This window comes from Crateriforma conspicua (genome assembly GCF_007752935.1).
In the GTDB taxonomy this organism is placed as follows: Bacteria; Planctomycetota; Planctomycetia; order Pirellulales; family Pirellulaceae; genus Crateriforma; species Crateriforma conspicua.
In genome coordinates this window covers 6,191,960-6,422,645 of record NZ_CP036319.1, presented here as the reverse complement: position 1 = coordinate 6,422,645, position 230,686 = coordinate 6,191,960, and the positions used below count along the sequence as shown (strand labels likewise).

Annotated in this window: 166 protein-coding genes and 2 tRNA genes (2 of these 168 cut by a window edge); 104 read left to right on the top strand and 64 right to left on the bottom strand. The window is 57.7% G+C overall.

Going from position 1 to position 230,686, the window contains the following annotated elements; all coding sequences use genetic code 11:
• Nucleotides 1-153, bottom strand: partial view of a Gfo/Idh/MocA family protein gene (locus Mal65_RS23490; protein ID WP_145303418.1) — the 5' portion only. 1,023 nt of this gene lie to the left of the window's left edge; the window shows 153 of its 1,176 coding nt (coding positions 1-153); it begins with the start codon at nt 151-153; the stop codon falls past the left edge of the window.
• A gap of 285 nt (nt 154-438) precedes the next feature.
• Here Mal65_RS23490 and Mal65_RS23485 point away from each other — a divergent pair, with 285 nt between their 5' ends.
• Complete coding sequence (locus Mal65_RS23485) at nt 439-1,407, top strand: MDR/zinc-dependent alcohol dehydrogenase-like family protein (RefSeq protein WP_165701489.1); 969 nt, start codon at nt 439-441, stop codon at nt 1,405-1,407.
• A 51-nt stretch (nt 1,408-1,458) separates the two neighbouring features.
• On the opposite strand, the gene Mal65_RS23480 is transcribed toward Mal65_RS23485, so the two are convergent.
• From Mal65_RS23480 to Mal65_RS23470, 3 genes are read right to left on the bottom strand one after another with little or no spacing between them, the layout of a single operon-like run.
• Nucleotides 1,459-2,223: a sulfite exporter TauE/SafE family protein gene (locus Mal65_RS23480; protein WP_145303413.1), complete on the bottom strand. Its 765-nt coding sequence runs from the start codon at nt 2,221-2,223 to the stop codon at nt 1,459-1,461.
• 7 nt (nt 2,224-2,230) lie between these two features.
• The gene (locus Mal65_RS23475; protein ID WP_145303410.1) at nt 2,231-3,529 is read right to left on the bottom strand and encodes an MFS transporter; all 1,299 of its coding nucleotides are present in this window, start codon (nt 3,527-3,529) and stop codon (nt 2,231-2,233) included.
• On the bottom strand, nt 3,526-4,527 hold the full coding sequence (locus tag Mal65_RS23470; protein WP_231131230.1) for a TauD/TfdA family dioxygenase: 1,002 nt from the start codon (nt 4,525-4,527) through the stop codon (nt 3,526-3,528). Before Mal65_RS23470 ends, Mal65_RS23475 begins: the two co-directional genes overlap by 4 nt.
• A gap of 196 nt (nt 4,528-4,723) precedes the next feature.
• On the opposite strand from Mal65_RS23470, the gene Mal65_RS23465 reads away from it, so the two are divergent.
• Together Mal65_RS23465 and Mal65_RS23460 are read left to right on the top strand one after the other, a co-directional pair.
• Nucleotides 4,724-6,136, top strand: coding sequence for a Gfo/Idh/MocA family protein (locus tag Mal65_RS23465; RefSeq protein WP_196784397.1), 1,413 nt, complete (start codon nt 4,724-4,726; stop codon nt 6,134-6,136).
• Nucleotides 6,133-7,191: a Gfo/Idh/MocA family protein gene (locus Mal65_RS23460; protein WP_145303405.1), complete on the top strand. Its 1,059-nt coding sequence runs from the start codon at nt 6,133-6,135 to the stop codon at nt 7,189-7,191. The genes Mal65_RS23465 and Mal65_RS23460 overlap by 4 nt, the downstream gene beginning before the upstream one ends.
• 36 nt (nt 7,192-7,227) lie before the next feature.
• Here Mal65_RS23460 and Mal65_RS23455 read toward each other — a convergent pair whose 3' ends face one another.
• Nucleotides 7,228-7,869: a MarR family winged helix-turn-helix transcriptional regulator gene (locus Mal65_RS23455; protein ID WP_145303402.1), complete on the bottom strand. Its 642-nt coding sequence runs from the start codon at nt 7,867-7,869 to the stop codon at nt 7,228-7,230.
• A gap of 305 nt (nt 7,870-8,174) precedes the next feature.
• On the opposite strand from Mal65_RS23455, the gene Mal65_RS23450 reads away from it, so the two are divergent.
• The 4 genes from Mal65_RS23450 (at nt 8,175) to Mal65_RS23435 (ending at nt 13,355) form a co-directional block, all read left to right on the top strand.
• Nucleotides 8,175-9,095 (top strand): glycine/sarcosine N-methyltransferase, encoded by a 921-nt coding sequence (locus Mal65_RS23450; RefSeq protein ID WP_145303400.1) that lies wholly within the window; start codon nt 8,175-8,177, stop codon nt 9,093-9,095.
• Complete coding sequence (locus Mal65_RS23445) at nt 9,092-9,940, top strand: methyltransferase domain-containing protein (RefSeq protein WP_145303398.1); 849 nt, start codon at nt 9,092-9,094, stop codon at nt 9,938-9,940. Before Mal65_RS23450 ends, Mal65_RS23445 begins: the two co-directional genes overlap by 4 nt.
• An 11-nt stretch (nt 9,941-9,951) precedes the next feature.
• Entirely contained in the window at nt 9,952-11,721 is a 1,770-nt protein-coding gene (locus Mal65_RS23440; RefSeq protein WP_145303397.1) for a BCCT family transporter, read from the top strand.
• A gap of 206 nt (nt 11,722-11,927) precedes the next feature.
• Nucleotides 11,928-13,355 (top strand): sulfatase family protein, encoded by a 1,428-nt coding sequence (locus tag Mal65_RS23435; protein ID WP_145305147.1) that lies wholly within the window; start codon nt 11,928-11,930, stop codon nt 13,353-13,355.
• 46 nt (nt 13,356-13,401) lie between these two features.
• Here the strand turns inward: Mal65_RS23435 and Mal65_RS23430 are convergent, their stop codons facing one another.
• From Mal65_RS23430 to Mal65_RS23410, 5 genes are all read right to left on the bottom strand, one after another.
• A complete protein-coding gene (locus tag Mal65_RS23430) occupies nt 13,402-14,001 on the bottom strand; it encodes a hypothetical protein (RefSeq protein ID WP_145303395.1) in 600 nt (199 codons plus the stop codon).
• 142 nt (nt 14,002-14,143) lie between these two features.
• Nucleotides 14,144-15,091 (bottom strand): GGDEF domain-containing protein, encoded by a 948-nt coding sequence (locus Mal65_RS23425; RefSeq protein ID WP_145303393.1) that lies wholly within the window; start codon nt 15,089-15,091, stop codon nt 14,144-14,146.
• Nucleotides 15,092-15,286: 195 nt separating this feature from the next.
• Nucleotides 15,287-17,644 carry a TonB-dependent receptor gene (locus Mal65_RS23420; protein ID WP_145303391.1) on the bottom strand — a complete coding sequence of 786 codons (2,358 nt, stop codon included), beginning with the start codon at nt 17,642-17,644 and terminating at the stop codon, nt 15,287-15,289.
• Nucleotides 17,645-17,915: 271 nt separating this feature from the next.
• A complete protein-coding gene (locus Mal65_RS23415; RefSeq protein ID WP_145303389.1) occupies nt 17,916-20,726 on the bottom strand; it encodes a serine/threonine-protein kinase in 2,811 nt (936 codons plus the stop codon).
• Nucleotides 20,727-20,877: 151 nt separating this feature from the next.
• The gene (locus Mal65_RS23410; RefSeq protein WP_145303387.1) at nt 20,878-21,852 is read right to left on the bottom strand and encodes a hypothetical protein; all 975 of its coding nucleotides are present in this window, start codon (nt 21,850-21,852) and stop codon (nt 20,878-20,880) included.
• Between the two features lie 25 nt (nt 21,853-21,877).
• Between Mal65_RS23410 and Mal65_RS23405 the strand changes: the two genes are divergently transcribed.
• Nucleotides 21,878-22,078, top strand: a complete 201-nt coding sequence (locus Mal65_RS23405; protein WP_145303385.1) for a hypothetical protein — start codon at nt 21,878-21,880, stop codon at nt 22,076-22,078.
• Between the two features lie 242 nt (nt 22,079-22,320).
• Here the strand turns inward: Mal65_RS23405 and Mal65_RS23400 are convergent, their stop codons facing one another.
• The 3 genes from Mal65_RS23400 to Mal65_RS23390 are packed head-to-tail and all read right to left on the bottom strand — an operon-like array spanning nt 22,321 to nt 26,479.
• Entirely contained in the window at nt 22,321-25,110 is a 2,790-nt protein-coding gene (locus Mal65_RS23400; protein WP_145303383.1) for an ABC-2 transporter permease, read from the bottom strand.
• Complete coding sequence (locus Mal65_RS23395) at nt 25,107-26,081, bottom strand: ABC transporter ATP-binding protein (RefSeq protein ID WP_145303379.1); 975 nt, start codon at nt 26,079-26,081, stop codon at nt 25,107-25,109. The genes Mal65_RS23400 and Mal65_RS23395 overlap by 4 nt, the downstream gene beginning before the upstream one ends.
• A complete protein-coding gene (locus tag Mal65_RS23390) occupies nt 26,078-26,479 on the bottom strand; it encodes a GntR family transcriptional regulator (protein WP_145303377.1) in 402 nt (133 codons plus the stop codon). Before Mal65_RS23390 ends, Mal65_RS23395 begins: the two co-directional genes overlap by 4 nt.
• Nucleotides 26,480-26,694: 215 nt before the next feature.
• Between Mal65_RS23390 and Mal65_RS23385 the strand changes: the two genes are divergently transcribed.
• The 6 genes from Mal65_RS23385 (at nt 26,695) to Mal65_RS23360 (ending at nt 32,620) form a co-directional block, all read left to right on the top strand.
• Nucleotides 26,695-27,519: a hypothetical protein gene (locus Mal65_RS23385; protein ID WP_231131228.1), complete on the top strand. Its 825-nt coding sequence runs from the start codon at nt 26,695-26,697 to the stop codon at nt 27,517-27,519.
• Between the two features lie 285 nt (nt 27,520-27,804).
• Complete coding sequence (gene fliP / locus Mal65_RS23380) at nt 27,805-28,554, top strand: flagellar type III secretion system pore protein FliP (protein WP_390621987.1); 750 nt, start codon at nt 27,805-27,807, stop codon at nt 28,552-28,554.
• Between the two features lie 84 nt (nt 28,555-28,638).
• On the top strand, nt 28,639-28,902 hold the full coding sequence (locus tag Mal65_RS23375) for a flagellar biosynthetic protein FliQ (RefSeq protein WP_145303369.1): 264 nt from the start codon (nt 28,639-28,641) through the stop codon (nt 28,900-28,902).
• Nucleotides 28,902-29,690 (top strand): flagellar biosynthetic protein FliR, encoded by a 789-nt coding sequence (locus Mal65_RS23370; RefSeq protein ID WP_145303366.1) that lies wholly within the window; start codon nt 28,902-28,904, stop codon nt 29,688-29,690. The genes Mal65_RS23375 and Mal65_RS23370 overlap by 1 nt, the downstream gene beginning before the upstream one ends.
• Nucleotides 29,691-29,693: 3 nt before the next feature.
• The gene (gene flhB, locus Mal65_RS23365) at nt 29,694-30,770 is read left to right on the top strand and encodes a flagellar biosynthesis protein FlhB (protein ID WP_145303363.1); all 1,077 of its coding nucleotides are present in this window, start codon (nt 29,694-29,696) and stop codon (nt 30,768-30,770) included.
• Nucleotides 30,771-31,078: 308 nt separating this feature from the next.
• Nucleotides 31,079-32,620 (top strand): 2-isopropylmalate synthase, encoded by a 1,542-nt coding sequence (locus tag Mal65_RS23360; protein ID WP_145303360.1) that lies wholly within the window; start codon nt 31,079-31,081, stop codon nt 32,618-32,620.
• A 122-nt stretch (nt 32,621-32,742) separates the two neighbouring features.
• Here the strand turns inward: Mal65_RS23360 and Mal65_RS23355 are convergent, their stop codons facing one another.
• On the bottom strand, nt 32,743-34,341 hold the full coding sequence (locus Mal65_RS23355) for a glucuronate isomerase (protein ID WP_145303357.1): 1,599 nt from the start codon (nt 34,339-34,341) through the stop codon (nt 32,743-32,745).
• Nucleotides 34,342-34,811: 470 nt separating this feature from the next.
• Between Mal65_RS23355 and Mal65_RS23350 the strand changes: the two genes are divergently transcribed.
• From Mal65_RS23350 to Mal65_RS23300, 11 genes are all read left to right on the top strand, one after another.
• Nucleotides 34,812-36,452, top strand: coding sequence for a S1C family serine protease (locus Mal65_RS23350; RefSeq protein WP_196784396.1), 1,641 nt, complete (start codon nt 34,812-34,814; stop codon nt 36,450-36,452).
• Nucleotides 36,453-36,767: 315 nt separating this feature from the next.
• On the top strand, nt 36,768-37,925 hold the full coding sequence (locus Mal65_RS23345; RefSeq protein WP_390621986.1) for a formylglycine-generating enzyme family protein: 1,158 nt from the start codon (nt 36,768-36,770) through the stop codon (nt 37,923-37,925).
• 407 nt (nt 37,926-38,332) lie between these two features.
• Complete coding sequence (locus Mal65_RS23340; RefSeq protein ID WP_145303351.1) at nt 38,333-39,352, top strand: aspartate-semialdehyde dehydrogenase; 1,020 nt, start codon at nt 38,333-38,335, stop codon at nt 39,350-39,352.
• Between the two features lie 40 nt (nt 39,353-39,392).
• Nucleotides 39,393-40,217 carry a tRNA pseudouridine(38-40) synthase TruA gene (gene truA / locus Mal65_RS23335; protein WP_196784395.1) on the top strand — a complete coding sequence of 275 codons (825 nt, stop codon included), beginning with the start codon at nt 39,393-39,395 and terminating at the stop codon, nt 40,215-40,217.
• A gap of 171 nt (nt 40,218-40,388) precedes the next feature.
• Nucleotides 40,389-41,921, top strand: a complete 1,533-nt coding sequence (locus Mal65_RS23330; protein ID WP_145303345.1) for a serine/threonine-protein kinase — start codon at nt 40,389-40,391, stop codon at nt 41,919-41,921.
• A gap of 27 nt (nt 41,922-41,948) precedes the next feature.
• On the top strand, nt 41,949-42,812 hold the full coding sequence (locus tag Mal65_RS23325) for an FHA domain-containing protein (RefSeq protein ID WP_145303342.1): 864 nt from the start codon (nt 41,949-41,951) through the stop codon (nt 42,810-42,812).
• Between the two features lie 16 nt (nt 42,813-42,828).
• On the top strand, nt 42,829-44,166 hold the full coding sequence (locus tag Mal65_RS23320; RefSeq protein WP_145303340.1) for a lipopolysaccharide biosynthesis protein: 1,338 nt from the start codon (nt 42,829-42,831) through the stop codon (nt 44,164-44,166).
• A gap of 60 nt (nt 44,167-44,226) precedes the next feature.
• Nucleotides 44,227-44,784, top strand: coding sequence for an NYN domain-containing protein (locus Mal65_RS23315; RefSeq protein WP_145303337.1), 558 nt, complete (start codon nt 44,227-44,229; stop codon nt 44,782-44,784).
• Nucleotides 44,785-44,901: 117 nt separating this feature from the next.
• Nucleotides 44,902-46,608 carry a GumC family protein gene (locus Mal65_RS23310; protein WP_145303335.1) on the top strand — a complete coding sequence of 569 codons (1,707 nt, stop codon included), beginning with the start codon at nt 44,902-44,904 and terminating at the stop codon, nt 46,606-46,608.
• Nucleotides 46,609-46,614: 6 nt separating this feature from the next.
• Entirely contained in the window at nt 46,615-47,844 is a 1,230-nt protein-coding gene (locus Mal65_RS23305) for a glycosyltransferase family 4 protein (RefSeq protein ID WP_145303332.1), read from the top strand.
• Nucleotides 47,845-47,881: 37 nt separating this feature from the next.
• On the top strand, nt 47,882-49,102 hold the full coding sequence (locus Mal65_RS23300; RefSeq protein WP_165701487.1) for a glycosyltransferase: 1,221 nt from the start codon (nt 47,882-47,884) through the stop codon (nt 49,100-49,102).
• Here the strand turns inward: Mal65_RS23300 and Mal65_RS23295 are convergent.
• Nucleotides 49,099-50,454 carry an O-antigen ligase family protein gene (locus Mal65_RS23295; protein ID WP_165701486.1) on the bottom strand — a complete coding sequence of 452 codons (1,356 nt, stop codon included), beginning with the start codon at nt 50,452-50,454 and terminating at the stop codon, nt 49,099-49,101. The two genes, Mal65_RS23300 and Mal65_RS23295, sit on opposite strands and share 4 nt — an antisense overlap.
• Before the next feature lie 375 nt (nt 50,455-50,829).
• On the opposite strand from Mal65_RS23295, the gene serC reads away from it, so the two are divergent.
• From serC to Mal65_RS23280, 3 genes are all read left to right on the top strand, one after another.
• The gene (serC, locus tag Mal65_RS23290) at nt 50,830-51,951 is read left to right on the top strand and encodes a 3-phosphoserine/phosphohydroxythreonine transaminase (protein WP_145303324.1); all 1,122 of its coding nucleotides are present in this window, start codon (nt 50,830-50,832) and stop codon (nt 51,949-51,951) included.
• Between the two features lie 161 nt (nt 51,952-52,112).
• Nucleotides 52,113-53,279, top strand: a complete 1,167-nt coding sequence (locus Mal65_RS23285) for a phosphoglycerate dehydrogenase (protein ID WP_145303321.1) — start codon at nt 52,113-52,115, stop codon at nt 53,277-53,279.
• 156 nt (nt 53,280-53,435) lie between these two features.
• On the top strand, nt 53,436-53,996 hold the full coding sequence (locus Mal65_RS23280; RefSeq protein WP_145303318.1) for an HdeD family acid-resistance protein: 561 nt from the start codon (nt 53,436-53,438) through the stop codon (nt 53,994-53,996).
• On the opposite strand, the gene Mal65_RS23275 is transcribed toward Mal65_RS23280, so the two are convergent.
• From Mal65_RS23275 to Mal65_RS23255, 5 genes are all read right to left on the bottom strand, one after another.
• Nucleotides 53,976-54,242, bottom strand: a complete 267-nt coding sequence (locus Mal65_RS23275) for a DUF6868 family protein (RefSeq protein WP_145303317.1) — start codon at nt 54,240-54,242, stop codon at nt 53,976-53,978. The two genes, Mal65_RS23280 and Mal65_RS23275, sit on opposite strands and share 21 nt — an antisense overlap.
• Nucleotides 54,239-55,003, bottom strand: a complete 765-nt coding sequence (locus tag Mal65_RS23270) for a 3-keto-disaccharide hydrolase (RefSeq protein WP_145303314.1) — start codon at nt 55,001-55,003, stop codon at nt 54,239-54,241. The genes Mal65_RS23275 and Mal65_RS23270 overlap by 4 nt, the downstream gene beginning before the upstream one ends.
• A gap of 200 nt (nt 55,004-55,203) precedes the next feature.
• Entirely contained in the window at nt 55,204-55,749 is a 546-nt protein-coding gene (locus Mal65_RS23265) for a hypothetical protein (protein ID WP_145303310.1), read from the bottom strand.
• A gap of 59 nt (nt 55,750-55,808) precedes the next feature.
• The gene (locus Mal65_RS23260) at nt 55,809-56,336 is read right to left on the bottom strand and encodes a hypothetical protein (protein ID WP_145303307.1); all 528 of its coding nucleotides are present in this window, start codon (nt 56,334-56,336) and stop codon (nt 55,809-55,811) included.
• Between the two features lie 84 nt (nt 56,337-56,420).
• Entirely contained in the window at nt 56,421-57,407 is a 987-nt protein-coding gene (locus Mal65_RS23255; protein ID WP_145303304.1) for an NAD-dependent epimerase/dehydratase family protein, read from the bottom strand.
• 357 nt (nt 57,408-57,764) lie between these two features.
• Between Mal65_RS23255 and Mal65_RS23250 the strand changes: the two genes are divergently transcribed.
• The 5 genes from Mal65_RS23250 (at nt 57,765) to Mal65_RS23230 (ending at nt 68,244) form a co-directional block, all read left to right on the top strand.
• On the top strand, nt 57,765-61,049 hold the full coding sequence (locus tag Mal65_RS23250; protein ID WP_145303301.1) for a tetratricopeptide repeat protein: 3,285 nt from the start codon (nt 57,765-57,767) through the stop codon (nt 61,047-61,049).
• 8 nt (nt 61,050-61,057) lie between these two features.
• Nucleotides 61,058-62,125, top strand: a complete 1,068-nt coding sequence (locus Mal65_RS23245) for a MotA/TolQ/ExbB proton channel family protein (RefSeq protein WP_145303298.1) — start codon at nt 61,058-61,060, stop codon at nt 62,123-62,125.
• Between the two features lie 5 nt (nt 62,126-62,130).
• Complete coding sequence (locus tag Mal65_RS23240) at nt 62,131-62,553, top strand: ExbD/TolR family protein (RefSeq protein ID WP_145303295.1); 423 nt, start codon at nt 62,131-62,133, stop codon at nt 62,551-62,553.
• Nucleotides 62,550-65,270 (top strand): prenyltransferase/squalene oxidase repeat-containing protein, encoded by a 2,721-nt coding sequence (locus Mal65_RS23235; RefSeq protein ID WP_196784394.1) that lies wholly within the window; start codon nt 62,550-62,552, stop codon nt 65,268-65,270. Before Mal65_RS23240 ends, Mal65_RS23235 begins: the two co-directional genes overlap by 4 nt.
• Before the next feature lie 184 nt (nt 65,271-65,454).
• Nucleotides 65,455-68,244 carry a hypothetical protein gene (locus tag Mal65_RS23230; RefSeq protein ID WP_145303292.1) on the top strand — a complete coding sequence of 930 codons (2,790 nt, stop codon included), beginning with the start codon at nt 65,455-65,457 and terminating at the stop codon, nt 68,242-68,244.
• A gap of 38 nt (nt 68,245-68,282) precedes the next feature.
• Here Mal65_RS23230 and Mal65_RS23225 read toward each other — a convergent pair whose 3' ends face one another.
• Genes Mal65_RS23225 through Mal65_RS23215 form a run of 3 tightly spaced genes read right to left on the bottom strand, consistent with a single transcriptional unit; the run spans nt 68,283 to nt 72,696 of the window.
• The gene (locus Mal65_RS23225) at nt 68,283-69,302 is read right to left on the bottom strand and encodes a hypothetical protein (RefSeq protein WP_145303289.1); all 1,020 of its coding nucleotides are present in this window, start codon (nt 69,300-69,302) and stop codon (nt 68,283-68,285) included.
• An 8-nt stretch (nt 69,303-69,310) separates the two neighbouring features.
• Nucleotides 69,311-71,335 carry a hypothetical protein gene (locus tag Mal65_RS23220; protein WP_145303287.1) on the bottom strand — a complete coding sequence of 675 codons (2,025 nt, stop codon included), beginning with the start codon at nt 71,333-71,335 and terminating at the stop codon, nt 69,311-69,313.
• Nucleotides 71,332-72,696, bottom strand: coding sequence for a MotA/TolQ/ExbB proton channel family protein (locus tag Mal65_RS23215; RefSeq protein WP_165701485.1), 1,365 nt, complete (start codon nt 72,694-72,696; stop codon nt 71,332-71,334). Before Mal65_RS23215 ends, Mal65_RS23220 begins: the two co-directional genes overlap by 4 nt.
• A 191-nt stretch (nt 72,697-72,887) precedes the next feature.
• On the opposite strand from Mal65_RS23215, the gene Mal65_RS23210 reads away from it, so the two are divergent.
• The 4 genes from Mal65_RS23210 (at nt 72,888) to Mal65_RS23195 (ending at nt 80,585) form a co-directional block, all read left to right on the top strand.
• Nucleotides 72,888-73,505: a hypothetical protein gene (locus Mal65_RS23210; protein WP_145303281.1), complete on the top strand. Its 618-nt coding sequence runs from the start codon at nt 72,888-72,890 to the stop codon at nt 73,503-73,505.
• 236 nt (nt 73,506-73,741) lie between these two features.
• Complete coding sequence (locus tag Mal65_RS23205) at nt 73,742-75,253, top strand: helix-turn-helix domain-containing protein (protein ID WP_145303278.1); 1,512 nt, start codon at nt 73,742-73,744, stop codon at nt 75,251-75,253.
• A gap of 251 nt (nt 75,254-75,504) precedes the next feature.
• Nucleotides 75,505-76,713 carry a hypothetical protein gene (locus Mal65_RS23200; RefSeq protein WP_196784393.1) on the top strand — a complete coding sequence of 403 codons (1,209 nt, stop codon included), beginning with the start codon at nt 75,505-75,507 and terminating at the stop codon, nt 76,711-76,713.
• Between the two features lie 191 nt (nt 76,714-76,904).
• Complete coding sequence (locus Mal65_RS23195) at nt 76,905-80,585, top strand: cytochrome c biogenesis protein (protein ID WP_145303275.1); 3,681 nt, start codon at nt 76,905-76,907, stop codon at nt 80,583-80,585.
• Nucleotides 80,586-80,652: 67 nt separating this feature from the next.
• Here Mal65_RS23195 and Mal65_RS23190 read toward each other — a convergent pair whose 3' ends face one another.
• The gene (locus tag Mal65_RS23190) at nt 80,653-81,924 is read right to left on the bottom strand and encodes a hypothetical protein (protein ID WP_145303273.1); all 1,272 of its coding nucleotides are present in this window, start codon (nt 81,922-81,924) and stop codon (nt 80,653-80,655) included.
• Between the two features lie 144 nt (nt 81,925-82,068).
• On the opposite strand from Mal65_RS23190, the gene Mal65_RS23185 reads away from it, so the two are divergent.
• The 4 genes from Mal65_RS23185 (at nt 82,069) to prmC (ending at nt 85,668) form a co-directional block, all read left to right on the top strand.
• On the top strand, nt 82,069-83,148 hold the full coding sequence (locus tag Mal65_RS23185) for a bile acid:sodium symporter family protein (protein WP_145303270.1): 1,080 nt from the start codon (nt 82,069-82,071) through the stop codon (nt 83,146-83,148).
• Between the two features lie 91 nt (nt 83,149-83,239).
• Nucleotides 83,240-83,485 (top strand): 50S ribosomal protein L31, encoded by a 246-nt coding sequence (gene rpmE / locus Mal65_RS23180; protein ID WP_145303267.1) that lies wholly within the window; start codon nt 83,240-83,242, stop codon nt 83,483-83,485.
• A gap of 110 nt (nt 83,486-83,595) precedes the next feature.
• Nucleotides 83,596-84,675 carry a peptide chain release factor 1 gene (prfA, locus tag Mal65_RS23175; RefSeq protein ID WP_145303264.1) on the top strand — a complete coding sequence of 360 codons (1,080 nt, stop codon included), beginning with the start codon at nt 83,596-83,598 and terminating at the stop codon, nt 84,673-84,675.
• A gap of 114 nt (nt 84,676-84,789) precedes the next feature.
• The gene (gene prmC / locus Mal65_RS23170) at nt 84,790-85,668 is read left to right on the top strand and encodes a peptide chain release factor N(5)-glutamine methyltransferase (RefSeq protein ID WP_145303262.1); all 879 of its coding nucleotides are present in this window, start codon (nt 84,790-84,792) and stop codon (nt 85,666-85,668) included.
• 6 nt (nt 85,669-85,674) lie between these two features.
• On the opposite strand, the gene Mal65_RS23165 is transcribed toward prmC, so the two are convergent.
• Together Mal65_RS23165 and Mal65_RS23160 are read right to left on the bottom strand one after the other, a co-directional pair.
• Nucleotides 85,675-86,700: an NAD-dependent epimerase/dehydratase family protein gene (locus tag Mal65_RS23165; protein ID WP_145303258.1), complete on the bottom strand. Its 1,026-nt coding sequence runs from the start codon at nt 86,698-86,700 to the stop codon at nt 85,675-85,677.
• A 63-nt stretch (nt 86,701-86,763) separates the two neighbouring features.
• Complete coding sequence (locus Mal65_RS23160; RefSeq protein WP_145303255.1) at nt 86,764-87,537, bottom strand: SDR family NAD(P)-dependent oxidoreductase; 774 nt, start codon at nt 87,535-87,537, stop codon at nt 86,764-86,766.
• Nucleotides 87,538-87,706: 169 nt separating this feature from the next.
• Here Mal65_RS23160 and Mal65_RS23155 point away from each other — a divergent pair, with 169 nt between their 5' ends.
• Nucleotides 87,707-88,276: an HAD family hydrolase gene (locus Mal65_RS23155; RefSeq protein WP_231131226.1), complete on the top strand. Its 570-nt coding sequence runs from the start codon at nt 87,707-87,709 to the stop codon at nt 88,274-88,276.
• Nucleotides 88,277-88,335: 59 nt separating this feature from the next.
• Here Mal65_RS23155 and thrC read toward each other — a convergent pair whose 3' ends face one another.
• Nucleotides 88,336-89,763: a threonine synthase gene (gene thrC, locus Mal65_RS23150; protein ID WP_145303252.1), complete on the bottom strand. Its 1,428-nt coding sequence runs from the start codon at nt 89,761-89,763 to the stop codon at nt 88,336-88,338.
• A gap of 315 nt (nt 89,764-90,078) precedes the next feature.
• On the opposite strand from thrC, the gene Mal65_RS23145 reads away from it, so the two are divergent.
• Nucleotides 90,079-90,705, top strand: coding sequence for a signal peptidase II (locus Mal65_RS23145; protein WP_174820231.1), 627 nt, complete (start codon nt 90,079-90,081; stop codon nt 90,703-90,705).
• Between the two features lie 145 nt (nt 90,706-90,850).
• Nucleotides 90,851-91,693, top strand: coding sequence for an inositol monophosphatase family protein (locus tag Mal65_RS23140; RefSeq protein ID WP_145303250.1), 843 nt, complete (start codon nt 90,851-90,853; stop codon nt 91,691-91,693).
• A gap of 34 nt (nt 91,694-91,727) precedes the next feature.
• Here the strand turns inward: Mal65_RS23140 and Mal65_RS23135 are convergent, their stop codons facing one another.
• Nucleotides 91,728-92,513, bottom strand: a complete 786-nt coding sequence (locus Mal65_RS23135; RefSeq protein ID WP_145303247.1) for a carbonic anhydrase — start codon at nt 92,511-92,513, stop codon at nt 91,728-91,730.
• A 343-nt stretch (nt 92,514-92,856) separates the two neighbouring features.
• On the opposite strand from Mal65_RS23135, the gene ffh reads away from it, so the two are divergent.
• The 5 genes from ffh to Mal65_RS23110 all read left to right on the top strand — a co-directional run bounded on the left by ffh (nt 92,857) and on the right by Mal65_RS23110 (nt 96,862).
• Complete coding sequence (gene ffh, locus Mal65_RS23130; protein WP_145303245.1) at nt 92,857-94,341, top strand: signal recognition particle protein; 1,485 nt, start codon at nt 92,857-92,859, stop codon at nt 94,339-94,341.
• A gap of 276 nt (nt 94,342-94,617) precedes the next feature.
• The gene (gene rpsP / locus Mal65_RS27345) at nt 94,618-95,049 is read left to right on the top strand and encodes a 30S ribosomal protein S16 (RefSeq protein WP_145303242.1); all 432 of its coding nucleotides are present in this window, start codon (nt 94,618-94,620) and stop codon (nt 95,047-95,049) included.
• Nucleotides 95,046-95,747: a tRNA (guanosine(37)-N1)-methyltransferase TrmD gene (gene trmD, locus Mal65_RS23120; protein WP_145303239.1), complete on the top strand. Its 702-nt coding sequence runs from the start codon at nt 95,046-95,048 to the stop codon at nt 95,745-95,747. Before rpsP ends, trmD begins: the two co-directional genes overlap by 4 nt.
• Nucleotides 95,748-95,858: 111 nt before the next feature.
• Nucleotides 95,859-96,212: a 50S ribosomal protein L19 gene (gene rplS / locus Mal65_RS23115; RefSeq protein WP_145303236.1), complete on the top strand. Its 354-nt coding sequence runs from the start codon at nt 95,859-95,861 to the stop codon at nt 96,210-96,212.
• A 170-nt stretch (nt 96,213-96,382) separates the two neighbouring features.
• Nucleotides 96,383-96,862: a YraN family protein gene (locus tag Mal65_RS23110; protein WP_390621882.1), complete on the top strand. Its 480-nt coding sequence runs from the start codon at nt 96,383-96,385 to the stop codon at nt 96,860-96,862.
• Between the two features lie 50 nt (nt 96,863-96,912).
• Here the strand turns inward: Mal65_RS23110 and Mal65_RS23105 are convergent, their stop codons facing one another.
• A complete protein-coding gene (locus Mal65_RS23105; RefSeq protein WP_145303229.1) occupies nt 96,913-98,556 on the bottom strand; it encodes a S1 family serine peptidase in 1,644 nt (547 codons plus the stop codon).
• Nucleotides 98,557-98,566: 10 nt separating this feature from the next.
• Nucleotides 98,567-99,889 carry a Gfo/Idh/MocA family protein gene (locus Mal65_RS23100; protein WP_145303227.1) on the bottom strand — a complete coding sequence of 441 codons (1,323 nt, stop codon included), beginning with the start codon at nt 99,887-99,889 and terminating at the stop codon, nt 98,567-98,569.
• A gap of 135 nt (nt 99,890-100,024) precedes the next feature.
• On the opposite strand from Mal65_RS23100, the gene Mal65_RS23095 reads away from it, so the two are divergent.
• The gene (locus Mal65_RS23095) at nt 100,025-101,086 is read left to right on the top strand and encodes a potassium channel family protein (protein WP_145303224.1); all 1,062 of its coding nucleotides are present in this window, start codon (nt 100,025-100,027) and stop codon (nt 101,084-101,086) included.
• A 33-nt stretch (nt 101,087-101,119) separates the two neighbouring features.
• Here the strand turns inward: Mal65_RS23095 and fusA are convergent, their stop codons facing one another.
• Both fusA and Mal65_RS23085 read right to left on the bottom strand, forming a co-directional pair.
• A complete protein-coding gene (fusA, locus tag Mal65_RS23090; RefSeq protein ID WP_145303220.1) occupies nt 101,120-103,180 on the bottom strand; it encodes an elongation factor G in 2,061 nt (686 codons plus the stop codon).
• A gap of 175 nt (nt 103,181-103,355) precedes the next feature.
• The gene (locus tag Mal65_RS23085; RefSeq protein WP_145303217.1) at nt 103,356-104,573 is read right to left on the bottom strand and encodes a GNAT family N-acetyltransferase; all 1,218 of its coding nucleotides are present in this window, start codon (nt 104,571-104,573) and stop codon (nt 103,356-103,358) included.
• A gap of 314 nt (nt 104,574-104,887) precedes the next feature.
• Here Mal65_RS23085 and Mal65_RS23080 point away from each other — a divergent pair, with 314 nt between their 5' ends.
• The 4 genes from Mal65_RS23080 (at nt 104,888) to Mal65_RS23065 (ending at nt 109,343) form a co-directional block, all read left to right on the top strand.
• Complete coding sequence (locus Mal65_RS23080; protein ID WP_165701484.1) at nt 104,888-106,705, top strand: OPT family oligopeptide transporter; 1,818 nt, start codon at nt 104,888-104,890, stop codon at nt 106,703-106,705.
• A gap of 18 nt (nt 106,706-106,723) precedes the next feature.
• On the top strand, nt 106,724-107,293 hold the full coding sequence (locus Mal65_RS23075; protein WP_145303211.1) for a hypothetical protein: 570 nt from the start codon (nt 106,724-106,726) through the stop codon (nt 107,291-107,293).
• A gap of 118 nt (nt 107,294-107,411) precedes the next feature.
• A complete protein-coding gene (locus Mal65_RS23070) occupies nt 107,412-108,779 on the top strand; it encodes a radical SAM protein (RefSeq protein WP_165701483.1) in 1,368 nt (455 codons plus the stop codon).
• A 63-nt stretch (nt 108,780-108,842) separates the two neighbouring features.
• Nucleotides 108,843-109,343 carry a cytochrome c oxidase assembly factor Coa1 family protein gene (locus Mal65_RS23065; RefSeq protein WP_196784390.1) on the top strand — a complete coding sequence of 167 codons (501 nt, stop codon included), beginning with the start codon at nt 108,843-108,845 and terminating at the stop codon, nt 109,341-109,343.
• A gap of 38 nt (nt 109,344-109,381) precedes the next feature.
• Here the strand turns inward: Mal65_RS23065 and Mal65_RS23060 are convergent, their stop codons facing one another.
• From Mal65_RS23060 to Mal65_RS23045, 4 genes are all read right to left on the bottom strand, one after another.
• Nucleotides 109,382-110,809 carry a DUF1501 domain-containing protein gene (locus Mal65_RS23060; protein WP_145303205.1) on the bottom strand — a complete coding sequence of 476 codons (1,428 nt, stop codon included), beginning with the start codon at nt 110,807-110,809 and terminating at the stop codon, nt 109,382-109,384.
• An 84-nt stretch (nt 110,810-110,893) separates the two neighbouring features.
• Complete coding sequence (locus Mal65_RS23055; protein WP_165701482.1) at nt 110,894-113,485, bottom strand: DUF1553 domain-containing protein; 2,592 nt, start codon at nt 113,483-113,485, stop codon at nt 110,894-110,896.
• Nucleotides 113,486-113,777: 292 nt separating this feature from the next.
• Entirely contained in the window at nt 113,778-114,695 is a 918-nt protein-coding gene (locus Mal65_RS23050) for an SPFH domain-containing protein (RefSeq protein ID WP_145303199.1), read from the bottom strand.
• Nucleotides 114,696-114,710: 15 nt separating this feature from the next.
• A complete protein-coding gene (locus tag Mal65_RS23045; RefSeq protein WP_145303197.1) occupies nt 114,711-115,727 on the bottom strand; it encodes an SPFH domain-containing protein in 1,017 nt (338 codons plus the stop codon).
• Nucleotides 115,728-116,089: 362 nt separating this feature from the next.
• Between Mal65_RS23045 and Mal65_RS23040 the strand changes: the two genes are divergently transcribed.
• Nucleotides 116,090-116,992: a phosphate acyltransferase gene (locus Mal65_RS23040; protein ID WP_145303194.1), complete on the top strand. Its 903-nt coding sequence runs from the start codon at nt 116,090-116,092 to the stop codon at nt 116,990-116,992.
• Nucleotides 116,993-117,009: 17 nt separating this feature from the next.
• Here Mal65_RS23040 and Mal65_RS23035 read toward each other — a convergent pair whose 3' ends face one another.
• Nucleotides 117,010-117,804, bottom strand: coding sequence for an enoyl-CoA hydratase (locus tag Mal65_RS23035; RefSeq protein WP_145303192.1), 795 nt, complete (start codon nt 117,802-117,804; stop codon nt 117,010-117,012).
• Between the two features lie 159 nt (nt 117,805-117,963).
• The gene (locus Mal65_RS26705; protein WP_165701481.1) at nt 117,964-118,167 is read right to left on the bottom strand and encodes a hypothetical protein; all 204 of its coding nucleotides are present in this window, start codon (nt 118,165-118,167) and stop codon (nt 117,964-117,966) included.
• A gap of 497 nt (nt 118,168-118,664) precedes the next feature.
• On the opposite strand from Mal65_RS26705, the gene Mal65_RS23030 reads away from it, so the two are divergent.
• From Mal65_RS23030 to moeB, 5 genes are all read left to right on the top strand, one after another.
• Entirely contained in the window at nt 118,665-120,203 is a 1,539-nt protein-coding gene (locus Mal65_RS23030) for a YifB family Mg chelatase-like AAA ATPase (RefSeq protein ID WP_145303189.1), read from the top strand.
• A 240-nt stretch (nt 120,204-120,443) separates the two neighbouring features.
• Entirely contained in the window at nt 120,444-121,889 is a 1,446-nt protein-coding gene (pyk, locus tag Mal65_RS23025) for a pyruvate kinase (RefSeq protein WP_145303186.1), read from the top strand.
• A 189-nt stretch (nt 121,890-122,078) separates the two neighbouring features.
• Nucleotides 122,079-122,858, top strand: coding sequence for a HesA/MoeB/ThiF family protein (locus Mal65_RS23020; RefSeq protein ID WP_231131224.1), 780 nt, complete (start codon nt 122,079-122,081; stop codon nt 122,856-122,858).
• Complete coding sequence (locus Mal65_RS23015) at nt 122,855-123,124, top strand: MoaD/ThiS family protein (RefSeq protein WP_145303180.1); 270 nt, start codon at nt 122,855-122,857, stop codon at nt 123,122-123,124. The genes Mal65_RS23020 and Mal65_RS23015 overlap by 4 nt, the downstream gene beginning before the upstream one ends.
• 11 nt (nt 123,125-123,135) lie before the next feature.
• Entirely contained in the window at nt 123,136-124,284 is a 1,149-nt protein-coding gene (gene moeB / locus Mal65_RS23010) for a molybdopterin-synthase adenylyltransferase MoeB (protein ID WP_231131223.1), read from the top strand.
• Nucleotides 124,285-124,297: 13 nt separating this feature from the next.
• Here the strand turns inward: moeB and Mal65_RS23005 are convergent, their stop codons facing one another.
• From Mal65_RS23005 to Mal65_RS22985, 5 genes are read right to left on the bottom strand one after another with little or no spacing between them, the layout of a single operon-like run.
• Nucleotides 124,298-124,957 carry an ABC transporter ATP-binding protein gene (locus tag Mal65_RS23005; RefSeq protein ID WP_145303174.1) on the bottom strand — a complete coding sequence of 220 codons (660 nt, stop codon included), beginning with the start codon at nt 124,955-124,957 and terminating at the stop codon, nt 124,298-124,300.
• Nucleotides 124,954-125,817 (bottom strand): ABC transporter permease, encoded by an 864-nt coding sequence (locus Mal65_RS23000; protein WP_196784389.1) that lies wholly within the window; start codon nt 125,815-125,817, stop codon nt 124,954-124,956. Before Mal65_RS23000 ends, Mal65_RS23005 begins: the two co-directional genes overlap by 4 nt.
• Entirely contained in the window at nt 125,818-127,326 is a 1,509-nt protein-coding gene (gene modA, locus Mal65_RS22995) for a molybdate ABC transporter substrate-binding protein (RefSeq protein WP_145303171.1), read from the bottom strand.
• Between the two features lie 50 nt (nt 127,327-127,376).
• Nucleotides 127,377-128,369 carry a hypothetical protein gene (locus Mal65_RS22990; protein ID WP_145303168.1) on the bottom strand — a complete coding sequence of 331 codons (993 nt, stop codon included), beginning with the start codon at nt 128,367-128,369 and terminating at the stop codon, nt 127,377-127,379.
• A gap of 14 nt (nt 128,370-128,383) precedes the next feature.
• The gene (locus tag Mal65_RS22985; RefSeq protein WP_165701480.1) at nt 128,384-132,271 is read right to left on the bottom strand and encodes a BamB-related PQQ repeat family beta-propellar protein; all 3,888 of its coding nucleotides are present in this window, start codon (nt 132,269-132,271) and stop codon (nt 128,384-128,386) included.
• 423 nt (nt 132,272-132,694) lie between these two features.
• Between Mal65_RS22985 and Mal65_RS22980 the strand changes: the two genes are divergently transcribed.
• Nucleotides 132,695-133,930, top strand: coding sequence for a DUF819 family protein (locus tag Mal65_RS22980; RefSeq protein WP_145303162.1), 1,236 nt, complete (start codon nt 132,695-132,697; stop codon nt 133,928-133,930).
• Here Mal65_RS22980 and Mal65_RS22975 read toward each other — a convergent pair.
• Nucleotides 133,927-135,267: a DUF5690 family protein gene (locus tag Mal65_RS22975; RefSeq protein ID WP_165701479.1), complete on the bottom strand. Its 1,341-nt coding sequence runs from the start codon at nt 135,265-135,267 to the stop codon at nt 133,927-133,929. The genes Mal65_RS22980 and Mal65_RS22975 overlap by 4 nt on opposite strands.
• 343 nt (nt 135,268-135,610) lie before the next feature.
• Here Mal65_RS22975 and Mal65_RS22970 point away from each other — a divergent pair, with 343 nt between their 5' ends.
• The 4 genes from Mal65_RS22970 (at nt 135,611) to Mal65_RS22950 (ending at nt 140,385) form a co-directional block, all read left to right on the top strand.
• A complete protein-coding gene (locus Mal65_RS22970; protein WP_145303155.1) occupies nt 135,611-136,762 on the top strand; it encodes a TIGR03364 family FAD-dependent oxidoreductase in 1,152 nt (383 codons plus the stop codon).
• A 463-nt stretch (nt 136,763-137,225) separates the two neighbouring features.
• Nucleotides 137,226-138,395, top strand: coding sequence for a sulfotransferase family protein (locus Mal65_RS22960; RefSeq protein ID WP_165701478.1), 1,170 nt, complete (start codon nt 137,226-137,228; stop codon nt 138,393-138,395).
• Nucleotides 138,392-139,627 (top strand): glycosyltransferase, encoded by a 1,236-nt coding sequence (locus Mal65_RS22955; RefSeq protein WP_145303147.1) that lies wholly within the window; start codon nt 138,392-138,394, stop codon nt 139,625-139,627. The genes Mal65_RS22960 and Mal65_RS22955 overlap by 4 nt, the downstream gene beginning before the upstream one ends.
• Entirely contained in the window at nt 139,627-140,385 is a 759-nt protein-coding gene (locus Mal65_RS22950; RefSeq protein WP_145303144.1) for a polysaccharide deacetylase family protein, read from the top strand. Before Mal65_RS22955 ends, Mal65_RS22950 begins: the two co-directional genes overlap by 1 nt.
• A 1-nt stretch (nt 140,386) precedes the next feature.
• Here Mal65_RS22950 and Mal65_RS22945 read toward each other — a convergent pair whose 3' ends face one another.
• Nucleotides 140,387-142,150, bottom strand: a complete 1,764-nt coding sequence (locus Mal65_RS22945; RefSeq protein ID WP_145303141.1) for an arylsulfatase — start codon at nt 142,148-142,150, stop codon at nt 140,387-140,389.
• A gap of 58 nt (nt 142,151-142,208) precedes the next feature.
• Nucleotides 142,209-143,933 (bottom strand): sulfatase family protein, encoded by a 1,725-nt coding sequence (locus Mal65_RS22940; protein ID WP_145303138.1) that lies wholly within the window; start codon nt 143,931-143,933, stop codon nt 142,209-142,211.
• A gap of 831 nt (nt 143,934-144,764) precedes the next feature.
• Between Mal65_RS22940 and Mal65_RS22935 the strand changes: the two genes are divergently transcribed.
• The 4 genes from Mal65_RS22935 to Mal65_RS22920 all read left to right on the top strand — a co-directional run bounded on the left by Mal65_RS22935 (nt 144,765) and on the right by Mal65_RS22920 (nt 152,823).
• Nucleotides 144,765-146,396, top strand: coding sequence for a permuted SH3 domain-containing protein (locus Mal65_RS22935; RefSeq protein ID WP_145303135.1), 1,632 nt, complete (start codon nt 144,765-144,767; stop codon nt 146,394-146,396).
• The gene (locus tag Mal65_RS22930) at nt 146,396-147,697 is read left to right on the top strand and encodes an ABC transporter permease (RefSeq protein ID WP_145303132.1); all 1,302 of its coding nucleotides are present in this window, start codon (nt 146,396-146,398) and stop codon (nt 147,695-147,697) included. The genes Mal65_RS22935 and Mal65_RS22930 overlap by 1 nt, the downstream gene beginning before the upstream one ends.
• A 239-nt stretch (nt 147,698-147,936) precedes the next feature.
• On the top strand, nt 147,937-149,298 hold the full coding sequence (locus tag Mal65_RS22925) for a Gfo/Idh/MocA family protein (RefSeq protein ID WP_145303129.1): 1,362 nt from the start codon (nt 147,937-147,939) through the stop codon (nt 149,296-149,298).
• A gap of 180 nt (nt 149,299-149,478) precedes the next feature.
• On the top strand, nt 149,479-152,823 hold the full coding sequence (locus Mal65_RS22920; protein WP_145303126.1) for a TolC family protein: 3,345 nt from the start codon (nt 149,479-149,481) through the stop codon (nt 152,821-152,823).
• 12 nt (nt 152,824-152,835) lie between these two features.
• Here Mal65_RS22920 and Mal65_RS22915 read toward each other — a convergent pair whose 3' ends face one another.
• Entirely contained in the window at nt 152,836-154,224 is a 1,389-nt protein-coding gene (locus Mal65_RS22915; RefSeq protein WP_145303123.1) for a PhoPQ-activated pathogenicity-related family protein, read from the bottom strand.
• A 154-nt stretch (nt 154,225-154,378) separates the two neighbouring features.
• Here Mal65_RS22915 and Mal65_RS22910 point away from each other — a divergent pair, with 154 nt between their 5' ends.
• Nucleotides 154,379-156,523, top strand: a complete 2,145-nt coding sequence (locus Mal65_RS22910; RefSeq protein ID WP_145303121.1) for a hypothetical protein — start codon at nt 154,379-154,381, stop codon at nt 156,521-156,523.
• Between the two features lie 200 nt (nt 156,524-156,723).
• Nucleotides 156,724-160,125, top strand: coding sequence for a DUF7932 domain-containing protein (locus Mal65_RS22905; protein ID WP_145303118.1), 3,402 nt, complete (start codon nt 156,724-156,726; stop codon nt 160,123-160,125).
• A gap of 4 nt (nt 160,126-160,129) precedes the next feature.
• Here Mal65_RS22905 and Mal65_RS22900 read toward each other — a convergent pair whose 3' ends face one another.
• Both Mal65_RS22900 and Mal65_RS22895 read right to left on the bottom strand, forming a co-directional pair.
• A complete protein-coding gene (locus tag Mal65_RS22900) occupies nt 160,130-161,158 on the bottom strand; it encodes a radical SAM protein (RefSeq protein ID WP_145303115.1) in 1,029 nt (342 codons plus the stop codon).
• Nucleotides 161,159-161,396: 238 nt separating this feature from the next.
• Nucleotides 161,397-162,503: a glycosyltransferase family protein gene (locus Mal65_RS22895; RefSeq protein WP_145303112.1), complete on the bottom strand. Its 1,107-nt coding sequence runs from the start codon at nt 162,501-162,503 to the stop codon at nt 161,397-161,399.
• Nucleotides 162,504-162,684: 181 nt separating this feature from the next.
• On the opposite strand from Mal65_RS22895, the gene Mal65_RS22890 reads away from it, so the two are divergent.
• Together Mal65_RS22890 and Mal65_RS22885 are read left to right on the top strand one after the other, a co-directional pair.
• Nucleotides 162,685-163,788, top strand: coding sequence for a M14 family metallopeptidase (locus Mal65_RS22890; RefSeq protein ID WP_145303109.1), 1,104 nt, complete (start codon nt 162,685-162,687; stop codon nt 163,786-163,788).
• The gene (locus tag Mal65_RS22885) at nt 163,785-164,660 is read left to right on the top strand and encodes a hypothetical protein (RefSeq protein ID WP_145303106.1); all 876 of its coding nucleotides are present in this window, start codon (nt 163,785-163,787) and stop codon (nt 164,658-164,660) included. The genes Mal65_RS22890 and Mal65_RS22885 overlap by 4 nt, the downstream gene beginning before the upstream one ends.
• Nucleotides 164,661-164,685: 25 nt before the next feature.
• On the opposite strand, the gene Mal65_RS22880 is transcribed toward Mal65_RS22885, so the two are convergent.
• Entirely contained in the window at nt 164,686-165,756 is a 1,071-nt protein-coding gene (locus tag Mal65_RS22880) for a S49 family peptidase (RefSeq protein WP_145303103.1), read from the bottom strand.
• Between the two features lie 244 nt (nt 165,757-166,000).
• On the opposite strand from Mal65_RS22880, the gene Mal65_RS22875 reads away from it, so the two are divergent.
• The 3 genes from Mal65_RS22875 (at nt 166,001) to Mal65_RS22865 (ending at nt 178,134) form a co-directional block, all read left to right on the top strand.
• A complete protein-coding gene (locus Mal65_RS22875) occupies nt 166,001-167,128 on the top strand; it encodes an ABC transporter permease (RefSeq protein ID WP_196784388.1) in 1,128 nt (375 codons plus the stop codon).
• 129 nt (nt 167,129-167,257) lie between these two features.
• Entirely contained in the window at nt 167,258-173,974 is a 6,717-nt protein-coding gene (locus Mal65_RS22870) for a type I polyketide synthase (protein WP_145303100.1), read from the top strand.
• Nucleotides 173,971-178,134: a non-ribosomal peptide synthetase gene (locus Mal65_RS22865; RefSeq protein WP_145303097.1), complete on the top strand. Its 4,164-nt coding sequence runs from the start codon at nt 173,971-173,973 to the stop codon at nt 178,132-178,134. Before Mal65_RS22870 ends, Mal65_RS22865 begins: the two co-directional genes overlap by 4 nt.
• A 30-nt stretch (nt 178,135-178,164) precedes the next feature.
• Here Mal65_RS22865 and Mal65_RS22860 read toward each other — a convergent pair whose 3' ends face one another.
• Nucleotides 178,165-178,857, bottom strand: a complete 693-nt coding sequence (locus Mal65_RS22860) for an ABC transporter ATP-binding protein (RefSeq protein ID WP_390621985.1) — start codon at nt 178,855-178,857, stop codon at nt 178,165-178,167.
• A gap of 187 nt (nt 178,858-179,044) precedes the next feature.
• Between Mal65_RS22860 and Mal65_RS22855 the strand changes: the two genes are divergently transcribed.
• Nucleotides 179,045-179,923 carry a hypothetical protein gene (locus Mal65_RS22855; protein WP_145303094.1) on the top strand — a complete coding sequence of 293 codons (879 nt, stop codon included), beginning with the start codon at nt 179,045-179,047 and terminating at the stop codon, nt 179,921-179,923.
• Here the strand turns inward: Mal65_RS22855 and Mal65_RS22850 are convergent.
• Nucleotides 179,920-180,420 (bottom strand): PH domain-containing protein, encoded by a 501-nt coding sequence (locus Mal65_RS22850; protein WP_196784387.1) that lies wholly within the window; start codon nt 180,418-180,420, stop codon nt 179,920-179,922. The genes Mal65_RS22855 and Mal65_RS22850 overlap by 4 nt on opposite strands.
• 124 nt (nt 180,421-180,544) lie before the next feature.
• Here Mal65_RS22850 and Mal65_RS22845 point away from each other — a divergent pair, with 124 nt between their 5' ends.
• From Mal65_RS22845 to Mal65_RS22825, 5 genes are all read left to right on the top strand, one after another.
• Nucleotides 180,545-181,222, top strand: coding sequence for a hypothetical protein (locus Mal65_RS22845; RefSeq protein WP_145303091.1), 678 nt, complete (start codon nt 180,545-180,547; stop codon nt 181,220-181,222).
• Nucleotides 181,188-182,588 (top strand): sporulation protein, encoded by a 1,401-nt coding sequence (locus tag Mal65_RS22840; RefSeq protein ID WP_165701473.1) that lies wholly within the window; start codon nt 181,188-181,190, stop codon nt 182,586-182,588. Before Mal65_RS22845 ends, Mal65_RS22840 begins: the two co-directional genes overlap by 35 nt.
• Before the next feature lie 188 nt (nt 182,589-182,776).
• Nucleotides 182,777-183,712: a sulfide/dihydroorotate dehydrogenase-like FAD/NAD-binding protein gene (locus Mal65_RS22835; RefSeq protein WP_145303086.1), complete on the top strand. Its 936-nt coding sequence runs from the start codon at nt 182,777-182,779 to the stop codon at nt 183,710-183,712.
• A gap of 101 nt (nt 183,713-183,813) precedes the next feature.
• Complete coding sequence (gene gltA, locus Mal65_RS22830) at nt 183,814-185,271, top strand: NADPH-dependent glutamate synthase (protein ID WP_145303083.1); 1,458 nt, start codon at nt 183,814-183,816, stop codon at nt 185,269-185,271.
• 114 nt (nt 185,272-185,385) lie between these two features.
• Nucleotides 185,386-186,198 (top strand): phosphoribosylformylglycinamidine synthase subunit PurQ, encoded by an 813-nt coding sequence (locus Mal65_RS22825; RefSeq protein ID WP_145303080.1) that lies wholly within the window; start codon nt 185,386-185,388, stop codon nt 186,196-186,198.
• A 63-nt stretch (nt 186,199-186,261) separates the two neighbouring features.
• On the opposite strand, the gene Mal65_RS22820 is transcribed toward Mal65_RS22825, so the two are convergent.
• Nucleotides 186,262-186,696, bottom strand: a complete 435-nt coding sequence (locus Mal65_RS22820) for a thiol-disulfide oxidoreductase DCC family protein (protein ID WP_145303077.1) — start codon at nt 186,694-186,696, stop codon at nt 186,262-186,264.
• A 191-nt stretch (nt 186,697-186,887) separates the two neighbouring features.
• Here Mal65_RS22820 and Mal65_RS22815 point away from each other — a divergent pair, with 191 nt between their 5' ends.
• The 4 genes from Mal65_RS22815 (at nt 186,888) to Mal65_RS22800 (ending at nt 192,256) form a co-directional block, all read left to right on the top strand.
• A complete protein-coding gene (locus Mal65_RS22815; protein WP_145303074.1) occupies nt 186,888-188,534 on the top strand; it encodes a hypothetical protein in 1,647 nt (548 codons plus the stop codon).
• A 168-nt stretch (nt 188,535-188,702) separates the two neighbouring features.
• Nucleotides 188,703-189,533 carry an FHA domain-containing protein gene (locus Mal65_RS22810; protein ID WP_145303071.1) on the top strand — a complete coding sequence of 277 codons (831 nt, stop codon included), beginning with the start codon at nt 188,703-188,705 and terminating at the stop codon, nt 189,531-189,533.
• A 121-nt stretch (nt 189,534-189,654) separates the two neighbouring features.
• Nucleotides 189,655-191,109, top strand: coding sequence for a sulfatase (locus Mal65_RS22805; protein WP_231131220.1), 1,455 nt, complete (start codon nt 189,655-189,657; stop codon nt 191,107-191,109).
• Between the two features lie 112 nt (nt 191,110-191,221).
• Complete coding sequence (locus Mal65_RS22800; RefSeq protein WP_145303066.1) at nt 191,222-192,256, top strand: CPBP family intramembrane glutamic endopeptidase; 1,035 nt, start codon at nt 191,222-191,224, stop codon at nt 192,254-192,256.
• 85 nt (nt 192,257-192,341) lie between these two features.
• Here the strand turns inward: Mal65_RS22800 and Mal65_RS22795 are convergent, their stop codons facing one another.
• Complete coding sequence (locus tag Mal65_RS22795; RefSeq protein WP_145303063.1) at nt 192,342-195,188, bottom strand: 2-oxoglutarate dehydrogenase E1 component; 2,847 nt, start codon at nt 195,186-195,188, stop codon at nt 192,342-192,344.
• A gap of 301 nt (nt 195,189-195,489) precedes the next feature.
• On the opposite strand from Mal65_RS22795, the gene Mal65_RS22790 reads away from it, so the two are divergent.
• The gene (locus Mal65_RS22790) at nt 195,490-197,280 is read left to right on the top strand and encodes an ABC-F family ATP-binding cassette domain-containing protein (RefSeq protein ID WP_145303060.1); all 1,791 of its coding nucleotides are present in this window, start codon (nt 195,490-195,492) and stop codon (nt 197,278-197,280) included.
• 10 nt (nt 197,281-197,290) lie between these two features.
• Here Mal65_RS22790 and arsS read toward each other — a convergent pair whose 3' ends face one another.
• From arsS to Mal65_RS22775, 3 genes are all read right to left on the bottom strand, one after another.
• Nucleotides 197,291-198,331 carry an arsenosugar biosynthesis radical SAM (seleno)protein ArsS gene (gene arsS, locus Mal65_RS22785; protein ID WP_165701472.1) on the bottom strand — a complete coding sequence of 347 codons (1,041 nt, stop codon included), beginning with the start codon at nt 198,329-198,331 and terminating at the stop codon, nt 197,291-197,293.
• 83 nt (nt 198,332-198,414) lie between these two features.
• Entirely contained in the window at nt 198,415-199,395 is a 981-nt protein-coding gene (arsM, locus tag Mal65_RS22780; RefSeq protein ID WP_145305135.1) for an arsenosugar biosynthesis arsenite methyltransferase ArsM, read from the bottom strand.
• A gap of 256 nt (nt 199,396-199,651) precedes the next feature.
• Nucleotides 199,652-201,352, bottom strand: coding sequence for a sulfatase family protein (locus Mal65_RS22775; protein ID WP_145303057.1), 1,701 nt, complete (start codon nt 201,350-201,352; stop codon nt 199,652-199,654).
• Nucleotides 201,353-201,671: 319 nt separating this feature from the next.
• Between Mal65_RS22775 and dusB the strand changes: the two genes are divergently transcribed.
• Complete coding sequence (gene dusB / locus Mal65_RS22770; RefSeq protein WP_145303054.1) at nt 201,672-202,709, top strand: tRNA dihydrouridine synthase DusB; 1,038 nt, start codon at nt 201,672-201,674, stop codon at nt 202,707-202,709.
• Here the strand turns inward: dusB and Mal65_RS22765 are convergent.
• From Mal65_RS22765 to Mal65_RS22755, 3 genes are all read right to left on the bottom strand, one after another.
• Nucleotides 202,706-204,022, bottom strand: coding sequence for an alkaline phosphatase family protein (locus Mal65_RS22765; protein WP_145303051.1), 1,317 nt, complete (start codon nt 204,020-204,022; stop codon nt 202,706-202,708). The genes dusB and Mal65_RS22765 overlap by 4 nt on opposite strands.
• 132 nt (nt 204,023-204,154) lie before the next feature.
• Nucleotides 204,155-205,810, bottom strand: coding sequence for a sodium-dependent transporter (locus tag Mal65_RS22760; protein ID WP_231131219.1), 1,656 nt, complete (start codon nt 205,808-205,810; stop codon nt 204,155-204,157).
• Nucleotides 205,811-206,081: 271 nt separating this feature from the next.
• Nucleotides 206,082-206,154 (bottom strand) — tRNA-Phe (locus Mal65_RS22755).
• A gap of 257 nt (nt 206,155-206,411) precedes the next feature.
• Here Mal65_RS22755 and Mal65_RS22750 point away from each other — a divergent pair.
• From Mal65_RS22750 to Mal65_RS22715, 8 genes are all read left to right on the top strand, one after another.
• A complete protein-coding gene (locus Mal65_RS22750; protein ID WP_196784386.1) occupies nt 206,412-208,130 on the top strand; it encodes a hypothetical protein in 1,719 nt (572 codons plus the stop codon).
• Nucleotides 208,131-208,231: 101 nt separating this feature from the next.
• On the top strand, nt 208,232-209,176 hold the full coding sequence (locus tag Mal65_RS22745) for a hypothetical protein (protein WP_145303046.1): 945 nt from the start codon (nt 208,232-208,234) through the stop codon (nt 209,174-209,176).
• A 258-nt stretch (nt 209,177-209,434) separates the two neighbouring features.
• Nucleotides 209,435-210,091 (top strand): MotA/TolQ/ExbB proton channel family protein, encoded by a 657-nt coding sequence (locus Mal65_RS22740; RefSeq protein ID WP_196784385.1) that lies wholly within the window; start codon nt 209,435-209,437, stop codon nt 210,089-210,091.
• 9 nt (nt 210,092-210,100) lie between these two features.
• A complete protein-coding gene (locus Mal65_RS22735; RefSeq protein ID WP_145303040.1) occupies nt 210,101-210,577 on the top strand; it encodes an ExbD/TolR family protein in 477 nt (158 codons plus the stop codon).
• A 1-nt stretch (nt 210,578) separates the two neighbouring features.
• Entirely contained in the window at nt 210,579-211,415 is an 837-nt protein-coding gene (locus tag Mal65_RS22730; RefSeq protein WP_196784384.1) for an ExbD/TolR family protein, read from the top strand.
• Nucleotides 211,416-211,579: 164 nt separating this feature from the next.
• Nucleotides 211,580-214,960, top strand: a complete 3,381-nt coding sequence (locus tag Mal65_RS22725) for a BamB-related PQQ repeat family beta-propellar protein (RefSeq protein ID WP_145303037.1) — start codon at nt 211,580-211,582, stop codon at nt 214,958-214,960.
• Between the two features lie 198 nt (nt 214,961-215,158).
• Nucleotides 215,159-217,534, top strand: a complete 2,376-nt coding sequence (locus tag Mal65_RS22720) for an ABC transporter substrate-binding protein (RefSeq protein ID WP_145303035.1) — start codon at nt 215,159-215,161, stop codon at nt 217,532-217,534.
• Nucleotides 217,519-219,480 carry a hypothetical protein gene (locus tag Mal65_RS22715; protein ID WP_145303032.1) on the top strand — a complete coding sequence of 654 codons (1,962 nt, stop codon included), beginning with the start codon at nt 217,519-217,521 and terminating at the stop codon, nt 219,478-219,480. Before Mal65_RS22720 ends, Mal65_RS22715 begins: the two co-directional genes overlap by 16 nt.
• 42 nt (nt 219,481-219,522) lie before the next feature.
• On the opposite strand, the gene Mal65_RS22710 is transcribed toward Mal65_RS22715, so the two are convergent.
• Together Mal65_RS22710 and Mal65_RS22705 are read right to left on the bottom strand one after the other, a co-directional pair.
• Nucleotides 219,523-219,894, bottom strand: coding sequence for a cold-shock protein (locus Mal65_RS22710; RefSeq protein WP_145303029.1), 372 nt, complete (start codon nt 219,892-219,894; stop codon nt 219,523-219,525).
• A 90-nt stretch (nt 219,895-219,984) separates the two neighbouring features.
• Nucleotides 219,985-220,653, bottom strand: coding sequence for a YqgE/AlgH family protein (locus Mal65_RS22705; protein ID WP_145303026.1), 669 nt, complete (start codon nt 220,651-220,653; stop codon nt 219,985-219,987).
• Between the two features lie 208 nt (nt 220,654-220,861).
• On the opposite strand from Mal65_RS22705, the gene pdxH reads away from it, so the two are divergent.
• The 3 genes from pdxH to Mal65_RS22690 all read left to right on the top strand — a co-directional run bounded on the left by pdxH (nt 220,862) and on the right by Mal65_RS22690 (nt 223,373).
• Nucleotides 220,862-221,491, top strand: coding sequence for a pyridoxamine 5'-phosphate oxidase (gene pdxH, locus Mal65_RS22700; RefSeq protein WP_145303023.1), 630 nt, complete (start codon nt 220,862-220,864; stop codon nt 221,489-221,491).
• Nucleotides 221,488-222,492 (top strand): carbohydrate kinase family protein, encoded by a 1,005-nt coding sequence (locus tag Mal65_RS22695; RefSeq protein WP_165701470.1) that lies wholly within the window; start codon nt 221,488-221,490, stop codon nt 222,490-222,492. Before pdxH ends, Mal65_RS22695 begins: the two co-directional genes overlap by 4 nt.
• A 143-nt stretch (nt 222,493-222,635) precedes the next feature.
• Nucleotides 222,636-223,373 carry a hypothetical protein gene (locus tag Mal65_RS22690; RefSeq protein ID WP_145303019.1) on the top strand — a complete coding sequence of 246 codons (738 nt, stop codon included), beginning with the start codon at nt 222,636-222,638 and terminating at the stop codon, nt 223,371-223,373.
• 86 nt (nt 223,374-223,459) lie between these two features.
• Here Mal65_RS22690 and Mal65_RS22685 read toward each other — a convergent pair whose 3' ends face one another.
• Nucleotides 223,460-224,503 carry a DUF1559 domain-containing protein gene (locus Mal65_RS22685; protein WP_145303016.1) on the bottom strand — a complete coding sequence of 348 codons (1,044 nt, stop codon included), beginning with the start codon at nt 224,501-224,503 and terminating at the stop codon, nt 223,460-223,462.
• Nucleotides 224,504-224,793: 290 nt separating this feature from the next.
• On the opposite strand from Mal65_RS22685, the gene Mal65_RS22680 reads away from it, so the two are divergent.
• The 4 genes from Mal65_RS22680 to Mal65_RS22665 all read left to right on the top strand — a co-directional run bounded on the left by Mal65_RS22680 (nt 224,794) and on the right by Mal65_RS22665 (nt 229,882).
• Complete coding sequence (locus tag Mal65_RS22680) at nt 224,794-226,206, top strand: sensor histidine kinase (protein WP_165701469.1); 1,413 nt, start codon at nt 224,794-224,796, stop codon at nt 226,204-226,206.
• Nucleotides 226,203-227,645, top strand: coding sequence for a sigma-54-dependent transcriptional regulator (locus tag Mal65_RS22675; protein ID WP_145303012.1), 1,443 nt, complete (start codon nt 226,203-226,205; stop codon nt 227,643-227,645). The genes Mal65_RS22680 and Mal65_RS22675 overlap by 4 nt, the downstream gene beginning before the upstream one ends.
• A gap of 378 nt (nt 227,646-228,023) precedes the next feature.
• A complete protein-coding gene (locus Mal65_RS22670) occupies nt 228,024-229,376 on the top strand; it encodes a B12-binding domain-containing radical SAM protein (RefSeq protein ID WP_196784383.1) in 1,353 nt (450 codons plus the stop codon).
• A 161-nt stretch (nt 229,377-229,537) separates the two neighbouring features.
• On the top strand, nt 229,538-229,882 hold the full coding sequence (locus Mal65_RS22665; RefSeq protein ID WP_145303009.1) for an STAS domain-containing protein: 345 nt from the start codon (nt 229,538-229,540) through the stop codon (nt 229,880-229,882).
• A gap of 49 nt (nt 229,883-229,931) precedes the next feature.
• Here the strand turns inward: Mal65_RS22665 and Mal65_RS22660 are convergent.
• Nucleotides 229,932-230,004: transfer RNA gene (locus Mal65_RS22660), tRNA-Gly, on the bottom strand.
• A gap of 269 nt (nt 230,005-230,273) precedes the next feature.
• On the opposite strand from Mal65_RS22660, the gene Mal65_RS22655 reads away from it, so the two are divergent.
• A protein-coding gene (locus Mal65_RS22655; RefSeq protein ID WP_145303006.1) for an Ig-like domain-containing protein crosses the window boundary here: on the top strand, nt 230,274-230,686 show its 5' end (the start). Its footprint extends 1,423 nt past the window's final position; 413 of the gene's 1,836 nt are visible here — the first part of the coding sequence; it begins with the start codon at nt 230,274-230,276; its stop codon lies off the right edge, out of view.

Here is a 230,686-nt window from a genome sequence, read left to right as displayed (position 1 = left end):
CGCTTCCTGTTTGGCCACCTTGGGATCGGGGTGCAGTGCAGCACAGGTCACCCGGCGGGTTCCGTCAAAGTGAATCGAACGCTGGTGAGGCTGGACGATAAAGGCGCCGCCACCGCCGCCGATCATTCCAACATTCAATGGCCGTTGAGACATTAGGTTGCTCTCTCTTGAAGAAAGGGAAAAGTTCGGTTGGGGAACCATACCGCGGGTCAAGGACCGATTCTCTAGCATGCGGCCATCGACCGCTGGCGTTCACCGCCGCCTTGTGCAACGGTATCGCGGCTCGTAGGGCATGTTTTATGCCCCCGGCAGGGCGTTCACAAGTTGGGGCCCCGCCGGGTTCGGATGATACAAATCGTCACGTGCTACAATCCGCTGGCCCTGATTCGTGTTCTGTTTCGGCGTCCCGCTCGTTTCCCACCCATCGACGATCCTGCCATGCAGGCTTTGTACCTAGACGACGGTCGAATCACCGCCATCGATGACCACCAGGTGGACCCGGGGCAGGGGGAAGTGGTCGTTGACGTCATCCAGGCGGGGATCTGCGAAACCGATCTTCAGCTTCGGGCCGGGTACATGGGGTTTCGCGGCGTGCCCGGTCATGAGTTTGTCGGGCTGGCCCGCGAGGGTTCCTTTGCCGGTCGTCGCGTGGTAGGAGAAATCAATTGCAGTTGCCACCAATGCCCGACCTGTCGGGCGGGCCGGCCGACACATTGTCCCCACCGATCGGTCTTGGGCATCTTGAACCATGACGGCGCGTTCGCGGAACAGGTTTGTGTGCCGGAGCGAAATCTGCATTTGGTTCCCGATGATGTCAGCGACGACCGTGCCACGCTGGTCGAACCGCTGGCGGCCGCTTTTCAAATTCCGGCTCAGGTCGATTTGTCCGGCGCTCCGCAGTGTGTCGTGATCGGCGATGGCCGCTTGGCCTATCTGTGTGCGCAAGTCTTGCGTCATCACGGCTGTCATGTGACGGTGGTGGGAAAGCATGCGCCGAAGCGGCAACGTTTTGAATCATTGGGAATCGAAACCTGCGACCGGGACGATGTTCCCGAGACGCGTGATGTCGACTTGGCCGTTGAATGCTGTGGCAGCCCGACCGGCATCGACACAGCGATGAAATGGCTGCGGCCTCGCGGAACGTTGGTGCTAAAGACAACCGTGGCGGCACCTCATGCCGCGTCACTGGCTCCGCTGGTGATTGATGAAATCACGGTTGTGGGCAGTCGGTGTGGGCCGTTTGAACCGGCCATCGAAGCGATGCGTCACGATGCAATCGAAGTCGATTCGATGATCACCGCACGGTATCGCCTGGATCAGTGCCAAGACGCTTTTGACGTCGCCGCCGATGGAAAACACATGAAAGTGGTGCTTTCGATTGCGGCCGGCGGCGGGAACATCGATTGATTCGTATACCGTCAATGGTTGCGGCGAATCGATCACTGGTCGGTTGGTCGATCAGCCGACGATGAAGTACACCGCGATGGCCAGCAGGCTGGTCGTGACCAAAGCCTCGGTCCAGCGGCTGGAAAAGTGACGGCTGGCTTTGGCGCCGACCACGATTCCGATCACCGCTGCGGGGGCCAGCCAGCAAGCCTGGGTCAGAGCTTCGCGATCAATCAGGTTTCGCACCACCATCCCGCCGACTTTGTACATCGCGACGACCAACAGGTAAAAGTTCATGAACGCTTTGAATCGTTCTGCTGGCCAGCCTTGTTTCAATCCGAATGCGGCCATCGGCGGACCTGCAATGCTGACCGCTCCGGCCAGAAAGCCGCCCAGTCCGCCGGCGATGAAACAGGGCCAGGTGGTCGCTGCTTCCGCGGGGACGATTCCCGGTCCGTCCGTGTCGCTGTCGGTTTTCCGGTGCCGGTTGCGGTAATTCATCAGGACCATCAGCAGGATTGCCAGTCCCGTCACACGCACCAACCACCCCATCGGCATCATTTCAAACAGCACTAGACCGACGGGAAGAAAAACGATCGCGCCGATAACGGCCGGACGAATGTCTCGCCAATTCAACCCACGCCGAAACGACCACGCGGCCATCAGAATGACCGGAACACTTGCGGTCGAAACGACGATGTGTGATTGACGCACATCCACGATCAATGGCAACAAGGACAGCGACACGATTCCAAATCCGAAACCGATCGCGCTGTGGGCGAATCCTGCGATCGCGGCCACGGTCGCAATCAGAATCATCGTGGTGGTGTCATCCATGGTCGGTTTAGTCTTCGATCAAATCACGTTGTCGGGTCTCGGGCAACGTTAACATGATTAGAATTCCGACAATGAACAATGATGACAAAACCGTCACCGCGGTCGGCAGTGAGATCGTGTCCAGGTCTTTCAGCCAACCGCTTAACAGCAAAACCGGAACAGCCATCAGGCGGCCACCATTGAAACAAAAGCTTGCACCGGTGGCGCGAATCCGGGTCGGGAACAATTCCGGGAAATAGATCGCAAAACCGCTGTGCATCCCCAGTGTCAAGAATCCGAAGATGGGCATCAAGACGATCAGCTGCCAATAGGTTTGCGGGACAAAACAGGTGATCGGCACGATCAATAGCGCCAACGCTTGAAACGCAATGAAGGTCGGTTTACGTCCGAACTTGGCACACAGCGGACCGAACGACAACAATCCCAGGCCGCCACCGGCCGCTTGAACGATCCCATAGGCGAACTTGGCTCGGCTGCCCGCGGTGTCTTCGTCCACACCGTTGGACAACAACAATTCACGCATCAAGTCCTGGCCGGCAACCGTTACCGCCCAGAATGTTCCCAGTCCCACCGCAGCCAACAACATTCCACGGATTGCGACTGAGCCCCATCGAGGATCCAGCAATAGCGTATTGAAGCTGCCAAGTTGATTCGCGTGTTCGGAATTCTTCTGGGCCCGCCAGCGCTCGGGCTCTTTAACACTGGCCCGAACCCAAACGATCAACAGCGCGGGTAGAACGCCCAGTAAGTATGCATAACGCCAATGAACTCCCACCAACATGGCCGCGAGTGCGGCCAGCCAAGTGCCAAGGATACTGCTGGCGTGGAAGATTCCTGATGCCTGGGCGCGGGCACGTTTGGGAAACACTTCGCTGACCAGGCTGGCGGCGACCGCCCATTCGCCACCGATCCCCAGGGCGACCAAGAAACGCAACACGCCAACGGTGTAGATGTCGTTGGCAAAGTACGTCAGCCCGCTGAACAGGGAATACATCAGGATCGTCACGATCATGATCGGGCTGCGGCCGTATCGATCGGCCAGCGAACCGAACAGCAATCCGCCAATGGTTCCGCCCGCCAGAAAGATCGCCAGGAAGGCGTCGCCCCAAAACTGTCGCCCAGCCTCGGGGTTTTCCAGCAGATCGCCCAACAGGTCGTTTCGGGTCAGATTGAAAATCTGGCCTTCGTAAACGTCGAAAACCCAGCCCGCACAAGCAATCGCCAGCACCAACCATTGGTATCGCGTCACGCCGCGGTACCACGGACCGGTGTCGGTTTCCGGTGTATCGGGGGCAACGCCGCTCACGCGGTCACCAGCGACTGAGTCTGCATTTCAGCCAGCGAAGCGACGACCTTTCGCGTTCCCACGAATGATCGCCGGGCGTGCATCGCCACACGATTATCCAACAAGACGACATCGCCTTGTTGCCAAGCGTGGTCGTACGCCAGTTCATCGGACAGTTCGATCGCGACGGCAACGGCGTCGGCATCCAGCGGTGATCCATCGCCAAAACGAATGGCTTTGGATGGATCATTGCGGGCGTCTTTCCACCCGCAATATGCCGCGATCAATTGATTGAAGAACGTCTTGCGTCCTGGGGACACTTCCATCACCGCGGGCAACGGTGGTGTGACGGCTTTCAAGCATCCGTCGTCCTGCCAGAGAAAGCTGTAACCGAGCGTCCGCAATCGTGCTTCTGCATCGTCCCGCGTTTCGACGCCCAAGGTTTTTTGCCAACTGCGTCCCATTCCCGATGTCGGGTCATCGCTGCCGGGCATGACGTTGGTGTATTGCAGACCGTGACGTTCGCACGCGGCACAAAAGTCGGGACAACGTTGTTGCAGCTTTTCGTACAGCACGTCGCTGCGGCACAGTGGCGTTGCACCACCTTGTTCGGCCGCGATTTCGCAATAGAAGAAAATGTATTGAGGGTACAGCGGCGTTTGTGCCATCTCGTGATGGAAGAAGATCTGCACCTCCGGCGGTGCTTCGTTGGCTGAAAACACTCGCTCAGTTCGGTTGATCCGAACGGCGTTGGACAGCGAACGTTCGTACGGAAAGTTTTCAACCTCCAAGGCGCGAATGACTTGATCAAACGATTCGACCGTGTCAGTGGGGAATCCGCGTAATGCGACGGCACCGTGACGGGTGCACTGCAGCAACAGCGATTCGCGGTTTTCGCCGACCCAAGCGACCGTGTCGTTCAAATCCATCGCGGGATTTTCTGGGCCGTACGCGATCGGGAAACGTGTGTCGTCCCAGGTTTGCTGTGTGTCGAGTTCCAACAGCTTGCAGTCATTCATCGGTGGCATCGATGACGGCTCCCTTGCAAAGCGAGAGAAAGGCGGGTGGGGCAATTCGTGATCGCGAATCTGCTGCGACCAGGTGGGGCCCGCAGTCTAACACGTCGCAGAGCCGGTCGTGCCAAGCGGAACTTTTTGGGTTGGTTGACCCAACGGGCGGCCTGGTCGGCGTTACGATTTTGGAAACGGCGTTGCCATGCACGCTTCGTGTGGACGTAACGTCGACGATCCATCAAAAGAAACTCAGGATCCCGTGGTGACGATGATGAAAGGCCGAATGTCGACGCGTCGTGTATTCCTTGCTCGATCGATTGCCGCGATCGGCGCGACGACCGTCGCGTACCCAAGCGATCACGCGTTGGGGACGCAAGACAAGAATGATCGTCCCCGTGTGGCGGTTGTCGGCGTGGGGTATCAGCCGGATGCCGGTAACGGCAAGCCACGCCGTGGACGTGGAATCGCAATCGCACTGCAAGCTCAAAAACACGCGGATTTGGTGGCCGTGTGTGATGTCGACGGAGTGGCCCGTGATGCGGTCACCGGTTGGGTCGGAAAACAGCGTCCCGAGACGATCGCCGACTATCGACGCATCATCGACCGTGACGACATCGACGCCGTATTGATCGGAACGCCCGACCACTGGCATGTCAAAATTGCGGTCGAAGCATTGCGAAGCGGTAAAGACGTCTACTGCGAAAAACCAGTGACGGTGACGATTGATGAAGGCAAGTTGCTGCGAAAGGTCATTGACGAAACGGGGCAAGTGTTCCAAGTCGGCACTCAGCAACGCAGCGAATACGAATCAAGATTTCTGACCGCCATTGCAATGGTTCGCGACGGACGAATCGGTAAAGTGCGACGTGTTCAGTGTGGGATCGGTTCGGGACGTCGCGGCGGTCCTTTTGCCACAGAACCGGTGCCACCAAAGTTGGACTGGAATGCATGGCAGGGGCCTGCACCGGTGGCCAAGTACATTCAACAACGGTGCCACCGAACGTTTCGGTTTTGGTACGAATATGCCGGAGGTCAAATCTCCGATTGGGGAGCGCATCATGTGGACATCGCCCAGTGGGCGATCGGTCATGAAGGTGGCGGACCGGTATCAATTCGCGGAACGGCCGACTGGAACCAGACGCTGGATTCGCGTGGCATGCCCAGTCGCGACGACACCTACAGTACGCCGGTGGATTATTCGGTGACCGCCGAATTCGATGACGGTATAGAAATGGTGATCGATAGTTCGCGAAACGGAATCACGTTCGAAGGCCAGTCCGGGCGTTTTTTTGTGAACCGCGGCACACTGGAAGGGATTCCGGTGGATCAGTTGGCCGACAAACCCATCGCCGAATCGTCGTTAAGGTCCTTATACGGTGGAAGCTTGCCGACGACTCACATGGCCAACTTCTTTGATTGCATGCGGACACGCCGGCAACCGATCAGCGATTTTTCATCGCACCATCGAACGCTGACGACCTGTCATTTGGCCAACTTGACACTTCGATTGGACCGTCCGATTCGCTGGGATGCGGAATCCGAGCGGGTGATCGGCGACGACATTGCAAACCAATTGATGACCCGAGAGTATCGACAAGGATTTGAAATCCAATGAGTGCAGAGAACCAAGACGCATCCGTGAAATTCGGATTGGTCGGCTTCGGCGCGTGGGGCCAACACCATGCCGACGCCATCACCAAATGTGGTCAAGCATCGCTGGCCGCCATCGCCACGCACAGCGAAGCATCGGCCAAGGCGGCACAGGCGGCTTACCCGGATGCTTGGGTCACGACCGATTTTCGCGAATTGGCATCTCGAGAGGATTTGGATGTTGTCGATGTGGTTGTTCCCAGCGACTTGCATTTGGACGTGGCGACGGCTGTTTTGGAATCCGGCAAACACCTGTTGTTGGAAAAGCCGATGGGGCTGGATGTGTTGCAGTGCACGTCGATGATCGAATTGGCCGAAAGCCGAGATCGCTTGCTATGCGTCGGGCATGAATTACGTCTGTCGTCGATGTGGGGCGAAGTCAAATCGATGATCGACGAAGGCTTTATCGGCCAGCCCCGTTACTGCTTGGTGGAACTGTCACGCAATCCGTATCGGCAGGGCAGTGGTGGTTGGCGGTATGACATCAATCGTGTCGGCAACTGGATCTTGGAAGAACCCATCCACTTTTTTGATTTGGCACGTTGGTACCTACAATCCGCCGGCGATCCGCAGACGATCTACGCGAATGCCAGTTCGCGGCAAGTCGATCATCCCGAACTGCAGGATAACTTCAGCGCGATCATGCGATTTGACGGCGGCCCGTATGCCGTGGTCAGTCAAACGTTGGCCGCTTTTGAACATCACCAAACCGTCAAAGTTACCGGGACCAAGGGCGCGCTGTGGGCGTCTTGGAGCGGCGCGATGGACCGCACCCGTCACCCGACGTTTCAGTTGCGAGCCTTTGACGGCAATGAGGTGTTCACGGTTCCGATCGACAAGCCGACCGGTGAATTGTTCGAATTGGAAGACCAGATCGAACGGGTGTGTCAGGCCATCGTCCAAGACAAGCCGCTGCATTGCACCGGGATCGACGGACGTTGGTCGGTTGCCATGTGCCAGGCGGCGGCCGAATCGGTTGAAACGGGAGCTCCGGCGAAGGTTCAAGTAAGTTGCGATTGACGTAAGTTGCGATTGGCACCGACCGATGGGGATCCGTCAGGACGTCGGTTCCGCGCCGTCACCCTGCGACGTTCGTTCGACTTCACCACTGCGTGTCGCCCGCGAATCGTCGACCGTGATGTCACCCGGCGTCAGGTGCGGCGCCGCGTCGATGGCATCAGCGTCCATCAGGCTGGCGATGCGTTGCAGTGTCGCCAGCATCTGTGTTTGTTCCCAGGGTTCTAGTCCCGACAGTGCTTCGCGGAAACGGTCCTGCAGCAACGATGGGGAAGCCGCCAATAGATCCTGGCCCGTGGTGGTGGGCGTGATCAATACCGATCGTCGATCGGATTGACTGGGCTGGCGAGCAACCAGTTGCCTTTTTTCCAAACGCTGGACGATCCCCGTCACGGTGGCCTGGCTCAGGTGGACCTGTTTCGCCACCGCGCTGGGCGATATCGGCGCGTGCCCGGTGATCACTTGCAACACGGCCAGTTGCGGTCCGGTCAGTCCGTGTCCGCCGACAAGGTGCCGTGAATGCAAGTCGACGGCACGGATGATCTTTCGAATCGAAGCGACGATCTGGTTTTCCAGGCTCAGCGGATCCGCGGGCGTTGGTGGCGGACGATGGGGGGCACCCTCGTTGCCGGCCGTTGGGTCGGCCGCAACGGGCGGGGAAGATTGTGGCTGTGAAGACAAGGCACGCGGTACGGGGCTCGGTGGGCTGATCGATTGGCGACGTCATGGCCAAATGGAATTGTAAATTGCAAAACCCCCGAAGCGATGCGTCAACGGCGCGTGGAGCCTGATCTGAACGACAAATATCGCCGGTCAACCGAAAGGGCGTTGTACCTTTCGAGCCGTATCCTTTAGGCTGCTGTTGCTTTGAGTCGAAAGTTTTGAGATCAAAATACTTTGCAGTGGCGATTGGGCCCGCTTGGGTTTCCAAGACATCCGAGCCGCTGCCCGGCCGTTTGCCTGTTCACAGCTGAGGGAGAGTGCCTGTGCCGTCTGATACCGAAAATTCCTTATTGGATTACCATCCCCAACAATACGGTGACGATCCGACCTCCATTCGCGACACCAACAAGTACACCGACGAATACGTCCGGGGGTTTGTCGAGAAGTGGGACGAGCTGATCGATTGGGATCAGCGGATGGAATCGGAGGGTAATTTTTTCATCGAGGAACTGCGTAAACGCGGCGTCCGGAAGGTCCTGGATGTGGCCACCGGCACCGGTTTTCACTCGGTTCGGCTGATCGAAGCCGGTTTTGAGGTCGTCAGTGCCGACGGCAGCCCCTACATGCTGGCCAAAGCGTTCGAAAACGGCCGCCGGCGGGGCCACGTGCTGCGAACCATCCAGGCCGATTGGCGATGGTTGAACCGTGACGTGACCGGGCGATTTGATGCCGTGATCTGTTTGGGAAATTCGTTCACGCACCTGTTTTCGGATCGCGACCGTCGCAAGGCCTTGGCGGAATTTTACTCGGCCCTGAAGCACGACGGCGTGCTGGTGATCGACCAGCGGAACTATGACTCCATCCTGGATCATGGTTTCGATTCAAAGCATCAGTACTACTATTGTGGCGATCAAGTTTCGGCCCGACCCGAACACATGGACGAAGGTTTGGCCCGTTTTTGCTACCAGTTCCCTGACGGATCGACGTACCACCTGAATATGTTCCCCCTGCGAAAGCAGTACACGATCGACCTGATGCGGCAGGTCGGGTTCCAGCGTGTGGACACCTACGGGGATTTCCAGGAGACGTATCACGAAGCAGACCCTGATTTCTTTGTTCACGTGGCGGAAAAGTGTTACCACAGCTTGTTGCCCAAGGATCAGAGGGCACCGGCCGACGCGGGCCACATCGACTACGACGACGAAGACGTCACCGACGCCGGTGGTGAAGGAGTTCAACGATGAGCGGTACCACCTACGGCCAGACGACCGAAACGGCACGCCAGTATTACAACAGCGACGACGCGGACGCGTTTTACGCACAGGTTTGGGGTGGCGAAGACATCCACGTCGGCTTGTACGAAAGCGAAGACGACCCGATCCGCACCGCCAGTCGACGGACGGTGGAAGCGATGGCGGATCGCATCGGTCCGCTGGATGAATCGTCGGTCGTTTTGGATATCGGTTGTGGCTACGGCGGCGCCGCACGCTACTTGGCCAAGCGATTCGGCTGTCGAGTGATCGGGCTGAATTTGAGCGAAGCCGAAAATCGTCGGCACCGCGAAATGAATGCCGAGGCGGGGTTACAGGATCGCATCGAAGTCATCGACGGAAGCTTTGAAGCGATTCCGCTGGACGATGCCAGTGTGGACGTCGTCTGGTCGCAAGACGCCATCTTGCACAGCGGTGATCGCGTCAAGGTTTTGCAGGAGGTCGATCGAGTGCTCCGGTGCAACGGTCGGTTTGTGATGACCGATCCGATGCAATCCGATGGCTGTCCCGAAGGAGTATTGGATCCGATTTTGTCGCGGATTCATTTGACGGATCTTGGGTCACCCGGGTTTTATCAGCGGACCGCCGAAAGCCTTGGCTGGAACGACCTGGGGTTTCAGCCCATGACCGAGCAGTTGGCGCGTCACTACGCACGGGTGCTTGCCACTACGGAGGCGGAAGGAGAACGCTTGAAGGAGTCCATTTCGCCCGACTATCTGACGCGAATGAAAGCGGGTCTGCGGCACTGGATTGACGGCGGCAAAGCGGGCCATCTGGCCTGGGGCATCTTTCTGTTTCAAAAACCAGTCTCATCCTGAAGCACCGCCCCGTGAATCCCATTGGCGATGACAACAAAACGGTCGCCGGATCGAACGACCCGGCGACCGATCTTGCGATAAACACCCCGACCAAGTCTTGGAAACAACTGTTCCGCGTGCATCCGGTTGTATTTCCGGTCGCGGCAACGGTGATCCTGGGGATGGTGTTGTCGGCGGTCGTTCTGCCCGAACTATGGTCGGTCGACCGATTGACCCGGGTACGGGATTCCATTGGCCAGCATTTTGGCTGGTTTTACGTCGGCATCATGAACGCGTCGCTGGCGTTTTCGTTGTTTTTGGCTTTCGGCCCCTACGGCAAGATTCGGTTGGGCCGTCCCGACGAGCAGCCGGAATTCGGTTTGGCAGCTTGGTTTTCGATGCTATTCAGCGCCGGGATGGGCATCGGGCTGCTTTTCTACAGTGTTGCCGAGCCGATTTCGCATTATCTGCAGACTCCTCCCGGCTTTCCCGCCGACGCTTCGGCATCACGAGTTGCGATGGCGACGACGATCTTTCATTGGGGGATTCATCCGTGGGCGTTGTACTGCGCCGTCGGATTGTCGTTGGCCTACTACTCGTTTCGGCATCAGCAACCGCTCAGTTTCCGATCACTGCTTTCGCCGATTTTCGGTAAGCGGGTGGATGGATTGCTGGGCGATGCGATCGATGTCGCCACGATCGTCGCCACGATGATCGGAGTGGCCACGTCGTTGGGTGTCGGGGCACGTCAGGTCAACGCCGGTTTGGCCTTCCTTTTCAATTGGAACAACAGTCCGCTTGTTCAGACGATTCTGATCGCGGCGATCACTTTGGTCGCCACGGTGTCGGTGTGCTTGGGGCTGAATACCGGTATCCGGCGATTGAGCGAAGGGAACATGTCGCTTGCCCTTGTGCTGTTGCTGGCGGTTATTGCCGGAGTCGGTGTTTCCCGTTACCTGGCTGGTTTCTTGGATAACATCGGTGCGTATCTGCAGATGTTGCCGACCCATGCGTTTCGAACGGGCGTGCTGGATGACGATGGCGTTCAATGGTTGAACGATTGGACCGTGTTTTACTGGGCTTGGTGGATCGCATGGTCGCCGTTTGTGGGCATGTTCATCGCACGGGTTTCTCGCGGTCGAACGATTCGCGAATTTGTCATCGGGACGTTGCTGGTTCCCACGTTGGTCGGCATCGCTTGGCTGACGGCGTTCGGTAACGCGGCGTTGCAACAGCATGCCGAAGTCCAGAAAGAGCGAGTCATCGCCCAGCAGAGCGACGACATCCCGCTTCCGTCCACGCCGACTTATGAAGTCGCCGTGCTGGACGACGAAGGTCAGCCTGAGTTGGGCGAAGACGGCACGTTTGTCGCACAGACGAAACCGTTGACGGCGGTGGAGTATCTGAATTCGACGATCGTCACGGCGGATCACACGGGGCAAATCGCCACGTTGCCCACGGTGTTGTTCGTGATGCTGGACGGAATGTTTTCGTCGGCTTGGATCACCACACTGTCCGTGGGGATCGCGACCATTTGCATTGTCTTGTTTTTCGTCACGTCGTCAGATTCGGCATCCATGGTGATCGACATCATCGCGTCGGGTGGCGACTTGGATCCGCCCATCGGGACCCGCCTGTTCTGGGCGATCTCCGAAGGCTTGGTGGCAGCGTCGCTGTTGGCTGTCGGTGGCTTGAAGGCGTTTCAGGCCGTTTCGATCGCGGCCGCCTTGCCCATGGCGGTCATCATCCTGCTTGCGGGGGTCGGATTGTTGCTCTCGTTGCGGCGTGATTCGACCGGCTGAGCCGTCATGCCGTTTCGTCTTGAGCGCGTGATGCCGGCAAGGTGATTCCGGCAACGTGATTCCGGCAACCCGCGCCTACGGTGCCGGTGTGCCCGGCAGGGATTAAAGTACGGGAAAGTTCGTCGACGAATCTTCGATCGTTACCGACCCATCCACTCCATTCCCACCGAGATCCCGCCATGAATTATGTCCGATTCGCCAAATCGATGACCGCGTTTTGGGCGGTGTTGGCACTTGCAACGGCGGTCAGCCGCCCCGCCGTTGCGGCCGAAGACGCCCCGCAATCGGAACGGCCCAACATCGTTTTCATCTTCGCCGACGACCAGTGTTTTCAAACCATCGGCAGCTGGAACAACGCCGAAGTCCAAACGCCCCACTTGGATTCGCTGGCACGTCGCGGGACGACGTTCACCCACGCCTACAACATGGGGTCGTGGAGCGGTGCGGTGTGTGTGGCCAGCCGAACGATGCTCAACAGCGGCCGCTTTGTTTGGAACGCCAACGAGATTTGGAACCGAAGCGAACAGGAACGTCAGGAAGGGCGTTGGTGGAGCGAGTATCTAAAGGCGGCAGGATATCGCACTTACATGACGGGCAAATGGCACTGTAAAGCGGATGCGGAAAAGGCCTTTGATGTGGCCAAGGACATTCGCCCTGGCATGCCCAAGGATACCCCGCAGGGATACAACCGACCTTTAGGAACGGACGACCACAACTGGTCACCATCGGATCCAAAGTTCGGTGGCTTCTGGGAGGGCGGAACCCACTGGAGCGAAGTCGTCGCCAATCACAGCGAGGACTACTTGGCCCAGGCCGCCGGTCGGGACGAACCATTCTTCATGTACTTGGCGTTCAACGCGCCTCACGATCCGCGGCAGTCGCCACAAGAGTATGTGGATCGTTATCCGGTGGAACAGATCAAAGTACCGGAGAACTTTTTGCCGCTATATCCCCACGCCGATCTGATGGGGTGTGGACGCAAATTACGTGACGCCCGGTTGGCACCGTTCCCTCGGACACCGTATTCGGTCCAAGTCAATCGGCAAGAGTATTACGCGATCATCACGCACATGGACGCAATGATCGGACGGATCTTGCAAGCGATCGACGACAGTGGCAAAGCCGATAATACGTGGATCTTCTTCACGGCAGACCATGGACTGGCGTGTGGCCAGCACGGATTGATGGGAAAGCAAAACCTTTACGATCACAGCGTCCGCGTGCCGTTCTTTGTGGTCGGTCCTGATGTCGAAGGCGGCCGAAAAGTCGACCAGCCGATCTACTTGCAGGATGTGATGCCCACCACATTGGATTTGGCCGGTGTCGAAAAGCCACAGCACGTGGAATTCCAAAGCCTCTTGCCAATGCTGGACGGGCAGCCCAGTCAGTACGATACCGTCTACGGTGCCTATCTGGATCTGCAACGCAGCGTCCGAACCGATCATCACAAACTGATCGTTTATCCCAAAGCCGGCGTGGTTCGGTTGTACGACATCCAGGCCGACCCGAAAGAGATGCATGACTTGGCGGGCGATGCCGATTCACGACCGATCATCGAAGATTTGTTCGCTCAGCTGCGACAACAGCAAGCGGCGATGAATGATCCGCTGGACTTGTCGGGCTTTCAGTTCTGATTCGCGAGGGATCGACGACGGTGCGTCGGGGTGACGGCAATTGCGTTCACCCCTGGCGGGCCCAAAGGAGTGCCGTGATCAAAATCGCGGCGATGCCCAAGGGAATCAACACGGCGCCGATGATGATCGCCGTCACATCCACCGGTTGGACGTTGCGGCGGATTTCCAGGTTGATTTGTTGCAGGCGATAGCCGTCGGGCAACGTCACCGTTTGCCGGTACTGGTACTGGTCGGACGCATCAATGTGAAACGTTTCCAGGTTGTATCCTTGGTGGACATCGCCGGCACGCACGAAACGGTCGTCGTCGTGATCGAAACCTCGGCCGACGGCGATGTTCTTGTCCCAGATCATTTCGTCTTGATGACGTAGCGTCGCATGAATGGTGATCGATTCCATATCACGCTGTTGTGACGGAGCCCAGTAATCAATGCGCCCGCCGATCCGGATGGGGTTCATCTGAGGATCAAGGTCGACGGTGATCGTTTCGTCGTTACCGACGGATTGACTGATGATCGTGTGCCCCGACCGATACGATCGATAGATCGGCAAGACGATGCCAAACAACGTCCCACCCAAGATCATCAAAACCCCCAGCAGAATGATGATGATGTACAGTCGCTTGGGGATGGCGTTTTCGGCGTCCATGTTTGGGGCACCCGTTGGGACATTGGTTGGATGGCCGGGATGGGACAAGCAGGCACGGCGGCCAATTCTATCGCCCCGGAATCATGCCTGGGGGATTTAAGTTCGGACGTCGCTTCTCGTGCGTGTGATGTCGGTGTCTGCTCTAGCCGATGACGCGGTTTCGGCCACCACGTTTGGCATCGTACAGACGCATGTCGGCAATCTGTAGAAGCTCATTGGGTGATGACTTTTCTTCACCGCAATAGATTGCGATTCCAAAGCTGGCGGACACCGACAGTGCACCCGCCGCGGTTTCGAACGGTGTGTCGGCGATGCAGCAGCGACAACGTTCGGTGATCTGTAGCGATTCTTCGCGGCTGGTGGAAGCCATTAGCAACGAGAACTCTTCGCCGCCGTAGCGTGCCAGCACGTCGTCTTCGCGGCATTCGGCCGAAAGCCGGCGTCCGAATTCACGAAGCACTTCATCGCCGACCAAGTGCCCATGCGTATCGTTCACGCTTTTGAAGTGATCGATGTCCATCATGGCAATCGCGATCGGACGGTGATCACGCCGTGAACGGGCGATTTCACGTCGCAGTGAATCCAACAGCACCCGCTTGTTCAGTGTCCCCGTCAGGGCGTCACGCGTGAGCGATTGATAGACGGTTTCGTGATACTGGCTTTCGACGCTGCCGGCCGAAAGGTATTTGAAGATAAAGCTTCCGATCGTGATTCGATCGCCGGATTGCAACCGGACGTGGTCCACCCGCACGCCATTGACCAGCGTGCCATTGGTGCTGCCGTGATCGGTGATCCAGTGGCCTTGGTCGTCCAGCGTGATTTCGGCATGGCGGCGGGAAACGCTGGTGTCGTCCAACGCCAGGTCGCAAACAATGTCGCGGCCGATCGACAGTCCCCCGGAATCGAGCGACAGCATGCCATCGATCACATCGGCGGGATAGATTTGCACCAAGCAAGATTCTTCGCCGATTGCTTCGACCGGCGTCACTTGGCCGGCGTGTTCGATGGTGGCTTCGGCGTCATGGTGCGCCAGAGCGGCCGATGGCGTGGCGGGGGATCCGATCGGGCCGGCGGTCGGTGTCACAGTCATGGGCACGTAGGTGATGAGGGCAACGGCGAACGCATCAACGTCCAAGCGTTTGACGCGCAGTACTTGCCAGAAGCCTAGGTCACGCTTTGTGACACCCCGGATCGGGCGGTGCGGTCCGCGAATGCGTGACGCACGGTTGCATCGGTGTTGCGGAATGTCCGGAATGGGTGGGAAATCAAGATCCCGACGCTTCGCCTAGTAGTTGACCTGAGCCCCGGCGTAGAACCCGATGCCGGGACGAAAGACACCCAGCCCGGAACGATAGTCGATGTGTTCCCGATAAAATTTGTCGGAAAGATTTTCGACACCTGCGGTTACCAGCCATTGATTGAACCTGGCATAGGTTCGCAGGTTGTAGACGGTAAAGCCCGGTGTTTCGATTTCTTCCAAGCTGTCCGCGATGCGGTCCTGGTTGTCGACGATCCGTGTCAAGAATTCGATTCCCCAGCGACGCTCGGGCGATGGGTCTTGCAGCAAGATTCCCAGTCGGGCTTCCAGCGGCGCTATGCCAGGAAGCGGTTCTTCATCCTTGTCGACATCACTGCGGAACGTTCCCGAATACTGTCGCGCGGGCTTATTTCGTGAATGATCGCGGCCTTCGACGAACGACAGGATGCCGAACAGGCTGACCATCCGATTGGCATCGTACTGACCATAGGTTTCGAATCCGGCCAGGGTTGCCAAATCGGTGTTGACCAAGGCTGCACCTTGCGGAAATCCATCGATGGCACCGGCGGGGGATACCAAGTCATAGGTGATGTAGTCGTGGATCCACGCGTGGTGGCCAAACAAGCCCAAGCGAAACTGTTCGTCGGTGTAATGGGTTCCCAGGTCGATCTGATATAGCTTTTCGGAACTCAGTTGCGGATCGCCTTCCAAGAATGTCAGCCCGCGTTGAAGCGAACCAATGAAGGAATTGTCAGCGTACATCTCAGTCAACGTCGGCGGGCGATGCGCGGTGCCCAGACCCGCTTCGACCGCCCAACCGTCGATCAATTCGTATTCAGCGGTCAGATAGGCGGAACCCAACAGGAACTGTTGATCCAATTCGCTGTCCTTCAAATCCGACATGGTGGCGGGAACGCCGTCGACGATGTCGCGCGAATCGGTAAACACCGCGTCAATCCGCGCGCCGGCCGTCATGGTCAACTGGTGGCTGACCTTTTCAACGTCTTCGACATAGAAACCGATGTCGACCGAGTGGCTGCGTGGGATCGGAAAGTTGTTGTCGTCCGGCGGCGCCAGTGGTTCGATATCGTTCAGTTCCTGATTTAGCAGGATCATGTCGGTGCCGATTGCCCACTGGCCTTCTTGCCCGCACCAATTTTGCCATCCGAACGTGTTTTCCAATCGATAGCCACCTGACAGGGCATCACCGTCGGTCACGGCATAGCCGTCAAAGCCGGAAGGCGATTCCAAGTCGAATACCAAGGTCGGGATCTGGTCGTTTTTGCCTGGACGCAGGGTGTCGCCTTCGAATCGCGTTCGGTTGTACCAGACTTCCGCGGTGAAGCGTTCTCCGATGTAAGGATTGGTGTCGGTGTAGGTGATTTCGTAGCCGTCGGTGACCAGGAAGTTCAAATCGAACACCAGTCCTGGGAATTCGACATCGGTTTGGTCCAACCGCAGCAGGTTGAATTCAATGCTTTCGCTGTCGGACAGGTCGTGTCCCATCGCCACAAACAAATCACGCGATTTATAGCTGGTGGGAATCGTGAATCCGGCCCCCGTTTCATAGTCGTTGCCGGTTTGGTGGCCATAGCTGATGTGATAGCCGTATCGATCGCTGCCGCCCCAGATCGATTGACGTCCGTACCACTGTTCGCCGTTGGTGTTGTACGTGGCACTGGTCATGCCATGGATTTCTGGTCCACCGTCGTAACGCGGCGTATGAATGAACTCCAAATCGACAAAGCGGAATCCGGGGCCATATCGTGCCGCATAGGGACCCTTAATCAGGATCGTGTCTTCGATCAGCCGGCTGTCGATCTTGTTCATCATCGTGTCCAAGTCCATCCGGGCCGGCGCCCAGTAAGACCCAGATGCCAAGACTTGCCCGACCCGTTGGCCCCGGACCCGCGTGTCGCTGACGATCGGTGTGCGGTGTTGGATGGAAACTCCATGAGCTGACTTGGATCGTTTCAACAAGTCACCGATGTCGGCGGTTTTCCGACCGGTTGCTTCGGCGGCAAACACGGCATCGGCGGCCGGCGATTGGGCTTGGCTGCGACGGTCGGTCGGCAGTTCGTCGATCTGAGAGACTTCACCAAACAGCTTGGCGATTCGGGCATCGGCGGCCACCGCTTGGTCAGCCGCCTCGGTGCGTTTTTGTCCGTTGTTCCGTTGTTTTCGTCCCGCATCACCCGGCCGGATCGGCTGCTGAAGATCGAACGTGTCTGCGCCGGCATCCGGCGGTATCGCAAAAGCATCCGGTATTGGTGGCTGGGCTGATGCACCGAATCGATCAGGGCCGGCCCCAGCAATCCATCCGCCGATTGATGCCAGCACGACTGCTAGCAAACGCAGACGGACGCTTTTTTGGGGGAGGGCCATGAAGATTCCTTTCTTCGTCCGACAGCGTATTCCAGGCTTGGCCGGGATGATCCGTATCGGCTGTTTTCACCTTGGCGATTGAAACGGACAGTGGTTCGGCTGCGGGAGGGTGAGACAGCCGTCGCGCCGTTGTCGCTACTTCCAGGTGTCGTCCAAATGATCGCCGGTGTTCAGCTCTGCCCGGCAATTTGGGGGAGAAGGTGGCCAGAAACTTCACGCAGGCAATCGATTGCTCCGTTGAACGGGCCGTGAAACCCCAGCCACGTTTCGTCTAAGGCAACCCGCGGGGTTTTGACTCGTTGGCGTTGACGGTTGAAGTTTCGACTGAGGCGTCGGACCCATCGATCACCCGGCGAACAGTCGACCATTGTTCGGACTGTCGCGGCGTCAATTCCGAATGTTCCTGCAACATCTGGTAAGCGACGTCGGCTTGGGTTGCCCACAAACGTCGCTGGTCGGGATCGACGTTGCTAATATTTGTTAGGGTCGCCAGCACTTCCGCAACATCCGACAGGTGACGCACACCAGGAGCGGTCTGCAATAAACGTTGTCGTCGGGACAGGCTGTTTTCCAGCAAGCGACGTGCTTCCAGATCGCTCGGACCGGGGGGCGTTTGATCGTCGACAAAGCCGTCGGCTTTCATCAACAGAGTTGCCAGGCTGTGTTCTGCCGCAGCCAGGTTGGTTTGGCAGAACCCATCACCATCGGTCAGCGATCGAGACCTCCGAAGATCGTCGATGGCCAATCGATACATCTGTGATGCTTCGGATCTTTGGCCGCCGGCATCGGTCATCAATCCGGCCAACCGCAGACGCCCGTGGGCAATCGACTGTCGATAGTCGACGCGGTTCGGATGGTCTTGGGCGATTCGCTGCATCGCAGCAATCAACTCTTGCCACACCAACCGTTCGTCGTCCAGTTGTCCTAGGTGGTGTAACGCATCGGCTCGTGCGACTGCGGCCGTTTCCATCAGGCGATGATCGGCTGCGGTGCCACGGTGCCGGGACAACCACGCGGACCATTGATGAGCTAGTCGGGCTTGCGTCAGTGTTTCTCCGGTGCAAGTGGGTGATTCGTTTGTTTGCCAACGTCTGCAGGCGACCAAATGCAGGCGGGCGAGCACATTGGCCAGATCGAAATCCAACGACTGTTTGGTTCCCGGAGCCGACGTCGGATTGTCGATGCCTTGGCGTCGAAGTTGCCAGGTCAGCCAGCGTTGATGGCCGTCAATGTCGCTTGCGGTTTCCGGATCGATCAGCATCTGCGCGATGTCCAGGTTGATCCGATGGACGCGATGATCGATACGGTCCGATGGCGAAAGTCGGCCGGACTGTACGGATTTCGCTACTGTTTGGGCACTGCGGTACGCGGCGTCGGCTTGCTGAAGGTGTCCAGCGATACGGTGAAGGTCGCTCAGACGCAGGTACAGTTTTGACTGCTGCAATCGGCCGTAATGCTGCAACCGGACGGGCACGAGTTGCAGCTCAGGCCCCAATTCAGTGGGGGCTTCTTCTCGCAGCAGGGACTCGTAATGGACGATGGCTTGTTCGATCAATTCGGATCGCACCGGATCGAGTCCCGGGTAGAACTGAAGCGAACCGCTCAGGTCGATCAGCCACGCGTCGGCCGCACGTCGACTCTGGTCCAGTCGGCGAAGGGCGTTGCGATGGGACTGTTGGGCCGCGATACGTGCATGCCGCTCATTCAATTGTGCTTGTCGAATGAAAAATCCGAACACCAATGCGACGACCAACAGCATCGCCATCGCAATCGATATGGTTGCGGCAATCGCACGGTGTCGCCGACACCACCGCGATAGGACGTCGATGGTGGTTTCGCGATGCGCGCTGACTTTTTCGCCTGCGATGAAACGGCGAACGTCGGCGGCCAAAGCTTCAGCGGTGGGATAACGATGACTGGGATCCAACTGCATCGCCGTATCGCAGATCGCTGACAGGGCACGCGGCACGTGTCGGCATCGAAGCCTTGCAGCATCCCAGCGTCCGGCTCGCACCGCCGTCAGCACGTCGTCCACGCCTTGGCCAGCGAATGGATGCCTGCCGACGGCGATTTCGTGCAGCATGACGCCCAAGGAATAGATGTCGGTGGCGGCGGTCAGCGTGTCGGTCTGGCCGCACGCTTGTTCGGGCGACATGTAGGCCGGTGTACCGACGACGGCACCGGCCGTGGTGCGCGCCGAGTCATCGATCGGTAATTCCAGCAGGTCGCCGGCAGCATTCAAGTCGGATTCGATGGCTGAAACATCGCGTGCGGCGTCGGCCCCGTCGATGCGTTTGGCCAGTCCCCAGTCGACGACGATGGTTTCGCCGAAGCGTCCGACCATGACATTGGCCGGTTTCAAGTCGCGGTGAATGACACCTTGCTGGTGCGCATAGGCGACCGCTTCGCAAACATCAATGAAACGCTCCAGCAGCGGCAGAATGGCTTCGCGATGGGACCAGGTGCTGGATTGGTATTGTGCCGAACGCGAAGCGTGGGTGTCGCGGATCGATTGGCGAAGCGGGTGTCCGTCCAACAACTTCATCACATAGGACGCATGACTTCCGGCCTGGCCTTCGTCCAACTCGTGAACCGGAACGATGCCCGGATGCTGCAGTTGGCTGGTGATCCTGGCTTCGTGCAAGAATCGTTGCCGTACCGTTGCGGTGATGTTCGCCGATTCAGTGATTCGCTTGATGGCAACAGTGCGTTGAAGTTGTCGATCGAACGCACGTTGCACCACACCCCAACCGCCGCGCCCGATTTCACCCGTGATGCGGTAGCGTTGGTTGGTGGCCGGTTGGGAATCACCGGTGAGAACCGGTTCGCCCTTCAGCGAAGACTTTGCGGATGCGTCTGAACCTGTTTGCCGCTTGCGATGGCGGGCCGAACGTCGGGGACGTCGCGATGCACCGGAGCCATAAGATGCTTTTTCGCCCGATCCGGATGAACGGCTTGGCGGACCGCCGACCTTGGTTTGGTCCGCTGGTGATTCCGACGATTTGGCATCGGCGATGGGGCCGGCGGATCCGGGGCCAATGGTGGCGTCGCTTGGCGGTGGTGACGGGCGACGGGATGACATGGCGGGCAGCGCGGACGGACCGGGAAAGACGGCGTATCGGCGTTGTCTGGAGCGTTGACGCCGGCTTTCAAAGCTAGGTCACAACCGTGTCGGAATGATGCAGCTGCCATGCCGGCCCGCAAAGTCCCGCCAAAGATCCCATGCAATCGTTTCAATTCATGTAATAGGCCAGCCCGCGGCCCAGCAAACTGAAACCGGTGATGCTGCAAAATAGAATGCCGCCGATCGCCCGGCCGGGGCGTCGTGCTTCGGCTTCGCCGTTGAAATGCAAGTACATCCCGTACAACCCGACCGCCGCGATCCCCAATAAGACGACGCCACCGATGATGAAACCGATTGCCTTCAGGCTGTTGTCCGGTGTGTTGTCCTTGGGTTGCTTTCCCATTTCGTCTTCGGCGCGTCGCAAATAATCCGACGCACTGCCGCTGTCACCCGACTGACGGTACGGCCCCGACGATCCGCCGCGACGTGACGACACGCTGCCTTGAGACGACAACGCGACCAAGCCCCAGATCGAACCGCCGATCGCGAACGGGTACAGGATCAGCCCCAAACACATTCCGGCCAGGCACAGTGTCGGCAGCAACGCGGCGATGCACGTCACATAGCCGACCCACTTCGCCCCGCCGGTGATCATCCGAATCGAACCGGCCAAGACCAAAAAGAAATTGATCAGCAGTCCCGAGAACAGGACGATCATCACGTTGAAGTCGCGAGGATTCGTTACTTCGTCCCGGTTGGCGATCGCGATTCCCATAATCGCAAGCGTTGACAATGTGCCCAGGCCATAGGGGATCGCGATCAGCAAGCCCGGCCCCAACAGGCCCGTCGATTTTGCCGACCCGCCGGAACTGCGACGCGGCGGCGTGTAACCACCCGACGATGCATAGGGATTCGCAGCCGGCGCCGGTGCAGACGGAAAACCATGTCTCGATGAAAGTGGTGATGACCTTGTCGGTGCTGGCGCACCAGCATCCGGCAGGTCCGCAAAGGGATCGTCATCGATCGACGAAACCTGGGCCAACGGTTCGGACGGGATTTCCACTTCGGGCGTACGGACCGTGATCGTGGCCGAACACTTGGGGCACATGAAATGGTTCACGCCCGGGGCGACGGGCAAACGCATCTTCGAATGACATTTCGGACACACCGTGATCGATGGATCATCGGCGGTCTTGGACGTCGGCTTTGCGGTTGATTTGCCGGTCGCGGTGGACTGGGGCTTTGGTGCGGTCGTGCTGCGTGTCGGTTTCGGCGGATCCGTGGCCGGTCGCTTCGGCGATGCCGCTTTTGCCGGCGCGGCAGGCTTGGACGCAGCGGTTTTGGCCGGTTGTCGTTTTTCGACCAGATAGATTTCCTGGCACTTCGGGCACTGTACCTGCTTGCCCTTCAGCTCGTCCGCGATGGACAGCTTTTGGCCGCACTTCGAACAAGTCAGGGTCAGTGGCACGGAAGGCGAAGGCGGGCGAAAAGAAGGAGGGAAGCCGGCGAGATGTTCGCGACCCAAATGGGGCAGCCTTCAGTTTAGCTTGCGACCCTCCGATTCGACGATCCCTTTTCGTCCACCAATTCCATTCCCTTCAGGATTTATCGGTCAGTCATCTGCTGCGTCCTGGACATCGCCGATGGAAATCGTCTGGCGATCGGTATTCAACGCCGATTCGATGTCCAACGTGGGAGATTCGATGTCCAACGTGGGAATTGGGTAGGAAGTGGCACGGCGATAGTAATACAGCGCTCCATGGGCATAGCGTCCATCCACCACGGTGTCGCGTGCCAGCAAATCCGCCAAGTCATAGACCGATGAATCAGCACCGACGATCTTCAAACGTGGATGCTCCAGCGTGCTGTTCTCGGCAATCTCAACTGCAAATTGTGGCGAGACAAGTGCCGCTTGCACGTCCTCAATCTGCTCCCAGTAATCGCCATCCCAGACGCCGCCTTCTGCAATGGCCACCTGCGCAGCTTGACCGGCAACGATCAGGAACGGCTGGCCCTGTGCCGGATCGATCATGACGTCGTCATCGACGATATCGCTCAGGTCGGTGATAGCGGAAGGAAGTCGTCCGTCGTGAGTCTTTTGCCACAGCAAAATGGCCATCCGAACAATCAACGCGCGGTCCATCTGGACCGATCGCAGGAACGTCGGGGCGTCTTGAAGTTGGAACTCATAGGTGGGGACCAGCAAATGCGGATCACCGATGTACGTCTGGCGGACAAACGAGTCTTCGGAATCGGGGCGTTGATTTCGCTCCATAATATCGGCCATACGGCGAAGCGATTGAGTCGATTGGATAATCTGGTGGTCCACAAAGCGTTTCAAACGCTGACGCTCCCAAGGCATCCACGAGGTGACGATCAGACCACGGCGCGTGGTCGGATCCCAAATCCGATTGAAGAAATCCGAATCGTTGGCGGCCAACTGTTGAAGGAAATGGCTCTGCAGAGCCTGTGACCGCAGGGCCGACTTTTTATCGGGCACCAAAGGCGTCAGCTGATCGATGATGCCCTGAATCGCTGCGGGCTCGGTCGACGGCATGGTTGCCCATTGGAGTATCAGCCAAGCGTTGTCTTGCTGAAAATAGCCGTACCCAACATCTTGTGCCAACGCTTTCAAGCGGATCAGAGATTGCAAGTATTTCTGCGCCGCTTGGCTGTCACCGTCGGCAATGGCCCGGCGTGCGGCAAGTTGGGTGTCAAGGCTGAGTTTTCCCAGCGCATGCCGAATTCGAACGCGATCGGTGTCCGTCGGCAATGCGATGCGGTTTTCTTGCAAGGCTTCGCTGAGGACGTCGACATCGACCTCCGCAATGGGATCGTAGGCATACATTCCCGCGCCCCAGGAAGCACCGAGTCTGCCATGGATCTTTGGGTCAATCATCCGCAGGAATGCAGCCGTTTTGCCTTGGTCTTGGCGTGGCAGATCGGGCAATGACAATGCCGCGATCTGTTGCGCAGTGACCGCCGGTATTTCGTAAGCTCGGAACGCGGCCACCAATGCCAGGATCAATACCGCCGGCACTCCGATGCAGACGGCCAGCCAACGGCGATGTGCACGGTCGTCCCATTGGTACAGCCAACCCTTTGCGGTCAGAAAAGTCGCCAAGAACGCAAAGACGATCAGCGGAAGGACGGCGACCCAAAACGGGATCGCCAGGATCATCGCAAACGAGATCCAGAAGATGACTAGCACGCCGGTCAACAGCGACAAACCGAATCCGATCAGTCCTGACTTGGCGAAACGCGAGATCAATTGACCGACCGCGAATCCGGCCAGGGGACCAAAACACAATAACCAATACTCGCGGCGACGCCAATCCATCATCATCAATGCGATGCAGAACAACGCAACGATCGCGCCGGGCAACACCAGGGTCGCCAACCAGTGAAAACGTGGCCGAATCGGTTGGGCGAACAAGAATCGCTTTTCGGCGGACGAAAGGCCCAGCGTGATGCCGCCGAACAGTGAACCGCCAAGCGTCAAAAACAAAGCGACGCCGTGTTCGTCGCGACGAATCAGGTACACCATCAGCAAAGTCACCGCAGTCAGTCCGATCCAGATCCCGGGTGCCGAGCGATACTGGCACCAGACCAATCGTCCAAGTCGCGCCAGGGCACCCGTGGCGACCTTTTCCGATCGACTGGCCAATGCATCGGTGTCTCGGCCCAATAGCCCTTGACCGGCGCGGCCCCAGTCGGCGGCTCGGTCGTCAAACCAGGCACCGGACGATCGAACGGCCAATGCGGCCACCACCGACACGGCGATCAAACGCATCACCATTCGCAAGGCATTGTTTTGCGATTGGGTGTTCCATAGCGTGCCCGTCCAACCGAACGTCCATGCCAGATAATCGGCCAGGCTAACCATCGCAAACGCGGTCACCACTGCCAGCATGGCGGCCAGGACCAAAGCGACCAGCGGACGTCGGCTGAGCATCGATATCAGCATGCCCCAGGCGGTCATTTCAATGGCCGCGACCACCACGCTTAGGTTGCCAAGATCGACTTTGTCGGGGGCCGCCAACGCCACCGCGGTGAAAGCCAGAATCGCAAACAGAATCAACGAAACGACCACGGCGACGATCAGTTTCGACAGTACGACGGCGGAAACCGATGTCGGCAACGATCGTTGCAGGATTCCCGTGCCGTTTTCATGTTCGGCGGCAAAAGCGGTCGCCACCATGCCGGCCAACGCGATCAGCGGCAATCCGGTGGCCAACGCCGCCATTCCGATCGTGTAACTGTCACCACTGCCGCGGCCCAGAAAGGCGGCCATCGCCAACAATCCGACGCCAATGACGGCCAGGACGATCGCAAAGCTGCGAGCGATGCGCCATTCCTTCCACAACAGACGTCCAAATCCCGGTTCGGTGATCACACTCATGACGAAACCTCCGGTGCAAGGGGTTGATCGTCACTTTGGGGGCGTGGCTGGGTCATTCCATCATCGGTCGACATCGATTCGCCGATATAGCCGACAAAGATCTCCTCGAGCGATGGCTCGTTGACACTGCAGCGGTCGACGAATTCGCTGTTTTCAATCTCCGCAATTTGCGAATCGGTCACGTCACGAACCAGCAATCGCCATTGCCGACCCGTTCGGTTGGCGCTGATGACGTTGTCACCACCCAGCGGTGACGGGACACCGGTATCGGTCACGTTGACCAGCAATTCACGGGTGTTGCGTTTCAGTGATTCCAATGACTCGCAGTGCACCAACCGGCCTTGTTTCATCAACGCGACATGGTCGGCGACTCGTTCGACTTCGTTGATCTGGTGGCTGGACAGAAACACCGTTTGGCCCGTTGCCGCACGTTCGATCATGCTTTCCAGAAATTCACGCCGGACCATCGGGTCCAAGCCCGACGTGGGTTCGTCCAAGATCAACAGTTCCGGTTCGTGTGCGGTTGCCAGAGACAGGGCCACTTTGGCTTTCATGCCTTTGGACAATTCGCGAATTCTCTTGCCCGGCGCGATACCGAATCGGCGAATGGATTCGCGATAGCGGGCTAAGAAGCCTTCGGCGTGAAAGCCGGCGGCAAACCAGCCCGTTTCGTCGACCGTCATCCAGTCGTACAGCGACGGTTGTTCGGGAACGATGCCGATGCGGTGTCGCAATGCCACACTGTCGGCGACCGGGTCACAACCCAGCACGCGAATGCTGCCGCCGTCGATGCGGACGGTTCCCAACATGGCTTTGATCGACGTCGTTTTTCCCGCGCCATTGTCGCCCAGCAAAGCGAACACGACGCCCGACGGCACGTCGAAGCTGACTTGATCAACCGCGGTCGTTTTGCGGTAGCGTTTGATGACCGATTGGAACCGGATGGCCGAGGCGGGTGAGGGGGCATTCATGATTGGGCCTCCGGTTGGGAAACGTTGGACTGGATCAGGGCTTGTTCAACCAGGTCACGCACCTGGCCCACGGCAAGACCGCTGCGAAGGGCTTCGTCGATCGCTTGGCCGATGCGGGCACTGACGATCGCGTCACGTTCCTTTCGACACCGATCGGTGGCCCTTTTCTTGACGGCCAACCCGGTGCCGCGAATCGATTCCAGCACGCCGTCGGTCTGCAATTGGTTGTACGCCCGGGCGACCGTGTTGGGGTTGATGGTCAGTTGTCGGGAAAGTTCGCGGACGCTGGGTGCCATTTCGCCTTCGCGTAGCACACCGTCGGCGACGGCAAACTTCACTTGGCGGACGACTTGGTCGTAAATGGCGACCCCGTTGCTGGGGTCGATATGGAACAGCATCGAATTGGCCTCCTGTTCTAGGTAACTAGTACAGTAGCGGTTGGTGGCGGCGGGGTCAAGTTTTTTTCCGATCGGTCTGTCACAGCCGCCCGCGGGCACCGCTTAGCCAACGGTGTCGCGGGTGAATCGCCGCTGACGTCGACTCGGCATCAGCGGACCCGGATGTTCCGGCCCGGACACCGATTTCCAATTTAAAAATCGGGGAGACAGTAATGATGAAACGCCACAACCATCGCCGCAGCGTGCGGCCGCGTCGTTTGGGAGTCCAGCCACTGGAAAGTCGCAAGCTGATGGCCGGCGATGTCGCGGTGGACGTCGACATTTCCGGAAGCCGGATGGATGTCGAATTGACCGGCGACGGTTTGTCCAACGGTGTGGAGGTGCGCCAGATCGGAGACTATTTGCACATCAACGGACTGAACCACGGCGGGGCGGCGACCACGATTGAGGGACAAGCGTCGTACGTCCTTGCGACGAAGTTCTACACCGGGTCCCAGTGGGTTTCGCTGGACGATTTGCGAATCGAATTGAACGGCGGCGACGATCACGTGTTGATACGCGACGTTCGAATGAATGCGTTCACCCACAGTGATCTGGAAATCCGCACCGGGCGGGGCAATGATCGCATCACGATGATGGATGTCACCGTGTTGAACGACATCGATTTGGACGATGACGCTTGGCAAGACGGCAATGATTATTGGTGGATGCGCAACATCGATGTCGGTGGGAAGCTGGAAGCCGACATGGGTGACGGCTTTGACACGTTCGTCGCGTCCTACTTGGACGCCGACCACTTGGATGTGAACTCCGGCCGCCACAACGACTACGTCAGTCTGTTCGGGATCGACGTGGATGAGTTGGATGTTCAGCTTTCCAGCGGCAACGATCGGTTGCGTATCGATGCGTCCGATGCCGTCTTTGCCGACCTGGATGGTGGTGCCGACGACGACGTCTTGGACGTCAATGGCACCGGGTTTTATGCCAACGGTTTCAATGCGGTCGCAGCATCAGACAACTTTGAAACCATTTACAGCTGATGCCATGGGCGGTGTTCCGTCTGGCGTTTGACGCCGACCGCGGCGTGGGATTTTGGTGGGAAACTGCTGTGTTTCACGTCGCCGGTCGGACGTCCGGCAATCTGACTTGAACGAAATTCACGATTTTGCGACTCTTCGTCGTGAACGGTTCAATGCCTTCCATGGTCAACGGAGTGACCTGAATTGATCCCGATGCGTACCGCCGGACTGCTGTTGCTTGTCTGGGTTGGGTGCTGCGCCCCGGTCGCTTGGGGGCAAGACGGTGCCGCGTCGGACATCGTCCCCATGGCGGACGCGACGGTATTGCCAAGGCAGCCGGTCGAGTTGACGCCCGAATCGTTGGACTTCTTGGGCGGCGGTCCGGAAAAATGGACCAGTCCCGAGGGCATGGCCAGCAGTTTGCAGATTTTGTTGTTGCTGACTGTGTTAAGTCTGGCGCCCGCGGTGCTGTTGATGACGACCTGTTATGTCCGCATCGTGATCGTGTTGGGATTGCTGCGACAGGCGATCGGTTTGCAGTCGTTGCCGCCCAGCCAGGTGATGACCAGTGTTGCATTGTTCATGACGCTGTTCGTCATGACGCCGGTTTGGAACGAGGTGTACGACGACGCGATCAAGCCGTACACCGATCCCGAAATTGAAATGTCGTTGACCGAGGCGTTTGAGGCGGGGGCATTGCCGATTCGGCGGTTCATGGCTCGGCAGATCGATCAGGCGGAAAATCATGAAGACGTGTTGCTGTTTTTGAACTACATGGATCCCGATGGGCCGGTGCCCAGTGGATTCGAAGACGTGCCGATTCGCGTCATGTTGCCTGCGTTCATCTTGAGCGAATTGAAGATCGCGTTCTTGATGGGCTTTCAAATTTACTTGCCGTTCTTGATCGTCGACTTGGTGGTCGCCAGCGTGACGATTTCGATGGGGATGTTGATGTTGCCACCGGCGGTGATCTCGCTGCCGTTCAAGTTGTTGTTATTTGTGTTGGTGGACGGCTGGAATTTGGTTGTTCACATGCTGATGAATAGTTTCGGATAGACCAGATCGACCTGCGCCGGGCGACGGATCGTCGGGCCAGTGCACCGATGGATATTCTGCCTTTTTGATTGACGATGACGACGCATGGACGCTTCCTTTGCTACCGATCTGGTTCGCGAATCGCTGATGTCGGCGATGTTGATTGCCGCGCCCATGTTGATCGTCGGGATGGCGGCCGGGCTGTTGATCGGTCTGATACAAGGTTTGACTCAGATCCAAGATCAAACGGTGGCCTTTGTGCCCAAGATTCTGTCGATGGCCGTCGTTTTGGTCGTTTGTACGCCGTGGCTGTTGGCTCGCATGGTCGAATTCACTCGCACGGTGTTTGAAAACGCGGGGAATCCTTGATGGAAGCGACCCGCGATCTGTCACAGTGGCTGGTCGATCATCTGGTGGTCTGTGTACTGGTGCTGACGCGGCTGAGCACCTTGTTGATGGCGATGCCGGCGATCAGCGCAGGGGTTCCCAAGCGGGTCCGCGCGATGTTCGCGATCATGTTGACCGCTTTGTTGGTGCCGACGGTGGTGGACATGACCGATCCGGCGCGATTGCCGAGCATCGACAACTTGGTGGATCTGGCCGTTGCGATTGGTCGTGAGGCGTTGGTGGGGATGTTGATCGGGGCCACGGTGCAATTGATCGTGACCGGGATCCAGTTGGCCGGCGAAACGATTTCCGGCACCGGCGGGATGCAGCTGGGCCAGTCGATCGATTCCACATCACAAAGTAGCGTGCCGACATTGGCTAAGTTGGTCGGCATGATGGTGACCGCGGTCTTGTTGTTGATCGGCGGCCATCGTGTGTTGCTGAACGTCCTGGTCGATAGCTTTCGATCAATGCCGGCCGGTAATGTGGTGCTGGATTCGGCGATGATGGATCTGATTCTGACGCAGTTGACGTCGGGAATGATCGCGGGGATCCGTGTGGCCGCGCCCGTGGTCGGGGCGTTGCTGCTGAGTAATCTGATCACGGGTTTGGTCAGCCGCACGTTGCCACAGCTGAACGTGTTGGCGATCGGATTAAGTATCAATGCTTTGGCGATGTTGGTCGTCACATCGCTGACCATGGGGACGGTGGGCTACGTTTTCCGAACCGAACTGGGCATCGCGGTCGCACGCTTGCAGGAGCTGTGGTAGGCGATGGCTGATTCCGGTGGTGACAAGAAACATTTTGCAACCGACCGAAAGCGGCGCCAGGCGCGTGAGAAGGGCCAGGTCGTCAAGAGCCAAGATTTGGCCAGTGCGTTGATGCTGTTGTCGGCATTGGCGGCGCTGTGGTTTCTGGGCGATGCTGCCGCCACGCAAATTGGGATTGCGGTGACCGAGGGTTTGTCCAAGCCGCGTTTGTCACTGGGTGGGCCCGCCGGCGCGTCGCGGCATCTGATGACTCATGCGGCGCGACTGGGGTTGGCCGCGGTGCCTTTCCTGTTGGTGATGTTTGCCGCCGGCGTGTTGGTGAATGTGACACAGGTCGGCTTGATGATTTCGCCCGACAAGCTGGTTCCCAAGCTCAGCAACATCAGTCCGCTGTCGGGTGCCAAACGAATCTTCTCTTTGCAGGGTGTGATGCGTTTGACCTTTGGATTGTTCAAAGTCGCGATCATCGGCGTGGTGGCGTTCTTCGCCGTTCGTCGTCGCTATGAAGCGTTGCTGGGCATGGCCACCATGACGATCGGTCAGGTCGCAAGGACTCTGTTCCAAGTGTTGGTCGAAGTGTGTCTGTATATCGGTGCGGCACTGACGATTTTGGCGATCTTGGAATACGCGTTTCAAAAATGGAAGTTTGAGCAAGACCTGATGATGACCGATCAGGAATTGCGGGATGAAATGAAGGAGACCGAGGGCGATCCACAGGTGGCCGCACGTCGCCGCCAAGTGCAGCGACAGATCGCCATGAACGAGATCGGCCAGAATGTTCCCAAGGCTGATGTGGTGGTCAGCAACCCGACGGAGTTGGCGATCGCGATTCAGTACGATCCGGTCACGATGCCGGCGCCGGTGGTGCTGGCCAAGGGGGCCGGGGTATTGGCCCAGCGGATCCGACGCGTGGCGCTTGAAAACGGCATCCCCGTCGTCGAACGTAAACCGCTTGCGCAGTTTTTGTACAAGAACGTCGAAACCGGTGACGTTGTTCCGCCGGAACAGTACCAGGCGGTCGCCGAGGTGTTGCGGTACGTCTATCAATTGCAGGGACGCAAGATGCCGCAGGCCGCCTAGGCATTGTCGGACCCGCCCAGTCGGGGTTCGGTCGACGGCAGAATCGCGTCACCGGATGAACCCCGACGGGCGTATTCTGTCTAGGCTTTACACATCCCCGGATCTTTGACCATACTTTTGATCATGACGACCCGCACCCAACTGCTACCGAGCCTGCTATTGTTGCGACGCCCCTGCGTCGGATGATGAAGGTTTGTGTAGCCGGAAACGGTCGGATCCCCGAACACGGAAAACCCGAGTCATCGCGACTCGGGTTTTTTTTATGACTTCGTTTGTCGTTTCATCGGTTCCTGAAAGGAAACCAAATCATGTCTTCGTCTCGTTACATCCGCATTTTCGACACAACGCTTCGCGACGGCGAACAATCGCCGGGTTGCAGCATGAATCTGGCCGAAAAGCTAGAGGTTGCTCAGGCGTTGGCGGATTTGGGCGTGGACATCATCGAAGCCGGTTTTCCGATCGCTTCGCCGGGAGACTTTGAATCCGTCAAACAGATTGCCGGCACCGTGCGTGGGGCCACGATCTGCGGTTTGGCCCGCTGCAACGAAAAAGACATCGATGCGGCTTGGGAGGCACTCAAGACGGCACCTGCGGCCCGGATCCACGTTTTCTTGGCCACCAGCGCGATTCACCGCGAGTTCAAGTTGCGAATGTCGCCGGACGAAATCGTCCAGCGTGCGGTGACCGGCGTCCGCCGCGCCGCAGGCTATTGCGATGACGTCGAATTTTCACCTGAGGACGCCTTTCGTACCGAACCGGATTTTCTGTGCCGGGTGGTCGAAGCGGCGATCGATGCCGGGGCGACCACCGTCAACATTCCCGACACGGTGGGTTACGCGACGCCGGGTGAAATCTATGACCGGATCAAATTGCTTCGACAAAAGGTGCCCAACATCGACAAAGCGGTGATCAGCATGCACTGTCACGACGATTTGGGCATGGGCGTGGCCAACAGCCTGGCCGGCGTCGCCGCCGGGGCAGGGCAGATCGAATGCACCATCAACGGCATCGGTGAACGCGCCGGCAACGCCGCGTTGGAAGAAGTCGTGATGGCGATGAAGACCCGTGGCGATTTCTATCAATGCGAAACGGGGATCGATTCCAAGCGTTTGTTGCCCACCAGTCGACTGGTCAGCAAAGTCACCGGACAAGCGATCCCACGCAACAAAGCCATCGTTGGTCGCAATGCGTTCGCTCATGAATCTGGCATTCATCAAGACGGCATGCTGAAGGAACGCAGCACGTACGAAATCATGTCGCCCGAAGAGGTCGGATTCACGAAGACCGATTTGGTGTTGGGCAAGCACAGCGGACGCGCCGCACTTGCCGATCGCGCCAAGACGTTGGGGCTGACCTTGACCGGCGAACAGCTTCAGCAGGTCTTTGAACGTTTCAAGGATCTGGCCGACAAGAAAAAAGAGATCTATGACGGTGACATCATCGCTTTGGTCCAGCAACAAATCAGCGGCAGTGTGCCGGAGGAGTGGTCGCTGGTCGATTATGAAGTCACCAGCAGTCGCAACAAGACACCCAAGGTGTCGGTGACGCTTCGTAAGGGCGACGAAGAACACACAGCCCAGGCCGAACAAGGTGATGGTCCGATCGACGCCGCATTTTGGGCGGTCGAAAAGATCACCGGTGTGCAACTGATCTGCAAAGACTTTCAAGTCCGCAGTGCCACGCTGGGCCGGGACGCCATCGGTGAAGTCAACCTGGAAGTTGAATACAAGGGCCAGTCCTATCGCGGCATTGGTGTCAGCACCGACAGCGTCGAAAGTACGATCCTGGCGATGTTGAATGCGTTGAATCGGATCGGCGAAAGCCGACCGGCGGACACCGGCGACGCTTGATCCGCCGCCATCATCGCTGTCGTCGCTGGGACAGTGATCCCACGGGACGTTTCGGTCACGTCCATCCGCATCGACGCTTGCCGCGTCGATGCGGGGTGAAAACGTTCGTTGACCGATGATGATTAGGACGGTTTGTCGGTTTCGTCTTCGTCGACCGGCAGGGTCGGTTCGCCCGTTCGCGGATCGTTCTTCAGACGCAAGTCCGAATCGTCCGCAACAAACTGTGAATCACCGCCCAGGGGACGGATATTCGTGCTGGTTTCGTCTTCGGACCCGGTCAAGTCGCCGACGTCCAACGGTTCGGCATCCAATTCCGATGCAACCGACGCCGCATCGGGCGGATCGTTGCGGTCACCGATCACGACATCGGGGCGACCCACTGCGGTCAATTCGTCGTCGGTTGGTCGTGGATCCAGTTCGCCGTCGTGGGTCGATTCGATGTTGAAGATGTCTTCGACGTTCCCACGCAGCACACGATGGCCCAGGGCGATCGCCTGTTCTTCGGACCAACCCAGGAAACCGACAAAGTGTTCGGCCAGCAAGTTGGACAGCACCTGGCGGTACATGTCGAACTTGGGCCACACGAATTCCAATTTGTACGCGTCGCTGTAGTAGCCGATCTGCTTGGTTTGCGGGATCGCTTCCAAGCGTGCCATCGCATCGCGGGCGATGAATGACGGCGTGTTGCTGTACCACCAGTGTCCGTTGGTGACCACGTTCGGGAAAATCCATGCATAGCTGACCAATTCTTGATTGGTGACGCTGGCCAACACGGACACCGGGAAGGTGACCTTGGGGAAGGCGTTGAATAGGGCTTTGTACTGGATCAGCGAAACCCGCGAATCGTACAGGTCTTGACCTTGGAAAACGCCGGACTCGTACACACCGCGATTCACACCGATCATCAGATCGAACGGCAAGCCGAATTCATCGCACAGTTCGGCCAGCGTCCAAAAGACGAAACGTGACAACGCGGTGTGGTGTGAATCGTCGGCCAAGATGCCTTGACGCAAAACGCTTTCCCAAGCCGTTTCGGCTCGACCGTCGCTGACCTGTTGCGGCTCGAAAGTGGGGGGCAACGATATGGCACAGGCTTTTGCACCGGAGGCGGTGAAGTGTTCGAACCGTTGTTTCAAAGCCGAACGCAGACTGTCCAGCGATCCGGTCAGTTCGATGCCGCTGCAGTCGGTCAAACGCTGGCGTGTTTCTGGCTTGGCAAGGTGAAAGACAAGATCGTCCGTCCGCAGACAAGGAATGTATTTGGCGGTGTCGAAACCTTGCAGATCATCGTCGAAGTCGTTGGTCAGAAAGACCGCGCGGACGTTGCTGCGGGACAGCACGGTGTCGGCCCAATTCGGGGATGCAAACTTGTCGGCCGCTGCCGCGGTGATCGTCTCCAGATTTTCAGAATCAATCGTTCGACAGTCGACGTCGAAAAGTTTCCGGCAAATCTCGATGAACCATCGATACTGAACCGTGTTTTCAATCGGCCAAAGGCCTTTGACCAGTCGGGCGACCAGTTCATCGGGGCCGATCGAATCGTCTTCGATCTGGTCTTTGGGCATGCCGGCCGAATGGGCCAGTTCGGTGTAGTAGTGGTATCCCAGCAGGTCGGCCAGCGACTTGGACGCCGGTGCGTGCGGATTGATGTGGGTGTGCGGATCGACCAATTCGATATCGGCGAGGGCTTGGTAGATCGTCTGGCTGATGGGATGCGGCATGATCAATCGGGTGATAACGCTTGGGACGGGTTGCGGGACTGTCGTACGGGGTGGCGTGGGAAGCAAAATTTTTGGCCACGAACGTTCGGGGGCGACCCCACCGGATTCGGGGCGGCCCGGCCGATCCGGTTGCGGCAAAACTGAAAATCGGCCTGAACGGTGTAGGGCTGAGTCGGAATATCAGGCGCGGGCGGCATGGGAACCGCCGTTTCTGCACAGTTTATCACTCGTCCCCGATGCCGCACCGTTACACTGGACGGGTCCGGTGGCCCGCCACGGCACAGCGTCAGGATATCGTCGACCGTGGTTCCCAACACGTCCGCCCGATGCCCTGATTTTGCTGTCACGCGGGATTGCCGGGGCGAATGGGGGTGCGACAGTAACGTCGGTCGGATGGTGGTGGAATGATGATTCCGTCACGGGCGTCCGGCTTTTTCCCTAATGTCGATGGTTTCGTTTTTGGTTGCGCGATGACGAATGATCCTGCCGATCGAGTAGAACACGAGTTGCCACAGCAGGCGTCACCGCCGATGTCGGGCAAGGACGACGATTCGGTCGTCACAGGCGATTCCGCCGTCCACCACGTTTGGGCGACCGCACCCGATCCGAGGGAAGACCCGGCGACCGGTGGGACGCCGGAGGGCCAGATTTGGCGATTTGACGATGGCGTCGGCGAAGGGGGATTGGGCAAGGTTTCGACGGCAGAAAACGATTCACATGTCGACATCGGCGTTTCGGAAGTCGAGGCAGCCGAGGATCAAGTCGACCAATTTCGCCGCGCCTTTGATGCGGCGCCTGCGTTGAATCCGACTCCGGAATCCGCAAATGAACCTGGGCCTGCGTTGAATGCCCCAGCAACCTTGGCTCCGCCGTCGGCTTTCGGCGGGACGTCTTCGCCGGCCACATCGCAGGGCGGTTCAGCTGAACGCGGGCGATCAAAAGCCCGGGCCCAGGGTGGTTCGGACGCACTGACACAAAGTCTTTTTCTGATGGCCACGATGTTGGTCTTGCTGGCGACGGCACGCTATGCCGTTCCCCGGATTGTGGAAGAGATCCGTTACGCATGGCACCGTGGCGAGTTGCGGGCCGAATACGAAACAGGCATTGATGGGCTGAAGAACGTTTCGCTGGATGCACTCAGCGACGCGTACCAGATGGTGACGGCCACGGTCGGCCCCAGCGTCGTCCATATCGATGTCCAACGTCGCGTTGACCCGTCCGGTGACGCATTGTCGGCCTTGTTGCCCGGCGGCAGCAGTTCGCCGTCGGACCAGGGCAGCGGCGTGATCGTGGACCAGGCCGGCTATGTCTTGACCAACCGGCACGTCATCTCCGAAGGCGACCAGATTTCGGTGACCCTTTCGGACGGACGCCGTTTGCCCGCCACGGTTTTGGGCAGCGATTCGCTGACGGACTTGGCGGTGCTGAAAATCGATGCGGACCGTTTGATTCCGATTCGTTGGGGCGACAGCGATCGATGCAAAGTCGGTTCGCCGGTTTGGGCGGTGGGAAGTCCGTTCGGGCTGGACCGGACAGTGACGTTCGGGATTCTGAGCGGCAAACATCGCATGGTCCGCGCGTCGAATCACTACGGGGCTCGCGAGGAATACCAAGACTTCATGCAAAGCGACGTGGCGGTCAACCCGGGCAACAGTGGCGGGCCGCTGGTCGACGCTCGTGGCACCCTGGTCGGGATCAACACCGCGATCGTCGGAGAAACCTATCAGGGCGTCAGTTTTTCGATCCCCAGCAATGTCGTTCGCAAGGTGTACGACAAGATTCGTTTGACCGGTGTGGTCCAACGCGGTTGGCTGGGCGTTCAGCTGGCGCAGGTGGACGACGATTCGATCATCGGCGAAGACCTTCGGATCCGCGGTGCCAGGGTGGAACAGGTCAATCCGCCCGATTCACCCGCGGGGCGTGCCGGCGTGTTGCCCGGGGACATCATCCGTGCCGTTGACGGCGTGACCGTCACCGACGTCGGGCACCTGATGCGGTTGATCGGTAACGCCATGGCGGGGGCGAACGTGCGTTTGGAAGTGATTCGTGATGGACAAACGCAAGATTTGCAGGTCCTGCTGGGCAAACGCCCCGACCACTTGGACCGATAAGGATCACAGACTGACAGTTTTTCCTGGCGTAACGAAACGTCCGGAGGTGATGCTGATACGGAAGGTCGCAGGCGACCGGAAATGGCGCACCACGCTGGCGTTTCGTCGGGTTTCTGCTGACAATGGGGGCAAGCTTTCCGGTCGGCGTCGCGGATGTCTGGCGAACCTGAACATCCGGGGCGTGGTTTTCACCGACACGGTTGCTTTCCTGCCCGCCTGAAATAGGCTCGACCCGCCTTCCCCCAAAGTTTCTTCTTCATGACTATCCATCAAAGTTCGATGCACGTGCCACGATTTTCTTTGCCGCGACCTTCTTTGTTCATCGCGTTGGCCGCATTGGTCGGCTTGACCACCCATGCGACCGCAGCGACGCCCGGTATCGCCGACGAAAAGCCGGCCGACGGTCCGTCGGTCAAAGTGGACCAGGGGTACATGGTGCCTTACACGGTTCGAATTCCGGGGACCGACATCGAGTTTGAAATGATTCCGGTTTCCGGCGGGACCTACCAAATGGGCAGTCCCGATTCGGAAGAAGACCGCAATGATGACGAAGGCCCTCAGGTCAAAGTCGAAGTGGCACCGATGTGGGTCGCCAAGACCGAAGTGACTTGGCAGCAGTACAAGGAATACATGCGCATGTATTCGATCTTCAAAGACTTCGAAGCCCGTGGCGAACGCACCGTCAGTGATGACAACATGACCGATGCGATCACGGCACCGACCGAGCTGTACGATCCGACCTTCACCTACGAATACGGCGAAGAACCGATGCAACCCGCGGTGACCATGACGGTCTATGCGGCCAAACAGTTCACCAAGTGGCTTTCGCGGATCACCAACCAACAGTTCCGCTTGCCGACCGAGGCCGAATGGGAATACGCTGCTCGCGCGGGAACCACCACCGCGTACAGTTTCGGCGACACCGCGGACGATATTGATGATTACGCGTGGTACTTCGACAACGCATTGGACGGACCGGGCTTGGTCGCGACGAAGAAGCCCAATGCGTTTGGTCTGTATGACATGCACGGCAACGCCGCTGAATGGGTCGTTGATCTGTACAGCGAAGACGGTTACGCCCGACTGGCCGACAAGCAACCGGTCGATGCGATCGAATCGGTCCAGTGGCCGGAAACGCCATGGCCCGCCGTGGCTCGTGGAGGATCCTGGGAAATGGACCCGCCGGATCTTCGCAGCGCGGCACGCTTGGCCAGCAACGACGATGATTGGAAAAGCGAAGACCCGAACTTCCCCGTCAGCCCCTGGTGGCACACCAGCGACCCATCGCGAGGCGTCGGGTTCCGTTTGTTCCGATCGTTGGAACCATTGGCCGACGAAAAGATCAATCTGTTCTGGGACGCCAACGACGAAGAAACCAAGGATGCCGTTCAGTCACGGATTCAAGGTGGTCGGGGCGGCTGGGGCCTGGTCGACGAATCGTTGCCCGAAGCGATCGAGAACATGGACAACTGATCGAGGCTTTTGCGAGCCCAACGCCCGCAGCTGGAACCCGGGCGCGTACGGCTGAAACGACGACCCTTCCCGGCGATTTTGTGTCGCCCCGAAGGGTCTTTTCGTGCGCCGGTTATTGACGAAACCAAGATCCAGGCGGATGTTTTCTTTCCCCGGACGGCGGTTTTCTGGGGAAATTCGGATGCCGCTTGCGGACGCTTGACGACCGATCAGGATGATGGATGTCGCCGCGTCGACGGGCCATCGGGACGAACCGGGCGGCGGCGATGACGGGCCGAACCTGAGGGTGGGCGTCCGTTTCATTCTGTCTGTTTCGCGACATCCATCGTGTTGCCCCGTCGATTCGGGCCACACCTGATGCATACCGTCCAATTCACCTTCATCCTGCAATTCAAAGGATCACGACGTTGTCAGTCAACTTAGCCGTCGTCGGTGCCACCGGTGCCGTCGGCCGGATCGTTTTGGAACAGTTGGCCCTTCGCAAACTGCCCATCAATCGCTTGAAGCTGTTGGCGTCCCAGCGCAGCGTCGGCAAAGAGGTCCGGTTTGCGGACGAAACGTTGAAGGTCCAATTGCTGGAACCCGATGCGTTTCAGGGGATCGACATCGTGGTCGCCAGCACGCCGGATGAAGTGTCTGCGGAATTTGCTTCGTGGGCGACCGACGCCGGCGCGGTGGTCGTCGACGAAAGCGGTTATTGGCGGATGGATCCCAAGGTTCCTTTGGTCATCCCCGAAGTCAATCCGGAAGCGATTCATGACCATCAGGGAATCATTGCCAGTCCCAACTGCAGCACAACCCAGATGGTGGTTGCACTGGCGGCGCTGCACCGCCACTGCCCGGTGCGTCGCGTTGTCGTTAGCACGTATCAGGCGACCAGTGGCGCCGGCTTGGCCGGAAACGAAGAACTGTACGACAGCACCCGCAGCGCCCTGACCGGCAAGACGCATCCGGCCAAGACGTTTCAGTATCCGATCGCGTTCAACTTGATTCCACAAATCGGATCGGAAAAGGAAGCGGGGTACACCAGTGAAGAAATGAAGATGGTGTACGAGACACGCAAAATTATGGGCGACGACGATATTGTTGTTTGTCCCACCTGTGTGCGCGTCCCGGTCACGATCGGCCACAGCGAATCAATCCTGGTGGAAACCGCCGACCCGATTTCCGTCGACAAGGCGCGAGAATTGTTTGCGGCGGCACCCGGCGTGACGTTGGTCGATGACTTGGACAACAAGCAGTATCCGATGCCACAGGATTGTGAGGGCAAGGACGATGTATTCGTCGGCCGCGTTCGCAAGGATCTCAGTTCGCCCAATGGTCTGGCGTTCTGGTGTGTCAGCGACAACTTGCGAAAGGGTGCTGCGACCAACGCCGTGCAGATTGCTGAATTGTTGATTCAGAAACTGGCGGCCGCATCGTCGTGATCAGGGTGGCTTGTCCGCGGCCGACGGCCGAATGGGTTACATGACGTCGCCACGAACGTTCAAGTTGACCGTCGCCTATGACGGCACCGATTTCAGCGGCTGGCAAATTCAACCCGGTCGCATGACGATCCAGGGTTGGTTGGAACGGTCGGTCGCGAAGTTGGCCGGCGCGCGTGTTCATGTCGTCGGCAGCGGGCGGACCGATGCCGGCGTTCACGCGATCGCCCAGGTCGCCAGCTGTACGATGCCGCGATGGAATGCGCCGGCCCAAAAACTGGCCACGGCGATCAATGTGGCCCTGCCGGATTCGATCTTGGTCACCGATGCGGTCGACGCGCCGGACGATTTCCATGCGATTCGTGATTCGGTCAGCAAGCGGTATCGGTACCAATTGCAAAACGGCGGCAACCGCAATCCGCTGGAACACCGGTACTGGTATCGGCTGCGAAAACGGGTCGACTTGGATGCCATGGCCGAAGCGGCCCAGTTGATCGTCGGGCGCAAGGATTTTGCGTGCTTTCAATCGGCCGGGGCCCCGCGAACCACCACGGTCCGTCACGTGACCGCGTGTGACATCATCCCGTTGCCCGACGGGCCGTGGGGCGAATCGCGTTTGGCGATCGAGGTTCAGGCCGATGGGTTTTTGTACAACATGGTCCGCAATATTGTGGGGACGCTGATCTATGTGGGGCTGGGCAAGCATCCGCCGTGCTGGGTGACGGAATTGTTGGCTGAAAAAAAGCGTGAACTGGCCGGTCCCACCGCTCCGCCGAACGGTTTGTTCTTGAAGTCGGTCTGGTACGGTCCAAACGACCCGGGGGCGATCGAGGCGTCCCACGGGCATCAAAGTGCACCCTCCGGCTGAGGAAGATTTCGTTTTTCCATCAAAAACGGCGACCTTCATTCAAACTTCATTGAGAAGGCCGTAAAGCACCTCGTGACGCGGGCTTAAGGGGGACGATCATCGAGGGCAAGGCATTACACTATGAGGTTCCCGTGAGTTGCGGGCCCACGAATCACACGTCTCGGCGACTTCATGTCTGGTCAACCATCGACCCCGAATCCCACCCTGCTAGATGACGCTTCGCGCGGATTCGTCCGGCGTGCGATGGCCGGTGGGCTGGTGGAGTTGGACGACGTCAAGAAGGTCGTGGCATCGTTGCTGGCCGATCAGACCACGTTGACCCCGGAAAGCTTGGCCGAGGGTCTGGTGGCGGCCGGGATTTTGACCGACTGGCAATCACAGAAGGTGCTGGCCGGTAAAAGCAAGGGCTTCTATCTGGGCAGTTACCGGTTGCTGCGACCGTTGGGCCGTGGCGGCATGGGGATGGTGTTTCTGGGGGAACACCAAATCATGAAGCGTCTGATGGCGCTGAAGATTTTGCCGTCCGAGCAGTTGGCCGATGAACGTCGAATCCAGCGTTTCAAAGACGAGGCACGTGCATCGGCCCAGCTGGATCATCCGAACATTGTGCGTGCGTACGATTGTGCGGAAGCCGGCGGCAAAGTTTATATCGTCATGGAATATGTTGACGGTGCCGATTTGCAGCAGGCAGTCGCCCGTGACGGGGTGATGCCCGTCGCCACCGCGATTGACGCGGTTCGCCAAGCGGCCGAAGGCCTTTCGCATGCTCACGCCCGGGGCATCATTCACCGTGACATCAAACCATCCAATTTGATGCTGGGGCGTGACGGCGTTGTCAAAGTCAGTGACATGGGGCTGGCACGCATTGGTTTTAATTTCGATGACGGCGGCAAATCGTCCAAACGTCTGACCGGGACCGCCGATTACGTGGCACCGGAACAAGCGATCGACAGCCGCAGCATCGATTCGCGGGCCGATATCTATTCGCTGGGATGCACGTTCTATTTCCTGCTGACCGGCCGTCCGCCGTTCAGCGGCAGCTCGTTACAGCAGCGGTTGGCGAAACACCAAACTGCGCCGGTGCCCGATGTACGGTCGGTGCGTGATGATTGTCCGGCCGCGGTTGCCGATTTGATCAAGCGGATGATGGCCAAGCGGCCTTCGGATCGACCGCCGTCGATGTCCGACTTGTTGGTCCAGCTGAAGCAGATCCGTGGGGTTCCCATGACGGATCAAACGGGATCGCTGCGTTCGTTTGCACACCCCGATGACACCACATCCATGGCCGTGTCGGGACAGCAGACGGTTTTCGAGGAAAGTTCCATCTCCTCCAGCGGTGGCGACGAAAGCGGCCTCAGTGGCGATCCCACCGAATCGTTGGACGGGTTTGATTTTTCGGATCTGCCCGATTTGCCGGCTCCCGGGGCTGCGTCCGCCGTTGATTCGATGGGGCCGTTGGGGCATGCTTCGCCGCCGCCGCCGCCACGTGCGGCCGGTCGTACGGCGGGCGGAAAACCGGCATCCGATGGCGGCGGCAACAGTCAGCAGGTCTTGCTGGGGATCGGTTTGGCTTTCGCCGCCTTGGCGTTGGTGGCCGTTTTAGGCATGATGGCTTACACGTTTTCTCGTCCTTTGGAGCAATCCAGGCCGCGGTTGAAGCAGTTCGACAGCAAGGACGGCACCCTGATCATCGTCGACGAATAGCCTTCATACGCTTGGGTCTTGCCCGTCATGTTCGTGCAACTGATTCTGGCACAGGGTAGCCGGGCCGGTCTGACTGCAGACATTGCTCACGGCTACTACATGATCGGCCGCCATGCCGAGTGCCAGATTCGGCCGAAAAGCAAATCGGTCAGCCGGCGGCATTGCCTGATTCATCATGGTGCCGAAAGCGTCCGCGTGTTGGATCTGAACAGCACCAGCGGAACTCGGCTGAACAACGAGAAATTGCCGCCGCTGCAGTGGACCCAGCTAAGCGACGGGGACCAGCTGCGTTGCGGCAAGGTCGCTTTCGATCTGGCCGTGGCCGCGACCACGCCCGCAAGCGGAACTCGTGCGACTGGAACACCCGCGACCGGGACGCCGGCGGATGATGACTCGGGGGACGGACCCGCCGATACGCCCACGATGATCCAAGGCGAAGCGTGGCAAGAGTTCGACATCGCCGCGTTTCTGGAGAAACAGGACGATGCGGATCGAGAGAGGCGATACGAAAACATTCGAAGCCGTGTCGCGGCCGGTGAAGAAGCGGCGTCCGATGACGGCGATGAACGATCCTTGGACATCGATTCGGTCGACGTCGATTGGGACGATTCCGATTCGATGGACGTGTCGATCGGTCAAAGCGATACGGCGGTGAAAGAACCGACCGGCCGCCCGTCCGCAGCGTCGCGGTCGCCCGACCGCAAGCCATCGGAATCACCGTTCGCAGGGTCAAAAAAACGTCGGGCGTCCAAGGCAGACACCGATTGGGTTGAAACGGCCAAGATGGTCGGCGCCATCGTTTTGGCCATACTTGTCGTGGCATTGGTGATCTATCAGATCGTGCAATTCCAAAGCCCACCCGACTTGCAGGTGATCGACGGGATCGACTGACTATACTCGCCCCACGATGACCACCGATACGACCCTTTCGAACCCCGCCGATTTGCCCGTGGATCCGCCGCCGGAACGTCCGGGGAAGATTCGCGCCGCTTGGGATCAGGTCCGTCAACGCAGCACGTTCGTATGGACGGTGGGTTTTGCGTTTGCGGTCGTCGCGCTTCAGCTGGGCCAGGGCATCTTGCTGGCGCGGTTGTTGGGGCCCGAGGGGCGTGGCCAATACGCGACCTGTGTCTTGTATGTCCAAATGCTGCTGTATGTCGGACTGTTCGGTGGTCTGGAAGTGATCTGTCGTTACGCCGCTGATGCGGGGAACGAGCAGGTCCCGGCGAATCAAAACCCGCTGCGGCGGGCGGCGCTGCGATTGGGCATGACCACGGGAATCGCCACGATGGCGGTGGTCGTGTTGTTGAACGTGGTCGGTTTGCCAGGGGAGAAGCGATTCTTGATGCCGCTGGCGTTGATCTGTTCGCTCAGCATGGTTGGCCAGCATGTGATGTTGATCATGACCGCGGTCGATCGCGGTTCGGGCGACTTTCGCGCTTACAACTGGCGTCGTTTCATGTCGGCGGCGGCATTTCCTGGTCTGTTGCTGGCTGCGTTTTTGACGTTCGGCGTGGATCTGCGTGTCGCATGCTGGATGTTCGTCGCGGCGTCCGCTTTGTCGATGGTGGTGTGTGTCATTGGGGTGCCCCAGCCGCTGCGTGGCGCGTCGTCGCCGCCGGTGCGATCGCTGGTTCGTGAAAGCCGGCCCTATGGGGTTTCCATGCTGGCAACGGATCTGTTCGAACGCTTGGATCTGTTGTTGGTGATGTGGCTGACATCCTTGGTGACTCAGGGGTATTACGCCGCCATGGTGCCGGTGGTCTATCCACTGACCGTGATCCCCAACACGCTGGGTTTGTTTTTGTTCAATGCCGGGGCGGATTCGAATCGCCGTCTGAAAACGGCGGACGTCCATCGGATTCTGGGCAGTTCGCTTGCAGTGCAGGCTGCGACGCTGGTGCCGTTTTTGATCCTGATCGGACCGATGGTCCGGCTGGTCTATGGTGAGGAGTTTTCGCCCGCGATTCAGTTCGCATGGTGGTTGGCGCCGGTGTCCGCACTAAAAGGAATCTTGCAAGGACTGGATAGTTACGTCAAAGGACGTGGACGTCCGCTGGCATCCATTCTTTGTCGTGTCGTTGCGGCGGTCGCCATGGTCACGCTGACGCTGTTGTTGATCGATCAATGGGGCGCCGTGGCGATCGCGTTTTCCGCGTTGGTGGGACAGATCATCTGTCTCGTTTGGATCTCGGCGATCGTTTATGCCGATGTCCACCGCCAGCATCCCGCGTCGGTCGCCTAAGACGGAACGTCGTTGGCAAGTCGGCTGATCTTGCTAGGCTTGGGCGAACGGACAAATGCCATGGCCAAATCGCTCAAGCTTCTGATCGACGGATACAACATCATCGCGCCGGTAGCCGCGCCCGGACGCGGATCGACGGAGGCATGGTTGCACCACGAACGCATGGGTTTGTTGAATCGTCTGGTGCAATTCTTGCCGGCGAAAATTGCGCGGCGTTGTTGCGTGGTGTTTGACGCTCGCCAACCGCCGGCCGGCCGACCGGACCGGTTTGAACATCAAGGGATTGATGTGCGTTTTGCCGTGGATCATGACGAAGCGGATGATCTGATTGAACAGTTGATCGCTTCACATCATTCCCCCAAGGGCTTGGCCGTCGTGTCATCGGATCGGCGGATTCAGACCGCCGCTCGGCGAAAGGGGGCGACCGCTTTCGAATCGCAGACTTGGTTTGATCGCCTGTTGGATGGGCGTGTCGGGCTGGCCAAAGCAGGGCAGGATCAAAACGATCACAGCGGGCCAGGCCGAGCCTCGGAATTATCGTCAAAACCAGACGAAACGGACTTGGACGAAGACGAGGTTCAGCGATGGATGCGGGATTTCGGAGTCGATCCTCACTAAGTGTGCGGGATAGCGGGGTTTTCTGCGCCGCCTAAGGAATTGAATCTGCGCGAATGAAACGGCATCAATTACACTCGATTTTCCGATAGAAACGAGAGATGTCATCGGGCAGGGGCAATGTCTGGACTTATCGACAGGTGTGTGGTGGTGCGACGAAACCAAGCTTACGACCAATTTGCTCCGCTGGGTTTGCGAGACCTCATCGCGGCATGTTTGCGGTATTGGCCGTCGATTTTGGCTTTAGCATTCTTGATTTTCGCGACGTCGATCGTGGTGATCCTGTTGTTGCCCGCCAAGTTTGATTCTCAGGGGCAACTGTTGGTTCGTCTGGGACGGGGATCGGTTGCGTTGGACCCCACCACTTCATTGACCCCGACGGTGTCGCTTCAGGAATCGCGGGCCAGCCAAGTGAATTCGGTTCGGGAAATGCTTCGCAGTCGTGCGTTGGCCGAACGCGTGGTTCGCGAAATCGGCGCCCAGCGGATGATGGAGCCGCACAGTCGGTTAAGCCGATGGATTCAATCGGCGATGCAATCCGTGGCGGCTTCATTGCCCAAGTCGCCGCCATCGGGCGACGGCGAAATGACTGAGGAACAGGTTGCCGCGCAACTGGAAATGGAACAGGCGTGCAAGACGTTGGAATCGATGTTGGACGTCTATTCGGCGCCCGACGTCTACACGGTCAACTTGGGCGTACGCAGTGAATCACCGTTCTTGTCGCGGGACGTCTTGAATGCCGTGATGCAGCAGTATCAGGTCTATCACGTCGAAGCCCATCAATCGGACGGTTCGGTGGAGTTCTTTGACCAGGAATCCGAACAAGCCTTTGCGTTGGCGGCCGATGCTAAAACGCGTTTGGCCGAAACGAAGACCGAGATGGGGGTGGTGGAAATCGAAGCCGCCAAGTCATCGCTGGTCGGGTTGATCAGCCAAGTGGACCGCGACCTGTTGTCGACCGAAAGTGAAATCGCCAGCCTGCGATCCGAATTGGACCAGCTGGATCAAGAGATCGCGGTCCTGCCTGCCGAGATCGAATCGGAAACCATCAGCGGGATCCCCAAGGCGACCGGCGATTCGATGCGACAGACGCTGTACGGTTTGGAGGTCGAGTACAAAGAGTTGACTTCGAAACTGAAATCGAATCATCCGAAGGTGCGGGCGCTGAAAGAACAATTGGACTCGGCTACCGAGATCGCCGCGTCCGAGGTCGGGGAACGACCGCAAACGCGTGTCGCTTTGAATCCGATCCGTCAGCAATTGGAATTGACCAAGCGGACGACGACGTCGCGCTTGTCGGGGTTGCAATCCAAGAAGAAGACGCTGTTGGAATCCAAGCAACAACTGAAACTGCAATTGGCGACGTTGAATAAGGACGAAGCGGCGTTGGCCAAGCTTTCTTGGGAAGCATCGTTGGCCGAAGCCGACTATATGCGTGCCGCCGAAAACCGTGATCGGGCCCGCCGTGTTGCCGAGTTGGATCGCGAAAAGGTCAGCGAGATCAGCATCATTCAGCCCGCAACGCTTTCGCTGAAGAAAGCGACACCGTCACGTGGCGTATTGGTTGTTTTGGCCGCGATGATGTCGATGGGACTGGCCGTGGGACAGGCGGTTCTGCGTGGCTTGTTTGATGTTTCGGGCGATATCGATTCAAACAACGCGGTGGGACGTGGCGAATCATCAAGCGGGCGGGATGCGCCGACCGAAGGACACCAGGACCATTCGGTTCATGAACCAGTGCATGATGGTGCCGAGGTTCATGACAGTACCGGGGATATCGAGGACACCGAATCCAAGGACGACCAAGTGGTCGGATTGCCACGGTAGATCAGCATGCGGTTGGCGGAGCAAAACGTCGTCTTTTTGGTGAATTTCGTTGCGCCCAATCACTTGGCCGTGTTGCGGGAATTGGCCAGCCGTGTCCGGCGTTTGACCGTATTGTCATCGGTCGCCATGGAAGCCAACCGGCAGTGGGATTCCCAGTGGGACGATTTGAACGTCATCGTCCAACGAACCCGCACCGTCACGCGAACAGCCAAGCATCCAGGCGGGTATCAGGAACCAAACTACATTCACATTCCGTTGGATACGGCATCGCAGTTGAAGCAGCTTTCACCCGATGCCGTGGTTTCCTTGGAAATGGGCGCTCGGTCTTGGCTGGCCCAGCGTTACTGTCGTCGCCAGCCCGAGTGTGTGCACGTGCTAAGCGTTTATGCGTCGCAGCGAAGTGAAGCCGGGCGAGGGTGGCTGCGTCAGCGGGTTCGGCGGCATCTGCTGCGTCGGGCCGATTGGGTGACGTTCAACGGTCCCAGTTGTCGACGCTTGCTGTTGTCATTGGGCGCCGATGCCAAGCGAATGTCGCCTTGGGATTACGCCGCCGATCCACGGAAAGCCTATCGCGGCGCCATCGAATCGGATGTTGGTCGCACCGGCGATGCGTCGCTGCAGGTGCTGACGGTCGGGCAATTGAGCGAGCGAAAAGGCGTCGACGTCGCACTTCGTCAGTTGATCCAGCGTTGCCGACAATCCGGCGGTCGGTCGGTGTGTTGGAATCTGGTCGGCGATGGCCCGTTGCGGGAACAGATCGCGGGGGCCGAATTGCCCGGCAATCTGCAGATCCGGCTTCATGGTCATTGCGAACCGGATCGATTGTCAAAGCACTACGCTGCCAATGACCTGTTGCTGTTTCCAACGCTGGGCGATGAATGGGGATTGGTCGTTGATGAGGCATTAGCGTCCGCGTTACCCGTGGTCGGCAGTCGTCATAGCCAAGCGGTCGAGACACTGATAGAAAACGGTGAAAATGGCTGGATCTATGATCCGGATGAGGAACACGCCCTGGCTGCGGTGTTCAAACAGGTTGAACAAGTCGACGAATCCAAGTGGAAGCAGTTGCAGTCGTCGGCCAGGCAATCGGTGGCTAACCGAACCCCCGAAGCTTCCGCATGCCAGCTTGGCGAAGCTATCCAAAATGCTCGGCGTGATGTCGGGCTAAACAATTCGATCGGTTCCGACGGTCATCAGGCGGATGAGCGGTTCGGGCCCGTGTCGTCCGAATGCTGAATCTGCCGGTCGTAGCCGAGACGCCCCAACGAAACGAATGGAACTGACGGAACAATCACAAACTGAATCACGAAAGTCCTCGCCTTTTCGGCGTGGGCATTTTGTGGGTTCGGAATCTTCGCAGGATGGGGCATCGGATTCGCAGCGAACATTGTCGGTGGCGGTGTATTTGGCGGACCAGAACCCGCACCGCGATCGCAGTTTGGGCATCACTTCGATGACCCAGTCGGTGATGCAGCAGTTCGCATCGCGTGAAGATCTAAAAGTCCGTCAAGTCATCAGCCGCAGTTCGCACCGACAATCCGAACCGCAATTCGTGACCGACAGGATTCCGTTGCGGACCGACACGACGTTGGGCCGCTTGACCGTGGATCGGTTGCATCGGTGGTGGTGTCAACCGCAAGTCGATTTGTGGTATTACCCCAAGGGTTACCTATCGGCATGGGGCGGCGGCGGTGTTCCCAATGTCGGAACGATGCATGACACGATCGTCCAACACTATGCGGACCACTATCCCGAAAGCCGCAGCCGACGGGCGTTTCAGTTTTGGATCAACCAAACCAAACGCAGTTTGGCGTCACTGGACTGTGTGTTGACGGTTTCGCAAAACGCATCGCAGCAGTTGTACCGATTTGCCGAGCGGTACCGAATCAAAATGCCTCCGGTCCGTGTGACCTACGAAGGCAGTCATTGGGAAAACTGTTTGAACCACTGGTTCGATAAGCAGGACTATGTCGTTCACATGGCGTCGCGTGCCCCGCATAAAAAAACCACGTCGTTGTTGCGGTGTTGGCAACAGATCCAATCGACCGGGCGTGATTTACCGACCCTGCGTTTGGTCGGCCATTTGGATGAAGAAGCGCAGGCGTTGATAGCGAAGTTGCACGCGGTGGAACTGTCGGGGCCGATGCCGATCGGGCAGTTGCAGATGACCGTCGGCAGGGCTCGCGCGTTGCTGTTGTCCAGTGAAATCGAAGGTTTCGGATTACCCGCCTTGGAAAGCTATTACGCGGGAACACCGGTCTGCTTCAGTCGGGGGACGGCGACGGAGGAAGTCTTGGCGGGGGATCCAGCCGAGGGCGGTTTTGAGCTGGAACATCCCGATTCGCTGGAACAATCACTGCACTGGGCTTTCGGCTTATCCGAGGACGACGTTCGTGTTTCAGCCCAGCAAATGTATCAGCGTTTCAGCTGTGCCAAGATTGCTGACGGGATCGTGGATGCCTTTGAACAGACCGTTCGTGGCGACCTTCGCTAATGCGACGGTGATGGGCTGGTGCTGATTCCGGTGCTGCGGGTCGTCAGCAACGGTTGGCGTTTGTTCGCAAGGTCCGACGCTTCGTGGTTGTGTCGCTGCATCCATACATAGGTCGGGTAGAACAGACACATCAGCCAAGTCAGCGTGCAGGGGCCGGGAAACGTTTCCAAGACGGTTTCTTCCAACAGGCAACTGATCAACACAAAGAATGCCACCGCACGGATCAGCGGATGGCCGGCCGTTAAAAACAGATTCAAAGTCACGATCAACAGCACCACCATGAACCCGCCGGCAACGACGCCGCCGGCCAGGGACGCGTGCAGCACCGCGTTGTGCGTCGACTGTGAAAAGCGTTCCAGCAATGTGGGGCCGGCATTGAATCCGTGACCGATCCATGGCCTTTGGCGAATCAGGTCGATCGAGTAGGCCCAGATCTCGGCACGCCCCGTTCCGGTGGTCAGTTCTTCGGTGCTGCCCGTCTTGGTCAATTTCGACAACGCGATTTCGGCGATCGATTCGCCGTACCCAGCCATCCAGGCGACCGTCAGTGCGGTGATACCGACCATGGCCAGTACGGTGATTGCCGCGACCACGCGGCGCCGAAGGATTTGGTCGGCCCATAGAATCAGCAGCGCGATCGCCGTGGCCACCAGGCTGGTTCGGCTCCACGCCAGATAAGCCGCGACGGCGAAGACGGGTGCGACCAGGGCAAACCAACGCGTGGGGATTCGACCGGATTTCCACAGCCACACCGAAAGGATCAGGCCCAGGCAAATCGCACGGCTGACCCCGTTGGGGTGACCCATGCCGCCGAGCCGATAGACGATCAGCCCACCGCCCAAGTCTTCGGGGAACACGCCATAGCGAGGCAAAAGCAGGTAAAGCCCCCAGGCACAACAGGTATAGACAAACATGCCGACGGTCATCGCCGACACGGTGCCTCGGATGCCCAGGCCGACCAGCGACGTGGCAATGAATACCACATAGGTGGTGTTGATCAGTGCGGTGGCCGCCGACGCCGAGCTGACCGCCCGTGGTGTGGCCAACAATACCAGGAACAAGATCCCGAACAGCAGCAACGCCGGCATCGACAGGACCAATTCGCGGACGCCGCGACAGGTCGCCAGGCCCCAGGCTGACCAGATCATTGCGATCAGCGCCGTCCCCAATTTGACGGCTACGACCGGGTCCAGGCCGACCGTCATCGTGCCGCCGTCGGCGACGATGTCCACCGGGCCGACGAAGATCGCCAGTGCCGTGCTGGCCCACAGCAATCGCCGGGTCCAACCGCTGCAGCCGCCGCCTGCGTCGGCGGCGAAATCATCGGCGTCGGCGACGGCTTCGGGCATCATTTCAAGGATGATTGGGGGACAAATACTGGAATCCGACGCATCCATCGGCGGCGGAACGGTGCACCGCCTGGGTTGCCTCGATGCACCGAGACGGCCACGCTGGAGACCGTTCACCGGTCGCGGGATAGGGCACAATGCATGATAGTCCCCCCTGGAGCCGATCCGAACGGCTGACTGGGGCATTCCGGTTTCAGCCAACCTTTCGTGTTTTCGGATCCCGGCTAAAATCCGGTCGCAACGAGTTGACGGGATTTGCCGGCGGTGGTGGCACGCCGATCCGGCCGTCTGTCCCGAACCCGTCCGCGATCCTTCGTTTCCTTTGGATCGTCCAGCGTCCCCGTTGCCACCTTCAACCCACATCCGATCGTCAAGTCCATGAGCTCAGCCCTGACCGATTCCGCCCAGCAACGCGTTTTCAACTTTTCCGCAGGTCCGGCCGCTTTGCCGTTGTCGGTCTTGGAAGAAGTCCGGGATGAACTGGTGTGTTATCCCGGTGCCGGTGCGTCCATTATGGAAATCAGCCACCGGGACAAACGATTTGTCGATCTGTTGCACGATGCCCAGGCGACGCTGCGTCAGTTGCTGGGAATCAGCGACGATTATGAAGTCTTGTTCTTACAGGGCGGTGCGGCGCTGCAGTTTTCGATGATCCCCGCGAATCTGTTGCGAGGCACCGGAAAGACCGCTCAGTACCTGTTGACCGGATCGTGGGGCAAAAAGGCGATCAAGGAAGCCAAGAAGGAAGGGGCTGCCGAATCGATCTATGACGCCGGCGAAACCAATTACGATCGACTGCCCGCGGCCGGTGATTATCAGGTCGCCGACGATGCGGCGTATCTGTACTACTGCAGCAATGAAACCATCCAAGGCGTCCAGTTCACCGACGAACCGGCATGTCCCGATTCGGTCCCCTTGGTCAGCGACGCGTCCAGCGATTTTCTGTGTCGCCCCTTGGACATTTCCAAATACGGGCTGTTGTATGCGTGTGCCCAAAAGAATGCCGGGCCGGCCGGCGTCACCGTTGTCGTCGTTCGCAAAGATTTGCTGCAACGCAGCCCTGCGGATCTGCCGGGTTACCTGAACTACAACAACCACGCCGAAGCCGATTCGGAATGGAACACCCCACCGACCTTCGCCATCTACGTCCTTGGCAAAATCGCCAAGTGGTTGCGGGATGACATCGGCGGCTTGGATGCCATGCTACAGCAGAATCAAGAAAAGTCTCAAACGCTGTATCAGGTGATCGACCAAAGCAACGGTTTCTATCGCGGTCACGCCCAGACCGAGGCGCGTTCACTGATGAACGTGACATTCAATTTGCCCAACGATGATCTGCAGGCCAGTTTCATCGCCGAAGCCGCTAAGCATGATTTGACGGCTTTGAAGGGACACCGCAGCGTCGGCGGGATTCGCGCCAGCATCTACAACGCAATGCCGGTGGAAGGTGTGAACACGTTGGCCAACTTCATGAAAGACTTTGCCAAAGCCAACGGCTAATCGCCGGCTTTTTTCCCGGGCGGCCGACCGCCCCATGACCGTCCAAACCGACGGCCAATCAGATCCTTCGGTTCGACGTTGTGCCGCGACCAGGTCGACGTCGATCTGGCGGCCTCTGACGCCCCACGTATGCAACTTTCCACGCAACCGGATCCTTTTCGATGTACAAGATCCTGACCCTGAACAATATCTCCGTCAAAGGCCTCAAGCGTTTGCCGCAGGACCGTTACGAGATCGCATCAGAATTCACCACACCCGATGCCATTCTGTTGCGGTCGTTCAAGATGCACGACATGGAGATCCCCGACACCGTGGCGGCCATCGGTCGGGCCGGGGCAGGGGTCAATAACATTCCGGTCGACAAGATGACCGCTCGAGGTGTTCCCGTGTTCAACGCACCGGGGGCCAATGCGAACGCCGTCAAAGAATTGGTCGTTGCCGGTTTGTTGATGGCGGTGCGAAACATCTATCCAGCGATGCAGTTCGCCGGAACCCTGGAAGGCGATGATGCGAAGATCAGCAAGGAAGTCGAAGCCGGGAAAAAGAACTACGTCGGCAGCGAACTGCCGTCCAAGACGCTGGGGGTGATTGGTTTGGGGGCCATCGGGGTTCGTGTCGCCAACGCGGCATCAGCCTTGGGAATGAAAGTCGTCGGATACGATCCAAAGATCAGCGTGCAGAGTGCTTGGAAGCTGTCACGCAAAGTCGAACAAGCGGTCAGTCTGGATCACTTGTTCAGCCAGTGCGATTGCATCTCGGTTCACGTGCCATTGATCGATGCGACCAAAGGTCTGGTCAACGCCGAACGCATCGCCATGATGCCCGCCGGCGGTGTGATCGTGAACTTGGCCCGCGGCGGCATCTGTGATGACGATGCCGTGCTTGCGGCTTTGGACAGCGGGCATCTGCAATCGTACGTGATCGACTTTCCGACCGGTCAGTTGTTGCAACACAAAAAGGTCATCTCGTTTCCCCACTTGGGCGCATCCACCGAAGAGGCCGAAGAAAACTGTGCGATCATGGTTGCCGATCAAGTTCGCGAGTATTTGGAAGACGGTACGATTCGCAATTCGGTCAATTTCCCCGAAGCCGTCATGCCGCGTGGCAGTGGTAAACGGATCACCGTTGCCAACAACAACGTGCCCAACATGGTTGGACAAATCTCCACCATCTTGGCCGACGCCGGGCTGAACATTGCCGACCTGTTAAACAAGTCACGTGGGGATGCCGCGTACACCATCATCGACGTGGATGGCGACGTCGCCGATTCCGTCATTCAGTCGATTCGCGACATCGATGGTGTGTTAAGCGTGCGTTTGTTGGGCTAATTCGTTCCGATCGGACAAAGTCGTACCGGGGTCTTCGACGACGCCGGCCGATGGCGTTATCATCGACGCAGCCGAGCCATCTTGGGCAACAGGGTCGTCATCGATCCGGGTGGGCTAGGCACCGATGCGGCGAATTTGACCCCACAAGGCGATGCGATGAATGACCAACCTGTGATTTCGACAACACCTCTGTTGGTGATGGGGATTGTTCTGGCGGTCATGGGGGGCGTCGCGATTGCCGCGCCAGCCATCGCCGGTACCGCCGTCGTTCTTCTGATTGGTTCGTTGATGCTTCTGGCGGGAATCGCGCAAGTGGTCGCCGCGATTCAGGTCAAAGGTTGGTCCGACAAATTGCCGATGATCATCCTGGGGGCAATCACCGCGATCGCCGGTTTGGGAGTGTTGGCGCATCCGCTTCTGGGGCTCAGTTTCCTAGCCTTGTTGTTGACGATCTTTTTTGTCGTCGAAGGCGTTTGGAAAATCGTGGCTTCGTTCCGCTTTCGTCCCGCGACCGGTTGGATCGCTCTGTTGATCAGTGGCCTATTGACCCTGGCTTTGGGCATCATGATTTGGATGCAGTGGCCGCTGTCTGGACTATGGGCGACCGGAGTGCTGGTCGGTGTCAATTTGTTGTTCACCGGTGTTTCGCTGATCGGGCTTGCGATGACGTTGAAGCAAGCCGGCCAAGCGGTGCGGTCAACGATCGACGCATCGTAGTGCCAGATACGGCACTAGGTTGAAGCCAAGTATCAACAGCTTGTATCCGGCCAAGAACGAAAAATACATCACCGACAACGTTGCTTCGGTCAAGCCGAACCAACGGGAATGCAGGGATGCAATCATTCCCCCGGCTGCCAATAAAATGCCGGTCGCAAGCGTCAGCATGCCAAAGTTCAACAGCGTGCAGACGCCAAGGAAACGTCGCAGAGTCTTCAGGTCCGTGATGGATCGACCGGTCGTCATTGGTCGCTTGCTTGGTTTTCGGGAACTTGATCGCTGATTTGCCGGATCGGCGTCAGTTGGACCTTGCGAAATTCGACCTCGCTGCCTTCGGCCTGCAGAGCGATCTGGCCTTGCTCGGCCGTGCAATCAAAGCCTTCGTTGACCAGGTCGCCGTTGACCCAGACCTTGACCTGGTCGTCGGCACATTCCACGACCATTCGGTTCCATTGCCCCAGCGGCTTTTCCGAACCGTCGGTCAAATTCAAGATGCGTCGGCTTTGCCCCTGCTTGCCGCCCCAGGTCGACGGATCCCCCGGTCGTCGCGACGCCATGTCGCTGACGACGATGTTTTCGTGGATGCACCAAAAGTCGCCCGCGTTTTCATGCATCATCTGCACTTCGATGGACTGCGGAAACATCTTGTACAGCGCCCTGGGAGTGGACGCGTGAACCAGCACGCCACAGTTACCCGGTTTGCCCGCAAAGCGATATTCGACCTCTAGCCGATAATCGGAATACGATTGGTCGGTGATCAGGTGACCACGGGGCGTGCCCATGCTGACCAATTTGCCGTCACGGACGACAAATGATGGCTGGATGTCAGGGTTGTCGTCCGCATCGGGGACATCGACGTGCCAACCGGTCAGGTCTTTACCGTTGAACAAGTCCTTGGCCGTGCCAGTTGCCGATGAATCGTCGCCAAGCGTCGCCGTGGGCAGCAGCAAGCCGAAGGTCGTCAGTAGAAAAGGGTAAACCGCGAAAGATTGGATGGCACGTCGCATAGGTGTGATGCATGAATGGGGCGCGGATGCGAAAGACTTGGCAAACGGCCAAAGTCAAACACTCATCATACCCCCGTGCCGGTCGGTCGGCCGGTGTCAGGAGAATTCCCGCTGATGCTGACGTGTCGTCTCGTCCGTTCGTTATCGTGGCGACGCGACAAACGCACCGATGCGGGGATACATCCGCGCTCCCAGTGTGATTAGCGATCCAGGTGGATACGTTTCGCGGCGATGGTGATCAGATTCATCTCGGGGTTGAACGTGCATTCACCTTCGACGCTCAGCCGGTCGCCCTTGCTGACCCCCAATTCCTTTTGGGCCGTGTGGGCAATCAATTCACCGTCATCGCCCCGCAGTTCTACCAACGCCTTGGTTGCCGATTCGGCACGACGTTTACAGAACGGGCAATTGTTAACGTGTTCCAGCGATCCGTCGCCGTGGCTGGGATCGGGCAATTCGGAGATCAAGAATGCGGCACTATCGGACTGGAACGGATCGTGTTCACCGGCGTAAATGATGCCTTCGATGGCTAGCGATAGTGGTGCGGTGGCGTCTGCGTCCTGCAGCTTTTCCACGGCTTCTTCGATCGACATGGCGTCGGTCAGAGCATTATCGGTCAAGAAATCGCTTTGTACCGCGGTCGGTGTGGACGAATCATTGCATCCGGTCAGCATGACGCAGACGGCCAGGGTGATTGCTGGTGCGACACGCCAAACCCATGGTGCGGTCGTTGAATGCTTCGGCACTGACGAAAGGTTCCTGTGAAAGCGAGGAATCGATTTCATGTTGAACGTCTCCGTTTTGATCATTCGTCGTTCAGGCTGGCTTGTAGCGTCTTCACCGCGGCAGAGATATCGTCTTTGACATCGGAATAGTCCTTGCCCTCCAGTCCATGCAGTTTCGCGTCGATTTCGCTGAAGGCGTCAAACAGGGTGCCGGTCGCCGAGACCACGTCTTCGCTTTGTTCGGACGACTTGGCCAACTTTTCAACATTCTCGATCGCGTACCCGACCTCGTGCAATTCACCGTGGACGGAATCAACATCCCCGTCATCCAGTCCTTCGCCGATGGTTTGTACCAGGGCGATCAGCGACGCCGTGGCGTCCGGGTAATTGTCAGGCAAGGGAGCCGAACCGGACGACGGCAACTGGTCCACGTCCAGCCCGACGGAACTTGGGTCCATCCCATGGTCATGATCGTGATCGTGGTCATGGCCGTGCTCGTCTCCGTGATCGTGGCCGTGTTCGTCGGAGGTATTCGAACCTGAATTACAGCCGGTCAACGCCAAAGTCGCCGTCAACAGCAGGGCAGTGAATCGAAAGGAAAGTCGCATCGCGGTCTCGGTGGTTAAGGTGTGTCAGAACGCTGTCGTTACGGGTACCCGTGCAGGCAGAGGCGAACGATCGATGGTCGCCACTTACGGTGTTTCGGATGCATATTGATTGGCAACGGAATCGATGATGTCGTTCAGGTTCATGGTCGGTCGAAACCCGATCGCATCATGAATCCGTTGCAGATCGGGGACTCGCCGCCGGATGTCTTCAAAGGATTGATCGTACGCATCACTGTAGGATTGAAATTGGATTTCCGACGACGAATTGGTGCGTTCGATGACGCGTTTGGCCAAATCCAGAATGGACACCGGTTGGTCGCTGCCGATGTTGTACACACGACCGCTTGCCGCCGGCGTTTCGATCAACTTCACAACGGCTTGGATGATGTCGTCGACGTGGGCGAAGCATCGGACTTGGTGACCGTCGTCGTGAACAACCAGCGGCCGGCCGGCCAGCGCGGCTTCGACGAACCGAGGCAGAACCATGCCGTAAGCGCCGGTTTGGCGTGGACCCACGACGTTGAAAAAACGACCGACCACGATCGGCAGGCCTTGTTGTTTGACGTGGGCCAGCGCCAGAAATTCATCAATCGCCTTGCTGACGCCATAGCTCCATCGCGGTCGAGTGGTCGCGCCAAAGACCAGGTCGTCTTCTTCGGACCAAGTGTCCTTGGGGTTTTTGCCATACACTTCGCTTGTGCTGGCGATGAAACATGGGACCTGGCGACCACGCTGGGCCATGCTGCCCAGCCGATCCAGGATCAATTGTGTCGGGTAAACATTTCGCTCGATCGTTTGGATCGGCTCTTTGGCGATCAAGGCGACGCCCACCGCAGCGGCTAGGTGAAACACGCGGTCAGAACGGCCCAAAAGCTCCGCGACCAAGGCGACGTCGTCGATGCTACCTTCGATGAAATCCAGACGCGGATGTTCCATGATTCCGCTCAGGTTGTTCTGGCAACCCGTGGACAAGTCATCGACGACAATGACGTCATCACCTCGCCGCAGCAGGTGTTCGGCCAAGTGTGATCCGATGAATCCCGATCCGCCGGTAATCAGTGATGTGGTCATGAGGCAAGCCATTAGGTGCGAAATACGGAAGGGATCTGGCCGCAACCGGCGGCGGACACCGGGCGATCCGCTATTACGCAGCCCGGCGGTGAATCGTTTGGTCAAATCTGGGAGTTTCAGAATGCGCCCGTTGCCCCGGCCGTTCAAGGACGGGGAAGACTTCTGAAAATGATCGCGCAGCGGTGACACCTGACGGCCGCATCGCATCCGCCAGCGGTGTTGATGCGATCGCGGTGATTTGGGTGCTTTGGGCGGGCTGGTCGGTTGAACTTCCGACAGTTTTGCACGACCGCTAGACTAGGGCGGAACAGATTTTTTGGCACGTTGGGAACCGCTGGTCGCGAATCGGCATTGAAGATGCGCAGATCCATTCACCTTGTTCCGTCGATCGTCATGGCCTTGGTGCTGGCGACGGTGGCATCCGAACAAATCGTCGTGGCACAGGACGATGCTGCCGATGCCGCGTCGACCGATGAACAGGCGATGGCGTTGTATGCCGATGCGGCCAATTTTCAAACCGCCGGCGCGGTCAAGTTGGCGATCGAATCGTGGCAGGCTTTCTTGGACCGGTTTCCCGATCACAAGATGGCTTCGGGTGCGGCGCATTATCTGGGCGTCTGTTACATGCAACAGGAAAAGCCCGACTATCAGGCGGCAGCAAAATCGTTTGCCCGGGCCCTGCGGGACAAGACGTACGATTTGCGAGAGGAAAGTCTGTCCAACTTGGGGTGGTGTTTGTACGCGACCGCGGGCCCGGCGCCGGATTGGGATCAAGACAAGTTGCGGCAAGCGATCAGCGTTCTGGGGACGCTGCGAAAGGAGTTTCCCGAAAGCCCTTTCTTGGATCGTGCGGATTACTACACCGCGGAATCCTATTTCGGACTGGGGCAAACTCAAAAAGCGATCGAGTATTTGGATCGTCTGTTGTCGGCCGCAGACGCCAAGGAGTCGCCGCTCCGGTGCGAAGCTTTGTATTCACGTGGGATCGCTTACGAAGGTCAACGTGATTTTGACAAAGCGATCGCGTCCTATCGTCAATTGATCGATGTGTGTGAAGATTCGGGATTGGTCGCCGATGTCCATCTGCGAATGGGCGACATTGCCATTTTGAATGGACAGTTCGGCGATGCCATTGATTCGTTTCAGTTGGCCGAAAATCAGGCGTCCGCCGACCAGGACAAAGCTTACGCGATCTATCGGCACGCCTTTGCATTGGCAAAAAGCAACCAGCCGGGCAAGGCCGCTGAACTGTACGAACGACTGATCCAGGAACACGGCGACAGTTCCTATGCGACCGCTGCCATCCTGGCCTCGGCACAAAGCACCTACCGCAGCGGTAACATCGATCTGGCGTCGCAGCGTTTTGAACGTGTTTTGGAAAAGGGGAATCCTACAGCGGCAACCGAAGCGGCGCATTGGCTGGCGCGAATCGCTTTGTCCGAAAATGACGCCAAGGCTGCCGCGGAAATCGCCCGAAAACAGATCGCCCGAGGAATCGAGGGGGATTTTGGGACCCCATTGCGTCTGGATTTGGCCGATGCCCTTGCGGCTGACCCGACGACGATTGCTCAGGCACGCGACGAATTTGGCGCGATTACAACGGACAATCCAAAGGACCCCTTGGCCCCGCGTGCGTTGTACAACGCCGCGTTTTTTTCGTTGCAATTGGGGGACGTCGAACAGGCGATTCGCCAGGGTGAACAGTTTCTCGATCAGTATTCAGAAGACGAACTGGCCGCCGATGTCAGGTTTGTGGTGGCCGAATCGTTGCTGCGTCAGGGCGATGTCAAACAGGCTGCCCAGCGGTACGAAGAACTGATCAACAGCCAGAAAGATCGCGATAATCCTCAGCGGCCGTTGTGGGTGATCCGTGGGGCAGCATCGATGCAATCGGCCGGTCAAGCGGAGGCCGCGATTGACATGCTGCGACGCGAGGTCGACCGACTGCCCCAGTCGGCGCAAAAAGCGGAAGCTTCCTTGATGATCGGCCAAGCGTTGCTGGCGACCGGAAAGCCGTCCAGCGCCGTTGCCGCGTTTGGGAAAAGCTTGGAATACAACGATCAATGGGCGCGTTCGTCGGAAGCACGTTTGCTGCGTGGCGTGGCGTTTCAAGCGGACGGCAAGTCGGATCAGGCTGCCCAGGTGTGGACAGAACTTTCGGCAGACGACTCGGATCCGCGAATGGCGGATCAGGCGATTTTCAAACTCGGCCAGTTGGCGGCCAACCAAGGGGACCATGCAACCGCGATCGCTGAGTTCGGCAAGATCTTGGACCGAAGGAACGATCCAAATCTTTTGCCCTACGCACAGTACGCCCAGGCACGGTCCTTCATTGCCGACAAACAGCCCGAACGCGCCGAATCGCAATTGGATGCGTGGACCGACGCGTACCCGAATCATTCCTTAAAGGCGGACGTGTTGACTTCGCTGGCATCGGTGAAACGATTGCTGGGCAAGGACGACCAAGCGTCCGAACTGTTGCAACAGGCTGCTTCATCCACGGCGTCGTCGATGACATCGGCTGCGGTGTTGTTCGAATCGGCCATGTTGGACCAGGAAAACGAACGCTATGACGATGCGATTGAGAAGTTTCTGCGGATTCGGTCGGAGCATCCGAACTATGCGGCGTCCGATCGCGTGATGTTTGAACTGGCTTGGTCGTACAAGGAAGCGGATCAAACGCAGCAAGCGGAATCCGAGTTCAAGAATTTTCTGAAGCAGTTTCCTGACAGTCCGCTGGGAGTGGATGCAAAGTATTTCTTGGCCCAGCAGGCCTATCAGCGGGACCAATGGCAGGTCGCGGCGGACCTGTACAGCCAGGCTGCACAGGCGGCGGACGATCCGGAGATGTCCGAAAAGTCGCTGTATCGATTGGGTTGGGCACACTTCAAGGATGGGGATTATGCCGACGCACGCGATGCGTTTTCCCGTCAGGCCGATCAACATCGCGGCGGTGCGTATTTGATGGACGCGTTGATGATGATCGGTGAATGCGATTTCAAACGCAAAGATTTTGATGCGGCCCTGGACAGCTACACCCGTGCCCGAACCCGGATCGAAAACGCGGACGAATCAGCCCAATCTTTGTCCCAGGATGACGAACGACAGGTGCGGGAACTGATTCTGTTGCATGGCGGACAATGCGCAGCCCAGTTGAAACGCTGGGACGAAGCGTTGGATTGGTATCAGGAACTGCGGACACGATTTCCCAACACCGACTATCTGTCTCAGGTCTTCTACGAAATCGCATTCGCGAATCAGCAAAAAGGCGACGTGGATCAGGCGCTGCAGTTTTATGGACAGGTCGCCCAGAAGTACCGAAATTCAGTAGCCGCACGATCACGCTTTATGATGGGCGAGATTCATTTTGAAGCGGGGCGTTTGGACAAAGCCATCGAAGAATTTCAACGAGTCATGTTTGGTTTCGGTGCCGAGAAAGCATCAAAAGGAATCAAGGTTTGGCAGGCCAAAAGTGGGTACGAAGCCGCCCGGTGTAGCGAACGGTTGATGCAGCAGGCTCGCACCGAACAATCCAAAAAGCGGGCCAAAGAAATTGCGGTGCAGTTTTATCGCTATGTCGTAGAAAAACATCCGACGGACGAAATGGCCGAACGGGCCCAACAGCGTCTGAAAACCTTATAGCGTTCAAAATGACTTCGCTAATCACACAACTCTCGTCGCGTTTGAAACGCTGCGTCGGTATCCAGGCCGATGAACGGGCCGATTTAGGCCGGCGTTTGTCCGGCGACCATTGCCGTCCGGCGTTCCTATGCTGGTTACTGCTGTGGGCGGTGGCAGTTCACGGCATCGCGGTGCTGGGCGGTCCATCGACGGGATACGCACAGACGTCCCAGACGCCGATCGTCGACGCATCTGAAATCCAGTCCGTGCTGAATGATGCACCGGAGCCTGAACCCGGCCAGGGCGAATCACCCAGTGGAATTGATTTGCTTTCGCTGATCTTTCGCGGCGGTGTGTTCATGATCCCGATCGCGATCATGAGCTTGTTGGTTGTCACGTTGGCGGTCGAACGCATGTTGACGCTGCGTTCACGCAAAATCATTCCACGTCGTTTGGTGCGTGAATTGCGCACCCAGATGATGGACGACGCAAGCTTTCAGCCATCCAAGGCGTTTTTGACCTGCGAGGAATTCCCTTCGGTGGCTTCACGCGTTGTCAAAGCGATGTTGATGCGGACCGGGGCTCCGGTTGCTGATGCCGAAAGGGCTGCGACCGAAACGGCCCAGCGGGAAGCCGACCGTTACGCTTCACCGATACGCTGGTTGAATTTGGCAGCCGCGGCGACACCGTTGATGGGCTTGTTGGGCACGGTGTGGGGTATGATCGTCGCGTTTCATGAATCGACCACGCTGACCCCCGATCGCAGTCGCAGCGAACAACTTTCCGAAGGGATCTACACGGCTTTGGTGACGACCCTGGCTGGATTGATTGTTGCGATCCCGGCGGCGATCCTGGCCCAGCATTTGGAAAACAAGTTGACGCGTTTGTTTGGGCGTGTCGAACAATTGGCATTTGATTTGGCGCCTGCGCTGAACCGATTCGTCGGCAACACTCAAATGCGACGCGACGGCTCGTTGCACCCGATGGCCGATGCCGCGGGTGATGAATCGACCGGCGGACGTCCGCCCCAGGTCGCAACCGGTTCTGTGGCTGGTCGTACGAAGACCAAGTCACGCGGTGGGATCCAAGCGGGATAGGTGCTGTGGCGGTAAAGATCAAGAAATCGTCGGCCGCCGGGACGCTCAGTTTGACGCCGTTGATTGACGTCGTTTTTCTGTTGCTGATTTTCTTCCTGGTGACCAGCGAGTTCGAGGACGAAGAACGTCGCTTGGACATTGTCCTGCCGACCGCGACCAGTGCGACGCCGATGATCAGTCGGCCTCGTGAAATCATCATTGATGTCGATTCGTCGGGCCAAGTATTTATGCGTGGTGAACCGACCGATTTGGTGAATTTGGAACAGTTGCTGATCAAAGCGGTGGCCGACAATCCGGCGGATCAATCGGTGGTCATCCGGGCGGATCGTGAAGCCAGTTTTCAACCGGTCGTCAGCGTGATGGATGTTTGTAATTCCACCGGCGTTGCTGATTACAGCGTGACCACGCGCGAGGGGCCTGCCGAGTGACCGACGACGGTTTGGGATTCAGCGATGATCCGGTCGACGGTGGTTCGTCCCGGATGTGGCCACTGGACGTGGCCCTGGTCAGTGTGGCGGCGCTGATTCTGTACATCGTCTTTACCCAGCTAAGGTTTGATGATCCACGCTTGGTTCACAACGCGTGGACCTATGCGATCGCGGTCCCGGTGGGGACGTTGGCATTGGCGGTCTTGCTGCACAATGTGGTCAGCCAGAATGTGCAGAAATCGATTCAGCTTGGTTTTCTGACCAGCGTCTTTGTACACCTGTTGTTGCTGTTGGTTGCCGTCCGTTGGGTCATCTTTCCCGCCTATTTTCCCGAGGCATTTCGCGGTGCAAAGTCACAGCGGAATCCGATCCGTAAAACCGTTCCCGAATACGTTTTCGAGGTCACCAAACAAACGCCCGACACACCGGACTGGGCACAGCCGGTGACGGCAACGTCGGCCGATCGGTCGACCCAGGGCGCCGACACCACCCAGCCGGACCCGGGCAAGCGATACACGCCGCCGGTCCCTCTGGCTGATTTGCAACCGGAATCTTCGCAACAGCCATTCGTGCTGCCCCGCGATGCACCGTCCGAAGCACAGCCCAATTTGCAGAACGATCCGTCCACGCCTCCGCGACGTTCCCGCGATGTCGCCCAGACGCCTCCAGTCAGTGCATCGCCGACGGCACCTGATTTAAAGCCGGTTATGCCGGCTCCGGTGCAAGCCGATGTCGCTGAAAGGTCCTTTGCCGATTCGAAGATCCCAAAGCGTCCTGATACGGCCGCGATGCCGATGGCGGACATCCCGCTGCAGCCATCCGATCCCGCTTCGGTGGCATCGCAGCGCGCGGTCGATACGCCGGCGGTGCCACGAACGACGGCCGACTTGGACATGGCGATGCCACGAGTTGCTGAAACTGTGATGACGCCACGCCGCAGTCAACGAATGCGGCCGGACCAACCACTCGGTGCGGTTCCCTCGGCACCATCGGTATCGATAGCACGTTTGATGAACGACCAGTCACGCCGACTTGCACCGGAGCGTTCAACGGCTGAATCAGGTGATCGCCCCAGTCGAAGCCCCGACCTTCGTCAGACGTTTCCGCAGTTGCCTGGCGCGGTTCCAGGAGATCCGATGGTCATGCAATCGGAACCCTTGCTGGCGGGGCCGCGACGCAGCGATTCGCCTGAATTGCCCAAAGTGACTGACAACGGCGCGGCGTCGCACCGTTTGGCCACGCCTGTGCCGCGTCAATCGGCCACGGTCGACGTCGCGGGATCCGCGGTGGACATCCCCAACGTTTCCCCGAAGGACCCTGGTGAAGCATCGTCCCAGTCATTCGCTGCACGTGATCAGATCAACGAACCGATGACCCGTCGGGCTCCATCGACGTTGGCGGCGCCGACGGGGTTGCCGGGGCCACCGATGCCCGCGCCGGCCACGTTGCCCGGGTTGCCGATGCCATCGCCTGCGATGGACGCGACGCCGATGGGCGGTGGACTGGACCAGCCTTTGATCGCATCACTGGATACGATGCGTCGCCCCCGACGTCGCGTTGATAGTGGTGGCCCCATTCCACCGGCCGGCAGCCAAGTTCAACCCGTCAAACCGTTCGATCGTCGGACGCAACGAACCGATTCGTCCGCGCCACCCACGGCGGCGGGAATGGTTGGTCCGGAAACGGAAGAAGCGATTGAACGTGGGTTGGCATTTCTGGCCGAACTGCAAAACGAAAACGGCAGTTGGTCGCTTCAAGGACATGGTGAAGACGTGATCTTGCGTAGCGACACTGCCGCCACCGGGCTTTGCTTGTTGGCCTTTCAAGGTGCCGGGTACACGCACAAGCAACACCAGTATGCCGGTGTTGTCGCCAAGGGATTGCAGTTTTTGCGTAATGTTCAGCGGACCAACGGTGATCTTTACAAATCCGAAGATCCGGTCAGCAATCGCAACGTGGCTTTGTACAGTCACGGAATCGCCGCGTTGGCGTTAAGTGAAGCGTTTGGGATGACTCAAGATCCCGAGCTGCGCGAACCCGCGCAGATGGCACTGGATTACATTGCCGCGACCCAGCACCGGCGCCGTGGCGGCTGGCGGTACACGCCGCAAGTCAGTGCCGACACCAGCGTGACGGGCTGGATGATGATGGCCTTGAAAAGCGGTGAACTGGCCGGCTTGGATGTAAATCCGGACGCGTATGCAGGGATCCGCCGTTGGCTGGGTTACGCGCGGCAAGATGCGGATCGCGAAGACCGCTATCGTTATGACCCTTTCGCCCCGGACACGCCCGCCCAGCGACACGGCAGGTTTGTGACACCGACGATGACCAGTGTCGGCATTTTGATGCGGATGTATTTGGGGTGGAGCCGTAATCGCGAAGAGATGAAATCCGCTGCGGAATACCTGCTGCAGTACCCACCACAGATCGGGACGCCGCGGTCCCCACAACGCGATACCTATTATTGGTACTACGCCACCCAAGTCATGTTTCATATGGGCGGTGATTATTGGGAACGTTGGAATCGTTCGCTGAACCCCGTCTTGTTGTCAGGGCAGGTCAAACGCGGCGCCAACGCCGGTAGCTGGGATCCGAACTTGCCGGTCGCTGATCGTTGGGCACCGCATGCGGGACGCTTGTACGTCACGACGATGAACTTGTTGAATCTAGAAGTCTACTATCGGCATCTGCCGATTTACGAAGACACCGCAAAGTAAGGCGGCGACGCAAAGCAGAACTTGCGGTGGCCACCTCGGGGCGTCGTTGTCGCACAGGGCCGGTTTGTCACGTGACCGGCGTGTGGTTGCTCCAGCGTCAACGGCCGATCGGCCAGCGTCTAGAATGTTCCTTGGTGGTTTTTTTGCGCCCCCCACCGGCAAACATTCCAGACCGAGCACAACGATGGCCAAAGAAAGACGGCTTGTCTTACCCGATCGACGAAACGTCAGCGAATTTCCCTCACGACGCATCGCCGACCCGAAAGGTGCAGCGGTGTTGCTGGGGATTGTTTTGGCTTTTCTGCCACGTGTGCATGCGGAATCCATTTGGATCGAAGGCGAGCAGCCTGAATCGTCAGACGTACGGCACCATGGTTGGTACGACGGCGTGGATGCGGATCTGCTGTCCGGCGGAGATTGGCTGTCGCATTTCGGCGGTCAGGTCGCAACCGCAAGCTACAACGTTCGGGTTACCAAGCCAGCGACGTATACCATTTGGGCACGGATCAATCCGACCAAGTCGTCATTGGCGATTGCCTGGGACGATCAAGCCTGGCAAAGCATCCCGACTAAAAATGCCAAGCATGTGGTCAATGTCGCCAAAGATGGTGCCGTCGATTTGCGATTCGTCGGGTGGTTGCGCTTGGGCCAGCGAAGCTTGTCGAAGGGAACGTCAACGCTGCGGTTTCGATTCGATAGCAAGAATCAAAATCACGGGGCAATCGACGCCATCTTTTTGACCGACGAAGGTTTGTCGCCGGTGGGCAAAGGCAATCCCGCCGAAGAGGGCAAATTGCATCATCCCGGCTATTTCGCTTGGTCACCGGGGACCGATCCGTTGCGGGAAGATTCACCGATTGATTTGCGGCGGTTGAATGAGACCGTTGCTGGTGAAAGCGGATTTGTTCGACGCGATGGGGATCGATTTGTCACCGGGGCTGACGAGCCGATTCGCTTTTGGGCGGTGCAAAATGGGCTGGGCAAAGACCCGGCACAGTACGAACGCCGCGCCCGCCGGTTGGCGAAATACGGCGTCAATCTGGTCCGCATGGGCAGCGGAGAATTCTTTCGTGTCTGGCGTCAGGATCCCGATCAAATGCGAACCTTGGTCGATGACTTGCACCTGCGTATTGCGGCGCTGCGAAAGGCTGGCATTTATACCTACATCGATCACCTTTATTGGCACACCCACCACCCGATTCGTGAAGCCGATTTTCCGGGTTTCGGTGACGGCGAAAATGCCATCGCATTGATGTTCTTTGAAAATCAATTTCAAGACGCTTACCGCCAGTTCTTGATTGATTTTATGCGCACGCCGAACCGCCATACCGGTTTGTCGATGGCGGATGACCCGGCGGTGGCATTTCTGGAAATCCAGAACGAAAGCAGCTTGTTGTTTTACACCTTCAGTCCCTCGCGTTTTCCCGAATCCGAACGTGCCTTGGTCGAACAGCGATTTGGTGACTGGTTGACAGCCAAGTACGGCGATCTGGTATCGGCACAGAAGTCTTGGCAAACCAGCCCGAGGCCGAACGGAAACGGATTGCAGGATCCACGTGCCGGTAAGCCCACACCGGATCAGTGGGACGTCGGTCGTGTTGGGCTGTATTCGGCCGGCACCTTGTCCGGCGCCGACTGGGCGGTGCAGCAACGCAACCAACGTCGCGCGACCGATCAATTGCAATTCATGGTCGAATCGCAACAGGCGTTTTATCAATCCATGCGACAGTCGCTGCGCTCCGCCGGGGTGAAGCAAATGATTGTGCCAAGCAATTGGAAGACGGCGGATCCTAAGGTGTTGGATGCTTTGGAACGTCACACCTATACCGCCGGCGATGTCGTGTGTCGCAATAGCTACTTTGGCGTCGATTATGCCAAAGACGGCCAGCAAAAATTTTATGAGATCGAAGTCGGTGACACCTATCGCGACGGCAGTGCGCTAAAGCGTCCGGGCTTGCCCTCGCCGCTGGGGACTCCGTTGGTCAAGGGCTATCCGTTCATGGTGACAGAAAATAATTGGACACGGCCCAATCGCTACCGTGTGGAGTGGCCGTTGATGATTGCCAGCTATGCGTCGCTTCAAGGCATCGATGGTTGGACGTTCTTCGCAATGGAAGACGTCGATTGGCGGCACTCCATGGGTGTTTGGGATCTTAGCAATCCATCCATCTTGGGGCAGTTTCCCGCTACGGCGCTGATGTTTCGGCGTGGCGATGTTCGCACTGCGACCGAACCCGTGGTCGATGAATCGGTGGCACTGGACGATGCGTATCAAATGAAGGGCACATCCGCGGTACCGCTGCGGGGGTCTGACGCGTTGTGGCAGGCCAGGATCGGCCGACTGGAAGGCGGGCAGCCGAAACAGGCCGACGGCCAAACCGATCAGCCATCGGTGGATCCATTGGCCTATTTCGTCGGACCGGTGGTGCAGTCGTTGGGCGATGGTCCCTCCACGTTACGATCAGCGTCACTTTCACGATACATTGATCGCGATCAACAGATCGTTCGCAGTGTGACAGGTCAGTTGTCTTGGAATGCCGGTGTCGGGGTGATGACCGTGAACACGCCGCGGGCCCAGGGGGCTTGGGGATTCTTGCAAGATGCCGGGACGATCCGGTTGAATGACGTCGCCATCGATTCGCGAAACGCGTACGGCAGTGTGCTGGTGATCTCGCTTGATGGCATGCCCTTGGCCCAGTCAGCAAAGATCTTGGTGCAAACCGGAACCTGGGATCAGCCCTACGGATTTGAAACCGAATCGGTGGGTGAATATCAACGAATCACCAAGCTGGGTGGATACCCGACGAATGTTCGCGAAGTCGACGCCACGGTTCACTTTAAACGACCGTTGAAGCAAGCCCGTGTGTTAGATGGCAACGGCGACTGGCAGGATCGCAGCGTTCCGGTGACCGAGATGAAGTGGGGACGTTCCGTTCAACTTCCCGCCGACGCCATTTACACCGTTGTGCAATGATCTCACACGATCGTTCAATTCCGGCCGACTGACGCCGGCTACTGGGCGGCCGATCGGCTGCCATAGGGGCTGGCGGTGATCTTTTGGTCGGCAGCCAACGGACGTGCGGCCGTGGCGAAGCCTTTGGCGTACAGGTGCTCTTTCAGTTTTCGAAACGCCCGGTAACTGTCCGGATAGACCCAGATCGTGACGGTGGTGGTGGCCGGATCTCGACCTGCGAGTTCGATGTCCAACTGGCTGCGTCCCGACAGGATCACGTCCATGGATTGGCCGAATGGTTCTTCGACGGGTTCAAAGACGAACCGCACCGGCCGGATCTCCGTGGCCATTGCCACACGCCCGCCGCGGGAGGTCAGCCCGCGATTCTTTTCAAATTCATAGCGGCATAGATAGCCACGCACCGGTCCGACCACACTGTTTTGCCGGCCTTCGCGTTTGCCTGCGAACGCCAGTTTCAGATCGCGTTCCAACTGACGCAGCAGGCCATCCAGAGGGATTACCGATAGCTGGTTGCCTTTCAGTCGAAAGTGGACCTCGTCCCCAAAAACCGTCTTGGCCATGGGGGTTGGTAGGTGGGCAATTTGCACCGTCGGCGTGTCGACATTTTCCAGTCGTTCACGTTCGCCACGCACGCTTGCCAATTGGGCTTCCAGTTTCTGTTTGCTGGACCAGCGTGCGGCCTGCTGCACTTTGGCTTGGTCCAGATCGGCCTTCATTTCTTCCCAGGCCGATTCCGCTTCGGAAACAAGGTCCAGCAGCATGCCGCGTTTCTGTCGTTGGGCATCCAGTTTGGCTTCGTACAGCTTGATCGATGCTTCCAAACGATCCGAATCCGCTTGGGCCGATGCCGCTTTCATGGCGTACTGGGCCAACGTCGACATCTGATCGTCCGTTGCCATCTCTTGCACCGGAGCAGGGTCGGCTTCGTCCAATACTTGCTTGGACTGGCTTCCCAGAACGACCACCAAAATGATCAGGATTCCCACCAAGTTTGCGACGATGTCCAAGAAGGCATCGTGTCCCATTTCGGGGCCGCTGTTTCGTCGTTTCGTCGACATGATGGGATTTACCTTTTGTCGATCGTCGAATTCGAGGTCCCGGCCGTGTGGACTTCGACGCCGCTGCCGTGTAGCAGCGTCCGAAGTTGGTCATAGCGGCCGGCCGCGTACGGCATGACTTGGACTTCCAGGCGTGGTTGCCATCGCCCACCGGGCAGCGATGTTCCCCAGGTCGCGACACGATCACGGATCGCCGCGGCCAGTTTCATCGTCGCGCTGTTGATGTCGCCGTTAGCGAAGCGAAACGTTTGTGAACGCGACGGATTGACGGTGTCGACCAACACGAATCGGTCGTGGTAGCAATGCATCGGAATCGGCCGAACGACTTCGGTTCCCCGCATTTGGGCGATCGCATCGGGCAAGGCCCAGTTGCGGCCCATTCGTTGCACCGGAGACTGTTGGGGCGAAAGGCTGGCCGATACCGATGGCGAAGCCGGTTGTGAAGGATCTTGGTCGGGGGGAGTTTCCGATGATGGCGTCGCGCCGGGACGCTGCATCGATGCGGCCGGTGACGCTGAGGCTTGGGCGTTTTGGCCAGACATCGTTGACGGGGTGGCACTGGCGACATCCGATTCGCCGGGCAACTGAAAGTTGTCACTTGCGTCGTTGCTGGATGGCGATCCGGTGTCGGATTGCGATTGGCTTTGCTGGGGCGATCCCAGTGAGGCCATGGAAGCATCGAAGGGCTGCCCGGCGGTGTCTTCACCGCTCCGTGCCAGCGACGGTGGATCCTTGGCGGCGCTGGAGCCATGGGTTTCGGCGGATCGACCATCGGCGGCTTGGCCACCAAGCAGGTCAGTCGAATCCGAACCGGCGATCGTCGCCGAGTCACGGGGAATGCTGTCGACGATTCGATCGATATCGGATCGGGTGTCGTAAGTGCTGGTGATCGAACCGGCGTGGGCGAAGTCTTGATAACCGCGGGCCTGGCCTTGGCGGTCAAGCTCGGCCGCCGATAAGACGGGCAACGGCTTAGCGGGCTTGGTGCTGGCCGCGTAGGAATCACCACCGCCGCTGTTGGGTCCGGATCCGTCGCCCCCGGATTCGGCGGTGGGGCCACCGCCGAAGTATGGGTTATCCACGGTGCCGGATCTGGAAACGCCCAACGGGCCGCCTCGGCCGCCGGATCGTCCCAGCCCCGCGTAGCGAACCCGTTGGCTGGCAACCGTGCGTCGGATTGCGACCTGCAACGCTTCCTTCAGCTGTGCGTCCGGGGCGGGGAACGCCAATTCGATATCGTCGGGAACCAATTCATAGCCGAATTGATCGTCCCAATCCTGCATCGCCATGCGAGCCAACGCGTACGTCTCGGTGCCATCGGGCCGAACGATCAGCAAGGGGTAGGGCGGGGCAGCATCACCGTAGTTCTGGGCGACGTGATAGCGAACCGCACGAAGTGCCGCGTCCAACGGGTTGGCGTCACGTGTGGTGTCAGCCATTTGCACCGGAGTGATGGTGACGCCTTCGGGCCAAATCGTGACGCCGTCGGCGGTGCATTCGACATAGATCGCACGGCGGTCGGTCCCGTTGGGACCCTTGTGTGGAACGATGACGACGCGTGGTTGTCCGGTCTCCAATTCTTCCTTCAGTTCGTCGACGGCCTGCTGTTCGTCTTCGATTTCTTCTTGCAAAAGGACCAGCGTTTCTTCGGCGATTTCTTCAACGTCCACCGTCTCGCTTGCCAATTGGACTTCATCGCGAAGTTTGCGCAGACGGTCTTTCAGTGCTTCGGTGGCCACTTCCAAATGCGTCAGCTCGTCTCGGCGGCGTTGCAGTTCGTCGGTTTGTTCTTGGCGAAACGAAACCAATTGCTTGGCACGGAACTGTTCGTCGGCGATCAATTGCGAAGCCGCCTTGGCGGTCAATGGGTGCGTCGGCGGTGGTGCGGGAGTTTCCTGCTTTTGCTGCGCAGTGGTTTTGGCTTCGCGGGCCACCAAAGCCAGCAATAGGATCAGTGTTCCCAGCGTGCATACCAGCACGGCTAAAAAGGGGAACAGCGTGGGCGAAATCGCGTTGCGTTTTCGCCGACTCATGCCGCACGACCGATTTGCGAAGGCATCTTGGTTCCCGGTTCAGCCATCCGAGCGGACAAAAAGTCGACGGCCCGGGCCAAAGTGCGAACGGCATCGGACATGGCGGCATGACGCTGGTCGGCATCGGCGGCGATGCCGATTTGTTGCTGGGCCATGGCCAGACGTTCCAGGTTGGCGTCCAAGGCACCTTGGGCGGTATGAAGCTTGTCGGTTTGGTGATACAGCAACGCCAATTTCTCGGTGTGCGAGATCAGGTCCTGCTGCAGATCGACCATCTTTTCATTGCCGCTGTTGAATGCGTGCAGTGATCCAGCGATCGCGTCGCTGTGGCGACGCAGTGTTTGCGATAGCGTGTTTTCGATCGCGTCGGCGAATCGGTCCGCGTCAGTTTCATGAACGCTTTTCCAATGTTCGTTGGCGACATCGATGGTTTGACGCCACAGATCGGTCTGGCTGGCCAGTGACTGGGCCACCGCGGTTCGAATACCGTCGCACAGGCTGACGATCAGATCGGTGGTGTTGCCTTCCTTGTCTTCGCTGGGCAGATGCGCTGACAGCAACGGCCCGACACGTTTGTCGATGGTGGCCAGCAAGCGTTGTTCGCTGCGTTCCACCGGGAACTGTAAGAAGATTGCGACGACCGACAGGACCAGCCCCAAGGCGGTCGTGTCAAAGGCGACATACAAACCACTCTTCAGTCGGTCGACCGCCGCGGCACCATCGGTGAAGTCCAGGCCGCCCAGGGTTTGGGTGATCCCGATCACCGTACCCAAGAATCCCAGCATCGGGATGGCCCAGACGATGATTCGGACCAGGCCGAACGAATCGTGCGATGCGTCGGCGTCACGTCCGGCCACTTCGCGTAAATCATCGGCCAAGTGGGCAGCGTTGCCTCGCAGCGATTGGCGATGCAGGACCTCGCGCAACCGTTGCACCAACAGGCTGTTGCGCACCGAATCGGGTAATTCAGCCAACGTTTCTGACCAACGCTGGGCGACGAACCGGACGTCGTGGCGGTCGCGGTAGCGATCGGTGGGCGATGCCTGGCCGACCGGCGGTAGTTCGGGCGTGAGGTCCGAATCGCGAATCGCCAGCGTGCGGCGGGTTTGGGCACGGACCTGGATTCCTTTGGCGACCAAGCTGGCCAGCGCCACGAAAAACAGAACCGTGGCGGCCACCGCGACGGCGTGCCCCAGGAAGTAACGCTGAATCGGGGCCCAGGGCAAGACGTAGGCGGCTGCGTAAAACGCCCCGGCGGCCAAAATGCCAAAGCAGATCGGCAACACGCCACCGGATTCGACCGGGGAATCGGGCAAATCATTGTCGTACTGTTCGGCTGACGCCTGAGAATCCTTTCTCACGCCGAAATCCCTTGGGTTTGGGGGGCTGCTGTTCGCGACACGGGGTCGGCCCGCATCAATTCGCACAGTTAATCGCTAGATCGACCACTACGACGGGTGAGCTTTATCCAATCGTTAAAGTTTGCTACCAGATGCAAGCCGAGTTGGCCGGACGGACGGTAGGCAAGCGGACACATAGCAGGAAGGTCGAAATGATGTCGAATCCAACACCGAAGTCGCAAATCCTGGGTGGCGCGATACTGATGGCCGTTCTGGTCAACACCTGGGCCACCAGCCAGCCGCCGAGTTATCGGGATGTTCGCTCGGCATCGGTCCCTGCCACGCCGCCCGATGCTGCGGGCGCGACAGCGACCGCCTGGAATGCTGATCCCCCGGCCGATCCCGTTGATTCGGATGACATCGAAACGGGGGCCTCCGGATGGGCGGGGGGCGGCGACTTGCCCGCTTCCTTGGGAGCTTCCGGGCACGCTGGATCGGCCGATCCCGCCGGTGTCCCGGTGGGGAATGTGATGCCACCAATATCGCCCGCCGGAGGGGGTCAGGCAGCTTCGCCGATCCATCGCGTCGCCGCATCGGGCGACTTTATCGGTTTTTCACACGGGGAGGGATCGGGAAGTCAGACAATCACGGTACTTCATACGGGAAAATCTTGGATGGCCGTGTATCATGTGGATTCGTCTGGGAAGATTTGGTTGCGCAGCAGCCGACCGATCGACGCGGACTTTTCGCTTCAGCTGAACGCTACATCGCCTTTGCCCGACGAGATTCGGCAGATGGAACGCCAAAACCGTTCCGGCAGCGGTTCTTAAGACCTGACCGGTTTCGCCGGTGGCCATGACGGTTGTCGGCCTCCTGGGGAAAGAGACCCGTCTGGGTTCGGGACTGCGGTGGACCGGTGGACCGGTGGAACAGGCCGACCGAAGAATCAGGACGGTCCCTGGGAACACGGTGATCGGATCGGCGGAGCGGAGCGAATGGGGACCCAACATCCCAAACTTTTCCAACGCACCCAAGCTGCCCCGCCTATTCGGAGCCACGTCGACGCATGGCCAACTATCTGTCACTCGAGGAAGCCGCCGCCAAACTAGGGATCCCCGCCGAGCGGTTGGTCGATCTACGCAGCCAAGGACAGGTTCGGGGATTTCGTGACGGCGCCAGCTGGAAGTTTCCCGATACCGAAATCGATCGGTTGGCCGACGATCTGGCCGATTCAGGCATGGGGTCGGGAATCCTGTGCGACGACGGCAGCAGCGGATCGTCGCTGGGATCCAAGCACGGCAGCGTTATCGGGGGTGACCAAGCCGGCGAAGAGGGCAGTGACGTTAATTTGACCGTCAGTCCCCAGGAATCCGAAGACAGCGACGTGGCTTTGGTGGCCGGCGGCAGCGATGTCAAAGCAAAGTCGTCCGCTGACACCGGAACCGGTTCGGGGCCGGAATTGCTGGACCTGGATGATTCGGATCTGCAGCTGGACGGCCCCGCTGTTGATCACGATTCCGCCGAACTTGAATTGGCGGCGGCAGACACACCCGAAACCTCGGGAAAGAAATCGGGCGAGAGCAGCTTGTTGGATTTGGACCTGGAAGAAGACAGCGCCGAAGCGATCATCGCCAGTGAAGACAGCGATCTGGATATCTTGGACGACGACAAGCCGGCACCTTCGGGAGCCAGCAGTTTGGAATTGATGTCCGATCTGGATGACGCCTCACAAAAAGCTGCCAGTGACAGTGGCGCCGATGTATTGAGCGAACTGGATCTATTGAGTGCCGAACAGGCCGGCAGCGGGTTGATTTCCGGGCTGGGCAGCGGGTTGGTGACCGGCAGCGATGTCGGATCGGGATCTGGAAAACCCAGCGACGACGCATTGGCCGACGACGACGACCTGGTCATCGCCGACGATGACGATGATCTGGTGATCGACAGTGCCGGCAGTGACATTTCCGTCGCGGGCGACAGCGGCATTAATCTAATGAGCCCGTCGGATAGCGGATTGTCGCTGGAAAGCGAGCCTTTGGATCTGGCCGGCAGCAGCATCAGCGCATTGGATTTGGGTGCCGAAATCGGCAGCGGCAGTGGCAGCGGAGCGTCGGACGACGCCGGTTCGGCCGTGGATTTTCAGGCTGATGAAGAATTCCAACTTTCGCCCTCTGGCATCGGCCTGGAAACCGACGAAGACAGCGGTTCGCAGGTCATTGAGGTCGAAGAAAGCGAAGTCGCCGACGCGGTGGATTTCGGCGACGGCGGCTTTGGCGGGGATGACGCGTTTGCCGAAGACGCTGGCGTGGTCGAAGAGCCCGTCGCATTGGGAGATACCGATGCGATGTCGTTGGACACCGATGACGTGGTCGCCCCGGCCGCGGGGACGGTATCGGCGGCACCGGAAATTCCGTTCACCATGTGGCAGGTTGCCTGCTTGGCGGGCCTGGCCTGTACTTTGGCCCTTTGCGGCATGATCGCAACGGATTTGGTTCGCAACATGTGGGCCTATGCCGAACCGGCGTCGCCGGTAAGCGGTTTGACCGACGCACTGATCGGTCTGTTGCGGATGAATCCCTGATCATCCCGCCCTTTTGTGGGTGACGGACTTTCGTTTGGGCCAGGCGGCAATGGTCTCAGGGGACCTTGACCGATCGAAGTCGGCTGTCTGATGAAAACATGGGCCCGGATGGCGGATCGGTTCGGCTCGATTGCCCCGGCGAACCGATCCGGCGTCTGGCCTATAGTAATGGGTGCAGAAGACAAGTTCGCTTTGGATGTTCAAAGCGTTCGAATTGGATTCGCATTCTGTCCCGCCTCTCGACATCGCTCATGCCGCCCCGTCCATCACGCCGCCGTTTTCTCGCGGTCGTCCCGTTTTGCTTTCTAGTCACCGCGGTCGTTCTGGCGGGCTGTGACAATGAGGCCTCGGTTCGCACCTACACGATTCCCACCACGGTGCCGCCCCAGCTGCAAAGCAGCCCGCAGCGGATGTTGGCGGTCATGGTGCCGGTCGACCAAGACGTCTGGTTCTACAAGATTCAGGGGCCGGCCGACGCGATCGGCGGCGTCGAAGCGGACTTCAAGGACTTTGTCAAAGCTCGGACGTATGTCGACAATGCTCCCGACCTTTCGGAATTGCCGGAAGGCTGGCGACGCGGCGGCGAAAAGCCCTTTCGCTTCGCGTCGATCGACATCAACACGCCGGACAAGCAACTGGATCTGAGCATTTCGAAGCTGACCGCCGGCGATGATTGGGACCAGTTTGTCGTGATGAACGTCAACCGTTGGCGTGGCCAAGTCGGCTTGCCAGACTCCGATGAACGTTGGGCCGGCGGAACAGCTTTCGATGTCGACGCCGTGGAATCCGACGCGGTCCTGGCCGATCTGGTCGGTGATGGGGATGCGGGAACGTCAGGTATGTCGATGCCGCCGTTTGCCGGCGCCACGGCATCGGGAAGTCCGGACAGTGGTGATCCACACGCTTCACTGCCGCCGGAAATGCGTCGACGCATCGCCGAGGGGCAGATGCCCGATCCGTCTGAAGGCCAGGCGTCCGGATCCGGCGAATCGTCCGAGCCAAAACAGGCGTCGGCCGACAGCGAAGCGGACAATCCGTCCAAGTTGAAATTCGAACGCCCCGAGGGATGGCGTGACGGTCGAATGAGCATGATGCGGATGGCCGCCTTTGAAGCCGGCGAAGATGATGCGAAAGCCGAAATCACCGTGATCACCGCCGGCGGTGACCTGCGCAGCAACGTCGCCCGTTGGCTGGGGCAAGTCATCGGCGGCCAGCCCACGGATGAAGCGGTGGACGCCGCGATGGACGCGGCCGATGATGTGACGGTTGATGGTCGCGACGGAAAGCGGTTTCTTTTGCGTGCCGGCGGTGAATCCGATCCGGACCAAATGGCAATCGATGCGGTCATTGTGCCGTTGGAATCAGGGTTCAGTCTGTTTGTCAAAATGACGGGGCCCGAATCCACGGTGATGGCGGAACGCGATTCGATGGGTTCGTTCGTCCAGTCGCTTTCGTTCTGAATGCGGACGATCCCGCCATAGAAATTCGATCGGTTTTTCGCCCGCAACTTCATCGTCATGTGAAAGGGGCTGTTTGCTGTTGTTCAGCGGCGGCCCCACAGATCGAATCCTTCCCACCCCCAACAACCGTCGGCTCGGTCCACGCCAAGTGACGGTTTCCATCGACCCATTGTCACCGGATCGAGATATCCATGGCCACGGCAAGCACCACCACAGCGCAAGCGTCAACGGCGACACGGACGGATTTTTCAGTCAGCGATGTTTTGCGACCGTTGGGGTCGTTGAAGGTCACCGTTGTCTTGTTTGCGGTGTCCCTGATCTTGGTTTTGGTCGGGACGCTGGCGCAAGACGAGATGAACATGCAGGATGTCAAAGAAAGGTACTTCCTTTCTTGGATCGCACCGCTGCATTTCGATGACTTCTTTCCCCAAGCATTCTTTCCGCACGAACAAGCAATCCCCGGCGTGCTGCCGTTTCCCGGTGGTGCGTTGGTCGGCGTGTTGTTGATGGTCAATCTGTTGGCGGCCAAGATCACACGATTTCGGATGCAGGCGAGTGGACGACGTCTGGCGATGGGGCTGGGATTCTTAGTGGCCGGGTTTGTCATCGCGGGACTGATCGTCGCTTCGGGACACAACAGCGATGGATTGCAGGGCGCGCCACCGATCACTTACCCACAGTTGTGGGGCGTTCTGATGGGTGGCATTGCGATGCTGGCCGCGTTTTGCGGTTGGGCGGCGACGACCGCGAACGGTCTGTCGGCGCGAGTGACATTGATTTTGGTTTCGCTGGTTCTTGTGGGCTTCATGGTCTTTGCAATCGCCACCGGCTATCGCATTGGGGATCCGGGACTGCGGATCGTTTGGCAACTGTTGAAAGGCGTCGGTGCGGGTGCGGTGTTGTTGGTGGGATGCCAAATGCTGTTCGGTCGCCAAGGCGGCAACGTGTTGCTGCACTTGGGAGTCGGCTTGTTGATGGTCGGCCAGTTTGCGTTCGGTGACCGACAATTGGAACAGCGTCTCAGTTTGGTCGAAGACCAGATGACCAACACCTTCGTCAACCTGGACGAAGTCGAATTGGTCTTCTTGACCGAATCCCAACAGCAGCAAAACGTCATCGCCGTTCCGGTGCAACGTTTGGCTGCGATCGAAGGCAGGGACACCACGTTCGATGATCCCGCCTTGCCGGTTCGAATCAAAGTCGTCGACTTTTTTGAAAACAGCAAGCTGATCGACGTCGAAGATTTGGGCGGTGACAACCCGGCGGATCAAGGGAATGGCCTGGACTTCGCCGCAACCGAATTGCCGAAAAGCGGCGGCGCGAATCCGGAAATGGATATCCCGGCTGCTTACATCGAATTGCTGGATGCCGACGGCGATCAGTCGTTGGGAACCTTCTTGGTATCCCAGCAATTGTCCGATTTGAACATGTTGTCACCGGGGACGACTGCTGACGATTTGTTCAACGAAATCACGGTCGACGAAACGATGTACAAGTTCGGCCTGCGTCTGCACCGCGAAGTCAAACCGTATTGGGTCAAGCTGGAAGACGTCCGGCGTGTGAACTATAGCGGCACCGAAACGCCCAGAGATTACAGTTCGTTCATTCGCATTGTGGATCCGGAAACGGGGGAAGACCGTCGTGAAAGGGTCTGGATGAACAATCCGTTGCGTTATCGCGGCGAAACGTTCTTTCAGTCCAGTTACACCACGCTGCGAAACGGCAAAGAACTGACCGGAATCCAGGTGGTGCGAAATTCGGGGTGGCTGATCCCGTATGTCGCCTGCAGCATCATCGCGCTGGGCATGGCGGCGCACTTTTGGGGAACGTTGGTGCGTTTTGTCCGGCGGCGTCGTCGCGAAGAATCCAGGAAACTGGCAGACGCCGATCCCTTTGATGATGCACTGCAAGGCGACGATGCCACCACCGTTTCGCCAAAACGCACGGGCGTCAAACCTTGGCCCACGTACGTCGCCTTGGCCGCCGTCGGCTTGTTCGCCGTGGCATGTCTGATTCCGGGATCACTGATTCAAAACGCATTGCGACCGGCCGAACGAGACCAGTCGGTCGACTATTTCGCATTGGGCAAAATGCCGGTTCAGTATGGCGGTCGTGTGATGCCGCTGGACGCTTACGCGCGGCAAACGGTCAAAGCGATGACCAATAAAGAATCGATTCCGGTGAAGGATCGTAAGGAAGTCCCGTTGAAGGGGGTTCCCGGTCAGATCGCCGCCAAAGTCGATGGCAAAAAGATGTCGGCGCTGCAGTGGTTGATGGAAGTCGCCATCGACAACCCGAACCTGTACGACTTGCCGATGTTCCGTATTGATGCGGACGAAGTGCTGGCGGAACTGGGCGGCCTGGATCGGCGGCCGACCAAGTTGTACTCCTATGATGAAATTGATCGAAACCGCGGCGAGGTTCGCAAGCAGGTTGAGGTCGCGTTTTCCAAGCAGCAAGACGATCCACAATCGCTGACGTTCAAGGAAAAGAAGCTGATCGAATTGGAGCTTCGCAAACGACGATTTCTGACCACCGCCGTCGCCTTTCGCAAACCCACCATTCGGCCGATTCCCGAAGAAGCTTTGCCCGAAGGGATCACCAAGGAGATGGCGGAACTGTTTGCCGTGCGACAGTTGCAAGACCAGATGCGGTCGATCCGACAGATGAATGCACCTCGCATCATTCCGCCGGGTTCGGGGCAAGCGGCCGACGCGATTGATCAGCCGGATTGGGATGCTTATGCACCGGTCGCTTTCGACGACATGGTGGCCAAGGCGACCGCCACCGACCAATCCAATCAACCGGTCGCCGATGCGTTCAGTGGGTTGATCGATGCCTACGAATCCGGTGATCCGATCGCGATCAACGAATCGATCGATGCCGCCTTGGCGGGCGTCGGTGCGTACCCCATCCCTGGTTACGTTTCAGGCCGTGTTTGGGTGGAGCGTTGGATGAACGCCGCGCATCCCAATTCGATTTCGATCGCGTTGTACATTTTGGCTCTGGTGTTGGTGCTGGGGCATTTCGCTTTCGGCGGCGATCGGCTTCGCAGGGTCGCCTGGGGAACGGTGTTGATTTCGTTCCTGGTTCATACCCTTGTCTTGGCCGCGCGGGTGTACGTGACCGGCCGCGCGCCGGTGATCAACCTCTATTCGTCCGCCGTTTTCGTCGGCTGGGGCGCGGTCCTGTTCGGTTTGGTGATCGAACGCGTTTTTCGTTACGGAACGGGAACCTTCATGGCGGCAATTGCCGGCGCGACGACGTTGCAGGTCGCGTACGGGTTGACATTGAATCCCGGCCAAGGCGATACGATGCCGGTTTTGCAAGCGGTGTTGGACACCCAGTTTTGGTTGTCGACGCACGTTATCAGCGTGGCGTTGGGGTACGTTGCCACGATGGTCGCCGGCGTGTTGGGAATCGCTTATTTGATTGCCGGTTGGATCGGTAAGGGGCCAGCGACGCTAAAAGAACTGTACCGCAGCGTTTACGGTGCGACCTGTTTGGGAATCCTGTTCAGCACCATCGGAACGATTCTGGGCGGACTGTGGGCGGACGACAGTTGGGGACGATTTTGGGGGTGGGACCCCAAGGAAAATGGCGCCTTGTTGATCGTGATTTGGAACGCGCTGATGTTGCATGCCCGGTGGGACAAGATGGTGGCCGGTCGCGGGTTTTCGGTGCTGGCGATCGCCGGCAACATCATCACCGCTTGGTCCTGGTTCGGTACCAACGAACTGGGCATCGGCCTGCACAGTTACGGGTTCACCGAAGGCACGATGTTTTGGTTGACCATGTTTTTCGTCAGCCAACTGGCGTTCATCGCGGCGGGTATCGCGTATTGGCCCAGTTCCAAGACCGCCAACGATTGACCCCCAGACGCTTTTGTGTGACGGCCGTCGCCGTCCGTTTGCGGAGGATCGGGGGCAGGGCGGTCGGTTATCGTGGTTGGCTGATCGCCGCGGGGGAACCGTCGTCCAGTGATCGGACTCGCGACAAACGCGCCGCGGGCGAACCGCCGTTGATCTCCGGTGCACCCGGTTGCAACCACTTCAGGATCGGACGCGTCGCCTGTGTCAGCGGCACCATCGGGCTTTGTAGCGGAGCGGCCAGATAGGCTAGTGCCGCCGAATCAAGCGGTCCGGTCGGGGGCAGCATCAGAAGGGGGCGACCCCCGACGCTGGCTAGCACGTCGGGCGGCAAGTAGGTTTCGATACGATTGCAGTTGCCGGTTGCCTGCATCGATCGTCCATTGATTTCGAACCAAGCCGAAAAGCGATCAAACCCGACGTCGCGTTGGCTGGCCCATTGGGGATCGATTTGGACGCCGAACTGATCAGCCAGCGGTGTCAGCAACGTGGCGGCGATGAATCCTCCGCCGTCGCAGGTGATTTGACCGGCAATGTCGTGTCGTTGGTCCGATTGCAATACGCAACGATCGAATCGGATTTCCGCGGTTCCGCCCATGCGGTGCGGAAGGTTTTCGGCAAAGGTGGCCAGGTCGATGTCGCTAAAGCGAGCACCGCTTAAATCGACAACCATGTCATCAAGGCCGGTCTCCAAAGCCATCATCCCGGCAAACTGGGCCGAATCACCCAGACGTTTCATCCACGGAATGAAATCGCTCAGCACACGACACGGCAGTTGGGCCGTGTTCGTGTTGATCCACCAATTCGTCGACGGCAACAGGCCGCTGCGATCACGCATGACGGTGGCTTCGATGATGTCATCGATTCCGTTACCCGATGCAGGCACCGCACTCGCAATCACTTCCACTGTTTGAGGGTGCGGTACGATTTGCGCATCGATATCCCGGAATGTGAAATCGCCCACGGTTAGACCGTCGACCAAAATGGTCGTCGGTGATTGGGTGTGCTGGCTTTGGCACAGGTATCGATCGTGAATCAGATACCAGGCGGCGGAGATTTGGTCATGGTGCAGTTTGGGCTGCACAATCCGAATCACCGTGCCCTGGTCGTTGCGTTGCCACGTCACTCGGTACAGATCCAGCACCGGCCGGCCGGTTTCGGGATGACGTAACTGGACGTCGGATAGTTCGATTCGATCCGGCGCCGCCCGATGAAAGTCGCCGATTTGGAAGTCCAGTCCGGTGTGAATTTCCAGATTCGATTCCAATGCCCGAATTTCACTGCGGTGGTACCAGGGCGAACGGCAGACAATGATGACGGCCAACGTAAGCAAGGTCGGCATCGCGCAGCATGCAACGAACAGCAAACGAGCCATGGCTCGACTGGTCCGTTCATGCATCCCGCACATCCTTTTGCGAAGCGGATTTTGACCGTGGAATCCTAGACACCGTGGCGGGATCGCCGATAGGGCATTTGGGCGAAAGAGATGATCTGGAGAAGCCTTCGTCGGCATTGGTTTTTATTCGGACTGGGATTCGCCTTTGCGATCGGGTTTGGTGCCGGTCCGAAGGCCGCTTGGTTGTTGGATTTGCCCTATTTGCGCAGCGGGTTCGTGTTCACGGTGATGTGGATCACGGGCCTGACGTTGCGTGGCGATGCGATCCGCCGCTGTGTGGCCCAGCCTTTGGGCGGCGCGATGGCCTGTGGGCTGAACATGATCATTGTTCCCGCACTTTGCTATGTCGCAGCGATTGTTTTGACCCCCGAATTGGGCGGTGGGTTGTATGTGGCGGGGCTGGCGCCGTGCACGTTGGCTTCGGCCGCGATTTGGACCCGACGTGCCGGTGGTGACGATTCGATTGCGCTGTTGACGACGATCGTCACCAATTTGGCGTGCGTTGCCGTGGTCCCGATCGGTTTATGGATCGGTTTGGGCTGTCAGGCGGAAATCCCCATCGTCGGCCAGATTCAGAAGCTGTTTTGGGTGGTGGTCGTTCCCCTGTTGCTGGCCCAGGCGACCCGACGATTGGGCGGGGCGGCGGCGGCGGATAACAATCGAGGGCTGCTGGCTTTTCTGGCCCAGATCGGCATTCTGGTCATGGTCTTTTTCGGTGCGATTGCCAGTCGGCAACTGATGGACCAGTCCGACCAGCCGATGAGTTGGTTCGCCGGGGCGATGCTGCTGATGACGATCTTGGCTGCTGCGACCGTCCACGTCGCGGCGTTGCTGGGCGGCATTCGCTTGGCAAGGTTGGGCGGTTTGTCCCAGGATCGCCAAATCGCCGTTGGGTTTTCCGGCAGCCAAAAAACGCTGATGGTGGGATTGCAGATCGCCATTGATTGTGGCGTCAGCGTGGTGCCGATGATCATTTACCACCTGTCACAGTTGTTCATCGACACATATGTGGCCGATCGTTGGGCCATCGCTCACGCCAAACACGGCGGAAACCAGCCACCTGATCCGACCGGATCCTTGTCGGGAAATTCGGGCCCCCCCAACGCTGCCCGAAAGAGGATGCCCACGGGAGATTCGATTCCCGGGAACAGAAATCCCGGCGGGGCTTGAACCGAAACCGTATTTCGGCGTATTCTGCGAGGCCCGGCGATCTGTACAAGGCCAGTGTCGCCACCCACGCCATTTGCGAATGAATTGAGCCATGAAAGACGGCATCCACCCGAAATATCAAGAAACCCAGGTCACCTGCGGTTGTGGTACCACGTTCACGACCCGCAGCACCCGTCCGGAATTGAAAGTCGACATTTGCAGCGAGTGCCATCCGTTCTATACGGGCAAGCTGAAGTACGTCGACACCGCCGGTCGAATCGATAAGTTCCAGAAGAAGTTCGCCGCGGGCAGCTACGGCAGCTTGGCGAAGCCGAAGAAGAAAACCGGCAAAAAATAGCGACCGCACGATCGAAATATCGACCAGCCGCAGGATCCGTTCACGGGAACCTGCGGCTTTTTTCGTGCAACCGATTTTGCCCCCACCATTAAGCTTCGCCGTCGGCCCACATGACCACCATCCGCGACACTCTGGAAGAAAAGCTTTCTCGATTCGAGAAGCTCGAAAGCGACCTGTCCGACCCAGAAGTATTGGCTGACGGAGCGCTGATGTCGGCAACCGCTCGTGAACATGGTGGGTTGGCCAGACTGGCCGGCAAGTACCGTGAATTCAAACGGCTGACCGACGAAATTCACGGCTGCCAGGAAATGGCCGAGGCCGCCGAGGATTCGGAAGAACGCGACATGGCGGAAGCGGAGATGGCATCGCTTCGCAAGCAACGCGAAGAACTGTGGGAAGAATTGCTGTCACTGACCGTCGGCGGCGAAGATTCCCACCGGACGCGTTGTGTCATGGAAATTCGTGCCGGCACCGGTGGCGATGAAGCAGCATTGTTCGCCCGCGACCTGTTCGACATGTATCGCCGCTATGCCGAGCAAAAGGGATGGAAGACGGAGATCATGGACGCCAGTCCGACCGAACGCGGTGGTTTCAAGGAAATCACGCTGACCTTGGAGGGCGAAAATGTTTTCCGCGACTTGCAATACGAATCCGGCGGGCACCGCGTCCAGCGTGTTCCGGAAACCGAAACCCAAGGGCGTGTTCACACCTCCGCCGCCACCGTTGCGGTGATGCCCGAACCGGAAGACGTGGAAGTCGCGTTGAAGCCCGACGATTATCGCGTCGACAAGTTTGGGGCCAGCGGTCCCGGCGGCCAGCACGTCAACAAAACGGAATCCGCGATTCGGTTGACCCACCACGAAACGGGAATCGTTGTTCAGTGCCAGGACGAAAAAAGCCAGCACAAGAACTTGGCCAAGGCGTTGCGGGTTTTGAAAGCGCGGATCTACGAAAAGAAACGCGAAGAGGAAGCGGCCAAGCAGGCGGAACAACGCAAAGGCTTGATCGGCTCGGGTGATCGCAGCCAGCGGATTCGGACCTACAATTATCCTCAAAATCGCCTGACCGATCATCGCATCAACCTGACGTTGTACAAACTGGATCAGGTGGTCGCCGGTGACGTTCAACCGGTCACCGACGCACTGATCGAATACGACCGCGATCAATTGCGTGGCGACATGATCGATTGATCGGATCAGCCGCGTTCTTTTGGGCGTTCATGCGGAACGACTGATCGGTCGGCCGTCCGACACTTGATGCGTTGCGATATCGTTTCCACGACCTTTTCCATCCACTGATTGCTCATGTCCCAAGAACCATGGACGGTACTGCGTCTGTTGGAATGGACGACCGATTTCTTTCGCAAGCACGGCAGTGATTCGCCGCGTTTGGATGCCGAGGTGTTGTTGGCCCACGCCCGCGAATGTTCGCGGATGGAACTTTACACCGCATTCAATGAAGAACCCGCCGAGCCACAGCGGGTGGCCTTTCGTGAATTGGTCCGTCGCCGGGGCGAAGGCGTTCCCGTGGCCCAGTTGGTCGGCTTCAAAGAGTTCTATTCGCTGAAGTTTCGTGTCGACGAACACGTGTTGATCCCGCGACCGGAGACCGAACACTTGGTCGTCGAAGCGTTGGATCTTTGCAAGTCGGATTTTGCCGGCACCGACCCCATTCGGATCGCCGACGTCGGCACCGGAAGCGGCGCGATTGCCGTTTCGTTGGCCAAGCACGCGGACAAGGCAAAGCTGACCGCCATTGACATCAGCGAACCGGCCTTGGAAATCGCACGCTGGAATGCCACACACCACGAGGTGGATGACCGGATTGATTTTGTCCAAGGCGACCTGCTGGATACCTTGGATGATCAGGCCGCGTTTGAATTGATTTGCAGCAATCCGCCGTACGTCAGCGAAGACGAATACGAAGAACTGTCCGAATCGGTGCGGCTGTATGAACCTGTCGAAGCCTTAGTGTCAGGGCCGACGGGCACCGAGACGATTCAGCGATTGATCGACCAAGCATCCGGACGCCTGGTCAGTGGTGGTGCGTTGTTGATCGAACTGAGTCCGATGATCGCGTCGCGTTGTTTGGAAATGCTGCAAGCGGCCGATGGTTTCAGCGACGCGCGGTTGGTCAAAGACTTGGCCGGTCATCAGCGTTTGCTGGTTGGACGCCGGCGCTAGGGCGATCTAAAGCCATCCCGCGTCGCGGTACCACTGTGCGGTTTCGTGGATCCGCTGCTGCAACGGTTCAGCAACGTGAAAACCACATTCCTGGCTGATCTTTTGGCTGTCGCAAGCCCACCCGCCGGCGCGGGCTTCGCGGATCTTGTCCAAGTTCAAGATATGCGGATGTCCCCGCAATCGTCCGAGGCCTTCGTTCAAAAATGCCATACCGTGGACCAGCGGCATTGGCACATTGATGGGCCAAGCGCGGGGTCGCGCGATGGTTCGGCCGACCATCCGTCCGAGTTCGCGGTAAGTGAACGGATCCGGATCGGCGGCAAAATAGCAGCCGGTCGTGTCGTCGCCGTCACGACAGCGGCGTCCACTTCGGGCGACGGCGATCAAGGCATCGGCTAAATCGGGGGCCGCGATCGCTGAAAACAAATGGTCCCCGCTGCCCGGCATCACGTGGATCCGCAACAACCGCATGGTTTTGAACAATTCCAAGCCGTCTTTATCCAGCGGGCCCAAGACGATCGGCGGACGCACGATGCTGACCGGCATTTGGTCAGCGAAGTTCCGGATCGCCCTTTCGCCGGCCAGTTTGCTGCGGCCGTAATCCGAAACCGGTGCAACGGGATCCGATTCACGTCGCGGACGCATGCAGGCGTTTGCACCGGAGTCGCAGGGGACGTTGGGGCCGGCGGCGGCCAGACTGGATACCGTGACCATGATCGGCGGTGACGCCTGGTCGGCACAGACGCGTGCCAGGTTGGCCGATCCCGTTTCATTGACCTTGAACAGTTCGTCGCTGTGGAACGCTTTGGTGCGACCGGCCAAATGAAAGACGACATCGATGTCCCGCAGCGCTTCTTTCAGCGACGCCGGATCATCCAAACATCCGATCACGTTTTCCGCTTGCGGGGCAAGGTGGCTTGTGTCCGAACTGGGACGCACCAAGCACCGGACGTCCAATCCTTGTTGCAATAAGTGTTCCACCAGATGGTGTCCAATGAAACCGCTTGCGCCGGTCACCAAAGCGTGCTTCATGTTTCCGTGGAATTCAGGTCGGTTGTCGCAGTCGCGGGTGTCGTTCAAACAGAAAACGCCGAATCAATGGGCGGTCCAGCCGCCGTCGACCACCATCAGGCTGCCGGTCGTGTAGCTGGCGGCGTCGCTGGCTAAATAGATCGCGGCGCCCTGAATTTCTTCCATCCGTCCCCAACGTTTCAAGGCGGTCGCACCGACGATTGATTCTTTGGCTTCGTCGGTTTCGGCGATCGGTTCGTTCATGGGGGTCAAGAACGGTCCGGGGCAAATGGCGTTCACTAAAATGTTATACGGAGCCAATTCCATTGCCAGGCTGCGGGTCAATTGAGTGACGGCACCTTTGCTGGTGGCGTATGGCGTTCGATCGGCCAGGCCGACGATCCCCAGGGTGCTGGCCAGATTGATGATGCGTCCGCTGCGTCGCATTTTCATGTGCGGGACCACCGCCTTGGACATCATCCACATGCCGTCAACGTTGGTTTGCTGGACACGGCGAAAATCATCGATCGTCAGCTGGTCTATCGAACCGCGGACGTTCACACCGGCGTTGTTGATCAGGATGTCGATCCGGTCCATCGCGTCCAATGCCGCCGCGACGCTGTCGTCCACGTCGCCCGCGTCGGTCACGTCCGCTTCGATGGCCAATGTCGGAACATCGTGGTCGGTGGCAATTTGTTGACTGGCGGCGGACGCTTCGTCCAAATTTCGGCTGATCAGAACCACGCCGCAGCCGGCCGATGCCAGGGCGTCGGCCATGGCTAGCCCAAGGCCTTTGCTGCCTCCGGTGATGACGGCTACACGATCGGATAGGTCAAACAGGCGTATGCCGGGCAACATGTCTAGTCGATGATTCGGGCGGTTCAACGGGCAAGGGGGCGGACGACGCCGGTCACGACGCTATGACGGTGCGAGAATTTGAATTTCTGGTTCGGACGACTTGTCAGTTTCAAATTCGGCGTGAAGCTTAAATCGAAAACAGAAAACTTACGCAAGAAGACACGAGAACGTGAAAGACTATACCAACCAGTACGACGCGCTGATTTTTGACTGCGACGGGACGCTGACGGATTCGATGCCGCTGCACTACGTCGCGTGGCGGGACACGATGGCGCGGCACGGGATCGAGTTCGCCGAAGATCGCTTTTACGGGATGGGCGGGATGCCCAGCGAGAAGATTGTCGCGACGTTGTCTGCCGAACAAGATGTCAGCGTCGATGCCAGCCACGTTGCCGTGACCAAGGAAGCGGCGTTCGTGGGCATGATCGACCAACTGGGAATGAAGGAAGACATCGTCGCGATCGCCCGCCACCATCACGGCCGAATGCCGATGAGTGTGGCCAGCGGCGGGACACGTCCGGTCATCGACAGGCAGTTGAAACAGATCGGGTTGGAAGGGATCTTCGACGTCATCGTGACGGCCGAAGACACCCAGCGTCACAAGCCGGAGCCTGATGTCTTTTTGAAGGCCGCCGAGCTATTGAAGGTCGACCCGACGCGATGTCTGGTGTTCGAAGATTCGCCGCTGGGGTTTGCCGCCGCCGAAGCAGCCGGCATGGACTGGGTCGATGTCCGCTAGGGGCCAGTGGTCAACACGGGCCAGCGATTCGCAGACCGTGGATTCACGGCCGGTCCGCGTTAGCCGTGCTTGCGAATCGCTTCGATGATTTTGTCCAGATCGTTTTCCACGGCGACCGAACCGTTACCGAATTTTGCTTCGGTCACACCGCGGCTGCCCAAGACTTTGTCGAACATTTCTTGATCGCCGGCGTGATAGGCGACCGTCGCGTTGGGGTCTTTCAGTTCGTGGCCGGTCAACACACAGACGACCCGATCGCTGGGGGCGATCACGCCTTCTTCGCGAAGCCGTTTGGCGCCGGCAACGCTGGCGGCCGACGCGGGTTCGCATCCGAATCCGCCGGCACCCACCTGAGCCTTGGCATCCAGAATTTCCTGGTCGCTGACCTTTCGAACGACGCCATCCATCACGTCCAGGGCCCGCAAGCATTTCTTCAGGTTCACCGGCCGATTGATTTCGATCGCGCTGGCGATGGTGTCGGCGCGAATGCCGTCCTGGTCCATCTTCTGGTTGTATTGGTCGATGGGGTCGGAATCGATTCGCCCCTCGTTCCAGCGGACGCCGCGGTTTTCAAACAGCTCGTACAGCGTTGCCGCACCGGCCGCGTTGATCACCGCCAACCGTGGGACGCGATCGATCAAGCCGTGTTCTTTCAGTTCCATGAAGGCTTTGCCGAACGCGCTGCTGTTGCCCAGGTTTCCGCCCGGAACAACGATCCAATCGGGGACTTCCCAGCGGAGCGCTTCAAGCACGCGATACATCACCGTCTTTTGGCCTTCCAGCCGGAACGGATTGACGCTGTTGACCAGGTAGATCCCCATTTCTTTGCTGACCTCTTTGACGCGGACCATTGCGTCGTCGAAGTCGCCGTGGATCTGAATGGTCAGTGCGCCGTAATCCAACGCTTGGCTCAGCTTGCCATAAGCGATCTTGCCGCTGCCGATGAAGATGACGGCCTTCATCCGTTGGGTCGCACTGCAGTACAGGGCCAGCGATGCCGACGTGTTACCCGTGCTGGCGCAGGCGGCACGCTGGGCACCGACCAAGCCCGCGTGGGTCGTCGCGGCGCACATGCCGTTGTCTTTGAAGCTGCCCGACGGGTTCATCCCTTCGTACTGCAGGTGCAGTTGACCGGCATTCAGGCCGACGTAGCGGCCCACCGCGTCGGTCTGTTGCAGCAACGTCTGGCCTTCGCCGACGGTGACCAACTTGTCTTGCGGGGCAAACGGCAACAATTCGTGGAAACGCCACACCCCGCTGAAACGGACCGGATCGTTGCGTCGTGCCCACATCTGTTCGAAAAACGCCAGAGAGCTTGGCAGGGCGGCACGGTCCCAGTCGTAGGCGATGTCCAAAAGTTCACCGCACTGCTGGCATGCTGTATGAATCGCCATCGCATCGTAAGTCGCCCCGCAAAGCGGGTTGATGCATCGTTGAAAGGCCAGGTCGGTTTGTGCGGCGTTGTGCTTTTCGGCGGAAAGCAACATGTCAGCGATCGATTGCGAAAAGGGGTGGACGTGCGAAAAACTAGACGGTCAAACGACTTCGTTTCCCACAAACGCGGAATTCAAGTCGGCAGAGCCCGTGGCAGGCCATTGAAACCGGCGGCGCGATATCTGCCGCAACCGCAACGGATTCCCGCTTAGAGTAGATCGGTCGAACGAGTTTGTCGCTAGATTCAGTGCCGGCAAACTTATGAAAATGTCGCGTGGCGATGTCGTAGACCGGCGGATTCCTCTGGGCATCCGGCGGTCGATTGTCGTACCGTGATTTCCATGGAAAACTGCATCAAAACAACGGATATGTCTTCCCAGCGACACACCGTCGAAGAACCGGCCCCCGTGGGCCAGTGGCAGCGTGTCAGCGTGCCGATCAGCCGCGTGATCGCGTATATCAGCCTGGCCGTGGTCGGCGGTGGCGTCGATTTGTGGACCAAGTCGGTGATGTTTGCTTGGCGTGGCTTGCCCGGCCAGCGGTCACCGTATTGGCTGATCGACGGGGTCTTCGGCGTTGAAACGGCCGTGAATTTGGGCGCCGTGTTCGGCATTGGCGCGGGCAAGGGCACCGCGTTCGCCGCTTTGTCGGTCGTCGCCGCGATCGGGATTTTGGCTTGGTTGTTCTATTTCGGCGCGGCCCGGTCCTGGTGGATGACCATTTCGCTGGGCATGGTCAGCGGCGGCATCATCGGCAATCTGTACGATCGATTGGGGCTTTGGTGGGACGCGTCGATGCCGATCGAATGGCAAAGCGGGGTCCGCGATTGGATTTTGTTCCGGATCCAGGGTGTGCCGTTCTTCGATCCGTGGCCGAATTTTAATATCGCCGATTCGCTGTTGGTGGTCGGTGCGGCGATGCTGATCTGGCAGTCGTTCACCGTCGACGTCCAGTCACCCGGCCAGGATGCCGATACGGCCAATGTGGAATCATAGGCGTCGATCCGGGCGGCGTTGCCAACGGGTTTACAGATGACCGCGACGGTCGCATAAACACCGTCGTGACGTCCCGAGGGATTCATTCGGTCGGCGTCGCTGATGTTTTCTTTCCGCGATCGCCGAATCCTCTGGATCATTGGTCATGAACGATCCCCGTCACTGGACCGAGCTACACGAAGGCCGCCTGACCGCGATGATCGACATCGCCATTGCCGCCGGCCGACACACGCTGCGTTATTACCAGGCGGACGACTTGGATGTGATTGCCAAGTCCGACGATTCGCCCGTGACGGTGGCCGACCGCGAAGCGGAACAGTTGACGCGTCGGCTGGTCGGTGAACGCTTTGCCGATGACACCATCCAAGGCGAAGAATTTCCGACCCAGGAGGGCACTTCGGCGTATCGCTGGACGGTCGATCCGATCGACGGAACCAAGTCGTTCGTTTGCGGCGTGCCCCTGTATTCGACCTTGTTGGCGTTGGAGATGGACGGCCAACCGTTGGGCGGTGTCATTTTTATTCCCGCGTTGGGGGAAATTGCCGCGGCCGCGATCGGGCATGGTTGTTGGCATGCCAGCGAACTGCCGCGCGGTGCGGATGCAACGACGGTCGGGACCGATCTGCAGTGGGCCGCGGCAGGCGTTTCGAAAAAAGACGATCTGGGGCGGTCGGTGTTCGTGACCAGTCAGGTCGATTCGTTCGCCGAACAGGGCGCCGCGGCGGCCTATCAAAGCTTGGAAAAACAAGCTTGGATCACGCGAACGTGGGGCGACGGTTACGGGTACCTGTTGGTCGCCACGGGGCGGGCGGATTTGATGGTCGATCCGATTTGCAACGCCTGGGATGTCGCGGCCGTGTTGCCCGTGGTCGTCGAAGCCGGCGGACGTTTCACCGATTGGTCCGGGCAGGTGACCGCACAGGGCGGCAACGGGCTGGGGACCAATGGCGTGATCCATGATGCCGTGCTGAAACACCTTGCCGATTGAATCTGTCGGCGTACACCGATGGGCGCGCCGGTGTCTATTTCAAGAACTCGACCTTGCCGGAATGCAGGTCATAGACGGCGCCGACGATCATCAAGTCGCGGTGCCGAAGGCTTTTCATCAGGTCGGGCACTTCCTTCAGCCGCCGGACCGACAATTCGACGTTGTGACGCACGCCTTCGTTGATTTGCTCGTGCAACGCTTTGCTTCGGTCCACCTTTTCCAGTGCCGGTTCGATGCGATACAGCAGGGTTTCGATTTCATCGGTTTCGTTGACCTCACGAATCAAATGCTGGTGTGCCGCGGTCACAGCGCCACAGCCAGTGTGGCCCATGACCACGACCAAGTTGGTGCCACAGTGATCGACGGCGTATTCGATCGACGCGGTCACATCGGTGTCGACGACGTTCCCCGCGACGCGGACGACGAACAAATCGCCCAAGCCTTGGTCCAAGATGATTTCCGGCGGCACACGCGAATCGGCACAGCCCAAGATGACGGCTTTGGGGGACTGGGACGCCTCCAAACTGGCACGCCAGTTTTTTGATTCGTGCGGATGGCGGCTTTCCCCCGCGACGAATCGTTGATTGCCGTCAACCAGGTCTTTCAGAACGTCGTCGGCCTTGGGCCCTTGTTGGACGGCGGTTTTCGATTCAGTCTTTCGGTCGCTCGCCGAATCCGTTTCGGCCGATTCGGTTTCGGTGGGTGGCGACTGGGCGCCGGCTTGTCGGCCGCCGCGAGGGTCCACGCTCAGACAAATCAGTGCCGTGATCGCCGCGGTGGTGGTGATGGCAATCAGCGTTTGGGGATTGGATCGTTTCATCAGCTGGCGTGCAGGGCAGGGTGATGTTGCCGGGGACGGTCCAGTCGGGCCTGGGCTTCGATTCGGCACCGAAGGATCGAGATAGTCTGGTCGGGGACGTTCAAATTGAAAAGTGACAAGTCCGTTCTGTGACTTTTGATCACCCTTGTGTGGCTGATTCGGATGGCTTGGCCACCCCAAGAAAGACCCACCGCGGGCGGTCGGCCTGGGATTCTGTGGTTTTCGGCGGTGGCCCTCGATTCGGGGCGCTTCTACACTTCACTCCGGATCCGCGGTTTCCGCCCACCGGTCTATTCAGGATCCGCCCACGTTTTCCCGCCCTTTTTTTGGAGACTTTCCAGTCGTGTTTGAATCCCTTTCGGACGGATTGCAAGGTGCGTTTAAGTCGCTGTCGGGCAAAGGCAAGCTGACTGAAAGCAACATGCGGGAGGGATTGGAGCTGGTCAAACAGTCCCTGTTGGACGCCGACGTCAGCTATTCGGTCATCGAAGAATTCATGTCGCACGTGTCCGAGAGGGCGCTGGGCAAACGGGTGCTGTTGTCGTTGCGGCCGCACGAGGAATTGGTGCGGATCGTTCACGACGAATTGGTGTCGCTGTTGGGGCCGGTGGACACGTCGCTGCACCTGAAAAAAGATGGCCCGACCATCATCATGCTGTGCGGGTTGCAGGGAAGCGGAAAGACGACGACTTGTGGCAAGCTGGCTCAGTTGTTGTTGGAAGAAAACATCAAGCCCTTGCTGGTCGCCGCTGACCTCCAGCGGCCCGCCGCGATCGAACAACTGCACGTCATCGGCCGCCAGTTGAATGTGCCGGTCTACAGCGACAGCGAAAACAAGAATCCTGTTCAGGTCTGCAAGGCGGGGGTGGACAAAGCCAACGCGGAAGACGCCCGCGTGGTGATCTTGGACACCGCCGGTCGATTGGCCATCGACGATGAATTGATGGCCGAATTGCAACGGATCGACAAACGCGTCAGTCCCGATCAGGTCTATCTGGTCGTCGACGGCATGACCGGTCAAGACGCGGTGCAAAGTGCCGGCGCCTTCAACGAGGCGTTGGAACTGGACGGCGTGGTGATGACCAAGTTGGACGGGGACGCCCGCGGCGGTGCGTTGCTGTCGGTCAAGCACGTCACCGGGGTGCCGATCAAATTCATGGGGACCGGCGAGCACTTTGATGCGCTCGAGCCCTTTCGGCCCGACGGGATGGCCAGCCGCATTCTGCAGATGGGCGACATCGTGGCGGCCGCCCGGGAAGCTCACCGAATCGTCGACGAAAAAGAACGTGAGGAAATGGAGGCCAAGATGGCTTCCGGTGATTTCACGTTGGACGATTTCAAGAACATGATGGAAAAGGTGGCCAAACCGGGACTGATGGGCAAAATGATGTCGCTGATGCCGGGGATGAATCAGTTCAAAGAAGTCATGGAAAGCGAAGAAGCGGCCGGCGGTATCAAGCAAACCATCGGCGCCATCAACAGCATGACCCAGGATGAACGCAAGAATCCCAAGCTGATCGACGCCGCCCGCCGGACACGGATCGCCAAGGGAGCCGGCGTGCAAACCCCCGTCGTGTCACAGTTGGTCAAGCAGTTTGAGATGATGAAACCGGTCATGCAAATGATGGCGGGCAAAGGTGCCGGCGACCGGATGAAAATGATGCAGCAACTGCAGGCCAGCGGTGCGATGACCGATCCGCGTGGGATGGGGGCGGTCAAGGTCAGCAAGGGGACCGGAAAACGTCTGTCGCCGGCCGAAAAGGCCAAGCAACGCAAGGAACGCGACAAACTGATGCGACGGATGAAGCGGAAAAAGGGAAAACGCTAGGCATTCGCGGGACCGGCGACGTAATTTCCCCTTGAAAATTTTGGGACCGCCGCACACACTCTGCGGTCCGCGCCGCCGGTATGGACCGGCCGGGCGGATGTTTTCAGATGCCGTGAATGCTGCGGCACCGACCCGGGCAAGGCAGGACAGGACAGTTTACCGGCAACACGTCCGGAAACCCTGACCCGATTCAATGCCGCCCAGGCAGTCTGACCTGATCCTCTGATCACTCATTTTCCGTTAGGAGCCGAACCGACAGTGGCTGTACGAATTCGAATGAAAAAAATGGGACGGACGCACCGTCCGTTCTTCCGTATCTGTGCGATGGACCAACGCAGTCCGCGTGACGGTCGTGTGATCGAGGAATTGGGTTACTACGACCCGATGTGTCCGGAAACCGATGCCCGTGTGACGCTGAAAGCTGACCGTGTGGATTATTGGCTGTCCGTGGGGGCTCGCCCAAGCGACAAAGTCGGCGTGCTGATCAAGAAATACGGCACTGAGGGCACGCATCTGGCCGCTCGTGAAGCCGCGTTGGAGCGATTGGGCAAGCGAAAGGAATACACCTTCACGCCGCCGGCACCCCAGCCGGCCAAGAAGGAAGAACCCAAGGCCGAAGAAAAACCGGCTGACGACGCCGCACCCGCCGAAGAAGCTGCGGCGGCCGAAGGCGGTGAAGCACCCGCCGCGGAAGCTGCCGGCGAGTGAGGTTCGATGTCGTCACGCTTTTTCCGGCGATCTTTGACGGCTATCTGACGCAAAGCTTGCTGGACAAAGCCATCCGACGTGACTTGGTCCAAATCCACCGACATAACCTGCGGGATTGGGCCGAAGACACGCCGCACCGAAAAGTCGACGATCGGCCTTTCGGCGGCGGACCCGGGATGCTGATCCAAGTCGAACCGACGGTGAATTGTGTTCGTTCCGTGCAGGCCATGGACGACACACCGGCCAGAAAAATCCTGTTGACGCCCGCCGGGCGCCGACTGGATCAACGGGTCGCCGAAGATCTGGCGACCAGCAAACGCTTGCTGCTGATGTGTGGACGTTACGAAGGTTTCGACCAACGCGTGCACGACATCCTGCAGCCCGAAGAAATTAGTGTCGGCGACTTCGTACTGAACGGAGGCGAAGTCGCAGCCATGATCATCATTGACGCCGTTGTCCGTTTATTGCCCGGAGTCCTAGGAGACGAACAAAGCAGCTTTGACGATTCATTCAGCCGTGGAAATCGGTTGCTGGAGTTTCCCCAGTACACCCGACCACGCGAATTCGAAGGTCATGTCGTTCCCGACGTTTTATTGAGTGGTGATCACCAAAAAATCGCCGCCTGGCGGGCCGAACAATCCCACCACAAAACGATGCAACGACGCAGTGACCTGCTGGACGAATCTGCCGAATCCTGACACCGAAAGCTGTTTCCCCAATCTTGGTTCAATCCCGGACCGGCCGGACACACGGCACCCATTGCCCATCAACCATTCAGCCAGACATACCGCTAAGCAAGGAACCCACCAATGTCCAAAGCCATACTGGACCTGGTCGAAAAGACCGCGATGAAAGAAAACCCGCCGCAATTTGAAATCGGCGACACCGTGGACGTTCACCTGAAGATTTTGGAAGGCAACAAAGAACGCATCCAAGTCTTCAGCGGCGTCGTGATCGCACTGAGCGGATCCGGCAGCAAGGAAATGTTCACCGTTCGTCGCATCGTTGCCGGCGAAGGCGTGGAACGAAAATTCCCGATCCACAGCCCGCGAATTGAGAAGGTCGAAGTCAAACGCAGTGGCGTTGTCCGTCGCGCCAAGCTGTACTTCTTGCGTGATCGCGTCGGTAAGGCCGTGCGTCTGAAAGAACGTCGCCGCAACTAGATTCGATCTGGCGACCGAAAAAACGCGTCCGTGAGTCCGGTGGTGACGCCGGACCATGAGGAATGCGAAGCTCTCATCGCCTAGCATGGCTCGCGAATCGCTGCTCGGCAAAACGCCGTTCAGCGAATCAATCCACGCGGATCTTCTCCATCCGAATCAACGCTGTGCCGATCAATCGCAACATCGTCGCGGATGTCTTGGACCGAATCCGTGGTGACTTGCTCGAACGCTATCGCACGATTCGGTTCGGCGGAATCGATGATGATGGTCCGATCGGCCGACGCGGCGAACAGGCCGCCGCGCGTTTGTTGCGTCAGAAACGGCTGCAGATTGTCGCCGAAAGTGAATCGGATCGTGGCGGCGAAATTGACCTGATCGCCGTCGATCGTCGGGCACGGACGATCGTTTTTGTCGAAGTGAAAACGCTGGCAACGACAAAACCGGGGCATCCGGCCGATCGTGTCGATGATCAAAAACAGGCACGGATCACCCGTGCGGCCCTGCGATATCTGAAACGCAAACGTCTGGTCGGGACGCCTTGCCGATTTGATGTGGTGGCCGTTTGGTGGCCCCGCGACAGCCCGCGGCCCCAGCGGCTGGAACACTATCCGGCCGCATTCGAAGCCGCCGGCCAGTGGCAACTTTACTAGGCAAGCCGGATGCCGCGATGATCTTTGGCGATTCCGGCAAGGCTGGCGGTTCATTTTCCACGTTTCGCGGTCGCCAAGGCACGGCGGAATCGCGATACGGGAGTGCCCACGCCAATCGTCCGCCCGCCGTCTTCGCCGCCGCCGGCGTTGACCGCGATCACCCGATGCTGTTGATCGACAACGGGAGCACCACTGGTGGCCGTCAAGTTCAGCCGTCGATCAAAGCGGTACATCAGCCAACCGTCTTCTTCGCCCAGCACCACGCCACGGTGCGCCAGTGAATCGCTGCCGATCACTTCGGAGACCAGCCAAACCACGTCACCTGTTGCGGGGCCTGCCGGCGCGATGGTCAGCGGATCCAAACGGTCATGGTTTGCATCCAACGGGCTGGGGTAAAACGCAATGACGTCGCCATGCAGTGACGTTTGCGGAAGATTCTTTGCTTGTGGAAGGTTCAGGACGCGTCCGTCCAAACTTTCGATCCAGTCGCCGTTGACGCAATCTTCCAAACCCACGGTCATCCAAACATTTGGAACCTCCCGCCCGACAATATCACGCGGGAATCCACCAGCGGTCCCAAGCAAATGCAATGCACTGATCACGATCGGATCGCGATCGGTGTCCGATAGTCGCGCGATGAACGCCGTGCCGGCGGATGATTGGTCGTTGGACGTGAAGAAGGTCGGACGATAAAGCGTCCCCGGGGTGATTTGTGGCGGTCCACGGAACCTGGGACGCGGTGTGGATGCCAACATGCCCGGTCGATCGGACCGAATCATCGGGCCAGAAATGGCGGCATCCGAATTGTCCACGTTGTCGTCGAAGCTGGAATCGACACCACGGTTTGCCAAGGTTTCGGCAATCGATTGGTAGGCATACCATCCAGCGCCGCCGATCATTGCCAGCATGACCAGCCCACCGGCAATCACGGCGGCCAGCAGGCCCACGTTGCCGCTGCGGTGCGATGTCGAACGCGCGCGACGTGGCACAACCGGACGCGCGGCGGAAGACATGGCGGGGCTTGGCGGAAAGTTCATCTCCGGTGCAACCAGTGGATCGAATGACGGCCCGGCGGCCGGAGCCACGTTTGCGACGTGAGGTGCCGGTTGATCGGAAACAGCCGCTGGTCGGCCGGGAACATAGGCCACCGCCGGGATCACGTCATCGTCGTTGGCGTCGTCATTGCTGACTGCGATCACTGGAATCGGGCGATTCTTGTCTGGCGATGTCCGCGCGTCGGATACCGGCAGGGCGGCGACAATATCTTCGTCAGCCGATCCGTCCGGGTGATGGCCGGTGGCAGAATCGCCGTCGCCGCCGCCTCGGGTTTGCCCGGACAGCCAGGTGTCGAATTGATCCGCCGTCATCCAAGACCCGCGTCGGCCGACGCGAAAAAGGACGCCGTCAACGACTTTCCATTTGGGCAGCATCCTTGCGGCCCGCTGCACGATGAATGGGCCTTGGACGACATCGCCTTGCCGGACATAGACGCCGGTTTCGGCCAAACGTCGAAACAGAGCCATCACTTGCCGGGCCGAATGCCACACGCTGGTGCCCTGACGGACCTGGTACAAGTCCATCTGGTCATCGGGCAGCTTCATCAGCCAGCGACGAAGTTCCGGTTCGGTCATCGGGTCGCTCTCGCTGCGGGCGTCGCGATAGACCCAGTCCTTTTTCGGTTCAGCGTCGTTCATTGGCAATCAGTCAGACCGGCAACTTCCACGGTTTGCGATATTCGTAGTGCAGCATCGCGTTGGCGTCATCGTCACCGACGAAGCGTTCCGCATCGGCGTCCCACTGCAACCGGCGTCCGACTTTCAAAGAGATATTGGCCAAATGGCAGAAGGTCGTGCTGCGGTGACCAATTTCGACATCGGCATTGGGTTGCCGTCGGCTACGCATGCAGTCCAGAAAATTCCTGGCGTGGTTGGATGTCAGGTGATGGTTGCTGGAATCTTCGGTGCCTTTTTCAGGTTTGGCCATCGGGTGTTCTGTGGCAAATTGGCCACGACGTTCGGGAATGATCTCGTAGGTGCGTTCGCTGACATATGCGGTCCCCAGCGTTCCCCGCAATTCGATCTCGCCGGTCGGCATCATCGGATTGCCACTGGTTTCGTACTGGCCGAACACAGCCAATCGGCCCGACGGGAATTGAAAGGTGACCTCCATCGTATCGGGAATCGTACGATCGTCGTCGATCGCAAATTGACCGCCCATCGCGCAAACGCTGGACGGGGCCTCTTCGCCGATACACCAGCGAATGGCGTCCAGGTAGTGCACGCCCCAGTTGCCCATTTGTGAACTGTAGTCTTGCCACCAACGGAATTTGTAGGGCGCGATGTTGTCTTGATAGGGCCGCTGGGCGCGAGGGCCCAACCACATGTCCCAGTCCAAGTGTTCCGGCGGCGTCATCGCGGGACGACGTCCAATGCCATCGGGCGCCATGTTGCTTAATCGGAACGCCCGCGACATGCACACTTTGCCCAGCAAGCCGTTTTGGATCCGTTGTGACAATTCTTGATAAAGTCCGCTGCTACGACGATGCGTACCCACCTGGACGATTCGGTCGTACTTGCGTGCCGCGTCGACCATGGCGCGGCCTTCGTGAATGGTGACCGCCAGGGGTTTTTCCACGTACACGTCTTTGCCGGCGGCGCATCCGCTGATGCACTGAATGGCGTGCCAGTGATCGGGGGTCGCAATGACAATCGCATCAATCGAATCGTCATCGATGACTTTGCGATAATCGGCGGTGGTTTTGGGAGAACCACCCGTTTGCTTAGCGGCCTTTTCTAACGTTTTCGAATCGACGTCGCACAAATAGTCTGGGGAACAATCCTGGTGTTCGGCAAAGGCCTTCATCAACTGGCCACCGCGATTGGCGACGCCAATGAACCCGAGCGAGACTCGGTCGTTGGAACCCGCTGCGCGAGCCGATGAAGCCGCCGTGGCGGCGGAAAGTACGAACGTTGTCGATGCGGACTTTTGAAATTGGCGGCGGGAAATCGAGGAGGGGCGGTGGGACATGTCGATCGGGTCCTAATGCTTGGGGTGGGACAAAGCACCTTGTTGTCGCGATACGGTGCTCAAGGGGTGAATTGTAGTCGACCGGTGATCGGTTGACTGCGATTCCGACGTCGGGATCGACTAGTCTGGGCGTCCATGTCGTCCAAGCCTTTTCGTCGCATTCTGATCGGAATGATCGTCTTTCTGGCGATCTGTATCAGTGCCGTTGCCGGTTACGTCGGCTACGGTTGGGACGTCAGCGACGCGTTGTACATGGTCGTGATCACCATTTTTGGTGTCGGCTATGGCGAAGTGAAACCCATCGAAACGCCCGAACTGCGGCTGCTGACCATTGCCGTGATCGTGTTCGGTTACGGCGCCGCTGTGTATACCGTCGGCGGCTTCATTCAATTGCTGATCGACGGCGAATTGCAAGAGATTTTGCGGAGTCGAAAAATGAGCCAGGGGATCGCCGGGTTGAAGGGTCACACGATCGTCTGTGGTTTCGGTCGCATGGGATCCATCGTTGCCGAAGAACTATTACGCAGCGAGCATCCGTTCTTGGTCATTGATCAAGATGAATCGCGCGTGGATGAAGCTCATCAGGCGGGCATGCTGGCAATGGTGGGCAATGCATCCGATGAAGACACATTGAATGAAGCGGGCATCGATCGTGCCAAGACGTTGGCGACGTTGTTGCCCGATGATGCGGCCAACGCGTTCATTTGCGTGACGGCCCGCGACCTGAATCGCAGTGTGGAGATCATTTCGCGTGGCGAGTCACGGAGCGCTGAAAAGAAGCTTCGACGTTGTGGCGCCGATCACGTCATCATGGCGGCATCGGTGGGCGCCAAGCGAGCGTTTCAATTGATCACGCGACCGACGGCTGCCAGTCTGTTGCAGACCGACGGAGCGTCCGGCGATATCAACGGGGAGCTGTCTGCGGTGGGCTTGCAGATGGAAGAATTGAAGATCACTGCGGGGTCACCGATGATCGGCCACACGTTGTCGGAGATCGAGATCCGTGGGAACCGTGGCTTCTTGATCGTCGCGTTACGCAAATCCGACGGAAACGTCGAAATGAATCCGTCGGGACAGTGTTCGTTGTCCGATGGTGACGTCGTCATTGTGGTCGGACACCGCGATGACATCGCGGCGCTCTGTCGGGTGCATACCCTAAAACGCCAAGCGATGACTTATCGCGGTGCCAAGCACTAACCGGGGATCCGTTGGCGATCCCCGGTCACCGAATCAGTCGTCGTCGTGACGCTGAAAGGCGGCCATTTCCGCTTGTTGAATGTCGCCGGGGGCCGGTTCATCGTGACTGTAGGTCATTGCAAAACTGCCCGCACCTGACGTGATGCTGCGCAGTTGCGGGGCATAGGATTGCAATTCCCCAAGCGGTGCAACGGCTTTGACCACGCAGTTCATTCCCTTCATTTCCGTGTCATTGACGCGGCCACGACGTGTCGCGATGTCACCGGACACATCGCCCATGAAATCACTGGGCGTGGTGATGGCGACTTCAACAAAGGGTTCCAGCAAAATCGGCTTGGCCTTCTTCACCGCTTCCAAAAAGGCCTTCTTTCCGGCGGTGATGAAAGCAATTTCTTTGCTGTCCACGTCGTGATGTTTGCCGTCGTAGACTTCGACCCGCACGCCCGACATTGGATAACCGGCAACGGCGCCGTCGGCCAAGACTTGTCGGATTCCTTTTTCGATCGCCGGCATGAATTGACGTGGTATCGATCCACCAACGGTTGCATTGACAAATTCAAACCCGCTTTCATGATCGTCCGGCAACGGAGCGACACGCAGATAGACTTCGCCGAACTGGCCGGCACCACCGGTTTGTTTCTTGTGACGGTGATGACCTTCGGCCGGCATCGTGATGGTTTCCCGATACGCGATCTTGGGTTGCGACGTATCTAGTTCGATGTCGTACAAAGCTTTTAGTTTTTCCAGCACGACGCGCAAATGCAGTTCGCCCAATCCACGCATCACCGTTTGCTTGGTGGCGCCGATGCGTTCCAAGGTGAAGCAAGGGTCTTCGGCTTGCAGTTTTGCGATCGCGGATGAAAACTTTGTTTCGTCGGCGTGATTCTTCAGTTCGATGGCCAGTCCGAACATCGGTTTGGGCAACGGCAAAGACACCAAGTGCGGCGGGTTGTCGGGGGTTGCGCCGTCGTGCAGCACACCGTCAAAATGGATTTCGTCCAGCTTGGAAACGGCTCCGATTTCGCCGGGACCGATGGCTTCGGTTTCGACGTGTTCCTTGCCTTGCAGACGCATCACGTGGCCGACACGCAACGGTTTCTTGGAATCGTCCATGTACAGTTCGCTGCGGTTGCGAACGACACCCTGGTGCACGCGGAACACGCCTAACTTTCCAATGTGCTTGTCGGTGGAAACACGGAAGACGTGCGCGATCGTGGGTTTGGCGGCGTCAAATTCGGTGTGCAGTGGTTCGTCACCTTTGACGAACGGACGCGGGTTTCCTTCCAACGGACTGGGCAACAGCGACGCGGTGACGTGCAGCAGTTTGTCCACGCCGGCGCCAGACTTTGCGGACACATAGACGATGGGCACCAGATGGGCTTCGCGAAGCGCCTTTTCAAAGGCTTCATGCACGCGGCCGGGATCCAATTGGTTGGGTCCTGATTCCAAATAGTTTTCCGTCAATTCATCGTCGACTTCGATCACCTGTTCGACGATTCGCGTGTGGGCGTCTTCGGCGCTGCTGAATAGTGTGGGGTCATGAGAATCGGTTTCGAACACATCAATCACGCCTTGACGATCTGGCGTGGGCATGTTGATGGGCAGACAGATGTCGCCGAATTCTTCACGAATCTGGTTGGTCAATTCTTCCAGGTCGGCTTCGGCCAGATCCATTTTGTTGATCAGGATCATGCGTGGCAGATTGCGTTCGGTCGCGACTTGCATCAAACGCCGGGTTTCGCTTTCGATTCCACGAACCGCGTCGATGACGACGACGACCGTTTCCACCGCGGGAAAGCAGGCAATGGCATGCCCGACGAAGTCCGCCATGCCGGGCGTGTCGATGACGTTGACGTGGTGACCTTCGTGGTCAAAGTGGATGACGGCGGGTTGCAGCGAATGGTGGTGCTGTTGTTCTTCGTCGGTGAAGTCGCAAACCGTGTTACCGTGTTCAACGTCGCCCATCCGTTTGATCTCACCGGCGGCAAACAACAACCGCTCCGCGATCGTCGTCTTGCCGCCGCCGGTATGGCCGCACAGGCAAAGGTTTCGAATTGTATCAGGTTCAGGGAGGGAAAGATCTTCAGCAACCATCGACTCACGGCTCCATGGGCTCCGGGGACTCGAACAAGCGAACGCCTCATCATATCGCTTCGCTCGCAGCCCTGGTGCAGCTGACAGGGGATTCACCACGTCCTGCGAACGTTTGTCGCAGGCTGGTGTTCCGGTCATGGTGGATGCCTGAAAAACGGCTCGATGAATGCGACGATCAGTAGATCTCCGGTAGCCACGGCGCGGGCCCGGCAAAGGCCGCGTCGATCAGATCGATCTCTTGATCGTCGCCCCCATCGGCTTGGCCCAAGCGGATCAACTGTCGCAACGTGGTGTGACCGCTGTACAGCGTTGCTAAGTCGCGAATGTCCAGACGGACAACGTTCTGCGGCAGCTCCGGTGCATTGGATTGTCGGGCATGACACTGTCCGCGTGAAAACTCCAGTTCCCAGTAACCGCTGTTTGCCGGGAACAGCGAATCGGTGACTCGGATGGTGCATCGACCACTGACGTGTCGGGGATAACCGCGGGCCTGAATGGCTTGTGGGACATCCAGGATACGCAGCATCCACCGCAAGACTTCGTGGACCTCGAACCACAATTCATCGGTCATGAAAAGCAATGGATCGTCGGGGCCGCCGCTCCATCGGAATCGTCCAAAGATCGATCGATGATCATGCAGCAACGCCATCAAACGTCGGACCGCGGCACCCGTGTTGGCGGCATAGTCACTGGCGATCAAGTCCGCCGGCAGGCCATCGTCGCGTCCGGCTTGTTTCAGAATGACGTATCCATCGGGGCGATTGATATCGCCGAACAGGTACGTGAGGCATCGGCGACCGTCGTAGGGATGAATCAATCGATCCCATAAGCCTTCGGTCCGCAGGATGTTGCCATTTGTCGCGTGGGCTCGAACGCGATGGGCGTAGTCCAACGCGTCCAGTGGGGCTGATTCGAATCGCGTGCAAGTCAATGTTCGGTCCGGACGCGGTAACGAACGCAGCGGAAGGCTGTAATCGTAGCGCGTGCCGGCCTGTTCGAATCCCACCGAGCGATAAAGGTGCTGTGTCGACGCGTACAAGGATGCGATCGGAATTCCCTCGTTACGCAATTCCTTCAGCGTTTCAATCAGCAGCGTCGCGCACACACCGCCACCGCGATAGGCAGGGTCAATCGCAACCCCCGAGATGCCTGCGGCGGGAATCGGTTGTCCGCCATAGACGTGTTGCATGCGATAGAACGCCAAGCCCCCGACCAGGGATTGGCCGGCATGAATGACACGGACATTCTCGCGACCGATTCGGCCAAGGTATGTCTGCCACTGATCCAGCGAATTGCCAAGCAGCGATTCTTGAGCAATGTCAACGTATTCCGATTCGGTCCTCGCGGCATTGCATTGGTCAAATGTCCGTACGATCAAGTCACTGGCAGTCATGGGCGCGTTCGCGGCAATCGTGGGGCGGTCGGGGCAGGGCGTTCAGACCCGCTCAGGTCGAATCTTAGGCTGATGTGCGGAGTTTGGGGGGAAGCATGCTGTGGTCTGGGGATTGGGTGGTGTGTGTACCGGAAATGGGGTGCTGGCACAGACAGTTCAGCCCAGCCTTCGGTTCGCAGGAGTCTCTGATTGCCAGTTGGATGCGTTTCCGGCCACGGATCGCTTCTGCTAGGATGTGGCCACGATGGCGGCAATTGGCCAGGCGGTAATTCCGCCAAGCAACAACTTGGCGACGCATGACAACAAGGGAATCGATGGAAAGTATCCCCCAGCCGACCGATGGTGCCGTATCGGGACCGGCGCGTTCCGAAAGTTATCGTGAATTGACCGCTCGGGCGGTCGTGCTTGGCGTGATTCAGGGCGTGATATTGAACGTCGCGTTCGTGTACGCCGCACTGAAACTTGGGTTTTCAATTGGCGGGTCGACCGTTGCGTCGATCATGGGGTATGCGTTGTTGCGAGGCGTTTTTCGCAACGGCACGATGGTTGAAAACAACATCAACCAAACCATCGCTTCGGGAATCAACACGGCGGGCACGGGGGTCGTGTTCACGGTTCCCGCGTTGTTCATGCTGGACGCCGCTTGGCGTGCCGACGGCGGTGCGGGATTGGAGTTTCAGGTTTTGCCACTGGTCATCGCCGGTGTGGCCGGCGCCGTTCTTGGCGTCGTTGCCATCATTCCGCTGCGGAAACAGATGGTCGAATTGGACCGGTTGCGGTTTCCATCCGGTGTGGCCACGGCCACGATCATCCGGGCCGGTTCAACCGGAATGGAAAAGGCCAAGCTGTTGGCGGCGGGTTTCGCGATCAGCGCCCTTTGGAAACTGGTCATGGTATCGGGCTGGTTGGAAACGCCCGGCTTGATTGAGAAGTATGGCGCGGGCATTGCCGAGGAAGAATTGCTGTTTGGCTTTGGCATCATTCCGGCCTATTGGGCACCGGCGGTATACCTTTCGCTGATGAACATGGCGGCGGGGATGCTGGCCGGTCGCAGCGGGCTTCCTTTCTTGTTAGGCGGCTTGATTTCTTGGTGGCTGATTTCGCCCACCGCGGTGGCGTCGGGATGGATCCCCGCGGATCTGGCCGTGGACGAAACCGCCGGTTTTATCTATTCGAAAATGCTGCGTCCGTTGGGGATCGGCGTGTTAATCGGTGGCGCACTGATGGGCGTGGTGACCAGTTTTCCCGCCATCAAAGGCGCGATCGGATCGTTGGCGTCGGCGACCAAAACGGCGGGCAGTGGCAAAGTCGTCGGCAGCGATGAAATGAAATTGCCTGTACTGATCGGCGGCAGCGTGCTGGCAATGGTCCTGTTCTTTGTTGCTTCAATGATGACGCCGGGGGTGACGGTTGCCGGTGCGTCGCTTTCCGCAATCGTCGGGACACTTTGGCTGGGGCTTGCCGCATTGATTGTGGCCCAGGCGACCGGGCTGACAGACATTTCCCCGATGTCCGGCATGGCGCTGATCAGCGTCACCCTGATGATGTTTCTGTTGAACAAGAACATTGCCGCATCCATGGTGGTCGGCGTGGCCGTGTGCGTGGCAATCGGCCAAGGGGCCGACATGATGCAAGACTTGAAGACCGGTTTTTTGATCGGTGCCCGTCCGGTCAAGCAACAGTTGGTTCAATTCGCAACGACGTGGGCTGGTCCGATCATTTCGCTGGCCGTGATTTACATCCTGTGGCACGGGGGACCCAACGGCCAGAACGGTTTCGGTGAAGGCACCGCGTTGCCGGCGCCCCAGGGCGGTGCGTTGATGGGGATCATTGATGCCGTCAACACGGGCAATGTTCCGATCGACAAGTACGTGATGGGCGGCTTGGCGGGGGCGACGCTCGGTGCCGCACCGATGAGCGGGCTTGGGGTTTTGGTCGGTTTGGCGATGTACCTGCCGTTTTCAATCACGCTGGGTTACGGATTGGGATGTCTGTTGCAGATGGCGATTCAGCGGGTCAAAGGTGTTGCATTCTGTGAACACAAGCTGGTCCCTTTTGCGGCCGGATTGATCGTCGGCGAAGCCCTGATGGGAATCGCACACGCTGGATTTTCAATCCTTCGTGCAGCCTAGTTGATCGGGAGAAATTTCATGCGTCAGATCGGCTTGGCTCTGTTTGTGATCGGATTGTTGGTCGCGGTGATGTGTGGTGCAAAGTTGCCCGCCGATCCCGACCATGCTTTTCCTAATACCTGGCCCGTCTTTGTGGTTGCCTGGCTGGTGGCTGTGGCCGGTTTGGTGATGTGGCGACGTGATCTGGCCGAATCACACCAGCATCATGATGACACGACCAGTCACGGCCAGCCCGGCGTCCAGACCTTCGACGCTTTGCGATTGATGGACGCGATGACCAGCGAAATCGCGGTGGCATCAGCCGGCACCGATGCCAAGGATCCGGCGTTTCTGGACCGCTTGGATCGTCTGATGCAAGAACACATCGAACCCTTCGTCGATCAACGTCAGCGGCTGATTCGCCAATTAGGACTACAGAAGGCGTCCGAAGTCTTGGTGGCGGTGGCGGTGGGCGAACGACTGATCAATCGCAGTTGGTCCGCGGCGGCTGATGGTTACCCCGACGAAGCGAATGCATCCTTGGCCGAAGCCGCATCGGCAATGGGCGAAGCCCAAAGCGCGTTGACTCGCGCGATGCAATCGATCTAGCCGGCCCGCGAAAAATTGACGCGGCCGGGGCATGATGCTTTGCGATATCGGATCAGGCATGTGGGCGGTATGTTCGACAGGCCGACATGTCCCCCATTCGCGACCGCAAACCTTACCGATGAACTGCTTTTCAGGTTCGCCACCATCTGGCCTGTTGAATTCGGAATTGCTGCAATACCTGCGCGGCAATGACGATCACGCCGAACACCACATTACGTTGCTGCAGCAGGCGGAAACCTGCTTGAATGATCCGTCGGTGGAAGCGGCCGATCGTATGGACGTGGCTGGTCGAATCGAACGATGGCGGTACCAAACGCTTAACGAGTGGCGTGACGAACCGGTGCCGGGCCAAGAACAATTGATCGATTCATTGGATCGTTGGACCTGTTGGTTGCGTCAAATTGATCGTGAAACGCCTCGTTCGCTTCGTCATCATTTGACCTCGGCGTCATCCGATGACGACACCTGGCAGGCCGCAATCGATGGCCGGATGGCAATGCCCGAGCTTTGCGAAGCCGCCCAACAGAAGACACATCGGTTGTTTTCTGTCTCGGTATCCGATCAGCCGAATGCGACCAAGCGTCGAATGTTGCTGTATGCACCGTTGTACGTTTCCAGTCACTGCGTGAACCATTGTGTGTACTGTGGATTCAAGTACGACATGGACATCCAACGAACGCATTTGGACATCGACGATGTGATGGTCCAGGCGGATATTCTTTTGGATAATGGTTTTCAGCATCAGTTGTTGGTTGCCGGTGATTTTCCCCGTCTGACGACGACGTCGTATTTCTGTGATCTGATTCAATGCATGCGAGATCGTGGGCTGGAGATCAGTATCGAAATTGCTTCGCAGTCATCCGATTCCTATCAGGCAATGGCTGACGCGGGCGCGACGGGATTAACGCTGTACCAAGAAACCTACGATCCGGAGGTGTATCGATTGGTGCACCCTCGTGGCCCCAAGCAGTCGTACGATTGGCGACTGGAAGCACCCGAACGGGCCGCCGAGACGGGGTTCTCACGAATCGGGATCGGAGTGTTGCTGGGCCTGGCTGATCCGGTTTCAGATGTGCAGATGATGATCCGACATGCAAAGTACTTGAAACATCAATTTCCACACCTGCGATTGGCTCTCAGCCTGCCGCGTTTGCATCAGACGCCTGACGGTTACCAAGTCAAACATCCGATCGATGACGAACAATTGATCCGATTCTATGCGGCGTGTCGTTTGGCGATTCCGGACGTCGAGTTGGTCCTTTCGACCCGAGAACCGGCTGCTTTGCGGGATCGTTTGGCCAAGATCTGTATCACACAGATGAGTGCCGGCAGCAGCACGACACCCGGAGGCTATCAATCGGACGGCTGTAAACAGGATGACGCTGATCCGGATGGTCAGTTTCCGGTGACCGACCAGCGATCCGTTCACCAAGTTCGTGATTGGTTGTGCAAAGAAAACTTTGACGTCCGTTGGCGATTCGCTTAATCTTCCGGCCGGGATCCTCCGTTGGCGGGGGACATCAATGCTCACGCACGGGGAAACGGGTCGATGTCGGATACGCTTCATTCACCACAGCATGCGCCGATGACGTCGGGGGCAGCGGACAAACCCAAGTCTCGAACCGGTTGTCTGTTGATGGGTCTGGGCGGCGGCTGTTTGGGCGTCATTCTGTTGTGCGGTGGCGTCATGGGGTTTGGCGTTTTCAGCCTGTTCACCCTGATCAAATCCAGCGATCCCTATCAACAATCGTTGGCTAGGGCACAGGCGAATGAGACATTGATCGCAGAATTGGGCCAGCCGATCGAAGCGGGCTGGATGCTTCAGGGCAACATCAACCTGAACGACGACGACGGGGACGCCGACCTGACGTATCCCATTTCCGGTCCCAACGGATCGGCGACCGTCAAAGTCAAAGGATCCAAACAGGACGGCGTCTGGACTTACGAAATCATGCGAGCGACCGTCGACGGATCGGGAACCCAAGTCGACCTGGGCGATGCCGCCACCGGATCGCAAGAGGAATCTGTCGTGGAAGAAGTTTCGCTTTGACTTCAAGCAACGGTTTAATTTGACGTCAGGCAATCGCGTCAAGCGATGACTTCATTCACCACATTGCCATGGACGTCGGTCAGCCGAAAGTCGCGACCGGCGTAATTGAACGTCAGTTGTTTGTGGTCCAAACCCATCAAGTGCAGCACGGTCGCATGAAGATCGTGCAGGTGAACGCGGCCTTCGACTGCCTTGTAACCTAGTTCGTCGGTGCTTCCGTACTGGAATCCGCCACGCACACCGCCGCCGGCCATCCACATCGTGTAGCCATTGGGGTTGTGATCCCGGCCATCCAAGTTTTCTTTTGCGGTGTCGGGCGTGCGCCCAAATTCGCCGCCCCATAGAACCAGTGTTCGTTCCAGCAATCCCCGTTGCCGCAAATCCTTGATCAGGCCCGCGATGGGCTGGTCGGTCGCCGCGGCACGCGCGTTGTGGCCACTAACCAAGTTGTTGTGTTGGTCCCAGAATTCGTCGCATAGTTCGATGTGACGTACGCCGGCTTCGACCATACGTCGGGCCAGCAAGCATTGGCGGCCGAAATTGTCCGACGGCTTGCCGTTGCCGATGCCGTACAAGTCCAACGTTGCCTGGGATTCGTCAGCCAGGTTCATCACCGACGGCAATTCGGACTGCATGCGAAAACCAAGTTCATACGAATCGATCACCGCATCGACTTGTGATGTGTCGGCCGGATTCATTTGTTCGGCCAAATCTCGGTTCATCGATTGCAGCAACTCGATTTGCCGGCTTTGCTGGCGACGATTCAACAGGGGATTGGAAAGATTGCCGACCGACGCATTCTTCACAGGTGTCTTGATGTCGCCGATCGCGGTTCCCTGAAACACCGCAGGCAGAAAAGCGGTCCCGTAGTTTTTGGCACCCCCATTGATGACCGGCGGGCTGATGCTGACAAAGCCGGGCAGATTCTGGTTCTCCGTCCCCAGCCCATACAGTAACCAAGACCCCAAAGACGGACGGGTAAACGTGAATGATCCGGTGTGAAGCTGCAGCATCGCAGGGGTGTGATTTCCGATGTCGGTGTGCATGCCCGAAAGCACGCACAATTCATCAGCGACCTCTGCGGTGTGTTTCAATAGATCCGATACCCACAAACCGCTTTCGCCACGCTGTTTCCACTTCCAATGGCTGGGGGTCAGTTGACGCCTCGGCTTCTTTCCTTTGGCCGGTTTCGCATCATTGGCCGACGTCGAGGCATTGCGATTGGCTTGTTTGTCCAGTTCCGGTTTACGTTCGAACGTCTCCATCGCCGATGGTCCGCCCCGCATGTGCAGGAAGATAAAGTGATCGGCTTTGGGCATGTGGTGGGGCGTTTTCGGAGCCAATGGTCCGGGCATGGCATTGCCGTTTGCCGGACCGGCGGCCGACCCACCGGCCAAATCGCGCGCTCTGCACAGCAGGTCGGACAACGCGATTGATCCGAAACCGCATGTGGCGGCCGATAACATTTGTCGTCGTGTGGGTTGCACAGAAACCTCAGCAGGGCGGGGGACTTCGTTGTGGCCAAAAAATGGTTTTCGAGAATCGCGGTCTTAATTCAACAATCGAAATTCGGCGCTGGCCAACAACGTTTGGCAATAGACCGTCCAAACGTCGAGTCGGGCGTCGATTGGTTTTGATGAATCGTTGGATCTGGAAGCGTCGTCGGGAATGCACGCTGGCTGTTTGATGAACCCTCTGGCACGCTGAATTTCATCTTCGCCGGGCGATCGAGCAAAACACAGGTGATACGCGTGGGTGATTCGTGCCTGATCGTCGGCCAGCGAAGGGTCGTTCAGTAGATTGGATGCGAATGATCGAGCCATGCGAATCACGTCGGGGCTGTTCATCAGATACAGCGATTGTGTCGGCGTCGTGTTGGCGCTACGCATTCCCTGGATGTTCGATGGCTCTGGGAAGTCGAAAATCTTCAGGCTTTCGGGAACCAGCCCTCGGATGATCGGCAGGTAGATGCTGCGGCGATTGAACGGTTCCTCCAAAACGCGAGTGTTCAAGTTTCGGCCCACCTCTCCTTCGCCAATTCGCGCGACCAGGGATTGATCCAAAGGCGATACATCGATCAGGCCGCTGACGGTCAGCATCGCATCGCGAAAGGGTTCGGCTTCCAGTTGCCGTCGTGACATTCGCCAGCGTAGGCGATTGTCGGGGTCAGCCTGGTAATCGGTCGGATCAAACTCCGACGACTGGCGATAGGTGCTGGTATGCACCAGTTCTCGCACCATCGATTTCAAAGACCAGTGATGCTGGTTCACCATCGTGTGGGCAAGGTGATCCAACAATGTGGGATGACTGGGCGGTGAACCGGAAACACCAAAGTTGTCGACGGTTTCGACGATGCCCCGTCCCATCAGGTGCTGCCAAATTCGATTGACGATGACTCGAGAGGTCAAAGGATTTTCGGACGCAACGATCCATTGGGCCAATTCGCGTCGCCCGCTTTCTGTCTTGCCGATCTGCGCATCGAACTTGTCCAAGTCGGCATTGCACTGATTCACGGCGGAAAGGAAAGATCGCGGGACGACTTCGCCACGTTGGTTCTTTTCGCCTCGAATCAAAATCGCCGCGTCGTTGGCTTTGCCTTTCTCGCGGACGCCGATGAAAAATCGTGGTGATTCGAGGATCGATGCATCGATCGACGCCAGTTCATCTTGCCGCTGTTTCAAAATCTTGCGGGCGGCACTTAGCTGCCGAACCGCAGTCGCCGTTTTTCGATCCACGGTGTCGGGCAAAGATTTCGGATCCGCATTGCGGTATTCCTCGGGCACCGCCCGAATCCGATTCGGCAACTGTCGCTTGGATGCTGCAATCTGTCGTTGCAGTTGGGTCGCCTTTTTCTGCAACTGGTCCAAGTCCTTTCGTGTTTTGGCGTCCGGCAGCGGATCCAGCGACAGGTACACCTTTAGTTGATCAGCCAAACCTGCGGGGCGATTGGTTCCCCCGCCATACAGTGTTTCGGTGCTCTGGAAAATTCCCGACAGCGCGTAATAGTCGGCGGTTGGAATCGGATCAAACTTGTGGTCGTGGCAGCGTGCGCATGAAACCGTCAAACCCAAAAAAGCTTTGGACACGACATCGATCTGGTCATCGACGATGTCGTGGGTCAAGTTGCCGCCGTTCAGCGACTTGCTGCCGATCGCCAGCATGCCCGTCGCAATCCGTTGACGCTCGCGTTCTTGGGCATCGGTCGAATCCAACAAGTCACCAGCGATCTGGTCGGTGACGAATTGATCGTAGGGCAGGTCGCGGTTCAGTGCGTCGATCACATAGTCGCGGTAACGCCAAGCATGGATCATCAACACGTCGCGACTGCTGCCGGCGGATTCGCCATAGCGAACGACATCCAGCCAGTGTCGTGCCCAACGACGCCCGAACTCTTTAGAACCCAACATTGCATCGACGATCTTTGCGTAGTGCGTCTCCGATGGGTCGGCGGTGAAAGAGGCAACCAATTCAGGCGACGGCGGCAGACCCAACAGGTCAAAGCTAAGCCGACGGATCAACACCTCGGGCGCCGCGTCGCGATTGGGGGACATGGCCCGTTCACGCAGACCGGCCAAGATGAAACGGTCCACGTCGCTGCGGGACCACTGATCATCCTGGATGACGGGAACTTCGGGCGCGACGACGGGTTGAATCGACCAAAGTTCTGATGCCGCGGGGGATGCGGATTTGGTGTCTGGTACTGCCGGCGTCTTGCCTTTCGATTTTCGTGGGTCCGGTGCGCCGCGAGCGATCCACTTGCGAAAGGATGCGATGGTTTCCGGCGGCAATTGACCGTCCGGTGGCATTTCCGTATCGCGATATTCCAAAGCGCTCAGCAAGGTGCTGGCACCGGGCCGTCCCGGAATGATGGCCGGACCGCTGATTCCGCCGCTTCGCATCGCGTCAGCGGAATCCAGCCACAAATCGCCGCCGACATCATCGGTGGCGTCGCTGTGGCATTCGTAGCAATGCTTCACCAGAGTGGGACGGACTACCTTTTCAAAGATTTCCAATCCAATCGGATCTGGCGTATTCGAATCGGCCGGGGCATCGGCCGGGGCATCGGCCGCACCAGATTCGTTTTGTTGGCTGATGACCAGGCAGGCCAAGACAACCACATGCCGAAGCACACAGCGATGCATGGGGCAATCCATTCAAGCACGCCAGGGTCGGGTCGATCCCCGATGGGCAGAATCGGGTGACCGCGACGGTCGCGCAACGAGGTGGGACGGGTGGGGGAGGGCAACTGACTTGTGGCCCGTCGCGACCTAGGTGCGGCGGGCGTGAAGACAGCGACGCGTCGGATCGTCGCGAACGATTCGACGCGTCGGACGATTCAGGCTAACCCACCAAGCGGTGTGGATGCAAACTTTTGGTGGCAAAATCCAACACCGCTTCATGCCGCGTGTTCACCCGTGGGGTGATGATTCGGCTTCAATTACCCACCGGCGATGCCAGGTAGGGTGCGCCGCCGGATGATCGTCCGGAATCCCCCAGTTGGATCAACAAATTGCTAGACGTCGGCAAAATGTCGACACTGGCTTGCGATTCCAACAGAGCATCGATTTCCATCACTTCCAGCAGGGTGTTCAGGATTTCTTGGTCTTCCTTGGCGATCTCATTCAGCTTGTTGCCCACGATATTCGGTCGGGCTGCAGAAGCTTCGGCAAGTTTCTGAGAAACCTTGAAGGCAGTTTCACTGCGAATCAGGCCGACGCGGTTTTCACCATCTTGCTTCATGGCGCTGGTGACCTGAACCAAGCGTTTGACCACTTTGTCAGTGATGTTGTCGACCATTTGGGCGTCGGTAAATTCAACCTTTCGGATGTAGACCGAACCCAATCGGTAGCCCCATTTTTCGCTAAGCGGCGATACGGTTTGGCGTACGGTACGCGAAAGGCTGTGTCGATCCTCCAACATTTTTTCCATTTCCAAATTGCTCAGCGTGGAAATGGTCGAACTGGTCACGTTGGCTTGCAACGATCCATCCGGGTTGGCGTTGGTGAACAGGAACGCGACCGGATCCTTGACCTGCATCTCGTACCAAATGCCGACACCCATCGGCGTGCCTTCTTCGCTGTTGACCATCTGGCTGCGCAGATAGTGTTGTCGCAGCGCCGTGCTGACGACGTACTTCTTTCCGAAAAACGGAATCAACAATGCTTTGGGGCCGAAATAGGCAATGGGAAAATGCAATCCGGCGATATCGATGGTTCCCACCACCTTTCCGAACAACGTGAAGACTTGTGCTTCGCACTCGTTCACGCAGGTGTAGATGCCGAACGTTCGGGCCAGCCCCAATAGGAACGGGACGAAGACCAGTCCGACGACGAAAGCAAACATGTATGTCATGGCTGAAGGTCCTGGTTATGAACGTTGGTTGGCGGATTGAACGATGCGTCCGGCGCGTTTGTAAAGCGGGATCTTGGCGTTGCGGACGTACGCCGATAGGCAATCCGATCCACCTTCGTTTTTGATCGTCGACAGGGTGCTAGCCAATTCCTGAAGCGGTGCGACTTCGGCCTGGGCGTTGTTGGTCGCAATTTCGACCGCCCGTGCACTCATCGTGATCTGCTGTTCTGAATCGGCTCGGGCCGTGCTGATGTCTGCGGCCACTTGGTTACGCGTGCTGTTGATGGCCGACAGTGCCCGGTCGACTTGGGCGGGCGGATCGATCTCGGTGATCAACGCGGCGTCCAGTTCGATTCCGTAACGACCCGTGGTCGATTGGCATTGCTGTTCCATGTACTGATTCAGCAAAGGCAGGTTTTTGCGCAGATCGTTGATCGAGACGCCTTCGGAAAGGTCCAGCGAACTGGCGGCGGTTGAATTTCCGTCGGCTTGATCCAGTTCGTCATTGGAAAGCAGCGTTTGGCCTTTGGGATCGGTAAAGTTAGCGATCCGTTCTCGCAGCACCGAAACGAAATAGCCCATCACGTGTTCCAACGGGCTGGCCACACCGAACAAGTAGGCGTACAGATTCTGTTCGCTGATTCGATAGCGAATTTGCCCGTTCACGCCGGTCGTCAAATTGTCCTTGGTGACCGCTTCGATTGTGTCTTGGGCTTTGGTCGGGTCCCAAGACAGGTCGACCGCTTGCGTGGCAACACTAACCTTGTGAACTCTTTGCCAAGGGAATTTGAAATACGGACCCCCGGGGCCAATCACTTGCACCTGAGGATACCGATAACGTTCCTGTTCCTCGGTGCTCATCGACGACTCATCGGTCATTCCCGGCGCCTGGCTGCCGGGCATCACCGTCGCGGCACCAAAGCTTGTGATGACGGCGCGTTGGTCAGGCGATACCGTATACAGACAGCCAGTCAGGATACGAATGGCGGCGTAGACGAATACACCAAACCCGAAGACGAACAAATGGATCATGGTTGATCTCGCTGCGGTTTATGCATCGATTGGAAAGGTTCACCAAGTCAGATCGCGACGCCGATCCATTGGGTGACTTGAAAAGCAGCATACCGGCGCCGTTATTGACGTGCATGACGTCGTCGCTGGATCCCGGAGTGATTTGTCGTCATGACTGGACGGCGTTTTTGGCAGGCGGGGCAACCGTCGAAGTGCCCGTCTGCCGATCGGCGAGCGGTCGAAAGAATCTTCGACCCAAGCGGACACATTGCGTGAATACGACCGTTGTGCGATCAAACTTAGCCCACGGTTTGGCGTTTGGTTCGTCCCACGCCAAATTGTTTGTGAATTCGATCTCCGAAGACTTTTTATAAGACCGCATCATGGGACTTCCATCGTTCGACACACTGTTGCAGCAAATGGACCACGAGCGTCCCGAACACCGTGTCGTCGCGGTCGGTGCCGATGATGCGACCGTGCTGCAGGCTTTGCACACCGCGAAACACCGTCGATGGGTTCGTCCGGTGGTGGTCGGTGACCAGCCCGAAATCCAGCGGCTTTCTGAATCGCTGGACATCAATTTGGCCGACTGGGATGTGATTCACTCGGATAATCCGGCGGTCGACGCGGTTCGGGCAATCGTCGACGGCCGCGGCGACTTCTTGATGAAGGGACGCGTTTCGACACCCGATTTGCTGAAAGCGGTTTTGGATCGTCACGCGGGACTGAGAACCGGTGAAACCGTATGCCAAATCGTTCTGATGGAGATTCCTCGTGACGATCGACGCTTTCTGTTGACCGATACGGGAATCACCATCCAGCCTGATCCACAACAGGCCGAAAGTATTTTTAGGCAAGTCGTTCGCGTTGCCCACGGCCTGGGAGCGCAGCAACCGGTTGTTGCGACCATGGCGGCGACCGAAAAGAGCAACGCCGCAATGCCTGAAACAGCGTTGGCGACCACACTGGCGGGTCGTCTCAGCAACACCGCTGCCGCAGATATCGTCGGACCATGTTCGTTCGACTTGGCCTATTCGCAGGAATCCGCCAAAAGAAAGAGTGTTGACGACGGGGCTATGGGATCCGCCGATGTCATGCTGTTTCCTAACCTGTTGTCGGCAAACTTGACGGTGAAGGCCATCATGTACACCAGCGATTGCCGGTTCGGGGGCATGCTTTCCGGCGTGGCTTGTCCGGTCGTGTTCATGTCACGATCGGATGATGTGCCGACACGCATCCGATCCCTGGCACTCGCATCGTATGCACATCGCTGTGCCGACGAATAAATGCTGTTGATCGGCGATCAGATCTCGGACGTTTGATCCCACCGAGGAGGACGCTTTTCAAGGAAGGCCCGGATCCCTTCGTCGGCCTCCGGGTCACACGCGTTGCGTGTCATGACGTCGACCGCGTCGGCGTACGCATCTGTTTCGCTCAGATGCAGTTGTCGGTAGAAAGCAGCTTTGCCGATCGTCGCCGCGTGTCCGCTAGATTCGACAATGTTTTGGGCAAGACTAAGCGTGGTTTCAGGCAATTCGTCGTCGTCGCAAACCGCGTTGACGAATCCGACATCGTAAGCACGTTGTGCCGTGATAGGGCGCCCGGTCAACAACATTTCCATCGCCAATTTTGGCGGTAACCCGCGAACCATCGGGACCATCGGTGTGGTGCAGAACAGACCGATCTTGACACCGGGCGTTGCGAAGGCGGCTGATCGGCCCGCCACGATCAGATCGCAGGATGCGACAAGCTGGCATCCCGCTGCGGTGGCAAGTCCTTGCACCTGAGCGATGACGGGTTGTGGGATCTGACGAATCCGCTGCATCGTCGTCGTGCACTGGCGAAAAAGTCGCTCGTAGTCTTCGGCCGATCGATCGACCATTTCTTTCAAGTCGTGGCCAGACGAGAACACCTTTCCGCTTGCCGCGATGATAACGACACGCACTGTCGTATCGCCGCCCAGTGCCGACAAGGCGCGTTCCAGGTCGGCCAAAACCCGAAGTGACAGGGCGTTACGTTTCTGTGGTCGATCCAGAGTGACGTGGGCAATCGAGTCGGTGATCTGGACACGGACTTCGGACGAAATCGATGGGGGCATGGAACGGCGATACGTTGGTCGGGCGAAAAGGCAGGAATCCGACTGAATTTGACCGAAAGATACGTTGGGCGTTGCCCATCGCCCAGCCGGTTGCCCATCGCCCAGCCGCTGGATTCTCTATCAGCGGATTCATCGCGCACGCCGCGTCGATCCGTTTCTCTAGGGTCGTGCCCGCGGGTCGGTGGTGGGAACGCCAAAATTGATCCCTGGGATGAAGTGACGGTGGGATGACGGTACGCCGTAATTGATGCCGGGCACGATGTTGCGATAAGGCGACCGCAAACCGTTGGCCGGCAACAAGGCTCGGTCGATACGATGTCGAAGTTCCGCTTCGCTATGACGTCGGTGGTCGGTGACGATCAAGGATGGTTGTCTGGCTTGTTTGAACGACCCGGCACGCCTGCCGAGGCTTCGATAGTCTGTGATGGCAACCCATCCCCAAGAGACCTTCGCGTCAGAGGCATCTTTGGGTTGTCCGAATGATGCCGATTTTGCTTGCCGCCACTTTCGGTACAGTTCGTCGACCCGTCGGCTGTAGTCATCACCGTTCGACACGGACCGTGGAAAGCAGGCCCCGAACGAAAGGGCAGACCACACAGCAACAGCGACACACACTCGTGATCGCAGGCCAATCGTGGGCGTCGGGGAAACTGGTGTCGGTTTGCCTAGCCACAGCAAATTCATCAGTGGGGCTTTGTACGAAACAGGGTTGGGGTGGTCAGGGCGGTGGGCCGGGACCGGGTGGCACCGAAAAGCGGGCAACCAGTGAAATCCTTCGTCTTGACCCGTTGATCGGGCAAGCCGGTATCGCCAAACTTGGCACTGGACATTTGTGACGCACTCGAGGGTTTGGGGCGACGATGCTGGCGCGACTGAAGACTTTGACGCTGTTGGGAATCGAGGCCAAACCGGTCGATGTGGAAGTCGACATTTCGCCTGCCGCGATGCCCAAGACGATCTTGGTCGGTCTGCCCGACACGGCGGTGAAAGAATCGACGCACCGTGTTGAACGTGCGATCGTCAACAGCGGGTTCACCCGCCCGCACGATCGAATCGTGATCAATCTGGCACCGGGTGATCTGCCCAAACAGGCCGCGTCGTTCGATTTGCCCGTGGCTTTGGGGGTGCTTTCCGGCAGCGGTCAACTGGCGCCCGACCGTTTGGAACAGTACGCGATCGTCGGTGAACTTGCTTTAGAAGGTCACACTCGGCGGATCAAAGGTGCCCTGTCCATCGCGATCGAAGCAGTCAAGTGTGGAATCACCGGCTTGGTCGTGCCCCGCGAAAACGCCGAGGAGGCGGCGGTGGTCGATGACCTGGAAGTGATTCCGGTCGACAGCTTGGCACAGGCCGTCGCATTTTTTGCGAGCGAGATCGACATTGCACCTCAGCCCAGTCGCGTGGACGAGCTATTCGATGAATTCAGCGTCTACGATCTGGATTTCGCCGACGTCCGCGGCCAAGAAATGGCCAAACGCGCGATGACGCTGGCCGCCGCCGGCGCGCACAACCTGTTGATGATCGGTCCGCCGGGGTCGGGAAAGACAATGTTGGCCAAGCGAATGCCGACGATCTTGCCGCAACTGACCGCCGCGGAATCGATCGAAACGACACGCATTTATAGTGCTTTAGGCCAGCTTCCAAGTGGCCAACCGCTGCTTGCAAAAAGGCCTTTTCGAAGTCCCCACCATACGATCAGCGACGCCGGTTTGGTCGGCGGCGGAAGCCCACCGGCACCCGGCGAGATCAGCAAAGCGCACAACGGCATTTTGTTTTTGGACGAATTGCCGGAATTCAATCGCAAGACGCTGGAAGTCATGCGACAACCGTTGGAAGACGGCGTCGTGACGATCAGCCGGGCGCTGTCCAGCAGCCAATTTCCGTCCGACTTTATGTTGATCGCCGCAGCAAACCCTTGCCCATGCGGTTACCGCAGTGATCCACGCCGCAGTTGCAATTGCACGCCGCCACAAATCGAACGCTATGTCGGGAAGATTAGCGGTCCGTTGCTTGATCGCGTCGACATGCATATCGAAGTCCCCGCGGTCCCCTTCGATGAATTGTCATCCCAATCCGCGGACGGCACATCCAGTCAACAAATGCGACAGGATGTCGAACGTGCGCGTCAGGTCCAAGCCGTTCGCTTTGACGCCAAGGCGTCTCGGTACAACGCACAGATGACCAGCCCCGAAGTCCGCAAACACTGCGCGTTGACCAGTGCGTGCCAAACCATGTTGCGGTCCAGCGTGGAGGAGATGGGGCTGTCGGCCCGGGCACACGACAAAATCTTGCGTGTGGCCCGAACGATCGCCGATGTCGACGGCAGCGATTGCATCCGCGAAGAACACTTGGCCGAAGCGATCGGCTATCGCAGTTTAGACCGTGATTTTTGGGTCTGATTCGTCCGTCGATCGCGACTTGGTTCGACGTCCGCGGTGGGAAGTGACCAAAAGCTGCTGCGTTGCTTTTTGCAGCGGATTGCCGGGGCCAATCTCGGTAAGGGTCCCGAAGACGGCATCGGAGGCGGGTTTAGGCGACGGTGGTGTTCGCTGGATTCATGCGACGTTGTCGCTGTCGCATGTCGCGCCAGAATGCGTGGGTCTTCTTTTGCCCTGATCCGCCATTCGTTGTTCATTCGCATGAATTCAGCCCATCGCCCCTACCGGCATACCAAGATCGTTGCGACCGTTGGCCCCGCCACCGAGTCGCCCGAAATGTTGCGTGAATTGATTCGTGCCGGCGTCGATTTGGTGCGGCTGAACATGGCGCACGGTTCGGTCGAGTGGGTTGGGGAAGTCATCGCGAGGATTCGTGAGGCTTCCGATGCTGTGAACCGCCAAGTCGCCGTGATGATGGATGTGAAGGGCCCCGAGATTCGTACCGGCCCGGTGGAACAACCCGTTGAATTGAAATGCGGCGACCGTTTGGAGTTGCACGTGGATCCGCCGCAACCGTGCGATGACGGCGTGCATCGTGTGAGTGTCAACTATCGCGATTTGCCCGCCGATGTTTCCGTCGGTGCGACAGTCTTGGTCGACAGTGGTTTGCTGCGGTTTCGCGTCTTGGAAACCGATGACACCAAAGTCGTGATGGAGGTGCTGACCGCGGGAACGCTGGGGTCACGACGGCACATCAATCTGCCGGGGATTCAAGTCAAATTGCCCGCCTTGACGGAAAAAGATAAACGGGATTTGCAAGCCGGCGTCGAAGCAGGAATTGACTTCGTGGCATTGTCGTTCGTACGACAGGCCGAGGATATCCGAACCCTGCAAACCTATCTGGACGAACTGGGAAGCAAGGCCCGGATCGTCGCCAAGATCGAAGACCAGGCGGGCGTGCGTAACATGCACGAAATCATCTGTGCCGCTGATGGCGTGATGGTGGCTCGTGGTGACTTGGGCATTGAAATTGAATACCACCGGTTGCCGCTGGTGCAAACGCAACTGGTTCGTGCCTGCCAGATGGAAGGTAAACCGGTCATCATTGCCACCCACTTGTTGGAATCAATGATTCATGCGCCGATTCCCACGCGTGCCGAAATCAGCGATGTGTCCAACGCGATTCGCGAACAAGCCGACGCAATCATGCTGTCGGGCGAAACGACCACGGGATCGTATCCGCTGGAGTCCGTGGAAGCACTGAAAAGCATTGTCGGCAGTATCGAACCATCGATTTCGACGCCGATCAATAAACGGATCGTCTTGCACGAACCGAAATCGAAAATGCTGCGTGCATCGGTTTCGTTGGCCACTGAACTGGGCAATTCGGGAATCGTGGTCTTCACCAGAAGCGGATTTCTGGCCTACGTGTTGGGGGCGTTGAAAGCCCGTGACGTTCCGATCTACGCATTCACCGATCTGCCGATTACCTTCCACCAGTTGTTGCTGCCCTGGGGCGTCGAGCCATTTTTGATTGATTTCGACGAGGATCCAGAAAAGACGATTCAAAATGCGCTACAGATCCTCAGCAAAAATAAATGGTGCGTGCCCGACCAGTGGTTGGTCGTGATCACCAACGCGCTGGCCGAAGGCAAGATCATCGATACGTTGCAGTTGCGACAGGTGCCACCAGCTTCCGGGACCTGATTCCGACACCGGTGACCGGACGCGATCGTGGTGGCCCGGCAAAGCCGGATGGTCAGTCGATGCGGTGGGGGGATTCACACCGAATTCATTTTCCGTTGAACGGTACACGCCGCTGAAGACCACACTGAAAACGCTTAGAATGCGACCCGATCGAGTCGTGGGAGTGTCGAATGACCGGAGCGCAGACGGTTGCTAAGTGATGAAGAAATGGCCACCTATGAGTGGCAGATGTGGGTGCCGGACTTTGGTGAACATGGCCAACAAAAACTGAAGGATGCCAGTGTGATGGTGTCACGCGTCGGCGGCGTGGGCAGCGTTGTGGCCTATGAACTTGCCGCCGCCGGTGTCGGCAAGTTGGTGCTGGCACACGCCGGTAATGTGAAGCCCAGCGATTTGAATCGCCAGTTGCTGATGACGCACGATTGGATTGGAAAGCCACGCATCGAATCGGTTCGCCGACGTTTGTTGGAATTGAATCCTCGGCTGGAAATCGTCGCCGTCGGGGAAAACGTCAATACCGATAACGCCGCGGACTTGGTCGCTCAAGCTGATGTCGTGGTCGACTGTGCACCGCTATTCGAAGAACGGTTTGCAATGAATCAGCAGGCTGTCCAACAGGGCAAACCGTTGGTCGAAGGTGCGATGTATGAAATGGAAGCTCATTTGACCACGATCATTCCCGGTGCAACGCCGTGTTTGCGTTGTTTGTATCCGGAATTGCCGCAGCCGTGGAAACGACAGTTTCCCGTATTTGGCGCCGTTTCCGGTTCGGTCGCCTGCATGGCAGCAATGGAAGCGATCAAGCTGGTTTCTGGACTCGGAGATCCACTTGCCAACCGAATGCTGCAGATGGATCTGCGAGACATGTCGTTTCGAATGTTAAAGATTGACCGGCGTCAGTCGTGTTCGACCTGCCGACACTTGTTCACGGCCGATTCCCAACCAACGGTGACCGAAAGCATCCAATGAATCTGGTGATACCCACGGCACTGCGCAAGCATTGCGACGGACGAAAGCAAATCGAATCGACCGCGTCCACCGTCGGCGATGCACTGGAGGGCATCGCGAAAGATTACCCGGAACTGCACGCAGCGTTGATCGGGCCCGACGGTGATGTCGCGTCCCATATCAATCTGTTCGTCAATGATCAGAACGTTCGTGATTTGTCAGGGCTACAAACGGTTGCTGGTGAACGCGATGAGTTGTTGATTGTGTCGGCACTGGCCGGAGGCTGAATGTGGAATCGGTGGATTTGTTTTCCGCGGAAGAGCGCGTTCGATATTCTCGGCACTTTACCTTGCCCGAGGTCGGTGTCGGTGGCCAAGTAAAACTGAAACGGGCGTCCGTGCTGTTGATCGGTGCGGGCGGTTTGGGAGCGCCGGTGGCCATGTACTTGGCGGCTGCCGGGGTGGGCCGTTTGGGGCTGGTGGATTTCGATCGCGTCGACCAATCCAACCTGCAACGACAAATCATTCATGGCACCAACGATGTGGGGAAGCCAAAGGTCGAGTCGGCTGGACAAGCCCTGGCGGACATCAACCCACATGTGAGGTTGCAGCTTTTTGATGAACCACTGACATCCGAAAACGCAATGCAGCGGGTGGCAGACTATGACATCGTGATCGACGGCACCGACAACTTTGCGACCCGCTATTTGGTCAATGATGTTTGTGTGTTATCGGGTAAACCCAATTGCTATGGTTCGATTTTTCAGTTCGAAGGGCAAGCGTCGGTGTTCGCCCTCGGGGATGGTCCGTGTTATCGATGTCTTTATCCCAAGCCACCCGCGCCGGGAACCGTTCCCTCGTGTGCCGAAGGCGGCGTCTTGGGCGTGCTGCCCGGCATCATCGGAATGATTCAGGCGACCGAGGCGGTGAAGCTGATCTTGGGCGAGGGCAGATCGCTGTCAGGTCGACTGGTGTTGTACGACGCCTTGCAAATGCGGTTTCGCGAAGTGAAAGTGCGTCGTGATCTCCAGTGTCCCGTCTGTGGCGATCGTCCCAGTATCACCCGACCCATCGACTACCAAGAATTTTGCGGAGCCCCAAAAATGTCTTCAGCCGACGCCAGCGAACAAAGCCCATGGGACGTCCAGCCCAGCGATGTTCAGAAACGATTGCAGTCGGGAGCGGACTTCATTCTGCTGGATGTTCGCGAACCTCACGAATACGAGATCTGTCACCTGGGCGGGACGCTGATTCCGTTAGGTGAACTGCACCAGCGCGCCGGCGAACTGGATGCATCATGCGAAATCATTGTCCACTGCAAGATGGGCGGACGCAGCGCCAAAGCGGTCCAACAGCTTCGTCAATTGGGATTTGAAAACGTGCACAACATGCGTGGCGGCATTCACGCGTGGTCGGATGAAATCGATTCGTCCGTTCCAAAGTATTGATGCCATTGGCGGATCAATGACGGGAATCCACGTCAGTGGTCCCAGTCAGCTTGCCATCATTCAGTTGAAAGATGGTGTCGGCCAGTGTGTCGGCTTCGCTTCGGTTATGAGTCACGTGCAAAGTGGTCACACCGGTTTGACGTTTGATCTCCAGCAATAGTGACAGGATTTCTTCACGCGTTGTTTCGTCCAGTGCACTCAGGGGTTCGTCCAGCAACAGCACCGCCGGCTGAAACGAGAGCGCGCGGCCCAGTGCCACACGTTGGCGTTCGCCTCCGCTAAGTCCCTGGATCCGACGCTCCGTCAAATGACTGATTCCCAACAGACCGGCTAAGTCACTGGTGCGGCTGGCGATGTCGGTGGTGGCCACGCGTCGCAAACGCAATGCGAATTCCAAGTGTTCTTGGACCGTCAGCGTCGGAAACAAGGCTAGGTCTTGGGGAACGTAGCCGACCTGACGGTCACCCGGTGGCCAATGGGTGACGTCGGTCGAACCAATCGTGATCGACCCCGATGTCACCGCGCGAAGGCCGCAAATTGCTTCCAAAATGGTCGTTTTGCCTCGACCTGTTCGTCCCATCAATGCCGCATAGGTACCCGTGGGAATTGTCGCCGATACATCGGACAACTCAAAAGTCCCGGCTCGGATAGTGACGCGATCCAGGGCAATCATGATCCCAATTCCGTACCCAAAAGTCTTAGGATCAACAGCACGACGATCGCCATCAGGACCATCAGCAACGAAACCGCGACTGCAGCGTTCAGTTGGCCGATACTGAGTTCCAAGAAAACGGTGGTCGACAGGACCTCGGTCCTCATCCGTGTCGCACCAGCGAAAACCAAAATCGGTCCGAATTCGCCCAACGCTCGTGCCCATGCGATGGTCGTCGCCGCAATCATCCCACGCCAAGCCTGCGGCAAGACGATTTGCAGGAATGCCTGTCCTCGGGTGCAACCAAGTGTGCGGGCGACGTTTTCGGGACGTGGGTCGATCTGGTCAAAGGTGACCCGCATCGTCCGAACTGAAAATGCACAGGCAACGGTGAATTGGGCCAGGACGACTGCCGGCCACTGATAAGTCACAGGAAAGCCAACTCGATCACGCAGCCAAGATTCCAGTTCCCAGCCGCCGACGGGCAAGTGAAACAAAATCAACAGGCTAAGCCCAAGGACCAACGGCGGCAGCACAATTGGGATGTCGACCAACGTGTCGATTGCCATGCGGCCGGGAAACTGGAATCGCGATAGCAGATAGCCCAGCGGTGTGGCGACCCACACCGACAATAGCGCGGCGGCCGTGCAGGAAAGCAGTGTTAAGCGAAAAGCATATTGAATTTCCGGCTTCTTCAGTGCCGCGACAAAATCGTCGAAACTGACAAACAAGATGTCGGCGGCCAACAGCAGCACGATCAGGAGAATGAAGCCGGATGAGATGCCACCCATCACCAGAAAGAACGGCGCATCGGACCTGCGGCGAAGCGGAGGTGCGATGGACGTCGGCGGATGGGGCGGTCGATCGGCAACGCTGTTCATTCAGCGAATTTCATCCGATTCCAACCGCCAGCGGAACCCTTCTGCTGCAAAGATTTCTTGTGATTCTGTCGAACATATCTTTTGGAACAAACGCGAGGCGGTTTCCGGATGTGAAGATTCCTTGTTGACGGCCCAGGGTTGGACGGCTGTGCTGCATTCGATTCCGGTGATTTGAATGGCATCCAAAAACTCACCCGCCCCCGCTGCGTTACTCAAGTAAGCCACCGCTGCGTCCAAGGATCCGGTTTGCAATTGGTTGACCAGCATATCGCCGGTTGGAGTTTGGACAGTCACGTTGGGCATGATTTCTTCCTGTACGCCCCCTTCACGGAAAGTATTCTGCGTAATCCACCCCATGGCACATTGTTTCTCGTGCCCGATGCCGACTCGCAGGCCTTCGCGGGCCAGGTTCTTCAGTGATGCGATATTGTGCGGGTTGCCTTTCTGAACCAGGATGACCAGTTCGTTTTGTGAGACCTGGACCGGCTGTGGAAAAAGGTCGTGCACTTGGTTCATGAATTCCTGGTCGCACGCAAAGTAGGCGTCGGGATGTTGGCCGGCTTGCATCTGGGCGACCAAAATGCCGCACCCGTTATAAACGCGATTCACGGTGACGCCTTCGCGTTCTTCAAATGCGGCAATCGTGTCTTCGATGGCGGGACGCAACATCGAACCGGCAAAGACGGACAATTCGGGGACGTCCGCCCAGACATCATGTCCGGCGGTTTGAAAACCCTGTTGATCGTACTGGATCAGCCCACGATCTTTCGCTGACACGTACCGGGCGAAGTGCAACGCGGCGGTGGGTTGTTTGCTTTGGTCGATCACCCCCACGGCTACGCGGCTGACAGCCGGTTTCAATTCGGGTAATTCGACGGCAACCAAATCGGGATAGGTGTGCAAGACGGCGTCATAAACAAAACCGACGTCGGCGGCGCCCACGACAATGTCGCTTGCCACTTCGGTCACCGTCGCACGGTAGGCGACCGTGGCGGCGGACACATCGTCCCACTGGCCGGACTGTTGCAGCGTTTGTTGAACCAGTTTCCCGACCGCGGCGGTTTCTGGGCTAGCCTGGACCAATTTTACCGAATCGGAAAGTATGTCGTCTAAGGATTGAATGTTTTCGGCGTCCTGGCGACGTACAGCGACCACCACCTGCATGTCGGCGATGGGCAAGATTTCTCGGATCAAACCTTTTTGTTGCGCCAGCTTCAAATAACTATCATCGGCGGGCAGAAAAAGATCGCCGGCACCACTGACATCAACGGATGACAATAGTGTCTGGCTGGGGCCGTACTGAATTTGAATTTCGCGGGCGTATTCGTCTTCGTAGCGTTCCCGTATCGCTTCCATGACGGCTCGATTGCTGGCGGCGCAGTACAAAACGATCGGCGGTTGGCCGTCGGTGGAAGTCGTTTGGGACGAAAAATTGACACCTGCCATCGTCGTGATCAGCAAACCGAGCACGACGATCGAACCCAACATCCATAGCAAAGGGCGGTTCATCGAACGGACCCATGATCGAAGGAAAGAAAATTGCGGGTGGCGATAGACGTTTATCGCCCGGACGGAATTTCAAGCAGGACGGGCGGGCGATTTTTGCCTTCTTCTCGGCTGCGATCCGGCGGGCTGTTTTCGATGCCACCGAACAGGTCGTTTTCCCATTGCGCCGCGATCATCAAATCGAATCCCGGATTGCGTTCTTTGACCAAGCATGAGCAGGCCGAGCACAGGAAACGGCTGATGTTTTCAATCAAATGTTCCTGCACCATTTCGCCTGGAAGTACCTCCAAGGCTCGCCCACGGCCAAACACCGGAATGAAAAGCGGTTGCCCTTCATCAAACGCCTCTTGCTGAAATCCGATCAGCAGCTTTTCCAAGTACGGGTCCGCAACACCGTCGTCGCCCATTTCCAGCACACTGAATCGCAGCAGCAGCGGAAGGTCCGAGTATAGTTCCGATCCGGGAAGCCCGACGCCGTCGGGAAGTTCCAGTTGTTCGGGCAAGCTTTCGAGCGATCGTTCGAGACGCTCGCGAGATTCGCGGTTCAACGTTTCATTGGTGCCGGGAATCATCAGCCATACCACCGAGTCGCCCGCCATCAGCCGACGTCGCAGTTCCGTGCGGATTGGCGAAGCGACCAGCTGTTCGCAAAGCTGTTCATTCAAGCTGCCAGCGATCTGTTGTGTCCAACGACCTCGGCTGAGCTTGGTTCGGACGACGACCAACGGCAATGCGGCATCGCCGGTCGCCGCCTTGCGTCCGATTGCGACCAATTCGGCGGGCTGTGATTGTGTGATGTCCACCGTTTGAACATCCACGTTGCACTTTGATTGATCATCGCCGATCGGTCCGGTCAAACGATCAATCCATTGACGTTGATCTTCACTGATGGGGGAATCGTGAATGACCAAGACCTGGCAATCATCGGGGGCCCAACGTTCCAGTGCGTAGCGAAACACTGGGATGTTGCAGGCCGATGCCGTGATCGACATGGCGATCAGCCCGACAGCCATCCCGAGGCATCGCAGGCCCGTTGTTTGAACCATGCGTTTTGATCGCGTTAAGGTTTGGAGAAACAAATGACTTCGCCGTTCAGGGTGGTAAGAAACAGACTTCCGTTGGCACCCGCCATTCCGTCCCAAGTCGGCAGTGAATCCAATTGGATTTCTCGTTTAACTTCACCGGTATCGATATTGATTGCCAACAACGCGGCGCCTTCTGCACCCAATAATGCTTTGTCTTGACGATTCAGTAAAGCGTGTGTTTCGGGGTTGTCGTTGGACAATCCTTCGAACGTTTTTTGTTCGTCAATGATGTCCGGCGGGCCGATGATAAAGAGGTTTTCGCCAGCCAACACCATGCCACGAACGTACACCGGTACATCTTGGGTCCACTTGGGTTCCACCAAGCTATTGCCTTGACGTGATGCGTTATTGTTCTTCTTGCGACTGGGGGTGAACTGGACGGCGCGTCCGAATTGGCCGTCGACCGACTTGGCACCCATGACCGTACCTGAATTACGGTGCAGCGAGTGATCACGCGCGGATCCATCGTCAAAGCTGTAGGCCAGTACGGCATCGCCGGAGATTTCGGATCCGCTTGAAAAACGCTCCGCGATTTGCTGCGATGTTGCCGCGGCAAAATAGATGCGAACTTCGTCGATGATGCCGGTGAATGTTCCGGGCGATGTGTACTCGCCGACCGCGGTTTGTTGGTCCGATCCGATGTCCAATCCTTGCGCGGGTTTTTTGCTGATCAATCCATTGGCGACCCCTTCGCCCGCGAGTCGGCCGTCCAGATAGATTCGCATCGAGAGATCGGTATCCAAAACGCCCACCACGTGGTGCCAGCCACCGACGGCACGTTTGTCCGCGGAAACTTGGTTCAGTTTGTTGTTGCTTCGAATCAAGAACTCAGGGCGACCATTGCGGACCGTCAATGCGTAACCTTCGCTCGGGCCACCATGCGCGACGATGACACCATTGGGCTTGGTCGTCGTGAACCAAGCTTCGACCGTGATCGGTTTTTGCTGCGGCTGGATGCTGGGCGACATCGGAACTGACACGGTCGGGCCATTGGGCCCTGATGGCTTTCCTAAGTTTTCCGGGATCTTGGGTGGGTTCGGCTCGGCAGCGAACAATTGGTGTTCCAGAACCGTGGTCCAACGAAGGTATTCCGGTTTTCGGCCATAGCCATAAACGTACCCGTTGCCGTTGACCATGATGCGTCCCGATGGTGCGAAACGTCCTGCTTGGTAATAGCCACCGTGGCCGCCGGCGAAGCTTTGTCCGTGCACCCAGTACGATCGGTGGAACCAGGTGTCATCCAAGAAGCCCATGGGGGCAAAGATGTGTGCATCGGGGCCACGTTGCTTGCTAACTTGCCCCACAAAGTCACCACTGTTGGGTCCGATTTCCAAACGATTGCCGTCCAAGTCAAACTTTTGTGACTTCATGAAGATATGATCACCGTCACAGGACAGGATGTCGGGCAGACCCACGGGCATTTGAAGGATTTGCAGTTTTTCTTGGATGTTGTTTCCCGTGTCGGGATTCTTTTCATCCATGATCTTTTCGGCCAGTTTTTGCCCCGTGGCCAAGTCCAGTTTTAATAGACGTAGGCCGCCGTCCAGGAAGATCGAACGACCGGCGACGCAATACAGTTGGTCATTGTGGACGAGCACACTGCCGTGAACCGGCCACAGGGATTCCAGTTGCTCGAACGCCATCGTGCGACGATCGATCGGGGCGGCGCGGAACCGCCAGACCAGTTCGCCGTTGGTCGTTAGGCAATAGACCCAGCCGTCGGTGCTGCCGAAGACAACGCGGCCGCGATGCACCGTGGGTGGCGAATCGATTCGTCCGCCCGCCTTGAACGTCCAACGGGTATCACCGGTCGTTTCGTCCATGGCGAACAACGTGTGCGTATCGACTTGTGCCACGTACACCGTTTCGTCTGCGATCACCGGTGACGTCAAACGGCCACCCAGATCCACCGACCAACTCGTTTGAACATCGTCATCGATGGGCAAATCGGTGGTGCCGCTGCGACGGGCGTCGTGGCGATAGGTCGGCCAATCATCACGTTGGGTGTTGTCGGCGCTTGTCAAAGCAGTCCCAAAGGCAGGCCCCTGTTCCAGTCGGCCTTCATCGGAAACTTCACCCGGTGTCGGTCGCGTGGGTGATGCAGCCGACAACGCGTTGAAGCCGAACAATTTGGCTTCCGGATAACAGGCACAGTTGTGCGGCGGTGCGTAAGTCAATCCGTTGCACGGCATGACGCCGTAAAGACAGCCGCCACGAACCCAGTGGTGAATGTCCCAATGCTCTTGGTCCGGGTCGACAAATTCAATGCCGGTGCGCGATGGCATCAGGAAATTGTCGGTCGCTTTGGCGATGTAGCAGCGGTGATGGAACCAATAGGTATCGACGTCCGGGGCGAATTCCTTTTTCACTTCGCCCGTTCGCGGATCGCGGCCGGTATAAACCCCGCTGTCCTTGCCGGACGTTAGGGGAGCTAACCAGACCAGGCCGTCGACCACCATCAAGTCTTGGGGTGATTGATAGCCGCTGTTGGGGAACTGGGAATCCCACAACGCTTCGCCACTTTTGGCGTCCATGCTGACCAGTTTTCCGTCGCCGCCGGCATACAGCACCACGTCTTGATAAACGACCAGTCGCGGTCCGAAATTGAACGTGAACGACTGGCGACGCGTTACCGGAGTGCTGGCCCAAACCGTATCACCGGATCGCCCGTCCAAGCTGACCACGCGTTGTCCGTCATGGAAATAGATCTGCGAATCTTGCGCGGCCAAACTGAGTGGTGAAATCACCGTTTGTTTGGCCCACAACTGTTTCCCGCTGTCGGCATCAAAGGCCATCAAGACGCGGGGTTGTTCGTCCCAGAAGAATTCTTCCCGTGATCGTGCTTGGTCACCCACGGTTCCAAACAGCGGTGTGTAATTTTGGAGCTCCGCTTTCCCCTTGCGGACAACCAAATACAGCGTGTCTCCGGTGCAAATGATCTCTTCGGTGGCATCGGTTCCTTCATAGACCCGCAAGGTTTTTCCCGTCTTGGCATCCAACGCCGAAAGAGGTTCGTTGAAGCCCAACGGGGCATAAACGACGTCTTCGGTTGAAACGAGCCTGCGGGAAAGTTGACTGGGCCCACTTTTCAGAGGCCAAAGGTGCGATTGCCATTCGTCAATGTCTCGTTTCCAAAGCACCGTGCCGTTGAACGCATCGCGGGCAATCAGTTTCCATTTCGGAGGCATTTGAATGGAGATCCGGCTGCCTTCGTCCATGATGTAAAACATGCGGCCACCGGTGGAAACCAAAGCGCTCATGCTGGCCATTCGATCGTGGTGGCGCGACCACCGCGGGCTGCCCACCCATTGCAGGTGGCGGGGCGGTCCCACGACGTCGTCGTGAGCGACGGAGTTGCCCGATGGGTCATGCAGATAGTGTGACCACTGGTCGATGTTGTCCGGCCAAGCCTTGACGTTTTTGGTCCACCCGTTGTCGTCACGGATCAAGGCGACACCGCCGGGCACCAAGACGCGATCGATTTCAGATGCATCAATGTCGATATCGTCTTCGATGATCAACAAGTTGACCAAGTTGTCGACGTAGGGCAGATGGCGATCGCGAAGTTGATCGAAGGAAACGTTGCCATAGCGTTCCGCTTCGGTCGCATGGTCTCGAGCTTGTTTCAATTGCCGGGCTGTTTGCACCAAGCCTTGGACTTGTGTCGCATCGGTCTGTTGAAGAGCCGTTGTCAGTTCGCCATCGGTCGCACCGACGTGGACGATGAAGCCGCCACTGAACTGGCCGCGTTCCAACAAGCCTGTCGCCTCGGAAACGGCATCCGCGGATGCGACGCCGAGGTTTCCAGCGGCCAGGACACAAATACCAACAAAGGCCTGGAGGGCCAGTCGGGCCAAATTCATCGACGCGATCTCCGACACGGTCAGAAACAAGAGCAGCGACACAGCGGACGTTCACGCCGTTTCACGATCACAACGTCGTTGTCCGGTCTGGGCTGGCGAGTCGATTGTACCGATGGCTTCACAGCCGATGTGGATTCTTTTTTTCCAGGACGGCGTCGTGCCGATTCGGTACGGCGGCAGTCCGCCGGTGGATACGGACACGAAGGTGCGGAAGCCATCGGTGGCGGATACATCTACAATACGCACCGTTCGCCGCTGGTCTCGATTGACGGGTTTCGGTCCGATCTCTCGAGCAAGACCCGAGCGAGATGACGGGACCCCGCGTCGCCGATCCCGGCGTGACGTTTGAGCTCGCTTGGGTGACTGCTGGCTTGCCCGACGATGTCCTCCGTATCCGAATTCTGACCCCAAGAAGATATTTTCGTGATAGACAATGACGCCGTGATCTTGGGCCTTCTACTGGTCATCTTGGCGGTGATCTTCCGGACCAACGACAGCCCGCATCCATTTTTTCGACGGTTCTATCGGTTCGTTCCGATGCTGTTGCTTTGCTATTTTCTGCCTTCGTTGTTGACGCTCAGCGGGTTGGTCGACATCGAAAACTCGATGTTGTATTTCGTCGCGACTCGATATTTGTTGCCCGCCAGTTTGGTGTTGTTAACGCTTAGCATTGACCTCAGCGAGATCGTCAAACTGGGCCCCAAAGCCATCATCATGTTCTTGACCGGCACGGTGGGTGTCGTCATTGGCGGCCCCTTGGCATTGTTGATCGTCGGCTTGGTATCGCCCGAATCGGTGGGGGGACAAGACGGCGAAGCAATTTGGCGAGGTTTGGCGACCGTGGCGGGCAGCTGGATCGGCGGTGGTGCCAACCAAGCGGCGATGAAAGAGATCTTTGAACCGTCCGAACGACTTTACAGCCTGATGGTGGCGGTCGACGTCGTGGTGGCCGAAGTTTGGATGGCAATCTTGTTGTTGGGCGTCGGTAAGCACCGCTGGATCGACGCGCGGTTGAAGGCAGATTCTTCCAGCGTTGATCAGTTGACCGAAAAGATGGAGTTGTTTTCCAAACAAAGTCGTCGGATTCCCAGTTCCACCGACTTGTTCATGGTGTTGGGCGTAGCGTTTGGTGTGACCGCGCTTTGTCATTTGGCCGCCGACGCGATCGCCCCCTGGATCGAACAGAACTATCCAACACTGAATCGCTTCAGTCTAAATTCTGCGTTCTTTTGGCTTATCGTCTTGGCGACGACTGGCGGTGTGCTGTTGTCGTTCACTTCGGCACGCGGCCTGCATGGTGCGGGCGCGTCGCAATTGGGGACGGTGTTTATCTTCATGCTGGTCGCAACGATCGGGCTGCGAATGGATGTGACCGCGGTGGCGGAACGTCCGATGGCGTTTGTGATCGGAGGCCTGTGGATGATGATCCATGTCGGATTGTTGCTGGTGGTTGCCGTGCTGATTCGTGCGCCGTATTTCTTTCTGGCGGTCGGCAGCAAAGCGAACATCGGTGGAGCCGCTAGTGCTCCCGTCGTCGCCGCGGCATTTCATCCCGCATTGGCACCGGTCGGCGTGTTGTTGGCGGTCGTCGGTTATGCGCTGGGGACGTACGCAGCGTACTTGTGTGCGTTGATGATGGAAGCGATTTCCGCCGCCTAGGAGGTCGTTGCCGCGGCGGGATTGCCGGAATGCGACATACGCAAGTCGGAATCCACGGCGGTATCGGCGACATCGCCGGCCAAATCGAACCGGTAGCGGATTGCGATGATCAACAAGCACACGGCGGAAACGCAGACGGTGGCTAGACCGAATCGGTTGAAGAACACGACGGCATCACCACTCGCCAGAATCTGATCCTTTACCGCGAGTGTCACCACGTAACCCAGGTATCCCGCCGCATCGACCACGTACATCAAGTAGCCAATATTTCCCTGAGCCCGTGTCATCGCCAAGAATCGTTCGAACACGGTGGTGTGGATGGCGACATACGGCAGGTACAGTCCCAACCCCATCAGCACCATGAATGGAAAAGCGGGTAACATTTTGCCCGACGCTTGATCCACCAGCACGGCGGCAATCAATGCCAAGCCCAACCCGCAAGTGACCAGCGATGTCAAAAACGCTCGGACGTTGTTGGAAACCAAGACAGCGGCGCCGTTGATGACCAGCACGCCGAAGGCAACCCACATTTCCGAACGACTGAACGTGGACGGGACCACGTCGGCCCCCAACGCCTGCCATAGTTCCGGGGCAAAGTCCGCGCGAAAACTTCGCAGGATGGTGACCATCAAGTAGATCGTGGTCACCGACCCCAAGGTGACCCAGTATCGTCGTAGAACGCTGCGCCGCTGGCGTGAATTCATGGGGGTGCGCTCATGTCGCGCCTTCTGATCGTCCAGCGATGGCGGTGGGACTCGTGACAGAACCCCGACGCAAACCAACAACGGTGGCAAAAACAGGCCGCCGGCAACTGCGGGCATCCAAGCTTCGGCGACACCCGCTTGTAGCACCCACGCCCCGACGGACTTGGTCACACCGTCGGCCAGGATAAAGCTTGCGCACAGACCGGCGACCAATGCTTCGGTCAAGCGCCGACCTTCCAGGAATCCCAGCACCAGGCCGAAAACCATTCCCAGCATCAGGCCGTTGACGAACAGAAACACAAACGACCAAGTGGTGGGGGTGACGGCAAACAAAATCAACGCCGCTTCGGCCGCTGCGATCATCCCGCACAAAACCAACGCACGCCGACCGCGGCGCATTTCAGCAATCACTTTGATGCCGATGATTTTCGACAGCGTGTATCCGGCGACCTGCGTTAACACCAAAACAGACTTCAAAGCCCAGGGACCCAGGAATTGGTTCTCGTAGGCAGCCACTGTGAAGGGTTTGCGAAGCCCGTAAGTGCAAAAATAGGTGCCGAATGCTGCAACGACCGCGATGATCCCCCAAGCAAGGTCTTGGCTGCGAAGTTTTGATGTGGACGGCTTGATCAATGCATGCCTCCTGGGCACGATGCGATTGGTGTTTTTTTCGATTCGCTCTTCACGCCGGCAGATTCGGGGCAGGGCCGAATGCAAACGCGATATCGGTGAATCGTGTGGCGTTCTTTTCGGCAGCGGTGTGGTAACAAAACACGCTGGAAACTGGATGCGAATTCGATGAAGGAACGGCTAGGATTCCAAGAGATTGCTCGGCCGGCCAAAAGCGGAAGCGTTTCTCGTCGGCTTGTCCGGGCGTTGTGTTCGAAACATGACCGACGTTGCTTTTTAGACCGTCGCAGATTTTTTGATCCGTTCTTGAAAATTCATGGCCCCATCAACCACAAGGAATGAGTGGATGGAAGATCGTCAACATGTCGGAATCGTTGGTGCCGGAATCGTCGGGCTCGCTCACGCATTGGCGGCCGCCAAACAGGGGCACAGCGTTACCGTTTTTGAAAGAAATGCGGCATGCCAGGGCGCATCGATTCGTAACTTCGGGATGGTGTGGCCGGTCGGCCAGGAAGCGGGGCCGGCATTGGATGCGGCGCTGCGAAGTCGAGAGATTTGGTTGGACTTGGCAGGACAAGCCAACTTCTTTTGCCGTCCCACCGGAGCGATCTACTTGGCCCACCGGGACGACGAATGGCAAGTCCTGAACGAGTTCGCTGACCAGGCAGTCGACCTGGGGTATCAAGTCGAACTTCTTTCGCCGGATCAAGTTCGTCGAAAAACGCCCGCGGCCAATCCCAACGGATTGTTGGGTGGTCTGTTTAGCCGAACCGAGTTGGCGGTCGATCCGGTCCAGGCAATCGCCGCGCTGCCCGGCTTTCTGAACGCACGTTACGGAGTCCAATTCCATTTCGAATGCCCTGTGGTGTCGGTTCGATCCGGTGGTCTGACCACATCCGACCGACGCGAATGGAAGCTGGACCAAATCATGGTTTGCAGCGGTGCGGATTTTCATTCGCTGTTGCCCACGGTCTTTCAACGTTCCGGTCTGCGGGCTTGCAAGCTTCAGATGATGCGTACCATTCCACAGCCCAGCGACTGGAACTTGGGGACCCACATCGCCAGCGGTTTGACGCTGCGTCATTACAACAGCTTTCGTATTTGTCCCAGCCTGGACGGACTGATCGATCGTGTTGCCGAAGAGACACCGGAACTGGATCGCTATGGCATCCACGTCATGGCTTCACAGAACGCGGCGGGCGAAATCATCTTGGGCGATTCACACGAATACGATGCCGATATCGGACCGTTTGATCGTCCTGAGATCGATGCGTTGATCCTGCGTGAACTACACAAGATCATCGAACTGCCAAGTTGGGAAGTTTCACGGCGATGGAGCGGAATCTATGCCAAGCATTCGACGCAAGTGATTTACCGTTCCGAGCCGATTCAGGGCGTTCATGTCGCGACGGGAACCGGTGGTGGCGGAATGACGCTGGCATTCGGCCTGGCGGACGCCTTTGTCGCCGGCGGACCGCTTTGTTCAGTGGCTTCGTGACCTGTCAGACCACATGATTCGGCGTCGCTTTGCGGCGATGCGGACCGATCGGCGTGACATTTTTCATGGACCGGTCCACACCATCCACCGAGGTCGATCCGAAATTCTTTCCCGCCACGCGCAGCGTTCCTTTCGGGGCAGGCTCTAGCGTTGGGAAGGCCGGCATGTTCACCGCCGGTCGCACGCTTCGGCCCCAGGGTTACTGTGAAGGTTTGCAAGTCAACCAATCGGTCGTGCTTGTCCACTTTCAGCATGCGAAATGTTTGAACGTGAATCAGGTGCAATGCACCTGTCGGCAAGCCTTTGTTTGTGATTCTGGTGGCGGTTATGGTGAAGAGACGATGAAATGAAGTCCCGTATCAACGATGACGGTAGATACCCGCCCGCCCAGTCCGCCATACTCGGCCCGCAGGTCCATCGCAGTTCTACACATACGTTCCGTTTTGATCGGTCGCGTTCTTCAATGTCACCGTCGAACCAGCGCCTGTCGGTCATCACACGTAATGTCTTTGGGGCGGTCATGCGCGGTGTCGTCTGGGCGACCGTGATTCCTTTGGGACTCGTTCATCGTGTGGCAATGAAGTTGGACGATTGGATGGACCCGTCGTTGGATCAAGTTGCGGTCCAGCGTCCCTTGTTCGTCGTCGGTCTTCCACGCAGCGGAACAACCTTCGCTCACCGTTTGTTGGCATCCGATCGTCAGACGTTCACGACGATGCCACTGTGGGAAGTTTTGTTTGCACCGGCGTTGTGCCAGAAACGATGCATCGGATTCTTGATGCGTATCGATCGACGGTTTGGTGGTCCGCTGGCCCGCTGTCTGCGATGGGCTGAAGACTGCTGTTTTCGTTCGCTGAACGAGATTCATGCCACGCGTCTGACAGATCCGGAGGAAGACTATCTGGGGCTGATCGCTTTCGACGGATGTTTTCTGCGAGTACTACTGCAACCCCACAGTCAGCATGTCTGGGACCTGGGCCATTTCAGCGACCGCTTGTCCCCGCAGCGCAAGCAGCGATTGATCGATGCGTATCGCCGGCTGGTGATCCGCCACTTGAAGTATCGAGGCGGCAATCGGCGTTTGCTATCCAAGAATCCGTGCTTTACGGCATGGTTGCCTGAACTAGCGGATGCCTTTCCGGATGCAAGCTTTATTGGACTTCGTCGATGTCCCGAGCAGGCCGTCCCGTCCCAACTGAGTTCGATTGATGGCGGACTTCGCGTGTTCGGACATCGCGCCAGCGAACCCGAAATCGTTGACCGGTTTGTCGACTTGTTGGCATCGTATTGGGATCGTCTGCGATGGGCTGATCATTCGATGCCACAAAATCGATTTGTGTTGATCGAGTATGCGGAATTGACGTCCCAGCCGTTTAAATCCGTCACGGGAGCCTTGGACATACTGTCTGTTCGAATTAGCGAATCGGGGATGACCGAATTGCGGACGAAGGCTGACGCCGCGGCGGGCTATCAAAGCCGGCATCACTATGACTTAGGTCAATTCGGGCTGGATGCGAAACAACTTTCACAGCGATTTCAATTTGATGAGTCTTCGGTGATGGATCCCAAGTCGGTTCATTGTGATGACCTGCGACCTGTTTCCGATTTTGTGATGACGGGAGATCAAAAATGACCACCAAAACCAGCCGCGGCCGGGTCGTTCAGAGCCAAATGAACGACGGTACGATGGTGCCGCCGTCCGCCGGTCGACTGCGGATCGCAATCGTCTCTGATGCAATCGTTGGTCGCAACGGTGTGGGGACTTTTTATCTGGACCTGATCGAACACCTCACGCCGTTTGTCGACTCAATCGACTTGATTGCACCGCAGCAGGAACGCTGTCGCGAAATGGAGCGTTTTTCAATTCCCATGCCGGGGGATTCAACACAGCGATTGGCGTTGCCACATGGGCGTCATGTGACGGAACGTTTGGACCGAATGGCACCGAACCTAATCATCGTGCCCACGTTGGGCGCGTTCTCGTATCTGGGGTTGCGGTACGCGAAACGAAACGGAATTCCGCTGGTGATCGTCAATCACACCAGTTTTGGGCAACTGTTTCGTTTGTATTGGTCCAAGCTTGTGGCCGGGCCGATGACTTGGGCGTTGAATCGTCTGAATCGTTGGTTGATGCGTCAGGCGGATGCCGTGGTTGCGTTGAACGCCGAGGCGTACCAGGAAGCCAGTCAATGGGATGCCAAGCTGGTCCGCGTGATGGGCACACCGGTCGCCGCTGATTTTTTGCGCCGTCCGTCGGTTCGGCGACCAGGTTTGGTACAGAACGACGGGGCGACGGGAATTCGGCGGACGGTTTTTGTCGGGCGATTGGCGGCCGAAAAACGTGTCGGCGATTTGATCGAGGCTGCCGAGAGGTTTCCCGATTGTCAGTTTGCGATTGCGGGTGACGGTCCGATGCGCGATCAAGTCGAATCGGCGGCCCAGCGATTGCCCAATCTGCAGTACCTTGGTTGGCTGTCACGCGATCAGGTGCTAGGAGCACTCGATGAAGCGGATGCCCTGGTGTTGCCATCGATGATCGAGTCGTTTGGTACCGTGGCATTGGAAGCCATGGCGCGTCGCCGTTATGTCATCGTCCGGCGCGATTGTGGGATCGCAAAATGGCCGTCAATTTCCGCCGGATTGTTCTACATCGAAGATGATCAGTCCTTTGCCGATCGTTTCGAATCACTGCGAATGATGGACGATGAATCTTTGAACCAAGTTGCGGGGAAAAGCTGGAACGCGGTGACCGATTTCAATCAACACACCGTTCGTGTTTGGTTGCAGTTTTTGATCGATGCGGCACGATTGGATGAACACCGTGTGGTTGGTCAACGCCGTGTTCCCGTGGATCAAAGCGTTTGATGCTTTCGATGTTGGCGGTTTCCAAACCTTCGCAAGCGAAGCAACCCGAGGCGGTCGTTTCGATCCATGATGTGATGCCATCGACGATGGCACAAACGCAGCAACTGATCGACTTGTGTCGTCGCCATCAGATTAGGCAAATCGCGTTGCTGGTTGTCCCCGGGCTGGATTGGTCCGACCGCGATGTGGACCAGTTGCGTCGTTGGTCGGATGAATCGCTGACGCTATGTGGACACGGGTGGGTTCATCGATGCGAACGGATCGCCGGATGGAAGCATCGACTTCATTCGATGTTGATTTCGCGGCAAGTGGCCGAACATCTTTGCTGGTCCACTGATCAAATCGTCGGCACGATGTGTCGCTGTGCCGAATGGTTCGACAAGGTCAGCTTGCCACATCCGCGTTTGTACGTTCCGCCGGCCTGGGCGTTGGGCGATCTGCCGAAAGACCGTTGGTGCGAAGTCCCGTTTGACTGGATCGAAACCTTGGCGGGTTTGGCGTCGATGCGAGACCGCAGGGTCGCTGAATTACCGCTGGTCGGTTTCGAAGCCGACACGATTTTGCGGAAATGGTCTGTGCGTGCCTTCAACGCATTTGGATTGGCCGTTCGACGTTGGGGATGCCGTCCGCTGCGGATTTCCATCCACCCACAGGATCATCAGCTAAGGCTGGCTGATCACTTGGAATCGGTGCTGGCGAAGGGTTGGAATGATTTGTCCTATTCGCAGGTCGCCGAAGACGTGTTTGCGACCACTTGAATCAATGGGCTTTTCGTTGGCCGGCCGGCTTTTTGGGGTTTAGGGGTAAAACGTTGGCACGCTGGGCGTATTGCTGCCAACGGTCGGCCATTTCTTTCGCGCGTTCGGGCATCTGAACTGCCAGGTCGTTTTGTTCGCTGCGGTCTTTGGCAATGTTGTACAACTCCCAAGGACCGTTGGCTTTTTTGGCGACCAGTTTCCAGTCGCCCATACGAATCGCGCGATTGCCTTCATGTTCCCAATAAATCGCGTCCCGCTGGATGGATTCTCCGCGCAGCAGTGGCTGCAGGCTGACGCCTTCGGCCGGTTTGATTGGTTGTCCTTCGTGATACGTTTCAGGGTAAGACGTTTGGGCGACGTCCACGGCGGTGGCCATCAAATCGATCAGGTGTGCCGGGGTGTGTTCGTATTCTCCCGCACGCGACGACATTCCACCTGGCCAGTGCATGATCAGCGGGGACGATATGCCGCCTTCGTGACAAAAGTGCTTGTATTCACGAAACGGCGTGTTGGATACCGTCGCCCACACACGACCATACGCGATGTAAGTGTCCGATGGCCCGGGCATGACCATGGCACCGGTCCGCACCGGATATCCGTCCCGGGTTTGTTTCGGTTGCATGTGAACTTGGAGGTGTTCTTTGGGAAGCGGTGCCAGCGTTGGAGCGTCTTGTCGCAGTGTCGTCGACTTTGATTGGCGACCGTAGTTCTCGGCACATCCGCCATTGTCTTGAAAGAAGCAAATCAAGGTGTTTTCGAATTGCCCGGTGTCTTTCAATGCGGTGACAATACGCCCGATGCCTTGGTCCATGTTGTCGATCATCGCCGCATAGACTTCCATACAGCGTTTGTCCCATTCCCAGTGATCGTCGTTGATCCATTCTTGCGGAATTGGCCAAGGGGTAACGCTGTCACGATCCAACAGTCCCAGACGAATCATTTTTTCGAAACGAGCTTTGCGTATCGCCTCGTATCCCGCGTCGTATCGGCCAATGTATTTGGCGATGTCGGCCTTTCGGGCATGCATCGGCCAATGGGCGGCGGTGTAGCTGACGTACAAGAAGAACGGTTGATCCCCGACGTCTTGGTGATGGTCGTGGATGAACCCGACCGCGTGGTCGCTGATCGCGTCGGTGTAGTAAAAGTCGTCGCTGTCGTCCTGGTCATCGCCAGGGTCTGAATCGCGCGGATACAACGGGTCCGAAAACGGGGACACGAATTCGTTGTCTCGGGTCAGTGAATTGGGATCCCAAAAACTGCCTGCACCGTGAATGGTTCCGTAGAAGCGATCGAAGCCACGTTGAAGCGGCCAGTTGAACTTGTCCGCGGAAGATTTCGGCTGGACCTTGGACGTCACATGCCATTTTCCAGACAGATAGGAACGATAGCCGGCGGACTTTAAAGCCTCGGCGATCGTCACGCAGTTGCGGTTCAATTCGCCGCGATAGCCGTCGTGCCCCCGGTCTTGCATCATATGCCCGATCCCGGCTTGGTGTGGATACAACCCGGTCAGCAAACTTGCTCGCGTCGGACAGCATCGTCCGGTGTTGTAGAACTGAGTGAACCGCAATCCACGTTCGGCAAGGCGGTTCAGGTTCGGCGTGTCGATTTCGCTGCCGTAGCATCCCAAATCAGAAAACCCCATGTCATCGCTCATGATGTACAGGATGTTGGGCTTCTGGTTTTCGTCCGCGCACAACGGATAGCCGACGCACGTGATCAATGCGATCAGAATGACACGGTGACAGTGAGATGCGATGTTCATGGTTCTGACGTGGGAGACTTGCGGAGCTGGGGCGGGGATTAGCGATGGCGTTTGACGACTATTCGATCGGCGCCGTTTCGAAGTCGTCTTTGTTGACCCATCCGGCGTTCATTTTTTCACCGTTCATGTAACGCTCGTAGAAATTCTTCGTTCCCGAGTTGACGTATTCCATCTGTTCAAAGGTCTCGCCTTTGCCAAACATTCGCGGATCATCTTGCAGTTTCAGTTCAGCGTTCATCTGGTTTCGCAGCGCCCGCATGATGCGTGCATAGTCGGAGTTTTTCGCCAGATTCACCAGACAATCTTGATCGGCCGATAGGTCGTACAGCTCTTCACTTTGACGTTTTCCAAAGCACTGGTCCCAGTGCACCGTATCGGTTCCGTCACGACGGCCCTCAAGGATGACCGACTTGGTCGGGCTGCCGTCGGTATTCAGGTAACCGGTTTCCGGATTGCCCGCGGGCCAGCGGTCGATTTCATAGTTTTGGATGAACAGCATGTCATCCTGGATGATGCCTCGGATCGGATATCCCCAGTCGTTCGGACGTCCGATGTCGTGTCGTTCTTTGCCGATCAACACGTGGTCGCGATTGGGATCGACTTGTCCTTCGAGGTCGCTTTCCAACAGTGCGACCAAGCTTTTGCCGGTCACCGGTTGCATGATGCTTTCCTGAATCTGCAAGCCGGTCGCGTCCAGGATGGTCGGCGCCAGGTCGATCAGGCTGACGTAGTCGTCGATCCGTCGGCCGGTGTGTTGCATCCGTTGCGGCCACATGATTGCCAATGGAACGTGGTTGCTTGACTCGTAAGCCTGTCCCTTGACTCGAGGGAAAGGCATTCCGTGATCCGAGGTGACGATGACCAACGTGTTGTCCAGTTCACCCAGCGACTTCAATTGGTCCAAAATGCGTTGGGTATGCTTGTCAAAGTGTTCGACTTCGACCGCGTAGTCCAGCATGTCGTTGCGAACGGTTTCATTGTCGGGCCAATAGCCGGGAACACGATCGATGTCTGAAAGCTTTTTGCCGGCGATCCGTTGGCCAACGCCATATTCGTAGGCTCGGTGTGGTTCAGTCGCGCCGTACCAAAAGCACCACGGTTGTGATGTGTCAACACTGCGGATGAAGTCATCGAAGTTTGTCGCGTAATCATTCGCACTGATGTGTTTGGCCGGTGGCTTGGCCGTGCGTTTGGTGAACGGGACGCCGGTCATCTGACGATTTTTTCCGTTGACGTCTTTGGCGATTCCAGGGCCCCAGCCTTTTCCGGTGGTTCCCACCTGATATCCGGCGACCTTCAACGCTTCGACGTACGTCTTGAACTTGGGCGGAAAATCACAGATGTGATTGCAAGCTTCTTCCAACTGCCACGAGTTTCGACCGGTCAAGATCGCCGCCCGTGATGGCGCACACTTGGCGTTCGGGGTGTACGCGTGGGTGAAGACGACGCCTTGCTTGGCGACTTGATCGAAACCAGGCGTTTGAACCCAATCACATCCGTAGGCTCCGGCATGTCCGTATGACCAATCGTCGGCGATACAAAGCAAGATATTCGGACGCTCGGTCTCGTCCGTTGTCGATTCGCCTTGCGCTGTGCAGCACAGCAACAGGCACGTGGCGATGACGATCAATGCCGACAACAGCCGATCGGTCGGGTGCTCGGCCGACGCAGTCGTTGCCGGATTGGCTGCGGGATACGTCACGACGCGGTGGGCAGCACGGTGTCGGCGACTGACAGTGGGAAACCGAAACGGGGCGGCCGAAAGCGAAAGGGGGGACTTCATGGTGATGAATTTTTGGGGAAGGTTCACGGACGGCGGCGGGACTGTGGGCTGGCCGGGAAGACAGATCTGGATATTCCGGTTTTGATCGTTGGCCAGCTGGTCAGTGTATCTGCGTTTTCGAAGGTTTGGTTTGCCAGCCCGCTGGTGGCGATTGAATGGGATCCTGGTCATCAAGCCTTGATTGACGTGATGAAGCCGTCATGCGGTGCACCGAAAAGGCGGCTGTTCCTACGGACTTTACGGGCGGCACCGCGCCGAAAACGACCAGGAACTGCGGCTTACCGCGAATTCCGGGGGAAATCGGCATGAACGAAGCCAAGCCCGACCTAGGGTCCAGCGGTTCAGGACGTCGGATCCACTGGCTGCTTGCGGGCGAAATGCCGCAGTCGGCAGCCTGGGGCGGGAATCTGCGTTTCTGAGTCGACAAAAATGACCTAGAAAATCCGATTGTGGGCTCTGTCTGAGCTCAGACTGATCTCACTTTGGATCAAGACGGTGGGTTTTTGCGGCCAAGAGTTAGACTCAGGGCGAAACCTGCAGAGACACCAACTTGATTGTCGAGTATATTGAACAGTCCCTCCGGGGTGCACATCGCGGCACACGTTGAATCGTTGTTGCGGTCGCTACGCTCCATCCTTCCCACCTCCGATTTTGTCGTGTTTGTTGTCACGCACGTGTCGATCGCCTGCCATGCCGGGTGTCGTTATGTGCGCTGCACGCTGACGAATGCCAGCCGCCTAACGCTGTGCCGACTAGGTTCCGCTTGGGCAGTGGCGACCGTTTTGCAAGCGATAACGAACCGATTCCCACCCACCTACAAAGATCACTCCGATGTCTCAAAAGAATCAGCGATCTGACGTCAGCCGACGGCTGAATTGGAAAGGTGCGATTTCCGTTCGATCGGATGCTCGTCTGCGTCGATCACGCCAGCGTCGTGGTGCGATCCCCGTGTTTCCCAGCCTGGCCGCGGCATCGTTGGTGCCCGTGTTTGGTCTGGTGTTAGCGTCCAGTTTCTGGGGCGGTGGCGAAACGCTGGACGATCGCGTGTTGTGGCACACGGTGGCGACCGAAGACTTGCAAATCAGCGTGATTGAACGCGGGAATTTGGAAAGCCAAACCAACCTGGAAATCAACTGCGAAGTCGAAGACGTCCAGCGAGACGGCATCAACGGCACCCCGATCGTTTGGATCATTCCCAACGGCAGTAGCGTCAAGAAAGGCGACTTGCTGGTGGAGATCGATTCGACGCCGATGCGCGAAGAATTGGACGAACAGATCCTGGATACCGAAACCGCGCGATCGAATAAGATCCAGTCGGAAGCGGATTACAGCAACCAGTTGGTACAAAACGAAACCGCCAAGGCGGAAGCCGAACTGAAGGTGCAATTGGCCAAGCTGGAATTGGAAATGTTTGTCGATGAAGAAAGCGGCACTTACAAGTTGGCCGTGGACGAAATTCGACGAAACATCCACAACGTCAACAACGACATTTTGGAAGCCCAGGCTTCGCTGGAACTTCGACGCGACGATCGTCAGGGCATCGAATCGCTGTACAAGTTGGGCTATGCCAATCGCAACGAACTGCGCAAAAGCGAATTGGCGTTCTTGCAGGCCGAAGGCAGCTACGCCGCTCAGTTGAACAAGTTGCAAACCACCTTGGCCACGCTGAAGCGGAAGGAAAACTACGAGCGAGAAATGCAGTTGTTGACCTTGGATGGCAAAGTCAAAACAGCCGAACGTCTGCTGTCACAGACCGAACGTAATAACGAAGCACGTTTGGCCAAGGTGGAAGCGATTCTGCGGGCACGCACCGAATCGCTGAAGAAGGAAGAGGAGCGTTTGGAACGCTATCAGACCCAGCTGAAGGCCTGCAAGATTTACGCTCCCGAGGACGGGATGGTCGCTTACGCGTCGGATCGCAACACCGAGATCCGCGAGGGCGTGCCGGTCCGTTATCGTCAGCATCTGATGTCCCTGCCATCGCTTAGTGCGATGCAGGTCCAAACGACCGTTCATGAATCCGACTTGGATCAGATTCAGCAGGGCATGAAGGCTCGCATCACTGTCGACGCATTCCCCGAACGTGAATACTCAGGGACGGTTCAGTCGATCGCCGTTTTGCCCGCACAAAACTCTTGGCGTGGCAGCACCACCAAGGTGTACGAAACGGTCGTGACGATCGATGACGAAGTGGCACACTTGAAGCCCGGTATGACCGCCGTGACCGAAATCATGGTGGACTTCTTGGAGCAAATCGTGACGGTGCCCATGCAGTCGATCGTCGAACGCAACGGCGTGACTTGGGTGTTGACCCAACAAGACGGTCGCTTGATTCCACGCCAGGTTGAAACCGGTCGCGACAATGATTCGATGGTGCAAATCGTCGAAGGTCTGCAAGCGGGTGAATCCATCGCTTTGAACCCTCGCGAGTTCATCGACGATTTGCTGGAGACCGATGCCTGATGTGGTGGTCGACGTTCCGCTTGTCCGTCCGCAATTTGCTGTTGCACAAGATGCGAAGCACGCTGACGTTGCTCGGGACGATTCTGGGCGTCGCGTCGGTCATCGCAATGCTTTCGATCGGCGAAGGCAGCAAGCAGGAGGCCTTGGAACGCATCCGTTCGTTGGGGGCCAATAATGTTATTATCCGCACGCTTTCACCGGGCGAGGCGGAAGACGGCGGTGACAACAACAATTCGTCAACTTCCGCAGTGACGTCACGCAGTCTGTATCAAGTCAATGCATTTGGGCTGACCTATGAAGATCTGCGTGTGCTGGAAGATCTGCCCACCAAACGGTCCGTCGTCCCGGTGATGATGCAGCGTCGTGATGTCAGCCAGGGCGGGAACCGTTTGGGCGAAGCACGTGTTGTCGCGACGACTCCCGAATTGTCTGCCGTTCGCAACATCCAGGTCCAACGTGGGCGTTTTTTGCAACGTCGCGATCGCGAAAGCATGGCCAACGTGGCCGTGTTGACTCAGGGCGCGGCGACGGAACTGTTCGGATACAACGATCCATTGGATCAACCGATTCTGGTCGGCGGCACCGCGTTCCGGGTGGTCGGCGTTTTGTCGGCTCGTGACAGCGGGATCGCTCGCGCCGGTGAATCGGGCGGGGACGATGCCAATCGCGACATCTTCGTGCCATTGGAGACGGGCCGAGCACGTTTCGGATTCTTGACGCGTGAAGCCGCCAGCAGTCGCGAATTCGACCGCGTCGAACTAAGTGAGATCACGATTGCGGTGGCCGATGGCGACCAAGTTGCACCGACGGCGACGATGGTCCGTGACCTGTTGGAAAAGCGACACACCGACACCACCGATTACCAGGTACTCGTGCCGCTGGAGTTGATGGCCCAGGCGGAACATGAAAAGCGGATTTGGAATTTGGTCTTGGGGGCAATCGCGGGGATTTCACTGTTAGTCGGCGGAATCGGCATCATGAACATCATGCTTGCGACGGTGACCGAACGGACTCGCGAAATTGGGATCCGGCGTGCGATCGGTGCCAAACGCCGTGACATCATTCGCCAGTTCTTGGTCGAAACCACGGTCTTGTCGGCGACCGGCGGCCTGTTGGGGATCTTTCTGGGAATCAGTATTCCAATGGTGGTCACCGCGGTTGCCGGGATGCAAACGGTCACCAGTGCAGCTTCCATAGCGTTGGCGTTTGGGATCTCCGTTGCGATCGGCATCATCTTTGGTGTGTACCCGGCCTACAAAGCTGCGGCGATGAATCCCATCGAAGCCCTTCGGCAGCAGTGACCGATGTGGCAGATCGGTTGCCTGTGATTCGGTCGCGTGATCGTCGGGAAACTTGACGTCTTTTGCGACAATATGCCTATGTCGTTTTGACACTGCGCGTGCGGTTCTGATGCGTCTTTCTTGACCGAAGGTGGCTACAATGGGGCGCAAAGTGAACTGTAACGGCGACATGTTCGCCCATGTGACAGGCATACTTTGTCCCTCCGATATCCCCACCTTTCAGATTGGATTCACAACCAATGTCTGACGTCAAGAAAACCACGACGGAAAACCGTCGATCGTTCATGAAGAAAGCGACCGCCGCCGCAACTTCGGCAACCTTGGTGACCGGTGCAATGCGTCGTGTTCACGCCGCGGAAGATCACACGATCCGCTTGGCGTTGATCGGAAGTGGGGGACGTGGTGCCGGTGCCGTGGTCAATGCATTCAATACCAAAGACCAGGGGCCGATCAAGCTGCACGCCGTGGCTGACTTGGAATCGTCGCACATCCAAGCCCGTTTGGTCCCGTTGACCAAAAAGTTTCCGGATCAAGTCGATGCACCGGAGGAGCGTTGGTTCTTGGGCTTTGACGCCTACAAAAAGGCGATCGACACCCTGCGTCCTGGCGACGTCGCTATGTGCACGACGCGTGCATACATTCGACCGGTACATGTCGAATATGCCGTCAGCAAAGGCATCAATGTTTTCATGGAAAAACCGTTTGCCTGTGACCCGCGTGGGCTACAACGGATGGCGAACGCCGGAAAGATGGCGGACGAAAAAGGCGTCAAGATTGCTTGCGGTCTGCAGTGTCGTCACTCACCCGCCCGCGCCGCTTTGATTGAAAAGCTTCGCGACGGCGAACTGGGCGAACTGGCCTATGTGCGTGCTAATCGTCGCGCTTCACGGCGCTGGATGGGATCCCAACGTGAAAAGTCCAACATCTTCAAAGAACAGCTAAAGTTCGGGAAGACGCATCTGTTGTGGGTCGGATCGGGACACATGGTCGACAACTTGATCCACCAAATCGATGAATGCTGTTGGATCATGGACGACTGGCCGGTTTCCTGCGACGGGATGGGTGGACGTGAAGTCGGCAGCACCGATCACGGCCAAAATATCGACACCTACACGATGGAGTACACCTTCCCCGACGGACGTAAAGCGTTCTGTGGATTCCGTCGCGCCGAAGGCGGGCACAGGGATTTTGCCACCTACATCCATGGCAGCAAACGAGCCGCACAGTTTTCTGGGAACGTGCACAAAGCGACCGTGCACATGTACAAAGACTTGCGGGTTGACGATGACAACATCGATTGGCGACCCGAAGCGGACAAACTGGTCCCCTGGGACTACGAATGGGTCGACTTTGTCCGCGCGATTCGGTCGGACACCCCCTACAACGAATGTCATCGTGCGGTCAAAGCCGACTACGCGTCGTTGATGGGCCGAGCCGCAGCACACTACAACCGCATCGTGACCATGGACGAGATCGTCAATTCGAACTTCCAGTTCTGTGACTATCTGGACGACCTGACCGACGACAGTCCACCACCGGTGCTGGCCGATGCCGACGGTGTGTTTCCGGCACCCGTCGCCGGCAAGTGGATTGAAATCTAGCGTTTCAGTTTCACGTCGGTGTTGCATCAACGGTCCGGTCGGATTGGCCGGACCGGCCGCTGGCGGGGCGGAAAAGTTTGCCTGACCCGACCGACCCCTTCGTCGTGAGAAACCGTCGAAAGGCGAATAACCGATTGCCGATTCCAAACTGCGTGGTTCTCGCGCGCCCTTGGAATCGGCATGACCGTCTTGATCATCAGCTTCACGAATCTTCGCTCACGCTGGTTCGTCCTTGGCACCATGCTTGGGGCGGTCTGTCTTTCCGTTGGCGGCTGCACTCGCAAACACTACCGCACCCAAGCGGATTGTGATGTCGAGGCGATTTATCAGGAGAAACGCGCCGAAGAGGCTTGGAATCTGCCTCGTTTGCCAGGGATTCAGGTCGATCCCCGATCGCGTTTCTTTGACCCGTCGCCCGAAGATTGCCCGGCGTTGCCGCCACCCGAACCCCGTTTGCACGGGTACACGCTGCCGCAGCTTGCGACGGGTGATCCACGCCAATCGGTGGATTTGGCCGCGGATGAATCGGGCGACTTGGAGTCCGTTGACGACTCGGCGGAGCCGGACGAAACGCGGGGGGAAGCAAATCCCGAAACGACTCCGCAGCCTGAACTGATCCCAGCGGGCAACAGTCCTGAACTGATCGACCCTGGTCTGATTGATCCGAACGTACAGGGGGCCGCCGACCAGTCGCAAACCGGTACCCATCAACCGATCATAGTGCCGCCGTACTCGGAATTTAAATCCGTCGCACCTTCATCAAGCGACCCGACCAGTTCTGGGAAACCAAAACAGGTTGCTGCGGCGACAGCGAGCGTCGGGAACATGCGAGTTGCTGACACTTTTGTGCAACAAACATCCGCGGTGCAGCTGGCTGCGCCAGGTGCCACCGATGGTAGTCGGCCGGCCGCGGAACTCGCGATCAGTGACGACGCCGATCCCGAACAGGTGGACGCACCGGAGGAACTGGCGTTGCCAGCCGATTCGGAGGCGGTCGATTCCGATTCATTGGGCCAATTGCTGCAGAATGCTCCAGACGCAGACGCCGACAATACGCCGTCCATCGAGTCGGACGCCGCAGACGATGAGCGTTTGGAAGACAGTGATGCGCAACCAACGGGCGGTTTGCGAATCGTGCCGATTCCACCGGAATACTGGGGGCGAATTCCTCAAACATGCATTCCCAGAATGCTGGAATTCGAATCGGTACGCGAAGAATTTCGTCGGTCGTATCCCAAAGCAACCGATGCAGAAATCGAGCCGATGCTTAGCGATGCGCCTCGCCTGTCATTGCCCAACGTCATGGAACTGACGTTGATCAACAGCCGCGAATATCAGACGCGTAAAGAGATCCTGTATCGGGTGGCGCTGCGTTTGACTCGCGAACGCTACGATTTTTGGTTGCGTCCGACCCGCCGGGGCAACGGAACGGCCTTGAACTATACGCACTCACGGTTTCGCGGACTGACCAACAACCGGTTGGCGATCCCCACCAATGCGGCGGTCACGCAAACGTTGTGCACCGGAGGCCAATTCCTGGCCAGCTTTGCCAACAGCGTGGTGCTGACGTTCAATGGGCCACAAGGCTTCGCCGCCGATGTGGGATCAGAGTTGCTGTTCGATTTTCAGCAATCGCTTTTACAACGCGACATTGTTTTCGAAAGTCTGACCCAGGCAGAGCGAGACGTGATTTACGCGGCTCGGGATCTGATTCGGTACCGACGTGAGCTTTTTGTCGACATGGCCGGTCGATATTACAACCTGTTGCTGACCTATCGGGCGATCGAGATCAGTTCACAGGACTACTTCAGTAACCTGCGGGCTTTCCTGCAGGGTAGGGCAGAGTACTTGAAGGCGGGTCGAATTCCACGCATTCAGGTCGACCAGTTTGAACAAAACGCACTGCGGAGCCAGAGTTCGCTGGTGGGTGATTGCAATCGATTGGAAACCTCATTGGATCGGTTGAAGCTTGCGATCGGCTTGCCGCCGGAAATGCCGTTGAATATTTCGCTGAGCGAATTGGAGGCATTGACCACCAGTGACGAATTGACCGTGACCCGCCAGCTTGTCCAGCGAACCAAAACGTCGTTGCTGGAAACCACGGCGGGGCGATGGAGCGAACGAGATTCGGTGGTCAATGGTGCGACCGTACTGGTGGACCGCCTGATGGATACCTTGCGGGTCCGTAATGAGGTGTCCGGGATTGATGAAGTGACCGACGAACAGCGTGCTGCGACGCAATTGGAATCAATCCTGGCCCTGATCGAATCGCGTTTGCAGGCAGATCAACTGGATGCGATTCGGCGTCGGGAACTGAGCGGCGACTTGCCACCGGAGCCAATGATTCGCTTTGCGCGAACGGTTGATCTGATCGATGCCAAGCTGGCCCAGGCCGAAGCGGCCATCGGTCTGCGGGCGCTGATGCGACAGGCGGAATCAGCCGCATCGAGCCCCCCTGATCCCGACGCCGGGCCGGCCGATCCGGTCGAGGATAATGGTCTGGAACAGTTGGACCAGCAGGTCGAAACCTACAATCGCGAACTGGATCAATGGATTCGGCAATGGGAAACCGCGATCGAAAAACGACAGTTGGATGAATTGGAATCGCTATCCAAACGCGGCGATCCTTTGTTACAGCGGGTGGATCGCTTGGATCGCGAAGCCGCCGGCGATCTGTTGCCCGACCAAGAGGGCGAAATGGATGAACTGATCGCAAAGACGGTCAAGGAGATTGTCGACTTGGTGGATCAGGTGGCTGGTAGTGATGTTGGCGGGTTGGATGAAGTTGATATCGATGACGACGAAGCAATGCTGACCGCATTGGTGCAACGTTATGACTTGATGAACCAGCGGGGCGAATTGGCCGACGCGCGACGTCAGATCAAGTTGGCTGCGGATGATCTGCGTTCGATCATCGACATTCGTGCGACGCATATTCTGCGGACACGAAGTGATGTGAATCGTGCCTTTGATTTCACGTTCGACGACAGCGAAACTCGGCTTAGTTTTGCGCTCGACACGCCGCTGAATCGACGGATCGAACGCAATGCTTATCGTACCGCGTTGATCAACTACAACGCAGCACGTCGCGCTTTGATCGACCAAGAAGACCAGATCAAGTTTTCGATTCGTGAACGCTTGCGTCAGCTTCGATTGCGGCGCACCCAGTATGAAATCGCCGTTGCATCGGCGGCACTGGCGTACGAACGTGTGGTCAGTACCCGACTGCAACTGCAGCTAGCGGTCGGTAACGTTGTGGCACGTGACTTTTTGGAAGCTCAGCAAGACTTCACCGGAGCCTTAAATTCCGTGGCTCGAGAGCACATCAATTTCATTCTGGAACGGATCGACTTGTTCTTGGCGATGGAAGCGATTCGTCTTGATCCCAATGGATACTGGGAAGGCGTCGACGATGAACAGTTGGAACTGCCTTTGCGACCACCGTTCTTGGAAGCGAATCCCAATCCGTATGGCCGGTTGGCACCGTGTTTGATGTACAGCGATGAAATCCGCAGTCTGCACTGATCCAAGGGTTCACTAAAGTTCGGGTTGCGCAATGCCGGTGGATAGGTCGAAGGCCGACAGCATGCTGCCGAATGTCAGGTCCGCGAAAACCGCAGCGTGCTGACCCTTGGGGACATCGAATTCGACCGTCGCTTTTCGCCGGTTTTCAGCATCCGCATCGAATCGATGGAATTGACGATCGCGGAAATCGCGTGTGTCGGAAAATGCCACCCAAAAACGAAAATCTGACACGTCGCGATCGGACTGTGCGGTGAAGCGAATGGACCGCCCGTCGGTCTGGGTGGACCACTGGATGGACGGTAATCGCCGGCCTTCGGCGCATTTTGCGGCAAAGGTCGCAATCGAAGCGGTCACACGCATATGCCCGCCTTCCAATCCGTGTCCTGCGTTGGCAATGGTCAACACATTCTTGGGCGACGATAGGTCGTTCCAGTAGTTGTCCAGGGCATCGCAACGCCAATAGCGATCATTTGCGCCATTGATCAGCAACTTGGGGACGCGTATTCGATCCCGGTACTCGTAGGGATCCATCATCAAACGCAATTGTCTTTCTGCATCACTTTCGTTTTCAAGATTGACCAAGCCAGCTTCGGTGTAGTCGGCGATTTGTTCGCTGAAGAAGCCCCACTTCTGCTTCTGGTCTTCCATCTGTTTTCGAAAATTCAGTGTGTCGATGACCATGGGGGCAATGCCGATGACGCGATCATCCGCGGCGGCCGATAACCAACTGGTCCAGCCTCGCTTTGACGCACCGGTCACGATGAAGCGTTCGATGGGACGTTGTAATTGTTGTTCGCTAAGTTCACCAACGCAGTCCATCGTCTTGACTGCGCTCTTGACCATCGGGAACAACAGCGGCCATGTCCCGTCGCCCGTGTCGAGGTATTTCAGCCAAGTCGCAGCAATCAATGCGTCCTCATATTTGCCCCCCAGCAACGGTTGATTGGGGACCTGGAACAAGGCCACAACCGGCATACCGCTCATACCGGCTAAAGCCACACAGGCGGGTTCGATCGCTGCATTGGGCGGACGACGGTTGGAGCCACCGTTGATGAACAAGATCGCTGCATCCGGATGCGGACAGGGCTTGGGGACATAAACGCGAACATCGTGCTTCCAAACGATGTTTTGCCAACGCTGGCTGGTCAGTTTCAACGACCACTTCTGATAACCCGCGGTATCAACCTTGTCTTCCAATTGCCACTGGTAATCAGGTTCGTCCGTCTGGATGAACCCGGTAAAGGCGGCTTGTGGTTTCGCAAAATCTGGGTCCAAACCAAAGGCGGTCCAGGGACAAAAGATGGCTTGGACCGCGACCAAAGCAAAAGCACCTGTCCAGGTGCGACAAGTCGTTCTGCTCGGTCGGTGGTCGCGTCGCGTTAAGTTATTTTGAAGGCCCATCGAAAAGTCGTCCTGTGTAGGCGGCAGATCGCATTGGTGGTGATCGTTCCGGATTGCAATGTATCAGATGCAAAATCCAGTGCGATCGACGAAGTGTTTTTTGTCTTCCAGCGTGGTGAAGGGTTTGGCCGTGAAGGTGCATGCAGCGATTTTGGTGACCATCTTGTTTGGGGTGATGGCAACGGCACGTGCGGAGCAACGTGTTCCATTTCCCGTGGACTGGACATCGATGGGTGAATCGTCACTTGACCTTAGCCGTTTTCTGGATGCTCCCGCAGGCAAACACGGGTTCATCCGTCCACAAGGAGAACACTTGGTGGATGGGGCCGGCAAACGCTTTCGGATTTGGGGAGTCAATCTGGGCGGGCCGGCGTGCTTTCCCGAAAAGCAGCAGGCCGAACGACTGGCCGATACGTTTGCCGCCCTGGGAATCAACTGTGTCCGATTTCATGGACTGGATTCAGCTTGGGGTAAAAGCAGTCTGGACCGATCAGGTGATCGATGGGACCAGCTGAATGAAGCGGACCTGGCAAAGTTCGACTATTTGTTTGACCAACTGCGACGGCGTGGGATTTACGCCAATTTGAATCTGAACGTTTTTCGGACCTACGGACCGGGCGATGAAGTTCCGCAGCCACGTGAACTGGGGCTCGGGAAATGGGCCACTCATTTCCATCCGCGTTTGATTCAGTTGCAGCAGGACTATGCCCGAAAACTGTTGACTCGCATCAATCCATACACTGGACGACGCTATTGCGAAGAACCCGCGGTCGTGGTGGTGGAAATCGTTAACGAGAATTCGCTTGTGGGCGGTTGGTTAAGCGGCAGATTGGTCGGCGTAGATGATCAAGACGGGGGAACCTGGAGCCCTTTGCCGACGCAGTACGCCGAGGAACTGAACCGTCAATTCAACCGTTGGCTGGCGGAAAACCGATCGCCGCAACAGAGACATGAATTCGAAAATCAGGCGGGACAGGCTGGGCCTTTGACATTGCTGTCGCCCGATGAATTTTCCAGGGTCAGTCGCGAACGATTCGAAACGGATTATCAGTTCATTGTGCAAACAGAGCGTAAGTTTCTGTCGCAGATGCGATCCTTCTTAAAGGATGAAGTCGGTCTGCAATCGATGTTGATCGGTGATTCTGATCACAGCGATACGTTGAACGGATATCCGCACATGCTGAACAACGCCATGTTCGACTACATGGACGGACATGGGTATTGGCAGCACCCCAGTACGGGCGCAGAGGTCAGGATCAAAAACGATCCAATGGTGAACGATCCATCGGACAGCACGATCGTGCAATTTGCTCGCACCGCAATGGTCGGAAAGCCATTCGTGATTAGTGAAACACAGCATCCGTACCCTCATCAGTATGCCGCCGAGGGGATGCCGATTGTTACCGCGTTCAGCATGCTGCAAGACTGGGATGGTGTGTGTTTTCACGCCTGGGGATCCAGCTTCTATGACAGCAAGTCAGTCATCGAGCGACATGAATTGTTCCAGTTGTCACCCGATCCGATCAAAGTGGCCGCGATGTGGGCTTGCGGTCTGATGTGGCATCAGCAAGTGATCCAGCCCGCTGCCGAACGGACGGTTCGGAATGTCAATGCTAGCCAAATGGTCGATTGGTGCCGAGTCAGTCGTTGGGATCGTCGACCTTTTTTCGACCCGCTGTTTCCGAGGATCTTACCTCTCGTACAGCAGACGCGTTGGCAATATGTGGGCGATGACGAAGTGCCGACCGCAGATTATCCGGCCGTGTTGATCGACAAGGGGATCCGATCCGAAGGCGGACAATTGGATTGGCTTGGTTTTCAAGACGGTCGTGGGCATCTGTTGATGCAAACGCCGATGGCCGAAGCGATCGTAGGATTTCAATCGGATTGGCGGGGTAAAGCCTGGAAAGGAACTCACCACATATCGACGGACTTGTCCAATGAATTTGCCGTGGTGATGTTGGTCAGTTTGGACGGGCAGCCGATCCAACACAGCCGTCAGTTGCTGTTGGTAGCGGCCGATCGAGCCGTTTGCAAAGGATTGACTTGGCATGACGATATGCAAACGGTCGACCAGTGGGGCGACGGCCCTGTGGAGATTCGTCCGGTCAAAGGAAAGGTCTCAATCAAGGGTTGGCAGGAATCCGAAAAGCTGAATGTCAGAGTCCTGGGGGCCGTCGGGCAACCAACCGGCGAACAGTGGGCGGCGGAATCACGCGGCGATCGGCATGTGATCGACGTGGGTTCGCCAGCGGGAATCATGGCAATCGTCGAACGAAATCCAGCTGGACCGAAATAGTCGATGGGATCGGAACCGTTACACTTCTCCCTTGTCTGATCGCCGGTCGGGGGTTGCCAAGAAGGTTTGTGTTGCAGCGAAGAGGCGGCCGCGGCAACGCTGTCTTTGAAATCGGTCGATTCATCCTTTTCGACATCGTCAATGTCGCTGCGTCGTCAGGATAGAATGGCGACGTGACCCACGATGCGGAGAAATAGGAATTGGCAATCGATCGACAACTAGATCCAACTGACGAACCAGGACCCGGATGTTTTGCCTCGGTCGGGGAAATCGATAGCCTGTACCAGTTGCCGCTACGTGGACGTAACGGGCGGCACGGACAGCACGGTACCAGTTATCGTCGCCCGCCGGCGCGTCCCGGAAAGCGTGGCGCCAACGGCGGCAATGCGACATCACCCGAAGACGGCGGCGACGCCAACGACGCGATTATCCGGCTGGGATTTTCGGGGATGGATCAGCAAAATCTGCAGCTGAACGGTCCTGTCCAAGTCGATGTGAACATTGGCGACCAGGGCTATGTCTTCATGAACGGTCGGGGAGGTCGAGGCGGCAACGGCGGTGACGGTGGCAATGGCCAGCCAGGCAGCCGCGGATATCGTGGACGCGATGCCACTCGTTTTTCGCGTGGCGGAAACGGTGGGCCCGGTGGCGACGGCGGCAATGCGGGCAATGCAACCGATGGTGGAAACGCGGGCCGCGGATCCGACTTGCGGCTACAGATCGATCATCGCGATCTGGGGTTGCTGATGTTGGTCAAGGGCGATCAACGCAGCGGCGATGTGGGCTTCGCGGGAACGCCGGGTAAACCGGGAAAGGGTGGCCCCGGAGGTCCCGGTGGCAGCAGTTATCACTGGACCGAGACCAGAACCTATCGTGACAGTGAGGGCCGAACGCGGACGCGAGTGGTCCACCGTAGCAATCCGGGAGGGTTCCGAGGCAGGGCAGGGCGTGATGGTGCGCCCGCGTTTTATCGACCGGTCGATGGTACCGAGGCCCGCCCCGGGCGTCTGGCAATTGATGTTCGGTTGCCCGAAGGCGTGGTTCGTTATCCGTCTCCTTACGACCTGCAATTGCGAACACTGGATGTTGCATCGGAGTATGCCATCCTGGAACCCGATAGCCTGGTCAGTGCCGACGCCATCACCATCGTCAATTGCGGTGGCATGCCGACGCCCGACAATTTTGTGGTGCGGATCTTTCTGGACCGTGATCGATGGATTCTGCCCGATGAAGTGGATCTGGTCTTGGTCAAGTCGTTGCAGCCGGGCGAAAGTTTTACGTTCCAAAACGCCGGCTTGCGTTTTCGCTTGGGTGACTATGACGTTGACCGCCCACGACGTCAGCCGTTCACGTTGGATCATCAAGTCAATCCACACTGTCGGATGGAAAGTGGGATTTGCCGTCCTTTTCGTCAGTTCGAAAACGGCGAAGACATCGAGGTTCGTTTTCCGATCGAATTGACCGAGATCGAAGCTTTGGGCAGTCTGACGCCCGGGGAGTCCACTTGGGTGCGTGTCGGGATTACTAACGTCAGTGATGAAACCTTCGATAACCAATATTTGTACCGTGCCGTCAAAAGCCAGATGCGATTGCTCAGCGGTGACCTGGCTTTCGAGAACATCGCCTTTTTTGATCCAACCGATCAATCTTTTGACTTGATGTCCACGGATTTGACCTGTCCTATCGGCGATTTGCGGCCAGGGCAGACACACCAGATTCAAACCCGAATTGGCATCCGCGAAGATGCGGATATTGTTCCCTATCAAGCTTTCCGATTCGGAATCGATCTGCACCTTCAACGACCGAAATCCAGCCCGCGTCACGATGAATTTCGTTGTGTCGACTATCGGAACTGGCAAATTCGCGTTGCCGAGCCCTATCGACGTGACGATGGGTCACGATTCTTGCTGATTGCGAATCGAAATACCGATGTGAACGATATCGATCGCTGGACCCAGTTGGCAGACTATTTCGGCAGCGGGTTGGATGTTTGGGACGTTTCGTATTACGGTTTTTTTGATTTGGTTCGTCGGGTCCAACAGGATCGTTCTTTGTTGGATCACTGGCGTGGGATGACCATCATTATTCCGAATGATCATTTCAGGACCGCCGCCGGGCGAACGGTTTCCTTTAATGAACTGTCAAGGTCACAATTCTTAAAGGCGGCTGCCGATTTTGACATCAACTTTTACATCGTGGGGGATTCGAAAACCGGCGGTGAAGCAATGTTGGCTTCGGCGATGGTGCCATTGGATGAATTCAAGTCCGATCAGCAGCTAACTGATCAAAAGCAATTCTTAAAAGCCGTTAAACGATGGGGTAAGTATGTTGCCCGCAGTGGCGATGTCAGCCAAGCTGTGGCCAGCGATGCGTCGGAGATTGCTGACCAGGCGATGGGGGCGGTGCACCGCTTTGATGTCTCCAAACGCACTTTCTTGTTCCAGCCTGATCAAGCCTGGCTGACCAAACAAGCCGAACGGCTGCAGCAACGACTTCGCAAGATCGATCCGCTGCATCGATGGGTCATTGTGCACCGCTACGATACTGGAGACACAGATACGAACTGGGGCTTTTTTCGACATCGGCAGGTGGGGACGCTGGAGGCGCGCCGGACGCTGGATTCCACCAAGGGGTCCGTGGTTCTATATGAAGTGGATCCAATTGACCTGGTGGATCCCGAGTTCATTACCAGCAATGCCAACAAGCACGGAATTTTTTTGGCGTTGAAATTCGAAGACAAGGTCGATCGATTCATCCGGGTGGTCAGCGAAAGAGTCTTTCCACGCTATCGCGAAGACTATATCGATCGTCCATTGACGGACGAAGAAGTGCAGCAGATTGGTCAAGAGTTGTTAGATTCGATCATGGTCGATCTTTACAACGAACAATTGACTGCTCGGAACAGCCGCGTCTGGGGGCCGCTGGGTGTGGCAAGCTTGACGCCCAAGTTGAACTATTTGGCCGAACGCTCATTGAATTACGGCGTGACCTATCGGCAAATGCAGGAGAACGAAACGACGCTTCGGTTGCTGTACGATTTGATCGCCAACCTGCGGTACATGGCGATTGAAAGTCGCACGGTTTGGGATTTGCCGATTTTTCCAACCGCGTTCCTTAAACGCAGTCGCGCCGTTTCAGCTCACATGCTCGATCGCGTCGATCGGATCACCTCGGCCATCTTCGGGCCCAAGCTGTCATGGTGGGATCGCTGGACATCGGCCAGCGATGACTACAACGCATTCGGAGGCGCTAAGAAGAAGGTCCCCAAAGGATTGGCTCGCGACACAGCGGATGAAAAAATCCTTCAAATCGAAACGCGTCTGCGAAACGAACGAACGAAGTTGTCCAAGTACACCGTCGCCCAGTCACACGACGGACTGACGTATGACCCCGAGGTTCTGTTGGAAAAACAGCGGGTGATGTCGGGCAAACAATTTGATGCGCTGGTTCAGGCCGAAAAACAGGCTGAATTGCGCCGTGCGAGAACAGAATACGAAGTCGCCGAGCAGCGGAATGAGTTGTTGGTTCCGTTGGAAACGGCCGAAGTGACAGCCACGCGGCAAGCCAAATCCAAACCGACACCCATGGGCGGTTCGTTGTAGCTGATCAAACCGCCGAAGCGGATTTCGGCGATGAAACGGACGCACGTTGCAGGATGTCCAAGCTGTAAACGGCGCTGGGGATGACTTCGCATTCGGCCCAACACCCTGGGCACGATCGCACCCAGTCGCGTGACTCAGACATTTTCAGGCCGTGCCACACTTCGCTGAAGGTTTGGTCACGCAAGTTTCCCACGATCCGGCTGTTGAATTGGCACGTCGGAACGTCACCGTTGGGAAATAGCCGCAGATGACTGGTCAGGGCGACACAGGGCGGGTTCGGGCTGGCTTGGCCGTGGACGATACGATTACGGATGCCACGCAAGTAATACCGTTTTGCGATACGTTCGCCCCAGGGCAAGTGCGCCGTGTCACGTTCGGCCTGTTCCAGCAATGCGTCCAGTTTCAGTGTGTCCAAATCGCCAAACGTTAAAAATTCGCCTGGGGCTTTGGGGGCAACATCCAGTTCACGCTGGACGTTGTAGGTCGCGCTGGTGTCGTAGGCGATGACCAGGTGATGCGGGATATTCATATCGCGCAGCATCGCTTGTAATTGTCGGTAGTGATCGGCACCTTCGGCGTCGACGACGGTCTGATTCACCGCAAGTTTTAGGTTTAGCTCTTTTCGACGCGGTGCCAATGCCTGTAGCGACTTGACGACGCTGGGCCAGGCTAGGTTGCTACCACGAATCTGATTGTGTTTCTCGCCCATTCCATCGACGGAGATCAGCAACTCCAGCGGGACCGATTGATCACGCTTTTCACAGAAGTCCACCAAGCGTTTGGTCAGGAAGCCATTGCTGGTGACATGCAACATCAGGGGACGCAGTGTCTTGATTGCAAGATTCGCGATCTCGGTGAAGTCCATACGCACCAAGGGTTCCCCGCCGGTCAGACGGACCACATCCATCGTGGGCAGTTGCCGAAAGATGCGTTTGATGTCGTCCAACCGTAGGTCATCGTCGGTAGGCATCTTCCACGAATCGCACATGATGCATCGTGCGTTACATCCAAACGTCACCGTGTACGTTAACATGCGTGGCAAGACATCTTTGCGACGCCGCGTGCGCCACGCGTCTCGAATCCATCCCGGGCTTCGGGTCAAAGCTTGAGCGGTTCGGCGGAAAGAATACGTCGACGGAAGGTCAACGCCTGCGAGTGCTCGAAACAAGCTTGGGTCTCCGGGTGAATCGGATTCGGTGCATTGAAATTCGGTGTATTGAATACGGGTGGGGCGACGGCGGGACCGTCAAGGCAAGCGGTTGGTGCGGACTTCAGGCGGCGTGGGACGGGGCAGATTGCTGATCCGCGAAATCGTGATCCAAGATCATCTGATTCAAGCGATCAATCACCACTTGATTTCCCGCCGTGACGGCACCTTTGGCGTTGCGATAGCGGTCGATGTTTTCCAAGAACTCACCGACGGTCTGCGGGCCAACCTGGGAATCTTGGACGGTTTGGCCTCCGCCGGTTGTTGGCAGAAAGAATCCGTTGATCTCTTGTTCAAAGTTTCCGAATTCCGGGACAGCCAAGATGGGTTTCGACCAATGCAGGGCTTCGCCGATCAATTGGTTTCCGCTGCTACAGACAAGCGCGGTGCTGGATCGCAAGTGTTCCAGGAAACCGTCAACGGAAGTTTCCAAGAACTGGACGTTTCCCGTCGGTGACAACGCCCCAAGCCCGTACACGTAGACTTGTTTGCCGCAACGTTTCAGCGATTCCAGCAGTTGCTTTGGAAGGTCGCGGCGAAAGTATGCCACCAAGTGTTCGCCAGATTCTGATTTGGCACGCAGCACGGCGTTACGAAGCAAAGGTCCCACTTTGGTCACTTGATGCGACATCGACGGTCGGACTGGAAAATCAAAATAAGACGAAATGATCTGTCGGTCGGGACGCGGGCAAAAAAGCGGGATACTTAACCGCAGAAAACGAACTTTGCGGGCCAGCGACGATGGCAAGACGCTGGTGTCCATCGCCGCAAGAAAGTGCTGGTGATCCAGGCTGATCAACGGCAAGCTGGCACTGCGGGCGACTCGCGACAACAGCGGTTCGAAGTCGTTGATGACGTGCGTCGCGCCCCAGTTGCGGATTTCATGACGGATCGTCCGTATGCGTGCCGGCAATCGCATTAAAAAACCCGACGATGCGACCAGCGAAGATAGGTAACTCAGCCGGCGACCACGGTAGCGGAAACGCAACCCGTCCAGCCGCCGCAACGTGATTCGTTGAGGATCGTACTGGCACTGAGACAACAACTCGTGCGCCATCCCGGGGGCGTACACTAGAACGTCATGCTGTCGGCTAAGCAACGAGATAACGGTGTGGGCTCGGGTCGCATGGCCACGGCCTTCGCCTGATAAACTGTAGACAATTCGTGCCATCGGAAAGGCCTTTGCGTCATGCCAGCCTTGCGGCCTTTTGATTGCGGATCCGACACTGCACCTCAGCGGACCATTGTGCTGTTGGTGTCACCAATTTTGACCGCTGTGGATGAACATGATCCGGTCTTTGCCGTGAAGAACTGAAGAAACTTCCATCCGTGTATCTCCAAGGTTGTCTCGCATGAGCGTGCCGCCCGACGACGCTGTTTCCGACGACTACTTCGAAGCACGTGATCGATTCTGTGAACTTGCGACTCGCGCCGGAATCCGTCCGGTCAGTTATCGCGTTCGCCAGAACGAACAGGCCGGCGACCTGTTGACCATTGATGTTGCCGTCGGTGGATCGCTTGACTCCGATCAGGTCATGTTGGTGACCAGCGGCGTGCACGGCGTCGAAGGATTCTTGGGGTCCGCGGTGCAGGCAAGGTTGTTGGCCGACTGGACGCGGGACGGGTTTCCCCAAGATGTCAAAGTCGTGTTGATCCACGCGGTCAATCCATGGGGCTTTGCCAATCTGCGTCGGTTTGATCCACAAAACCGAGACTTGAATCGCAACTTTATGGTGGACGATGAACCGTACAGTGGGGCCGCATCGCTATACCCAAAACTAGATTCGATCATCAATCCAGTCGAACCGATGTCCAATGTCCTGTTTCAGTTGCGAGCCGCATGGTTGATTGCGATTCATTCCAAAACGGCGTTGCGTCAAGCGATTGCATCGGGGCAATACGAATTCCCGCAGGGATTGTTTTTTGGTGGTAAAGGGCCGGCCGTTCAGCACGAATTGATTCGACGCGTATTGGCGGAATGTTTGGACGCGGCTGGCCGGGTGGTGCACATGGATTTCCACACTGGATTGGGCCCCTGGAAATCTTGGGTTCTGTTACCGTCGGGGCAATTCACACCCAGGCATCGTCGCTGGCTGACCCGTTTGTTCGATCCGTCGACGGTGACCGAAGACATGGGGGAAAAGGCCTATCATCCGCGCGGTGATTTTGGAAACTGGTGTCGGCACGCTGTCGGGGGCGATTATTTGTACGCCTGTGCGGAATTCGGAACGTATTCTTCGACCAAAGTGCTGAAGGCACTGAGCGACGAAAATGCGTGCCATCATTTGCATCTGGCGGGCAAGATCCAGACCACCGACGCCAGGTATGCGGGGGCCAAACGACGGCTGAAAGAAGCGTTTTTTCCCGAGTCACCGGATTGGCGATCGTACTCCGTTGGCGAAGGGGTTCGGATCGTTCACCAATGCATTCAACAATGGAACAACAATTACGAATGAACGCTTTGGCACGTCTTTGGGTCGTAATCAGTCTTTTGTTGGGCTGTATCGTCGGCATCGATGGCAATGTTGCCCTGGGCGATGACGGGCTGATCGATCAATTGATCGATCCCGGAATTGAATTTGGCGACGGTTCATTGCATCCAGTTCCAAATCCTTTGGACTGGGAGACGCCGCCGCACGTGGACACGCTGGCTGGTCGTCTGTCTTGGGATCGAATGGTGCGTGATTCGGTCGTCGCACCGGTTTGGATGGATCTGGATTACGTTAAGGACGGATCGGGACAGCGTATCGGTCATCACGTTCACTTTCGTTTCGTCGTGCATGTTCCTTTGGTGACGCTGCGTGACCGCGATCTGATGCGTGACTTGTTTAGCGACGTTGATGCAGACGATTCTGATGCAGACTTTGTCGATCTGGAGCCTGAGGCGTTATCCAAGGCTGGAATCGATGCGTTGCTACGGCGGCACTATGGTTTGGCCAAAGTGCCACTGATGAATCAAGTCGTCGTCAGTGGGATCATCGAAGCGGAATCGATTTCTACCGATGACGCCTACCTGATGGTTTGGCGATTGAAGTCCGTTGATTCGGCGTCGCCATACGCTTCTGTTTGGACGCCCGTGCAACGCAATGCGGTTGGCAAACGAGTGGCAGGCGATCCGAAGCCCTATCGTGGTGCCGGTGGCTATTTGCAGTTGTTGTCCTTGGCGACGTTAGAAGACCAGCCCGTGGACGCTTGCTTGGTGGAAGGAAGGTTTTTGTTGTTCGAGCCCGAAGGCTGGTTCGGCGGAAGCAACTTCTTGCGCAGCAAGTTCCCGCTTCTGATCCAAGAGGCGGCGCGAAAGTTTCGCCGTCAAATGTCCAAGAAGTGATGCGGGACCTGAGCGTGGCAGATGCCTAGGGATGGGAGAACTTCGGCTCGATCTGCCAAAGGTACATGAAGGTCGGCAGTTCGCTGCGGTCCAGCCCGGGGACTTGAATCGGCAGTATGGATCCGATCTGCGATCGCACGGGGGTGATGTCCAGCGGCGTGAACGCGCGGTCGTTGTCCCGCCGGAGCATGATGACCGAACATGCATCGGTGTCGATGCCCGCCAAATCACCGGCCATCGTGATCGCGTCGTCGATGAATCCGGTCTGGTCGACAAGTCCCGCTTGAGCGGCTTGGGACCCAGTCACGACGCGACCGTCGAACCAGTCGTCGACAGTTCCGCCAGAGGGACCGGCCAACGCGGGGCGCGCTTGTTTGACTTGATCGACAAACATCTGATGAAACGAGTCGGCCATTTGCTGCAGCGTTGCTCGTTCATCTTCAGACATCGTTCGTACCGGGGATCCCGCATCAATCTGTGATCCTGATTTCACGGGAATCGCAATGATGTTGTACTGACCGAGTGCGTCTTCCATGTTGTACAGATTCAAGATCACGCCGATCCCACCGACGACGGACGTGCCATGAGCAATAACGGCGTCGCAGTGGGTGGCGACGTAATAGGCGGCGCCGGCACCATGAGTCATCAAGCAGGCGACGACCGGAATACCGGTGCGTTGGCGAAAGCGATGCAGGTCGTGACCGATCATTTCCGCAGCGGTCACACCGCCACCAGGTGAATCGATTCGCAAAACCACCGCATCGACGGTCGGATCTTGTTCCAGATGGCGGATCTTTTCGCGAAAGAGCGCCACGGGGTTTTCCGCCAGTGACCCGACGCCGCCCAAGTTTCGATTGACCAGTAATCCATCCAGTTCGATCACTGCGATTTTTGTGGTCCGTGAATCCGACGATCCCTGGACGACGACCGATGAAAGTGCCGACGCTGTATTGTCCGCCTTCACCTTGGTCACCAGATCACCGTTCATAGTCATCGTGCCATCGACCGCGGTTCGGCCGCTGACGTTCATGTTCCCGTCCATTTGCATGCGTCCGCCGATCATGCCGCGCATCGCGACCGGAAACGGTCGGTGCATGCAACCACCGAACAGAAGAATCAGCAAGCAAGTAAGAACACGGAATTGACGCATCTATCGTGACGGGGCGAACGGAAAACCAATGTCGGTGATGTGGATGTCCGCATGGTGGGCTTTTTCGCGAAATCCGATACCGTCGTTCAAATCGGACCGATCGAAGGGGGTTCCCCGGCTAAAGTGGATTGATCGGGGCGACCGGATCTTTGTCGAAAAAGTTGAAGTCTTACCAAAGGAAAGCCGACCCGTGCGGTTCACATCCCTGATCGCGAAAAACCTGTTTCGCCGTCCGTTTCGATCGCTGCTGACGTTGGCCGCATTGACCACGGCGATTGCCAGCGTCGTCGCGTTGCTTGGCATCGCATCGGGATTCAAGGAATCGTTCGCGGGCGTCTATCGCAGCCATTCGGTCGACATCGTGGTTTCGCGACAGGGGGCAGCGGACCGCTTGAGTAGTTCATTGGACGCATCGATCGCCGACAGGATCGGAAATGTCCCGGGCGTCCAAAAGTCGGCGGTCGTGTTGTTGGAAACGCTGTCGCTGGAACAACAGGGCGTGTACGGGATTCCGGCAATGGGGCTGCGACCCGATTCGTGGATGATGGATAACTTTCAATTCCAGTCGTCCGGCAATGACCAATCCAAAGACCGCCGGGTCTGGTTGGGAAAAAATCTGGCCGATCGCTTGGAGACGCAGCCCGGCGACACGGTCCTACTGTTCGATGATCCGTACCGGGTCGCTGACGTTTTCACGAGTCGCAGCACTTGGGAAAACGGGTCGATGGTATTGCCGCTGGATCAGTTGCAAGCGTTGACCGGCCGCGAGGATCAAGTCACGTATGTCAACGTGGTGATCGATCCGACGTCGACCCAGCAGCAAGCCGGGCAAGTGGTCCGGCGGATTGAGTCCTTGGATGCAAAGCTGTTGCCTTTGCTGACCGAGGATTTCGTGTCGACCGACACGCGGATGCAAATCGCGTCTGCGATGGCATGGATGACGTCCATGATCGCGATCTTGATCGGTGCGGTGGGGACGTTGAACACGATGATGACCAGCGTCGTCGAGCGAACCGGCGAGATCGGAATCTTGAGAGCGATTGGTTGGTCGCGTCGTCGCGTGGTGGCAATGATTTTGGGGGAATCTTGCTTGCTGGCGGTGGCGTCCACGCTGTCGGGCATCGCATGTGCTGTGGTCCTGACGTGGTTGATGAGTCGTTCGCCGGCAGTTGCGGGGGTGCTGAATCCATCCATTCGGCCCGTGGTCATGTTCCAGGGATCGGTGATCGGGATCGGGATTGGAGTGATCGGAGCGCTTTTGCCGGCGGTGCGGGCGGCACGACTGATGCCCACGGACGCTTTTCGCGATCTTGCCTAGTCTGCGTGGCCGTTGTGGTTTGCCAGGCGCCTAGGGTGAGCCATAATTCATAAATTTTCTGTCCCTCTGACGACTCGACGCTCGCTGAACTGTCTGTGGGGCCTGGTTCTCGGTTATCCCCGGTCAAACGTGATTGATTTCAGCCCATCTACATCGAACACTCTCGGCCCGCCCGCCATCGCGGTGGTCGGACTGGGATGCCGTTTTCCCGGCGGTGCGAATGATCCGGAGTTGTTCTGGCAGTTGTTGTCCCAGGGGCGTGATGCAATTTCGTCCACTCCGTCGGATCGTTGGAACCTGAGAAAGTTTTTTCAGTCCGGCGAATCGGTGCCCGGGAAAACACAAAGTCGGTGGGGAGGCTTTGTCGACGGGATTCGAGAGTTCGACCCGCAACTGTTCGGCATCTCGCCGCGCGAAGCCGCCGCAATGGACCCGCAACAGCGACTGTTGCTGCAGGCTGCATGGCAGGCGATGGAAGACGCCGGACAACCAATCGAATCGATGGCCGGTTCAAGAACGGCGGTCTTCGTTGGGATCAGCAGCATTGATTACGCCGTCGCGGGACTTAGCTTTCACGATCGATCCGTACTCGGTCCCTACAGCAATACCGGCGCGTCCAGCAGCATCGCCGCCAACCGGGTCAGCTATTGTTTCGACTTGCGTGGACCCAGTGTCGCCGTGGATACGGCCTGTTCGTCGTCCTTAGTGGCGCTGCATTTGGCCTGTCAGGCGATGTGGGACGGACAAGCCGATTCGGCATTGGTCGGTGGCGTCAATGCGCTTCTGCTGCCCGATTTCTATATCGCATTTAGCCAATTGGGTGTGTTGTCCAGCGACGGCCGGTGCAAAACATTTGATGCATCCGCCGACGGTTACGTCCGCAGCGAGGGTGCCGGCATGGTGATGCTGAAGCCTTTGGATGATGCACTGCGCGACGGTGACCAGGTCTATTGTGTCATTCGATCCACCGCGCTGAATCAAGACGGGCATACCGATGGCATGACCGTGCCAAGTCAGCAGGCGCAAATGAATTTGATGCGGCACGCCTATCGGAAATCGGGAATCGATCCGGGGTTGGTCGGCTATGTCGAAGCCCACGGAACGGGAACCGCGGTCGGCGACCCCATCGAAGCTGCCGCAATTGCTGGGGTTATTGGTCGTCATTCTGCGCGAAAACACCCCTGTTATGTCGGCAGTGTGAAGACCAACATCGGCCACTTGGAAGCCGGTGCGGGGATCGCAAGCATCATTAAGGTCGCGCTGTCGATGCGTCACCGAACGATTCCCAAGCTGCTGAACTTCCGCAGTTTGAATCCAGCCATTGATTTAGCCGACGGACAATTGCGTTTGCCGTTGGAGAATCAAGATTGGCCGACCATTGAAGGACGACGGATTGCCGGCATCAATGGATTTGGGTACGGCGGTGCCAACGCACACGTGGTTATCGAAGACTTTGACGTTGGCGAATCGCACCACATAGCGAAGGACCCTGGTCAGCAACAGGTCAATGCATCGGAGTTTGGCCAGCTGGGAGTTCCGTTGCCCATTTCCGGACAATCACCGGTGTCCTTGGCCGAAAACATGGACCGGTGGGGACAATTCTTGATCCAAGACGGCGCGTCATGCCAAATGGACGCCGTATTGGCCACGTCGGTACACCATCGCAATCATTTGCGTCACCGTCATGTTGTTTTCGGTTGCGATACGAATCGCTGGGCGACCGAACTATCGCGCGGCCCGGTCGATACGACTGACGCACAGCGTTCGATCAGCCGAACCGGTCGGCAGGCCGGGATTTTGTTTGCCTGTTGTGGTCAGGGGGCCCAGCACTGGGCGATGGGCCGCCGTTTGTATGCCGCCGGCGGAGCTTTCGCCAAGAAACTACAGCAATGCGATCAGCAGATCGGGCGTCACGGCGAATGGTCGCTCTTGGAAGAGCTTCATCGCGACGAAGCCGATTCACGATTGAATGAAACCAAGATTGCTCAGCCCGCTTTGTTCGCGATCCAAGTGGCGCTGGCATCACAGTGGGAAACGTTGGGGGTCCGACCGTCAGTTTTGGTTGGCCACAGCGTCGGCGAGATTGCTGCGGCTTACCTTTGCGGTGGCCTGTCATTTAACGATGCCTGTCGTGTGGCGTTTCACCGCGGGCGGACCATGGATTTGGCAACGTCGCGCGGCAGCATGATTGCCGCTGGAATCAGTGCCGACGAAGCGGCCGACCGTATTGCCGGGCAACATGATCGTCTTGCGTTGGCGGCTGTGAATGGACCCGAAAGCGTGACGATTTCGGGCGACGATGACGCCGTCGAGTCGTTGGCTTGTCAGTTGGAACGTGCCGGGCGGTTCGTACGTCGACTGGCGGTCGAATACGCGTTCCATAGCCCACAAATGGACCCGGTGCGCGACGAATTGCTGGAATCCCTAGCGTCGATTCAGCCAAAGACGCCGTCGCTGCCAATGGTTTCCACCGTCACCGGCAAGCTCGTGCAGGGACCCGAACTGGATGCAGAATACTGGTGGCAAAACGTCCGTCAAAGCGTTCTGTTTGCCGATGCGATTGATGTTGTGGTTGATCAGGGCGTCGAAGTGGCGCTGGAACTCGGGCCACACCCTGTGCTGTCTTACATGATCAATGAATGCGCTTCGCAGCGCAAGTCAAAGATCCACACCGTCGCATCATTGCGACGTGATGAAGACGAAGTCGATACGATGCGGCGTGCGTTTTGCCAACTGTACGCGGTCGATGCGGCGATCGATTGGGACGCGATTATTCCTTCCAAGACGACGTGGGCCAAGTTGCCGCGGTACGTCATGCAAAAGGAAGACTGCTGGTACGAATCGCATGAGTCGAAAAAGACTCGGTTGCCGGAAGACTATCATCCGCTACTTGGAGATCTGGTCGATGCACCGGAGCCGAGGTGGCAGAATCGTCTGTCGTTGAAGACACATTCCTACCTGGGCGACCACCGGGTGCGGCAATCGGTTCTGTATCCGGCGGCGGCGATGATCGAAAGTGCTCTTTCGGCGATCCGCCAACAGGGGGCTGAGCAGGCTGTACGTCTGAAGGATGTTCGTCTGTTGCGGCCGATGGTGCTGGACGCCGAGCATCCGCAATGGACAGCGGTCGATTTCGATTCGCGTGAAAGTCGGTTGAACTTCTATTCCCGTGCCAGCGCAACGGAACCCTGGCAATCGGTTGCCACGGTGGGGGTCAGCGATGACGATCGTCCCGCCTCATCCAAGCAAGACTTTCAATCCGTTTGGGATCGCTGTGATGAAACGGTGACTCAGTCCCGCTGCTATCGCTATTGCAGCAGGCTGGGCCTGGAATATGGGGCGATGTTCCAAGGTGTGCGTCATGGCCGTCGCCGGTCACATGAGGCCGTCGTTGAAGTTTGCTTGCCAGATGACCTGCTGTCACAGGCCGGTGATTACGTCGTGCATCCGGCGTTACTAGACGCTTGTTTCCACGCCATGGTGGTCGCGGATCAAGATTTTGATCACCACGTCGGAGACCTTTATCTTCCCAGCCGGATGGGTCGGGTTCAGTGGAATTTGCCGGACGCAACCCAGTCGGATGTCGGGTTGTCGGAATTGACCGTTCACGCGCGGATCGTGTCCAAAGATGCCTATCGCATGCTTTGCGAACTGACGATCTGGGATTCGTTCGGCCAACTGGTTGCCGTGATTGAGGATTTCGAAAGCCGAAATGCTTCGGGCGTCGCCGAATCCAAGGGCGTATCCGATCTGCTGTATCGGTACCAATGGCAAACACCGGACACGGAACGGTCCGATGGCATTTCCATGAATGGGCGACGTCGCTACTTGGTGATGGCCGTCGAGACTGGTGTCGCGCAGCATCTGATTCAGCGACAGCGGATGATGGGAATCGACATTGCCGAAGTCCGCGTCGGCCAGACGTTCTCACGCAATCAAAGTTGCTGGACGATTGATCCTTGTGTGCCCGAGCACTGGGATCGGCTGTTGGATGAAGTCGGCATCGAAAGCATCAGCGACGTGTTGCATTTGTGGGCGACCGGTCTGCCAAAGAATCATGAGATTCAAGAAGTCCATGCGGTGCGGCAAACCACTTCGGTCAGTACCGAATCACTGGTGCTGTTTGCCCAAGCATGGGATCGTCGCCCGGAACATGCGGACACCGCCAAACGTGCGGTTTCCGAAACGATCAAGCCGCGGTTGACCATCGTGACCACCGGGGCACAGTCCACCGACGACGAACCGGAAGACGTGCAGTTTTGTCAGACGCCGACGATTGGATTGGGACGCGTGCTGATCAGTGAATTTGGATCGATGTCGACGCGTTTGGTTGATCTTTCCATCGAAGATGAAACGTTGGCGACCGAACAGTTGGTCAAGGAATTGACCACGGACGACGAAGAAGACGAAGTGATGTACCGCGGAACCAGGCGGTTCGTGCGGCGGTATGTTCCCCACACCTCATTGCCACTTCCAAATTCCGCCAAGGGCTCCCGCCGTTCACGTTTGGCGTTGGGCAAGACGGTTGGTATTGGTGATCTGCATTACGTGGCCCAGTATCCAGCCGAATTGGGCGATGGCGATGTCGAGATTGAAGTGTTGGCGACGGGACTGAATTTCAGCGACGTCATGAAGGCGTTGGATCTTTACCCCGGATTGCCCGACGGACCGGTGGTGCTGGGTGCCGAATGTTGCGGGCGCGTCACGCGAGTCGGAAGTTTGGTTGGGGAATTTCAAGTGGGCGACACGGTGGTCGCGATCGCCAAAGGCAGTTTCGCGACGCACGCGGTGGTGGACCAGCGATTGGTTGCCCGAAAGCCACAAGCAACGACTCCGGAACAGGCGGCCTGTTTGCCGATTGCATTTCTGACAGCCAAGTACGCCATCGAACACTGTGCACGTTTGCATCGCGGGGAATCGCTGTTGGTACATTCCGCCAGTGGCGGTGTGGGGTTGGCAGCGATCCAGTTGGCAAAGCAATTGGGGATCCATGTTCATGCCACCGCGGGGAATCCACAGAAGCGAGATCATGTTCGGCGTCTGGGCGTTGCTTCGGTATCCGATTCGCGTTCGTTGCAATTTGCCGACGACGTCCGCCGCGCGACCGATGGCTTCGGCGTTGATGCCGTGTTGAACTCGCTTCCCGGTGAAGCCATCCGGCAAGGTCTGGGATTGCTAAAAACGGGTGGCCGATTCTTGGAGATCGGCAAACGAGACATCTATGGGGACCAGGTGCTGAACCTGACGCCGTTCCGAAACAACTTGGCCTTCTTTGCCATTGATTTGGACCAGTTGTTCACCGAACAACCCGAGATGATGGGCCAAATGTTGCGTGATCTGATGCCCCAGTTTGACGACGGGACATTGCAACCGTTGCCGACGAAGTCATTCAAGGCGAACGAAACACGAGAAGCGTTTCGATGGATGCAAAAAGCAAAGCACATTGGCAAGGTCGCGATCAGCTATGAAGACGCACCGGGTGATGTGTTTCCGGATCAGGGGGTTGCATCGGAGTCGTCCGCCACATCCGCAAACGACCTTTCATTGTTCAATTCCGATCGGACCTACTGGATTGCCGGTGGTCTGGGTGGTTTCGGAATGGAACTGGCACGATGGATGGCGGGGCACGGTGCCGGTCATCTGGTGTTGGGGGGACGATCGGGCAAACTGAGCGATGAACAGGTCGACCAGATTGACGCGATTCGTGCCGCCGGTGCGACAGTAACGCACATTCCAACGGACATCACCGATCCGGTTCAAGTCCGCCGTACGATGGAACGGATTCGCGATGAACTGCCTCCGCTGGCTGGGATCTTTCATACGGCCATGGTCTTGAAGGATCGATTGCTGATCGATTTGGACGCTTCGACTCTGAACGAAGTTTTGAACCCGAAAATCCTGGGTGGATGGAATCTGCACAAGGCATCGCTGGACCGTGAATTGGTTCCGCAAGCGATTGACCATTTCGTGCTGTTTTCATCCTTGTCCAGCATTTTTGGTCATGCCGGCCAAGCCAATTACTCAGCGGCCAATGCCGCTCTGGATGGCTTGGCGATGCATCGCCGATGCAAAGGGTTGCCCGCGTTGGTGATCAACTGGGGGCATGTCGGTGGTGCCGGCTATCTGGCCCAGCGTCAGGAGTTGGGGGATCGATTGGAACGCCAAGGTGTACTGCGCTTTTCGATTGACGAAGCGATGCGTTCACTAGAGGAACTGATTCGCAGCGATTCGATCCAGTGCAGCGTTTTGAAAATGGACTGGTCGTTGTGGCGAGGTTTGGGGCTGACGGACAACGTATCGCCTCGATTCGCCCACTTGATTCGACACGAATCAGGAGCCGCCGACGTCTTTGACGCGGGGGCGTTGCGGCAAGTGGATATGGTCGAACGCCAGTCGAAAATCACTGACCAACTGCGTTCGAAATTGAACGGGTTATTGGGCCTGCGTTCCGATCAGTGGGATGCCGACCGGTCACTGTTGGAGTTAGGCTTGGATTCATTGATGGCCGTCGAGTTGCGAAACTGGATTGAGAGCCGCTTTGAGATTGTGATGCCGATTTCGGATTTGATGAGCGACGCGAATCTGTGTCGAATCACGGCATCGGTTGATCGTCAGTTGATGCAAACACCCGTCACCGAATCTTCCGATGAGGCCGACCATCAGAGCTTGGTTGCTGATTCGGCGACCAGTGACGTCGACCAAGTAAGCCCCGACGATGTCGACCAAATGAGCGAAGAGGAACTGGACCAGTGGTTGTCGCGTGTGGGGGCCGAGGGTGTCCAACAGGCAATCATGGACGAAAGTTCCGTGGATGAAACGCATCCCGGATCAACGGAAACATTGTGACCCGATCGATACCCGATGGAATGGACATGGCGGGTTTGACCGCTGATGAAAAACGCGAACTTCTGAAGCGGATTCTGCAAAAACGGCGTGCTTCGAGTTCGTCGTTCGCAATGTCTGCACAGCAACGCGGCATCTGGCATGCTTATCAGCGTGACCCCGAATCGTCGGCGTACAACGTGTTCTTGCCCGCCCGGATTCGTTCGCCTTTGGATGCGGATGCACTTCGACGGGCGATGCAATTGCTGGTGGATCGTCATCCGGCACTGCGAACCACTTTTCAGGAATCCAACGGACAGTTGCGGCAAACGGTGCAGCCGGCGATGTCACCGGGTTTTGTGTTATGCCCGGCCAAAGGACAGGACGACTCTTGGGTCCGTCGACGAATTCTCACCGACGTAGCGAAGCCATTCGATTTGGCCAATGGACCGCTCTTGCGACTGACGGTGTTTGATCGAACGCCCGAAGACCAAATCGTCTTGGCAACGGCGCATCACATTGTCACGGATTTCTGGTCGCTCGTTCTGTTGATGAACGAATTGCGGACAATCTATCCCGCAATCTTGCACGGCCGGGATCCCGATCTGCCACCGGCAGCGGCCAACTACGGCGACTTTGTTCGCGAGCAAGAGACGCTCTTGCAATCGGATCAGGTCAACCGGCTACACGAATACTGGGCAACGCAGTGTCATGAAGCCGATCACGTGTTGGATTGGCCATTGGATCGTCGGCGTCCGGATCGATTCACCGGACAAGCCGACGTCATTCCAATGCACCTGGATGAAACACTGACACGCCGCTTGCGTGACTTGGCGGTAGGGTGTGGCGCTACGATCAACGCCGTGTTGCTGACGGCGATTGCTGTTTTGATTTATCGATACACCGCCCAAAGTCACTTCTTGCTGGGCAGCCCATTTTCGGGAAGAAGCCAACGCAAATATGAGAAAACCGTCGGCTTGTTCAGCGGTGTTTTGCCGATTCGTGCGGATGTCGATCATGCGTCGACATTCGATGATCTGGTGCGTGCGACGGCACAGCGAATGGTTGCGGCAATGGAACATGAAGCCTATCCGCTATCGGAGATCGTTCGTGACGCGGCACCAATTCGCGATGTCAGTCGATCGCCACTGATGCAAGTGCTTTGCACCTTCGAAAACTCACAAGACCGAAGCGAATCAGGTCGCGCCAAGTTTTTGATGCCTCAGCACGGCCAAGTCGATGTGCGGCACGACGTCGGTGGTATGTTGCAGGAAGCGTTTTCGGTGGACCATCCGACGTGTCATTATGATCTGGAATTCGCGTTTGAATCATCCGGCAAAACGATCGACGGCATGCTTTGTTTTTGTCGTGATTTGTTTGACCGGGCAAGCATGCAGCAAATGGAGATCAATTTTCGAAGTCTGCTGGATCAATTGGTGACGCAGCCCCGGGTGCGACTGTTGCAGGCTCTTGCGGATGCATCGGCGGAATCGGACGACATTGGGATCTTTGGCGACATTGACGTCCAAACGCCTCAGTCGATCCTTCAAGGTTTCGAACAAACATGTGCACAGTTTCCTGATCGAATTGCCATCACATCGGACAACGGTTCATGGTCCTACGGCAAACTGGATTCGATCAGCCGGTCGATCGCGAAAGGTTTGGCCAACCAGGGTGTGGGCCGCGGTGCTGTTGTTCCGATCGTTTGTCGGTCGAACGCGGCGGTGGTGCCGGCGGTGCTTGGCGTTCTGCGTAGCGGGGCTGCGGTGTGCCCATTGGATGCATCGATGGCATCGGTTTCCGCCGATGACCTGGTTGGCCAGACTGGGTGTCGACTGGCGATCGTGGATGCACCGGGGCGTCAATACTTTGAACAGGCTTTGGGACGCGTGGAGCAGTTGGAAGTCTGGGACTTGGAAGAAGCGATCTCGACGACTGAATCGTCTGGCGATCGCTTGCCCGCAATCGCCGGCGACGACTTGGCTTATGTGATTTACACGTCGGGTTCCACGTCAGGGCCGAAAGGTGTGCAGGTCAGTCATCGGGCGATCGGCAATACACTGGCGTGGCGACGCGCGGCGGTGCCGCTGTCCGCCGATGACGCGGTGCTTGCGTGGATGTCGGTCCAATTCGATGCCGGGTTTGGCGTCATGATGGCAACGTTGGACCAAGGATCACGTTTGGTTTGGCAATCGTCCGCTTTGGACTTGGCATCTGTGGTGCAGGCGGTCGATCGTGACCGGGTGACCGTGTTACCGGGGACTCCGGGAATGGTCGCCGCAGTGTTGGATCGTTTGGATATGGCCCATTGCCAGATCCGACAGGTTTGGTCGGGCGGCGAGGATTTGACGGACGACTTGGTACAGCAAGTCGCAAAGATTCCCGATGCCGAACTTTGGAATTTCTACGGTCCCACCGAAACGGCTGTGGAAGCGACGGCCTACCGTGTCGACTTTCAAGCAGATGTTCGGCGTCCCATACCGATCGGGCGTCCAGTCGCCAACAGTCGCGTGGTGGTGGTCGACGAAGCGGGACAGGGCGTTCCCGACGGCATTCCAGGCCAGATCGTCATCGTGGGCCCGGGACTGGCGGACGGTTACTTGGACGACGATGCGTTGACCGATCAGCGATTCGTCTGTTGGTCAATGAACCGTGTTCATCAGCAAGGGCCGGATCAATCGACCGATACCACACGGGCGTATTTGACCGGCGATCGAGGCTGGATCAACGCGCAGGGGCAATTGATGTTTTTGGGGCGTATCGATGATCAAGCCAAGCTTCGCGGTTATCGGGTCGATTTGTCGGAAGTGCAGCGAGCGTACCAGCAGATGGACGCCGTCCAGGATGCCGCCGCATGCATTGTCGGAACCGGCAGCGAGGCTCGTTTGCACATCTTTGTGGTGACTGAATCGGCTTCCGACTTGGTCGGAAACGCGGAACGTTTGGCAAAGTACAAACGTCCCGACCAAGTGCACTGCATCGCGACGATTCCTAGGACGTCGGGTGGCAAGATTAATCGTCGGCGATTGAAACAGATCGCGTTGGAGTCAACGGAACGATCCGAAATCAGTTGCATTGAACCGGAAGGACCGCTGGAGTCTTACCTGGCCGAACAATGGGCGGACGTGCTGCAAACCGATTCCGTAAGCACGTCAGAGAACTTCTTTGATCTTGGCGGTAGTTCTCTGTTGGCTGCGACGCTGACCTCGCGACTTAGCGATGAACTTGGCGTCCGCGTTCCGCCCGCGTTGGTGTTTGATCTTGCCGACATTCGGACGATGAGCGAACGACTGCTTGACCTTTATCCGAGCCAACTGGAGGCAAGGTTTGGCGTCGATGTTTTTCGAAAAAACACGGCAGCGAACGGTCGTGATCAAGCCGGCGTTGGTTCCGATCCATTGATTGCCGCTTGGAAACCTAGCGGCAACCGAACCCCCTTGTTCCTAGTCCACCCGCCGGGTGGAATCGTGGTCTGTTATCGAGACCTGGCATCAGCGGTGCATCCGGACCAGCCACTGTATGCAGTTCGTTCACGGGGACTGCACGGAGATGAGCGTTTGCCGGCGACTGTTGTTGAGATGGCGGATGAGTACGCGGCGGCAATCGATCGGACGTGTCCCGACGGCATGGTTTCGGTCGGTGGATGGTCGTTGGGCGGCATCTTTGCGGTGGAATTGACACGCCAGTTGATGCGGCGGGGAAGACGGGTTCAGCGTCTTTGGTTGTTCGACACCACCTTGGACGCCGCGGCGTCCGATCCATCAGCGAGTTCGAATTCGCCGGCCCAGATTGGTCGTGAATATGGATTGGACATGACGCTGCAAGATCTGAGTGAATTGGCACCAGAGGAACAACTGCCGTTTTTGTGGGATCATGCGAAAAAGCTTGGTGTGTTGCGGGACGATGCACCGGAGGGTGTGGTGCGACAGACCCTGCAAGACCTGCAGCGGCTGTTTCATCATCACGTGCAGTTGGCTTCCGGCTATGTGATGGATCCAATCGATGTGCCCGTCACCCTGGTGCGACCACGGGACGTTCCGGTGAAATCGGTTGGTCCGGAAGACCGCGGATGGTCGGCTTGGACGGATTCACTGGACGTTTTGTGGGTCCCGGGGCATCACCACAGCATGCTTTCGATGCCTCACGTGGCGACTTGGGCGGCCAATGATCTGGGATGTCAGTGACCGGGGCCGCTAGAGACATCGACTGTCGGGCTAGTTGCTGAAGATTTTCCCGTCACACAGTCGGATTTGTCGATCGGCTCGCTCGGCCAAAGTTTCGTCATGAGTGACCACTACAAGGGTGGCGGCTGAATCGTGGCAGATCGTTTCCAAGATGTCCATGATCGCGCGCCCCCCCTGTGAATCCAGGGCGCCTGTCGGTTCATCGGCCAGGACCAAACTTGGGCCGTTGGCCAAAGCACGGCAGATGGCCACACGTTGACGTTGGCCGTTGGACAATTGCGCGGGGCGGTGATTCAACCGATCCGACAATCCGACCGAATCCAGCAGGGCTTTTGCGCGGGCGACGCGGGCCGACGGGGCAAGTTTACCCGGCAGCATCGGCAACTGGACGTTTTCGATGGCGGTCAGGTTGGGCACCAAATGAAACGATTGAAAGACGAAGCCAATCTTTTCGGACCGCAATTGGTCCAGGTTCATCGATGGATCGACACAATGGCCATCGAAATAGACTCGGCCCGAGGTGGGTCGATCCAAAATTCCGATCATGTTCAGCAGGGTCGATTTGCCACAGCCGCTGGGGCCCACGATCGAAACAAATTCACCTTTGGCGATCTGCAGGCTGACGTCATCCAATGCTTTGACATCACCATCCGCATAATGCTTGCTGACGTCGCGGATTTCCACGATGTTAGTATCAGTAGGATCGGGGGTTGTTTGATTCAAAGGAGTTCCCACGGTGAACCGATGGAGTGACGGCTTCAGGCCAAACCCGAAGACGCTGATTTCAGATATATGGTCCAGTCGAATTCGGACGAATCGCAGACGGACAAAGACACCCAGATCGGGCTTTTTGAGCACGGTGCTGATAGTGTCCTGTGTTTTTACCACGTTTGTCGTTTCACAAGGACCGATGCTTCATGCGGCACCCCTTTCGCGTTTGCCGCCCGGTTTGGTTGTGCCTGAACCACCGCCGGATGTCGAGCCTGGCGAGGTATCGAGCGGGCAATCGGACGATGCGTCGCTAACCGGCACTTGGAACCGTGTGCTGCTGGTTGCCGAGCCACGGATTGCTGCCGGCGATGTCAATTTGGTCAGTCCCGCGATCCGAGATGCCGCGTCGCAATTTCGTTTGACGCTGATGGCAAAAGTGGTCCAGGAAGATGAAGACCAACGATTTCATTTGCACGGTGTGGGAATCGGGTACAGCTATCCGATCAACGGCCGGCTGACGGTCATCGACGGAGATAGCGCATCACGTTTGGGAGCATCCTTGGGGTTCATCGAAGGGCAAGTCTTAAGCGAGAACGAAAGCCACCTGACTGAGACCCGAGTGGTGGTTCACACGTCCACCTTGATGATCTTTGATGTGCCGGCAATCTATCATCGTTTCGGCAAGCACTTGGAACTGCTTTCCAGGCATCTGGTTTGGATCGACCGATCCACCGGTAAAACGATGATGGCCAACTGGTTGATGTCCGGCGATGATCAGCAGGGCGATTATCGCAACATGAAAGAACCAATCCGGCTGGTGCCCGGTGGGACGCGTGAGGATCGTGTCATTCATGTGGACCAAGATCATTTCTTCTTGGGCATCCCCAGCCGCCGTGGATTCGCACTGGTGAACCTGCCGCCTGGAATTGACCTGTCGTGGAACGCATCGTTGTCGGATTTTGCGGTCAGGCGACAGTACGATGGAACGACACTGGCCCGATTGGTGACACACTTGAATCGAAAGATTGCGGAACAGACCCAGGATTCATCGTCACCGAATCAAAGTGATGCCGACTAGAAGGAGGCATCCGGCAACTTGGCCGCTGCACGCAGTGTTGAAATGAATCGCTCGCGATCGCGAGGCGATACGATGTAGCGGCGGTTTCGGGTTTTGATCTCCACACGACGCAGTGACAGCGCCGGACCACTGAGTAGCGTGCTGGTCGGACGCAGGTCAGTGATCTCATTGACCGGGACGTGGAAGACGATCAATCCGCAACGTATCGCCAGCGTGTCATCGGACAATGTGTAGCGACACGGCAACATGAACAGCAGTGTCAGGAGCAACGCTCCGGCGCCGGCCAGAAATAACATCGCCGCATCGTTCGGATTCCCATGCAGCCAAGTGTGAATGCCTGCGGCCGTCGCGATGAAGGGACCGGCTGTGACGACTAGAATGAGCCATCGGTCGATTGCCGAGGGGAACACTTCGGGGTGTCGGTGGGGAAGACTGGATTCCGGCATACGGTGGACACCAAAACGAAAACGGTGAAGGCTGTCGGCGTGAAGGATCATTAATCTTTCGAATCATAAATACGTCGCTGCACCGTCGTTAGACCCCGTGCGTGGATGCGGGGGATCAAAGATCGGTCGCGTGGCCGTGCCAATCCCCTCGAAGCTGGATGCAAACCGAAAACTGATGAGCACCGATTCGACGATCTCCGTGACCGGTTGGCGTCCGTGGCAGGCCTGGAACTTGAACCGCAATCCGTTCGGAGAACTGACGCGGTCGGAGCGAGCGGAATTGGCTGTTTTGCTGGACGATCTCGAACGACAGCCGATGCCGAGTGACTTTCAAGCATGGCAGTTCATCGGAAAATGCGGGCGTGGCAAGACCAGCCAGATGCTTGGGTTGCATCGCCGTTGGTCGGACTCCGCCTACGTTTACATGCCCGTGGATGGACCTTGTCCCGGCATTCCCGTGGCACGCCCGCTTTTGATCGACGAGTTCCAACGGGTCCCGCGTCGAATCCGGACTCAGGTGATTTGTTCGGGATTGCCTTTGGTGTTGGGAACGCATCGCGACATGTCACGATCGCTGCGCGGTGCAGGATATCGGGTACGCACGATTCGATTGGGACATCAGAATACCGCGGATCACTTGTGCAAAATATTGAACCGGCGGATCGAACACTGTCGACTGTTTGAGGGGCCGGTTCCCAAGATCCGTCGCCGTACCGCCGAAGACCTGATTCAACGATTCGGTTCTGATGTACGCGCGATCGAAAGTCATTTGTACGAATGGACCCAAGCACGAGCATTCTTACCGAGACCCACAGACCATGGCGAAATGCAATTTGACGGTGATTTTGGATGATCCCGATCGAATCTATTACGCCGGCGACACGGTTGCGGGGCGTGTGCGCGTGGACGTCGATGCGGAGGTGCGTTGCAACGCATTGCAGATTCGGTCGGGGTGGCGGACCGAAGGCCGAGGCAACGTATCGCGAGGTGAAACGGAATCTGTTGTTGCCTTCAGCGGAACTTGGGAAGCGGGACAAACACTGGAGTATCCGTTTGAACTAGCGGTGGCAGGTTGGCCGCCGACGTATCACGGTCACTACTTGACGGTGAATCATGCCGTGGATGCACAGGCAAAAATCTCTTGGGCGTTCGATCCAAAGGCTTCCTGCCAGTACCGCGTCGCCGCATCGGGAGCGCCGGAGAGCGCCGAAGTCAAACCTACGGCTCACAAAGTCGGTGGTTGGATCGCCGGGTTGGTGGCGGTCGTCTTCTTTGCGTTTTTGGCATTTGTGTTTGTCGTTTTGATTGCCAACCCGGTGATTCTGGCGATTGTTTTAGTCTTCGCGATGGTCGCCGGGACGTTCTACTTCGTACGGCACGTGATGCCACGCATGGTGCTGGGTGAAGTGGATTGCGTGTTGGATTCGCCTGTGGCGACGCCGGGATCGCCGATCGCCGGAAATCTGCATTTGTCTCCCAAGAAGGCGGTTCTGCTGGATGCTGTCACAGCGGAACTGACCGGGCAAGAAGTCTGTGTCAGCGGCAGCGGCAGTAACAAGAAGACGCACAAACACACGCTGCGGACTCATTCCGAAACGCTACGGCAATCCATCAAAGTCTTACCGGGCGTGCGGACATCGATTCCGTTTGAATTCCAGTTGCCGTCGACCGATGCGTACACACTGAAACTGGGTGACAATCAAATTCGGTGGGCGCTTTCGATACGGATCGTCATTCCACGCTGGCCCGATTGGCGACATAGCGAGGCAATCCACGTGGTCCCACCGCAACGGTCCGATGCCGCGGACGGTGCCGTCGATCCGGGGGCGTCGGTGTCGACGCCGCGCGTGGCAGGCGATTCGCCTGAGGATGAAATCACTTTCGATGAAACAGCGTCCCATTTTTACGCCGCGCGCCGCGATCGAGAGCGTCTTGATTTGTTGCTGGAAGCTGTTTCCGGGATGACGTTTCCCATGGAAGTCATCGTGGAACGACGTTTGTTGTACAGCGGTGACGATGGGCAACTGGGTTACCCCGACGGCCATGCGGTGTGGGCCAGGTTCGTCGATCCGCCGTTGCCCATGACGTTGTATGTGCCCGGTGAACTGGCCGATGAATTCGAACAGGTGGGGAATCGGCGATGGCAGGGGCGGGCCAAGGTGGTCGGCTGGGATTTCGATCACCGCCGCTTGGCAGTGCGGCTGGAACGGCCGAGCTAGAAAGGACGCTGCAACACCGCCGACGTCGAAGGGCGTAGGCTAAAGGCGGGACGAATCGTCGCAGCTTGGCGAAACTGGGCGGGAATCGCCGACTTCTGCGATTGATCCACTGTCGGGCGAATCCTTATGCCAACAAAATGGATCCATTGGTTCCGTTGCTTTTCATTTTTCATCATCCCCACGATTCGATGTTTCCAATTGTTGAAGCTCGTTTCTTGGCGCCCGACGTCAAGTTGTTTCGCATCCAAGCACCGCGTATCGCGCGCAAGCGACGCGCCGGTCAGTTTGTGATCATTCGCATCGACGAGCACGGCGAACGCATTCCACTGACGATTGCCGACAGCGATCAGGACGGGAACATCACGATCATCGTCCAGGGGGTCGGGAAAACGACTCGGTGGTTGAACACGCTTGAATCGGGGGATGCGATCCGCGACGTCGTTGGGCCGCTGGGTGAACCATCGGAAGTGGAATCCTTCGGCACGGTCGTGGTGATCGGCGGCGGTGTCGGAACCGCAATCGCCTACCCGACCGCGGTCGCCATGAAGCAGGCGGGCAATCGGGTGATCAGCATCATCGGGGCCAGGGATCACGAACGCTTAATCCTGCAAGACGCGATGCAACAAACCAGTGACCAATTGCACGTGATGACCGACGACGGATCGGCGGGCACCCAGGGATTCGTTACCGATGCGTTGGACCAAATGATACAGTCGGGCGTCGTCGTGGATCGTGTGTTGGCGATCGGGCCGGTTCCCATGATGCGTGCCGTATCGGCCGTTACGAAACCGCACCAGATTCCCACCATTGTCAGTTTGAATCCGATCATGGTCGACGGAACCGGGATGTGTGGTGGTTGTCGCGTTCTGGTCGGCGGACGCGCAAGGTTTGCCTGCGTCGATGGCCCCGAGTTTGATGCGCACGAAGTCGATTTTGATGTTCTGATGAAACGCAACAATTTGTATCGCGACCAGGAAGCCGAAGCGTTGCGTGAATTCGATGAACATCCACCCGAATCCGTCACGCGATCCTGCCAGTTGCAACATCACCATCCGGAAGTCGGGCCCCGCTCAGGCGATGACAGCCGAAGCGACGTGCCGGTGACATCACCGGAAAACTCTTGACGGCTTCATTGAAGACCTACCGAATGCAGTTGACATTCATACTGCGAATCAATGGCCGTCCCCAACATTTCCCACTGATATTCATTTCAAACTGATCTGTCATGGCTGAACCACTGCCGCCCAAAGAGCGAGTCAAGATTCCTCGACAGGCGATGCCGGAACAAGATGCCGACGCACGGGCACGCAACTTCGACGAAGTCAATTTGGGATTGGAAGTGGTGGCGGCCCAATGCGAAGCGCAACGCTGCTTGACCTGTGCCGATCCCAAGTGTGTCAAAGGATGCCCGGTCGGTGTGAAGGTTCGTGATTTTGTCGAATTGGTGTTGGCCGGTGATTTTCTGGGGGCCGCGTCAAAGATCCGCGAAGACAATGTTTTGCCCGCGGTGACCGGACGCGTTTGCCCGCAAGAAAACCAGTGTGAAGGCGCTTGCATCATGGGCAAGCGATTTGATTCCCTGGCGATTGGTAACCTGGAACGCTTCGTCGCGGATTACGAGCGCGAATCTGGTCAGGTCGCTTTGCCCCAACGTGCACCGTTGACCGGAAAGAAGGTGGCAATCGTCGGCAGCGGACCGGCGGGGCTAAGTTGTGCCGGCGACCTGTGTTTGCGCGGACACGACGTCACGGTGTTCGAAGCATTGCACGAAATCGGCGGGGTGCTGCTGTATGGCATTCCCGAGTTTCGATTGCCCAAGGACATTGTGCGTCAAGAAATTGACAACATGAGAGCCATGGGCATTGAGTTTCAAACCAATGTCGTTGTGGGCAAAACCGTCACGATCGACGAACTGATGCAGGAAGAAGGGTTCGATGCCGTCTTCGTTGCCACCGGTGCCGGCTTGCCTCGATTTCTGGACATACCCGGCGAACACTTGGGCGGCGTTTATTCGGCGAACGAGTTTTTGACACGCGTGAATCTGATGAAGGCCTACGATTCATCGCACTATGATTCGCCGATCTATCAATGTCGTGATCGGCACGTCGCGGTGATAGGTGGCGGCAACACGGCGATGGACTCGGTGCGGTCGGCGATGCGATTGGGCGCGGGGAAAGCGTCGATCATCTATCGCCGCAGCATGGATGAAATGCCCGCACGTCAAGAAGAGGTGCATCATGCACAGGATGAAGGCGTGCAGTTTTTGGATCTGCACAATCCGGTGGAATTCATCGGCGACGAACAGGGCATCTTGAAATCTGTGCGTCTGGTGAAGATGGCGTTGGGGGAACCCGATGAATCGGGCCGACGCCGTCCAGTGGCGATCGAAGGCAGCGAGTTTGAAATGCCGCTGGATGTTGCGATCGTGGCCGTTGGAACCGGGGCGAATCCATTGGTTCAATCCACCACGCCCGACATGAAAACCAATCGTTGGGGGTACATTCAAGCCGACGAGGAATCTTTACGGACCAGCAAGGTGGGCGTCTTCGCGGGTGGAGACATTGTCAGCGGCGCGGCCACTGTTATTTTGGCCATGGGGGCAGGACGCACCGCGGCCAGTTCCATTGACGAATATCTGCAGACGGGAGTATGGGAGACGGATTCGGCGGCGGCCGAGTCGTGACCGGTCGTTGGCTTGGGGACGCCTACTCAAAGTCGACCGGATTGGCGAAGATGAGGCCAGTGGTTTTTGAAAGCCACGTTGTTTCACCCATTCTTCCCCCCATACGTTGCATCCATGGTCGCACCACGCGTTCTCGTCTTGCGGGCTCCCGGAACCAATTGTGATGAGGAAACCGCGTTTGCGTTCGAGCAGGCCGGGGCGGTCGCCGAACGCGTTCACGTCAATCGATTGATGGAGAACCCGGCATTGCGGGACCGCTATCAGATTTTCTGCCTGCCGGGTGGATTCAGCTACGGCGATGATGTGGCGGCCGGACGGATTTTGGCCAGCCGTCTGCAGCAGCATCTAAGCGACTGGGTCGACGCATTTGTGCACGGTGATGGTGATCGCTTGGTCTTGGGGATCTGCAATGGGATGCAGGTGTTGATGCGACTGGGGGTGCTGACCGCCGATGTCCACGATGACGCCGATGCGAATCCAGATGTCCCGGCCACGTTGACCTGGAATGATCACGGTCGGTTCGAAGATCGATGGGTTCATCTGGCTGTCGACGAAACCCCCTGTGTTTTCTTGAAAGACATCCAGCACATGTATTTGCCAATGGCTCATGCCGAGGGCAAGTTTGTGGCTGCCGACGATGACGTATTGCAAGCGTTGAAACAGCAGGGGCGATTGGCCATTCGGTACTGCCAAGACGAGCAGAACATGATCGTCGATTCGCCGTTGCCGTTTCCCGCCAATCCGAACGGTTCAGATGCCAACGTGGCCGGCGTCTGTGACCGAACCGGCCGTGTGTTCGGGTTGATGCCCCATCCCGAACGACACCTGGATCCTACGCATCACCCCAGTTGGACACGTCGGGAACAACAACCCGATGAAGGTGACGGGATGAAGATGTTTCGCAATGCCGTCGATTGGTTCAAGTAGCGGGCGATTCGAATTGCAACGGATCCACGCCGAACTTGGTCGATACGGACGCGGACGGTTCGATCAACGAAGGTGGATGCTGCAGGTGTCTCCGTCACATGATTTGCCGGCCAAGCGGTAACGTCGTTTGGCGACCTGTTGGTATAGCCAACGCCATAGCGACGCGGTTCCCGGCAAGTGCAGGATCGGCACCGCCGGCCAGAGCAAGGGTAAGCGACGCGACAGATAACGCACCGCTTCGCTGCCACCGTGGGCGTCGCCGTTCTGGTCGACGACATACATCTGTTGCATCAGATCTTCGTACTGCAAGTCTGGGTACCGATCGTTGACGCGGTCGTCATGCAGCGAAAGAAACGTCAAACGGCCGCTAAGATCCAGGCGATGCAAGCGTTGAACTTGGGCGCGACAGAAATTGCATTGCCCGTCGTAAATGACGACGTCCGATGATTCCATTGAATCTGGATCTGGCAGATCGATTTTTTCGGACGGTGACGACATGACAAGTGTCCAGGACCTCGGCAGCGGCATCTTGAGCCGGATTGAGGTCAAAAAAGGGCGGTGTGGTGGTTCGGATCGCTATACTGCGAACAGGTGAAAAACGCGTGCCAGTGGCACGCCAGTGACAGGCGAAGTGACAAAATGGCGTCCTTTGCCTATTAGAACCGTACCTCTTCTCCAGGCGGCAACCCATGAATTCGATTGAATCCACCGTCAGCAGAGCCCGGATTCGAATGATTTTGGGACGATTCGGCCGATTGTGCTGCTGGACCATCGCGGTCGGTTTGGCAATCGCGGCTCTGGCCATCGTGTCGGTCGTTTGGTGGGACGTTCCGGTCGATTTGACGAATTGGGCGATCGGTTGCGTGGCCACAGGATTGGGTGGCGGAATGGCAGTGGCCGCGTGCATCGCCGGCTGGTCCGCGCCAAGTCGACAGGCCGCAGCCGAAGAAGTTGATCGACGTTTCGGTTTGCGCGAACGTGTCGGCAGCGCAATGGGCATGTCGCATTCCCAGCGTGAAACGGAGTTCGGCAAGGCTTTGGTTTCCGACGCCGACGTCAGGGCAGGGCAGTTGGCGGTGGCCGACCGCTTTGCCTTGCGTCCGAGCCGTCTGGGATGGTTGCCGCTGTCGATGGTGCCGGTGTGTATCGCGGCTTTCTTGCTGGTCAAACAATATGGGGACGCGCCGTCGGCGGTCATCGAGGCGACCGAAGTTTCGGCGGAAACGAAGCAAGTTCAAACCGTGGCACGTCAGCTTCGCAAGACGCTGAAGGAACAAAAAGAACGCGCCGAAGCGGAAGGTTTGGAAGAGGCGCGTGAGTTGTTTGAAAAGATGGAAGCTGATCTGGAAAAGGTCGCTCAGCAGAAACAGATGTCGCGCAAGGAGGCATTGATTGCGCTGAACGAATTGAAAGACCAGTTGGATCAGCGGCGTGAAAACTTGGGATCACCTGAGCAGATGCGCCGGGCAATGTCGCAAATGAAGGGGCTGGATTCCGGACCGGCGAAAAAGGTCGCCGATGCCATCAAGGACGGTCAGTTCGGTGACGCGCAAAAGATGATCAAAGATCTGGCAAAGAAAGTGCGGGAAGGCAACCTGTCCAAAGCGGACCAGAAAAAGCTGGCCGAGCAGGTCAAGCAAATGCAACAACAGATGAAGCAGGCGGTCGAAAATCACGAGAAGAAAAAACAGGACCTGCAACGACAGATTGATCAGGCGCGGCGCGAGGGCCGCACGTCCGACGCCGAACAGATGCAACAGAAGCTGGATCAATTGCGTCAACAAGACGGTCAGATGCAAAAGATGCAGCAGATGGCCGAAGCAATGTCCAACGCCGCCCAGGCAATGGAGCAGGGCGATGCTTCATCCGCGGCCGATGCCATGCAGCAGATGGCTGATCAACTGGGCGACATGGCCGACGAAATGTCAGAACTGGAAGACCTGCAATCGGCGATGGATGACTTGCTGCAATCCAAGCAACAGATGGGGTGTCAGCAATGTCAGGGCATGGGTTGCCAAGGGTGCCAAGGTGGGATGCAAGGGGACAAACCCGGCAACGGACTCGGCCGCGGGGCGGGCCAGGGCGACCGCCCCGAATCGGAAACCGACACCAATTTCTATGACTCGCAAGTTCGTGGCGATGTGCGTCGGGGACGAGCGATTATCGCCGGTTTTGCCGACGGACCGAACCGCAAGGGAGTCACCCGCGAAGACCTGAAATCGGTGATCGAGAGTGAATTGGATGAAGCGGCCAACCCGCTGGAGAATCAGAATCTTCCCCGTGCCGAACAAGAACATACGCAGCAGTACTTTGATCGCCTAAGGTCGGGTCGGTGATCACCCGCGGTGACGCCGCCAAACAGGCACACGCTTCTAGCGTATTTCTGCCAATGCGACGGCGAGCGTCTGGCCAGGTTCGTGGCTGATTGGAAATTCAATCTGTTGCGCAACGGTCGTCAAGTCTTCATCGTGTCTTCATGGCTGCCGGATAGACTATCGGCAACGATGAACGCCCCCGAACATGATCCTGCCAGCCCATTCCGCATCAGCCTGGTTTCCCGCAACACGGAAACGAATGGTTCGCGGTACCCTGTGGATCCCAAGGGATTCGTCATTGGTCGGCACGATGGTTGTCATCTGCGGCTGAAAAGTCGGTCCGTCAGCCGCCGGCATTGCCAGATTGCGGTCTACAAGAACCGCGTGGTTGTCTGTGATTTGGAAAGCCGCAACGGCACTTTGATCAACGGGGCACGTTGCAAGCCGAAGCGATGGTGTTTGCTGTGGCACGGCGACACGTTGAAGATCGGTAAACGCTTGTTCCGTGTGTCCATTCGTGATTCGGTGTCGCGTGAAGCGGTGACACCGGACACCATTGCGTCGATTGAATCGGGCGGCAGTCGCAAGAAAGACGATGTCGCTGCTGCGACGCAGGCCGCCAATCCGGTCGAGTCCAACAAGAGTGTGGACGAGTTGTTCGAGGAATTGGAGCAACTGAAGTCATCGTTCAGCCTGGGCGTATCGGACGACCTGTCGCAAGGCAATTTGATCGATGAGGAAGATGTTCAACCCAGCGGCGACACGACAATGGACGAGTCGGCATACGCCGATACGTCCGCCGGCAGTTTTCTAGCGGAAACCGCCGAAGCCATCGTGGGCAAGGACGATTCGGTGTTTCGCATCGACCCGGCAGAGGCCGACGAGCATCCGCTTGATGAAGATGGTGATGACGAAAACCCCAGGGTTGGCAAGCTGCCTGACCACATCAAGCATCGCCGTACGGTAGATTCTAAGAACGCTGCCGAAGAGGCGTTGAAGCGGTTTTTTGAAGGTCGCTAGCCGTATCGCCTCTGATTTGCCGGTTGTTCCACGAACTGAACCGGTGTGATCTGCAATGCCGCTATTCGGCAGCACCGGTTTCTGGGGAACCGTTTTCTTCGTTCCGCAAAGGTGTCCTGTCGTGCGTTTGTTTTCGCTTCTGTTTGTATTGACCCAGGGGATTGTGTTAGGTGGGCTTTCGGCGACCGCCGCTGAAAAGAACGAACAGATTCAGACGCCCGCCAACGTTCTGTTGATATGTGTCGATGATTTGAGACCGGAACTGAATTGTTTCGGTCAGTCGTACATCCAGTCACCCGCGATTGATGCGTTGGCCGAGGATGGCGTTCGGTTCACGCGGCACTATGTCCAAGCCCCGACCTGTGGTGCGTCCCGCTACGCCATGTTGACCGGACGATACGGGCCGTACGGAAACGCCGCCCTGTTGAATCGGGGCAAGACCATTTTGAAACAGGGCGATGACGCGGATCATCCCACGATGCCTGGTTGGTTTCGCCGCAACGGTTACGCAGCCGTGTCGGTCGGCAAGGTCTCGCATCATCCTGGTGGACGTGCGGGAGCGGATTGGGACGATGGCAGCCAGCCGGAAATGCCAGGCGATTGGGATCGCCATTTGATGCCCTGCGGCCCTTGGAAGCATCCGCGCGGGGCGATGCACGGGCTGGCCAATGGCCAAATCCGAAGCGACGCGGGAAAGATGGATGTATTCGAAGCGTTCGATGGGCCCGATGAAAGTTATCCCGACGGATTGATTGTCGAAACGGCGTTGACTGAAATGCGGCGTTTGCAGGGGGACGCATCTGGGAAGCCATGGTTCTTGGCCGTCGGCTTGATTCGGCCTCACTTGCCGTTTGGCGCACCGGCCAAGTATTTGCAACGCTATGACGGTGTCTCTTTGCCGCCGATCGAGCATCCGCAAAAACCGGAAGGCGAAACGACATGGCATCGGTCAGGGGAATTCATGAAGTACAACCGTTGGGGACGTGATCCCAACGTCGATCATGAATTTGCCACCGAAGTCCGTCGGCACTATGCGGCTTGCGTTTCCTATGCCGATGCCCAAGTCGCCAAGCTGTTGGACCAATTGGATCAGCTGGCGGTCAGTGACAATACCATCGTTGTTCTGTGGGGAGACCACGGTTGGCATCTCGGTGAGCACGCGATTTGGGGGAAGCATGCTTTGTTTGAGGAAGCGTTGCGATCCCCTTTGATCATTCGTGATCCCGGATCCGCGTCACGAGGCGGCGTCGTCAACCGTGTCGTGGAATCGATTGACATCTTTCCAACGCTGTGTGATCTGGCGTTGTTGCCAATGCCCGAATTTGCCCATGGGCAAAGCTTGCGGCCACTTTTCGCTGATGACGATCAGGCCGCCGGGACAGCGGTTTCCTACACCAAGGCGACCACCATCCGGTCGGATCGCTTCCGATTGATTTTGCATCCGTCGGGGCATGTGGAACTGTACGATCATGCATCTGGCGACGGCGAAACGGTGAACGTTGCACCATCGCATCCCGATGTCGTGAAGAAATTGACACGGCAAATGCAAGATCGGCTGGCACGACGCGAACGTTAGTCCAGCAAGGTGATGTCGATCGATCGCGACGCCGATAGTTTGCGGCGTCCGGTGGTAGCATCGCACGACCGTTTCGAAATGTATTGCTGGCTTGGGGCGGAAAGCACAGTCGATGAACCAAAACCCCGATCCAACATTCGTCTATCGATCCGACGCTAACGATCCGAGCGCCGACCCCGGTTCGCTGGATGGTTCGCAAGGTCGCCGAGTCCCTGGCGGCGACGCCGATTCAATGTCCGGTGACGTTTCGGCGAACGGTCGCCCGCGAGTATGGACGGTCTTTGTGGCACTGATGCTGGGATTGGTGCTGGCCGTCGGCTTTCAAGTGTTGTGGGGGATCGCCATGGGGGTGATCGAGGCGGGGCGTGGGACACCGCCACAACAGATCGGCCCCAAATTGATGTCGCTGCTGACCGACCCGTGGGTCTTTCTGTTGATCCTGGTGATGTCGCAAGCCGGTTTTTTGCTTGCGGCATGGATTGGCATTTCCAGGTCTCCGGTTCCATGGCGACAACGAATTTCGTGGCGCCGGCCCCGGGCGGGATGGCACGTGTATCCGGTCACGATGCTCAGTTCACTGTTGCCGCTTGCGTTCGGGCTGTGGGCGGCGATCCAGGTCGCAAAGGTCATTCCGGCGGACACATCGCTTGAAGGATTGTTTGACAATTTCACGGTGGCCTCGGGAATCGCATTTGTCGTCTTGATTGGATTACTGCCCGGCGTGATCGAGGAGGTCTTGTTCCGCGGCTATGTGCAGACCCGGTTGGTTCATCGTTGGGGGGCGGTCATCGGTATTGCCGTCACGTCGATTTTGTTTGCGTTGGTCCATGGGGGGCCACATGCGATCGCCGCAGCAGCGGGGCTGGGGTGTTGGTTCGGCTACCTGGCCTATCGCAGCGATTCCATTTGGCCGACGATCGGTTGCCACATTTTCGTCAACAGCGGGCTGAATGCTTATCGCCTGTTGGTGATGTGGCTGGGTTGGACCGAGGAAACACAGACCGTTGTCGGCTGGAGCGCGACGATCGTCGGAGCGATCTTCTTTGCCGTTTGTTTGTGGCCTGGTTATTGGCAAAGCGCGCGTGAGCGGGATGCTGACGATGCGGATGCCGTGGAAATGCCCGAAACGGTACTTGGCGGGCGGTAGGACACAACGCGGAGATTGCGTTTGGCCGCGGCATGTCAATCGCGTCACGACGTGGCGATCAATGAATCAGCAACGCCGTGTCGTCTTAAGACAATCCGGCGAAAGCTTCTTCGATCAATTCGGATTGTTCCAGCTTGTGGGTGGCCATGCTGCCGGTGCTGGGGCTGGCCGATTCGCTGCGGGTGACTTCCCGAAACTTGTACTTCTGCAGCAGTTGGTCGCCGAAGTTCAGTTTCAGGTAGGGCCAAGCGCCCATGTTTCGGGGTTCATCCTGGACCCAAACGATCTCGCTTCCCTCGGCCAATCCTTCCAAGGCGCCGAAGAACTCGTCGACCTGCAGCGGATAAAGCTGTTCCAGTCGCATGATGGGAACACCGTCGAGCTCTTTTTGTTGACGCGCATCCAGCAAGTCGTAATAGATCTTGCCGGTGCACAGCAGCAAACGTTGACAGCCTTCTAAGCGAACCTTTCGGTCGGGAAGGATCTTTTTGAAGTGAGACTTGGCCAGGATTTTCAGCGGGCTGGTCACTTCCGGGTGTCGCAGCAGGCTTTTGGGCGTCAGAACAATCAGCGGCTTGCGCCACTTCATCAGCACTTGGCGACGCAACAGGTGGAAGTACTGGGCCGGCGTTGTCGGCTGACAAACTTGGATGTTGTCTTCGGCCGCCATCGCAAGGAAACGTTCGATCCGGGCGCTACAGTGTTCCGGGCCTTGGCCTTCAAAGCCGTGCGGCAGCAACATGACCAGGCCGGACAGCCGGTTCCATTTGTCTTCGGCCGACGCGATGAACTGGTCAACGATGACTTGGGCACAGTTCCAAAAGTCACCGAATTGTGCTTCCCAAGCGACCAAGCCACCGGGACAGTCCAGGGAATAACCGTATTCAAAGCCCAGCACGCCCGCTTCGCTAAGCGGGCTGTTGTAAAGCTCCAGACGGGCTTGGTCGTCGGTCAGGTGGGACAGCGGTGTGTAGGTTTCGCCGGTCTTTACGTCGTGCAAAACCGCGTGCCGTTGGCTGAACGTGCCGCGTTCGCAATCTTGGCCGGTGATGCGGATCGGATGTCCTTCGACCAACAGACTGGCAAAGGCGGCCGCTTCGGCAGTGGCCCAATCAACACGCCGGTTGCCCTCGGCCATTTCCCGACGCTGTTGCATCGGACGTTTTAGCTTTTTGTGCTGAGAGAATCCCTCAGGCAACCGGGTCAACCGGTCGATCAATTGTCCCAGCCGTTCTTTGTCATAGGTGGTGTCGACCGGGTCGGCCGGTTCGGGGCCGCCGTGGTAGTCGGCCCAGTTGGCCGCCAAAGTTTGGGTGTCGGCAACGAACGGTTCGTTCTTGCTGGCTTCGAATTCCGTTTCCAGTTTTTCGGTTCGTTCGCGATTGATCTCTTCCGCTTCTTCGGCGGTGATTTTGCCCAGCGACAACAGGCGTTCCAGGTATTTTTCGCGAACCGTGGCGCGGCGATCGATTTCGCTGTACATCCGCGGTTGGGTGAATCGCGGTTCGTCGCCCTCGTTGTGACCCCAGCGGCGAAAGGCGTACAAGTCAATCACGACGTCACGATGGAATGCCTTGCGGAAATCCATTGCCAAGTTGACGACTTGAGCGACCGCTTCGGGGTCTTCGCCGTTGACGTGAAAAATCGGGATCTGCAGCATCTTGGCGACGTCGGTCGCATAGGTGGTGCTGCGTCCGTCGCGTGGCAACGTGGTGAACCCGACCTGGTTGTTGATGATGATGTGCAGCGTGCCGCCGGTGCGATAGCCTTCCAGTTGGCTCATGTTCAACATTTCCTGGACCACGCCTTCGCCGGCAAACGCCGCGTCGCCGTGGATCAGGATCGTCATCACTTCTTCGCGTCGATCATCGCCGCGATTGTCTTGCTTGCAGCGTGAACGACCTTGGGCGACGGTATTCACGAATTCCAGGTGACTGGGATTGAAGCACAGCGAGATATGGATCGAGTCGCCGGCCGATGTCGTCCAGTCGCTGCTGTAGCCCAGGTGGTAGCGGACGTCGCCGCCGCCGCGGTGAAGTTCGGGCCGCGGATCGTCGAACGACCAAAAGATGTTCATGGCCCGCTTTTTCAGAATGTTGGCCATCACGTTCAATCGGCCGCGGTGGGCCATGCCCATGACGACTTCTTTGACGTTGTGCTGTCCCGCTTTTTCCAAAGCCAGGTCGATCATCGGGATCAGCGTTTCGGCGCCTTCGAGCGAAAACGTCTTGGCACCGACGAACTTGCGGCGCACGAATTCTTCGAAAATCGACGCGTCGGCCAGCCGTGCATAGATCCGCCGTTGGACGTCGTGCGACAGGTCCAAACGGTTTTCGGTCGTTTCCATCCGTTTTTGCAGCCAATCGCGGATGTTGCGATTGTCGATATGCATGAACTGGGCGCCGATGCCCCGGCAATACGTGTTCTGCAACTTGCTAAGGATCACGTCCAGCGTCGGGCCCGTGACGTTTTCCAGAATGCTGCTGTCGAAAGGACGCTTCAGGTCGTCGTCGCTAAGTCCGTGACTGGCCGGGCTTAATTCGGGGCAGTCCTGTCGGTTCAGCCCCAGCGGGTCCAAATCAGCGATCAGGTGCCCGCGGACACGATATTCCCGAACCAGTTGATCGATGCGGTCTTGGATGCGGGCCATCCAAAGTGCTTGGTCGGCCACCACATTTCCCGTCGATCCCGGGGGGGCCTGTAGGGCGGTTGCCGACATCGAACCGTCGCCGGTCAGGTGGCCGGCACCGTTGCCGCCCGCCGCGGCCTTGCCGGCCGCTCCGTTGCCCCCGGCGTTACCGGTGGAAATGGGAGCACCCGCACCGACCAAAAATTGCTCGAAATACTGACGCCAGGTTTCAGAGACGCTCGACGGATCGCGAACGTATTGGACGTACAGGTCATCGATGTAGTCCAAGCTATAGCTATTCATGGCGGCGGCAGGGGCCCAACACGGACGGGATGATCGCGGTGGTCAAGCTTGAATGCGGTGTGCAAACACGGGCGTTGCGAATGCGCGTGTCGTTGGTCTGGTCCACTGTACGGAATGGACCACGCCCGTGGTAGTCGATTCACTGCCCGATTCGCTCGATTTCCCAGGACACTGTCACCGACGAACCCTTCACCGCGACCTTGTGAATCGGACTTAGCTTGATAGGTTGATCGATCGGTCGCCAATTGTGGTCGCCGATCCACTTGATGACAGCTTAGTTCCGAGAAATTTTGAACCAACGATGGCCGTTCTGATCCAAGTCCGCGATGCCCATAAACGCTTCGGCGACCAGGTGCTGCTGGAGGCCGCCGAGGTGTCGCTGGTGGACGACAAAAAGGTTGGATTCGTCGGTCGAAACGGTGCCGGGAAATCAACGCTGTTGCGGGTCTTGCTGGGGGAGGAGGAACTGGAACAGGGCGAGGTCATTCATCACCCCAGTTTGCGGATCGGATACCTGCGGCAACACGCCCCGTTCCAGCCCGGCGAATCAGCATTGGACTTTCTGATGCGGGACAGCGGTGCCGAAGAATGGCAATGCGGCGAAGTCGCGGGGCGTTTCGAACTGAAAGGGGCCTACCTGGAAGGGCCGGTCAAGGAATTGTCCGGTGGTTGGCAGACGCGGGTCAAATTGGCGGCTTTGTTGCTGCATGACCCGAACCTGTTGATGCTGGACGAACCGACGAACTTTCTGGATCTGCGGACCCAGATTCTGTTGGAACACTTCTTGCGTGACTTCAACAAGGCGGCGCTGATCGTCAGCCACGACCGTGAATTCTTGAAAGCCACCTGTACCGAAACACTGGAATTGTCACGCGGAAAGCTGACAATGTTCTCGGGCAAAATTGACTCGTTCCTGGAACATCGCGAAGAACGACGCGAACACGACCGCCGGGTCAATGCGACCGTGCAAGCCAAACAGAAACAACTGCAGCGGTTCATTGACAAAAATCGAGCCAACGCGTCCACGGCGAGTCAAGCCCGCAGCAAAGCCAAGCAATTGGAACGTTTGCAAACGGTGGAATTGGAAACCGACGAACCGGTCGTGCGGATCCGTGCCCCACGAGTCCAGCCGCGTAACGGAACCGCCTTTCGCTGCGAAGCCATGGCGATCGGGTATCCCGATCACACCGTGGCGTCCGATATCGGATTTGAAATCGAACACGGCCAACGTGTGGCGATCGTGGGAGACAACGGACAAGGGAAAACAACCTTGTTGCGAACCCTGGTCCATTCGCTGGATCCGATCGAAGGCAAAATGAAATGGGGGCACGGTGTGAACATTGGCACCTATGCCCAGCACGTTTACACCAGCCTGGACGAACGCCAATCCATTCTGGAACACCTGGAATACAACAGTGATCCCGAGGTGACCCGGCAGGATTTGTTGGCCATGGCGGGGACGCTGTTGTTTCGCGACGAAGCGATCAACAAAAAGGTCAAGGTGCTGTCCGGTGGCGAACGAGCCCGCGTGTGCATGGCCGCACTGTTGCTGGGCAGCGACAACGTTTTGGTGCTGGACGAACCGGGCAACCACTTGGATGTCGAAACCGTCGAAGCCCTATGTGATGCCCTGCAACAGTACGAAGGCACCGTGATTTTCACCAGCCACGACCGGCACTTTGTCCGGCGGGTGGCCACCCGTGTCATCGAAGTCCGTGACGGGCGAGTGAAAGTCTATTTCGGCGACTATGACGAATATTTGCAGTCCGTCGAGGGCGAAATCGATGCCGAAGAACGTGAACGAAACGTCGCGAACACCAAGGACGGAAAGCAAAACACCGGCAAAGGTAAGTCAGGCAAAAAGACAGCGACCGATTACCGCCGCAGCCAACAAGAGAATCGTAAAGTCGAAAAAGAGATCAAGAACTTGGAAAAGAAGATCGCGCGACTGGACGACGAGAAAAGGAAACTGAACGAACAACTGTTGACCGAAACGGATCCTGACCAGGCGGTCAAGTTGCACGAACAAATCACGGACATAGATCAGCAATTGACCGAAGCGGAAGAACGCTGGTTAGAACTGTCGTCGTGAAATGACAATTTCACGAAGACGTCAGCGTCCCACCACAACTGCTACCCGCACCCGCGGTGCATCCAAAACAATGAGCGTCCGTTGCGATACGACGACCGCTTAAATCTTCCAAACGGTGATCCCACAGATACGATCCCGACAAGGATGCCGTGGGGATTCCCATGGCAAAGTTGAAATCGCAATCGTGCGTCCGACCCTGGCTGTCGATGTGGATCATGTGCCGGCACATCAAGTGATCGACGGAACTTGGATTGAAGGCAGCGATCAGCGTTTGCATGTATTGATCAAGTTGGCCGGATCTCTGTAGCGAGTCACGCCACCGTGCGATCGGCATGTTGGTGATCGTCCACAACTGGTTGAAACGTATTCCGTAACGCGACAGCAATTCGCGACGGTAATCTTCTTGCAGTTGTTCCTGGGGCGGTGGAAGCGAAACGCCAACGGGGTTGTAAACCAGGTTGAGCTGTAAACGCGGGTCGACCCCGTAGCCGACATCATTCAATCGCTTCAGGCCCGCGACGGAATCATCAAACGCATGGACGCCACGCTGTTTGCGAACGTTGTCAGGAAGATAGCAGGGCAGCGACGCGACGACTTCGACCGAGTGTTCGGCCAAGAAGTCCGGCACCCAGCCATAGGGTTCGTTACCGTCGGCGTCTTGGTGAACGATGATGGTCGGATTACAGCGGTCCATGACCGTGATCCCCAGTGACCGAATGCCTTGAACCAAGTCGCGAAAGTTGGGGTTCATTTCCGGGCTGCCGCCGGTGATGTCGACGACCCGAATGCCCGGGTTGTCGGCCAGCCATTGCAAAACCCGGTCGGCCGTTTGGCGATTCATGTTGTCCAACGCAGCGGTGCGTTTGGGCGACGATTCGACGTGGCAATGCTTGCAGGCCAGATTGCAAACCAGACCAATGTTGATTTGCAGCATTTCAATCTTGTTCGCTGCGTTCAGCTGACCGCCCCGCATTCGCGCATCAAACGAGTTCGATTGCACCAAGGGCAATTCGATTCGGTTGGCAAGCGGCTTTGATTTCGATTGGGGCATCGGATTGTCGATTGATGGCACTGTTACGAATGGGCACGCCACAAGTGGACTCACATGCGGGCGTTGCGGAATTTGGGGCTGATTCAGCAGCACCCGCCGCCCTGGTAATGCCATGTGGGATCGGTGACAACCAAATCCTTGCGTTGCAGCGCTTTCAAATTGGCGGCCGTTTTGTCGCAAACAGGGTAAGGCAGATTCCGCTGCAGGACATGCCCATTGCCGTCGTCCAGTTGTGGCTGGTCGCCGAAATACACGGCGGTTGCACCGGTAAAGATGCAGGCGCCGTCCGGGGGCACTTGTGTTTTGTGGGCGGCGACTTCGATCGTTTCCAACAGAATCGGTTCCCTCAGCTGGTACGTCACCGTGTCCAGCATGCGGTACGGCGTCCGTTTGCGAACTTCGATCGAACCAAAGCCGGCATCCACCATTTGATTCAGGTAATCGTCCAGTAACTGGCATCCCGACAGACATTCCGCTCGCCATTGTTCGTTGTTTTTCACGTGCGGTGGCAGAGGAACGGGAGTGATCGGATCGGACATCGACAGCCGTCCGCCTGGGGTCAATACGCGGTGCATTTCCGCTAGCGCTTTCTGAAGATCGCCGTCCGCCGTGAAAATGTTGAACAGGCAATTCTGTGCGGCCAAATCGATCGTGTCGTCGTCGACTGGCAGATTCAAAGCGTCTCCGTCGACGATCCGAACGAAAGACGGATCGAACCAGTCGTTTTCCTTCGCGGCCAAGTCCAAGTTTTTTGCTGCTGCTTGACGCATTTCCGCGACCGGATCGACCGCAATGACTCCGCCGGGGCGGCGACAGAAATAGGCCAGTTGCAAAGCTTCCAATCCGCCGCCGACACCGACGTACAACGCGGTGCAGTTCGGTGTGAAATCTTCGGGATGCACCGTCGACCCACAGCCGTAGTTCATCTCGTGCATGATTGGCGGGATCACGAGTCCCGGCAGGTACTGCGGCCGCTGTGGCACACAGCACAAGTTGGACGCGGGGGTCAACGCAGCATCGCGATAAACGTTTTGAACCGTTTGGTGATAAGTGTCAGTCGACATCGGCATGAACAAAATCGGAATGGATAAACACAGAACGCTGCTGTCCGAGCATCTTGAATGCCGGTAGCGATGCACTGGATGGCGCAAATACGGGGGACCGTGCGAAAGGATGACCTTTCAAGAAGACAACCTTGTTGACGGCCGTCTCGGATCGTGACCGCGTTGGGGTACCGATCAGGCAATGCACACAACGGCATCGTATCCGCCCCGTCTTCTGGGCAAAGGTCGCACAGAGAAAACTGAAGCGCGGCCGGGGCTACTGCGGTTGCTCGGATCCTTTTGCCTTCGGCCGACGTTGCTCAAGCCATGGCATGTCGGGAATGGATCCAGGGTTCTGTTTTGCCCAATCCGGTGTCGCAAACCATCGCAGCGGGGAAAAACGCGGGAAGGTTTCCCAAACATCCGCAGCCGATGGATCCGTTTGACGCAAGTCGCCGGTTGCGGCCAGATGAGACGACAGCCGTTTCAACAAACGCTGGTGTTGGGCTGCGAATTCATCGTCGCCGATCAGGTTGTTCAAGCACCCCGGATCGGTGACGACGTCGTACAGTTCCTCCGCAGGGCGTTTGGCGACAGCGGCGTCAAACAATGGGCGAACATTCGGATCGTCACGGTGGGCAATCATCCAGGCCAGTGTCGGACCGTTATCGATGTCGTGGTAACCACCGTGTTCAGGGCCTGGCTCCGCCCTGATCAGTCGGCCATTGCGATCGTAGGACGCCGAGCTGAATTTCTGGGGCGTACCGGCGGGCCAGCGTTCGGGTTTGAAATTTCGGATGTATAGAAAACGCGAATCGCGAACGCATCGACAGGGATACGAAAGGCTGTTGAACCGTGACGACGAATGGCGTTCGCGACCACTGAAGGCGGCGGTTGGCAAGGCGGCCGAATCGACGCCGGTCATCGCGCCCAGCAAGCTCGTGCCGGTCATGGCTTCACACTGACCAGCATCAATCGACGCGGCGTCGACAATGGTGCGTGTCACATCAATCAAAGACACGGGGGCATCGATGGTTTGTCCGGCCGCAATACGATCGGGCCAACTGATCGCCAACGGCATGTGGATCCCGTATTCGTACACGTTGGCTTTGGCACGTGGGAAAGGCATTCCGTTGTCACTGGTCACCACGATCAGTGTGTTTTGCAGTTCACCGATTGCTTCCAGCTTTTCCATCATGCGTCGCAAGTGGTCATCAAACCACTGGATTTCGTACAGATAGTCGGCCACATCACTTCGGATCTCCGGTGCATCGGGAAGAAACGGCGGCAGTTGTTCCGCGGTGACGTTGATCCCATTCTGGCGGCCGATTCCTTGCTGATAACCACGATGCGTCTCGTGGCCGCCGTACCAAAAGCAAAACGGTTGGTCTTGTCCTCGCTCGGCCAAGAAATCTTCGAAGTTCGCGGCGTAGTCTTTGTCTGAAATGCCGCTGGGGGATTTCTGCTTGCGTTTGTTGTAGACCTTTCCGGCCGGATTGTCCGGCCATCCATCGTGGCGTCCCGGTCCCCAGCCTTTTCCGGTTGATCCGACGTGATAGCCGGACCCCCGTAGTAGCTCGGGAAACACTTGTAGGTGCGTGGGAAAGGAGGATGCGTGAGTGCCCGCGGGACCGATCTGCCAAATCGGGCGACCGGTCAAAAAGGCGGCTCGCATCGGCGAGCAACCTGGTGACGGCGTGATGGCAGTGTCAAAACGGACGCCTGTCGCGGCGACACGATCAAACGCGGGTGTTGATACGGCGGTGTAGCCATAGGCCGAAGCGTGTGGATACGACTGGTCATCACAGATGGCAACCAACACGTTGGGACGCCGGTGGCTTGCGTTTGTTTCTTGGCCGAAAGAGCGGGGGCACTGAACGATGAAACCGCTTAGCAGCAAGGCCAGCCAGGTCAGTGAAAGGCAGGGGAGCGAACCGAAGCGGAGTCCGATTCGGGCGGTGCGAGGGCGGGAATTCATCGATGCCTGCGATCAGGTGGAGGATGCGAAACGAATGATGCAAAGACGCTTACGGCGGGGCGAAATGTGAAAAGTAAGGGTTGCGTCGCGGTTGCGAGTGGGGAGTGCCAGCGAATCGGGCTTTCTTCACCATGGTAACGGGGGCGGGCAAGCAAAAACGTCGGCGGCCGATCGGGAAAAACGCATTGGCAGCCTTCCCGGATCGGCCTAGCATGGATCGACGTGCTTTTTCTTGTGATCACCACGCCCATCGCTGCGGTCGGTTTACCGTCGTCTTGGTGATCCGTTTGTGACCGTTTGATTGCGGAATCTCGGTTCGATGTCTCATCGCCCGCTTCCACCCCCACCGCTGCGTATCGGCGACTTGGTTGTCGATCCGCCGATTTTACAGGCCCCGATGGCGGGGTTCACCAATGCGGCGTTTCGCGAGGTCGTTCGCCAGTTCGGTGGTGCCGGATTGTTGGCGACCGAAATGGTCAATGCTCGCGGGTTTGTCTGGATGGACCAGAACGAAGCGGAGCATCCGGATCGGTTGTGGGGCGTCGCGGAGGAAGCCAGGCCGCTGGCCGTTCAGATCTGGGACAACGATCCCGAAACGATGGCCAAAGTCGGCGTGCGACTGGCCCGGGAATACAAAGTCAGCGTCGTCGACATCAATTTTGGCTGTCCGGTTCGGCAAGTGACCGAAAAGGCTCACAGCGGCAGCTATTTGTTGCGTGAGCCTGATCGAATGTTTGCGATCATCAGTCGGTTGGTCGAAGTCTGTGCGCCCACACCAGTGACGGCAAAGATTCGCTTGGGATGTTCACCCGAAAGTATCAATGCCAACGAAGTCGCCCACGTGGTCGAAGAAGCTGGGGCTGCCGCGCTGACCGTTCATGGGCGAACCGCCAAGGACATGTTTCGCGGGCATGCCGACTGGGAACGTATTAGCGAGATCAAACAGCATTTGAAGAAGATCCCGTTGATCGGCAACGGCGATTTGGACAGCGCGGACAAGGTGGTCGCAGCGTTCAAGAATTATGACGTCGATGGCGTGATGATTGCCCGGGCGTGTCTGGGGCGTCCTTGGTTGTTCGCCCAGGCGGCCGCCGCGCTGCGTGGCGACGAAATTCCGCCCGACCCGACCTTGGTCCAGCAGCGTGACGTCATGCTGCGTCATTACCGATTGGTCGTCGATCGATTCGGCGAGGAGAAGGGCACGGTGTTGATGCGCAAATACGCTTGTTGTTATGCGCAGGGCAAACACGGGGCCCGTCACTTTCGCAGTCACGTCGCCAACGTGGCATCGGCCGAAGAATTCTATTCCGTGGTCGATCAGTATTTCCCACAAGACCGTCCGGCGGTGATCGCCTAACGGTCTTGAGTTTGCGACGCTTGCAACAGGCGCGTGACGTAATCGCTGAATCCACGCATGTCATCGGGCGGATCCTGTGGCCCGATGATGATCGGTCCGTCGGCCGAATCGTCCGGGTGCAGCCCATGACTGCCGTGGACCAAGGCGGTATCTAGCGGGACGACGTCCATCTTGTAGCGAAAGCCCAGCTTTTTCTGCAGCAGTCTTGCCACCACGCGGGGCATGCTGGTCTTGAAAAGTTCGCACGGGTCGTAGCCCGGCTTGCGATGAATGTCGACCGTGCGGGCAAAGTCCGGTGCCTGGCGATCGTCGTCCCAGTAGTAATAGCTGAACCACGTATCCGGATCCGCCAGCGCGATCAGTTGACCGCTGCGTGGATGATCTAGTTCCAGATCTTCCGGGGCGAACACCGATTGCACACCATCGGATTGTTCCAGCATCTTGGCCACGGCGGGAATGTCACTCGGATCTCGGACATAGATGTGGGCCAGTTGATGGTCGGCGACCGCAAACGCGCGAGATTCACCCGGCATCAGCATTTCGCCAAACGGACCACCTCGAACCGAGAGCAAGCCGTTGCCCCGCAGCAGGCGATTGAGATGGACGCATCGTTGGACGGGACGCAGCCCGTATTCGGAAACGATCACGACATCGGCGCCGATGTCATCCGCGGCGCTGATCACCGTCGCGACGCACTGATCGACTTCCTGCACGCGTGCGGAATCTTGGTCTGGGTAGCGTTGGTAGTCGTAATCCAGGTGCGGAAGATAACACAGCGTCAACGGTGGTTTTTGGGTTCGCATCACGGTCGCCGTCGCATCGGCGATCCAGCGGCTGGACGCCAGCCCCGCACCGGGGCCCCAGAAAGCGAAGAACGGAAACGGGCCGTGCTTTTGAACGAGGTTGCATCCCGTCTGGTCGATGATGTCAAAGACTTTGCTGCCGTCACACCCGTAGTGTGGTTTGGGCGTTGCGAAGTACTTGACCGATGACCCTTGGTTGAACCACCAAAACATGTTGGCGGTTTCCACGCCATCGTAGAACTTGCGACCTTGAACCAGCGAATTGGCTTGCTGCCAGAACCGGATTTCTTGGGTGTCCGGATAGAACCACCCGTTGGCCACGATGCCGTGATCCCGGGGTGCCAAGCCGGTCATCATCGTCGCTTGGCAGGTCGACGTCACCGCGGGCAGCGGGCTGGACCATGGCAGAGCGGTGTAACCGGGGGCGGATGCCAGCGTGGAAACAGATTCCGCGGATTTCAGCAGCTTGGGGGTCAGTCCGACAACATTGATCAGGACCAATCGTTTCATGTTGCGACGGTCCGATGCGTCATGGGGTGTCCGCGTCATCCGAGGGCAGGGTCAACACCCGGAACAGGCAATACGAAATCAACGCCAGGACAAACCCCAACGACAGCAACATCACCAAAATTCCGCTTGATGTCATGACGTTCCTTTCGGTTGATCGGCGACCGTGGACGCTTCATCGGCCAGAGCTCGTTGAAGGCGTCCGCTTTGCAACCAGCGGGCACCTGCCAAGTGAATCAGCACCAGCAACAGGGCGGTCACCCCTAGCAAAAAGATGACCGACATCAAAGCGACGCGGTCCTGGATGATCGTGCTGAAGTACCCCTGGATGACCTCGCCCGTTTCCGGGTCTTTGCGGTCCAGCACGTTTTGGAAAAAGAACGCAACAAAGATCACGCCCAAGTAAACGGGAACGACGTATTTCAGCAACAGTTGGACGAATCGAGGGATCCGCATGTGGGCGCCGATGTGTGCCTCGTGCTCTCCACGATCGATCCCAAAGACCCAGCCATACACCACCGCTTGGATCATCGCCAAAACAAAGATCAAAAACGTGCCCACCCAAAAATCAAACGTGTCCAGTGCTTTCAGGCCGGCGGAAAAGTAGACGACAAACAGCGAGCCCGCCAATGCAATGATTCCCAGCAGGGTGGCGCTGGCGTGACGTTCCAGGTCGAAACCTTCTTCCAGGAAAGCGATGAACGGTTGCAGCATAGATAGACTGCTGGTCACTGCGGCAAGGAACAGCATGAAGAACCACAAGAAACCGAACAGTTGGCCCGCATACATCTGGGCGAACACATTGGGCAGGGCGTTGAAGCCAAGGCCGAACGTTCCGAAGGATGCCACGCTGACACCCAAGAAGATGAATGCGGCGGGCAGAGTGATCAGGCCGCCCAAGCAGACTTCAAAAAATTCGTTCATGCTGCATGCGGTCAACCCGCTCAGCACGACATCATCTTTCTTGGTCAGGTAACTGCTGTAGTTGATGATGACGCCGAAGCCCACCGACAGGCTGAAGAAAATTTGGCCGGACGCGGCCAGCCAAGTTTTCGGATCCGTGAGTGCTTCGGGTTTCGGATTCCACATGAACCCCAGTCCGTCATTGACCTGGTCCGACGGCAAGGTCAGCACCCGTGCCAGAACGCACAATGCACAAACCACCATCAGTGGAATAGCGAACTTGCAAAAGGTCTCGATCCCTTTGGCGACGCCGCGATAGATCAGGATGAAGTTCAATACGAACGTGATCGCGATGAACAGCAATAGCGGCGATCCACCGCCGCCGAAGGCGTGTCCGTCTTCGCCGATGCCGACAAAGTCGGAAAAGAATGATTCGTACGCCGCGCTATCTTTGCCCAGCATCAGATCGCCCGTTGCATAGTTCCAAGCGTAAGCCAGGCACCACGCTTCGATCACGATGTAGTACATGTAGATGACCAGCGGGATCAGCAAAGCGAACACGCTTAGGTAGCGGGCTTTGGGCGTTCGGCACAGAACACAGAAGATCCCCGGCGCACTGTGGAATCCACGCGTGCCTCCGAAGCGTCCCATGGTCCACTCGGTCCAGCACAGCGGGATGCCCAGGATCAATAGCGAAATGAAGTACGGCAACATGAATGCGCCGCCGCCGTTCTGGGCTGCCTGGCCGGGGAACCGCAGAAAGTTGCCCAGTCCGACCGCCGATCCGGCGACCGCCATGATCACACCCAGCCGTGATCCCCATTGTTCCTTGCGACGCCGGCGCGGCGGCGACGTGGTGGCATCTGGGTCAGCAGAGGACGAGGACACGGGGGCTGCGGGAACGTTGGACTCGGGCTCCGCGGTTTCGCTCATAATGGACCGTTGGGCAGGGCGGTGTGCGTTCGTCTGGGCGACCGAAGCCGCAAAACGGCCACAGTGTAGCACGCTTGACGTGGGGGGCGGGCTGACCAGCCTTCACCGCGGGTCGGCACCGGCGGAATCAGAGACCGAACTCAGTGCTAGGGGCGATCGAGGGACCGCCGCAAAAGAAATTTCGTCGCAGCAGAAACACGCGTCGGTTTCGGGCGAGTGTCGAAAGTGGTCAGGCGCGGGCTCGAACCGCGGACACCGGCCTTTTCAGGGCCGTGCTCTACCAACTGAGCTACCTGACCGAACCACCGAAAGTGATTCGTGTGGTCAATGGGAAGGGCGACAGTTTACTCGCGAAGCAAATAAAGTCGATCCTGGATGATCACTCGTTTCCCGGTTCGCGTATCCTAGGTTATCCTCAAATCAAACGTCAATCGGTCAGGTGGTTGCTCTGGTCGTTGCGTTTTGGATGGATCGGTCTTTTCGTCTTTTTTCTTCAGTCCTCGGTTTGATGCTAGCCAGATTTCTGTCAACGGCGTCGTGTCGGCTCCGTCCATCGGTGCAACGAATCGGTCGGTCGCCGACCGCCTGGGGGGCGACGGCCGCTTGGGGATTCCTGTTGTGGGTGGCGACCGGGCTGTTCGGAACGCTGCCCTCCGCGTCGGCTTATTCGCCCTATGACCCTCAGGTCATGCAGATGGTTGACCGCGGGGTTCGGTACCTTGAATCCTTGAACGAACGATCCTTTGCTCAGGTGACAACCGGCTTCGGGCAAGGTGTGGGGCAGCGAGCGATGGTGGCCTATGCCCATCACAAGGTGGTCGGTGATCCCAATGCACCGGCGGTGACCCGAGGGGTGGAAAGGGTCCGCTGGCTGCTGGATCGCATGCGGCGGACCGATACGACGGAAGCTTCGCACAGCAACAAGCTCTGCTACACCGTGGCGGTGTCGATCTTGTTGTTGGCCGACCTGGATCCGGATGGATACAAATCAGAATTGAATGAGTTGTATCGATTGATGCAACAATTTCGTCTGTCCAACGGCGGCTACACCTATCCGGGCGAAAAGAACGGCGACACGTCCCAAACGCAGTACGCGGTCTTGGCGTTGTGGACCTTGTTGCGAAACGGCTTCGACGTCGATCAAAACCAGTTGGCCGATACCATCCGTTGGCTGGGGCGTGTCCAAGACGTGCAGGGCGGATGGCCTTATCACGGCGTCGATACGGCCGGTGGCCAGCGGATCAACCAGCGCCCGGTTTCGATGTCGACGACCCTGGCCGCCGGCAGCGCCTTGCTGATTGCCGCCGATGCGCTGCAGACCTTCGGCGATACCGGGGGTGATGATGTCAGCGATATCGAAGGTTTGCCCAAGGCGCTGAAGATTTATCGCGAAGAATCCGAGCGCCGGAAAAAGGTTCGCGTGCCCCGTGACATCGTCATGACACCGATCAGCTATGCCGAACGCTATCGGACCGAAAATCCGTACGAGCGGGTCCAGCGAGTCAGCGGTTTTGATTGGTACTACTACCAGCTGTACACGCTGGAGCGATACGAGAGCTTTTTGGAGTTTGCCAACGGGACAAAAGTCAAAAGTCCCGCCTGGTACAACGACGGCGTGGAGGAGCTGAAGGAGTATCAAGATCCGAAGACGGGCGGGTTTGGGATCATCGATGGTGCCGGAACCAATCCCGGCGTCTCCACGGCATTTGCCGTCCTGTTCTTGATCCGCAGCACCCAGAAATCGATCGTCGATTTGAATCGCGGGTCGCTGGCCGGATCACGTGGTTTGCCCAGTGACACCACCGATATTCGGGTCGAAGGGACCAAGATCAAAGGGCGTCCGATTGCTGCCGCGGTGACTGATTTGTTGGACATCTTGGAAGACGACGGCGCCGACGAACTGGACGGTCAGTCGTTGCCCGAAGATCTGGAATTGTCCGACGACCCCGACGTTCGCAAGGCCCAACTGGATCGGTTGGAACGACTGGTTCGTGGCAGTCGGTCGTGGCAGGCCCGCCGTGTCGCTGCACGATTGCTGGGCAGCAGCGATGAACTACGTGTCGTCCCGTCGTTGATTTTTGCCTTGAGCGACAACGATGCGATGGTCCAGCGTTTCGCACGCGATGGGTTACGTTTCATCAGCCGAAAGTTTGACGGCGTCGGCATGCCCCGCGAGCCGAATCGTGATGAAGTGGTCCAGGCCCAGCGTGACTGGCGTCGGTGGTATCACACGATGGAACCGAATTACGTGTTCTTGGAATCGGACCTTCGCTGAATGCCAGATCCTGTATCCGTCACATTCAATCAAGTCGGCTGGATCATCAGCCGCGCAAGCAACGTTTGCGTCACCACCGCACCTGAGAGCTGAAACCACGCATGCCCCGGGCAACCTCCGCCGAAATTGAACCTCCGCCGGTCGCCGACGGCGATGTCCAACTGCTGCGCGATGCCCGCCGTGCGGAACGTGAAAAGTTGCGGACCAGCCGTTTCGATGTCGTGACGTCGTTCTTCATGGCGTTGATCTGGTTCATCGGGACGTTTGTCGTCCTGATGTTCATCATCTGGCTGTTGTCCGGTGACCCGCGGCCGATGGTCCTGAAGCCGCAGATCGAAGAAGCCAGCGGTCGCGGCGAAAACGCCGAAGGCTTTGAGCGCGATTTCGAACCCCCGGGCGAAGAAGAAGTCGAAGAATTGCTGGAACCGACCCTGGAAGACACCATCGAAGCGGTCACCGATAGCGTCAGCAGCGTGGCCGCCACCCTGACGTCCAACGACACCCAGGCCACCGCCACGAATGTGGGCACCGGGATGGGTGACAGTCGGCCCCCTGGGCCGCCCGGTGAAGGCCCCTATGTCGTGCCGCGGGGCGAACGCTGGCAATTGAATTTCACCGCCAAAGACATCAAGTCCTACGCCAAGCAGTTGGACTTTTTCGGCATCGAACTGGCCGTGATGGGCGGCGGAACCCAGGGCGTGGACTATGCATTCAACTTGGCGGGAAATCCCAAATCACGGCGACTGGTCGACACATCCACAGAAAAACGACTGTATTTCATGTGGACTCGCCCCAGTCCGCTGCAACGTTTTGACCAACAACTGTTGATGCAGGCCGGCGTCAGTCTGGACGGCGGCCGCACCCAGTTGCGGTTCATCCCGCCCGAATTAGAAGACTTGTTGTATACGATCGAGATGACTCATGCGTTTTCGAAGGGGCGCGAGACGGTTCAGGAAATCGCCAAGACTGTCTTTGAATGCAAACCCGGCGGTGACGGATTCACGTTTGAAGTGATCGACCAACGCTATCGGTCGCCGAAACCTTGATTGTGGCACGTTGCCCGGGACGAAGACGGCCCGGCCGCTCCGTTGGCCGCCCAAGCGGCGGGTTATCCGGCCCACGGCGTCCGAAGTGTCCATGAAATCCGCCCATGCCGCGTTGCACCGGCGGGGTGTTCGGGTGAAAGTGTTGGAACCCTGCGTTGCCGCCTGGTGATGGGACGTCCGGCGCCCGTCGGCACCACTTGTCGTACAGATTGAACCGCTTGTCAGTAAATCCCCCGCAGTGGAAGGATGGGATCCTTGATGGTCCTCGCTACCTCACTTTTCGATATCATTTCGAACTCCACGTACTTGGCTCTGGCGGCGGTCGCGCTGTGGGGCATCTATTGCATCGTTCTGGTGTGGACTCGTGTCAACCAGAAGCGGTTCGTCAGCGAAGACGAACAGGATGCGTATCTGGACGAAGTCGTTCCGTTGTTGGAATCGGGGCAGTTCGACGCGGTGCTGGACCACTGTGAAGACGACGCTCGTGCAATTCCCCAAATGGTCGAATTGGCCGTGGCCAACCGGCATTTTGGTCTGCGTCGCGCCCGTCAAATCATGACCGACCGGTTCCAACGCGACGTGCTCAGCGACCTGGAGTATCGGCTCAGTTGGGTCGGCACGGTGATCAAGGCGGCCCCGATGATCGGTCTTTTCGGGACCGTGTTCGGGATGATGGGCGCATTCCAAACGTTGGCAACGGCCGAAACCGTCGAACCGTCGGCGCTGGCCGGCGATATTCGTGTCGCGTTGGTGACGACCGCCAGTGGTCTGGCGATTGCCATTCCGTTGATGATCCTGGTCGCCAACGTGAACATCCGAATCGCCAAAATGGAGGACTTGGTCAGTTCCGGTGTGACGCGATTCTTCGAAGCGTTCAAAACAGGACTGTCTAAAGAAACCGGTCGTGCCGCCTGATCCCTTGCGATGACACAGCACCTTTCCGAACAAGACGATTCGATTCATCTGCCTCGACACAAACGTGCCGAGGACGAGATGGATATCACGCCGATGATCGACATCACGTTCTTGTTGCTGATCTTTTTTGTCGTTGCGTCCAAAATGGATCCGACACAGACCGGTACCATCCCCAGTGCAGACAACGGGCTGGCCGTGTCGGCAGATGATTCGGCGGTTTTGTTCTTGGAGCCTGGACCGGAAGACAAGGCGATCGTGACGCGTTTGGACGGCACCCCGTTCAGCATGGACGAAGAAGTTCAGGCGGCCGAAATTGTTGAATATGTCGACACCGAATTGAATCGGACCGTCGGACGCCAAAAGACACACGTGATGTTGATGGGGGATGCCGACCTGAGTGTGATGCATGTCACACGTGTTCAACGAATCATCGGCGACGCGTTTGAGGATCTGGACGTCACCTACATCGCGGTGAAGGAGCAGTGACGTGTCGATCCCGTTGACCTGCGAAAACTGTGGCAGCACCCATTCGGTGAATCAACGGATGGCGGGAAAGGACATCCGCTGTCCCGAGTGTGATCAGTTGATTCATGTGCCCGATGAAGTCGATTTGCCAGCGGAGCCCTTGGTGGAGGCGGCGGATGTGCCAGTGGCCGAGTCGAGTGAAGACGTTCCGGTCGACGTCATTGCCGTCGTGGACCAGGGGGGCCAAGAACGCTGGGCGAATGAACCCGCCGCTGAAGCTTTGGACGCCGCGGTCGCAGTGCCATTGGCCGTGGCCCAGGCGATTCCAGTTGCCGGTCAGGATGAAGAATTGGCTGTTGCCGGCACGCCGGTCCCCGAAGGTTGGGATGACGACGACGTGGCCGACGAACTGGCCGACAGCCTAAAGCGTGAACCCAAAGAACAAGAGGAATTGGACATGACGCCCATGGTGGACGTCACGTTCCTGTTGTTGATCTTCTTCATGGTCACCGCGTCTTTCAGTTTGCAAAAATCGATTGAAATGCCACGGCAGACCAGCGATCTGCCCAGCACGGCTAACGAAGAAGAAATCCTGGACGAACTGGACGTCGTCGAATTGGAAATCGACCAACACGGTTCGTTCTTGGTATTGGCACCCGATTGGGAACGCGAGACCCCAGGAAAACAGAACCTGACCAATACACTGAAAGAGGCGATTGCGGGACGACGTGACGGAATGAAATTGAACATTCGGGTTCACGAAGAGGCGAAACTGCAGGCCTTGGTCGACGGGATGGATGCCGGGACGATCGCCGGATACACGGAAATCAAAGTCGCACAAGTCGACGGGTTTGATTAACCCAAGACGTTCAGCTTTGTCGGTGGTTGTTTCCGGGAATCACGGTGGGAAAAAGATTGCACCACCCCCGATTCGAACCCGACCAGACTGTGACGCATCGACGGAACCTTGCCGCGTCGACGGCAACCATCGAATCCACTTTTCACCCTGACCAACGTCTAATCATGCTTGCCAAAGAACTGATCGATCGATTGGAGCGACTCGCGTTGCTCGATCAAGAGATCATCGAAGCCCTCCGCGAACAGCTTCAGCAAAGTGGCAGTCGCGTCACACCCGAAGCGGTTGCCAAGTTGCTGGTCGACAACGGACAGTTGACACGGTTTCAAGCCACCAAGCTGATTGGCGAACTCCGAAGCGGCGAGTACCAGGATGAACTAGAAGATGCACCGGAGTCGGAGGGGCAAGTCGACGAACTGACGTTTGCCGATTCCGAGGAATCCGTCGAAGCCGAGGAAGAAGAACCGATTGCCGAAGCGGTGCCGGTCGCCCTGGCCGCATCGGCTGACGATGACGTCCCGATGGCCCAACCGGTGGATGCCGACGGTGAAGATGCCGGCGGCGATTTGTCGTCGATTGCCGGCGGCACATCGGTTCGGCCAGTGCGTCGAACGAAGACACCGGATAAGTCGATTTGGGACTCGTTCAAGGTGTACGGCTATGCCGGCATCATCGTGATGTTGGTGCTGATCTTTTCGGCGCTGTATTTCGTCCTGGGACGCGACAGTGCCGAGGACTTTATCAAGCAAGCCGACAAACTTTACAACCAACAAAGCTTTCAGCCGGCGCAAGAGCAGTACACCAAGTTCTTGGACAATTATGGCAATGACAATCAATATTCATCGCTGGCCCGGACACGCGTCGCCCTGAGCGAACTTTACCGTGCCAAAGCCGTTCCCAATCCGGTGCGTGGCCTGGAAGTCGCCAAGAATGTGTTGCCGGCAGTCGCCGAGGAACAGGCGCTGAATGATGACCGCGATGATCTGGCGGCATTGCTGACGGATATCGCAGAAAATATCGCCCAGGCCGCCGACGAATCTGAATCGACCGGCGAAAAACAGCAGTTGTTATCCGATTTGGATGAACACATCGATTTCATGGACAACCCGCTGTATGTGTCATCGCAAATGCGAGTGACTTTGGCCGGTCGTCTGAATTCGGTCAAAGAGACCCGGGCGCGGGTTCAGCGTGAAATCAACCGAAACCTGCAACTGGATCAGGCCGTTGCCAGCATGAAGGCATCGCTGGAGGCGAAAGAGACCAAGGAGGCCTATGACACTCGTTTCGCATTGTTGCGAGATTTTCCCGAACTGCGTGACAACGATCGTCTGGAAGAATTGATTCAAAAGGCAAGTGAGATCCAGCAGACGTTGGTCGGCCCTTCCAGCCGGTTGCCCGAGACGGATCAAGCCGCCGATGAATCGGATTCGATGCGGTCGATCGCTTTGACCACCCTGGTCGGCGACTCCATCGTGTCATTGCAGGATGAAATCGTTTACGTCGGTGCCGCGGCGTCGGTGTTGGCGTTTTCGGCCGAGGACGGACGGTTGTTGTGGCGCAAATACGTCGGCAGCACCAATACCCATCCACCGCTGCGGATCGGGGCCGGGCAAAGTGTGTTGTTGACCAACGGTGTGCGGAATGATTTGTCGCGATGTGACGGCCAAACCGGCGATGTTCAATGGCGCAGCAGCTTGGGGGAACCGTTTAGCCAGCCCGTGATGACACGCGGCGCGACGTTCGTTTCCGGAGAATCCGGCGTGGTGTATTCGCTGGACTTGGAAACCGGTGATGCCATGTGGTCGACGCAAATCCCACAACCCCTGGAAACTAGCCCGGGGGTCGATGATCGTGCCGACATGGCATACTTGCCTGGCAACCACAGCAATCTTTACTTGCTAAACACGCGCGACGGAAAATGCGTCGAAAGTTACTACATCGGCCATCGCGAGGGCACCATCCAGGTTCCGCCGGTTCCGTTGCTGGGGCACCTGTTCGTTTTCGAAAACTATGCCACTGACGCGACGAAAGTGCATGTCCTGCGGCTGGACGACGAAGGCAAGAATCTGACGCCCGTTCAGGTGTTTCAGTTGAATGGCAATGTCATCGTCCCGCCGATCGTCCAGAAACGCCGCTTGATCGTTTTGACGGATCTGGGGGAAGTCAACGTGTACGACGTGGAACCGACAGCCGATCGTGACAAGGTTTCGTCGATTGCCAAGTGTTCGCCGTCGTACAAACAGCCCACGCTGACCCGCATGGCCGCCAATCGCAGCCAGATGTGGATCACCGGAACCCGCATCGCTCGTTTCCAGCTGCAGATCAATACCGGCACGGTGGTTCGTGATTGGGTCAAACACGACGGCGATGCCTTTGTCGGTCAGCCGATTGCGTTGGATGACGCTTTGATTCATGCCCGTGTGTTGCGGGGGACATCGGGCATTCGTGTTACCGCGGCGTCACCAGAAACGGGCGACATGGTGTGGCAAACCGATGTCGGTGTGCCGATCGCAATGCTGCAGCGGGTGCCCGGCAAGGCGGCATTTCATGCCATCACCAGCCAGGGTGCGCTGTTTGAATTGGACCGCGCCGCGTTGGCAGAAGGCAGTACCAAAGCACCGCTGGAAAACCCAGGGGGCGAAGGCGTGGCGATGCGGTTTGTCGACCCGATCCTGGCCGCTTCGGCCGGCCAGGAAACGCCCAATCGGATTTTGGTCAACAGCCAAGAACCCAGCGAAATCTTGGTTTACGATCCGTCACGTCAACGCGACATGTTGCGGAAAGTGACGATTCGTTTGCCGGGGCGCGCGAAAACCGCCGGCCAACCGATCGTCGCCGGTGGTGGTTTGCTGATTCCGCTGGATACCGGTCGCGCAGTTTTGATGCGTTGGCAAACCGGGGCCACCTTGGGCAGCCCGTTCCAGCCCTCGGTCGATCCGACCGGTGTGGTTTCTTGGTCCGATCCGGTGCCGTTGGCGGATGATCCCGATCAAGTCGTCTTGTCCGACAGTCTGGGCCGACTGTACCGGCTGCGTGTCGGACAACAGATGCGTGAGCTGTCACAAACCCAGATTGACAAACCTTTGTTGGGGCCAGCGACCCGTGTTGGTACCACTATGGTCGCGACGACGGCCGGGCCGGCCGCTGATTTTCTGGTCGGCTACGACATGACCGGTTTGGAATTGCAATTCGAATCACTTTTGGATGGTCGCGTGGTTTGGGGGCCAACGGCGGCGCCCCAAGACGACTCGGTCGCGCTGTTGCGGACCGATGATGGACAGCTTCGGGTCTTCGACGAAGCGGGCAAGCAAAAATTTGCCGTTGATTTGCCTGCGGGGCGGTTGGTCGGACCGCCGACCGCCGTCAGTGACGACCAATGGTTGTTCACCGGACGCGACGGATGGATGGTGACCGTCGATCGCAACACGGGCAAACGAATCGCGGAAAAAGATCTCGGACAACCAATTTCGGCACAGCCGGTGACCGTTGGCGATAATCGCTTTCTGGTGCCCGGTGAAGAAGGGGTGGTTTACATCACGGAGTTTTAGAGACCGTTTGTGGTGAAGCGAATCTTAGGGATATCGATCGCATCCCATTCGTCCGCCGTTCGATTGCCTCCGTGCCAGTACATTGGGTCGCTAGTCATGATCGCAGAACACATTGTTTGGAAATTCGCTTCCGAACCGACGCCTTTCCCGACGACCCATCCAATTCGGGGTCGATGTCGATCGGGGGCAACGCATCGGATGGCAGACCGTCACGCGGGACGCATTTTCCGGCGATCGATCGCGTTATCGGCGGTGGGGCTCCGGTGCATCCTGGTGTGTTGTCTTTTTGCGGTAACGGTTTCCACCAGCGTTGCCCGCGCGGCTGAGTTGCTGAACTACGCCCAGTCAGGATCGCCACCCGACCCGGGACTGCAGTTGTTGCAGGAAGAACCCCATGACCTGATCTTTTTCAGCAAAGATGCCGGTGGCGGTTGGGTGAAAGCTCGTTTGTTGGATTTGCCCAACCGAACATCCATCAACGGCCAAACGGGAACGCTGCGGGTGGAAGTGTTGGGAATCGACGACCGTGTTTTCGGGGCCAAGTGGTCGGACGTCGATCGGATTGATTTCTGGGAACAGCGTCTGAAACGCGAAACGTCCGAGCGGATTGCCCGCCGCGATTTCAAAGGCGCTTATCCGTTTCTTTCCGTGCTGATTCGTGATTTCCCAAATCTGCCCGAATTGACTCAGATTCGCAGCGATTTTCTCTGGCAAGACGCAATCGATCGTGCGTCCCGCAGCGAATTTGTGCAATCGTTGGCGATGCTGAAAGAACTGCGACGTTACAACCCGGATTACAAAGTCGATCGATTGTTGGGGGCGATCGACGGGCTGAACGATCGACTGATGGGTAAGTTGGTCGAAGACGGCAAGTTGGACGACGCCCAGAAAATGTTGTCGCAACTGGAAGACGAGTACCGGGGCCAGAACCTAAAAAGCGTCGCCAAATGGAACCAAGCCTTCGTGCGGATGGCCACGCAGCGAATGGATCAAGCGATTGCCGCCAAGGACCGTGAAGACTATCGCGACGCGCATCGCTTGGCCCGAGACGCCGTTCATCTGCGGCCATCCCTGGCGGGCGCAAAAGAACTGGTTCGTGAACTGAATCGCATCTATCCAATGGTCAATGTCGGCGTGTTGCAAGCCGCACGTGACTTGGACCCGACCAACATGTCCAACTGGGCGTCGCGTCGATCGGGGCGATTGTTGTACCGAACATTATTTGAAATGCGTGGCGCCGGGCCTGAGGGTGGTGAGTACGAGTTTCTGTTTGGGCAAACCGAACAGAGTGCCGACCGGTTGGAGTTTGATCTTTACTTCGAACCCGAAAGTTTGCCTCCGCCATTGAACCAGGTGAATGGTTTTGATGTGTTTGATCGCATTGCCGATCGGGCACGTCCAGAAAGTGAAACCTATTTCACGGCTTTCGCCGCGGCGCTGAAAACGATGGGCATGAACGGCCCCAAGGAAATCCGCTGTATCCTGCGGCGTCCTCACGTGTTGCCAGCCAGTCTGTTGCAATTGCCGGTGGACGGATCGTGGTTCGGTCAGGAGATCGGGGCGCCGACGGGGGACTATGAACGAGTCGGTGTCGATGAAGTGGAATCGCGTTACCGTTTGATCAACCAGCCGCGGATTGAATCGCAGCCCCGGGAGATCATTGAAACGAAAATGTCATCGGCCGCCGAAGGCGTCGCGCAGTTGTTGCAGGGCGAAATCGATGTATTGGATCAACTGTTCCCTTCGGATGCCGCTCGCTTGAAAAGCAGTCGTGACATTCGTGTGTCGGAATATCCATTGCCGACGGTGCACATGCTGATTCCCTGCAGCGATCATCCCTTTGTCGCTGAACGTACATTCCGGCGTGCTTTGTTGTACGGGATCAATCGCGAAGACATTTTAAAAGGCGAACTCCTGGAAGGCTTCCAAACGCCAGGATGTCAGGTCATTTCCGGCCCGTTCCCGGCCGGCAAGGAGCGGGATGATCCGATGGGCTATGCCTATGATCGGACGATCCAGCCGCGGCGGTATGAGCCCTCGGTTGCCAAGTTGTTGGTCGCACTGAACCAGAATGAAATGAAATCGGCCGCGCAGCGTGCGGAAAAAGAGATGCCGGAGATGACGCCGCTGCGTTTGGCGTATCCGTCGGACAACCTGTCGCGAACCGCTTGCGAAGCGATCAAGTCGCAGTGGCAACTGTTGGATTTGGATGTCGAACTGGTCGAACTGCCCACCGGTGCGAGTTATCCCGAGGAAGACACCGCCGACTTGGTCTACACGTCACTGGCAATTTGGGAACCCATCATCGATGCGCGACGACTGTTGGGGCCCAACGGTTTGGCCCAAAGCGGCAATCAGTACATCGGTCTCGGTCTGCGGCAATTGGAAGAATCGCGAAACTGGCGTGAGGCTCGCGATCGCTTGCTACTGCTGCACTTCTACGTCAGCCAGGAATTGCCGATCTTGCCGTTGTGGCAATTGATCGATTCCTATGCGTATCGCCGTCAGGTCCGTGGGATCGGGACGGACATTGTTTCACTTTACGAAAACGCCGACCAATGGCAGCTGCAATGACAGCGTTGATCGATGACGATCCGAAAGCTCGGGGCACCAGCGAACACTTCCATCGCGACACCAGCGGTCAAGTCAACGGTGTTTCCGCGTTGACAGCACCGACCGATTGGGGCCGACATGGTTTCGTTCTTGTCGCAGCGACCTGTTGGGCCGTGCTGTCCTGGATGCCTTGCGCGTCGGCCCAAAATTCCCAGCCGTCGCGTTCCGCCGATGCCGGTTCAAGCTCCACCACTCCACCGATGGTCACGCCTTGGGATTACGACCCGTACCGCGTGTTGATCTGGTTGGCCAGCGATGATCCCGCTGTCGATGCCGACGCGGTTGAAAAGCCGCTGCGAAAATTTCTGCGTCGTGATTTTGATGCGTTGTGGCGATTGGACATTCGCGATACGCCGGTGGCCGTCGGCACCGAAGCGATGCGAGACTTGGAAGGTTTGGACTTTCAACGGCTGGCGTCGTCCGACTTGGTGATCGCCGTCAAGCGAAATCATCCGGACGCCAGCCAGATCCGTTACATCGATGATGTCAACCGCTTCGTCGACAAGGTGGCAACGACGTCAACACGACGGGATGTCATCACCCGTCATGTCGAAAATGGTGGCCAGGCTTCTCTTTCGACGATCGCCGACAAGTTGAATGTCATTGACGGTGATTCGCTGCGGTTAATGCGACAGTGGCCCGAGGAGTCCACCGAAGCATTGTTTTTGACTCGTGGTGCCGCTGGTCAGTTGGATGATCCGGAGGCCAAGTTGGTGATCCCGCCACTGGATGATCAGGTCATTCAGGTGACGAAGAAATATGACAAAGTCTTTATCGTCACGTATGAGTCCACCGCCGAATCCGGCCCCGTGGTTCGAGCGGTGGAATTGGACACGTTGATGCGTTACGTCGGTGGCGTCAAAACGTTTTCCTGTTGGTCACGGCCGGAAGTCCCCGCGTCAATCGGACGCGCCGTCACTGCGGCGTTTGCCCCCGTCGTGCGTTTGGATGATGCCGGTACCAAAACCACCAGCGGCTTGGTGCGTGGTGGGGGGCTGATCGTCGCCGAAGACAGTCCCGCGATGATTCGGGTCGGTGATGTGTTACGCCCGATGATCCGTAAGAACGATCACAACGGCAAACCGTTGATTGTCGGTCCCGCCGATTGGACCTACGTCTTGGTCACCGAAGCGGACCAACGGAAAGCCAAAGGCAATATCCACGCCGGTAAATCCAACACGTTGAAGGTGCGGATGAACAATCGCACCTTCCGCATGGGTTTGAAGGTGGCGATCGATGGCGAGCAAACCGAACTGCGACTGCACGCCCGCGAAAAGCCCGATTTTCCGCTGATCGGTTACGAAATCTACGAGCGTGAATTGGATTCACGCCACATGAACTTTGTCGGCCGCACAAACTGGGATGGTCGCTTGGTGATTGAACGCAATGACCAGCCTTTGCGTTTGTTCTATGTGAAAAACGGTGGCGCCGTGCTGGCACGTTTGCCGTTGGTGCCTGGTCGAGCTAACCAGGAAACCGCCGGGCTGATTGGCGACGACATGCGCCTGCGTGCGGAAGCGTATGTGCGTGGTGTGCAGAACGCGATCATCGACTTGGTGGCGATTCGCGAATTGTTTGCCGCTCGCATCCGCTTGCGATTGGAGCGTGGGGAAATTGACAAGGCCGAAGAACTGTTGGGGCAGCTCCGCGATCAGCCCACCAATCAAGCTATCGCAGACGATCTGAGCAACAAGCAAGATGAGTTCTTGAAAGCCATCGGTCGCGACCCGAATCAGCGGCGCAAGGTCGACAACCTGTTTGCCACCACACGAGAGACGTTGGTGAAGTTCATCAACGGACGCTTGTTATCCGAATTGGAAGTGGAGGTCCTGAACGCCAGAAAGAAGGCCGACAGTGCTCCCGCGGAATCCGAACCGGATCCTAAGGACGAGGACCCGTTCGGCTGATCAGCGGATTGGGCGATGAAGTGATGTCGCTATGGGGATCAGCTATTTACGCCAGTTTGGGCGTTTTCGCCTGGCATTGGGGTGATGTTTGATGATCAGGTGAGGTGCATCTCGTCCGGAAAGTTTCTTGCCCAGCGGACGTGTCGTTGGCCGCACGATCTTGGCCCGCAGTTTGTCCGTTTCCCGCATGTGGTCATCGTCGATCTCAAATTCGACGGCCATTTTCTCTTGCGGAACTTGCCCCTTATCGCTCTGCCATACGGTGTGGTGAAAGAAGACATCGTCGCGAAAATCTTCGGCTTCGATGAATCCAAATTCACCGTCGGGGCGGATGAATCGGATCACCCCCAGACGCTTTCGTTGAATCGGAAACGGGCGAGGACGATCCGGATCGGGATCGGTGGGGCGCGGCATACAACGGCTCGGAAAGGATTGACGGGGCCAGACGGATACGACACGGCGACGATTCCAAGCAGTTGGCGTCGCGCGATCAGATTGTCCGGATCAATTTAGCTCGTGGGCCCGTTCGTCGTCAGGGATCTGCATCCACTTGGCCATCGAACCCGCGGTGGCACGGCGGACCAACCGGGGCCACATTTCGGCATTGTCCGAAAAAACGCTGTCCGCGGATGCCGGTAAGACGTGCCACCAGCCTTCGTCAATCTCGCGTTGCAACTGGTCTGGATGCCAGCCCAAATGGCCGATCATCAAACGATACGGCCGATCCGCGTCTCGGATCAGTTGTTGCAGGTTGTCCTTTTGGGCGGTGACGAAAATTCCCCTGCCGGTCTCGGTTTCCGCGTGATCAGCTTCCGCGTGAATCGCCACCAACGGGCCGGACAGGGGGCCACCAAAATGGATCGGCGGTGCGTTTTCAGTGGATGGCAATGCGGACGCCGAAGGCACGATCAGGCTCTGGTCATTGCATTCCTCGGAATCAGCCGGCAATTCTGTGTCGGAATCGGGCAGCCGAAAACGTGCCTGCGACGATTTTTCGTCCGAATCGAACAGTCCGTCCAGCAGCCCGGGAGGCGTCTGCATGGGACGATTCAACATCACGCCAATCACGGCATCGTCTTGTCGATGCACCAGCAGACAGACCGATCGCGCGACCGTCGGGGTATCAATCAAAGTGGACGCAACCAGCAGGTTGCCCGCCGAAGGGTCCTTCATCTTTCATCACGCTAAGTGTAGGAAAACAGTCAGGGGTGGCCCCGCTGCCAGCATGGCAATTTGCGGGACACCTGACAGTGAAAATGCAAGGTTCATGCCAATTGATGGTCCCCTTTCGGGCGGGGAGGCCCAATCGGCCGATTTCCGGATCCTTCACAACGGATTCGTGGCAACGAATGAAAGGGTGTTTGCGGTGACGATCGATACGATGCGAAAAAATTACTGTCTGGCGGGGCTGGACATCGGCGACGTCGCCCCCGATCCATTGGTCCAGTTCGATCGTTGGTTTCATGAAGCCCGGCAATCGGATCTGCCGGATTGGATGGAGGTCAACGCCATGACACTGGCCACGGCATCAAGTGACGGGACGGTCACCAGCCGGATCGTTTTGTTGAAGGGCGTCGAAGAGAGCAAGTTCGTCTTTTACACCAACTATGGGTCGGTCAAAGGTCAACACTTGCAGCAGAATCCGCGTGTGTCCCTGTGTTTCTTTTGGCCACATTTGGAACGTCAAGTTTTGATCGACGGCGTCGCGGCAAAGGTCAGTCGCCAACGCAGTGAACAGTATTTCCATTCGCGTCCAAGGGAAAGCCAAGTCGGTGCGTGGACCAGCGCGCAGTCCAGCGTCGTTGATGGACGCGACGTGTTGCAGCAGCGGTATCAGGAGTTGACCAATCAGTTCAACGGCGACGTGGTTCCGTTGCCCGATCAGTGGGGCGGATATGAGGTCACCGCCGACCGCATTGAATTTTGGCAGGGGCGTCCAAGTCGTTTGCACGATCGGATCCAGTACCGACGTGATCAAGATCAATGGGAAATCCAGCGACTGTCGCCGTGACGGATCAAAGCGAACGCAACGCCGAACCGGTCGATATGGTCGGTATCGGCGTATCGGTTTGGGACCAGATATTTTTGGTTGACCGATACCCGGACGAAGATTCTGTGGTTCGGTCGGATCACCGTTTGCAAACGATCGGCGGCGGAATCACCGTCGCGATGGCGACCGCGGCGAAACTCGGGTGCAACGCCGTGTTGCTGGATCGTTTGGGGTACGACGACGCCTCAACTCAGATCATTGAATCCCTGCATCGCGCGGGGGTGAACGACGGACTCTTGCAACGGTGCCAAGGGGCGACCGCTTCGGTGGCCAGTATTTGGAGTGCCGAAAAGGGTGGTACACGAACCATCGTGTTTTCACCGGGACGCGACATCGACCTGCGTTGGGAAGAACGCTATGTCGAAACCGTTGCTGCGGCCAAGTTGTTGCATCTAAGCGGCCGACACTTGGATGCCAGCCTGCAAGCGATCGCGATTGCCAAGCGATCCGGGACGCGGGTGTCCTATGATGGCGGGGCTTATCGGTACCGTGATTCGATTTTACCGCTGGTCCGGCAAGCCGACATCTTGATCGTGGCACGGCAATTTGCCGAAGCCATGTTGGCCGCATCCAAGGACGGCAACACGGATGTGGACCAATCGTTGTCGCCGGAATCGCTGGCAACGCATTTGTTCGATACCACTTCCGCAGGAATTGTTGGCGTTACCGCCGGTGTGGACGGCAGTTGGTTCGTTTCCGCCGGCGGCCCCGATTGCCGGGGGGAAAGTTGGCATCAACCGGCGTTTTCCGTCGACAAAGTCGTTGATACGACGGGATGCGGTGACGTTTTCCACGGAGCTTTTCTGGCAGCGATCGCGCGGGGGCAAGATCCGAAATCGGCTTCGCGGTGTGCGGCCCATGTCGCGGCGATCAACGCCACAGCGGTCGGCGGTTTGGCCTTCGAAACCAGCCAACTGGATATTCGGCTGATGGGATGGCGGTCGTCCGGCAAAAGATTTTGATAGGACAATTTGTGACGACCGCGTTATGATTCGTCGTCGGGTGGATCTGCACGGCTGGGCAAGCAGTGGGGCTGCCGGCCGGATCGTCCACCGACGCACGTATCCATCGACGAATCGATCCGACGCACAGGTTGCAAAGCGTCATGACATGGCAAACTCCCGCGGGTGATCGCACGTTAACGGTTTGGGAAAGTCGGCTGTTTCGCAGCAGCGTTGACCTGCTGATCGATCAGATCACTCGCCAGAATCGCGGCGCCCCCGAATCCCGGTTGGTTCATACCGGCGTGTCACTTTTTGACCAACTGTCCAGCGTGCAGCAAATCGCTGTGCTGTCCGATGTGACTCGTCATTTGCTGTGTTCGACCGTCACGCCGGCGGAACTGAACGCGACCAACGAAGCGACGGTCTATGCCGTGTTCCGCAATGTGATGGACCAGATCGATTATGAAATCATGGGGCTGCCGACCCCCGGTCCGTTGATCGACGGGCAGCGTGATGCCGTGGAACAGGGACAGCTTGCGTCATTCGCTTGGCGGGCGTTGGTTAGCGAGGCCTATTTGGAACGCTTCCCACCCGGCGAATCGGAATTGGACAACCAGGCGGACGATCTGTTCGATGATGACTTTGGGCTCCCGCCGCTGGATTGTGATGACGAAGACCGCTGGGATTTTGTCATCGATGCGTTGGCCGATGAAATTTTGTGGGACCGGGATTTCGAATTGTCGGACCTGGTTCTGGACGTCGATCCGGCTCGGGCTGCGATCATGAAACAGCAGTTGGGGATCGACAACGATTACTACACCGACATCGCGGATGACCCCCGTGACGAAGACTTTGGTGTTTTGCAGCAATCGTTGAAAACGATGTTACGTCAGGCCTAGTGCTTTTGACGCTGGCAAAACGCAACTGGCCCCCGTCTGCAGATGCAATCGACAAGCCGACTTTGGTTTTCGTCGCGTGATCCGCATTAGGGCAGATCGTCGGCATCAATTGTTTCGCGTCCATTGCGGGTTCCCAGCGCGTGCCAAACATCCAGGTCGATGGATTCCGTCACGCTTCGAACCGAACCGTCGACAAAGACTGCTTGAACTTGCCCCGCATGAAAACTGCGCGATGTGATCATGGCATAGGTGGGATTGCCTGCGATGCCATTCTTGCCTTCTTGCCATGAATTGAAATCCATTTCAATCAGCGTTTCGCCTCCGTTCTGGTACATCACTTCCGAATTAGGTGCCAGGGTGACGGTGAAGCCTGTGTGGTGGACTCGGCCGTCGGGCCATTCGGTGTGACCGGTGTTTTTGAATTGATCACCGCTTGCGACCACCGCTTCGGCTTCCGCGATGGTGGCGGGCATGTCCGTGTCGGATGGGCCACCGTTTCGCGTGTAGGGCGTCCATGCTTTGACTTCCGACGCCAACAAGGTGCTGGATGTGCCATCAACGCAGTCGCGAAAGCGCAGAAACGAATCGGGAAAGAACATTCCGTCGCCCACGCGACGTTCGTTCGGTGCGTACACGTACCAACGTCCGAAGTTGAATCCGTAGGTGGTCGGATACAGCGACGGGCGGTTGTCGCTGAAGGTCCGGATCTGTCCCGTGCCTGGATCGCTGGGGCAAGCGTAAACGGGGACCCGCACTTCGTGGATCACCGATTGGTGGTCCCAGCCGATGCTCAAGTCCACGTTGTCATAAAGGCTGCCTTGTTCCAAGAATGGCAAAATTCGCCCATGCACTCCCCAGGATCCATTGTTTCCGGTCTGGGAAACCGACATGTCCAGTACTGCCGAGGGCGGGAATTTCTTGAACGCGCTCTGATAGTTGTGGCAGGCCAATCCGATTTGCTTCAGGTTATTTGAACACTGCATCCGACGGGCCGCTTCGCGGGCCGCTTGCACCGCGGGTAATAACAGCCCTACCAGCACCCCGATGATGGCAATGACGACCAGCAACTCCACCAGGGTGAATCCGTTGACCGGTGAAGCGGGAGGGCGTTTCGATTGCGAATGCGGCATATCGGGCGAAAACGGTTGGAAGGAGATCAAAGTCGCTGACGTTGTCGATCCCGCCGCACATTGCAACCGTCGTACCAATGCCATTGGCGACGACCAGAGCGAGGAATCTCGGGCAAGTCGCATGAAAGCCCATAGCATTCGTAGCCCATGAGGGTTGCCGGCGGCGGATTTGCCATCGCCGCCGGACAAATTTGCATCGGTGGTTACTCGGCAAGCGGCATCGCAATCCGATTCTGGCATGTCAGAATGATGGTTGGACGATCATTCCCGCACCCGGCTCAACGCGACTTGTGATTTCTTTGGCAAACCGTCACCGTGATTCGCTTCAGATTCGCGTCTTGGCACCTCTGCTGGGCGTGGCGACGGCGGCGGCATTGTTGGTTACCGCGGCGTCGTGGTGGTTCGGCCAGAAATCGGCTTTGCTGGAAATGGAAGAGCGTTTTGCCTCGATCGAATCCACCGTGGCGCGGTCGACTTTTCCCCTGAATTCAACGGTGCTGGAATCGCTTTCGGGTTTGACCAAGACGCAGTGGGTGACTTTGGATGCCGAAGGAAATTTGGTTTCGGCAACCTTGCCCATTGATGACCAAGACATCGGGCAGTTTCAAGCGTTGCGTCCCTTGGATTCCGGCTGGCATCCCATCCGATGCGAAGGTGTCCGGTTCATGGCTCGAGCCTTTCACCGTGTCCAATCCGGTTATCGTGTGGACGGCGTCGCATCGGTTGCCGTTCTGTTTCCCCGGTCCAAGGTCGACGCGGCTGCACGGCAAGCCGCCTTGTTTCCTTTGGCGACCGGCTTGTCCACGATCGTGGTCGTATGTGTGGGGATTTGGACCATCCTTGTGGGAATGATTCGACGTTTGAACCGGCTGCAACAGCACGTGGAACGGATCGCCCAAGGTGACTTTGACGCGCGGCTGGAAGATGCCAACAACGATGAACTGGGGCGATTGTCTAGGGCTGCCAACGTGATGGCCGGCCAATTGGATCAATTGTGGCAACAGGTGCATGCCCAGCAAGGCGAAAAGCTGTTGCATCAGATATCCGGCGGTATGGCGCACCAATTACGCAACACGCTGACCGGCGCTCGCATGGCGATGGAGTTACATCAATCGTCGTGTCCCATCGAAGACCAGCAGGACATTGATGTTGCGGTCGACCAGATTCAACAAGCCGAAAACTATATCCAGCGGCTGTTGTCCTTGGGGGCCGCCGGCGCGGGGGCCCCCGATGCCAAGCCCGCGACGATCACACAATGTATCGACGATCTTCGTTCCACTCACCGGCCCGTCGCGCAACACTTGCGGGTCAAGCTGATTTGGGATGTCGCCCCGGAGACCGGGGGGCGATGGGTCAGCAACGGATCATCGTTCTGTGTCGCGGTTTCGAATCTGGTGCTGAACGCCCTGCAGGTGGCAAGCGTTGTGGAGATTCGTGTGGCGTCGGGACGGAGCGACGGACAGGCGGAACAATGCCGCGTCCAGGTCATTGATAATGGACCGGGGATCGATCCCGTGGTCGCTGATCGGTTGTTTGAACCGTTTGTGACGTCCAAACCCGAAGGGATGGGGTTGGGGTTGCCGTTGGCACAGCGATGCGTCGACGATTTGGGGGGGCAAATCGATTGTCGTGGCCGCGATGATGGCACATCCGGAACGATCTTTGAATTCTTCTGTGCCGTGAAAGCGACCAAGCCGAAATGACGACGAACGATTCAGGAAACGCACCGGCCGATGTCTTGGTGGTTGATGATGAACCGTCGATTTGTTGGGCGTTTCAGCGGATGTTGGAGGAACAGGGACACCACGTCCGAACTGCATCTTCGGCGGAGGAAGGCTTGGAACTTGCGTCGGACCGTGCGCCCGATTTGATTCTGTTGGACGTCAGGCTGCCGAAAGAAGACGGTATCTCGGCGCTCCCCAAGTTTCGATCCGTGACCAACGAGGCGCCCGTTGTCATCATGACGGCCTTTGGTGACTTGGACACCGCGGTTGCCGCCGTTCGTCAAGGCGCCAGCGACTATCTGGTGAAACCGTTCCGTTTGGAAGACGCACGGCGGGTCTGTAAGAACGCACTTCGTCGGCCCGCGGTCACCAGTGCATCCGTGACTTCACCGACTGCCAGCGGGGCCAACGATATTGTCGGCGTCTCTGCAGCGATTCAGCACGTGTTTCGCCAGATCGCTTTGGTGGCATCCAGCGATTTAAGCGTGTTGATCACGGGGGAAACGGGAACGGGAAAGGAGTTGGTGGCAGCGGCAATCCACAAACATAGCGACCGTGCCGACAAGCCGTATCTTCCCATCGCTCCGGTCGCATTGAATGAAGACTTGATCGAAAGCGAATTGTTCGGCCACGTGAAAGGTGCTTTCACGGGCGCCACCGACGATCGCCAAGGCTTATTCGAACGAGCCGAGGGGGGGACGATTCTGTTGGATGAGATCGGAGACTTGCCGATGCACATTCAAGTCAAGTTGCTAAGAGTTCTGGAGCAACGCGAATACTTTCGTGTCGGCGACGTGACGCCGCGTCGGTGCAATGTCCGTCTGCTGGCGGCCACCAATGCGGACCTTGGTCATGCCGTTCGTGAGAATCGATTTCGCGAAGACTTGTTTTATCGCTTGAACGGCTTGCACATCCACCTGCCACCCTTGCGTCAACGTCGCGAGGACGTAGCACCCTTGGTTCAGCATTTCTTACGGCTGGCGGGACACGCAGATCCGGCATCTTTGGTCTCGGACGATCTGATCGTCGATCTCCAGAATCGACTTTGGGAAGGCAACGTGCGCGAGCTTCGAAACGCGGTGGAACGCGCGGCGGTTGTGGCACGCGGCCGTCGTCTATCCGTTGACGATTTTCCAGTGGCATCATCCCGTCATGATCTCTCACCGACGGACGACCGGCCGTTTGATTTGGCGGCTCATGTTGATAGCTGGGTTCGCGATGCGCTCTCGGACGGCCACCGGTCGGATTTGTTGGCCCGACTGCATGCCGAAGTTGAAAAACCATTGATTCGCATTTTGATGCAACGGACGGGGCAAAACCGAGCGAAGACGGCGGAGATGCTGGGGATTCATCGCGGGACGTTGCGCGAAAAGATCCGCAGCTACGGCCTTGAAAGCGACCCGACTCCGGAACCCTAAGCCGAGGCGTTGTTTTGTCCGTCCGATCGGATTGGCACCGCTGGATCTTGGGATCATGACCATTTCGTCATGCTGTCAAGTGATCGAAACGGCACCGGTTTCTCGAGGCACTGGTGTTAGATGGTCGCAGTTCCCACCGACCGCGGCGGATGGAGGTGTGTTGAGACCAAAGTCAGGTAAGCTTGATTGTGAAGGGAGATGCGGCAACCATTCCGTCAGGGTTGAAGCAAATCAAGTGCGGGCCGTCGGACGCTTGGCATGGACAGTCGTGTTGATGGGACGGCCCGTGCTTTACTAACGATTGCTCCATCCGGTCGGTGCGTCGAAGTTGCTCGCAAGTCTCCCCCGCGACGTGAAGGCGTTGGGAGCCAATTTGAGATGAGCCCGAAACGACTGACGAAAAAACGACTGACATTGATCAACCCTGTGAACAATGTTCGGTCCGGTTTTGCCGTGAATCCAAGTTCGCGGTTTCCACCGCTGGGCTTAGGAATTCTGGCATCGTTGACACCCGACGACTGGGAGGTGGAGCTGCTGGATGAAAACTTTGCACCGTTTTCATACCGGGACGCCGACTTGGTCGGCATCACCGCGTTCACCTCTGCAGCGAATCGAGCGTACGAGATCGCGAGCATCTATCGCGACCAGGGCGTGCCGGTCGTGATGGGTGGGATTCACGCGTCAATGTGCTCCGATGAAGCATTGCGTTTTGCCGATGCGGTCGTTGTCGGCGAAGCCGAATCGGTTTGGCGGCAAGTGCTTGCGGATGCCGATGCCGGGTGTCTTCGCGGGCTTTACCACGGACAATGGTTGGATCCGGATCGTGTCGCCCCGCCACGAAGGGACATCTATAGCGATGAGTATGTCTTTGCCTCGGTGCAGACGTCCCGCGGCTGTCCCCTGGATTGCGAATTCTGTTCGGTCACCGCCTACAACGGTCGACGCTATCGCCGTCGTCCCGTCGCCGATGTGCTGGATGAGTTGGAGGCGCTGAACAACGAAATGGTCTTCTTTGTCGACGACAATATCATCGGCAACGGTGCCTCCTGTCGAAAACAGGCGTTGGAACTGTTTCAGGGGATGGTCGCCCGAGGCATGAACAAGACCTGGTTTTGCCAGGCGTCGATCAGCGTGGCTGATGACCCAGAAGTGTTGGACTGGGCCGCGCGTGCCGGATGCCGAATGATATTCATCGGGATTGAAGCCGAAGACATCGACGCGTTGACGGAGGTCAACAAACGATTGAATTTGAAAAAGGGTGCGTCGGCTTATCAGGAAACCTTTGACCGTATCCACGCATCGGGAATCGCTGTACTGGGGGCATTCATCTTTGGGATGGACAGCGACACGCCGGAGGCCCTTTTTCGTCGTGCGGAATTTATGGTCAATAGCGACGTCGATGCGATGCAATTGACCACCATGACGCCATTGCCAGGCACGCGGCTTTTTCAACGACTCGAAGAAGAAGGGCGTTTGCTGTACGCGAATTTTCCCAATGATTGGGCACACTACGATTTGACCAAACTGGTGCATCGTCCCAAATCAATGCCCCCGGACGAACTGTGGGACATCATCCGTCAGTGCACCGAGCGGGTGTATGATCTCCACACGTTGAAAACAAAAGCCAGACGCACACTAGAAACCACCGGCAGCATGGAAGCCACGGAGTTCGCGTATCGGACCAACATCAACTATCGAAACATCGGGCTCGCGCTGGGAACCTTGGTTTAGTGGTTGCAAGCCATTCGAGAATGATGTCCGACTGTCCAGGGTTGTCCCTGATCAGGCCAGATTCGGCGGATGCAGGCCATCGACGATCATTTGTCGGCTACTTTATTGGTCTTCGAAACGGGCCGATATTCAAACGGACCAGCATCTCAGGATTTTGAAACATGATTGACTATCGGACCGAAGTGGTTGGCAAGAACGAGGACGTCTTGGTGGTGCACCTGCGCGGGCGGATGGATTCGGTGACGTCCGATTTTCTGTTCGACGTCTTCAGCAGCCAAATTGAATCCGATTTGAATCGTGTCGTGATCGATTGTGAAGAATTGGACTATGTGTCCAGTTCAGGCCTAGCAGCGTTGGTAAGGTTGCACTCACGTCTTCGCAAAGCGGGTGGCATTGTCAAACTCGCAGCCGTCAATTCCTCGATCACAGACGTGTTGCGTGTCGTGCACTTCGAGAAGCTTTTCGGAATTTACGACACCGTCGATGACGCCGTGCTTGCCTTTTAGTTCCAACGCCAAGCCTTGTCGCCGGCATTCACCGGCGGGGAACGGCCTAAGCGGGTGACCGGGTTCGAACCGGCGACATACAGCTTGGGAAGCTGTCACTCTGCCAACTGAGTTACACCCGCAGCGAACGCCATTTTAGCCGTCGCCCAACGGTCGTGTGGGAATTCGGCCTGCCGACCGGGTCGGTGCGGCATGATGTTCGTGGTGCAGCGGCCACGATTCCGAATCGGGTGCTGCTGCGATGAAATGCTGGCCACCGGTAACGCAAGTGAACCGTTCGCCGGGTTGAATTCTTTCTTTGTGATTTCGTGGCCGTCGGATAAATTCTTGAATCCAGGACCGTGTCGCATGGTCCTTGGGATTTGAATCCGGGATCGGACGGGAGACTGCGATGGGCAAAACAGTGCGGTGTGCGTGTCGGATTCGGTACGTTCCGCGGTTCGAAACCATGGAATCACGCCGGTTGCTGGCGGCGATCGTGATGACGCCTCAGGAACAGTTGCACTTGGAACTGGTCAATGCGGCACGTGCTGATCCGTTGGGGACCGCCGCGCAAGCCGGATATCCGCTGAATGACGGTTTGTCGCCAGGGACGATTTCCTCGAGCCCCAAGCAACCCTTGGCCCCCAATCAACAATTGATTGCGGCGGCACGCGGTCACAGTCGGGACATGATCGACCGTGCGTATTTCGACCACGTTTCGCCGGATGGAAAAGATCCCGGCCAGCGCATTCGCGAATCCGGATATTCGCCTCGACGCTGGGGCGAAAACATCAGCGCGATTTATGGTTGGTTTGGAGATCA

Excerpts from the sequence above, each read along its gene's own strand:
- Mal65_RS23485 (WP_165701489.1), top strand. The coding sequence starts at position 439 with ATGCAGGCTTTGTACCTAGACGACGGTCGAATCACCGCCATCGATGAC.
- Mal65_RS23330 (WP_145303345.1), top strand. The coding sequence starts at position 40,389 with ATGTCTGGTCAACCATCGACCCCGAATCCCACCCTGCTAGATGACGCT.
- arsS (WP_165701472.1), bottom strand. The coding sequence starts at position 198,331 with ATGCCCCAATCGAAATCAAAGCCGCTTGCCAACCGAATCGAATTGCCC.
- Mal65_RS22895 (WP_145303112.1), bottom strand. The coding sequence starts at position 162,503 with ATGGCACGAATTGTCTACAGTTTATCAGGCGAAGGCCGTGGCCATGCG.
- Mal65_RS23395 (WP_145303379.1), bottom strand. The coding sequence starts at position 26,081 with ATGAATGCCCCCTCACCCGCCTCGGCCATCCGGTTCCAATCGGTCATC.
- gltA (WP_145303083.1), top strand. The coding sequence starts at position 183,814 with ATGGCTGAACCACTGCCGCCCAAAGAGCGAGTCAAGATTCCTCGACAG.
- Mal65_RS22765 (WP_145303051.1), bottom strand. The coding sequence starts at position 204,022 with ATGAAACGATTGGTCCTGATCAATGTTGTCGGACTGACCCCCAAGCTG.
- Mal65_RS22790 (WP_145303060.1), top strand. The coding sequence starts at position 195,490 with ATGGCCGTTCTGATCCAAGTCCGCGATGCCCATAAACGCTTCGGCGAC.
- Mal65_RS23355 (WP_145303357.1), bottom strand. The coding sequence starts at position 34,341 with ATGCCGCATCCCATCAGCCAGACGATCTACCAAGCCCTCGCCGATATC.
- Mal65_RS22960 (WP_165701478.1), top strand. The coding sequence starts at position 137,226 with ATGTCACCGTCGAACCAGCGCCTGTCGGTCATCACACGTAATGTCTTT.
- Mal65_RS23055 (WP_165701482.1), bottom strand. The coding sequence starts at position 113,485 with ATGCATCGCTGTGTGCTTCGGCATGTGGTTGTCTTGGCCTGCCTGGTC.
- Mal65_RS22815 (WP_145303074.1), top strand. The coding sequence starts at position 186,888 with ATGAATTCGATTGAATCCACCGTCAGCAGAGCCCGGATTCGAATGATT.
- Mal65_RS23300 (WP_165701487.1), top strand. The coding sequence starts at position 47,882 with ATGGAACTGACGGAACAATCACAAACTGAATCACGAAAGTCCTCGCCT.
- Mal65_RS23195 (WP_145303275.1), top strand. The coding sequence starts at position 76,905 with ATGGCCACGGCAAGCACCACCACAGCGCAAGCGTCAACGGCGACACGG.
- Mal65_RS22820 (WP_145303077.1), bottom strand. The coding sequence starts at position 186,696 with ATGTCGTCACCGTCCGAAAAAATCGATCTGCCAGATCCAGATTCAATG.
- Mal65_RS23275 (WP_145303317.1), bottom strand. The coding sequence starts at position 54,242 with ATGACGACCGGTCGATCCATCACGGACCTGAAGACTCTGCGACGTTTC.
- Mal65_RS22945 (WP_145303141.1), bottom strand. The coding sequence starts at position 142,150 with ATGAACATCGCATCTCACTGTCACCGTGTCATTCTGATCGCATTGATC.
- rpsP (WP_145303242.1), top strand. The coding sequence starts at position 94,618 with ATGAAAAAAATGGGACGGACGCACCGTCCGTTCTTCCGTATCTGTGCG.
- rpmE (WP_145303267.1), top strand. The coding sequence starts at position 83,240 with ATGAAAGACGGCATCCACCCGAAATATCAAGAAACCCAGGTCACCTGC.
- Mal65_RS23075 (WP_145303211.1), top strand. The coding sequence starts at position 106,724 with ATGCGTCAGATCGGCTTGGCTCTGTTTGTGATCGGATTGTTGGTCGCG.
- Mal65_RS22825 (WP_145303080.1), top strand. The coding sequence starts at position 185,386 with ATGGTCGCACCACGCGTTCTCGTCTTGCGGGCTCCCGGAACCAATTGT.
- Mal65_RS23435 (WP_145305147.1), top strand. The coding sequence starts at position 11,928 with ATGACCGCGTTTTGGGCGGTGTTGGCACTTGCAACGGCGGTCAGCCGC.
- Mal65_RS22665 (WP_145303009.1), top strand. The coding sequence starts at position 229,538 with ATGATTGACTATCGGACCGAAGTGGTTGGCAAGAACGAGGACGTCTTG.
- thrC (WP_145303252.1), bottom strand. The coding sequence starts at position 89,763 with ATGTTGCTTTCCGCCGAAAAGCACAACGCCGCACAAACCGACCTGGCC.
- Mal65_RS23080 (WP_165701484.1), top strand. The coding sequence starts at position 104,888 with ATGGAAAGTATCCCCCAGCCGACCGATGGTGCCGTATCGGGACCGGCG.
- Mal65_RS22930 (WP_145303132.1), top strand. The coding sequence starts at position 146,396 with ATGTGGTGGTCGACGTTCCGCTTGTCCGTCCGCAATTTGCTGTTGCAC.
- Mal65_RS23040 (WP_145303194.1), top strand. The coding sequence starts at position 116,090 with ATGGGACTTCCATCGTTCGACACACTGTTGCAGCAAATGGACCACGAG.
- Mal65_RS23350 (WP_196784396.1), top strand. The coding sequence starts at position 34,812 with ATGACGAATGATCCTGCCGATCGAGTAGAACACGAGTTGCCACAGCAG.
- Mal65_RS22985 (WP_165701480.1), bottom strand. The coding sequence starts at position 132,271 with ATGAATTTGGCCCGACTGGCCCTCCAGGCCTTTGTTGGTATTTGTGTC.
- Mal65_RS23140 (WP_145303250.1), top strand. The coding sequence starts at position 90,851 with ATGAACGATCCCCGTCACTGGACCGAGCTACACGAAGGCCGCCTGACC.
- Mal65_RS23160 (WP_145303255.1), bottom strand. The coding sequence starts at position 87,537 with ATGTTGCCCGGCATACGCCTGTTTGACCTATCCGATCGTGTAGCCGTC.
- Mal65_RS23370 (WP_145303366.1), top strand. The coding sequence starts at position 28,902 with ATGGAAGCGACCCGCGATCTGTCACAGTGGCTGGTCGATCATCTGGTG.
- rplS (WP_145303236.1), top strand. The coding sequence starts at position 95,859 with ATGTCCAAAGCCATACTGGACCTGGTCGAAAAGACCGCGATGAAAGAA.
- Mal65_RS23460 (WP_145303405.1), top strand. The coding sequence starts at position 6,133 with ATGAGTGCAGAGAACCAAGACGCATCCGTGAAATTCGGATTGGTCGGC.
- Mal65_RS22925 (WP_145303129.1), top strand. The coding sequence starts at position 147,937 with ATGTCTGACGTCAAGAAAACCACGACGGAAAACCGTCGATCGTTCATG.
- Mal65_RS23315 (WP_145303337.1), top strand. The coding sequence starts at position 44,227 with ATGGCCAAATCGCTCAAGCTTCTGATCGACGGATACAACATCATCGCG.
- Mal65_RS23410 (WP_145303387.1), bottom strand. The coding sequence starts at position 21,852 with ATGCGTTTGCCCGTCGCCCCGGGCGTGAACCATTTCATGTGCCCCAAG.
- Mal65_RS23270 (WP_145303314.1), bottom strand. The coding sequence starts at position 55,003 with ATGCGACGTGCCATCCAATCTTTCGCGGTTTACCCTTTTCTACTGACG.
- Mal65_RS22685 (WP_145303016.1), bottom strand. The coding sequence starts at position 224,503 with ATGCCGCATTCGCAATCGAAACGCCCTCCCGCTTCACCGGTCAACGGA.
- Mal65_RS23260 (WP_145303307.1), bottom strand. The coding sequence starts at position 56,336 with ATGCGACTTTCCTTTCGATTCACTGCCCTGCTGTTGACGGCGACTTTG.
- Mal65_RS22880 (WP_145303103.1), bottom strand. The coding sequence starts at position 165,756 with ATGCACCGACCGTTTCCGGTCGCGATGCGCGGCATGATCGGCGGACGC.
- Mal65_RS23000 (WP_196784389.1), bottom strand. The coding sequence starts at position 125,817 with ATGAACAGCGTTGCCGATCGACCGCCCCATCCGCCGACGTCCATCGCA.
- Mal65_RS23285 (WP_145303321.1), top strand. The coding sequence starts at position 52,113 with ATGTACAAGATCCTGACCCTGAACAATATCTCCGTCAAAGGCCTCAAG.
- Mal65_RS23210 (WP_145303281.1), top strand. The coding sequence starts at position 72,888 with ATGATGTCGAATCCAACACCGAAGTCGCAAATCCTGGGTGGCGCGATA.
- Mal65_RS23190 (WP_145303273.1), bottom strand. The coding sequence starts at position 81,924 with ATGCCGACCTTGCTTACGTTGGCCGTCATCATTGTCTGCCGTTCGCCC.
- Mal65_RS22745 (WP_145303046.1), top strand. The coding sequence starts at position 208,232 with ATGCCCCGGGCAACCTCCGCCGAAATTGAACCTCCGCCGGTCGCCGAC.
- Mal65_RS23430 (WP_145303395.1), bottom strand. The coding sequence starts at position 14,001 with ATGGACGCCGAAAACGCCATCCCCAAGCGACTGTACATCATCATCATT.
- Mal65_RS23225 (WP_145303289.1), bottom strand. The coding sequence starts at position 69,302 with ATGTCGACGAAACGACGAAACAGCGGCCCCGAAATGGGACACGATGCC.
- Mal65_RS23015 (WP_145303180.1), top strand. The coding sequence starts at position 122,855 with ATGAATCTGGTGATACCCACGGCACTGCGCAAGCATTGCGACGGACGA.
- Mal65_RS23230 (WP_145303292.1), top strand. The coding sequence starts at position 65,455 with ATGGCCAAAGAAAGACGGCTTGTCTTACCCGATCGACGAAACGTCAGC.
- Mal65_RS23065 (WP_196784390.1), top strand. The coding sequence starts at position 108,843 with ATGTCGGATACGCTTCATTCACCACAGCATGCGCCGATGACGTCGGGG.
- truA (WP_196784395.1), top strand. The coding sequence starts at position 39,393 with ATGACGTCGCCACGAACGTTCAAGTTGACCGTCGCCTATGACGGCACC.
- Mal65_RS22885 (WP_145303106.1), top strand. The coding sequence starts at position 163,785 with ATGAACGCTTTGGCACGTCTTTGGGTCGTAATCAGTCTTTTGTTGGGC.
- Mal65_RS22795 (WP_145303063.1), bottom strand. The coding sequence starts at position 195,188 with ATGAATAGCTATAGCTTGGACTACATCGATGACCTGTACGTCCAATAC.
- serC (WP_145303324.1), top strand. The coding sequence starts at position 50,830 with ATGAGCTCAGCCCTGACCGATTCCGCCCAGCAACGCGTTTTCAACTTT.
- Mal65_RS23280 (WP_145303318.1), top strand. The coding sequence starts at position 53,436 with ATGAATGACCAACCTGTGATTTCGACAACACCTCTGTTGGTGATGGGG.
- Mal65_RS23250 (WP_145303301.1), top strand. The coding sequence starts at position 57,765 with ATGCGCAGATCCATTCACCTTGTTCCGTCGATCGTCATGGCCTTGGTG.
- Mal65_RS22800 (WP_145303066.1), top strand. The coding sequence starts at position 191,222 with ATGAACCAAAACCCCGATCCAACATTCGTCTATCGATCCGACGCTAAC.
- Mal65_RS23070 (WP_165701483.1), top strand. The coding sequence starts at position 107,412 with ATGAACTGCTTTTCAGGTTCGCCACCATCTGGCCTGTTGAATTCGGAA.
- Mal65_RS22775 (WP_145303057.1), bottom strand. The coding sequence starts at position 201,352 with ATGAATTCCCGCCCTCGCACCGCCCGAATCGGACTCCGCTTCGGTTCG.
- Mal65_RS23105 (WP_145303229.1), bottom strand. The coding sequence starts at position 98,556 with ATGAACGACGCTGAACCGAAAAAGGACTGGGTCTATCGCGACGCCCGC.
- arsM (WP_145305135.1), bottom strand. The coding sequence starts at position 199,395 with ATGTCGACTGACACTTATCACCAAACGGTTCAAAACGTTTATCGCGAT.
- Mal65_RS23470 (WP_231131230.1), bottom strand. The coding sequence starts at position 4,527 with ATGAATGACTGCAAGCTGTTGGAACTCGACACACAGCAAACCTGGGAC.
- Mal65_RS22710 (WP_145303029.1), bottom strand. The coding sequence starts at position 219,894 with ATGCCGCGCCCCACCGATCCCGATCCGGATCGTCCTCGCCCGTTTCCG.
- dusB (WP_145303054.1), top strand. The coding sequence starts at position 201,672 with ATGTCTCATCGCCCGCTTCCACCCCCACCGCTGCGTATCGGCGACTTG.
- Mal65_RS22900 (WP_145303115.1), bottom strand. The coding sequence starts at position 161,158 with ATGTTAACGTACACGGTGACGTTTGGATGTAACGCACGATGCATCATG.
- Mal65_RS23185 (WP_145303270.1), top strand. The coding sequence starts at position 82,069 with ATGATCTGGAGAAGCCTTCGTCGGCATTGGTTTTTATTCGGACTGGGA.
- fusA (WP_145303220.1), bottom strand. The coding sequence starts at position 103,180 with ATGGTTGCTGAAGATCTTTCCCTCCCTGAACCTGATACAATTCGAAAC.
- Mal65_RS22890 (WP_145303109.1), top strand. The coding sequence starts at position 162,685 with ATGAGCGTGCCGCCCGACGACGCTGTTTCCGACGACTACTTCGAAGCA.
- Mal65_RS23320 (WP_145303340.1), top strand. The coding sequence starts at position 42,829 with ATGACCACCGATACGACCCTTTCGAACCCCGCCGATTTGCCCGTGGAT.
- Mal65_RS23200 (WP_196784393.1), top strand. The coding sequence starts at position 75,505 with ATGCCGCCCCGTCCATCACGCCGCCGTTTTCTCGCGGTCGTCCCGTTT.
- Mal65_RS23135 (WP_145303247.1), bottom strand. The coding sequence starts at position 92,513 with ATGAAACGATCCAATCCCCAAACGCTGATTGCCATCACCACCACCGCG.
- Mal65_RS23360 (WP_145303360.1), top strand. The coding sequence starts at position 31,079 with ATGTCTTCGTCTCGTTACATCCGCATTTTCGACACAACGCTTCGCGAC.
- Mal65_RS22845 (WP_145303091.1), top strand. The coding sequence starts at position 180,545 with ATGAGCACCGATTCGACGATCTCCGTGACCGGTTGGCGTCCGTGGCAG.
- Mal65_RS22955 (WP_145303147.1), top strand. The coding sequence starts at position 138,392 with ATGACCACCAAAACCAGCCGCGGCCGGGTCGTTCAGAGCCAAATGAAC.
- Mal65_RS22725 (WP_145303037.1), top strand. The coding sequence starts at position 211,580 with ATGCTTGCCAAAGAACTGATCGATCGATTGGAGCGACTCGCGTTGCTC.
- Mal65_RS23145 (WP_174820231.1), top strand. The coding sequence starts at position 90,079 with ATGTCTTCCCAGCGACACACCGTCGAAGAACCGGCCCCCGTGGGCCAG.
- Mal65_RS22835 (WP_145303086.1), top strand. The coding sequence starts at position 182,777 with ATGTTTCCAATTGTTGAAGCTCGTTTCTTGGCGCCCGACGTCAAGTTG.
- prfA (WP_145303264.1), top strand. The coding sequence starts at position 83,596 with ATGACCACCATCCGCGACACTCTGGAAGAAAAGCTTTCTCGATTCGAG.
- Mal65_RS22950 (WP_145303144.1), top strand. The coding sequence starts at position 139,627 with ATGCTTTCGATGTTGGCGGTTTCCAAACCTTCGCAAGCGAAGCAACCC.
- Mal65_RS22810 (WP_145303071.1), top strand. The coding sequence starts at position 188,703 with ATGAACGCCCCCGAACATGATCCTGCCAGCCCATTCCGCATCAGCCTG.
- Mal65_RS23045 (WP_145303197.1), bottom strand. The coding sequence starts at position 115,727 with ATGATCCATTTGTTCGTCTTCGGGTTTGGTGTATTCGTCTACGCCGCC.
- Mal65_RS23030 (WP_145303189.1), top strand. The coding sequence starts at position 118,665 with ATGCTGGCGCGACTGAAGACTTTGACGCTGTTGGGAATCGAGGCCAAA.
- fliP (WP_390621987.1), top strand. The coding sequence starts at position 27,805 with ATGGCGGACGCGACGGTATTGCCAAGGCAGCCGGTCGAGTTGACGCCC.
- Mal65_RS22675 (WP_145303012.1), top strand. The coding sequence starts at position 226,203 with ATGACGACGAACGATTCAGGAAACGCACCGGCCGATGTCTTGGTGGTT.
- Mal65_RS23295 (WP_165701486.1), bottom strand. The coding sequence starts at position 50,454 with ATGATGCCCGAAGCCGTCGCCGACGCCGATGATTTCGCCGCCGACGCA.
- Mal65_RS23310 (WP_145303335.1), top strand. The coding sequence starts at position 44,902 with ATGTCTGGACTTATCGACAGGTGTGTGGTGGTGCGACGAAACCAAGCT.
- Mal65_RS23385 (WP_231131228.1), top strand. The coding sequence starts at position 26,695 with ATGAAACGCCACAACCATCGCCGCAGCGTGCGGCCGCGTCGTTTGGGA.
- Mal65_RS22690 (WP_145303019.1), top strand. The coding sequence starts at position 222,636 with ATGACATGGCAAACTCCCGCGGGTGATCGCACGTTAACGGTTTGGGAA.
- Mal65_RS22920 (WP_145303126.1), top strand. The coding sequence starts at position 149,479 with ATGACCGTCTTGATCATCAGCTTCACGAATCTTCGCTCACGCTGGTTC.
- Mal65_RS22850 (WP_196784387.1), bottom strand. The coding sequence starts at position 180,420 with ATGATCCTTCACGCCGACAGCCTTCACCGTTTTCGTTTTGGTGTCCAC.
- Mal65_RS23445 (WP_145303398.1), top strand. The coding sequence starts at position 9,092 with ATGAGCGGTACCACCTACGGCCAGACGACCGAAACGGCACGCCAGTAT.
- pdxH (WP_145303023.1), top strand. The coding sequence starts at position 220,862 with ATGCGAAAAAATTACTGTCTGGCGGGGCTGGACATCGGCGACGTCGCC.
- Mal65_RS22940 (WP_145303138.1), bottom strand. The coding sequence starts at position 143,933 with ATGAAGTCCCCCCTTTCGCTTTCGGCCGCCCCGTTTCGGTTTCCCACT.
- Mal65_RS22970 (WP_145303155.1), top strand. The coding sequence starts at position 135,611 with ATGGAAGATCGTCAACATGTCGGAATCGTTGGTGCCGGAATCGTCGGG.
- Mal65_RS23050 (WP_145303199.1), bottom strand. The coding sequence starts at position 114,695 with ATGACATACATGTTTGCTTTCGTCGTCGGACTGGTCTTCGTCCCGTTC.
- Mal65_RS23060 (WP_145303205.1), bottom strand. The coding sequence starts at position 110,809 with ATGTTATCGGCCGCCACATGCGGTTTCGGATCAATCGCGTTGTCCGAC.
- Mal65_RS23095 (WP_145303224.1), top strand. The coding sequence starts at position 100,025 with ATGTCGTCCAAGCCTTTTCGTCGCATTCTGATCGGAATGATCGTCTTT.
- Mal65_RS23255 (WP_145303304.1), bottom strand. The coding sequence starts at position 57,407 with ATGACCACATCACTGATTACCGGCGGATCGGGATTCATCGGATCACAC.
- Mal65_RS23035 (WP_145303192.1), bottom strand. The coding sequence starts at position 117,804 with ATGCCCCCATCGATTTCGTCCGAAGTCCGTGTCCAGATCACCGACTCG.
- Mal65_RS23085 (WP_145303217.1), bottom strand. The coding sequence starts at position 104,573 with ATGACTGCCAGTGACTTGATCGTACGGACATTTGACCAATGCAATGCC.
- Mal65_RS22990 (WP_145303168.1), bottom strand. The coding sequence starts at position 128,369 with ATGGTTCAAACAACGGGCCTGCGATGCCTCGGGATGGCTGTCGGGCTG.
- flhB (WP_145303363.1), top strand. The coding sequence starts at position 29,694 with ATGGCTGATTCCGGTGGTGACAAGAAACATTTTGCAACCGACCGAAAG.
- modA (WP_145303171.1), bottom strand. The coding sequence starts at position 127,326 with ATGAACCGCCCTTTGCTATGGATGTTGGGTTCGATCGTCGTGCTCGGT.
- Mal65_RS23465 (WP_196784397.1), top strand. The coding sequence starts at position 4,724 with ATGCACGCTTCGTGTGGACGTAACGTCGACGATCCATCAAAAGAAACT.
- Mal65_RS23480 (WP_145303413.1), bottom strand. The coding sequence starts at position 2,223 with ATGGATGACACCACCACGATGATTCTGATTGCGACCGTGGCCGCGATC.
- Mal65_RS22915 (WP_145303123.1), bottom strand. The coding sequence starts at position 154,224 with ATGGGCCTTCAAAATAACTTAACGCGACGCGACCACCGACCGAGCAGA.
- Mal65_RS23400 (WP_145303383.1), bottom strand. The coding sequence starts at position 25,110 with ATGAGTGTGATCACCGAACCGGGATTTGGACGTCTGTTGTGGAAGGAA.
- Mal65_RS23305 (WP_145303332.1), top strand. The coding sequence starts at position 46,615 with ATGCGGTTGGCGGAGCAAAACGTCGTCTTTTTGGTGAATTTCGTTGCG.
- Mal65_RS22935 (WP_145303135.1), top strand. The coding sequence starts at position 144,765 with ATGTCTCAAAAGAATCAGCGATCTGACGTCAGCCGACGGCTGAATTGG.
- Mal65_RS23245 (WP_145303298.1), top strand. The coding sequence starts at position 61,058 with ATGACTTCGCTAATCACACAACTCTCGTCGCGTTTGAAACGCTGCGTC.
- Mal65_RS23005 (WP_145303174.1), bottom strand. The coding sequence starts at position 124,957 with ATGATTGCCCTGGATCGCGTCACTATCCGAGCCGGGACTTTTGAGTTG.
- Mal65_RS22720 (WP_145303035.1), top strand. The coding sequence starts at position 215,159 with ATGGCAGACCGTCACGCGGGACGCATTTTCCGGCGATCGATCGCGTTA.
- Mal65_RS22740 (WP_196784385.1), top strand. The coding sequence starts at position 209,435 with ATGGTCCTCGCTACCTCACTTTTCGATATCATTTCGAACTCCACGTAC.
- Mal65_RS23165 (WP_145303258.1), bottom strand. The coding sequence starts at position 86,700 with ATGAAGCACGCTTTGGTGACCGGCGCAAGCGGTTTCATTGGACACCAT.
- prmC (WP_145303262.1), top strand. The coding sequence starts at position 84,790 with ATGTCCCAAGAACCATGGACGGTACTGCGTCTGTTGGAATGGACGACC.
- Mal65_RS23425 (WP_145303393.1), bottom strand. The coding sequence starts at position 15,091 with ATGACTGTGACACCGACCGCCGGCCCGATCGGATCCCCCGCCACGCCA.
- Mal65_RS23415 (WP_145303389.1), bottom strand. The coding sequence starts at position 20,726 with ATGTCATCCCGTCGCCCGTCACCACCGCCAAGCGACGCCACCATTGGC.
- Mal65_RS23420 (WP_145303391.1), bottom strand. The coding sequence starts at position 17,644 with ATGGCCCTCCCCCAAAAAAGCGTCCGTCTGCGTTTGCTAGCAGTCGTG.
- Mal65_RS22855 (WP_145303094.1), top strand. The coding sequence starts at position 179,045 with ATGCTTCATGCGGCACCCCTTTCGCGTTTGCCGCCCGGTTTGGTTGTG.
- Mal65_RS23220 (WP_145303287.1), bottom strand. The coding sequence starts at position 71,335 with ATGAGTCGGCGAAAACGCAACGCGATTTCGCCCACGCTGTTCCCCTTT.
- Mal65_RS23375 (WP_145303369.1), top strand. The coding sequence starts at position 28,639 with ATGGACGCTTCCTTTGCTACCGATCTGGTTCGCGAATCGCTGATGTCG.
- Mal65_RS23100 (WP_145303227.1), bottom strand. The coding sequence starts at position 99,889 with ATGTCCCACCGCCCCTCCTCGATTTCCCGCCGCCAATTTCAAAAGTCC.
- Mal65_RS22670 (WP_196784383.1), top strand. The coding sequence starts at position 228,024 with ATGAGCCCGAAACGACTGACGAAAAAACGACTGACATTGATCAACCCT.
- pyk (WP_145303186.1), top strand. The coding sequence starts at position 120,444 with ATGAATTCAGCCCATCGCCCCTACCGGCATACCAAGATCGTTGCGACC.
- Mal65_RS23325 (WP_145303342.1), top strand. The coding sequence starts at position 41,949 with ATGTTCGTGCAACTGATTCTGGCACAGGGTAGCCGGGCCGGTCTGACT.
- Mal65_RS22840 (WP_165701473.1), top strand. The coding sequence starts at position 181,188 with ATGGCGAAATGCAATTTGACGGTGATTTTGGATGATCCCGATCGAATC.
- Mal65_RS22705 (WP_145303026.1), bottom strand. The coding sequence starts at position 220,653 with ATGAAGGACCCTTCGGCGGGCAACCTGCTGGTTGCGTCCACTTTGATT.
- Mal65_RS23390 (WP_145303377.1), bottom strand. The coding sequence starts at position 26,479 with ATGCTGTTCCATATCGACCCCAGCAACGGGGTCGCCATTTACGACCAA.
- Mal65_RS22715 (WP_145303032.1), top strand. The coding sequence starts at position 217,519 with ATGGCAGCTGCAATGACAGCGTTGATCGATGACGATCCGAAAGCTCGG.
- Mal65_RS23205 (WP_145303278.1), top strand. The coding sequence starts at position 73,742 with ATGGCCAACTATCTGTCACTCGAGGAAGCCGCCGCCAAACTAGGGATC.
- Mal65_RS22735 (WP_145303040.1), top strand. The coding sequence starts at position 210,101 with ATGACACAGCACCTTTCCGAACAAGACGATTCGATTCATCTGCCTCGA.